210 protein-coding genes, 10 pseudogenes and 1 riboswitch (2 of these 221 cut by a window edge) are annotated in these 228,732 nt (G+C 57.3%); of the genes and pseudogenes, 119 read left to right on the forward strand and 101 right to left on the reverse strand.

Going from position 1 to position 228,732, the window contains the following annotated elements; all coding sequences use genetic code 11:
* From rclA to GNG26_RS10500, 4 genes are all read right to left on the reverse strand, one after another.
* Positions 1-902: the 5' portion of a reactive chlorine resistance oxidoreductase RclA gene (gene rclA / locus GNG26_RS10485; protein WP_156238631.1), read on the reverse strand. 424 nt of this gene lie to the left of the window's left edge; only the first 902 of its 1,326 coding nucleotides appear in the window; it begins with the start codon at positions 900-902; the stop codon falls past the left edge of the window.
* Between the two features lie 44 nt (positions 903-946).
* Positions 947-1,963 (reverse strand): NAD(P)-dependent alcohol dehydrogenase, encoded by a 1,017-nt coding sequence (locus tag GNG26_RS10490; RefSeq protein ID WP_156238632.1) that lies wholly within the window; start codon positions 1,961-1,963, stop codon positions 947-949.
* 79 nt (positions 1,964-2,042) lie between these two features.
* Positions 2,043-3,065 carry an alpha/beta hydrolase gene (locus tag GNG26_RS10495; protein WP_114315117.1) on the reverse strand — a complete coding sequence of 341 codons (1,023 nt, stop codon included), beginning with the start codon at positions 3,063-3,065 and terminating at the stop codon, positions 2,043-2,045.
* Positions 3,066-3,136: 71 nt separating this feature from the next.
* The gene (locus GNG26_RS10500) at positions 3,137-3,943 is read right to left on the reverse strand and encodes an SDR family oxidoreductase (protein ID WP_156238633.1); all 807 of its coding nucleotides are present in this window, start codon (positions 3,941-3,943) and stop codon (positions 3,137-3,139) included.
* 278 nt (positions 3,944-4,221) lie between these two features.
* Here GNG26_RS10500 and GNG26_RS10505 point away from each other — a divergent pair, with 278 nt between their 5' ends.
* Positions 4,222-5,172: a GlxA family transcriptional regulator gene (locus GNG26_RS10505; RefSeq protein WP_103824497.1), complete on the forward strand. Its 951-nt coding sequence runs from the start codon at positions 4,222-4,224 to the stop codon at positions 5,170-5,172.
* 3 nt (positions 5,173-5,175) lie between these two features.
* Here GNG26_RS10505 and GNG26_RS10510 read toward each other — a convergent pair whose 3' ends face one another.
* Positions 5,176-6,348, reverse strand: a complete 1,173-nt coding sequence (locus tag GNG26_RS10510) for an MFS transporter (RefSeq protein ID WP_156238634.1) — start codon at positions 6,346-6,348, stop codon at positions 5,176-5,178.
* A gap of 60 nt (positions 6,349-6,408) precedes the next feature.
* Positions 6,409-7,542 (reverse strand): alpha/beta hydrolase, encoded by a 1,134-nt coding sequence (locus GNG26_RS10515; RefSeq protein ID WP_156238635.1) that lies wholly within the window; start codon positions 7,540-7,542, stop codon positions 6,409-6,411.
* Between the two features lie 117 nt (positions 7,543-7,659).
* On the opposite strand from GNG26_RS10515, the gene GNG26_RS10520 reads away from it, so the two are divergent.
* The 3 genes from GNG26_RS10520 (at position 7,660) to GNG26_RS10530 (ending at position 10,276) form a co-directional block, all read left to right on the forward strand.
* Positions 7,660-8,544, forward strand: a complete 885-nt coding sequence (locus tag GNG26_RS10520) for a LysR family transcriptional regulator (protein ID WP_156240166.1) — start codon at positions 7,660-7,662, stop codon at positions 8,542-8,544.
* A gap of 353 nt (positions 8,545-8,897) precedes the next feature.
* Positions 8,898-9,353: a hypothetical protein gene (locus tag GNG26_RS10525; protein WP_156240167.1), complete on the forward strand. Its 456-nt coding sequence runs from the start codon at positions 8,898-8,900 to the stop codon at positions 9,351-9,353.
* A 449-nt stretch (positions 9,354-9,802) separates the two neighbouring features.
* Positions 9,803-10,276, forward strand: a complete 474-nt coding sequence (locus GNG26_RS10530) for a hypothetical protein (RefSeq protein WP_156238636.1) — start codon at positions 9,803-9,805, stop codon at positions 10,274-10,276.
* A 115-nt stretch (positions 10,277-10,391) separates the two neighbouring features.
* Here the strand turns inward: GNG26_RS10530 and GNG26_RS10535 are convergent, their stop codons facing one another.
* From GNG26_RS10535 to GNG26_RS10560, 6 genes are all read right to left on the reverse strand, one after another.
* Complete coding sequence (locus GNG26_RS10535) at positions 10,392-10,631, reverse strand: DinI family protein (protein WP_156238637.1); 240 nt, start codon at positions 10,629-10,631, stop codon at positions 10,392-10,394.
* Positions 10,632-10,716: 85 nt separating this feature from the next.
* Positions 10,717-11,505: a phosphotransferase family protein gene (locus GNG26_RS10540; RefSeq protein ID WP_156238638.1), complete on the reverse strand. Its 789-nt coding sequence runs from the start codon at positions 11,503-11,505 to the stop codon at positions 10,717-10,719.
* Between the two features lie 107 nt (positions 11,506-11,612).
* Positions 11,613-13,802, reverse strand: coding sequence for a TonB-dependent siderophore receptor (locus GNG26_RS10545; protein ID WP_103824491.1), 2,190 nt, complete (start codon positions 13,800-13,802; stop codon positions 11,613-11,615).
* Positions 13,803-14,127: 325 nt separating this feature from the next.
* Positions 14,128-15,330, reverse strand: a complete 1,203-nt coding sequence (locus GNG26_RS10550; protein ID WP_156238639.1) for an MFS transporter — start codon at positions 15,328-15,330, stop codon at positions 14,128-14,130.
* 45 nt (positions 15,331-15,375) lie between these two features.
* Entirely contained in the window at positions 15,376-16,137 is a 762-nt protein-coding gene (locus tag GNG26_RS10555) for an SDR family oxidoreductase (RefSeq protein ID WP_156238640.1), read from the reverse strand.
* Between the two features lie 4 nt (positions 16,138-16,141).
* Positions 16,142-16,330, reverse strand: a complete 189-nt coding sequence (locus GNG26_RS10560; RefSeq protein ID WP_156238641.1) for a hypothetical protein — start codon at positions 16,328-16,330, stop codon at positions 16,142-16,144.
* 59 nt (positions 16,331-16,389) lie between these two features.
* Between GNG26_RS10560 and GNG26_RS10565 the strand changes: the two genes are divergently transcribed.
* Complete coding sequence (locus tag GNG26_RS10565; RefSeq protein WP_156238642.1) at positions 16,390-16,527, forward strand: hypothetical protein; 138 nt, start codon at positions 16,390-16,392, stop codon at positions 16,525-16,527.
* On the opposite strand, the gene GNG26_RS10570 is transcribed toward GNG26_RS10565, so the two are convergent.
* Positions 16,485-17,423, reverse strand: a complete 939-nt coding sequence (locus tag GNG26_RS10570) for a GlxA family transcriptional regulator (RefSeq protein WP_156240168.1) — start codon at positions 17,421-17,423, stop codon at positions 16,485-16,487. The two genes, GNG26_RS10565 and GNG26_RS10570, sit on opposite strands and share 43 nt — an antisense overlap.
* A gap of 61 nt (positions 17,424-17,484) precedes the next feature.
* Between GNG26_RS10570 and GNG26_RS10575 the strand changes: the two genes are divergently transcribed.
* On the forward strand, positions 17,485-17,628 hold the full coding sequence (locus GNG26_RS10575) for a DUF1471 domain-containing protein (protein WP_146052364.1): 144 nt from the start codon (positions 17,485-17,487) through the stop codon (positions 17,626-17,628).
* A 35-nt stretch (positions 17,629-17,663) separates the two neighbouring features.
* Here GNG26_RS10575 and GNG26_RS10580 read toward each other — a convergent pair whose 3' ends face one another.
* The 3 genes from GNG26_RS10580 to GNG26_RS10590 all read right to left on the reverse strand — a co-directional run bounded on the left by GNG26_RS10580 (position 17,664) and on the right by GNG26_RS10590 (position 19,733).
* Positions 17,664-18,626 (reverse strand): LysR family transcriptional regulator, encoded by a 963-nt coding sequence (locus tag GNG26_RS10580; RefSeq protein WP_156238643.1) that lies wholly within the window; start codon positions 18,624-18,626, stop codon positions 17,664-17,666.
* A 31-nt stretch (positions 18,627-18,657) separates the two neighbouring features.
* The gene (locus GNG26_RS10585) at positions 18,658-18,939 is read right to left on the reverse strand and encodes a hypothetical protein (protein ID WP_156238644.1); all 282 of its coding nucleotides are present in this window, start codon (positions 18,937-18,939) and stop codon (positions 18,658-18,660) included.
* A 257-nt stretch (positions 18,940-19,196) separates the two neighbouring features.
* Positions 19,197-19,733 carry a carboxymuconolactone decarboxylase family protein gene (locus GNG26_RS10590; RefSeq protein WP_156240169.1) on the reverse strand — a complete coding sequence of 179 codons (537 nt, stop codon included), beginning with the start codon at positions 19,731-19,733 and terminating at the stop codon, positions 19,197-19,199.
* 397 nt (positions 19,734-20,130) lie between these two features.
* Between GNG26_RS10590 and GNG26_RS10595 the strand changes: the two genes are divergently transcribed.
* The 8 genes from GNG26_RS10595 (at position 20,131) to atzF (ending at position 30,644) form a co-directional block, all read left to right on the forward strand.
* Positions 20,131-20,721: a DUF4142 domain-containing protein gene (locus GNG26_RS10595; protein ID WP_103824484.1), complete on the forward strand. Its 591-nt coding sequence runs from the start codon at positions 20,131-20,133 to the stop codon at positions 20,719-20,721.
* A gap of 194 nt (positions 20,722-20,915) precedes the next feature.
* A riboswitch (guanidine-I (ykkC/yxkD leader) is annotated at positions 20,916-21,014 on the forward strand.
* 56 nt (positions 21,015-21,070) lie between these two features.
* A complete protein-coding gene (locus tag GNG26_RS10600) occupies positions 21,071-22,129 on the forward strand; it encodes a putative urea ABC transporter substrate-binding protein (RefSeq protein WP_156238645.1) in 1,059 nt (352 codons plus the stop codon).
* A gap of 17 nt (positions 22,130-22,146) precedes the next feature.
* Positions 22,147-22,962 carry an ABC transporter permease gene (locus GNG26_RS10605; protein WP_103179469.1) on the forward strand — a complete coding sequence of 272 codons (816 nt, stop codon included), beginning with the start codon at positions 22,147-22,149 and terminating at the stop codon, positions 22,960-22,962.
* Positions 22,959-23,735 (forward strand): ABC transporter ATP-binding protein, encoded by a 777-nt coding sequence (locus tag GNG26_RS10610; protein ID WP_156238646.1) that lies wholly within the window; start codon positions 22,959-22,961, stop codon positions 23,733-23,735. Before GNG26_RS10605 ends, GNG26_RS10610 begins: the two co-directional genes overlap by 4 nt.
* Positions 23,736-23,739: 4 nt before the next feature.
* The gene (locus GNG26_RS10615) at positions 23,740-24,450 is read left to right on the forward strand and encodes an urea amidolyase associated protein UAAP1 (protein ID WP_156238647.1); all 711 of its coding nucleotides are present in this window, start codon (positions 23,740-23,742) and stop codon (positions 24,448-24,450) included.
* Positions 24,451-24,458: 8 nt separating this feature from the next.
* A complete protein-coding gene (locus GNG26_RS10620; protein WP_156238648.1) occupies positions 24,459-25,094 on the forward strand; it encodes an urea amidolyase associated protein UAAP2 in 636 nt (211 codons plus the stop codon).
* Between the two features lie 151 nt (positions 25,095-25,245).
* Complete coding sequence (uca, locus tag GNG26_RS10625) at positions 25,246-28,848, forward strand: urea carboxylase (RefSeq protein ID WP_156238649.1); 3,603 nt, start codon at positions 25,246-25,248, stop codon at positions 28,846-28,848.
* A complete protein-coding gene (gene atzF, locus GNG26_RS10630) occupies positions 28,845-30,644 on the forward strand; it encodes an allophanate hydrolase (RefSeq protein WP_156238650.1) in 1,800 nt (599 codons plus the stop codon). Before uca ends, atzF begins: the two co-directional genes overlap by 4 nt.
* A gap of 12 nt (positions 30,645-30,656) precedes the next feature.
* Here the strand turns inward: atzF and dmsD are convergent, their stop codons facing one another.
* The 3 genes from dmsD to GNG26_RS10645 all read right to left on the reverse strand — a co-directional run bounded on the left by dmsD (position 30,657) and on the right by GNG26_RS10645 (position 34,191).
* Complete coding sequence (gene dmsD / locus GNG26_RS10635) at positions 30,657-31,271, reverse strand: Tat proofreading chaperone DmsD (RefSeq protein WP_103824476.1); 615 nt, start codon at positions 31,269-31,271, stop codon at positions 30,657-30,659.
* Positions 31,272-31,306: 35 nt separating this feature from the next.
* A complete protein-coding gene (gene ynfE / locus GNG26_RS10640) occupies positions 31,307-33,736 on the reverse strand; it encodes a selenate/tellurate reductase subunit YnfE (RefSeq protein WP_156238651.1) in 2,430 nt (809 codons plus the stop codon).
* Between the two features lie 149 nt (positions 33,737-33,885).
* A complete protein-coding gene (locus GNG26_RS10645; RefSeq protein ID WP_103824474.1) occupies positions 33,886-34,191 on the reverse strand; it encodes a DUF1161 domain-containing protein in 306 nt (101 codons plus the stop codon).
* Positions 34,192-34,296: 105 nt separating this feature from the next.
* On the opposite strand from GNG26_RS10645, the gene GNG26_RS10650 reads away from it, so the two are divergent.
* Positions 34,297-35,007: a YnfC family lipoprotein gene (locus tag GNG26_RS10650; RefSeq protein WP_197080145.1), complete on the forward strand. Its 711-nt coding sequence runs from the start codon at positions 34,297-34,299 to the stop codon at positions 35,005-35,007.
* Positions 35,008-35,045: 38 nt separating this feature from the next.
* Here GNG26_RS10650 and GNG26_RS10655 read toward each other — a convergent pair whose 3' ends face one another.
* The gene (locus GNG26_RS10655; RefSeq protein ID WP_114315083.1) at positions 35,046-35,375 is read right to left on the reverse strand and encodes a DUF1283 family protein; all 330 of its coding nucleotides are present in this window, start codon (positions 35,373-35,375) and stop codon (positions 35,046-35,048) included.
* A 149-nt stretch (positions 35,376-35,524) separates the two neighbouring features.
* Between GNG26_RS10655 and GNG26_RS10660 the strand changes: the two genes are divergently transcribed.
* From GNG26_RS10660 to GNG26_RS10685, 6 genes are all read left to right on the forward strand, one after another.
* On the forward strand, positions 35,525-35,851 hold the full coding sequence (locus tag GNG26_RS10660; protein WP_103824473.1) for a YnfA family protein: 327 nt from the start codon (positions 35,525-35,527) through the stop codon (positions 35,849-35,851).
* A gap of 109 nt (positions 35,852-35,960) precedes the next feature.
* Entirely contained in the window at positions 35,961-37,175 is a 1,215-nt protein-coding gene (rspA, locus tag GNG26_RS10665) for a starvation-sensing protein RspA (RefSeq protein ID WP_103824472.1), read from the forward strand.
* 11 nt (positions 37,176-37,186) lie between these two features.
* Positions 37,187-38,203 (forward strand): Zn-dependent oxidoreductase, encoded by a 1,017-nt coding sequence (locus GNG26_RS10670; protein ID WP_156238652.1) that lies wholly within the window; start codon positions 37,187-37,189, stop codon positions 38,201-38,203.
* 56 nt (positions 38,204-38,259) lie between these two features.
* Positions 38,260-39,639 carry an MFS transporter gene (locus GNG26_RS10675; protein ID WP_103824470.1) on the forward strand — a complete coding sequence of 460 codons (1,380 nt, stop codon included), beginning with the start codon at positions 38,260-38,262 and terminating at the stop codon, positions 39,637-39,639.
* Between the two features lie 127 nt (positions 39,640-39,766).
* Positions 39,767-41,311, forward strand: a complete 1,545-nt coding sequence (locus tag GNG26_RS10680; RefSeq protein WP_156238653.1) for an MFS transporter — start codon at positions 39,767-39,769, stop codon at positions 41,309-41,311.
* Between the two features lie 228 nt (positions 41,312-41,539).
* Positions 41,540-43,000 (forward strand): mannitol dehydrogenase family protein, encoded by a 1,461-nt coding sequence (locus GNG26_RS10685; protein WP_156238654.1) that lies wholly within the window; start codon positions 41,540-41,542, stop codon positions 42,998-43,000.
* Between the two features lie 39 nt (positions 43,001-43,039).
* Here the strand turns inward: GNG26_RS10685 and GNG26_RS10690 are convergent, their stop codons facing one another.
* Positions 43,040-43,726, reverse strand: a complete 687-nt coding sequence (locus GNG26_RS10690; protein ID WP_103824467.1) for a GntR family transcriptional regulator — start codon at positions 43,724-43,726, stop codon at positions 43,040-43,042.
* A 91-nt stretch (positions 43,727-43,817) separates the two neighbouring features.
* On the reverse strand, positions 43,818-44,564 hold the full coding sequence (gene ydfG, locus GNG26_RS10695) for a bifunctional NADP-dependent 3-hydroxy acid dehydrogenase/3-hydroxypropionate dehydrogenase YdfG (protein WP_114315029.1): 747 nt from the start codon (positions 44,562-44,564) through the stop codon (positions 43,818-43,820).
* A 153-nt stretch (positions 44,565-44,717) separates the two neighbouring features.
* Here ydfG and dcp point away from each other — a divergent pair, with 153 nt between their 5' ends.
* The 4 genes and pseudogenes from dcp (at position 44,718) to GNG26_RS10710 (ending at position 48,263) form a co-directional block, all read left to right on the forward strand.
* On the forward strand, positions 44,718-46,763 hold the full coding sequence (dcp, locus tag GNG26_RS10700; RefSeq protein WP_156238655.1) for a peptidyl-dipeptidase Dcp: 2,046 nt from the start codon (positions 44,718-44,720) through the stop codon (positions 46,761-46,763).
* A 719-nt stretch (positions 46,764-47,482) separates the two neighbouring features.
* Positions 47,483-47,775, forward strand: a pseudogene (locus GNG26_RS10705) (glycoside hydrolase family protein); the annotation flags it as partial.
* Positions 47,733-48,124 (forward strand): annotated as a pseudogene (locus tag GNG26_RS22680) (DUF2570 domain-containing protein). The pseudogenes GNG26_RS10705 and GNG26_RS22680, both read left to right, overlap by 43 nt.
* A complete protein-coding gene (locus GNG26_RS10710; RefSeq protein ID WP_156238656.1) occupies positions 48,009-48,263 on the forward strand; it encodes a peptidase in 255 nt (84 codons plus the stop codon). Before GNG26_RS22680 ends, GNG26_RS10710 begins: the two are co-directional and overlap by 116 nt.
* Here GNG26_RS10710 and GNG26_RS10715 read toward each other — a convergent pair.
* The gene (locus GNG26_RS10715; RefSeq protein WP_156238657.1) at positions 48,238-48,810 is read right to left on the reverse strand and encodes a hypothetical protein; all 573 of its coding nucleotides are present in this window, start codon (positions 48,808-48,810) and stop codon (positions 48,238-48,240) included. The genes GNG26_RS10710 and GNG26_RS10715 overlap by 26 nt on opposite strands.
* Before the next feature lie 112 nt (positions 48,811-48,922).
* On the opposite strand from GNG26_RS10715, the pseudogene GNG26_RS10720 reads away from it, so the two are divergent.
* The 4 pseudogenes from GNG26_RS10720 to GNG26_RS22510 all read left to right on the forward strand — a co-directional run.
* Positions 48,923-49,490 (forward strand): annotated as a pseudogene (locus tag GNG26_RS10720) (putative metallopeptidase).
* A gap of 32 nt (positions 49,491-49,522) precedes the next feature.
* A pseudogene (locus tag GNG26_RS10725) lies at positions 49,523-49,962 on the forward strand (DUF2280 domain-containing protein).
* Positions 49,949-50,202: pseudogene (locus tag GNG26_RS22825) on the forward strand (DNA-packaging protein); the annotation flags it as partial. The pseudogenes GNG26_RS10725 and GNG26_RS22825, both read left to right, overlap by 14 nt.
* A pseudogene (locus tag GNG26_RS22510) lies at positions 50,191-50,385 on the forward strand (hypothetical protein); the annotation flags it as partial. The pseudogenes GNG26_RS22825 and GNG26_RS22510, both read left to right, overlap by 12 nt.
* A gap of 229 nt (positions 50,386-50,614) precedes the next feature.
* On the opposite strand, the gene GNG26_RS10735 reads toward GNG26_RS22510, so the two are convergent.
* Complete coding sequence (locus GNG26_RS10735) at positions 50,615-51,256, reverse strand: HNH endonuclease (protein WP_156238658.1); 642 nt, start codon at positions 51,254-51,256, stop codon at positions 50,615-50,617.
* Between the two features lie 486 nt (positions 51,257-51,742).
* Here GNG26_RS10735 and GNG26_RS10740 point away from each other — a divergent pair.
* The 11 genes and pseudogenes from GNG26_RS10740 to zinT all read left to right on the forward strand — a co-directional run.
* A pseudogene (locus tag GNG26_RS10740) lies at positions 51,743-51,934 on the forward strand (M3 family metallopeptidase); the annotation flags it as partial.
* Between the two features lie 30 nt (positions 51,935-51,964).
* Positions 51,965-52,273 (forward strand): hypothetical protein, encoded by a 309-nt coding sequence (locus GNG26_RS10745; RefSeq protein WP_156238659.1) that lies wholly within the window; start codon positions 51,965-51,967, stop codon positions 52,271-52,273.
* Between the two features lie 30 nt (positions 52,274-52,303).
* The gene (locus GNG26_RS22685; RefSeq protein WP_231604280.1) at positions 52,304-52,438 is read left to right on the forward strand and encodes a hypothetical protein; all 135 of its coding nucleotides are present in this window, start codon (positions 52,304-52,306) and stop codon (positions 52,436-52,438) included.
* 116 nt (positions 52,439-52,554) lie between these two features.
* Complete coding sequence (locus GNG26_RS10750; RefSeq protein WP_156238660.1) at positions 52,555-52,878, forward strand: hypothetical protein; 324 nt, start codon at positions 52,555-52,557, stop codon at positions 52,876-52,878.
* A 311-nt stretch (positions 52,879-53,189) separates the two neighbouring features.
* Positions 53,190-54,293, forward strand: coding sequence for a cobalamin-independent methionine synthase II family protein (locus tag GNG26_RS10755; RefSeq protein ID WP_156238661.1), 1,104 nt, complete (start codon positions 53,190-53,192; stop codon positions 54,291-54,293).
* Positions 54,294-54,496: 203 nt separating this feature from the next.
* A complete protein-coding gene (urtA, locus tag GNG26_RS10760; protein WP_156238662.1) occupies positions 54,497-55,768 on the forward strand; it encodes an urea ABC transporter substrate-binding protein in 1,272 nt (423 codons plus the stop codon).
* Between the two features lie 23 nt (positions 55,769-55,791).
* Positions 55,792-57,366, forward strand: coding sequence for an urea ABC transporter permease subunit UrtB (gene urtB / locus GNG26_RS10765; RefSeq protein ID WP_156238663.1), 1,575 nt, complete (start codon positions 55,792-55,794; stop codon positions 57,364-57,366).
* Positions 57,366-58,439: an urea ABC transporter permease subunit UrtC gene (gene urtC / locus GNG26_RS10770; protein ID WP_156238664.1), complete on the forward strand. Its 1,074-nt coding sequence runs from the start codon at positions 57,366-57,368 to the stop codon at positions 58,437-58,439. The genes urtB and urtC overlap by 1 nt, the downstream gene beginning before the upstream one ends.
* Positions 58,439-59,236 carry an urea ABC transporter ATP-binding protein UrtD gene (gene urtD / locus GNG26_RS10775; RefSeq protein WP_103179546.1) on the forward strand — a complete coding sequence of 266 codons (798 nt, stop codon included), beginning with the start codon at positions 58,439-58,441 and terminating at the stop codon, positions 59,234-59,236. Before urtC ends, urtD begins: the two co-directional genes overlap by 1 nt.
* Positions 59,237-59,245: 9 nt before the next feature.
* Entirely contained in the window at positions 59,246-59,944 is a 699-nt protein-coding gene (gene urtE, locus GNG26_RS10780) for an urea ABC transporter ATP-binding subunit UrtE (protein ID WP_156238665.1), read from the forward strand.
* Between the two features lie 67 nt (positions 59,945-60,011).
* Complete coding sequence (gene zinT, locus GNG26_RS10785; RefSeq protein ID WP_156238666.1) at positions 60,012-60,653, forward strand: metal-binding protein ZinT; 642 nt, start codon at positions 60,012-60,014, stop codon at positions 60,651-60,653.
* A 62-nt stretch (positions 60,654-60,715) separates the two neighbouring features.
* Here zinT and ydeE read toward each other — a convergent pair whose 3' ends face one another.
* Complete coding sequence (gene ydeE, locus GNG26_RS10790; protein WP_156238667.1) at positions 60,716-61,909, reverse strand: efflux MFS transporter YdeE; 1,194 nt, start codon at positions 61,907-61,909, stop codon at positions 60,716-60,718.
* Between the two features lie 191 nt (positions 61,910-62,100).
* Here ydeE and eamA point away from each other — a divergent pair, with 191 nt between their 5' ends.
* Positions 62,101-63,000, forward strand: a complete 900-nt coding sequence (gene eamA, locus GNG26_RS10795; RefSeq protein ID WP_156238668.1) for an O-acetylserine/cysteine exporter — start codon at positions 62,101-62,103, stop codon at positions 62,998-63,000.
* A 32-nt stretch (positions 63,001-63,032) separates the two neighbouring features.
* On the opposite strand, the gene marB is transcribed toward eamA, so the two are convergent.
* The 3 genes from marB to marR are packed head-to-tail and all read right to left on the reverse strand — an operon-like array spanning position 63,033 to position 64,138.
* The gene (marB, locus tag GNG26_RS10800; protein ID WP_103179554.1) at positions 63,033-63,248 is read right to left on the reverse strand and encodes a multiple antibiotic resistance protein MarB; all 216 of its coding nucleotides are present in this window, start codon (positions 63,246-63,248) and stop codon (positions 63,033-63,035) included.
* Positions 63,249-63,301: 53 nt separating this feature from the next.
* Positions 63,302-63,685: an MDR efflux pump AcrAB transcriptional activator MarA gene (gene marA / locus GNG26_RS10805; protein WP_139156372.1), complete on the reverse strand. Its 384-nt coding sequence runs from the start codon at positions 63,683-63,685 to the stop codon at positions 63,302-63,304.
* An 18-nt stretch (positions 63,686-63,703) separates the two neighbouring features.
* Positions 63,704-64,138, reverse strand: coding sequence for a multiple antibiotic resistance transcriptional regulator MarR (gene marR, locus GNG26_RS10810; protein WP_103824448.1), 435 nt, complete (start codon positions 64,136-64,138; stop codon positions 63,704-63,706).
* Between the two features lie 257 nt (positions 64,139-64,395).
* On the opposite strand from marR, the gene GNG26_RS10815 reads away from it, so the two are divergent.
* A complete protein-coding gene (locus GNG26_RS10815) occupies positions 64,396-65,061 on the forward strand; it encodes a MarC family NAAT transporter (RefSeq protein WP_103824447.1) in 666 nt (221 codons plus the stop codon).
* A 39-nt stretch (positions 65,062-65,100) separates the two neighbouring features.
* Here the strand turns inward: GNG26_RS10815 and GNG26_RS10820 are convergent, their stop codons facing one another.
* Positions 65,101-66,297 carry a sugar transporter gene (locus tag GNG26_RS10820; protein ID WP_156238669.1) on the reverse strand — a complete coding sequence of 399 codons (1,197 nt, stop codon included), beginning with the start codon at positions 66,295-66,297 and terminating at the stop codon, positions 65,101-65,103.
* Between the two features lie 175 nt (positions 66,298-66,472).
* Between GNG26_RS10820 and GNG26_RS10825 the strand changes: the two genes are divergently transcribed.
* The gene (locus tag GNG26_RS10825; RefSeq protein ID WP_156238670.1) at positions 66,473-67,261 is read left to right on the forward strand and encodes a PhzF family phenazine biosynthesis protein; all 789 of its coding nucleotides are present in this window, start codon (positions 66,473-66,475) and stop codon (positions 67,259-67,261) included.
* Between the two features lie 17 nt (positions 67,262-67,278).
* Positions 67,279-68,076 carry a PhzF family phenazine biosynthesis protein gene (locus tag GNG26_RS10830; RefSeq protein WP_156238671.1) on the forward strand — a complete coding sequence of 266 codons (798 nt, stop codon included), beginning with the start codon at positions 67,279-67,281 and terminating at the stop codon, positions 68,074-68,076.
* Here the strand turns inward: GNG26_RS10830 and GNG26_RS10835 are convergent.
* The 7 genes from GNG26_RS10835 to GNG26_RS10865 form a co-directional block, all read right to left on the reverse strand.
* On the reverse strand, positions 68,073-68,609 hold the full coding sequence (locus GNG26_RS10835; RefSeq protein WP_156238672.1) for a DUF924 family protein: 537 nt from the start codon (positions 68,607-68,609) through the stop codon (positions 68,073-68,075). The genes GNG26_RS10830 and GNG26_RS10835 overlap by 4 nt on opposite strands.
* A gap of 179 nt (positions 68,610-68,788) precedes the next feature.
* Positions 68,789-69,466: an SDR family NAD(P)-dependent oxidoreductase gene (locus tag GNG26_RS10840; RefSeq protein WP_156238673.1), complete on the reverse strand. Its 678-nt coding sequence runs from the start codon at positions 69,464-69,466 to the stop codon at positions 68,789-68,791.
* 1 nt (position 69,467) lies between these two features.
* The gene (locus tag GNG26_RS10845) at positions 69,468-69,938 is read right to left on the reverse strand and encodes a YhcH/YjgK/YiaL family protein (protein WP_156238674.1); all 471 of its coding nucleotides are present in this window, start codon (positions 69,936-69,938) and stop codon (positions 69,468-69,470) included.
* A complete protein-coding gene (locus GNG26_RS10850; RefSeq protein ID WP_156238675.1) occupies positions 69,935-71,104 on the reverse strand; it encodes an exo-alpha-sialidase in 1,170 nt (389 codons plus the stop codon). The genes GNG26_RS10845 and GNG26_RS10850 overlap by 4 nt, the downstream gene beginning before the upstream one ends.
* A 1-nt stretch (position 71,105) precedes the next feature.
* Positions 71,106-72,518 carry a sodium:solute symporter family protein gene (locus tag GNG26_RS10855; protein ID WP_114315007.1) on the reverse strand — a complete coding sequence of 471 codons (1,413 nt, stop codon included), beginning with the start codon at positions 72,516-72,518 and terminating at the stop codon, positions 71,106-71,108.
* 77 nt (positions 72,519-72,595) lie between these two features.
* Positions 72,596-73,480: a dihydrodipicolinate synthase family protein gene (locus tag GNG26_RS10860; RefSeq protein WP_156238676.1), complete on the reverse strand. Its 885-nt coding sequence runs from the start codon at positions 73,478-73,480 to the stop codon at positions 72,596-72,598.
* Positions 73,481-73,497: 17 nt separating this feature from the next.
* Positions 73,498-74,643: an iron-containing alcohol dehydrogenase gene (locus tag GNG26_RS10865; RefSeq protein WP_156238677.1), complete on the reverse strand. Its 1,146-nt coding sequence runs from the start codon at positions 74,641-74,643 to the stop codon at positions 73,498-73,500.
* A gap of 169 nt (positions 74,644-74,812) precedes the next feature.
* On the opposite strand from GNG26_RS10865, the gene GNG26_RS10870 reads away from it, so the two are divergent.
* From GNG26_RS10870 to GNG26_RS10880, 3 genes are read left to right on the forward strand one after another with little or no spacing between them, the layout of a single operon-like run.
* Positions 74,813-76,033 (forward strand): four-carbon acid sugar kinase family protein, encoded by a 1,221-nt coding sequence (locus GNG26_RS10870; protein ID WP_156238678.1) that lies wholly within the window; start codon positions 74,813-74,815, stop codon positions 76,031-76,033.
* The gene (locus GNG26_RS10875) at positions 76,026-77,012 is read left to right on the forward strand and encodes a D-threonate 4-phosphate dehydrogenase (protein ID WP_156238679.1); all 987 of its coding nucleotides are present in this window, start codon (positions 76,026-76,028) and stop codon (positions 77,010-77,012) included. The genes GNG26_RS10870 and GNG26_RS10875 overlap by 8 nt, the downstream gene beginning before the upstream one ends.
* Before the next feature lies 1 nt (position 77,013).
* Entirely contained in the window at positions 77,014-77,775 is a 762-nt protein-coding gene (locus GNG26_RS10880) for a DeoR/GlpR family DNA-binding transcription regulator (protein ID WP_156238680.1), read from the forward strand.
* 3 nt (positions 77,776-77,778) lie between these two features.
* Here the strand turns inward: GNG26_RS10880 and GNG26_RS10885 are convergent, their stop codons facing one another.
* A complete protein-coding gene (locus tag GNG26_RS10885) occupies positions 77,779-78,723 on the reverse strand; it encodes an L-lactate dehydrogenase (RefSeq protein ID WP_156238681.1) in 945 nt (314 codons plus the stop codon).
* 150 nt (positions 78,724-78,873) lie between these two features.
* Between GNG26_RS10885 and GNG26_RS10890 the strand changes: the two genes are divergently transcribed.
* Positions 78,874-79,356 carry a GNAT family N-acetyltransferase gene (locus GNG26_RS10890; RefSeq protein WP_103824432.1) on the forward strand — a complete coding sequence of 161 codons (483 nt, stop codon included), beginning with the start codon at positions 78,874-78,876 and terminating at the stop codon, positions 79,354-79,356.
* Here the strand turns inward: GNG26_RS10890 and GNG26_RS10895 are convergent.
* Positions 79,310-80,188, reverse strand: a complete 879-nt coding sequence (locus GNG26_RS10895) for a LysR family transcriptional regulator (RefSeq protein WP_103824431.1) — start codon at positions 80,186-80,188, stop codon at positions 79,310-79,312. The two genes, GNG26_RS10890 and GNG26_RS10895, sit on opposite strands and share 47 nt — an antisense overlap.
* Positions 80,189-80,287: 99 nt before the next feature.
* On the opposite strand from GNG26_RS10895, the gene sad reads away from it, so the two are divergent.
* The 13 genes from sad (at position 80,288) to GNG26_RS10960 (ending at position 96,039) form a co-directional block, all read left to right on the forward strand.
* Positions 80,288-81,670 (forward strand): succinate-semialdehyde dehydrogenase, encoded by a 1,383-nt coding sequence (sad, locus tag GNG26_RS10900; RefSeq protein WP_156238682.1) that lies wholly within the window; start codon positions 80,288-80,290, stop codon positions 81,668-81,670.
* A 2-nt stretch (positions 81,671-81,672) separates the two neighbouring features.
* Complete coding sequence (locus GNG26_RS10905; RefSeq protein ID WP_156238683.1) at positions 81,673-81,873, forward strand: hypothetical protein; 201 nt, start codon at positions 81,673-81,675, stop codon at positions 81,871-81,873.
* A 64-nt stretch (positions 81,874-81,937) separates the two neighbouring features.
* The gene (locus tag GNG26_RS10910) at positions 81,938-83,515 is read left to right on the forward strand and encodes a methyl-accepting chemotaxis protein (protein ID WP_103824429.1); all 1,578 of its coding nucleotides are present in this window, start codon (positions 81,938-81,940) and stop codon (positions 83,513-83,515) included.
* Between the two features lie 63 nt (positions 83,516-83,578).
* The gene (gene glsB, locus GNG26_RS10915) at positions 83,579-84,505 is read left to right on the forward strand and encodes a glutaminase B (RefSeq protein WP_156238684.1); all 927 of its coding nucleotides are present in this window, start codon (positions 83,579-83,581) and stop codon (positions 84,503-84,505) included.
* A 162-nt stretch (positions 84,506-84,667) separates the two neighbouring features.
* Complete coding sequence (locus tag GNG26_RS10920) at positions 84,668-86,119, forward strand: GGDEF domain-containing protein (RefSeq protein WP_156238685.1); 1,452 nt, start codon at positions 84,668-84,670, stop codon at positions 86,117-86,119.
* A 181-nt stretch (positions 86,120-86,300) separates the two neighbouring features.
* Positions 86,301-87,293, forward strand: a complete 993-nt coding sequence (locus tag GNG26_RS10925) for a sensor domain-containing diguanylate cyclase (RefSeq protein WP_156240170.1) — start codon at positions 86,301-86,303, stop codon at positions 87,291-87,293.
* 51 nt (positions 87,294-87,344) lie between these two features.
* Positions 87,345-88,310, forward strand: coding sequence for a sensor domain-containing diguanylate cyclase (locus tag GNG26_RS10930; protein WP_156238686.1), 966 nt, complete (start codon positions 87,345-87,347; stop codon positions 88,308-88,310).
* A gap of 166 nt (positions 88,311-88,476) precedes the next feature.
* Positions 88,477-89,928 (forward strand): tagaturonate reductase, encoded by a 1,452-nt coding sequence (locus GNG26_RS10935; protein ID WP_156238687.1) that lies wholly within the window; start codon positions 88,477-88,479, stop codon positions 89,926-89,928.
* A 232-nt stretch (positions 89,929-90,160) separates the two neighbouring features.
* Positions 90,161-91,075, forward strand: a complete 915-nt coding sequence (locus GNG26_RS10940) for a bestrophin family protein (RefSeq protein ID WP_103824423.1) — start codon at positions 90,161-90,163, stop codon at positions 91,073-91,075.
* 151 nt (positions 91,076-91,226) lie between these two features.
* The gene (locus GNG26_RS10945; protein WP_156238688.1) at positions 91,227-92,222 is read left to right on the forward strand and encodes an alpha/beta fold hydrolase; all 996 of its coding nucleotides are present in this window, start codon (positions 91,227-91,229) and stop codon (positions 92,220-92,222) included.
* Between the two features lie 48 nt (positions 92,223-92,270).
* Positions 92,271-93,011, forward strand: coding sequence for a response regulator (locus GNG26_RS10950; protein ID WP_156238689.1), 741 nt, complete (start codon positions 92,271-92,273; stop codon positions 93,009-93,011).
* Positions 93,008-94,309: an ATP-binding protein gene (locus tag GNG26_RS10955; RefSeq protein WP_156238690.1), complete on the forward strand. Its 1,302-nt coding sequence runs from the start codon at positions 93,008-93,010 to the stop codon at positions 94,307-94,309. The genes GNG26_RS10950 and GNG26_RS10955 overlap by 4 nt, the downstream gene beginning before the upstream one ends.
* A 539-nt stretch (positions 94,310-94,848) precedes the next feature.
* A complete protein-coding gene (locus GNG26_RS10960) occupies positions 94,849-96,039 on the forward strand; it encodes a cytochrome c biogenesis protein/redoxin (protein ID WP_156238691.1) in 1,191 nt (396 codons plus the stop codon).
* Here the strand turns inward: GNG26_RS10960 and tam are convergent, their stop codons facing one another.
* Positions 96,040-96,798: a trans-aconitate 2-methyltransferase gene (tam, locus tag GNG26_RS10965; protein ID WP_156238692.1), complete on the reverse strand. Its 759-nt coding sequence runs from the start codon at positions 96,796-96,798 to the stop codon at positions 96,040-96,042.
* Positions 96,799-96,885: 87 nt separating this feature from the next.
* Positions 96,886-97,470 (reverse strand): NUDIX domain-containing protein, encoded by a 585-nt coding sequence (locus tag GNG26_RS10970; protein WP_156238693.1) that lies wholly within the window; start codon positions 97,468-97,470, stop codon positions 96,886-96,888.
* 86 nt (positions 97,471-97,556) lie between these two features.
* Between GNG26_RS10970 and GNG26_RS10975 the strand changes: the two genes are divergently transcribed.
* The 7 genes from GNG26_RS10975 (at position 97,557) to GNG26_RS11005 (ending at position 101,186) form a co-directional block, all read left to right on the forward strand.
* Entirely contained in the window at positions 97,557-98,312 is a 756-nt protein-coding gene (locus GNG26_RS10975; protein WP_156238694.1) for a DeoR/GlpR family DNA-binding transcription regulator, read from the forward strand.
* An 82-nt stretch (positions 98,313-98,394) separates the two neighbouring features.
* A complete protein-coding gene (locus GNG26_RS10980) occupies positions 98,395-98,736 on the forward strand; it encodes a hypothetical protein (RefSeq protein ID WP_103824417.1) in 342 nt (113 codons plus the stop codon).
* A gap of 150 nt (positions 98,737-98,886) precedes the next feature.
* Complete coding sequence (locus tag GNG26_RS10985) at positions 98,887-99,189, forward strand: metalloregulator ArsR/SmtB family transcription factor (RefSeq protein ID WP_327061351.1); 303 nt, start codon at positions 98,887-98,889, stop codon at positions 99,187-99,189.
* On the forward strand, positions 99,179-99,610 hold the full coding sequence (locus GNG26_RS10990; RefSeq protein WP_156238696.1) for a YeeE/YedE family protein: 432 nt from the start codon (positions 99,179-99,181) through the stop codon (positions 99,608-99,610). Before GNG26_RS10985 ends, GNG26_RS10990 begins: the two co-directional genes overlap by 11 nt.
* A 9-nt stretch (positions 99,611-99,619) precedes the next feature.
* Positions 99,620-100,033 carry a DUF6691 family protein gene (locus tag GNG26_RS10995; RefSeq protein ID WP_114387085.1) on the forward strand — a complete coding sequence of 138 codons (414 nt, stop codon included), beginning with the start codon at positions 99,620-99,622 and terminating at the stop codon, positions 100,031-100,033.
* A gap of 88 nt (positions 100,034-100,121) precedes the next feature.
* Positions 100,122-100,757 (forward strand): glutaredoxin 2, encoded by a 636-nt coding sequence (gene grxB / locus GNG26_RS11000; protein ID WP_103824414.1) that lies wholly within the window; start codon positions 100,122-100,124, stop codon positions 100,755-100,757.
* A gap of 111 nt (positions 100,758-100,868) precedes the next feature.
* Positions 100,869-101,186, forward strand: coding sequence for a YebG family protein (locus GNG26_RS11005; RefSeq protein WP_103824413.1), 318 nt, complete (start codon positions 100,869-100,871; stop codon positions 101,184-101,186).
* A gap of 174 nt (positions 101,187-101,360) precedes the next feature.
* Here GNG26_RS11005 and catA read toward each other — a convergent pair whose 3' ends face one another.
* Together catA and GNG26_RS11015 are read right to left on the reverse strand one after the other, a co-directional pair.
* Entirely contained in the window at positions 101,361-102,023 is a 663-nt protein-coding gene (gene catA / locus GNG26_RS11010; RefSeq protein WP_156238697.1) for a type A chloramphenicol O-acetyltransferase, read from the reverse strand.
* A 178-nt stretch (positions 102,024-102,201) separates the two neighbouring features.
* A complete protein-coding gene (locus tag GNG26_RS11015; protein WP_156238698.1) occupies positions 102,202-103,158 on the reverse strand; it encodes a sensor domain-containing diguanylate cyclase in 957 nt (318 codons plus the stop codon).
* Positions 103,159-103,290: 132 nt separating this feature from the next.
* On the opposite strand from GNG26_RS11015, the pseudogene GNG26_RS22515 reads away from it, so the two are divergent.
* Positions 103,291-103,465, forward strand: a pseudogene (locus GNG26_RS22515) (AbrB/MazE/SpoVT family DNA-binding domain-containing protein); the annotation flags it as partial.
* Positions 103,466-103,602: 137 nt separating this feature from the next.
* On the opposite strand, the gene GNG26_RS11020 reads toward GNG26_RS22515, so the two are convergent.
* Complete coding sequence (locus GNG26_RS11020; RefSeq protein WP_156238699.1) at positions 103,603-104,370, reverse strand: alpha/beta fold hydrolase; 768 nt, start codon at positions 104,368-104,370, stop codon at positions 103,603-103,605.
* A gap of 74 nt (positions 104,371-104,444) precedes the next feature.
* Entirely contained in the window at positions 104,445-105,266 is an 822-nt protein-coding gene (locus GNG26_RS11025) for an alpha/beta fold hydrolase (RefSeq protein ID WP_156238700.1), read from the reverse strand.
* A gap of 150 nt (positions 105,267-105,416) precedes the next feature.
* Here GNG26_RS11025 and GNG26_RS11030 point away from each other — a divergent pair, with 150 nt between their 5' ends.
* Positions 105,417-105,884, forward strand: a complete 468-nt coding sequence (locus tag GNG26_RS11030; RefSeq protein WP_114314977.1) for a MarR family winged helix-turn-helix transcriptional regulator — start codon at positions 105,417-105,419, stop codon at positions 105,882-105,884.
* Here the strand turns inward: GNG26_RS11030 and GNG26_RS11035 are convergent.
* Complete coding sequence (locus GNG26_RS11035; protein ID WP_231604283.1) at positions 105,831-106,250, reverse strand: hypothetical protein; 420 nt, start codon at positions 106,248-106,250, stop codon at positions 105,831-105,833. The two genes, GNG26_RS11030 and GNG26_RS11035, sit on opposite strands and share 54 nt — an antisense overlap.
* Before the next feature lie 35 nt (positions 106,251-106,285).
* Complete coding sequence (locus tag GNG26_RS11040; RefSeq protein ID WP_197080146.1) at positions 106,286-108,829, reverse strand: excinuclease ABC subunit UvrA; 2,544 nt, start codon at positions 108,827-108,829, stop codon at positions 106,286-106,288.
* 228 nt (positions 108,830-109,057) lie between these two features.
* Between GNG26_RS11040 and GNG26_RS11045 the strand changes: the two genes are divergently transcribed.
* The gene (locus GNG26_RS11045; protein WP_231604286.1) at positions 109,058-109,945 is read left to right on the forward strand and encodes a LysR family transcriptional regulator; all 888 of its coding nucleotides are present in this window, start codon (positions 109,058-109,060) and stop codon (positions 109,943-109,945) included.
* Positions 109,946-110,006: 61 nt separating this feature from the next.
* Here the strand turns inward: GNG26_RS11045 and GNG26_RS11050 are convergent, their stop codons facing one another.
* The 3 genes and pseudogenes from GNG26_RS11050 to GNG26_RS11060 form a co-directional block, all read right to left on the reverse strand.
* Complete coding sequence (locus GNG26_RS11050; protein ID WP_156238701.1) at positions 110,007-110,333, reverse strand: multidrug efflux SMR transporter; 327 nt, start codon at positions 110,331-110,333, stop codon at positions 110,007-110,009.
* Positions 110,330-110,656 (reverse strand): multidrug efflux SMR transporter, encoded by a 327-nt coding sequence (locus tag GNG26_RS11055; RefSeq protein WP_156238702.1) that lies wholly within the window; start codon positions 110,654-110,656, stop codon positions 110,330-110,332. The genes GNG26_RS11050 and GNG26_RS11055 overlap by 4 nt, the downstream gene beginning before the upstream one ends.
* 342 nt (positions 110,657-110,998) lie before the next feature.
* Positions 110,999-111,197 (reverse strand): annotated as a pseudogene (locus GNG26_RS11060) (ISNCY family transposase); the annotation flags it as partial.
* Positions 111,198-111,473: 276 nt separating this feature from the next.
* Between GNG26_RS11060 and GNG26_RS11065 the strand changes: the two are divergent.
* Entirely contained in the window at positions 111,474-112,106 is a 633-nt protein-coding gene (locus GNG26_RS11065; RefSeq protein WP_001567369.1) for a hypothetical protein, read from the forward strand.
* A 28-nt stretch (positions 112,107-112,134) separates the two neighbouring features.
* Here GNG26_RS11065 and GNG26_RS11070 read toward each other — a convergent pair whose 3' ends face one another.
* Complete coding sequence (locus tag GNG26_RS11070; RefSeq protein ID WP_001567368.1) at positions 112,135-113,538, reverse strand: ISNCY-like element ISKpn21 family transposase; 1,404 nt, start codon at positions 113,536-113,538, stop codon at positions 112,135-112,137.
* 223 nt (positions 113,539-113,761) lie between these two features.
* Complete coding sequence (locus tag GNG26_RS11075) at positions 113,762-114,667, reverse strand: LysR family transcriptional regulator (protein ID WP_103824403.1); 906 nt, start codon at positions 114,665-114,667, stop codon at positions 113,762-113,764.
* 116 nt (positions 114,668-114,783) lie between these two features.
* Here GNG26_RS11075 and GNG26_RS11080 point away from each other — a divergent pair, with 116 nt between their 5' ends.
* Both GNG26_RS11080 and GNG26_RS11085 read left to right on the forward strand, forming a co-directional pair.
* A complete protein-coding gene (locus GNG26_RS11080) occupies positions 114,784-116,193 on the forward strand; it encodes an MFS transporter (RefSeq protein ID WP_231604322.1) in 1,410 nt (469 codons plus the stop codon).
* Positions 116,194-116,285: 92 nt separating this feature from the next.
* Positions 116,286-117,122 carry an alpha/beta fold hydrolase gene (locus GNG26_RS11085; RefSeq protein WP_156238704.1) on the forward strand — a complete coding sequence of 279 codons (837 nt, stop codon included), beginning with the start codon at positions 116,286-116,288 and terminating at the stop codon, positions 117,120-117,122.
* 47 nt (positions 117,123-117,169) lie between these two features.
* Here GNG26_RS11085 and GNG26_RS11090 read toward each other — a convergent pair whose 3' ends face one another.
* The 5 genes from GNG26_RS11090 to GNG26_RS11110 form a co-directional block, all read right to left on the reverse strand.
* Positions 117,170-118,351: a PLP-dependent aminotransferase family protein gene (locus GNG26_RS11090; protein WP_156238705.1), complete on the reverse strand. Its 1,182-nt coding sequence runs from the start codon at positions 118,349-118,351 to the stop codon at positions 117,170-117,172.
* Positions 118,352-118,484: 133 nt separating this feature from the next.
* Positions 118,485-120,479: a TonB-dependent receptor domain-containing protein gene (locus GNG26_RS11095; protein ID WP_156238706.1), complete on the reverse strand. Its 1,995-nt coding sequence runs from the start codon at positions 120,477-120,479 to the stop codon at positions 118,485-118,487.
* Between the two features lie 10 nt (positions 120,480-120,489).
* A complete protein-coding gene (locus tag GNG26_RS11100; RefSeq protein ID WP_156238707.1) occupies positions 120,490-121,560 on the reverse strand; it encodes a YncE family protein in 1,071 nt (356 codons plus the stop codon).
* A gap of 105 nt (positions 121,561-121,665) precedes the next feature.
* The gene (locus GNG26_RS11105; RefSeq protein ID WP_147271012.1) at positions 121,666-121,806 is read right to left on the reverse strand and encodes a type II toxin-antitoxin system HipA family toxin; all 141 of its coding nucleotides are present in this window, start codon (positions 121,804-121,806) and stop codon (positions 121,666-121,668) included.
* A gap of 92 nt (positions 121,807-121,898) precedes the next feature.
* Complete coding sequence (locus tag GNG26_RS11110) at positions 121,899-122,150, reverse strand: helix-turn-helix domain-containing protein (RefSeq protein ID WP_156238708.1); 252 nt, start codon at positions 122,148-122,150, stop codon at positions 121,899-121,901.
* 761 nt (positions 122,151-122,911) lie between these two features.
* Between GNG26_RS11110 and GNG26_RS11115 the strand changes: the two genes are divergently transcribed.
* A complete protein-coding gene (locus GNG26_RS11115) occupies positions 122,912-126,703 on the forward strand; it encodes an NAD(P)-binding protein (protein ID WP_156238709.1) in 3,792 nt (1,263 codons plus the stop codon).
* A 55-nt stretch (positions 126,704-126,758) separates the two neighbouring features.
* Here GNG26_RS11115 and GNG26_RS11120 read toward each other — a convergent pair whose 3' ends face one another.
* Complete coding sequence (locus GNG26_RS11120; protein WP_156238710.1) at positions 126,759-130,067, reverse strand: DEAD/DEAH box helicase; 3,309 nt, start codon at positions 130,065-130,067, stop codon at positions 126,759-126,761.
* A gap of 216 nt (positions 130,068-130,283) precedes the next feature.
* Between GNG26_RS11120 and GNG26_RS11125 the strand changes: the two genes are divergently transcribed.
* Positions 130,284-131,621: a glycoside hydrolase family 10 protein gene (locus tag GNG26_RS11125; protein WP_103824396.1), complete on the forward strand. Its 1,338-nt coding sequence runs from the start codon at positions 130,284-130,286 to the stop codon at positions 131,619-131,621.
* 37 nt (positions 131,622-131,658) lie between these two features.
* On the opposite strand, the gene GNG26_RS11130 is transcribed toward GNG26_RS11125, so the two are convergent.
* The gene (locus tag GNG26_RS11130; protein ID WP_156238711.1) at positions 131,659-132,069 is read right to left on the reverse strand and encodes an ASCH domain-containing protein; all 411 of its coding nucleotides are present in this window, start codon (positions 132,067-132,069) and stop codon (positions 131,659-131,661) included.
* Between the two features lie 268 nt (positions 132,070-132,337).
* On the opposite strand from GNG26_RS11130, the gene GNG26_RS11135 reads away from it, so the two are divergent.
* The gene (locus tag GNG26_RS11135) at positions 132,338-132,622 is read left to right on the forward strand and encodes a VF530 family DNA-binding protein (protein ID WP_103179608.1); all 285 of its coding nucleotides are present in this window, start codon (positions 132,338-132,340) and stop codon (positions 132,620-132,622) included.
* On the opposite strand, the gene glgX is transcribed toward GNG26_RS11135, so the two are convergent.
* From glgX to GNG26_RS11165, 6 genes are all read right to left on the reverse strand, one after another.
* The gene (gene glgX / locus GNG26_RS11140) at positions 132,619-134,694 is read right to left on the reverse strand and encodes a glycogen debranching protein GlgX (protein WP_156238712.1); all 2,076 of its coding nucleotides are present in this window, start codon (positions 134,692-134,694) and stop codon (positions 132,619-132,621) included. The genes GNG26_RS11135 and glgX overlap by 4 nt on opposite strands.
* 26 nt (positions 134,695-134,720) lie before the next feature.
* Positions 134,721-137,237, reverse strand: coding sequence for a malto-oligosyltrehalose synthase (gene treY, locus GNG26_RS11145; RefSeq protein ID WP_156238713.1), 2,517 nt, complete (start codon positions 137,235-137,237; stop codon positions 134,721-134,723).
* Positions 137,237-139,021, reverse strand: a complete 1,785-nt coding sequence (treZ, locus tag GNG26_RS11150) for a malto-oligosyltrehalose trehalohydrolase (RefSeq protein ID WP_156238714.1) — start codon at positions 139,019-139,021, stop codon at positions 137,237-137,239. The genes treY and treZ overlap by 1 nt, the downstream gene beginning before the upstream one ends.
* Positions 139,022-139,284: 263 nt before the next feature.
* Positions 139,285-140,835: a methyl-accepting chemotaxis protein gene (locus tag GNG26_RS11155; protein WP_114387065.1), complete on the reverse strand. Its 1,551-nt coding sequence runs from the start codon at positions 140,833-140,835 to the stop codon at positions 139,285-139,287.
* A gap of 198 nt (positions 140,836-141,033) precedes the next feature.
* Positions 141,034-142,266 (reverse strand): diguanylate phosphodiesterase, encoded by a 1,233-nt coding sequence (locus GNG26_RS11160; protein WP_156238715.1) that lies wholly within the window; start codon positions 142,264-142,266, stop codon positions 141,034-141,036.
* 218 nt (positions 142,267-142,484) lie between these two features.
* Positions 142,485-143,234 carry an SDR family oxidoreductase gene (locus tag GNG26_RS11165; RefSeq protein ID WP_103824389.1) on the reverse strand — a complete coding sequence of 250 codons (750 nt, stop codon included), beginning with the start codon at positions 143,232-143,234 and terminating at the stop codon, positions 142,485-142,487.
* A 125-nt stretch (positions 143,235-143,359) separates the two neighbouring features.
* Here GNG26_RS11165 and GNG26_RS11170 point away from each other — a divergent pair, with 125 nt between their 5' ends.
* Complete coding sequence (locus tag GNG26_RS11170) at positions 143,360-144,265, forward strand: LysR family transcriptional regulator (protein ID WP_156238716.1); 906 nt, start codon at positions 143,360-143,362, stop codon at positions 144,263-144,265.
* 24 nt (positions 144,266-144,289) lie between these two features.
* Here GNG26_RS11170 and GNG26_RS11175 read toward each other — a convergent pair whose 3' ends face one another.
* On the reverse strand, positions 144,290-144,718 hold the full coding sequence (locus GNG26_RS11175) for an OsmC family protein (RefSeq protein WP_103824387.1): 429 nt from the start codon (positions 144,716-144,718) through the stop codon (positions 144,290-144,292).
* 365 nt (positions 144,719-145,083) lie between these two features.
* On the opposite strand from GNG26_RS11175, the gene bdm reads away from it, so the two are divergent.
* The 3 genes from bdm (at position 145,084) to GNG26_RS11190 (ending at position 147,391) form a co-directional block, all read left to right on the forward strand.
* Positions 145,084-145,299 carry a biofilm-dependent modulation protein gene (bdm, locus tag GNG26_RS11180; protein WP_039028747.1) on the forward strand — a complete coding sequence of 72 codons (216 nt, stop codon included), beginning with the start codon at positions 145,084-145,086 and terminating at the stop codon, positions 145,297-145,299.
* An 80-nt stretch (positions 145,300-145,379) separates the two neighbouring features.
* Positions 145,380-145,517: a stationary-phase-induced ribosome-associated protein gene (gene sra / locus GNG26_RS11185; protein WP_103824386.1), complete on the forward strand. Its 138-nt coding sequence runs from the start codon at positions 145,380-145,382 to the stop codon at positions 145,515-145,517.
* Between the two features lie 176 nt (positions 145,518-145,693).
* Complete coding sequence (locus GNG26_RS11190; RefSeq protein WP_103179618.1) at positions 145,694-147,391, forward strand: NAD-dependent malic enzyme; 1,698 nt, start codon at positions 145,694-145,696, stop codon at positions 147,389-147,391.
* A 73-nt stretch (positions 147,392-147,464) separates the two neighbouring features.
* On the opposite strand, the gene GNG26_RS11195 is transcribed toward GNG26_RS11190, so the two are convergent.
* Entirely contained in the window at positions 147,465-148,394 is a 930-nt protein-coding gene (locus GNG26_RS11195; RefSeq protein WP_156238717.1) for an MBL fold metallo-hydrolase, read from the reverse strand.
* A gap of 22 nt (positions 148,395-148,416) precedes the next feature.
* Here GNG26_RS11195 and GNG26_RS11200 point away from each other — a divergent pair, with 22 nt between their 5' ends.
* The gene (locus GNG26_RS11200) at positions 148,417-149,379 is read left to right on the forward strand and encodes an AraC family transcriptional regulator (protein ID WP_231604290.1); all 963 of its coding nucleotides are present in this window, start codon (positions 148,417-148,419) and stop codon (positions 149,377-149,379) included.
* A gap of 35 nt (positions 149,380-149,414) precedes the next feature.
* On the opposite strand, the gene GNG26_RS11205 is transcribed toward GNG26_RS11200, so the two are convergent.
* The 4 genes from GNG26_RS11205 to GNG26_RS11220 all read right to left on the reverse strand — a co-directional run bounded on the left by GNG26_RS11205 (position 149,415) and on the right by GNG26_RS11220 (position 153,209).
* Positions 149,415-150,620 (reverse strand): NAD(P)/FAD-dependent oxidoreductase, encoded by a 1,206-nt coding sequence (locus tag GNG26_RS11205; protein WP_156238718.1) that lies wholly within the window; start codon positions 150,618-150,620, stop codon positions 149,415-149,417.
* 142 nt (positions 150,621-150,762) lie between these two features.
* Entirely contained in the window at positions 150,763-151,515 is a 753-nt protein-coding gene (locus tag GNG26_RS11210; protein ID WP_156238719.1) for a glucose 1-dehydrogenase, read from the reverse strand.
* Between the two features lie 31 nt (positions 151,516-151,546).
* Positions 151,547-151,894, reverse strand: a complete 348-nt coding sequence (locus GNG26_RS11215) for a MerR family transcriptional regulator (protein ID WP_103824382.1) — start codon at positions 151,892-151,894, stop codon at positions 151,547-151,549.
* Positions 151,895-151,991: 97 nt separating this feature from the next.
* A complete protein-coding gene (locus tag GNG26_RS11220) occupies positions 151,992-153,209 on the reverse strand; it encodes an MFS transporter (protein ID WP_156238720.1) in 1,218 nt (405 codons plus the stop codon).
* A gap of 349 nt (positions 153,210-153,558) precedes the next feature.
* Here GNG26_RS11220 and GNG26_RS11225 point away from each other — a divergent pair, with 349 nt between their 5' ends.
* Positions 153,559-155,268: an ABC-F family ATP-binding cassette domain-containing protein gene (locus GNG26_RS11225; protein ID WP_156238722.1), complete on the forward strand. Its 1,710-nt coding sequence runs from the start codon at positions 153,559-153,561 to the stop codon at positions 155,266-155,268.
* Between the two features lie 37 nt (positions 155,269-155,305).
* Here GNG26_RS11225 and GNG26_RS11230 read toward each other — a convergent pair whose 3' ends face one another.
* Entirely contained in the window at positions 155,306-155,905 is a 600-nt protein-coding gene (locus GNG26_RS11230; RefSeq protein ID WP_156238724.1) for an inorganic diphosphatase, read from the reverse strand.
* Positions 155,906-156,172: 267 nt separating this feature from the next.
* Between GNG26_RS11230 and adhP the strand changes: the two genes are divergently transcribed.
* The 9 genes from adhP (at position 156,173) to GNG26_RS11275 (ending at position 165,833) form a co-directional block, all read left to right on the forward strand.
* Entirely contained in the window at positions 156,173-157,183 is a 1,011-nt protein-coding gene (gene adhP / locus GNG26_RS11235) for an alcohol dehydrogenase AdhP (protein WP_103821973.1), read from the forward strand.
* A gap of 155 nt (positions 157,184-157,338) precedes the next feature.
* Positions 157,339-158,958, forward strand: a complete 1,620-nt coding sequence (locus GNG26_RS11240) for a TIGR04028 family ABC transporter substrate-binding protein (RefSeq protein WP_156238726.1) — start codon at positions 157,339-157,341, stop codon at positions 158,956-158,958.
* Between the two features lie 10 nt (positions 158,959-158,968).
* Positions 158,969-159,913, forward strand: a complete 945-nt coding sequence (locus GNG26_RS11245; RefSeq protein WP_156238728.1) for an ABC transporter permease — start codon at positions 158,969-158,971, stop codon at positions 159,911-159,913.
* Positions 159,910-160,761 carry an ABC transporter permease gene (locus tag GNG26_RS11250; RefSeq protein ID WP_156238730.1) on the forward strand — a complete coding sequence of 284 codons (852 nt, stop codon included), beginning with the start codon at positions 159,910-159,912 and terminating at the stop codon, positions 160,759-160,761. The genes GNG26_RS11245 and GNG26_RS11250 overlap by 4 nt, the downstream gene beginning before the upstream one ends.
* On the forward strand, positions 160,758-162,359 hold the full coding sequence (locus GNG26_RS11255; protein WP_156238732.1) for an ABC transporter ATP-binding protein: 1,602 nt from the start codon (positions 160,758-160,760) through the stop codon (positions 162,357-162,359). The genes GNG26_RS11250 and GNG26_RS11255 overlap by 4 nt, the downstream gene beginning before the upstream one ends.
* Complete coding sequence (locus GNG26_RS11260; RefSeq protein WP_156238734.1) at positions 162,356-163,342, forward strand: putative FMN-dependent luciferase-like monooxygenase; 987 nt, start codon at positions 162,356-162,358, stop codon at positions 163,340-163,342. The genes GNG26_RS11255 and GNG26_RS11260 overlap by 4 nt, the downstream gene beginning before the upstream one ends.
* Before the next feature lie 12 nt (positions 163,343-163,354).
* Positions 163,355-164,446 carry an alkylhydroperoxidase domain protein gene (locus GNG26_RS11265; protein WP_156238736.1) on the forward strand — a complete coding sequence of 364 codons (1,092 nt, stop codon included), beginning with the start codon at positions 163,355-163,357 and terminating at the stop codon, positions 164,444-164,446.
* A gap of 119 nt (positions 164,447-164,565) precedes the next feature.
* The gene (locus GNG26_RS11270; protein ID WP_156238738.1) at positions 164,566-165,159 is read left to right on the forward strand and encodes a TetR/AcrR family transcriptional regulator; all 594 of its coding nucleotides are present in this window, start codon (positions 164,566-164,568) and stop codon (positions 165,157-165,159) included.
* 74 nt (positions 165,160-165,233) lie between these two features.
* On the forward strand, positions 165,234-165,833 hold the full coding sequence (locus tag GNG26_RS11275; protein WP_156238740.1) for an NAD(P)H-dependent oxidoreductase: 600 nt from the start codon (positions 165,234-165,236) through the stop codon (positions 165,831-165,833).
* A 109-nt stretch (positions 165,834-165,942) separates the two neighbouring features.
* Here GNG26_RS11275 and araJ read toward each other — a convergent pair whose 3' ends face one another.
* Complete coding sequence (araJ, locus tag GNG26_RS11280) at positions 165,943-167,118, reverse strand: MFS transporter AraJ (protein ID WP_156238742.1); 1,176 nt, start codon at positions 167,116-167,118, stop codon at positions 165,943-165,945.
* Between the two features lie 200 nt (positions 167,119-167,318).
* On the opposite strand from araJ, the gene ppk2 reads away from it, so the two are divergent.
* The 3 genes from ppk2 (at position 167,319) to GNG26_RS11295 (ending at position 168,826) form a co-directional block, all read left to right on the forward strand.
* Positions 167,319-168,137, forward strand: coding sequence for a polyphosphate kinase 2 (gene ppk2 / locus GNG26_RS11285; RefSeq protein WP_103821983.1), 819 nt, complete (start codon positions 167,319-167,321; stop codon positions 168,135-168,137).
* A gap of 177 nt (positions 168,138-168,314) precedes the next feature.
* Complete coding sequence (locus GNG26_RS11290) at positions 168,315-168,503, forward strand: hypothetical protein (protein WP_103821984.1); 189 nt, start codon at positions 168,315-168,317, stop codon at positions 168,501-168,503.
* Positions 168,503-168,826: a CcdB family protein gene (locus GNG26_RS11295; RefSeq protein WP_103821985.1), complete on the forward strand. Its 324-nt coding sequence runs from the start codon at positions 168,503-168,505 to the stop codon at positions 168,824-168,826. Before GNG26_RS11290 ends, GNG26_RS11295 begins: the two co-directional genes overlap by 1 nt.
* A gap of 90 nt (positions 168,827-168,916) precedes the next feature.
* Here the strand turns inward: GNG26_RS11295 and fdnI are convergent, their stop codons facing one another.
* Genes fdnI through fdnG form a run of 3 tightly spaced genes read right to left on the reverse strand, consistent with a single transcriptional unit; the run spans position 168,917 to position 173,509 of the window.
* A complete protein-coding gene (gene fdnI / locus GNG26_RS11300) occupies positions 168,917-169,573 on the reverse strand; it encodes a formate dehydrogenase-N subunit gamma (RefSeq protein ID WP_114387050.1) in 657 nt (218 codons plus the stop codon).
* Positions 169,566-170,450, reverse strand: coding sequence for a formate dehydrogenase subunit beta (fdxH, locus tag GNG26_RS11305; RefSeq protein WP_156238744.1), 885 nt, complete (start codon positions 170,448-170,450; stop codon positions 169,566-169,568). Before fdxH ends, fdnI begins: the two co-directional genes overlap by 8 nt.
* Positions 170,451-170,461: 11 nt before the next feature.
* Entirely contained in the window at positions 170,462-173,509 is a 3,048-nt protein-coding gene (gene fdnG, locus GNG26_RS11310) for a formate dehydrogenase-N subunit alpha (RefSeq protein ID WP_156238746.1), read from the reverse strand.
* A 221-nt stretch (positions 173,510-173,730) separates the two neighbouring features.
* Between fdnG and yddG the strand changes: the two genes are divergently transcribed.
* Positions 173,731-174,618, forward strand: coding sequence for an aromatic amino acid DMT transporter YddG (yddG, locus tag GNG26_RS11315; protein WP_114314939.1), 888 nt, complete (start codon positions 173,731-173,733; stop codon positions 174,616-174,618).
* Positions 174,619-174,683: 65 nt separating this feature from the next.
* On the opposite strand, the gene GNG26_RS11320 is transcribed toward yddG, so the two are convergent.
* On the reverse strand, positions 174,684-175,631 hold the full coding sequence (locus GNG26_RS11320; protein ID WP_156238748.1) for a LysR substrate-binding domain-containing protein: 948 nt from the start codon (positions 175,629-175,631) through the stop codon (positions 174,684-174,686).
* Between the two features lie 171 nt (positions 175,632-175,802).
* Between GNG26_RS11320 and GNG26_RS11325 the strand changes: the two genes are divergently transcribed.
* Genes GNG26_RS11325 through GNG26_RS11355 form a run of 7 tightly spaced genes read left to right on the forward strand, consistent with a single transcriptional unit; the run spans position 175,803 to position 182,253 of the window.
* A complete protein-coding gene (locus tag GNG26_RS11325) occupies positions 175,803-176,753 on the forward strand; it encodes a branched-chain amino acid ABC transporter permease (RefSeq protein ID WP_156238750.1) in 951 nt (316 codons plus the stop codon).
* 9 nt (positions 176,754-176,762) lie between these two features.
* Positions 176,763-177,869 (forward strand): branched-chain amino acid ABC transporter permease, encoded by a 1,107-nt coding sequence (locus tag GNG26_RS11330; RefSeq protein ID WP_156238752.1) that lies wholly within the window; start codon positions 176,763-176,765, stop codon positions 177,867-177,869.
* On the forward strand, positions 177,866-178,633 hold the full coding sequence (locus tag GNG26_RS11335) for an ABC transporter ATP-binding protein (RefSeq protein ID WP_156238754.1): 768 nt from the start codon (positions 177,866-177,868) through the stop codon (positions 178,631-178,633). The genes GNG26_RS11330 and GNG26_RS11335 overlap by 4 nt, the downstream gene beginning before the upstream one ends.
* Complete coding sequence (locus GNG26_RS11340; RefSeq protein WP_156238756.1) at positions 178,626-179,345, forward strand: ABC transporter ATP-binding protein; 720 nt, start codon at positions 178,626-178,628, stop codon at positions 179,343-179,345. Before GNG26_RS11335 ends, GNG26_RS11340 begins: the two co-directional genes overlap by 8 nt.
* Positions 179,346-179,372: 27 nt before the next feature.
* A complete protein-coding gene (locus GNG26_RS11345) occupies positions 179,373-180,530 on the forward strand; it encodes a branched-chain amino acid ABC transporter substrate-binding protein (protein ID WP_156238758.1) in 1,158 nt (385 codons plus the stop codon).
* A gap of 17 nt (positions 180,531-180,547) precedes the next feature.
* The gene (locus GNG26_RS11350) at positions 180,548-181,030 is read left to right on the forward strand and encodes an L-2-amino-thiazoline-4-carboxylic acid hydrolase (RefSeq protein WP_103821996.1); all 483 of its coding nucleotides are present in this window, start codon (positions 180,548-180,550) and stop codon (positions 181,028-181,030) included.
* Positions 181,027-182,253 (forward strand): Zn-dependent hydrolase, encoded by a 1,227-nt coding sequence (locus GNG26_RS11355; protein WP_156238760.1) that lies wholly within the window; start codon positions 181,027-181,029, stop codon positions 182,251-182,253. The genes GNG26_RS11350 and GNG26_RS11355 overlap by 4 nt, the downstream gene beginning before the upstream one ends.
* A gap of 75 nt (positions 182,254-182,328) precedes the next feature.
* On the opposite strand, the gene GNG26_RS11360 is transcribed toward GNG26_RS11355, so the two are convergent.
* Genes GNG26_RS11360 through GNG26_RS11375 form a run of 4 tightly spaced genes read right to left on the reverse strand, consistent with a single transcriptional unit; the run spans position 182,329 to position 186,196 of the window.
* A complete protein-coding gene (locus tag GNG26_RS11360; protein WP_114387040.1) occupies positions 182,329-183,150 on the reverse strand; it encodes an ABC transporter permease in 822 nt (273 codons plus the stop codon).
* Positions 183,150-183,977, reverse strand: coding sequence for an ABC transporter permease (locus GNG26_RS11365; protein ID WP_156238762.1), 828 nt, complete (start codon positions 183,975-183,977; stop codon positions 183,150-183,152). Before GNG26_RS11365 ends, GNG26_RS11360 begins: the two co-directional genes overlap by 1 nt.
* Before the next feature lie 52 nt (positions 183,978-184,029).
* Positions 184,030-185,175 (reverse strand): extracellular solute-binding protein, encoded by a 1,146-nt coding sequence (locus GNG26_RS11370; protein WP_156238764.1) that lies wholly within the window; start codon positions 185,173-185,175, stop codon positions 184,030-184,032.
* Between the two features lie 34 nt (positions 185,176-185,209).
* Positions 185,210-186,196, reverse strand: a complete 987-nt coding sequence (locus GNG26_RS11375; RefSeq protein WP_156238766.1) for an ABC transporter ATP-binding protein — start codon at positions 186,194-186,196, stop codon at positions 185,210-185,212.
* Positions 186,197-186,346: 150 nt separating this feature from the next.
* On the opposite strand from GNG26_RS11375, the gene GNG26_RS11380 reads away from it, so the two are divergent.
* A complete protein-coding gene (locus tag GNG26_RS11380; protein ID WP_156238768.1) occupies positions 186,347-187,105 on the forward strand; it encodes an MBL fold metallo-hydrolase in 759 nt (252 codons plus the stop codon).
* Entirely contained in the window at positions 187,102-188,130 is a 1,029-nt protein-coding gene (locus GNG26_RS11385) for a LacI family DNA-binding transcriptional regulator (RefSeq protein WP_156238770.1), read from the forward strand. Before GNG26_RS11380 ends, GNG26_RS11385 begins: the two co-directional genes overlap by 4 nt.
* Here the strand turns inward: GNG26_RS11385 and GNG26_RS11390 are convergent.
* Complete coding sequence (locus GNG26_RS11390) at positions 188,127-189,620, reverse strand: MFS transporter (RefSeq protein WP_156238772.1); 1,494 nt, start codon at positions 189,618-189,620, stop codon at positions 188,127-188,129. The two genes, GNG26_RS11385 and GNG26_RS11390, sit on opposite strands and share 4 nt — an antisense overlap.
* Positions 189,621-189,735: 115 nt before the next feature.
* On the opposite strand from GNG26_RS11390, the gene GNG26_RS11395 reads away from it, so the two are divergent.
* From GNG26_RS11395 to narI, 6 genes are all read left to right on the forward strand, one after another.
* Positions 189,736-190,311: a TetR family transcriptional regulator gene (locus tag GNG26_RS11395; protein ID WP_156238774.1), complete on the forward strand. Its 576-nt coding sequence runs from the start codon at positions 189,736-189,738 to the stop codon at positions 190,309-190,311.
* A gap of 198 nt (positions 190,312-190,509) precedes the next feature.
* On the forward strand, positions 190,510-191,901 hold the full coding sequence (locus GNG26_RS11400; protein ID WP_103822005.1) for a NarK family nitrate/nitrite MFS transporter: 1,392 nt from the start codon (positions 190,510-190,512) through the stop codon (positions 191,899-191,901).
* Between the two features lie 66 nt (positions 191,902-191,967).
* On the forward strand, positions 191,968-195,708 hold the full coding sequence (locus GNG26_RS11405; RefSeq protein WP_156238776.1) for a nitrate reductase subunit alpha: 3,741 nt from the start codon (positions 191,968-191,970) through the stop codon (positions 195,706-195,708).
* The gene (narH, locus tag GNG26_RS11410; RefSeq protein ID WP_114314924.1) at positions 195,705-197,249 is read left to right on the forward strand and encodes a nitrate reductase subunit beta; all 1,545 of its coding nucleotides are present in this window, start codon (positions 195,705-195,707) and stop codon (positions 197,247-197,249) included. The genes GNG26_RS11405 and narH overlap by 4 nt, the downstream gene beginning before the upstream one ends.
* Positions 197,249-197,944, forward strand: coding sequence for a nitrate reductase molybdenum cofactor assembly chaperone (gene narW, locus GNG26_RS11415; protein WP_156238778.1), 696 nt, complete (start codon positions 197,249-197,251; stop codon positions 197,942-197,944). Before narH ends, narW begins: the two co-directional genes overlap by 1 nt.
* Complete coding sequence (narI, locus tag GNG26_RS11420; protein WP_103179651.1) at positions 197,941-198,621, forward strand: respiratory nitrate reductase subunit gamma; 681 nt, start codon at positions 197,941-197,943, stop codon at positions 198,619-198,621. Before narW ends, narI begins: the two co-directional genes overlap by 4 nt.
* Positions 198,622-198,719: 98 nt before the next feature.
* On the opposite strand, the gene nhoA is transcribed toward narI, so the two are convergent.
* From nhoA to GNG26_RS11440, 4 genes are all read right to left on the reverse strand, one after another.
* Positions 198,720-199,565: an N-hydroxyarylamine O-acetyltransferase gene (gene nhoA, locus GNG26_RS11425; protein WP_156238780.1), complete on the reverse strand. Its 846-nt coding sequence runs from the start codon at positions 199,563-199,565 to the stop codon at positions 198,720-198,722.
* 70 nt (positions 199,566-199,635) lie between these two features.
* Positions 199,636-201,291 carry an iron ABC transporter permease gene (locus GNG26_RS11430; protein ID WP_156238782.1) on the reverse strand — a complete coding sequence of 552 codons (1,656 nt, stop codon included), beginning with the start codon at positions 201,289-201,291 and terminating at the stop codon, positions 199,636-199,638.
* Positions 201,292-201,329: 38 nt separating this feature from the next.
* Positions 201,330-202,298, reverse strand: a complete 969-nt coding sequence (locus GNG26_RS11435) for an ABC transporter substrate-binding protein (protein ID WP_103822013.1) — start codon at positions 202,296-202,298, stop codon at positions 201,330-201,332.
* On the reverse strand, positions 202,295-202,987 hold the full coding sequence (locus GNG26_RS11440) for an ABC transporter ATP-binding protein (protein WP_103822014.1): 693 nt from the start codon (positions 202,985-202,987) through the stop codon (positions 202,295-202,297). Before GNG26_RS11440 ends, GNG26_RS11435 begins: the two co-directional genes overlap by 4 nt.
* A 136-nt stretch (positions 202,988-203,123) precedes the next feature.
* Between GNG26_RS11440 and GNG26_RS11445 the strand changes: the two genes are divergently transcribed.
* The gene (locus GNG26_RS11445; RefSeq protein ID WP_114387014.1) at positions 203,124-203,696 is read left to right on the forward strand and encodes a flavin reductase family protein; all 573 of its coding nucleotides are present in this window, start codon (positions 203,124-203,126) and stop codon (positions 203,694-203,696) included.
* Between the two features lie 141 nt (positions 203,697-203,837).
* On the opposite strand, the gene GNG26_RS11450 is transcribed toward GNG26_RS11445, so the two are convergent.
* The 5 genes from GNG26_RS11450 to GNG26_RS11470 all read right to left on the reverse strand — a co-directional run bounded on the left by GNG26_RS11450 (position 203,838) and on the right by GNG26_RS11470 (position 210,448).
* On the reverse strand, positions 203,838-204,455 hold the full coding sequence (locus tag GNG26_RS11450) for a trypsin-like peptidase domain-containing protein (RefSeq protein ID WP_156238784.1): 618 nt from the start codon (positions 204,453-204,455) through the stop codon (positions 203,838-203,840).
* 16 nt (positions 204,456-204,471) lie between these two features.
* Positions 204,472-206,574 carry an elongation factor G gene (gene fusA / locus GNG26_RS11455; RefSeq protein WP_156238786.1) on the reverse strand — a complete coding sequence of 701 codons (2,103 nt, stop codon included), beginning with the start codon at positions 206,572-206,574 and terminating at the stop codon, positions 204,472-204,474.
* Positions 206,575-206,792: 218 nt separating this feature from the next.
* Positions 206,793-208,055 (reverse strand): glycerate kinase, encoded by a 1,263-nt coding sequence (locus GNG26_RS11460; protein ID WP_156238788.1) that lies wholly within the window; start codon positions 208,053-208,055, stop codon positions 206,793-206,795.
* Positions 208,056-208,058: 3 nt separating this feature from the next.
* Positions 208,059-209,126: a tartrate dehydrogenase gene (locus GNG26_RS11465; protein ID WP_156238790.1), complete on the reverse strand. Its 1,068-nt coding sequence runs from the start codon at positions 209,124-209,126 to the stop codon at positions 208,059-208,061.
* Between the two features lie 14 nt (positions 209,127-209,140).
* Positions 209,141-210,448 carry an MFS transporter gene (locus GNG26_RS11470; protein ID WP_156238792.1) on the reverse strand — a complete coding sequence of 436 codons (1,308 nt, stop codon included), beginning with the start codon at positions 210,446-210,448 and terminating at the stop codon, positions 209,141-209,143.
* A gap of 129 nt (positions 210,449-210,577) precedes the next feature.
* Between GNG26_RS11470 and GNG26_RS11475 the strand changes: the two genes are divergently transcribed.
* Complete coding sequence (locus tag GNG26_RS11475; protein ID WP_156238794.1) at positions 210,578-211,474, forward strand: LysR family transcriptional regulator; 897 nt, start codon at positions 210,578-210,580, stop codon at positions 211,472-211,474.
* Between the two features lie 54 nt (positions 211,475-211,528).
* Here GNG26_RS11475 and pptA read toward each other — a convergent pair whose 3' ends face one another.
* The 10 genes and pseudogenes from pptA to GNG26_RS11530 all read right to left on the reverse strand — a co-directional run bounded on the left by pptA (position 211,529) and on the right by GNG26_RS11530 (position 220,601).
* Positions 211,529-211,759, reverse strand: coding sequence for a tautomerase PptA (gene pptA / locus GNG26_RS11480; RefSeq protein ID WP_156238795.1), 231 nt, complete (start codon positions 211,757-211,759; stop codon positions 211,529-211,531).
* A gap of 32 nt (positions 211,760-211,791) precedes the next feature.
* Positions 211,792-212,412 carry a glutathione S-transferase family protein gene (locus GNG26_RS11485; RefSeq protein WP_114386998.1) on the reverse strand — a complete coding sequence of 207 codons (621 nt, stop codon included), beginning with the start codon at positions 212,410-212,412 and terminating at the stop codon, positions 211,792-211,794.
* 43 nt (positions 212,413-212,455) lie between these two features.
* Entirely contained in the window at positions 212,456-213,343 is an 888-nt protein-coding gene (locus tag GNG26_RS11490) for a transporter substrate-binding domain-containing protein (protein WP_156238797.1), read from the reverse strand.
* 9 nt (positions 213,344-213,352) lie between these two features.
* Positions 213,353-214,126: an amino acid ABC transporter ATP-binding protein gene (locus GNG26_RS11495; protein ID WP_103822025.1), complete on the reverse strand. Its 774-nt coding sequence runs from the start codon at positions 214,124-214,126 to the stop codon at positions 213,353-213,355.
* Positions 214,110-215,033, reverse strand: coding sequence for an amino acid ABC transporter permease (locus GNG26_RS11500; protein ID WP_156238799.1), 924 nt, complete (start codon positions 215,031-215,033; stop codon positions 214,110-214,112). Before GNG26_RS11500 ends, GNG26_RS11495 begins: the two co-directional genes overlap by 17 nt.
* Positions 215,034-215,042: 9 nt before the next feature.
* A complete protein-coding gene (locus tag GNG26_RS11505; protein ID WP_156238801.1) occupies positions 215,043-215,552 on the reverse strand; it encodes a GNAT family N-acetyltransferase in 510 nt (169 codons plus the stop codon).
* A 9-nt stretch (positions 215,553-215,561) separates the two neighbouring features.
* Positions 215,562-217,822: pseudogene (locus GNG26_RS22690) on the reverse strand (NtaA/DmoA family FMN-dependent monooxygenase).
* A 15-nt stretch (positions 217,823-217,837) separates the two neighbouring features.
* Positions 217,838-218,959, reverse strand: coding sequence for an amidohydrolase (locus GNG26_RS11520; RefSeq protein ID WP_156238807.1), 1,122 nt, complete (start codon positions 218,957-218,959; stop codon positions 217,838-217,840).
* Positions 218,956-219,951: an LLM class flavin-dependent oxidoreductase gene (locus GNG26_RS11525; protein ID WP_156238809.1), complete on the reverse strand. Its 996-nt coding sequence runs from the start codon at positions 219,949-219,951 to the stop codon at positions 218,956-218,958. The genes GNG26_RS11520 and GNG26_RS11525 overlap by 4 nt, the downstream gene beginning before the upstream one ends.
* Before the next feature lie 110 nt (positions 219,952-220,061).
* Positions 220,062-220,601, reverse strand: a complete 540-nt coding sequence (locus tag GNG26_RS11530; RefSeq protein ID WP_156238811.1) for an adenylate kinase — start codon at positions 220,599-220,601, stop codon at positions 220,062-220,064.
* Positions 220,602-220,948: 347 nt separating this feature from the next.
* Between GNG26_RS11530 and GNG26_RS11535 the strand changes: the two genes are divergently transcribed.
* From GNG26_RS11535 to GNG26_RS11550, 4 genes are all read left to right on the forward strand, one after another.
* A complete protein-coding gene (locus tag GNG26_RS11535; RefSeq protein ID WP_156238813.1) occupies positions 220,949-222,484 on the forward strand; it encodes a PAS domain-containing methyl-accepting chemotaxis protein in 1,536 nt (511 codons plus the stop codon).
* A 147-nt stretch (positions 222,485-222,631) separates the two neighbouring features.
* Positions 222,632-223,876: an MFS transporter gene (locus tag GNG26_RS11540; protein ID WP_156238815.1), complete on the forward strand. Its 1,245-nt coding sequence runs from the start codon at positions 222,632-222,634 to the stop codon at positions 223,874-223,876.
* A 135-nt stretch (positions 223,877-224,011) separates the two neighbouring features.
* Positions 224,012-225,259: an MASE1 domain-containing protein gene (locus GNG26_RS11545; protein WP_156238817.1), complete on the forward strand. Its 1,248-nt coding sequence runs from the start codon at positions 224,012-224,014 to the stop codon at positions 225,257-225,259.
* Between the two features lie 2 nt (positions 225,260-225,261).
* A complete protein-coding gene (locus GNG26_RS11550; protein ID WP_197080087.1) occupies positions 225,262-226,569 on the forward strand; it encodes an HdeD family acid-resistance protein in 1,308 nt (435 codons plus the stop codon).
* Here the strand turns inward: GNG26_RS11550 and GNG26_RS11555 are convergent.
* On the reverse strand, positions 226,541-226,939 hold the full coding sequence (locus tag GNG26_RS11555) for a cupin domain-containing protein (protein WP_156238819.1): 399 nt from the start codon (positions 226,937-226,939) through the stop codon (positions 226,541-226,543). The genes GNG26_RS11550 and GNG26_RS11555 overlap by 29 nt on opposite strands.
* A gap of 110 nt (positions 226,940-227,049) precedes the next feature.
* Between GNG26_RS11555 and GNG26_RS11560 the strand changes: the two genes are divergently transcribed.
* Together GNG26_RS11560 and ansP are read left to right on the forward strand one after the other, a co-directional pair.
* A complete protein-coding gene (locus GNG26_RS11560; protein WP_114314892.1) occupies positions 227,050-227,940 on the forward strand; it encodes a LysR family transcriptional regulator in 891 nt (296 codons plus the stop codon).
* Between the two features lie 226 nt (positions 227,941-228,166).
* A protein-coding gene (gene ansP / locus GNG26_RS11565; protein WP_156238821.1) for an L-asparagine permease crosses the window boundary here: on the forward strand, positions 228,167-228,732 show its start. 931 nt of this gene lie beyond the right edge of the window; the window shows 566 of its 1,497 coding nt (coding positions 1-566); it begins with the start codon at positions 228,167-228,169; its stop codon lies beyond the right edge, outside the window.

Here is a 228,732-nt window from a genome sequence, read left to right on the forward strand (position 1 = left end):
TAGGTAAACTGCGGCCCGCCGGTGACATCGCCCATCGCCCAGATGTGGTCTGTCGAGGTTTTCAGTCTCTTATCAACCTGGATGGCGCCGCGCGCGTCCGTTAAGACTCCGGCATTTTCCAGCTTCAGCGTCCCGGTCGCAGGGCGGCGGCCGGTGGCGACCAGCAGGAGATCCATCTGGCGATCGCCCTGCGGGGTGTGCAGCGTAACGCCCTCACTGCTGCTGGTAACGGCGTCAACCACCGCGTTCAGCTCTATTTTGACACCCTGATCCTGCAGGATTGTGGCGACCGCCGCGCTGATGTCGCTGTCTTCACGCGCCAGAAATTGCGATGCGGTTTCAAACAGCGTGACTTTGCTGCCGAAACGCGCAAACATCGACGCAAATTCAACGCCAATATAGCCGCCACCCAAAATACCCAGACGCTCTGGCAGGCTGGATAAATTCAGAATGCCGGTGCTGTCAACAATGCGTGGCCCGGCGATCAGCCTTTCAATCTGTGGGAAGCGGGCCTCTGCACCGGTATTAATGAAAATACGGTCCGCACTGAGCGTGCGGATCGCCTCTCCTGACGTGATTTTCAACGTATGGGGATCAAGAAATTCCGCCTGCCCGTCGATGACATCCACTGACTCGAGATTCGCCAGATTGAGATAATTTTTTTCACGCAGGAATTCAACCACTGATGCTTTCCGCTGCGCAGCCTCAGTAAAGTCAGTGGCGGCCTGCGCATCATGTACCAGCGCTTTGGTGGGAATACAGCCGATGTTAATGCAGGTGCCGCCATACATGGTTTTCGATTTTTCCACGATCGCCACACGCCAGCCAGCGCGGCCCAGCGCCGCCGCCAGCGTTTTGCCCGCTTTACCAAATCCGATGATTGCTGCCTGATAATGGTTCATCTTACTCTCCGCGATAGAAGCGTTAACCGGGTTTTAGCCTCTGGCTACCATTCAACAGTGATTTTCCCGAAATGCTTTCTGCCAGCCATGTGGCTGAATGCTTCACCAACAGAAGCCAGACCTTCAAAACGGTCGGAGATGACGGGACGGATGCCGGTTTGATTCAGGGCTCTGACAAACTCCTGTTGCATACGATTGCTGCCGACCACCAGCCCCTGAAGACGGGCCTGTTTTGCCATTAGCATCGCGGTCGGTATAACGCCTTCCATACCCGTCAGGACGCCAATCAAAGCAATATGGCCCCCAATGCGCACTGCTTCTATCGACTGCGCCAGCGTACCCGGCCCACCGAGTTCAATGACAACATCCGCACCGCGGCCACCCGTGATCTCCTGGACCCTTTCTCCCCACTGCGGCGTTGAGCGATAATTGATGACGTGATCGGCTCCCAGCGCTTTTACCCGCGCCAGCTTCTCATCAGAAGAAGAGGTGACAATCACGTTCGCCCCCATACTTTTGGCAATCTGTAGAGCGGTAATCGACACGCCGCCGGTCCCTAACGTCAGGACCGTATCGCCCGCCTTTAATCCTGCATTGACGACCAGGGCTCGCCATGCCGTCAGACCAGAGGTAGTCAGCGTGGCGGCTTCAGCGTGACTCCATCCGGCAGGCGCATGGGTAAAATGCGATGCAGGGCGCACAACATATTCCGCGGCAAATCCCTGGGCGCCATCGCCTGGGGTCTGCCCGAAGTCACCGACTGACGCTATGACATCGCCTTCTGTCCACTGAGGGAAAAAGGTGGATACCACCCTGTCGCCCGGTTTGAAATCAGTGACACCTTCGCCGGTCGCGTCTACTACGCCCGCGCCGTCAGCCATCAGGATGCGCCGATCGGCGGTCGGCACCTTGCCGCTGGCGACGAGTAAGTCGTGGAAGTTTAAAGAGGTGGCATGGATTGCCACGCGGATCTGGCCCGGACCAGGTTGTCCAGGATCGGGCAAATCGGTTAATGAAATATGATCGAGCCCACCGGGGGCGTTCAGCACTATCGCCTTCATACTATCGCTCCGAACAGAAGACGGTTCAGTCACCCTCATAGCCGTAAATGAAGGCCAGCGACCCTGGCTGGCCACGGAATTACTGCAGATGGATTTTGAGCTGGGAAGCCGCCTGGTTGATTGCGGTTCTCACCGCTGGTTCTTCGCTCAGGGCATTCAACAGGCCATAGTCATGGATCAACCCGTTATAGCGCGTGACGGTAACCGGCACCCCCGCCTTATCGAGATTGCGCCCGAACGCTTCACCTTCATCACGCAGCACGTCCAGCTCGGCGGTCTGAATAAGGGTAGGCGGCAGCCCCTTAAGCTCTTCAGCCGTCGCGCGTAATGGCGAGGCCAGAATCGTATTTCGCTCTTTATCCGAGGTGGTGTAGTTATCCCAGAACCATTTCATCATGTTCCGGGTAAGAAAATAGCCGTCAGCGAATTCATTATAGGAAGCGGTATCAAAGTGCGCGTCCGTTACCGGCCACAGCATGACGTTATAACGGATCGCTGGGGTGTTAAATTGTTTTGCCTGCAGCGCGACGGCAGCCACCATATTGCCACCGACGCTGTTTCCTGCCAGCGCCAGGCGTTTTCCGTCAACGCCGATTTCTGCGCCATGTTCAGCCACCCATTTCGTGGCCTCATAAGCCTGCGTGATGGCAACAGGATAGTGGGATTCAGGCGAAGGATCGTAATTGACGAAAACAGCCGCCGCGCCCGAAGCGTTTACAAGATCCCGGACCAGTCGTTCATGTGTTGGATAGTCTCCCAGCACCCAGCCACCCCCGTGAAAAAACATGAACACAGGCAGCGTCTGCGTTCCGCTGTTTTCGGGTTTTACCACCGTCAGATTCAGGGGCTTGCCGAGAACGGTAATCGTTTTTTCGCTTACCTGCGCCGCTGGCAGTTTAGCCCCTTGCTGGGCTGAGACCAGCACCTGGCGCGCTTCCTGCGGGGTTAAGGCCTCCATCGGTTTTCCGCCGCTGCTGTTCAGTACCTTGAGAAATGAAGCCACCCCGGCAGTAGGCTCTGGCCTGTTTTGTACGGGCGCTGCCCATGCGGCGGTGACCTGCGTCGCTAATAACAGGGCACTGACACTCAGTTTCGTTTTCATTATTTTTTCCTGGGGAATAGTTGATGGTGAATATGCGATGAAAAATACTGATCACTCTGTTTCTTCAGGCATTACACCTTTGAAGAAGGCCGATAGCGCGCCGCAGGTACATTGTGAGAGAAGTCTTCAATGATCGCCTGACGCGCCTGCTCCCACTGCTGAAGACGGTTTTCGTCATGCAGCGAAGGGATAGTAATAAGCTCCCCGCGCTGGAACCCGACCAGCGCCGCATTAACCATATCTTCGGCCTGCATAACGATACCCGGGTCGAGTTGGCTCAGCGGAAGGCCTCCGTTATCCCAGAATGGCGTCGCCGTTGCGCTGGGCAGGACAGCCTGAACCTGAATACCTTTGCCAGCTAACTCCCGGTGCAGAGAGCGGGTGAATGCCAGAACATAGGCTTTACTGCCGCCATATACGCCATTCAGCACTTCAGGCGCGATACCCACAATGGAGCCAATATTGATGATGGCTCCCCGGCCACGCTTAACGAAGCCGGGAACCACAGCGTAAGTCAGTCGGGTAAGGGCAATGATGTTCAGGTTGATCATGCTCGTCATCTGCTCAACGTTACTGTCAACGAGCTGAGTATGGGTGCCCATTCCCGCGTTATTCACCAGCAGCGTGATGCTCGCGTCATTACGCAGTTTCTCCTCGAGGGTGGCCAGCTGCCGCGGATCGTTCAGGTCCGCCGCCACGACCTCCACGTTACGTTCGCTGTCGGCGGTGATATGGCTTGCCATCTGATTGAGCCGGTTATGATTGCGGGCAACAATGATCAGGTCGTAACCCATTCTTGCAAGCCGGGCAGCATACAGCGCGCCCATGCCGGTTGATGCACCTGTTACGACCGCCGTTCCTTTCACTGAATCACTCATTTAAATCACCTCGATAGGGTGTAAGGGATGAATTGAGATTACGTGAAGACGCCAGAGAGAAAATGACGTAAACGGGCACGATTTCGGACATTTTGCGTCGGTGTGTTTTAAATCCAGTAAAAACTGCGTCGCGCCAGGTAATTAACGTATTGCCTGATGAATCGTTTTTTTGGTAAATCTTCCGGGTGAGAAAATAATGACAACAGACGTCCAGCCAGGGGGCTGGGAGCCCACTATAGACAGGGTGATTAAGATTTTACTGAAGAAGGATTAATGGCATGCATCGGGTAGGGCTCCTTATTTCCGACCAGTTCCAGTCTCTTGCGTTATCGACGCTGACAATTTTTGAATTTGCTAACCTGGTATTAGGCGAACCCTTCTACCACTGCACGGTATATTCAGAAAAGGGAGGAGAGGTGGCCTCGTCTTACGGGATAAATGTCATCACCCAGCCTCTGTCTGAAGAGAGCCAGGTTGATACCTGGCTTGTGGGTGGCGTACTCACCCCCGTCGCCTTACCGGCAACCGCGGGGGTGATACATTTTTTGCAAAATCATGCGTCCGGCGCGCGCCGTATTGCCGGAATTTGTACCGGTGCCTTCGTGCTGGCTCAGGCCGGGCTATTGCAGGAGAAACGCGCCACGACACACTGGGCTTATACCCACAGCCTGAAAGTCCTTCACCCCACCATACGAACCGAAGAGGACCTGATCTACATTATCGACGATCAGATCTGGACGTCGGCTGGCATGACCGCCGGGTTTGATATGGTCCTGGCGATGGTTGAAAAAGATCAGGGTACCGATGTTGCACGCAATATTGCCCACCGTATGGTCATGAATCAGCGCCGGACGGGAGGGCAGCGCCAGCATTCAGAACTGCTTGCCATATCCCCTAAAAGCGACCGCCTGCAGCTGGCGATTGAGTATGTCCGGCAAAATCTGAGCAAAACGCTTACCGTTGAGCATCTTGCCCATGCTGTACATCTGAGTGCCCGTCAGCTCAATCGCCTGTTTTTAAATGAAACGGGTAAATCCCCGGCGCGGGTGATAGAACGATTGCGGCTTGAGGCTGCACGACTGATGATTGAGAAGAGCCGCTTACCGCTGGAGGTGATCGCCCGTGAGTCAGGCTTCCGGGACCGGCGTCATATGCGCAATGTCTTTATGCGCGGATACGGTATTCCACCGCAGTCGTTACGCACAGGGAAAGGCACGCTGGCCTCCTGATGTTCAGCGCTTACGTGCCGTGAAAAACGTCAGCACGACCGCGCTCAGCAGCAAAATAGCACTCATGCCAAAGGTGCTTTGCCAGCCAACGTTATCGAACACCATGCCACCCGCCGTGGAGCCCAGGGCGATAGAGAGCTGGATCACCGCCACCATCAGTCCGCCACCGGCCTCTGCATCCTCGGGCAGAGTACGGGCGAGCCACGTCCACCATCCCGTTGGCGCTGCGGTTGCCAGCAGACCCCAGAGACCCAACAGCAGGGCGACGATCCAGACGCTGTGCCCGGTCAGGATCAACATTCCGGCAATGATGGCCATCAGCAGGGGAATCGCCATTAACGTCTGGTAAAAACGCGCATTTAAAAAGGCGGCGATAATCAGCGTGCCAACAAATCCCGCGATACCGATGGTAAGCAGGATCAGCGACAAGCCGGAGGCGCTGACCTGGGTGACGGTTTCGAGGAATGGGCGCACGTAGGTGAATAACGCGAACTGTCCCATAAAGAACAGGCCGCAGGCTAACAGGCCCACGCGCACCACAGGCTGGCGGAAAAGGCGCAATACCGTACCCTGTGCCGCCCGGTCATTCTCCATCTTCGGCAGGCTAAAGCACTGCCAGATGAATGCGATCATTGCCACCGGAACCAGGCACAGGAAGGCTCCGCGCCAGCCGATGGTGGCTCCGAGATAGCTGCCGAGCGGGGCGGCTACCACCGTTGCCAGGGCATTACCGCCGTTGAAAATCGCCAGCGCACGGGAGACCTGATGTTGCGGCACCAGGCGGATGGCCGTTGCGGCCGACATGGACCAGAAGCCACCGATGGCGATCCCAATCAGGGCGCGCCCGACCATATAGACCAGGTAGCTGGAGGCAAAGGCAATAAGCAGCCCGGACGCCGCCATCAGCGCCGTCATACCCAGCAGAAGCGTTTTACGGTTCATATTCCCGGCAATATGGGTCAGGCTCAGGCTGGTCAGGACCGCCAGCGCGCCGGAGATGGCAATCCCCTGGCCGGCCAGACCCTCGGTGACCCTTAAATCGCGGGCAATGGGCGTCAGCAGGCTGACCGGCATAAACTCCGAGGCAATCAGGACAAATACGCACAAGGTCATGGCAAAAATACCGCCCCAGTACGCGCGTTCGTTACTCTGTGTGGTTTGGCTCAGTGTGGACATAATCAGATTTCACGAAGGGGAAAAACAACACCACCTGCCAGGGACAGGTGGCGGAGAGGATTACTTCAGGCTGGTTTTGAAGAACTGCTCGAACTGCGCAAACGGGATCTTACCGGCGACATTGTCGTAGAGATCGACATGGTTAGCGCCCGGGACAACCACCAGCTCTTTCTGCTTGCTGCCGACAGCTTTGTAGGCATCTTCAGCAAAGTAGCGCGAGTGCGCCTTTTCACCAGTGACGATAAGTGTCGGGATGGTGATCTCTTTGGCGTAGCTCAACAGCGGCATGTTCATAAACGACAGTGGCATGGTCGCGGTCCATGCGCCGGTGGAGTTTACGGAGCGCTCGTGGAAACCACGCGGCACCCGGTAGTAATCAAAGAACTCTTTCAGTACCGGATGCGGATCGGCAGGTAACGCTTCCGGCAGAATACGTTCAGCGGCGGTCGCTTTGCCGTTTTCGACATAAATATCATGTCCGGCATGGGCAAAGGTACCGCTCTCTGCGTCTTTCCAGCGCTGCTCGTTCAGATACTCAAGAACAGCATGGCGATCGGCTGCCGAGTAGCGGTCTTTACCATCGCCCACGCCGTGGCCCATCGCCCGGCTCATGTCGTACATTACGGTGGTGGCGACCGCTTTCACGCGGGTGTCCATGGAGGCTGCGTTCAGCGCCATGCCGCCCCAGCCGCAGATGCCAAGGATACCGATGCGGTTACGATCCACCTCTTTTTGTAGTCCGAGGAAGTCCACCGCGGCACTGAAATCTTCGGTGTTGATATCGGGAGAAGCGACATTGCGCGGCTGGCCGCCACTTTCGCCGGTGTAAGAGGGATCGAATGCCAGGGTGACAAATCCCTTCTCCGCCAGGGTCTGGGCATAGAGGCCGCTGGACTGCTCTTTCACCGCGCCGAACGGTCCGCTGACCGCGATCGCCGCCAGCTTGCGATCGTCCCGGTCTTTCGGCAGATAGAGATCGCCCACGAGCGTAATGCCGTAGCGGGTCTGGAAGGTGACTTTACGGTGATCGACCTTTTTGCTTTCAGCAAAGGTTTTGTCCCATGTGGTGACCATCGATATCGGGGCGTTCGGATTGGTTGTCTCTGCATAACTCATGGTTGTTACTCCACTTAAAGAGGCGCATAGCAGCATTGCAGGCATGGCCGCTGACAGTTTTTGGGTGAATGTTTTCATAAGAGGTACCGGGCTGTGTTGTGATGTTGAGGCCAGTATAGTTAGCAGAAATAGTGCTGATTAGAGGGCAAAAACTGCTAGGATTCATACCATATTGTTATAAATTGGTGGGGCATGATGGCGAAGCGGGAAAATTACAACGAACTGTATCTTTTTATGCAGGTGGCGCGAGAGGGCAGCTTTACCGCTGCCGCCCAGCGGCTGGGGCTGGCGCAGTCGGGGATCAGCCGCTCTGTTCGCGACCTGGAAGAGCGGCTGGGCGTGCAACTGCTGGTGCGCACCACGCGCAGACTCTCCCTGACCCAGGCGGGGGAGCAGCTTTATCAGGCGACAGAATCTGCCTTCGATGCTCTGGATACCGGGCTTGCCACACTGGCGCACTACCGCGAAACGCCTTCCGGGACGGTACGCATTAACGCCAGCCAGCATGCCATTGATAAATGTCTGTTGCCAAAGCTGGCGGTATTTAAGCAGCGTTACCCCGATATCCGCCTGGAGCTGATGAATGAGAGCCGCTTCGTCGACATCATTGCCGAACGATTCGATGCCGGGGTCCGGCTTGGGCCGGAGGTGGGGCAGGGGATGGTCGCGGTGCGCATTACGCCCGACATGGAGATGGCGGTGGTCGGTACTCCCGATCATTTGCGTCGCTACGGCTTTCCCCAGAAGCCAGCGGATTTAGCGGCCCACCCCTGCATTGCCTACCAGTTTGCCGACGGCAGCCTTTACCAGTGGGAACTGGTTCAGGAGGGTAAGAGTGTCAGGCATCGTCCCGAGGGGCAGTGGGCTCTGTCCGACAGCTACATGGAAGCCGAGGCCGCCCGGCTGGGCCTGGGTCTGGCTTACGTGCCGGTTGAGCTGGTGGCAGATGATTTAGAGCGCGGGACGCTGATTCGGGTGTTGCAGCGTTACAGCCTGAGCATGGACGGGCTGTTCCTCTATTATCCCCATCGCAACGTGTCGCCCGCTTTAAGAGCGGTGATCGATACGCTGAGAATGTAGATTTCCAGGCCGGGGTTGCGAAGCGCCTCCGGCAAACCATTTCTGGAAGGCGCCTCGCAAACCCCAAATTAACCCTGTGTAATTCAGGGTTAACTCTTTTCTTCACGTAATCAGGGCCGTAAAGTCTTTGCATTGCGGCATATCCGCAACCGGGCGTAGGAACCCGTGGGCATAAAGCGATCGTGTTTTGTCGCCACAGCGCATTCCCCTTTTAAAATTATGGTGGCGCTGGCGGAGCAGCTGTATGGCTGGCCGTTTTCTATGTGGGCGGTATTCCTACCTCCGTCAGCGCTACCCCCGAGCGTAGGAACTAACGGGTGGTTAACAAAACAACATGTAGAGGAAGTTTTATGATGGCTACTGTTCCAACCCTGACTTATCTGCAGTCTGACGAAAGCGTTATTCAGCAACTTATTACCCACCCGGTGCCGGCCGATGCGGACCTTTTCGCAACCGTTGATCGTTGCGCCGCCCTGGTGAGCGTGCTGCTCGAAACCGATGATACCGCAACCCGCGCTGCACTCTGTGAACGCCTGCTGCAAACCCTTCGTCAGCTGCGACACCTCAGTGATGCCGACCTTCCGCCGCACCTGATAGCCCATCTTATCGAAGGGGAAAAACTCACCTCCTGCGTGCCGGACTGCTGGCAAGAGACCGCGATCCAGGTGGATTATGCTCTGGACCTGACGCAAGCGATTATGGGCGGAACCCTTCCTGCCAGCGTCGCGAAAGGGCTGACCGGTCTGCTGCACGATCTGGTCTGGTTGCTGGCTGCGTTTGTGAAAGAGCCCTATATTACGACGCACTGATTGCAGGCGATGTCTTAGGGGCTTGCCGCCCCTTTGATGACACTATTCAGCACTTCCCAAACGTTTATTACTGTGTCGAGCAATAACCCTAAAGCGCAGGCAAATAACGATTATGCGCGAAGTAAAGCGCGACACCTTGTGAGGTTATTGTCCAGTCATCCAGTACGGTTCTCCGATGTCGGGCATGCAGCCAATGCTGAGCATAATGCTCTGGCACATAAGCTAACCAATCAGAGCTGATATCTCCTGGAAATCGGCTATATCAGGCCGTTCATCTATAATGACTATTGCAGTTGAAATTGCACAGGAAGCTGCACCCTGGTCAACACTCAGCTGAAAGCGTTCAAATAACGTGGCCATACAAATAAGTAAGTGAGGCCGAGAGGGACTGACTTGCCCCCAATAACACTTAAGAATTAATAAAATACTGTTTATCCGGGAGATTAATAATGAAAATAACCAGGTTTGTATATTCCGCTTTAATTGGCGTTGTCGCCAGCTGCCGTTTTATGACGCCGATGGCGGCCCTCGCAGCAGCACGCCTTGCCAGGCGCGACACACCGGGGAGCCTCATGCTATTGGACCGTCCGTTATTCAAATTTGGCGCGTTAGCGATGGGAGCTGGTGAGCTGTTTGGCGACAAGATGAAGTCAGCCCCGGACCGCACCGTATTTTTGGGCTTGTCAGCGCGTGTAGCCAGTGCAGGAATCGCGGGCGCCGCGTTGGCACCTAAGGGAGAAGAAAAAACCGGGGCAGCAATCGCTATCTCTGCCGCTGTGCCACTTGCCTATGCCACACTTGCGGCACGCAAAAAAGCCATAGCAGAAATTGGGCAGACCAGAAGTGGCATAATTGAAGATACGCTCATCGTCGCTATCGGAGCAGCGGTTGTCTACTTCGCAACACGGCCAAAACGCCTTTAAACGTTCTCAATCTTAAAAGGTTTATCCCCGGCAGGTCATAATGAAGGGGCCAGTAACGGCTTCTGGCACGAAGCGGTCTCCGGCACCTACTATGATTATGCGCGGCTTTCTGAGCTTAATCCGAAACCAGCCACATATCGGCTTCTTCAAACATCTCTTCGAGCATACGGTTCAGCTTTTCCCGATCGCTTTTACTGGCATCGCTATTCAGGCCGTTCGCCTGCATCGGCTTAACCTTCACCTCGGCATCCGGAAAGATCCGATGCACTCGCTTCGTCAGTTCAGCCAGGATGATCTCTCTGGCGCCCGGAAGCCCGGCAACATTTCGTTTGTCGTACACCAGTTCAACGAACATCACATACCCCTTATAAATACTGTTTTAATGTACAGCATTTTCACCGGGGTAATGATGCCTGTCAAGGTCGCCCGAATGACTGTATTCATAATCGTCGTGCGGTGTTCTCTAACCAGTCAGGGAGGTGTGATTGATACCAGGTTTGATATAAGGAGAACGCGCTCTTTTGCCGCTCGTAAAGTAACACAATGACTTCCGTGACAATCCATGCCTTAGCGATGGCAATTTCTCTCGTTAATTCATTGACACTATGGTGATAAGTTAACGTGCAGTAGCGTTCAGCGAGGTCTGTATACGCGCGCATCGTCCCCATTCCCTTTATAAGTGGGGCAAGGTCGATAGCAGGACTTCCTTTTCCAAACCGTTCCCAGTCGAACAGCACGACCTCACCATTTTCTCTTCTTCCCCAGTTACCCGCATTGCTGTCCCCTGAAATCAGACGGTGGCCGCTAAACAGCACATCACTACGCTGCTGAAATTGCTGAAGCTGCCGTGCGCTTTTCTCAGGTAACGCCAGCAGGATGAGCGCTTTTTCGAGCGTCCTCTCTGACCATGAGTGCGGGTGGTAGTGCCATGCGGTATTCACCGGATAACGGTGCAGACGTGCCAGCATCGTGAGAACCTCATCACTGGCGACATCAGACTGTTCAACCGGGTAAGGAATATACTCCATGCATAATTTGCGTAGGGTGGCATCGGCGGAAAAGAGCGCCGGGGTCGCAATGCCCACCTCGTTAAGCGCCGTGGCAGCGTCCTGATAAAAACCAAACTCCACCGCGCCAACAGGAGACTTTTCAATAACCGCCTGGCCGCTATGACTGACCGTTAGCGCCACATTGGCGGCGCCCATTCTGGATAAATCCCGTGCAGGCATACCAGATCCTCTCAGCAGTAGCGGGTGGGTTGCTCAGGATCCAGAGTGTAACGTAAATGGGCCGTTGCGCTAAAAACTGCCGCCCGCATTGCAGGCGGCAGCCACTGTCAGAACAGAACCGAGTAGTTCAGGCCAAATGTACGGCCACGGCCTTTGTAGGTATAGAGGTTTTCAGCACCGTAGGTTGGGCTGTAGAGGCCTGGTGCGCGCTGGCCCCATGCGGTGGTGTAATCTTCATCCAGCAGGTTTTCGACGCTGAAGCTCAGCTTACCGACCGGCAGAAGATAACTGCCCAGGAAGTCCACGGTATTATAACCATCGATCTTCTTACCGGCTTCATCAGAGAGGTCGAACGTCTGGGTGCTTTGCACACGCAACGTCCAGTCGCCCGGCGCCCAGGTGACCCATGCGCTCATTTTGGACGGGCTGGCGCTGTCTACCGTCAGCTTCTCCCATTTTCCGTCGACGCGGGTTTCCGATTTGATGACGTTGAAGTTTGTGCCGGTGCTCCACTCGCTGTCAGTGAAGAAATAGTCGATCTGGCCTTCAACACCGTAGATACGACGTTCGTCATCTTCAACGTTGATGGTCATGTCGCTTTTATTAATGTTGATGGTTTTGTCAGACAGAGAGTAATACCCGGCAATCTGCGTACGCAGATTATCCCCGGTGTAACGCCAGCCCAGCTCGTAGGCATCAACCTTGATCCCGTCGAGTTTTGAGTCGTTCACGTTCACGCTGTTGACCAGACGATAATGGCCGTTCACCAGCTGATAGGTGCCGGAGCCGTAATATTTCGCCAGATCCGGGATCTCAAAGCCCTGGGAGAAGTTAAACCACAGCTGCTGGCGTTCGGTCAGATGACCCAGAATACCGGCGTTAAACAGCAGGTTGTTGTAATCCGTTTTGCCGCCCGGCACGGCGTCTGCGGAGGTCGCTCTGCCTGTGGCAATGGCCTGCTGCTGCGTGTAGCCAATAAAATCATCGACCTTGTTTTCCGTGTACTGATAGCGCACGCCACCGCTCAGGGTGATCGCGGAGAAGTCGTAGCTACTTTGCAGGAACGGGGCGAGGTTAGTGATGCTGTAGCCCGGATAGCGTCCTACGTTATAGGCATTATCCAGCTTCATGCCCCCGCTGGCCGCCGCTTTGTTGAGGTCGAAAAATTGCTGGTTGGCGTCGAAGGTTTCATGCTCGGCATCCACACCCCATGTCAGCGTCAACGCCTCCACCGGCTTGCTGTTGATGGTGAGCTTGCCGCCGTAGAAATCGGTTTTTTGCTGAGAGGCGCCAATGCTGGTGACCCGACCGCCGGAAAGCGTAGGGAAGGGGTAATAGGTCAGGCTCTCATCGCGGTAGTAAATCTGGGCGAGCAGATCCTGGCCCCAGAAATCGGTATTGGAATATTGCAGGTTAATCAGGTGACGTTCGGTGCCGGGAATACGGTCGGAGTCGAGATTGTTTTTGTTATACGCATTGCCCGCGCCCGTTACCGCCGAGAAGTTCTCGCCCAGATAAAGGCCGTGCTTACCGTCAGATTCACTTTTGTAATACTGGGTGGTGAGCTGCAGCTGCTGATGATCGTCGATATTCAGCGTGCCGGTGCCCATCACGTCCAGACGGTCAGAGTATTGCAAACCGGTCTGGGTGTTATCGATGATCACCTCATCGCCATTGCCATCGTACCAGCCGCCAAAGCGCTGATAGGCCACTGACAGGCGCCCGGAAGCGTTATCGTTGCCACCGCTGACCGCCGCTGCGACGTTCTCGTCATTATCGTTATGGCTGTTGAAGCCCGTTTTCAGGCCGGTCTGGAACTCGACTTCCGTTTCCGGCTGGCCCTTTTTGGTCACGATATTGATTAAGCCGCCGGTACTGCCGCCGCCGTAGAGGGAGGTGGCGCCGGAAATGACTTCGATGCGGGAAATATTAAACGGATCGATAGAATCCAGCTGGCGGCTGTCGCTGCGCGAGGAGTTTAAACGCACGCCGTCCACCATCACCATCATGGATCGACCACGCATATTCATCCCGTAGTTGGTGCGCCCCTGGCTGCTGACGTCCATACCGGGAATTAACTGCGCCAGCACCTCTTTGAGCTCCTTACCCCCCTGAACCTGCTGTTCAATTTCAGCCTGTTCCACAACCCAGGTGGTCTGCGCCATGTCGGCGATGCTGTGATTTGTACGGCTGGCAGCGACCACCAGCGTCTCATCTTTTTGTACTTCAGCAGAGGCATTGGCGGCTAATGTCATGAATAAACATGAACTTAGCGCGCGATAACTGTGCGATTTCATTATTGTGATCATCCTGATTTTTCAACGAGCCGGAGGCATGGACGCCCCGTAGCGCAAAAGCATCACCGCAAAGGTGATAGTGATTATCAAGATGATATGAATAATCATTTCAATGTAAACAGGTAATGTTAAAAATTGTTTCTATAATGGCATGATATTTATGGGGTTTTTGTGGGTGAATCGTAGCTCGAACCCCTGCTTAAGTGGGGCAATACTGCAGGTTGACCCATCTGTGTCGCCGTCGTCACGACAGTAACCGCTTCCTATGGTGATGAATCATCCCCGCCATTATCTGGAAGGGATCTCAGCATCGCTGATCCTGCGCTCAGGCTTCATTTTTACAGGGCTCAGCGATTACCACAGGTTTTCTGAGCTTTTCTGACAGCCGCAGGCTCATCAGCGCCAGCAAAATAAAGGAGATTGATATGCCGACTAGCCCGTAAAACCCCGCCAGGGGATAAACCCACGAAGCTACCGCAGAGCCAAAGCCGATGCCGCCGAACATAAAGGCGCTGGTCAGCGCCAGAGCGATACCACGGTGCCGGACAGACGACAGTTCAACGATCCTGCGTTGCTGACTGGGCCAGAGCAGATCGGTGGCAAAGGCCCAGACAACGAGCATCACCAGCAATACGCCCAGCATTTTCGGCAGCAGGGCAATCAGCACGGTGTCTACAACCAGCAGCGTCATGCCCGCCATCAACAACCTTTCAGACGTAAAGCGCGCGGCAGCTCGGGTGACCCAGAGGTTGCCCAGCACGCCAGCGATGCCCAGTACCGCAAGCGCTGCGGAGAGAGCCTGCGTCCCGCCGGTGTAGGTATCGCGTATAAGCGGGGCGATAAACGAATAAAAGCTGTAAACGCCGGAGGTAATGAAAAACACCACCAGGAATGCCGTCAGGTATTTGCCTTGTGACAGGACGCTGACCATTTCAGTGAGTCGGATGCGCGACCCTGCGCTCTCATCCGGCACTGTCAAAAGGATGTTCAGCCCGCTCAGCAGGCTTACCACGCCCACCAGGGCAAAAAGCGCTTTTGCTCCCCACAGGCTGGCAATCCACGCGGCGAGGGGAATACCGGCGAGGCTCGCCATCGATACCCCCAGCAGCACCATGCCGATCGCTCGACCGCGTTGCTCTTCATGAACCAGCTCTGAACCCAACGCAACCAGCACCGGGCCGATAAATCCTGCCCCTGCGCCCATCAGTATGCGGGAGGCGAGGAGCACATCGTAAGAGGGTGACAGCGCAAACGCGAAGGCGCCAGAGCCAAAAAGCCCGATGCCCGTGAGCACCAGCTGACGGCGGCGCCAGTGACCAAACATCACCTGAACCAGCGGGGCGGCCAGGGCAAAGGTCAGGCCGAAAATACTCAGTAAGCGTGCGCTCTGTGCATCGGTCAACTGCCAGGCGGCGGAAATAGCGGGCAGGCTGCCCGCGACAGAGAGCGCACCGGTCGCCTGGACAAAATAAGCGATGCTCAACGCGCGCAGGGCGCGGCGCTGGGAAGCGGTGATAACAGCGTTCATGATTTATCTCCGGAAAAGAACAGGGGCGCGAGGCCCCTGCAGAGCTTACTGAACAGGGATTGGGTTATCCGCAACTGACTGGTTGAACTGGTTCACCAGGGCATGTTCGTTTGCCCCCGGGTTATCGCGCACAGGCAGCACGCGATCGACGATAGCTTCAATGGTGTCTGTGCCGAGCTTGTCAAACGTCTCGCTGATGAATGCATCCAGCGGCATGGCGCGCGGGTCACCACTTTTGTAAATCAGATCCGTATCCACCCACGGCGGGGAAATTTCGATGACCTGTACGCTGGTGTCGCGCAGCAGGAAGCGCTGGGAAAGGGTGTAGGAGTGAATCACGGCTTTCGTCGCTGAATAGAGCGCGTTGGTGGCCAGCGGCAGGAAGGCCAGCACCGAGCTGTTGTTGATCAATACGGCGTCCGGCTGCTGTTTGAGGTGTTCAATAAACGCGGCGCTGACGCGCACCGGCCCCAGAATGTTAGTGTTCAGCAGCGTAACCGCCTGGGCGTCATCCAGCTCGCCTGCCGCATTGTCAAACGGCATGATACCGGCATTATTGATGACCACGTTCAGGGCCGGATAGCGCTTCAGCACCTGCTCTGCGGCGGCCTGAATGCTGTCGGCGCGTGTCACATCCAGCACCACATAATCCATGCCCGGACTGGCGGCGGTGACATCTTTCAGCAGCGCCTCCCGGCGCCCGGAGATGATCACCTGGTTACCCAGCTGATGGAATTTTTCTGCCATCGCGCGGCCAATGCCAGAGGTACCGCCGGTAATGAAGATAGTGTTATTGGTCAGTTTCATGGTCTTACTCCTTCGCAGAATCGTTAAGGGACGGAATGGTAATGCGTGGGCCGCGAGCAAATTCGATGAGCGCCGCGTCAACCCTCTCCAAGGCGCTCATGACGATATTTGGACCGCGCGGGTCAACCGACAGACCGCCATTGTCACAGCACGGCGTGGCGGTGGCGCGGACCAGATGGGTGTGCTGCGTCATGTTGTTCACCTTGTCAGTTATCGGGTTGGTGAATACATAGTACGCAGTCAGATGCCGACGTGGCTGACGAGAAAGGTCGTGATTTCGGACATCATGATGGCCGGATGCCGGTCATCATGAGCCAGGAGGGAGAGGAGCCAGAAAAAGAGGACGATCAGGCTTTGCCGGTGCGCAGCGACTGGGGTGGGATGCCGTAACCCCGGATAAAGACCTCCCGCATATGGCGGCGATCGCGGAAGCCGGATTCACGGGCAATGACCTCCATCGACAGCTTGCTCTGCTCGATCAGCAGTCGGGCATTTTCCAGCCGCAGTCCTTCAATCGCTTTGGCTGGCGATTTTCCCGTTTCAGTGCGGAACAGGCGGCTGAGCTGCCGCGCGCTGACGTGGACCGCATCCGCAATGCTCTCGATGGTCAGGGGTTTGCTGAGGTTGTTACGCGCATACTCCAGGGCTGACTGCAGACGGTCGCTGCGGGGGGCGAGCATCAGCATCTCAGAGTGCTGCGTCTGCCCGCCGGAGCGCCGATGGTGCATCACCAGCAGATGGGCCACGCTACGGGCCACCTCGGCACCCAGGTCTTTCTCAACCATGCCCAGCGCCATGTCCAGGCCGGCGGTAAGCCCCGCAGAGGTCCAGATATAATCGTCAATGATAAAGATGCGGTCCTCTTCGACGCGGGTAGTGGGATGCAGGGTCTTGAGACTCTGCGCGTGCAACCAGTGAGTGGTGGCGCGACGATCAGATAACAGACCCGCCTGACCCAGCACGAACGCCCCGGTACAGATCCCCGCCACCCGTCTCGCCCGGGGGGCGTGCGTCTGCAGAAACTCAACGATACCCGGTGATGCTGGCAACTCCAGGGGCGTTAACACGCCCGCCACCAGCCAGGTATCAATCTCCATGTTGGCAGAGACTGGCTGGCTGTCAACGCCAAAGCCGTAAGAGGTTTTCACAGAGCCGCCGCGCTCTGAATAAACGTTACAATCATAAAAAGGTTCGCCAGCTACCTGGTTCGCAAACTCAAAGATACTCAGCGTGGACAATCCCAGAACCTGAAAATGATCGGAAATCAGTAAGCCTACCCGGTGCATCATTGTCTCCTGATACTCCTTTGACCAATACGTATCTGCGGTCACTCTGGAAGAAACCAGGATGAACACAGACGTTGACTGCGTGTTTCTGGATGATGCGGAAGCACACATTGCCCGCCAGGCACAGCAGGCGGGGGCAGAATATAAAATCACCGCAAGCGATAGCGGCAATCAGGTTGATATGACCGCAACGCTGTCAAAATAAGCCCGGTAAGGCCATTTCCCTGAAATGGCCTTTTATCAGGCGCTGTCCGCGGGTTGCGCATCCTGAGCACCCGGCAAAAAAGCAGGATGAGTGTGCATCAGCGCCGTGACAGCTTTGAGTTTTTCACGCAGCTGCGCATGTAGCTCGCGTATCGCAGGCGAGAACTGTTTACGGTGAGGGCAGATAAGGTTAAGTGGCACCGCCTCCCCAGGCTGATCCGGCAGCAACACCTCAAGCCGGCCTGCCAGCACGTCGGCGCTGACATCGATCCAGGATTTATAGGCAATACCCATTCCCGCCACGGCCCAGCGACGGGCAAGATCCGCATCGTCACACAGCATCCGGCTGCTCACCGTCAGCTGGCGTTTGCCGCCCCTTTCCGGGAAGGTCCATTTGTCATAAACATGACCGTTCAGCGTATAAAGCAGACAGTGATGCAGAGCCAGATCGTCGAGCTGTCGTGGGCGGCCCTTCTTATTCAGATAGGCGGGAGAGGCGACCAGCACGCGCCGGTTATCTTCCGCCAGAGGCAGCGCAACGTAGCTGCTGTTTTCCAGAAAGCCATAGCGGATAGCCACGTCCACCGGATCGCGAAACACATCGCTGACGTTATCGGACATGAATATGCGCAGCGATACTCCGGGATGCTTCTCGCAGAACGCGGTGATCACCGGCAGTAAAACGTTACGCCCGAGATCTGAGGGGACGGAAATTTTTAGCTCACCCTGGATCTCATTTTCTCCGCTCTGAAGTCGCTCCGCGCCCGCCTGAAGAATATTCAGCATCTCCTGCGCATAGGGTAGCCAGGCTTCCCCTTCGGCGGTGAGACGCAGGCTGCGGGTTGAGCGGGCAAACAGCCGTTTATTCAGATCCCGCTCAAGGCGATTGACCGCCGCGCTGACCTGGCCGGGGAGAATATCGGCTTCACGCGCGGCGCTGGAAAAACTGCCCAGCGCGGCGGAACGGACGAACAAGGTCACATCTTCAAGACGTATCATGCAGGCTCCAGAGTAGGAAAGGTTTTCTGTTTCACGCTGACAGAGGGCTTATCGTTAGCGGGCAGGCTTCAGCCAGGGTAGACCAGATATTCTCAGCCATCACGTCGCGGTTCTCTCCGGCGTCCTCTTCAGGAATGTTAAGCCCTGGCTGCGCCACAATTGCGCTGCGGAAGTTGCGCACAAGGGTCAGCGCTTCGACAGGCTCGCGGGAGGCGTTAACCAGAAAACAGCCGTCAAAGGCGGGGTTGTTGAAGGGCGCAGCCAGCAGGAAGGCCTCAATGTTGTCCCAGCCATGCGGTTGTTTTTGCAGCAAAAACCAATCGTTTTAATATGCGTTCTGCGCGTCAAAAAAGCCAGACTGCAGAAAATAAAAAAACCGATCGGTTTAAAATGCCTTGCTTGTTGAGCAAGGCCGCGCCGGGCCTGGCAAAACCTGTTGCAGGGGGCGCACCCGCCACATCTTCGTTAACGAAAAAAGGCCCGGCGCTTCACGCACCGGGCCCGTTAAAAAGTAAAAAATCAGGAGAGGCGTGGGGTTACGCTCTTCTGCGTCGCTGACGTTATGAACCCTCAGCTCACTTTGGGAAAATCGACGACAGTATCGTTCACACGGTTCACCATATTGGTAAACAGGATGGCGCTAACGGCACCGATAGTTTCCACGATCTGCTGCTCGCTGAACACCGCCTGACGGAAGGTCTCGACGTGCTCAGCCGCCACGGTACCGCGGGATGAAACCAGGTACTGAACAAACTTCACCAGCGCATCAATGTGCGCATCCTCGCTGAAGCGGGCTTCGCGTAATTCATGCGTCTGATCGTCAGTGTATCCGGCCTTTTTTGCCATCAGCGTATGTGCCGCCAGGCAGTAGTCACAGCCAGACTCTTCGCTTACCGCAAGGTTAATGGCTTCCAGCTCACGCGCACTGAGACTCCCCTTATGCAGTGTGGCGTTCAGTTGCAGCATCTGGCCCAGTATTTCCGGGGAATGCGTGCCAATAGTCAGATAAGCATTCGGTACTTTACCCATGCTGCCTTTGATAGCGCTGAACAGCTGTGCGGTTTTACCGGTTGCTTCGCCTTCGGTGATGGCATGTAAGCGGCTCATCATTTGCTCCTGATTTCATTGCGGTAAGTGTCAGGTGACAGAACGTGAATTGTTTTGTCACGCCGGGTTCAGGAGCACACTACTGCGCCAGAAGAAGAGGAAAAAGACCGCAGCCGAATTAAGACTTTCTCTCGAGGAGGTTAAATGGAGCTGATTACAGCGTCATAAGCATTACGTTGCATCTTATCGTACACCGTCAGTAAGACTCCAGGCAGCTTGAGCCAGCAGCGTAATCGAAGCTATACACCCGTAAACCCGGCTGCGGTAAATATTCCCATTAAATCAGGGGGAGGAGAATCATCCCCTATACTGACAACTGCGGTTGTCATTTCCACAGGAGGCGACGCGCGGTTAATGACCTGACATCAATCTTACCTATGACCATCAGGAGAACCCTATGCAGAAACGTAATAACCTGAAAATGCTGCTGACCGCATCGGCAGTAGCCGCGATGTTCTGCACCGTCGGTGTGCAGGCCCAGTCGACAAGCGCCGCCCAGAGCAGCGCCACAAACCAGACTGCAGCGGGCGAAAAGCTCAGCTCGGGTGACGAAAAAGCGTTGAAGGATATGGCCCAGGCCAATATCAATGAGGTTGCCGCCGCTAAAATCGCGCTGAGCAAGGCGCAGAGCAGCGACGTTAAAGCCTTCGCCCAGAAGATGGTCGACGACCACGGTAATGCCCTGACTAAAGTGCAGGGGGTCGCCGAGAAAAAAGGCGTGACACTGCCAACCGAGCCGGACGCGCAACATAAGGCGATGGCAGATAAGCTGGAAAAAGCGAGCGGCGACGACTTTGACAAGATGTATATGGAAAACGCCGGCACCAAGGATCATAAGATGGTGCTCTCTAAGCTGCAAAGCGACGCCAAAAACATCAAGGATCCCGATGTGAAGGCCCTGGCCGACGAGCACACCCCGGTGGTGGAGCAGCACCTCAAGTCAGCCGAGCAAATGATGATGGATTCAGATAAGAAAGATAACAAGTAACCCGATTGTCCGGAGGGCGCGGCTATCCAGCGCCCTCCAGGGCACCACCACAGTGCACCATCCCCGTACGTCCTCCCCAAAACGGTGAAGCCTGAGGCTTACAAACCGCCAACCTGTTCATAAACCTCATAAAAAATTTCTGGCACACCCTTTGCTTTAACCAATGTGAAAGGGCAGTGCACCACACAATCTGAAAAATAGCTGGCTAGGGTTCCGGTTCACGTAAGTGGATGACTGGTCCAAGAGCTGGCGACCTCTGAGAGGTTACACGGCGGGACAAAAGCCCGGGAGACAGCAGCACCCACGGTGTCGCGCTGCCCCCTAATTTTGTGCCACTCAGAGGTCAAGCATGAAGAAAACGCCATTACTCCGCACCCTTGTATTGTCGCTGGCGATGCTGGTCAGTCTCCCCACCTTTGCCGCCGTCAAAAAAGAGTTCAACGTCTGCTGGACCATCTACGCCGGGTGGATGCCCTGGGGCACGATCAGCACCAGCAAAATCATCGATAAATGGGCCGATAAATACGGCATCAAGATCAACGTTGTACAGCTCAACGACTACATCGAATCCATCAACCAGTACACCGCCGGCCAGTTTGACGGCTGCACCATGACCAATATGGACGCCCTGACCATTCCTGCTGCGGGCGGGGTCGATACCACGGCGCTGATCCTCGGCAGCTACTCGGAAGGCAACGATGGCGTGGTAATGAAGGGCGAGGGCAAGACCCTCAATGACCTGAAAGGGATGAAAATCTACCTGCCGGAACTCTCCGTTTCCCACTATCTGCTGGTGCGCGGGCTGGAGAAGGCCGGGCTGGCAGAGAAAGATGTCACCGTGGTCAACACCTCGGATGCGGATATCGTCTCCGCCTTCGGCACCGACAGCGTGAAGGCCGCCGTCGCCTGGAATCCGCAGCTCTCTGTTATCAAAGGCACGCCAAAAACCACCGAGGTGTTTAGCTCCTCGCAGGTGCCGGGCGAGCTGATTGACATGATGGTGGTTAACAGCGAAACCCTGAAGGATAACCCGGCGCTGGGCAAAGCCCTTACCGGGGCATGGTACGAAATGATGGGCCTGATGAAAGCCCAGGATCCCACTGCCCTTAATGCGATGGCAGCAGCGTCCGGCACCGATCTGACGGGCTATCAGGCGCAGCTGAAAACCACCCACCTGTTCTACACCCCGCAGGAGAACCTGGCGTTTGTCACCTCACCGGATCTGGCAAAAACCATGCAGCGCGTGGCGGCGTTCTCCTTTGATAAAGGGCTGCTGGGTGAGGGGGCACAGAGCGCCGATTTCATCGGCATGCGTTTCCCGGGGGACGTTACTCAGGGCGATGCGGGCAACGTGAAGCTGCGCTTTGATGACAGCTTCGTGAAAATGGCCGCCGCAGGCCAGCTGTGATGACGGACGGAGTCTCCATGCGACAGATTAATCGCCATCCCACCTCCGGCATGCGGCTGATGCTTGTGATGTTGCCATTTGTCCTGCTGCTGGCGGCCTACTTTTTTGGCTCGGCGGTGCGGCTGGACGCCAACCCACACGACAAGCTGCTGCCCGGCCTGCAACAGATGCTGGATGCGATCTCCCGGATGGCCTTCACCCCGGACAAGCGCAGCGGCGAGTACCTGTTCTGGGTCGATACCCTGGTGAGTCTGGCCCGGCTGCTGGTGGGGCTGGCGATTGCGTCGCTTATTGGCCTCTGCATTGGCGTGACCGCCGGGGTCTTCCCCATGTGGCGCGCCTCGCTCTCGCCGCTGATGACGGTGCTGTCGATGATCCCGCCTCTGGCGATTCTGCCGGTGCTGTTTATCGTCTTCGGCCTGGATGAGCTGTCGAAAATAATGCTGATTGTGATCGGCATTACCCCGATGCTGGCCCGGGATCTGGAGCACCGCGCCTGTGAAATCCCCCCGGAAATTCTGATCAAAGCCCAGACGCTGGGGGCCAATAGCTGGACGCTGGTGCTGCGGGTGGTGCTGCCGCAGCTGCTCTCGCGCCTGCTCACCTCCCTGCGCCTGCTGCTCGGTTCCGCGTGGTTATTCCTTATCTCAGCGGAAGCCATCTCTTCGACTGCCGGGCTGGGATACCGCATTTTCCTCGTGCGCCGCTATATGGCCATGGATGTGATTATCCCTTACGTGCTGTGGATCACGCTGCTGGCCTGGCTGATGGATCTGGCCCTGCGCCAGCTGCACAAGCGCTGTTTCCCGTGGGCAGAAGGAGGCAAAGCATGAGTTTTATCACCATCGACAATATCTGGCAGGAGTATGGCGACCACGTGGTGCTGGAGCGCCTGAATCTGCAGATCAAAGAGGGCGAGTTCTGCTCGATGGTCGGCGCGTCCGGCTGTGGGAAATCGACCTTTCTGCGCCTGCTCCTCGGCCAGGAAAAACCGAGCCGGGGCACTATCACCCTCGACGGTAAACGCCTGGTCGCCGAGCCGGACAGTCACCGGGGCGTGGTGTTCCAGCGTTACTCCGTCTTTCCGCACCTCAGCGTGCTGGATAACGTCGCTATCGGCCTCGAACTGCCGCAATCTCCGCTACTCGGACGGCTGTTTGGTGCGAAAAAACGCGCTGCCCGGGAACAGGCGGCGGAGATGCTGACCAAAGTGGGGCTTGGCCATGCGCTGGATAAATACCCGGCGCAGCTCTCCGGCGGGATGCAGCAGCGCCTCGCCATCGCCCAGGCTTTTATCATGCAGCCCCGCGTCCTGCTGCTGGATGAGCCCTTTGGCGCGCTGGATCCCGGCATCCGCAAAGAGATGCATGCGCTGCTGCTGCAGCTGTGGGGCGAAACCCGCATGACGGTCTTCATGGTCACCCACGATCTCTCCGAAGGCTTCAACCTCGGCACCCGTCTGCTGGTGTTCGACAAAGTGCGCCTCGATCCGCAGGCCCCGAACGCCTACGGGGCGCGCATTACCTATGACATTCCGCTCAACGAGAGACGGCTCTCCAGCCTGAGCGGAACGACTCCCGACAACGTTTATGCCTTAAGGGGTTAACGCTATGACGACGACTTTACGTGAAGAGATCCTGCCGGGCGGCGGTCACCTCTCCTTTGTGCTTAAGCGCGGGCAGATCCTGCGCATGACCGACCCCGACGGCGGGGCGAACGTCAGCCTGATGATGCTCAACGCCCATGAGAAGAGCGAGCGCCTGAACCTGCCGGACACCCTGAAAGGCCAGCACACCGCGCGCCTGACCGCCGGGCACTGCTTCTACTCCGACATGGGCCGCGTCCTGGCGGGCATCATTGCCGATACCTGCGGCTGGCACGACCCGTTTGGCGGCGTACTAAACGCCGCCGAAGCCACCGAGAAATATGGCCAGGGGCGCTATCAGGAGCTGCGCAACGGCTTCTTCCGCAACGGCGCCGACAACCTGCTGGTGGAGATGGGCAAATGGGATCTCAACCTCGAAGATCTGCTGATGGTGGTCAACTTCTTCAGCAAAGTGACGGTGGACGACCACGGCCAGTTCAGCTTCCACAGCGGCCATTCACAGCCAGGCAGTTACGTGGAGCTGTTCGCCCCGATGGACACCCTGGTGGTGATGACTGCGCTGCAACATCCGATGGATCCGTCCAGAGAGTACGCTCCGCGTCCGGTGCAGCTGAGCTGGCGACAGGCGGAAGATGAAGAAGCGGCGATAAACGCGCTGCTGACGCGTCCGGAAAACGGCCGCGCCATCACCAACACCCAACTTTTCGCCCTGTAAGGAGCCTGATGATGACCGTAGCCAGCGAAAAAGAGGCGCAACACGCCAGCTTCCGCCATGTGATCCCGGCGGGGGAGCCCTACCTGTTTGAAGTGAAAAAAGGCCAGACCCTGCGCCTGCTGGATCTGGAGGGCAACCAGGCGGTGGATACGCTGTTTTATAACGCCGATAACCCACGGGAGCGCTACGACGCCCAGCGCACCCTGCGCCGGCAGAACAACGCGTATCTGACCAGCGGGAGCGTGCTCTACTCCAACCTGGGCAACCCGCTGCTGACCATCGTGGCGGATACCTGCGGACGGCACGACACCCTCGGCGGCGCCTGCGCCCAGGAGAGCAATACCGTGCGTTACGCCCTCGACAAGCGCCATATGCACAGCTGCCGGGATAACTTCCTCTGCGCCTGTCTGCACGATGGCCGCCTGCAAAAGCGCGATATCGGGGCCAACATCAACTTCTTTATGAACGTGCCGGTGACCCCCGAGGGCGGGCTGACCTTTGCCGACGGCATCTCCGCACCGGGCAAATATGTTGAGCTGAAGGCAGAGTGCAACGTCATCGTGCTGATCTCCAACTGCCCGCAGCTGAACAACCCCTGCAACGGCTGGAACCCGACCCCTGCGGAGGTGCTGATATGGAACTGACGCCGACACGCTGGCAGCGCCTGCGCCAGACGATCTATCGCCTGTTTGAACTGCGTGCCGGACGGATCCTGCCGTAAATCTTTTTCCCCGTGGACGACCATGCGGTGAGCCAGTTTCCGGCGGGACGACCCGCCACCATTGAGTCTTTACTATGTTGACGAAACTCTTGATTGCCAACCGCGGGGCGATTGCCTGCCGCATCCTGCGTACGCTGCGCGCCATGAAGATCGGCGGCGTGGCGGTCTATTCCGAGGCGGATATCAGCAGCCTGCATATCCGCGAAGCCGACGAAGCCCTGAGCCTCGGCGACGGCCCGGCGGCCAACACCTATCTGGTGAGCGAAAAAATCATCGCCGCGGCGAAAGCGATCGGTGCTCAGGCGATCCATCCGGGCTACGGTTTTCTCTCAGAGAACGCCGCCTTTGCCGAGGCCTGCGAAGCCGCGGGCATTGCTTTTGTCGGCCCTACGCCGGAGCAGCTGCGCCTCTTTGGCCTGAAACATACTGCCCGCGCCCTGGCGAAAGAACACGGCGTACCGATGCTGGAAGGCACCGGACTGCTGGCGGATGTGAACGCGGCGCTGGAGGCAGCGGAACAGGTCGGCTACCCGGTGATGCTGAAAAGCACCGCCGGTGGGGGTGGGATCGGTATGCGTGTCTGCTATACCCCGGCGGAACTCTTCGACGCTTTCGACGCGGTGGTGCGGCTGGGGAAAAACAACTTCAGCGACGCAGGCGTCTTTATCGAGAAGTACATTGAGCGGGCGCGTCATCTGGAAGTGCAGCTCTTCGGCGACGGCAAGGGGGAGGTGATCGCCCTTGGCGTGCGCGACTGCTCGGTACAGCGGCGTAACCAGAAGGTGCTGGAGGAGACCCCGGCACCCAACCTGCCGGAGGGAATGGCGGATGCGCTGTGTGAGGCGGCGATTAAGCTGGGTAAAGCGGTCAACTACCGCAGCGCGGGCACGGTGGAGTTCGTCTACGACAGCGACGCCGCCCGGTTCTACTTCCTTGAAGTGAATACCCGGCTGCAGGTGGAGCATGGCGTCACCGAGCAGGTGTGGGGTGTGGATCTGGTGCGCTGGATGATTGAACTGGCGGCAGGAATTCTGCCTCCGCTGGCGGCCCTGCGCGACAGCCTGACCCCGGCGGGCCATGCCATCCAGGCGCGGGTTTATGCCGAAGATCCGGGCCGTCAGTTCCAGCCATCGCCCGGCCTGCTTACCGAAGTGGTTTTTCCGCAAGATAACCGCCGCACGCTGCGCATCGACAGCTGGGTGGAATCGGGCTGCGAAGTCCCGCCCTTTTTTGACCCGATGCTGGCAAAAATTATCGCCTGGCAGCCAACACGCGAGGCGGCGATTCAGACCCTTCACGCGGCGCTGGGTGAGACGCGTCTGTATGGGGTGGAAACCAACCGTAGCTACCTGCAGCAGATTTTAACCTTCACACCGTTCGCCTGCGGCGAGCCCTGGACCCGCTGCCTGGAAGGGCTGGACTATCACGCCGCCACGCTTGAGGTACTCAGCGCCGGGACGCAAACCACGGTGCAGGACTATCCGGGGCGCACCGGCTACTGGGCGGTAGGGGTACCGCCATCAGGGCCGATGGACAGTCGCGCGCTGCGTCTTGGCAACCGGCTGCTCGGCAACGACGAAGGGGCCGCCGGGCTGGAGATCACCCTCAGCGGCCCGACGCTGAAATTCAACTGCGATGCGCAGCTGGCGGTGACCGGGGCGGAGATCACCCTTACTCTGGATGGCGAACCCCTTGAGACCAACCGGGTCTACCAGGTGCAGAGCGGCATGACCCTGCGGATGGGGGATATTCGCGGCGATGGCGTCCGCAGCTATCTCTGCCTGCGCGGTGGATTTAACGTACCGGACTATCTCGGCAGTAAAAGCACCTTTACCCTGGGACAGTTTGGCGGCCACGCCGGGCGGGCGCTGCGTACCGGCGATGTGCTGCACATTTCGCCCTTAACCGCCCCATGCCCGGCGCAGACGCTTCCCCCGGCGCTCTGCACCACGCTTGAGCCTGTGCGTACGCTGCGGGTGATCTACGGCCCGCACGGCGCGCCGGAGTATTTCACCCCGGGTTACATGACCACCTTCTTCGCCACCGACTGGGAAGTGCACTTCAACTCCAGCCGCACCGGCGTGCGCCTGATCGGTCCTAAACCTGAGTGGGTGCGCGAGAGCGGCGGCGAGGCGGGGTTGCATCCGTCGAACATCCACGATAACCCCTATGCTATCGGCGCGGTGGACTTTACCGGGGATATGCCGGTGATCCTCGGCCCGGATGGCCCAAGCCTGGGCGGGTTTGTCTGCCCGGTCACCATCATCGAGGCCGATCTGCACGCGGTGGGGCAGCTGAAAGCGGGGGATAAGGTGCGCTTTGTTCCCGTGGATATCGCCACCGCCCGGCAGCTTGCCCAGGCGCAGGCGGCCCAGATCGCCAGCCTGCACTCGCTGGACGTGGCGTGGCAGCCCTCCGAACCCGCCTCGCCGGTGGTGCTGGAGCAGGGGCAGGCTGATAAACGGCTGGTGGCGCGGCTCTCCGGCGATACACACCTGCTGCTGGAGATTGGCGATCCCGAGCTGGATCTGGTCCTGCGTTTTCGCGCCCACGCCCTGATGCAGGCTCTGGAGGCGCGGGCGCTGGATGGGGTTATCGACCTGACGCCAGGCATCCGCTCCCTGCAAATTCACTACCAGCCGGAGGCGCTGAGCCTGGCGAGCCTGCTGGATACTGTGGCCGGGCTGTGGCAGGCGGTGTGCGAACAAGATGCGCTTGAGGTGCCGTCGCGCATCGTCTGGCTGCCGCTCTCCTGGGACGATCCGGCCTGCCAGAAAGCCATTGACAAATACATGACCACCGTGCGCCGGGATGCGCCCTGGTGTCCGAGTAACCTGGAGTTTATCCGCCGCATTAACGATCTGGCGAACGTCGATGAGGTCTACAAAACGGTATTCGACGCCAGCTATCTGGTGATGGGGCTGGGGGATGTCTATCTCGGCGCCCCGGTGGCGACGCCGCTCGATCCGCGTCATCGTCTGGTCACCACTAAGTACAACCCGGCCCGCACCTGGACGGCGGAAAACTCGGTGGGCATCGGCGGGGCCTATCTCTGCGTCTACGGCATGGAGGGGCCGGGCGGATATCAGTTTGTCGGGCGCACCTTGCAGATGTGGAGCCGTTATCACGCCGTAGAAGATTTCGGCGGCAAGCCCTGGCTGCTGCGCTTCTTCGACCAGATCCGCTTCTATCTGGTCTCTGCTGAGGAGCTGCTCACTATTCGCCGCGATTTCCCGCTGGGGCGTTACCCGTTGCGCATTGAGCACACCAGCCTGAAGCTGGCGGAGTATCAGCAGTTTCTCGCTGACGAAGCGCAGGAAATTGACGCGTTTCGCGCCCATCAGCAGGAAGCCTTTAACGCCGAGCGCGAGCGCTGGATTGCCAACGGCCAGGCGCATTTCGACAGCAGCGATGTGCTGGCGGATGAGGGCGATGATGCCCCGCTGCAGCCGGGTCAGGCGGGCATCGACAGCCCGGTTTCCGGCAACCTGTGGCAGGTGAGCGTGGAGGTGGGCAAAGCGGTCCGCGAGGGAGATGTGCTGGTGGTGCTGGAGTCGATGAAGATGGAGATCCCGCTCCTTGCCACCCAGGACGGGATTGTCAGTCAGGTGCGCGTTCAGCCGGGCTCCCCGGTACGGGCGGGTCAGTGTGTGGTGGTCCTGGAGAAAACAGCATGAAGCATCCCTTTGATTTACGTCTCGATGTACTGACGCAGGCCTACCGCGAGGGCCGCCTCACCCCGCGGGAGGTGATTAACACCCTGCGCGAGCGGGCGCTGGCGCTAAACCCTGAGTTCAACGCCTTTATTTATCTGCTCACATCCGAGGAGCTGGAGCCGTATCTGTCGGCGCTTGAGGGCCACTCTCCGCAGACGCTGCCCCTCTACGGCATACCGTTTGCCATTAAAGACAATATCGATCTGGCGGGCATCGTCACCACCGCCGCCTGCCCGGCGTTTGCATACCGGGCTGAGCAGGATGCCACTATCGTCGGCCAGCTGATCGCCCTGGGGGCAATCCCGCTGGGGAAAACCAATCTCGACCAGTTCGCTACCGGCTTAAACGGCACACGCTCGCCGTATGGCGCCTGTCGTAACAGCGTCAATGCGGATTATCCATCCGGGGGCTCCAGTGCGGGGTCGTCGCTGGCGGTGGCGCTGGGGCTGGCGAGTTTTGCCCTCGGCACCGACACCGCCGGGAGCGGGCGCGTTCCGGCATCGCTCAACAACCTGGTTGGGCTTAAGGCGACCAAAGGGTTACTCTCCACCGCCGGGGTAGTGCCTGCCTGCCGCACCCTGGACTGCGTGACCTTCTTTACCGTTACGGCGGAAGAGGCAAGCCAGCTGCTGGCACTGACGGCGGTGAAAGATCCGCGCGACGACTACAGCCGCGCCAATCCAGCCTGGAACGGCGCCCAGGCGTTTGGTCTGCCTGAGGCCGGGTTCCGCTTCGGCGTACCGGATCGGCTGGAATTCCTTGGTTGCACCGAGAGCGAAGCGCTCTATCACGCCGCAAAAGCGCGGTTGATAGCCCTCGGCGGCGTACCGGTGACCATCGACTTTTCGCCGTTTCTGGCGGCAGCGACGCTGCTCTATAACGGCCCGTGGGTGGCGGAGCGCTACCACGTGGCGGGGAAACTGATTGAGCAGCAACCGGATGCAGTACTGCCGGTGATCCGCGATGTGCTGAGCAAAGCGCCCGGTACCGATGCGGTCGCGGCCTTTGACGCGCAGTATCAGCTTCAGCATTTTAAACGCCTGTGCGATGAGGTCATGGCGACCCTTGACTGCGTGCTCACGCCCACCTATCCACGCCCGGTGACGCTGGCCGAGCTGGCGGAGGAGCCGGTAAAGCGCAATTCCGAGCTGGGGGTTTATACCAACTTTATGAATCTGCTGGACTATGCCGCCGTGGCGGTGCCTGCCGGGTTCATGGCGAATGGCCTGCCGTCAGGCGTGACGCTGTTTGGCCGGGCCTGTACCGACCAGTATCTGTTGAGCCTTGCCGGGGCGTTACAACGTCACCAGAATCTGCCGCTACCCGGCGATCGTCCGTTACAGGCGACGGGACCCGCGACCACGGCCAGCCACGATCGCCTGCCGGTGGTGGTTTGCGGTGCGCATCTGGACGGCCTGGCGCTGAATCACCAGCTTCGCCAGCGCGGGGGAACCTTGCGCGAAACCACCCGCAGCGCGCCGCATTATCGCCTGTTTGCCCTCGCCGACGGGAAACGGCCCGGCATGGTGCGCGACCGCGAACAGGGGGCAGCAATTGCCGTGGAAGTGTGGGAGCTGCCCCATGCCGAGGTGGGATCGTTTCTGGCGGGCATTCCGGCTCCGCTGGGACTGGGGAAAGTAGAGCTGGAGGACGGGCGCTGGTTAACCGGGTTTATCTGTGAGGAGTACGGCCTGCAGGGAGCACAGGATATTACCGCTTTCGGCGGCTGGAGATCCTGGCTTACTCATCAGAAGTAAGCCAGGAGAGGGTTAACGGTAGAGCGGCTTTTCGGCGACCGGGGTCAGCAAGCCGGATTGCCACTCTGCCAGCGTCAGCTGTGCCAGTTTGCCCAGCGCGCGATAGAACGGGTGGCCTGCGTTTTCGACAAACACCGAAAGAAAACGCGTGCTCCAGGGCAGCAGATGCCAGGCCAGCAGCTGGTCGCGCTCTGCATCCCGGCCCGTTTCTGCCAGCCATGCCGCCATCAGCAGCAGGGTGCCAATGTGATCTTCCGGCTCGTTGTTTGCCATCTCAAACACAATGCCGTTTTCCCGCATCCACTGGCGCAACGCCAGGGTGGAATCCCCGAACAGTACGCTCTCGCGATCCAGCCAGACCGAGCCCCACGGCGGCGCGGGCAGCGCCCACGGGCCCAGAAACAGACGCTGCCAGGCGGTACGCAAGGGTTCATCGGCAGGTTGGCGAAGCTCGTCGGCAATGGGGGCCAACAGGGACTCATCCAGCGGCCAGTCCTGCTGCCAGTCGTTGTGGGTTAAGGCCGTGACCAGCGGCGCGGCTTCGGGGCTATCCGGAGCGTAGTAAAACAGCGCGCCCAACACACGGGCAGTAAAGGCAAACGACTCTCTCATGACTTCATCCTTCATTTGCGCGGGTTGCCCCGCGCTGAAACATTAATTGGCTACGCCTTTTCAATTTGCACCAGATTGGTGTGCTGCGGATTGCCCTTCGCCAGGGGGGATGGGCGATGGGTTGTCAGCGTGTTGATGCAGGAGCCGTGGTCAATGCGATCCCCGGTCATGTTGGCATCGTGCCAGGCTCCCTGGCCCATCGCGCTGACGCCCGGCATAATGCGCGGCGTCACTTTCGCCGGAATGCGCAACTCACCGCGGGCATTATAAACCCGCACCATGTCGCCGTTCTTGATCCCGCGCGATGCAGCGTCCACCGGATTAAGCCACACCTCCTGACGGCAGGCGGCCTGTAGCACATCGACGTTGCCATAGCTGGAGTGGGTGCGGGCCTTGAAGTGGAAGCCAAACAGCTGCAGCGGAAACTGGCTGCGGTCAGGATCGTCCCAGCCTTCGAAAGTGGAGGCGTAGACCGGCAGCGGGCTGATGGTTTCATCCTTCTCCAGCTGCCAGGTGCGGGCAATATCGGCCAGCCTGCTGGAGTAGATCTCGATTTTGCCTGACGGCGTTTTAAGCGGATTAGCGACCGGATCGTCGCGGAATTTTTTGTAGGCGACGAAATGCCCGTTCGGATCTTTACGTTTGTAGATGCCCATCGCTTTTAATTCCTCGTAAGAGGGAAGCTGCGGATCTTTCGCCACCATCTTCGCGTAGAGGTACTGCAACCATTCGGCCTGGGTCCGGCCTTCGGTAAAGCGCTGATAGACGTTCGGGCCGAGGCGCTTCGCCACCTCGCTCATGATCCAGTAGATGGGCTTACGTTCAAATTTTGGCGCGGTCACCGGCTGGAGGAAGATGAGATAACCCATGTTCCCGGCATAGTCGTTGGGAATGATGTCCTCCTGCTCGACCGTCATCAGATCCGGCAGCAGCAGATCGGCATATTTCGCCGAAGAGGTCATAAAATTGTCAATCACCACAATCATTTCGCATTTACTTTCGTCCTGCAAAATGTCGTGGGTTTTATTGATGTCCGAATGCTGGTTAATGAGGGTGTTACCGGCATAGTTCCAGATGAACTTGATCGGCACGTCGAGCTTATCCTTGCCGCGCACCCCGTCGCGGGTGGCGGTCATCTCCGGCCCGCGGGCGATGGCGTCGGTCCAGCTGAAGCAGGAGATCTGGGTTTTGACCGGGTTCTCCGGCAGCGGCATCCGCTCAATGGTGATGGTGTAAGTGGATTCACGCGCGCCGCTGTTGCCGCCATTAATACCAACGTTGCCGGTCAGGATAGGGAGCATGGCGATGGCGCGGGAGGTGAGCTCGCCGTTGGCCTGGCGCTGCGGCCCCCAGCCCTGGCAGATGTAGGCCGGTTTCGCGGTGCCAATTTCCCGGGCCAGCTTAATGATGCGATCGGCGGGAATGCCGGTGATGCGCGAGGCCCACTCCGGGGTTTTGGCGGTGGCATCATCACCTTGGCCCAGAATATAAGCCTTGTAATGACCATTCGCGGGCGCGCCTTCCGGCAGGGTGGTTTCGTCGTAACCGACGCAGTATTTATCAAGGAAGGGCTGGTCGACGAGGTTTTCGTTAATTAGCACCCAGGCGATGCCCGCCACCAGCGCGGCATCTGTTCCCGGTCGAATCGGGATCCACTCATCTTCACGCCCGGCGGCGGTGTCGGTGTAACGAGGATCGATGACGATCATGCGCGCATTCGAGCGTTCGCGCGCCTGTTCAAGGTAATAGGTGATCCCGCCACCGCTCATGCGCGTTTCCGCCGGGTTATTACCAAACAGCACCACCAGCTTGCTGTTTTCGATATCCGAGGTGCTGTTGCCCTCGTTGCTGCCGTAGGTATAGGGCATCGCGCAGGCGATCTGCGCGGTGCTGTAAGTCCCGTAATGGCTCAAAAAGCCGCCGTAGCAGTTCATCAATCGGGCCACAAGCGAGGCGTAAGGTGATGAGCGGGTAATGTTACCGCCGACAATACCGGAAGAGTAATTAATGTAGACCGCTTCGTTGCCGTATTTACCCACCACGTTGCGCAGACTGGTGGTGAGCAGATCCAGGGCTTCATTCCAGGAGATGCGTTCAAACTTTCCTTCACCGCGTTTGCCCACGCGTTTCATGGGATAGTTCAGGCGATCGGGATGGTTGATGCGTCGACGAATCGAGCGTCCGCGCAGGCAGGCGCGCACCTGATGGTTGCCATAGGTGTCGTCGCCGGTGTTGTCTGTTTCAACCCAGTACACTTCATCGTCACGCACGTGCAGCCGCAGCGCGCAACGGCTGCCGCAGTTGACCGAACAGGCGCCCCAGACCACTTTATCTGCGCGTGCCTGCTGCACTGCCGCGGCTGCGGGACGTAAACCAAAGGGTAATGACAGGCCGCCCGCGGCAAGCGCAAGGGATCCGATGGCGGTCGATTTGACGAGGGTACGGCGGCTGATCCCGCCGCTATGCTCACTATCTGACATGACTCACTCCATTACGTTCGTCGTTTGAAAACTGATTTCAGCCGTGATGACGATCGGGCTAATGGAGGGGAGTGTTACCCATTAAGTAGGGGGTGGTATTAATGTATATCAAAACAAACGAAATTCCCCCGCGCTAACGGGGGGAATATTCACTGCGGCTCGCGAGGTGCAGGGGCCTGATTGCCGCCTCCGCTTACCGGATAGTTGCCGCTGCTGGTGCGGGTATAGAGGATTTTGAGGGTGTCATTGGCGCAGTGGCCTACCACTTCGGCGTCGGGTTTATCGGCCTGATCGTTCGGCACAATGTTCAGCATAAAGCCGCTCTCCGGCACGCCGTTATTGATGATCCGCTGCTGAATATCGCTTTTGATGCGCTCGCAATTATCGGGTGCCGCCAGCGCGGCCGGGGCAATGCCCGCCAGCAAAAGTGCAGTAATCCAGGGTAACCGTTTCATATCTGCCTCCTTACGACTGTGTATGACTATAATAGTAGCAGGGATAGTGTAAACGTTTGTATTTGCTACACTGCCCGGGATCCTCTTCTGCTATTGGTAGGTCATGTGAATAAACACGCGCTTATGTTTGTCCTGGCGGCTCTGTTGACGGGGTGTGATAACTCCGCCGCGCCGCTGTCGTTTACGCCAGAGATGGCCAGTTTTTCTAACGAATTTGATTTTGATCCCCTGCGCGGGCCGGTGAAAGATTTCAGCCAGACGCTGTTCAATGATAAAGGGGAAGTGGCCAAGCGCGTCAGCGGCACGCTCTCTACGGAGGGCTGCTTCGACAGCCTGGAGCTGCACGATCTGGAGGCGAACACCGGCATCGCCCTGGTGCTGGACGCCAACTACTATCTGGATGCGCAAACCCAGCAGAAAAAGCTGCGGCTACAGGGAAAATGCCAGCTGGCGGAACTGCCCGCATCGGGCATTTCATGGGATACCGATGACAACGGTTTTATCGTCAGCGCCCACGGCAAAGATATGGAAGTGAACTATCGCTACGATGCAGATGGTTATCCACTCGGTAAAACCACCGTCTCCGGGGAGCAACAGCTCTCCATTACGGCCACACCGGCGGCGGACAAGCGTAAGAAACTGGACTACACCTCGGTCAGCCAGCTAAACGATAAGCGGCTGGGCAAGGTGAAGCAGACCTGCGATTACGATCGTCACGACAACCCGGTGGCGTGCGAGCTGGTGGTTACCGATGAGAGCGTGAAGCCGGCGGTGTCGCGCAAGTACACCATCAAAAACACGATTGAGTACTACTAAGCACCGCGCAGGAGCCTGCGCGGTACTTAAGGGAACAATCAGGGGGCCAGGGCACGGCCAGTGCGGCGGTCAAGGCAGCGCAGGGTGTTGGGCTCCCAGTAGGCGTTCATATTGGCGCTCTGTTGGCATTTATCCCGCGCATCAAAGGCCACATCTTCTTTGTCCCACTCTTTTTCCACGCGGCTGTTCACCTTATGGCGCAGGCTGCGGGTATCGTTCCACTGCTCTTTATCCATGGCGGCATTTTGACGGCTCTGGGCGCTGTCGCCGGATTCAATAATCAGTTTGCTGGTGTTGGCGGATACTGGCGCGATGAAAACAGCAGCCAGCAGGGCAGCCAGGCAGAGGCGTGTGCTCATTTTACGCATAGCGATTTCCTTGTAGACGGTGGACATTCGATAATTCCACCGGAGTTGTTACATCAGTCCATTTTGAGGGCATACCCACATCAGGCGTGTGGAAGGGTTCCTTTCACATTCAGGTATGATACCTCATCACACATCAGACAACGTTAAATATGTTTAAAACAACTTTGCTCTTTTTTGCCACCGCCCTGTGCGAAATTCTCGGCTGTTTTCTGCCCTGGCTCTGGCTGAAGAAAGGCGCTTCGATACTGCTGTTGATTCCCGCGGGCGTGGCACTGGCGCTGTTTGTCTGGCTGCTCACGCTACATCCCGCGGCAAGCGGGCGCGTCTATGCCGCTTATGGTGGGGTCTACGTCTGCACGGCGCTGTTGTGGTTGCGGGTGGTCGATGGCGTGAAGCTAAGCCTCTACGACTGGGCCGGAGCACTGGTGGCGCTGTGCGGCATGCTCATTATCGTGGCAGGCTGGGGGCGCGCCTGAGCGCCCAATCTGTGATCCAGCGAAGATTTTTTAAACTTCATACTTGTATGGTAGTAGGGTAATTGCGTAGATTTCCGGCATCACAGTAAAAGATGTAAGGAACCGGAAAATGAAGATTGTAGGGGCTGAAGTATTTGTCACCTGTCCAGGGCGTAACTTTGTCACACTGAAAATCACTACCGACGAGGGAATTGTCGGCCTGGGTGACGCCACCCTTAATGGCCGCGAGCTTTCCGTCGCGTCATACCTGAAAGATCATCTCTGCCCGCAGCTGATTGGCCGTGATGCCCACCGTATCGAAGATATCTGGCAGTTCTTCTATAAAGGCGCGTACTGGCGTCGCGGTCCGGTCACCATGTCGGCGATTTCCGCTATCGACATGGCGTTGTGGGACATCAAAGCCAAAGCCGCCAACATGCCGCTGTATCAGCTGCTGGGTGGCGCCTCCCGTGAAGGGGTGATGGTCTATTGCCACACCACCGGTCACACCATTGACGATGTGCTGGAAGATTACGCCCGCCATAAAGAGATGGGATTCAAGGCCATCCGCGTACAGTGCGGTGTGCCGGGAATGAAAACCACCTACGGCATGTCTAAAGGGAAAGGGCTGGCCTATGAGCCTGCCACCAAAGGCAACTGGCCGGAAGAGCAGCTCTGGTCAACGGAAAAGTACCTCGATTTTACGCCAAAACTGTTTGACGCCGTGCGTAACAAATTTGGTTTTAATGAACACCTGCTGCACGACATGCACCACCGCCTGACGCCGATCGAAGCCGCGCGTTTCGGTAAGAGCATTGAGCAGTACCGCATGTTCTGGATGGAAGACCCGACCCCGGCAGAGAACCAGGAGTGCTTCCGCCTGATCCGTCAGCACACCGTCACCCCGATTGCGGTGGGCGAGGTGTTCAACAGCATCTGGGATTGCAAACAGCTGATCGAAGAGCAGCTGATCGACTACATCCGCACCACCATCACCCACGCGGGCGGCATTACCGGAATGCGTCGGATCGCCGATTTCGCCTCTCTCTACCAGGTACGCACCGGCTCACACGGCCCGTCGGATCTGTCGCCAGTTTGCCACGCGGCTGCGCTGCACTTCGACCTGTGGGTACCAAACTTTGGTGTACAGGAGTACATGGGCTATTCCGAGCAGATGCTGGAGGTCTTCAACATCAACTGGACCTTTGAAGATGGCTACATGCATCCGGGCGATAAGCCGGGCCTGGGCATCGAGTTTGATGAAAAACTGGCGGCGAAATATCCCTACGATCCCGCTTACCTGCCTGTTGCACGTCTCGAAGACGGCACGCTGTGGAACTGGTAAAGGAGCAAAAAATGAAAAGTATCGTTATTCAACAACCGAATTCGCTGGTGATCGAAGAGCGTTCGCTACCCGCGCCTGCACCAGGCGAAGTGCGCGTCAAAGTGAAGCTGGCCGGGATCTGCGGTTCCGACAGCCATATCTATCGCGGCCACAACCCGTTCGCCAAATATCCCCGTGTGATCGGCCATGAGTTCTTTGGCGTCATTGATGCCGTCGGCGAGGGCGTCGACACCGCACGCCTCGGCCAGCGCGTCTCGGTTGACCCGGTGATCAGCTGCGGCCACTGCTACCCGTGCTCGGTCGGCAAACCGAACGTCTGCACCTCGCTGGTGGTGCTGGGCGTGCATCGCGACGGCGGCTTCAGCGAATACGCCGTGGTACCCGCAAAAAATGCCTGGATCATTCCGGATGCCGTCAGCGATGAACATGCGGTGATGGTTGAGCCATTCACCATCGCGGCCAACGTCACCGGCCACGCCAGCCCGACAGAGCAGGATGTGGCGCTCATTTACGGCGCCGGCCCGATGGGGCTGGTCACCGTCCAGGCGCTGAAGGGCGTCTACAAGGTGAAACAGGTCATTGTGGTCGATCGCATCGACGAGCGTCTGGCGATGGCCCAGCGCAGCGGGGCGGACTGGGTCATCAACAATGGCAATCAGTCTCTGCAGGCGGTGCTGGAAGAGAAGGGCGTCAAACCGACGCTGATTATTGATGCGGCCTGTCACCCTTCTATTTTGCAGGAAGCGGTCAATCTGGCTTCGCCGGGCGCACGCATTGTGCTCATGGGCTTCTCCAGCGAACCGAGCCAGGTTGCGCAGCAGGGGATCACCGGTAAAGAGCTTTCCATTTTCTCGTCACGTCTGAACGCCAATAAATTCCCGGTGGTCATCGACTGGCTGGAGAAAGGGCTTATCGACCCTGACAAACTGATTACTCATCGTTTTGAGTATCAAGACGTTAAAGACGCTATTGAACTGTTTGAGAAAGACCAGCGGCAGTGCTGCAAGGTATTACTGACGTTCTCTTAATAATAATACTGAATGCGGTTTAGCGGTACGCATCTTACCCTTTCGAGATAGCCAATATGACTCAACTACAACATGAAAGATCCACATCTGACCTGATAAAAGCCGCCGTATCCGGTTGGCTGGGTACCGCGTTAGAGTTCATGGACTTCCAGCTTTATTCGCTGGGCGCGGCATTAGTCTTTCACGAAATCTTCTTCCCGGAACAGTCGGCGGCGATGGCGCTGATTCTGGCGATGGGTACCTATGGGGCGGGCTATATTGCCCGTATCGTTGGCGCCTTTGTCTTCGGCAAAATGGGTGACCGCGTCGGACGCAAGAAGGTACTGTTTATCACCATCACCATGATGGGGATCTGCACCACCCTGATTGGTGTGCTGCCGACCTATGCACAAATTGGCATTTTCGCGCCGGTGCTGCTGGTGACGCTGCGTATTATCCAGGGGCTGGGCGCAGGGGCGGAGATCTCCGGTGCGGGCACGATGCTGGCGGAATATGCGCCGAAAGGGAAACGCGGCATCATCTCTTCACTGGTGGCGATGGGCACTAACTGCGGCACCCTGAGCGCCACGGCGATCTGGGCAGTGATGTTCTTTGCCCTCGACCGCGAACAGCTGCTGGCCTGGGGATGGCGTGTGCCGTTCCTGGCAAGCGTGGTGGTGATGATCTTTGCCATCTGGCTGCGTATGAACCTCAAGGAGAGCCCGGTATTTGAGCAGGTTAATACCGACGATGCGCCTGTTCAGGCTGCGGTTGAAGAAAATACCCTGGGTGGGATGCTGAAAAGCAAATCCTTCTGGCTGGCGACCGGTCTGCGCTTCGGCCAGGCGGGTAACTCCGGCCTGATCCAGACGTTCCTCGCCGGGTATCTGGTCCAGACGCTGCTGTTTGATAAGGCTATTCCGACCGACGCCCTGATGATCAGCTCTATTCTCGGCTTTATTACTATCCCGCTGTTGGGCTGGTTGTCCGATAAATATGGTCGTCGTCTGCCTTACATTCTGCTGAGCCTTTCCGCCATTATTCTGGCCTACCCGATGCTGTCGATTATTGTCGACAAGTCGTACAGCCCTGGCGTGATCATGACTTCGATTATTGTTATCCATAACTTCGCGGTGCTGGGACTGTTCGCCCTGGAAAACATCACCATGGCCGAGATGTTTGGTTCCCGTAACCGTTTCACCCGGATGGCAATTTCAAAAGAGGCGGGTGGTCTGATTGCGGTTGGTTTTGGTCCGGTACTGGCAGGGATTTTCTGCAACATGACCGGCTCCTGGTGGCCAATCGTGGCGATGGTGGTGGTTTACTCCTTCATCGGCCTGATCTCAGCCCTGCTGATGCCAGAGGTATGTGACCGCGATCTGAGCACGCTGGAAGATGCTGCAGACGATAAAGCTGCCGCGCTAAAGATTCACGGTAAACATCGCGCCATCTCGTAATGACTGATGACTCCTCTGTAAACGCAGGGGAGTCTTTTTTTATGCCTCTCGATAATCAACGCTAATAAATAAAAACTTCACAGAAGCATCGGGAATTAACTGGTTTTTTTTCAGGTAAGGAAACTGTATGTCTCGTGCAAAGAAAAACGTCACCATTCCGGTGAGTATTGGATATGGCCTGACCGATATTATGGGTGGCGGCGCGTTTACCGTAATTGGCGCATGGCTGTTATTTTTCTACACCACCTTTGTTGGCTTATCGCCGATTGAAGCGGCCTCGATCGTCGCCATTGCCCGTATTGTTGATGCGGTGGTCAGTTTATTTATGGGCAGCTTAACGGACCACTTTTATAAAAACTATTTTGGCAAGAAATTTGGCCGTCGGCGTTTTTTCCTGCTGATTGGCGCGCCGTTGATGCTGGTCTATGCCTTACTGTGGCTCGATGGCATGAGTTACGCCTTTTATCTGGCGGTCTATCTCGCCTTTGAGATCATCGCCGCAATGGTCCTTATCCCTTGGGAAACCTTGCCTTCCGAAATGACCAAAGAGTTTAATGGCCGCACCAAACTCTCAACCTGTCGGATGTTTATGTCGGCGTCCGGCACCTTTCTGGCGACCTTTATTCCTGGGCTGCTGATTGGCTATTTTGGCGAGCAGAACGCCAGCGCCTATCTGATCAATGGCGTGATTTTCGCCGTGCTGTTTATGTTCTGCGTCTTTATCTCATGGAAAGTAACATGGGAGCGGGAGCTCACCCCGCAGATGCAGGCGGAACTGGAAAAGTCAGCTATGCCTGGCAGCCTGTCTGACAAACTGCGCGCCATTATCGATCTGTTTAAATCCTACGCCTCGACGCTGAAAATCCGCGCCTTCAGAAAGCATCTGGCGATTTATCTCCTGTCGTTTACCGGCAAAGATGTCTATAACACCGTGTTCGTCTTCTTCTGCGTCTACTGCCTTAACGTCTCGTCATCGCTGGCGGGAAGTCTGCTGTCGATGAGTATCGTGGGCCTGCCGGTAACGCTTATTGCAGGGCTTGGGATCATCAAATATGGTCCGGCCCGGCTCTATGTCTTCGCCTATGCCCTGATGATGCTCTGTCTGGCTGGTTTCCTGGCGGTCTATCAGATCCCATCGCTGAATACCGTTGCCACGCTCTTCATCCTCGCCGGACTCTATCAGGTGGGCCGCTGTGTGCTGGAGTTCACCCCGTGGAACGTGTTCCCGTTCATTCCTGATATTGACGAAATGGTCAGCCGCCAGCGCCGGGAAGGGCTGTTCGCTGCCGTCATGACTTTCTCCCGTAAAACCACTGTGGCCATCGCCACCTTTGTGGTCGGCTTGCTGCTGCAAAGCGGCGGTTTCGTGAAGGGGAGCCAGGTTCAGCCGCCGGAAGCGATTCATACGATCGCCATGCTGATGTTTATCGGTACCGCCGGGCTGCTGATGCTGGCCCTCTGGCAGGCGCTGACGTTCCGTCTGAATAAACAGACTCACCAGATCTTCGTGGAAGAGGTCGAACGCCTTCGCGCCAACGGCGCCAAAACGGCGGTTGATCCTGATGTTCGACGTATCGTGGAAGATCTGACGGGCCATGACTATGACAGCCTCTGGATGGAAGCGACTCCAGCATCAGTGATGCCAAAAGAGAGAGCCACAACCGTGGGTTGAGTGGTTCACAACCTTGCGGTTTATAGCGAATTTTGTCACACAACTTTGTATTGGTGTCACACCAGATGGTGAAAAGTTAACGTAAATCAATATCGACGTATCAACAATCAGTATGGTTAACGGCAGAGAATTTTTTATGCCACCTACCATTCTAGTTGGGTTAGTAAGCCGGGTCAGGGAGTCAAGCCGGCCCGGATTCATCGCTTAATCACATTAACGAGTACTATCATGAATAATCCGTTATTACAGGCGCAAGCTACGATTCCTCACTACAACCGGGATAACCTGCAATCACGCATCGTGCACCTGGGGTTTGGTGCCTTCCACCGCGCGCATCAGGCGGTCTATAGCGATATCCTCGCCGCCGAACACGGCAGTGACTGGGGCTATTGCGAAGTCAATCTGATCGGCGGTGAGCAGCAGATAGCCGATCTGAAAGCCCAGGATAATCTCTACACCGTTGCTGAAATGTCCGCGGATGCATGGACAGCGCGGGTCGTTGGCGTGGTCAAAAAGGCGCTGCATGCGCAGGTGGATGGTCTTGAAGCGGTGCTGTCCGCCCTGTGTGAACCGCAGGTGGCGATCGTCTCATTAACCATCACCGAAAAAGGGTATTGCCACGCCCCGGCGACCGGGCAACTGATGCTGGATCATCCAATGATCGCCGCCGATCTACAGAATCCTCATCAGCCTGTTTCCGCTGTAGGCGTGGTGGTGGAAGCGCTGGCGCGACGTAAAAACGCCGGGCTGCCAGCCTTCACCGTGATGTCCTGCGACAATATGCCGGAGAACGGCCACGTCATGCGCAACGTTACCTGCGCCTATGCCCGCGCGGTCAACGCTGAGCTGGCGGAGTGGATTGAAGCCAACGTCACTTTCCCTTCAACCATGGTCGACCGTATTGTGCCTGCCGTGACTGCCGACACGCTGAACAAAATCGAAGAGATTACCGGCGTGCGCGATCCGGCGGGTGTGGCCTGTGAGCCGTTCCGCCAGTGGGTGATTGAAGACAACTTTGTTGCGGGTCGTCCGGCGTGGGAAAAAGCCGGAGCCGAGCTGGTGGCGGATGTTATTCCGTTTGAAGAGATGAAGCTGCGCATGCTGAACGGCAGCCACTCGTTCCTGGCGTATCTGGGGTATCTGGCAGGTTATCAACACATCAACGACTGTATGGAAGACGCGAACTACAAGCGCGCCGCCCATAGGCTGATGTTAAACGAGCAGGCGCCGACGCTGAAAGTGACTGGTGTGGATCTGGGGCGTTATGCCGATCTGCTGATCGACCGTTATAGTAACCCGGCGCTGCGCCACCGGACCTGGCAGATCGCGATGGATGGCAGTCAGAAGCTGCCGCAGCGTATGCTCGACTCCGTGCGCTGGCACCGTGTGCACCAGAAGCCATTCCCGCTACTGGCGCTGGGTATTGCGGGCTGGATGCGCTATGTCGGCGGTGTGGATGAGCGCGGCGAGGCCATCGAGGTATGCGATCCACTGCTGTCGGTGATCCAGTCGGCGGTAAACGGTAGCGCTGAAGGGGCATCCCGTGTGAAGGCGCTGATGGGTATCGAGGCGATCTTTGGTAAGGAACTGCCGCAGGATGCGACCTTTGTCGAGGCGGTAACCGCGGCGTATCAAATCTTGCTGGAGAAGGGGGCGAAAGCCGCGGTGGCCCACTATATCGCGGGTTAATTCTGCCGAATGCCGCCGCCATGGCGGCATTCATTTTGGCTACTCTTCGCTAAACCAGTCACTATTTTCCTGACGAATTAACTGCACTGACTCGCCAATTTCCTGCAGATGCAAGGTCATCGCTTTTTCTACCGCATCGGCGTCACGCTTTTCCAGGGCATGGAAAATATCCAGATGCTGGCGCAGCAGCATCTCTGGCGGCGATACGTGATTAAGGCTCATGTAACGCACCCGGTCCATGGTCGCCTTGATGTTCTCAATGGTATCCCACGCCAGCTGACAGCCAGCAATTTGCGCCAGCTTCTGATGAAATTCGTCGTCGAGCAGGAAGAAGTCATTCAGCTGTTTACGTTCAATGGCGATACGCTGCTGATGCAGATTCTGCTCCAGCTGATAGCACTGATGATCGTCGACCAGGCTTGCCGCGCGACGGACGACGGCGCACTCGATGGCCTGGCGGACAAAACAGCCGTTTTGCACCTGACTGAGGGAGATCTTATTGACGTAACTGCCGCGCTGGGGGCGGATCTGAATCAGGCCATTTTCCGCCAGCTTGATAAAGGCTTCGCGAACCGGCTGCCGGGAGACATCAAAACGCACCGACACCTCTTTTTCTGATAAAGGGGTTCCCGGCGGGATCAGACAATGCACGATGTCACTGCGCAAAATACGATAAATTTGCTGATTTACGGGTTGTGTCGGATTAAGTTGCGATTCAGCGGCCATTCGATGTGATTTCTCAGAGGGTTAACCCGGAAATACTACCATTCTTTTACCCGGTATCCCAGACCCGGCCCGCAGGCCGGGCGGGGAAAGATCATCCGCGATGGACGCTCAGGCCAGCAAAGCTCTGCGTCACCGGCATCATCTCAACGGTGTTGATGTTGACGTGCTTGGGCAGCGTGGCTACCCACCATACGGCTTCGGTGACATCATCCGGGGTCAGCGCAGTGGTGTTCTCATAAGTTTTGTCCGCTTTCGCATCATCGCCCTTAAAGCGAACATTGGAGAACTCCGTACCGCCCACCAGACCCGGCTCGATATCCGTTACGCGGATAGCGGTGCCGTGCAGATCGGTGCGCAGGTTCAGGCTGAACTGGCGTACAAAGGCTTTGGTCGCGCCATAGACGTTACCGCCGGCATAGGGCCAGCTACCGGCGGTCGAGCCGATATTGATCACATGACCGCGGTTGCGCTCCACCATGCCGGGCAGCACGGCGCGGGTCATATAGACCAGGCCTTTGTTGTTGGTGTCGATCATCGTTTCCCAGTCTTCCACACTGGCTTTGTGTGCGGGCTCAAGACCCAGCGCCAGCCCGGCGTTGTTGACCAGCACGTCGATGTCACGCCATTCTGCTGGCAGATTGGCAATCATCTCTTCAATGGATGCGCGGTTACGCACGTCCAGTTGGGCGGTCAGAATGCTGTCGCCAAGCTCCTCTTTCAGCTCCTGCAGACGCTCCTGACGGCGGCCTGTGGCAATCACTTTATGGCCGTTTGCGACGAAGCGACGCGTAATGCTTTCACCAAATCCAGCTGTCGCCCCGGTAACTAAAATAATCATGTCACTGTTCCTCAACGCTTTTTGTGTAGTACTACCATAGCATGTGATCTGACGCAGAGTAAGGCGACTTTTTAGCCCCTTCAGGTGACAGAGATTGCAGTGGCTGCCGGGCTGGCCTACTCTGGTGAAATTTACCGTATTCAGGAGTCTGATATGTCTGGCACCAACCCGTTTTTCACAAGCAGCACGCTGCCGTACCAGGCACCGCATTTTGATTTGATCCGCGACGAACATTATCGTCCGGCCTTTGACGAAGCCATTCGCCAGAAGCGCAAGGAGATCGCGGCGATAACTGGCTCCGCGGATGCGCCTGATTTTGCCAATACCGTCCTGGCGCTGGAGAAAAGCGGCGAGCTGCTGAGCCGGGTGAGCAACGTCTTCTTCGCCATGACCTCGGCGCACACCAATGATTACCTGCAGCAGCTGGAAGAGGCGATTTCCACCGAACTGGCGGCGCTTTCTAACGATATCTGGCTGAATGACGCGCTCTTCGCCCGGGTGGACGCCATCTACAATGACCGCCAGACGATGGCGCCGGATGCCGAGTCCCTGCGGCTGATTGAAGAGTTGCATCAGCGCTTTATTCTGGCTGGGGCCCGGCTGGGGGAGGCGGAAAAGCAGGCGCTGAAAGCGCTCAATACCGAATCCGCCGCGCTAACCAGCCAGTTTAATCAGCGCCTGCTGGCGGCAGACAAGGCGGGCGGGCTGGTGGTGGATTATCAGCATCAACTGGATGGCCTGAGCCCGGCGGAACAGGCCGCGGCTGCCGAGGCCGCAGCGGAGAAGGGACTCAGCGATCGCTGGCTCATTCCGCTGCTGAACACCACGCAACAGCCGGCCCTGCAACAGCTACGCGATCGTCATACAAGGGAAAACCTCTTCAACGCGGGCTGGCTGCGCACGCAAAAAAACGATGCCAACGATACCCGCGGGGTGGTCGCACGTCTGGTGGCGCTCCGGGCGCGTCAGGCTGAACTGCTGGGCTATGACAGCTACGCCAGCTGGAAAATTGCCGATCAGATGGCGAAAACCCCCGACGCTGCGCTGCAGTTTATGCGGGGTATCGTTCCTGCTGCGCGCGGTCGCGCCCTGCAGGAGCAGGCTGACATTCAGAAAGTGATCGATGAAGAGCAGGGCCATTTTCAGGTTCAGGCCTGGGACTGGGCCTTCTATGCTGAACGCGTGCGTCTGGCGAAGTACGCTCTGGATGAATCACAGGTTAAACCCTATTTTGCTCTCGACAGGGTGCTGACCGACGGCGTCTTCTGGGCGGCGACTCAGCTTTTCGGCATTACGTTTGCCGAGTGCAAGGATATCCCTGTCTACCACCCTGATGTGCGAGTCTGGGAGATTTTCGATCACCACGGAGAAGGGATGGCGCTCTTTTACGGTGACTTCTTCGCCCGCGACTCGAAAGGCGGTGGAGCGTGGATGGGTAACTTTATCGAGCAATCCCATGAAGCCGGGACGCGGCCGGTGATCTACAACGTCTGCAACTATCAAATACCGGCTGAAGGCCAGCCAGCGCTAATCTCGTGGGATGATGTGATCACCCTGTTCCACGAATTTGGCCATACTCTGCACGGCCTGTTTGCCAGCCAGCGTTACGCCACGCTCTCTGGCACCAACACGCCGCGGGATTTCGTGGAATTCCCGTCACAAATCAACGAGCACTGGGCCAGCCATCCCGAGGTCTTTGCCCATTATGCCCGCCATTACGAAACCGGGGAGCCGATGCCCGACGCGCTGCGCGAGAAAATGCTCAGTGCCACCCAGTTTAATAAAGGCTATGACATGACCGAGCTGCTCAGCGCCGCACTGCTGGACATGAACTGGCACGGAATAACCGCCAGCGAAGCCCCAGTAAACGTAGAGGCGTTCGAAGCCGCGGCGCTGGAACGCGAACAGCTGCATCTCCCTGCCGTACCACCGCGCTATCGCAGCAGCTACTTCGCCCATATCTTCGGTGGCGGTTACGCAGCAGGCTATTACGCCTATCTGTGGACCCAAATGCTGGCCGACGACGGCTATCAGTGGTTTGTGGAAGAAGGCGGGCTGACCCGCGAGAACGGCCAAAAATTCCGTGAGGCGATTTTGTCGCGCGGGAACAGCACTGATTTAGCTGAACTTTATCGTCAGTGGCGCGGGCACGATCCAAAGATTGAGCCGATGCTGGTGAACCGCGGATTGAGCGCGTAAGGGCATTTTCAGGCTGGCAACAGAACCGGGCGTGATGCCCGGTTTTTTGTCCACTTACACCCAGTCGTCGTTATGATTCGCGATAGCCCACGATATTGACCCGCTGGCGACTATTATACCAACGGTCAAATCATTACTTGTATCTGGCATCTGACGCAGGGCGATGATATTTGCGACAACGGTGAGGCAGAAGTAAACAGTGGTCCATTACCACCCCCGATATCAGCACTAAGAGCTAATTTCCAATTACCTGTTATCTATAACATCCCGCGCCACTGGCCTCGTCGCCAATGGACGGCGGTAAGTTGGAATTATCCGCGAGGTCAGGCCAACCACGTTAAGCCTCGGCATTTAGCCGGGGTTTTTTCGCATCTGATATCCCCATACCTGGGACTATAAGCGCATAGCGCAACGCAGAACCCATCGATTGGCAGACCAGAACCTGCCTTTTTTATTCCGGGTTCCGGGAATCACTATCACTGTGTCTCGTCGTTAATTCATGCCGAGAGCCCACCGCTCCAATACAGCGCCTTGACAACGTTTGGAGGTAAGAAATATGCCTATGCCATGGAAAGAACAACAGTAACTGCTTTCGATGCAGGTCGCGCTCGCAATGACAACGCTTGGAGCCATCGCCATTTACGCGAACGGGGTCATCAGGAGTGAAAAGTTCAACTGGGTAGTTCTAATGCTGCAGGTCATCGTTTCGATATTCTCCGGCGCGCTATTGGAATGCATTCCGCAAACAGCTTGGTCTGAAAGATTTTTCTCCTGCCAGTCAGGATGCAGTGGCTCTGCAGCAGATTAAAGAACGACGCGCGTTGGAGCTGATCGATAATGGCAGCATTCGCCAGGCCATTGACCGCTACAGCAACATTAAGGCTTCGTTGCCCGCCAGCACGAACACAAGATTGAAAACCTCCTGAAGAAAATCAAACAGGCTGGTGGTTTCGTTGCTGAGCTCAAGTCATGGGCTTTAGCTATAAAGCTGTCATCGCTGCGTTCCTACTAGCTATTGTCAGCGCCTCATCTGGTCTGCCAGTCACTATCACGATAAGTACCAGGCGGAACGGTCGCGGGATGATACTGCAGAGCAGAACGCCAGTACCGCTGAGACCATTACTACCAACGTTATTCAGGCCGTGAACATCATCAACGACATATCAAGGGCTAACTAAGATTCACAGAACCAGATCACACTGTATTCACAGGGATCCCAAGCAGATATCAAAGTGACTATTGCGAATGATGATTGCGCTCGTCAGCCTGTATCTCCTGCAGCTGCTAACCGGCTGCGGCAATTCGCGGATAGTTTACGTGAAAGTTCTGGTGGTGCCGCTCCCGGCAAGCCTGATAGCTGAGATGTCACAGCCAGTCATTCCCGATCCGCTGCCTTACGAAGATAGTCTGGATCTGAATGTCAGCCTGCTATCTTCGCTGGGGCAGTGCAATAGAGATAAGGCGAATATCCGTGCTATTGAGAATGAGAGGGTGAAATAATTAGAATATTTGCTTCTTGAGCAACCCAAGTAAAAACAGCAGCAAGAATGATCATTAGCTTAACTCGCGCAGGTGTTAGCTCAGAATCAAATTTATAATCAGCCCTTAGCGTTCCATCATCATTGTAAAATCGAGCTACATGATCTTTTAGCTCATTTGGTTTTCGCTTGCCGATACTGTGCGCATAGTTTTTTAGATTGTTTAATAAATCTTTGGTGATTAATTCAGCTCCCATATTATGGGCGGCTTTGTTCCTGGTTTTATTGAGTAACATAAACGCCTTAAATCCACTCTTATTCAGGCCTAGCTTTAATGCTAGCTGAGCTTTGGATGCATAGTTCATTTGAAGAGCAATGCCATCAGGTGGAGACTCGGCAAATAAATCACTGATGTTTAAAGATGACGAAATAAAAGCCTCAAGATAGGTTTCTGATATCAAGTGAAGTCGAAGGAAACAACCAAGATCATCTTCAGACTCTGATGTAGAGATCATGGCTTGCACAACAGTATCGCTGTCAAATATGTCTCGAAATACAGTCGGGTTCATTTTAACTCCCCATTTTCAACTTAATGAATGTTACGTGCATTATGTGTCTTAATGGGACACTGGTACAACCAACGAAGCGTGATAAGACTTCAAAATGCTTTAAGAGGAAATCATGCTAGACGATGACGAGCGCAGGCCATATCCGCCGGTTTACTTCATCAGCGCCGAGAATTGGCAACCTTACACCATAATGATACCCGCCAACGAAGTTCATGAGCGGGTAAACCGCCAAAACCTCAGCGATGCCGGCAGCATCCACAACCTAGAACATTCGCATCTGATTGATGCTGATTTCTGCTTCATGGGGGCATCAGACTCGTTCGCGAAGAAAAGGCACTATGTGCTCGCCCTGGCTGAATAGGTAATGCTGCGTGCTGGAGGATGGCAAAAGGCCCGGATGGAAGAGCAGATGCATGAATGGTTCGGGCGAATCCCGAAGTACATCATCACGCTGGCTGCTGATTACTGCTCCCGGTGCTGTGATCTCGAATTCTGCGAGCTGGTAGAACATGAGCTTTACCACATCACCCAAGCTAACGATGATTTCGGCGCGCCAAAAACCCCGGTATGATGCCAGCAAAGAAGAGCAGGAGCTGGTGGGCGCTATTAATGCACCAGTGGAAGTGGTTCACCTCGATATCGTCAGATCATTCGGAACGTGCATGCTGAAAATGGCTTAACTTTATGACTGATTCTGACAGGAAGGTTATTTATGGCGGCACTGAAAATTGAGGTCAAAGTCTTCATCGTTCAGTCTCTTGCTTGCTTTGATAACCCATCTCAATTGGTTGAGTCGGTCAAAAAGGAATTTGGCCTGGCGATGCCACGTCAGCAGGTCAAATCTCCCGATCCGACTAAAGCAAACGTCAAAAGACTGGCGCAAAATGGGTGTACATGTTCAACGCCAACCGCGAATGATCCCAGAGGGAAATCTGAGATATCCTGATCGCCAAAAAGGCGTACCGGCTGCGCGTGCTAAGGGAATTAAAGCATCTTTTTAACTGTGGATATTATTGAGCAGGCCGCCAAAGAGTGCGTCGACGCTTACACCAACAGGCAGAAGTTCGAGCATTCCTGCCCCAATGGTGGTGCCATCGCAAGGACGAATATAAGTCAGCACGGCAAGAAATGATTGAGGATGACGACTGCTGAGCAAAAGACATTTGCCCGCAGAGTAGAATATGAAGAGGAAGATCTGTATTACGCGAGCTACTTATTCTTGTAGCGCACCGGCGGCAAGATGATTGTCACGCCTTATCACAAGGTAATTTAGCAAACGCTGGACCGCGTTATTGATGGCGATATTACGCGCCAGATCATCAACGTTTCGCCTGGCTACACGAAATGGAGCTGGCGACTATCAATATGATGGGACAAGAGGTGGCGCTTAGTTCCTCGCAGCAAGGTTTACCCGACGCGCTCGGCAAAGCAGGTCGGGATATCGAAGAGCGGTATCTTGGCACTAAGCGCCCGATCAAGGCCCTGTTCGACCTGCGCCTGACCGGGCAGGAACGGGAGGTTAACAGCCACACATGGCACTTGCTGTGTCACATCAACGGCGGAGATCCGAGGCTCTAACTGGTCAACGGCGGGAAGTTCATCTACGACATGACACCGCAGGAACTGGCGGAGCTGACCTAAGATATTGAGGGCGAGGCTGCTGAATAAGTGAATGTTCTTGGTCGGATGATTTTATTCATCAATAACACAGACGCTGATGATATTCCGGTATAAGAAGCGGTAAGCACCTGATCATTTTAGAAAGATGATCAGGCGGTCTTCTGTTATGAGGTTTAGTATTGCTTTACAAGCGAAGATCTAAAGTTAGATTGTTTTTTTTCTTTATTAAATTTTTAAGTTGTTTTTTTGATGGCTGATTTTTTAATCTATGAAGCATGGCATGACAGTTAGGACATACAGTAATCAAATCTTTCTCAGGATCCACGCTATATTCTTCATTTATTTCATGCAGCGGTTTCAAGTGATGTACATGTATGAAGCCAACGCCTATTTCGCCATAAGTCTCTTCAAAGTTCATATCGCAGACAGAACAATTTAATCCGTGGATTTCAATTGCTTTATTCCTTGCGTCTCGGTCACGTTCATATGAGTTTACGATTACTTGTTTTTTCGCACCTTCAATATATTCTGAGCTATTAAGTATTTCTTCTGGATAATAAAAGTCGTCTATATTACTATTAATAAATACAAGGTAACGTCTTAAGGCTGTGCCACAGTTACTTACGTAACTATCCGCATAATAACCTCCTGATAATCTATTGATGATATTAATGACGTCCTCATTAGAGGAGATTGTTATTCTGTTTATATTTATATTGAGATAGCTTGATACAGACAGTAAATAACGTCTATAACTGTTAGCGCTTTGGCGTTGCAGACCAGTAGATACCAAGAAATCTATATAATCAAATTCACGATCAACCATAATGCCCTTAAGATGTTTTGCTATTTTGATTAAAAAATGTTACTTCTTCCGTGCAAATTTCATGCTTACCTGAAGATACATTGATTGTACCGTTACTACTGTACAAAATGAAGACAATGTGTAGCGTTTGTTACCCGTACATAGCGCCCATTGTTATAAAAAGCGGTACGCACCTTAGGCCTTACAACGGATCGGTAGTGATATTGCCAGGATGGATGTGTCGGTAAAGCGGCAGACATATTTTCTGAAGGGAGCTGCGCAAAGATTTCGTATTGTGCCGTATTAAGCCTCTTTTAGCTATTAATTGTACGCCATACAAGCATTTTTAGTGGGTGATGTGGCATTCTTGAGCGAGATTGTTCCCCAAAATGATATGCAACCTACTGAATAGCATGGTGCTGTATTAGTATTTAAAATGATGAAATCAGCACTTCGGTTGCAATCTAAATTTTTGTTATGAATAATAAAAATGCCATTTAGATAGTATTCTTCGTCCATATCTTCGGTGGCGGCTACGCAGCCAGCTATTACGCCTATCTATGGACGCAAGTGCTGGCCGACTACAGCTATTAATGGTTCGAGAAAGAGGGCGGATTAACCCGCAAAAACGGGCAAAAATTCCGCGAGGTGATTTTGTACCGCGGAAACAGCACTGATTTAGCTGAACTTTATCGTTAGTGGCGTGGGCACGATCCGCAGATTGAACCGATGCTGGTGAATCGCGGCTTGAGTGCGGAAGGGCTTTTTCAGACTGAAAACAGAACCGGGCGCAATGCCCAGTTTTTTCACCTGAAAGATGCATCTGCCAGCTCAGTTGAACCTCTTGTTTATCCTCCCGCCTCGCTCGATATAACCATAAGCATGCCTTATATTTTAAAGGTGGCGATTTGCCGCATATGCCAACAGGAGTTCAAAATGAAATCCAACGAGCAAGGTTCGAACAAAGATCAGTCTAAGCAGTCACAAAAGAACCCCAAAGACGACCAATCCAAACAGAAACCGGGTAAAGCCAGGTAGACTCTCATAACTAAGTTTGACGGAGGTTTTATGACTGATCGTCCAGATTACGTTGATCCTCTTCCTGATGATGAAACGCTTCCTGATGATGACATTCCTGACACACCTGATGTGAATGACCCGCTGGTCGAGGATGACCCTGATATCACCAGGAGACCGCTATAAAAATTTAATAACCGCCTTCGGGCGGTTTTTTTATGTAAAGCGTGCACAGCTATGTTGTCTAAAGTTAAAACGTTAAAGTGGAAAATAATGCGCAACGATATTGGTCAGGAGACGTAATGGATTTTTCCCCTTTTATGCACGCGTTAGCGGCACTTCTTGTCCAGTGTCTGTGCGGTCTGAAATGGAATCGGTGGGGTACGGGCGGGGCGCTGGGTTCGCTGTGGTTTATCGCCCGGGAACAGACCCAGGCTGAATACCGCTGGATTGCCCTGTTTGGTCACGGCAAGCGCGCCAATATGCCGTGGTGGGGCGGGTTTGACTGGCAGGTCTGGAACGTCGCCAGCCTGCTCGACTGGCTGGTGCCGGTGGTTGCCTGCACCCTTATTTGGCTTTTATCCCGCTCCATGCGCCAGAAAAGGGCAAATATCCCGCAGCTATAGCGCATGTTTAGTCTTTATTTATCTTCCCCATGCTAGCTTATTTACGATCCGCAGCCTGGTATGGAATACCGGGTCCGTAGATAGCAAAATACAAATCTATCCATGCAAGCATTTACCGCCAGTCTCTGGCGGTTTTTTTTGCCTTTCAGCCGCTACATGAATTTTTTTCAACACCAATGAATTTTTCTCGTTTGCCGTAAGCCCGGCGCTGTGACATCTTTTTTAGACATTTAGCCATCCAGAAGGCTAAAGATTCAAAAGATGAATTATCACTGTCGGCAATTACCTGGCGGCAGTTAAAGGAGAAAAACATGCAGCGACAACACGCCCCGTACCGTGCCGATGTGGTAGGCAGTTTCTTACGACCCGACGCCATCAAGCAGGCACGGATCCAGTTTGCCAGCGGTGAGATTAACGCGCAGCAGCTGCGTGCAGTAGAAGACGAGGCGATTCGCCACGTGGTTGAACAGCAGTGCGCCTGCGGCCTGCAGGTGGTGACCGACGGGGAGTTTCGTCGCGCCTGGTGGCACTTTGATTTCTTCGACGGCCTGCAGGGGGTGGAGCGCTACGAATCTGAGCAGGGGATCCAGTTTAACGGCGTGCAGACCAAAGCCCACGGCGTGCGCGTCACCGGCAAACTGGGCTTCGGCAGCCATCCGATGCTCGACGACTTCCGCTATCTGCAGAGCATCAGCGGTAATGCCCAGCCGAAGATGACCATCCCAAGCCCGAGCGTGCTGCATTTCCGCGGTGGGCGTAAGGTGATCGACGCCACGGTCTACCCGGATCTGAATGTCTACTTCGACGATCTGGCGCAGACCTGGCGCGATGCTATCCACGCGTTCTACGACGCGGGCTGCCGCAATCTACAGCTGGACGATACCGTCTGGGCCTACCTCTGCTCCGACGATCAGCGCCGCCAGATCCGCGAGCGGGGCGACGACCCGGACCAGCTGGCGCGTACCTATGCCCGTGTGCTGAACAAGGCGCTGGAAGGTAAGCCGGACGATCTGACCATCGGGCTGCACGTCTGCCGCGGCAACTTCCGCTCGACCTGGATCTCCGAAGGGGGCTACGAGCCGGTGGCCGAGATTTTGTTTGGCACCGTCAACGTCGATGCTTTCTTCCTGGAATACGACAACGATCGCAGCGGCGACTTTGCCCCGTTACGCTTTATCCGTCCGGGCAAGCAGCAGGTCGTGCTGGGTCTGATCACCACCAAAAGCGGCGAGCTGGAGAACCCGGAAGGGGTGAAAGCGCGTCTGGAAGAGGCGGCGAAGTATGTCGCTAAAGATCAGATCTGCCTCAGCCCGCAGTGCGGCTTTGCCTCCACCGAAGAGGGGAACGCCCTGACCGAAGCGCAACAGTGGGACAAGGTGCGTCTGGTCACGCAAATCGCCAGCGAAGTCTGGTAACCGCTTCTCACAGCGTTGCATTAATAAAGTGCAACGCTGTGCCATACTGATCCGCGCCTGCTTTCAGAATTCTCCCCAGCCCCCTGAATCCACAGTTTTTTCGTTCTGGCATCCTTTTTGCTCTGTCTCCTCCTGAATGCTTTTTCTGCGTCCACGCCGTAACGGACGATTTCGCACAGCGTTTCTTTTCAGGAGTGAAAATTATGCATCGTCGTACCTTGTTAAAAGCCTTTGCTTTATCGGCCTCTGTGATGGCCATGGGGATGAGTTTCAGCGTGCAGGCCGCCGACACCATTAAAATTGGCATCATGCACTCCCTCTCCGGAACGATGGCGATTTCCGAAACGCCGCTTAAGGACGTGGCGCTGATGACCATCGATGAGATCAACGCCAAAGGCGGCGTGCTGGGTAAAAAACTGGAGCCGGTGGTGGTAGACCCCGCCTCCAACTGGCCGCTGTTTGCCGAAAAAGCGCGTCAGCTGTTAAGCCAGGATAAAGTGGCGGCGGTGTTTGGCTGCTGGACCTCGGTCTCACGCAAATCGGTTCTGCCAGTGTTTGAGGAGCTGAACGGTCTGCTGTTCTACCCGGTGCAGTACGAAGGGGAAGAGATGTCGCCGAACGTCTTCTACACCGGGGCCGCGCCTAACCAGCAGGCTATCCCGGCGGTGGAGTACCTGATGAGTGAAGACGGCGGAGCGGCGAAGCGCTTCTTCCTGCTCGGCACCGATTACGTCTACCCGCGCACCACCAACAAAATTCTGCGCGCCTTCCTGCACTCCAAAGGCGTTCAGGATAAAGATATCGAAGAGGTCTATACCCCGTTCGGCCACAGCGATTACCAGACCATCGTCGCCAGCATCAAGAAATTCTCTGCCGCAGGCAAAACCGCGGTGGTCTCCACCATCAACGGTGACTCCAACGTACCGTTCTACAAAGAGCTGGCTAACCAGGGCGTAAAAGCCACCGAGGTACCGGTTGTCGCCTTCTCGGTAGGGGAAGAGGAGCTGCGCGGCATCGACACCAAACCGCTGGTGGGTAACCTGGCAGCGTGGAACTACTTCGAATCGGTGGATAACCCGGCCAATCAGACCTTTGTTGCGGCGTACAAAAACTGGGCGAAAACGCAGAAGCTGCCAAACGCCGATACGGTCGTGACCAACGATCCGATGGAAGCCACCTACGTAGGCATCCATATGTGGGCCCAGGCGGTAGAGAAAGCGGGCACCACCGACGTGGATAAAGTGCGTGCCGCCATGGCGGGCCAGTCCTTTAAAGCGCCGTCGGGCTTCACCCTGACCATGGATGCCACCAACCACCATCTGCATAAGCCAGTGATGATCGGTGAAATCGAGGGTAACGGCCAGTTCAACGTGGTGTGGCAGACCGAAGCGCCGGTACGCGCCCAGCCGTGGAGCCCGTTCATCGCCGGAAACGACAAAAAACCCGACACGCCGATTAAAACCGCCAGCAACTGAATCCGGATCAGAGAGGTAAAGCCATGAACGTCATGCGCACGATCTTCGCTCTCGTATGGCTTGCCGGACTGCTGCCAGGGATGGCGCAGGCAACGGACGCCGATAATTTTGTTGCCGCCAGCCGCAGCCAGCAGGCCGTTCTGCTGGAGCAGTGGGCCGCCGCGCCGGATCCGTCCAGGCTGCCGCTGCTGCAGGCTCTGAAACAAGAGAATGTTGTTGTCGACGACAACAAACACGCTTTTACCCGCCAGGCGGGCGGGTTAATCCCCCTCAGTGATGCGGCTCAGGCGCAGGGCTCACCTAAAGCGGTGCGCCTGACCAACCGCCTGAGGGTGCTGGCCGCCACCGCGCTCGCTACCCATCAGCTGACAGGTGACAGTGTCACCGAAAGGCTGGCGGCGGCGCGTCAGCTTCAGCGCGATCCCCAGCCGCAGATGCTGCCGTTTTTACAACGCCAGCTGGCGAGTGAAAGTGATGATGGGGTGCGGGAGGTGTTGAGCCTCGCCGTCGCCAGTCTGCAACTGACCAGCCCGCAACCCGCGGTGCGCAAGCAGGCGGTGACGCTGCTGGGAGAATCGAGCGATCCGGAAGTGCAGGCCCGCCTGCTGCCCTATACCCACGCCCAGACGGAGCCGGATGGTGAAGTACGCGAGGCCGCGGTGGAAAGCCTGCGCCAGATCCAGCATCGTCAGACGATAAGTGACCTGCTGGGGCAGGCGTTTATGGGGCTGTCGTTGGGCTCCATTCTGCTGCTGGCCGCGCTCGGGCTGGCGATCACCTATGGATTGCTCGGGGTGATCAATATGGCGCATGGGGAGATGCTGATGCTCGGGGCTTACGCCACCTGGCTGGTGCAGCAGGCAATGGCGCAGTTTACCCCGCAATGGCTCACTTTTTATCCGCTGGTGGCGCTGCCGGTGGCGTTCATGCTGACGGCGACGGTAGGTATGGCCCTTGAGCGCACGGTGATCCGTCATCTGTATGGCCGTCCGCTGGAGACGCTTCTCGCCACCTGGGGTATCAGCCTGATGCTCATCCAGTTGGTGCGCATGCTCTTCGGGGCGCAGAACCTCGAAGTGGCGAACCCGGCATGGCTCTCCGGCGGCGTGCAGGTCTACGCCAGCCTGATCCTGCCGTGGAACCGGCTGGTGGTGCTGGGCTTTGTGCTGCTGGTGCTGTTTTTCACCTGGCTCATCCTCAACAAAACCCGTCTGGGGCTGAACGTGCGGGCGGTAACGCAGAACCGCAGCATGGCCGCCTGCTGCGGAGTGCCCACCGGGCGCGTCGATATGCTGGCTTTTGGGCTCGGATCGGGGATTGCCGGGCTCGGCGGCGTGGCGCTGTCGCAGCTGGGTAACGTCGGGCCGGAGCTGGGCCAGGGCTACATCATCGACTCCTTCCTCGTGGTGGTGCTCGGCGGTGTGGGTCAACTGGCTGGCAGCGTGGCGGCCGCCTTTGGTCTGGGGATTTTCAACAAGATCCTCGAGCCGCAGATGGGTGCCGTGCTCGGCAAAATCGTGATTCTGGTGGCGATCGTTCTGTTTATTCAGAAGCGCCCGCAGGGGTTATTTGCACTGAAAGGGAGGGTAATTGACTGATGAGCCAGCCACTGACCTTAACGCTGGCGCGCAAGGCGCCGCGCAGCGTACCGATACTCGGCGCCCTGATCCTGGCGGCACTGCTGGTGCTGCCGTTTCTGGCGCTGCTGCCCGCCAGCCATCCGCTGGCCGTTTCGACCTGGATGCTGACCCTGGTAGGCAAAATTCTCTGTTACGCCGTTGTCGCCGTGGCGCTGGATCTGGTGTGGGGCTACGCCGGGATGCTCTCGCTCGGCCACGGCCTGTTTTTCGCCCTCGGCGGCTACGCGATGGGAATGTACCTGATGCGTCAGGCTGCAGGCGACGGCCTTCCGGCGTTTATGTCATTCCTCTCCTGGAGCGAATTACCCTGGTACTGGTGGGGCACCCAGCATTTCGCCTGGGCGCTGGTGCTGATTGTGCTGGTTCCGGGCCTGCTGGCACTGCTGTTCGGCTGGTTTGCCTTCCGCTCAAAAATCAAAGGGGTCTATTTTTCGATCATGACCCAAGCGCTGACCTTCGCCGGGATGCTGCTGTTCTTCCGCAATGAAACGGGCTTTGGCGGCAACAATGGGTTTACTGGCTTTACCACGTTGCTGGGCTTTTCCGTGACCGCCACCACCACGCGTATCGGATTGTTTATTGCCACCGTGCTGCTGCTGGCCGCCTCGCTGGCGGTGGGCTATGCGCTGGCGAAAAGTAAGTTTGGTCGCATCCTGACGGCGGTGCGCGACGCGGAAAACCGGCTCACCTTCTGCGGCTACGATCCGCGCGGCTTTAAGCTGCTGGTCTGGACCCTGTCCGCGGTGCTGTGCGGACTGGCCGGGGCGCTCTACGTCCCGCAGGTCGGGATCATCAACCCCGGCGAGATGTCGCCTACCAACTCCATCGAAGCGGCGATCTGGGTGGCCCTCGGCGGACGCGGAACCCTGATCGGCCCGGTGATTGGCGCGGCGTTGGTCAACGGCGCAAAAAGTGTTTTCACCGTGGCGATGCCGGAGTACTGGCAGTTGTTTCTGGGGCTGATCTTTATTGCCGTCACGCTTTTTTTACCGCGCGGGGTCACGGGCCTGTTACGCAAAGGAGATAAATAATGCAGCCAGCCGAAGCGTTATTTACCCGCCAGCTTCCCGGGGATCGTTACCGCGATCAAACCGACCCGGTGTTGCAGCTGGAGGGGATCAACGTCAGCTTTGACGGGTTTAAAGCACTTACCGATCTGTCGCTCAACATAGGCGTGGGGGAGTTGCGCTGCGTGATTGGCCCCAACGGCGCCGGGAAAACCACCCTGATGGATGTTATCACCGGTAAAACGCGCCCCCAGAGCGGACGGGCAATTTACGATCAGACAACCGATCTCACCACCCTCGACCCGATAGCCATTGCCCGCCAGGGCATCGGGCGCAAATTCCAGAAGCCGACGGTGTTTGAAGCCCTGACGGTATGGGAAAACCTTGAGCTGGCAATGAAAGGGGATAAGTCAGTGTGGGCCAGCCTGCGCGCCCGGCTGAGCAGCGAGCAGGGGGACCGGATCAACGAGATGCTGAGCCTGCTGCGCCTCGGCGGGGAGCGGCATCGCCGGGCGGGGCTGCTGTCTCACGGCCAGAAGCAGTTTCTGGAGATCGGCATGCTGCTGGTACAGGAGCCGCATCTGCTGCTGCTCGATGAGCCGGCCGCGGGGATGACCGACGCCGAAACCGAGTATACCGCCGAGCTGTTCCGCACCCTGGCGGGCAAACACTCGCTGATGGTGGTGGAACATGACATGGGCTTTGTCGAAACCATTGCCGATCACGTGACGGTGCTCCATCAGGGCCGGGTGCTTGCGGAGGGGTCGCTGCGCGACGTGCAGGCCAACGAACAGGTGATTGAAGTCTATCTTGGACGCTAAGGAGCGCGGATGCTAAAGGTTAATGAACTCAATCAGTATTACGGCGGGAGCCACATCCTGCGCGGGGTCAGCTTTGAGGCGCTGCCGGGCGAAGTCACCTGCCTGCTCGGGCGCAACGGCGTAGGTAAAACCACGCTGCTGAAGTGTCTGATGGGGCTGATCCCGGCGCGCAACGGGGAGATCCTCTGGCAGGGCAAAAATCTCACCCAGGCTAAACCGCACCAGCGGGTGCAGGCGGGTGTCGCCTATGTGCCGCAGGGCCGGGACATTTTTCCCCGCCTGACGGTGGAAGAGAACCTGCTGCTCGGGCTATCGCGCTTTCCGGCTCGCGAGGCGAAGCAGGTGCCCGACGAGATCTGGCGGCTGTTTCCGGTATTACAGGAGATGAAGCAGCGTCGGGGCGGGGATCTGTCAGGCGGACAGCAGCAACAGCTGGCAATTGGCCGGGCGCTGGCCAGCCGTCCGCAGCTGCTGATTCTGGATGAGCCGACAGAGGGGATTCAGCCGTCGGTCATCAAGGAGATCGGCCAGGTGATCCGCCAGCTCGCCAACCGGGGAGATATGGCGATCCTGCTGGTGGAACAGTTCTATGATTTTGCCGCCGAGCTGGCCGACAGTTATCTGCTCATGTCCCGGGGAAGCATTATCCAGCGCGGGCGCGGGGAGAATATGGAGCAGGAGGGTGTCCGCGGCCTGGTCGCAATTTAACAGGGTTGTTTTGTGCAATGTTATACTATAACATCTTCACTCACTTAAACGGAGTGAGGATATTATCTTGGCAGGACATATTGGTAAGTTTGCAATAACTCTGGGGGCGCTGCTGGTCAGCGGCCAGTTGTATGCCCATTCCCACGGACATCAGATGACCGAGGCGGAACAAAAAGCGGCAAACGGCGTATTTGACGATAAAGATGTAAAGGATCGCCCGCTCTCCAACTGGGACGGCGTCTGGCAGTCGGTCTATCCGTTTCTGCTGAGCGGCGATCTCGACCCGGTATTCAAAAAGAAGGCGGAGAAAGACAAAAGTAAAACTTTTGATCAGGTAAAAGCCTACTACCGCACCGGTTACGCCACCGACGTAGAGAGCATCGGCATCGAAAATAATGTGATGGAATTTCATCGCGGGAATAACGTCGCCAGCTGCGAATATGTCTCTAGCGGCTACAAGATCCTGACCTACGCTTCCGGTAAAAAAGGGGTGCGCTACCTGTTTGAATGTAAAGACGCCAGCAGCCAGGCGCCGAAATTTGTCCAGTTCAGCGACCATATTATCGGCCCGCGCCAGTCCAGCCATTTCCATATCTTTATGGGCAACACCTCCCACGAGGCGTTATTAAAAGAGATGGACAACTGGCCAACCTACTATCCAAACGAAATGTATAAAGAGCAGGTCGTTGAGGAGATGTTGCACCATTAATTTCGGTGCGAGATGTGTGCCGGGTGACGGCTGCGCCTTACCCGGCTTACTAAAGCTCTGCGCTATATTAAATTGGGCGTTTCAACCCACGCCTTCATCCGCATCCCGCGCAAAATCATCATCCACGCCAGCACAATAGCGACCATCATGATCACAAACAGCGACCAGTGCGGAAGGTGGGTTAGTATCAGCCCGGTGATCATCGGGTTAAACGCCGCACCCAGCCAGCCAAGGGCCTGGGCGGAGAAGTAGCTGGCCTTCATGCCCGGTGGGGCGATGTTGTCGATCAGCATATATTCACCTGGCGCATAAATAATTTCGCCGATGGTAAACACCGCCGCGGCAATACCCCAGTAGACCAGATTCTCGCCGGAGAGCATAAACCCCGCCAGCCCAAGGACGAAAAATAGGGTGCCCAGGGTCATCAGCGGGCGAATATTACGTGCCGACAGTTTGCGACCAATGATGTATTGCAGGGAGACCACCAGCGCGGCATTCACCGGCAGCACCACGGCCACCACCTTTTGGGCAAAATCACTGTCGTAATCGGCCGCCAGTACATACTGAGAGATACAGCTGGCGAATGAGCCGCCCACGTAGGAGGCCAGCAGCCCGGAAAGGGTATACCAGAACAGCGCCCGGTCACGAAGCAGCACTGACGGCTGCCACGGCACCGGGGCGTTTTCACCGTCGGCCGCCACGCTTTTTTGCACATAGCGCTGAACTAAAACCAGCGGCAGCGCAGCGCAGAAGGCGGCAACCCAGAACGGCAGTTGCAGGCTGTACATCACCAGCAGCGTGCTCAGCGGCGGTCCAATGGTCCAGCCAATGTTCAGAAAACTGTAGTTAAGCGAGAAAACGCGCGCCTTTTCCGCCGGGCTCAGCACATCGGAAAACCACGCCTTCAGCACCGTGGAAAAGACCGAATAGGCGCAGTTGATGAGTGAGAATGCCAGCACCACCATGACTGCATTATCCACCAGCGGGATCGCCAGGAAGCCCAACGCCACTGCGGTAATGGCGATCAGCATATAGCGGTTTTTATCGAACTTGTCGGCCAGAATGCCAAACCCCAGGCTGAATACCACGCCAATCGTCAGGGCCACCGTCAGGGCATAACCAATATTCTCCACGCTCATGTTGAAGACGCGGGTTAAATAGATGGTCATAAACGGCAGCGTGGCGCCGCGGCCAATGGTAAGTAATAGCGATGACGCCAGCAGCGCTGCGGTTGAACCCCTGAGAGAGTGTTTCATTTTCCTGCCCGACAAATGCATGTAAATTTTTGTAATATCTATCAGGATTATCACGCCATAAGCATCTTGTATAGCACCCAATTTATCCCTAAGTGCTTTGCCTGCCTGTCAGAATTAATGATCTGTTCCTCGCCCGTTTTTTTCGTTACTTTGATAAGTGTTTACAAAAATTTAATAAACAGGGGCAGGGTATGACGCGCAAAGACGGGCTGCTGGCGTTGCTGGTCGTGGTGGTTTGGGGACTGAATTTTGTGGTGATCAAAGTCGGGCTGCACAATATGCCCCCGCTGATGCTGGCCGGTTTACGCTTTCTGCTGGTAGCCTTCCCGGCGCTCTTTTTTGTCGCGCGCCCGAAAATCCCGTTTCGTCTGTTGCTGGGCTACGGTCTGACCATCAGCTTTGGTCAGTTTGCCTTTCTGTTTTGCGCCATTAACTTCGGCATGCCTGCCGGGCTGGCTTCCCTGGTGCTGCAGGCGCAGGCATTCTTTACCATCATCCTTGGAGCAATGGTGTTTGGCGAGCGGCTGCAGGGTAAGCAGCTGGCGGGGATCGCTCTGGCCGTAGTCGGCGTGCTGGTGCTGGCAGAGGCCAGCCTCAACGGGCAGCACGTCGCGCTGCTGGGCTTTTTACTGACTCTGGCGGCGGCATTCAGCTGGGCCTGTGGCAACATTTTCAACAAAAAGATCATGCAGCTGGAGACGCGTCCGGCGGTGATGTCGCTGTTGGTGTGGAGCGCGCTCATCCCGATTGTGCCCTTTATGCTAGCCTCCTGGCTGATGGATGGCCCGACGGTCATGCTTAACAGCCTGGTCACTCTCGATCTCACCACCATTTTGTCGCTTTTCTACCTGGCCTTTGTCGCCACCATTATCGGCTATGGCATCTGGGGCTCACTGCTCGGACGCTACGAAACCTGGCGGGTGGCGCCGCTGTCGCTGTTAGTGCCGGTGGTGGGGATCGCCAGCGCGGCGCTGCTGTTGGATGAAAAGCTCGGCGCATTGCAACTTGCAGGGGCAATTCTGGTGATGGCAGGGCTCTATATTAATGTCTTTGGTTTTCGCGTGCGCCGGACGGCGCGGGTGAGAAGCTAAAAAAAAGCCCCGCGCGGGCGGGGCAAAACGAATTAATTGTGCTGATTGTAGTACGGCACCCCTAATTCGTCGGATTTGTCGCTGCCTGCGCCCATATGGTTAAAATCGTGAGGCGACTGACCGTTAGCGGTCGGCAGAATCATCGTGTCGCGGCTGTGTGGCTGCGGCACGGATGGCGTTTGCTCCGCAAAACTCTGGCCTGAGACCAGCACCAAAGCGGTAAAGGCGGCGGAAGCGAATAGTTTCATGATTTCCTCGATACGTCTTAGAGCCTAACTCACCAGGCTCTTAATACAGGCGATTAGCAGTTACAATGATTGATCGGAAGCAGATACCGGGATTCCCCATGCATATTGGTAATACGGTATTTATGCGGTGGCACATCGAAGTAGTTCTTGAACGTGCGGGTCAGGGTCTGTTGCGATTCAAACCCGTAACGCTCAGCCAGATACAGGATCGGCTCGTTACTTTCCTTCAGCTTCTGTGCGATTTCCGTTAATTTGCGGCTGCGGATGTACTGGCCTAATGAGTGGCCGGTCTCTTTTTTAAACATCCGTTGCAGGTGCCATTTTGAGTAACCTGAGCGCTCAGACACTTTTTCAAGCGAGAGCGGTGACTCCAGGTTATCTTCGATCCAGTCCAAAATGCTATGAATAGTGATGGCGTCAGTATTGCGTCTGGACATCGTCATACCTCTTTCTGTTTACGGCAGGATTTTCTTAAGCAAACGCTCAAGAGTTGCCACTTCGTCCGCCGTTAAGTTTTTTGTTAGTTCCTGGTGCAGCTCTTGTCCTACTAATTGATGACATTTTTCACACATTTCCGCGCCGTTGCTGGTCAGTTGCAACAGCACGCCGCGTTTGTCATTCGGATTCGGGCGGCGTTCAATCCACCCTTTGCAGACCAGCCGATCGATCATTCGGGTCAGCGCGCCGAGGTCCACAGATAAGATTTTCTTCAGCTCAACCGGGGTAATACACCCTTCGCAGCGCACAGAACAGAGCACTTTAAACTGCGTAGCGGTGATATCCAGCGGCGACAGATAGTCATTGAGCAGGCGATCTTTCTTCTGGTTAACCATATAGATAAGGCGACCCAGCGGAATGATTTCGTTGAAGAGGTCACTGGTGCTTTTCACAATGGTTGCCCTGGCAAGTAGTTTAATCACGGCAGATATTATTGCTCAGGCAACTATAAGTCAACTGAATGCATTTGCTTATGACACGATTTGCTAAAGCGATTCAGATCAAGTTTTTGCCCGTTTTGTCGTTCTATCTATCACCAGAATAAATTGATTCCGTAACGATAATATTACTTACGATGTGTGCGTGGCTGAAACAGGCGGTTTAACCTTATACTTGTCCGGTTAAATTTTGATAAGGACAACTCAGTAAAATGGTTGATTTAATTAAAGCAATTGGGCTTGGGCTAGTGGTATTGCTGCCGCTGGCTAACCCGTTAACTACCGTTGCGCTGTTCCTGGGTCTGGCGGGCGATATGAACCGTGAGCAACGTAACCACCAGTCGCTCATGGCATCCGTATACGTCTTCGCGATCATGATGGTGGCGTACTACGCCGGGCAGTTGGTCATGAACACCTTCGGGATCTCTATTCCCGGCCTGCGTATCGCGGGTGGGCTGATCGTTGCTTTTATCGGCTTCAGAATGCTGTTCCCGGCGCAAAAAGCGACGGATACCACCGACGCGCAGGACGCGCTTGAGGAGAGGCCGGGTAAAGAGGTGCCGAATATCGCCTTTGTGCCTTTGGCGATGCCCAGCACCGCAGGGCCGGGGACCATTGCGATGATCATCAGCTCCGCCTCAACGGTGCGCAGCGGGTCAACTTTTCCGGAATGGGTGGTGATGCTTGCGCCGCCGCTGATCTTCGCCCTTATCGGCGTGATCCTGTGGGGCTGTCTGCGCAGCTCCGGCGCCATTATGCGCTGGGTGGGCAAAGATGGTATCGAAGCGATCTCCCGCCTGATGGGCTTCCTGCTGGTCTGCATGGGCGTGCAGTTTATCATTAACGGCGTGCTGGAAATTATCCAGACTTACCCCTAATCATTGAACCGGGTGGCATTTCGCCACCCGGTCGCCTCGCTAGCCGTGATGGGGCTGCTCTTCCAGTGCGACGGGCCATTTGCGGAAAATCAGTACCGACCAGATTAACGCCGCCAGCGCCGGTATCGCCCCCAGATAGCCAATTGATGCCATCGACAGATGCAGGCTTATCTGATTCCCCACCAGCGCACCTGCGCCAATCCCCAGATTGAAAATGCCGGAAAAGAGCGCCATCGCCACGTCGGTGGCATCGGGCGCCAGCGCCAGCACTTTCACCTGCATCCCAAGACCGATAATCATGATCGCCACGCCCCAGACCAGGCTCAGCAGCGCCAGATGCATTTCGCTCCCTGATGCGGGGAGCAGAAGCAGCAGACACGCCAGCAGCAGGCCAATGGCGCTGCTGACCAGCGTAGAGGCGTGACGGTTGCCGAGCTTACCGAACAGCAGACTGCCGATAATGCCGGCGCCACCCAACAGCAACAGCAGTACCGTGGCAAAGCGGGCGCTGAATCCGGCAACCGACTGCACAAACGGCTCGATATAGCTGTAGGCGGTGTAGTGGGCCGTCACCACGACGACCGTCAGCAGATAGAGACTCATCAGCGCAGGGCGACGCACCAGCAGCGGCAGGCTTTTCAGCGAGCCGGAGTGCTCGCTCGGCAGTTTAGGCAACAGTTTGATCAGACACAGCAGGGTGAACAGCGCCCCGAGGCCGATAATAAAAAAGGTGGTACGCCAGCCAAAATATAGCCCGACAATGCGGCCCAGCGGCAACCCGAGCACCATTGCCAGCGCGGTGCCGGTCGCCAGCAGGCTCAGCGCCTGAGCGCGCTTCCCGGCAGGGGCCAGACGGATAGCCAGAGAGGCGGTAATCGACCAGAAAATGGCGTGGGCAAACGCAATCCCGATCCGGCTTATCACCAGTACCGTAAAGTTCCACGCCAGGAACGACAGCACATGGCTGGCGATAAACAGCACGAACAGGCCGATCAGCAACGCGCGGCGCTCTATCTGGCTGGTGAGCAGCATAAAGGGGAGCGACATCAGCGCCACCACCCAGGCGTAAATGGTGAGCATGATCCCCACCTGCGCCGTCTCCATGCCGAAGCTGCTGGCGATGTCCGAAAGCAACCCGACAGGGACGAACTCCGTGGTGTTAAAGATAAATGCGGCGACGGCGAGCGTTACCACCCGTAGCCATGCGACCCGGCGGGAAACTGTGTTGGTTGTCATAGGAATGTCAGGGATCGGTTACGTATATGAGGTGTTTTGATCTTAAAACCATCACTGATGGAAATACAATCATTTTGTGATGCAGATCTCACTGTGGTGGCAAAGTAATCGCTGGTGAAATCGTTTATTTTCCATGAATATAGGATGCAACATTAAGTTAACAGTAGGTAGAGCGATGCAGGAAATTGAGTTTTATCTCGTTGATGCGTTTAGCGATAGCGCATTTGGCGGGAATCCGGCGGCAGTGTGCCCCCTCGCGGAGTGGTTGCCGGACGAGACGCTGCTGAAGATGACGCAGGAGCATAACCAGTCGGAGACCGCCTTTTTTGTGCGCCATAAAGGTGGCATCGAGCTGCGCTGGTTCACCACCCACGGCGAGGTCAACCTCTGCGGCCACGCGACGCTTGCCACCGCCTGGGTGTTGTTCAACGAGATGGACTATCCTGATGCCCGGATCCATTTTGATACTGCTTCCGGCAGGCTCACCGTCAGCCGCGACGGTGACTGGTTAACCCTCGATTTCCCGGCCTGTCCGACGGAGGCCCAGACCCCACCGCCAGAGATGCTCCACGCGCTGGGGATTAACCGTTACGTCGAGGCCCGTAAGGGACGTGCCTGGGTGCTGGTACTGGAAAACCGTCAGCAGGTTGAGGCGGTTACGCCTGATATTCAGGCCATGACCCCCGGCGAGCACAAAGTGTCGATTACCGCCCGGGGGGAGGGCGAATACGATTTTGTCAGCCGCTTTTTCTCGCCGGGCGTGGCATTGTGGGAAGATCCGGTCACCGGCTCGGCACATACCATGCTGATCCCCTACTGGAGTGAAAAGCTGAACAAAACCTCGCTGTTTGCCCGCCAGATCTCTGCGAGGGGTGGCGATGTGCGTTGTGAACTGAAGGGCGACCGGGTGCTGATGAGCGGCAAGGCATCGCTCTACATGAAAGGTCATCTGTTTTTACGCTAATAACAAGGGTTAACCCAATGAAAGAAATAGAATTCTATCTGGTCGATGCGTTTAGCGACCGCGCATTTGGTGGGAATCCTGCAGCCGTTTGCCCTCTGGAGGCGTGGCTGCCGGATGAGGTTCTGTTAAAGATGGCACAGCAGCATAACCAGTCGGAGACCGCGTTTTTCGTGCGCACCGATACCGGTTTTGAGCTGCGCTGGTTTACCACGCTGCATGAAATTAACCTATGCGGTCACGCCACGCTTGCCAGCGCCCACGTGATTTTTGAGTATCTCGACTACCCGCACACGGAGATCGTCTTCTCAACCCGCTTTGTCGGCGAACTGCGGGTTAAGCGCAGCGGCGACTGGCTGACGCTGGACTTCCCGGCATGGGGTTGTGAGGTGGTGGAAAACCCACCCGAACTGCTGTTCAGCACCCTGGGTATCCGCGAGGCGAAAGAGGTGCGGGCAGGGCGCGATTATATGGTAGTGCTGGAAAACCAGCAGCAGGTTGAGGCCCTAACCCCGGATATCGACGGCATGATGCCGCTGGGTAAGATGGTCTGCGTCACCGCCCCGGGGGATGAGTATGACTTTGTCAGCCGCTTCTTCTGCCCGGGCGCAGGGGTGGCGGAAGATCCGGTTACGGGCTCCGCCCACAGCATGCTGATCCCGTACTGGAGCGAGAAGCTGGGTAAAACCGCGATGCAGGCTCGCCAGGTCTCCGCCCGCGGGGGCGATCTGCGCTGCGAGCTGAAGGGCGACCGGGTGTTGATTGGTGGCCAGGCGGCGCTCTATCTGAAAGGCACCGTGTTCCTCCGCACGCTTTAGAAGCCTTTGTTGTGTTTTAACCACTCCACCTCTTCAGGGGTGGAGCTTCTTCCCATAATGCTGTTGCGGTGCGGATAGCGGCCAAAGCGCGCAATAATCGCCCGGTGTTTGATTTCCGCACTAAGAAAGCCCGGCTCATTCAGGGCGGTAAACAGCCGCTCTGCCTCCTGATGAATGACACGTGATTCCGCATGCATCATCGGCAGTAGCGAGACGCCCTTTTGGTTGCTGTCCAGTTCATGCCACATCGGCTGATAAACCAGCTCCTGAGCCAGAATCAGGGCCATACCATCCTGCTGCCAGGCACGGGGATCGTTGCGGTTCAGGTTACGCGAAAGCTGATCCAGCAAAATAATTTCCGCCAGCCGTCCGTGCGGCCTCTCCCGCCAGTGAAATAGCTCCCCCCGGCAGGCGGCCTGCCACAACGGGTAGAAGCGATGTTTGCACTGGGCGTCAAAATCATCGTTACGGGAAAACCAGAGCGCCTGGTGTTGGTCGTGAAACCAGAATTCAAGAAGCGGGGTGTATTCCATGGCAGCTCCGGCGTTGGGGATAGTGGTTAAAACGTAGCACAATTGTTGCTCACTCTCTGAGGGAGAGGGGCACACATTACCCTCGTCGGCATCGCCCGGCGGCGCTGCGCTTGCACGGGCCTACAGCCCCCCGTAGGCTGGGTAAGGCGTAGCCGCCACCCGGCTAAAGGCCGCACAATCTACCCCAACGACGCACCGCCGCACAGCACCAGCTCCTGCCCGGTGATGGGCGCAGCCTCGGCGCTCAGCAGGTAGTTCACCATCGCCGCCACCTCTTCCGGGGCGATGAGCCTCCCCATCGGCGGCACTTTTGGCGGCGATGTTTCCCGCCCCGGCGCGCTCAGCATCGGCGTCTGGGTTGCCCCCGGCGCGACCACGTTAGCGGTGATCCCCCGCGGCGCCAGCTCTGCTGCCCAGCTGCGCATCATGCCTACCAGTGCCGCTTTGGTGGCGACATACTGCGAACGTCCTGCGGCACCCTGTGAGGTGCGGCTGCCGATAGCCACCAGCCGTCCACCGGCGCTCATCCGTGGGGCAAAGTGGTTGAACAGGATCTCGGCGGTGTGAATATGCAGCCCCCACAGGCGGGCGCTGACTGCCGGATCCAGCTCACCGAGCGGGGCGGCAGCCATCATCCCAGCGGCGTGAATAATCGCCTGTGGCACCGGAAGGGCGTTGAGCGCGGCAGAGAACGTGACAGTGTCACATAAATCGACGCTCAGGCTGGTGAAGTTCGGATTAGCGTTGTCCACCCCGCGACGACTGATCCCCGTTACCTGCCAGCCCTCGGCCAGCAGGCGGTTAACGATCGCTTCGCCGATGCCGGAGCTGGCCCCCGTGACGATGGCTGAACGCATATCACCCCTCCAGCAGCGCGCGCGGCACTTTAAATACCGCCTTGCGCACGGTCATTGGCGCGTTCACCGCACACAGCGCCTGATGCGGTTCACCAGGCAGGAACACCGCAAAATCCCCGGTACGCAGGGTGATGCTCACCGGATGCACCGCGCCGGGAGCGATAAAGAGATCCGGCTTGCGCTCTTCGTCCCCCGCCTGAGCCAGCGACTGCATGCCAGCGTTAATGATCTCTTCACCCGCCAGCACCACCTGAATATCGGCCCACTGATGGTGATATTCTGTATGGCGCTCGGCCTGCGGCTGGGTCTGCGCCGGGCCGATATGGCAGAACCATGTACAGCCTTCCGGCTGCCAGCGTCCGTCATTCCGGGCAGTCAGCGCCGCCAGGGTGCACTCCGGACGACGGAGGATCTCACGGAGAGCGCAGGGCAGCCCTGCCAGCGGCAGGGCGTTAAGGTGACCGATAATCACTGTTGCGACTCCTTAACCCATTCCGGCGATACGCGCACATATTTGATCGCCTGACGGAAATAGGTGTAGGCGATATGCAGCGTGCCGTCGGAGCTCTGCTTGATGCTGGGATAGGAGAACTCACGGTTGAGCTTCTCCAGCGAGTTGTTGGTCATGCAGTAGCCGTCGCCTTCGTCGAGATTGCGCTGCCAGGGCCAGCTTTTCCCGCCGTCGTTGGAGATTGCCACCGTCATCGGCGCGCGCGGTGCGCCCCAGAACGCGGCGCGGCCATCGGTCACTTCCGGCTCTTTGCGCCCGTCGCCGTCGTCGATCTCGTCATACAGCGAGGCGCGGCGCTCCAGCGCCCCCGCCGCGCTCATGTGGTTAAACACCAGCGCCAGCTCGCCGCTCGCAAGGGTGGTGGCCTGAATCGACGAGTTGTTGTTCGGCAATTCAGTCGGCTCCGGCACCGACCAGCTTTCGCCGTTGTCCAGCGACTGGCTGAGGTAGATATTATCCGCCCAACGGCTGCGATAGAGCGCCACCAGATTGCCGTTTTTCAGCGCCGTGATGTTCATATGCACGCAGCCCAGGCTCTCCGGCACCTCGACATCGCGCCAGCTTTTCCCCTGATCTTCCGAGATTTTTACCGCGCTGATGTCGTCGTTACCTACCCATTTTTCGCCCGGCTTAGTGCGGCAGTAGAAGACCGGCAGCAGCCAGTTGCCGTTCTCCAGCACCACGATAGGCTGGCGAATAAAGGTGCCGGGCTTATCGAGCAGGGTGGCGATCTCCCCCCAGCTCTGGCCCAGATCCTCAGACTTGCGGTAGCGCACGATGGCGGTATCCTGGTTGCCGGAGATCTGCGCGGTCCACAGCAGCCACAGCACGTTGTCCGGGGCGAGGAACAGGACCGGGTTCTGCTCCGAGCGGCTGGCGTCGTCGGAGAGCTTCACCGCCGCGCTCCACTGATTGCTGCCGGGGGCCAGGCGCGACCCCCACACCGAAATATCAGCGATCCCTTCCTGGGTGCCGCCGAACCAGACGCACATCAGGGTGCCATCCGGCAGCGGCAGCAGATTGGCTGCGTGGTTCTGCGGGCAGGAAGAGGGCAGCATCGCTGTTTCCACGCGGGCATCCTCTGGCTGCGGGCGAACAATCCCGTCACGGGTTACGGTTACAGACATATCAGACTCCATTATGTTGAACAGGGGCAGGCGCTTTGCGATCCGCTTTATTAGGGATCAGTCGGTCGAGGACCATAATCACCGCCGGGGTGATCAGCGCGATGTACATATTGTTAATACCAAACGGGTCGCCCAGCAGATACCACAGCGAGGTCATCACGCAGGCACCAATCAGGCCAGCGTTGGCACCGCGGGTGCTTTTGAAGAACGGGGCGTAGAAGGCGATCACCGCCACCACCGAAATCGACAGACGAATGGCGCGGGTGAAGAACGACAGCTTCAGCACTTCCGGTACCAGCAGGACGAAGATCAGCGGCAGGAAGCCAATCAGCAGCGACAGCCAGCGGGTCGCTTTAAACTCCTGCTCCGGGGTGGGGTTGCGATATGGCACGTAGAAATCTTTCACCACCAGCGAAGCGATAGCCAGCGCCACGGTACTCACGCTGACAAAAATCGACGCCACAAGTGACGTTGTCACCAGACCGGCCAGCCACGGGTTCATGTCTTGCAGGAAGATTGGCATGGCGTAGAGGCTGTCGATCTCCGGGTGCAGATACTTCGCCGCCACGCCAATCACCGCAATCGCCAGGGCAATCGGCAGGCAGAAGAAGAAGGCGACCCAGGTGGAGCGTTTGGCCGACTTCACATCTTTAGTGGATGAAATAGCCTGGATAACGAACTGGGTACAGAAGATGGAGCCGATGGTGCCGATCAGCCAGGCGACAATGGTGCTGGCGCCGATGTTGCCATCCCAGGTCCAGTAGTAGCTCGGCATCTGCTCAATCATAGGCGTAAAGCCGCCGGTTTTAGAGAGCGCGAAGCCCATGATGATCAGGATGCCGAAATACTTCAGGGCGCTGTGCAGCAGCGTCACCCACGCTACCCCCTTCATGCCGCCAAAGGCGAAGTAGAAGGTACTGACAACCGCGGTAATAAAGGCTGCCACCGGCAGGTTGACCTTCAACACGGTGGAGATCGCCGCCGCGCCGGAGACATAGTTGCCGACGTTTACCAGCAGCAGGGCGTAGATCATGATGATGGAGATGATGTTTTTGGTGCTGTTGCCGTACTTTTCGGCAATCGCCCCGGAGATGGTGATTTTGCCGGTGTTATAGATGCGCTTCACCAGCAGCAGGCCGAACAGCGGGAAGCCGATGGCTGCGCCAATCACCGACCAGGAGGCGGCAAAACCATCCTCGAACGCCGCCTGGGCGGTCCCGATGGTGGACTTGGCACCGATATATTCAGACATCAGCAGGATCCCGACGATAAAGGCTGGCATCGCCCGGGAGCCTTCCATAAAATCACCGGTGTTTTTACTGCGTAACCGGAAGGTCAGCCAGGTGGTAAACAGGATGTAGACAATCACGATGCCTACGATGATCAGGGTATCTTCAGCGGTAAAATTGTTCATCTTTGCCTCTCTTCAGGGCGTAGGAAACCTGGGCACACCCGGTGCCCGGTATTCTTATGGACGAAATCAAACGCCGGTTACTGCAGTGACTTCGTCACTATCTGGCGGATCTGTTCAGTCTGTTGCGCATCGAAAGCCACCGCGTAGCGGCTTTCACCCACCTCTTCGCCCATCACCTGCAGCGCTTTTTTTACCGCCGCCGGAGAGAAGGCCACTTTATACAGATTCGTGCGCAGTTCAGTCACGCCATCCTGCGCCCGACGCGAGCCCTCAACATCGCCCGCATGGAAACGCGTCCAGATGGCGTTGATCGCCTCCGGCGCCACGTTCGCCAGCCCGGAAATACAAGCAGAGCAGCCCTCAACAAAGCCCTGATGGATGAGCGAATCGGGGCCGTTGAGCACGTCAAAATCGTCGATATCCGCTACGGCTTTCAGGAATCCGCTCAGGCTCTCGTAGCTGCCTGCGCTGTCCTTAATGCCGATGATGTTCGGGTGCGAAGCCAGCACCCGCGCGGTCTGCGGCTCAATGGTATTGCCGGTGCGCGCCGGGATGTTGTAGAGAAATACCGGCACCGTCAGGGCATCGGCGATGGCGGTGTAGTGGGCGATCAGTTCTGCCTGGGTCAGGGGAACAAACCATGGGGTGATCACCGAGACGGCATCCACGCCGAGGGTTTCAATTTGCTTGCCGAGACGAATAGTGGCGCGGGTGGAGATCTCCCCGATATGCGCCACCACCGGCGCACGCCCGGCGACCTCTTCTACGCAGGCGCGGGTGACGGCCACTTTTTCCTCTTCGGTCAGCACGAAAAACTCCCCGTTGGTGCCGCCACAGAAAATGCCGTTACCCGCCGCCAGCTGACGCTGGATCTGGCGTTTCAGCCCCGGCAGATGCAGGGCGCCGTCGTCCGTAAAGGGGGTGACGATCGCCGTCAGCACGCCTTCAATCTTGTTACGCATTATTCACTCCTTCGATATTAACGTTCGGGGAACAGGGTCTGGTAAATACCCTGTACCTCGGCATGGCTGACCTGACGCGGGGCGTTATTCATCAGGCGTTTTACGTTCAGGGCGGCATCGCTCAGGGAAGCGATATCATCCCGCGGGACGCCCAGCGTCTCGAGGTTGTCCGGTAAGTTCAGGCGGCGCACCAGGGCGGCAAACCACTCCACCAGCGCGTGGGATTTCGCTTCCATCGACAGGGAGGTATCGGCACCCGGCACCAGATCCCACACCTGGGCAAATTTTTTCACCGCGTCCGGGCGCACCACGCGCATGCAGGGCGCTAACAGGATGGCGTTCGCCACCCCATGCGGCAGGTGATATTTGCCGCCCAAGGGATAGGAAAGGGCATGCACCAGATGGGTTCCGGCATGGGCGATGGCTACGCCGCCGTAGTAGGACGCCCACAGCATTTCGAGCTTCGCCGCCAGGTTGTGCGGCTCGGCGCAGGCGGTTTCAATGTTATTGACCAGCTTGCGCAGACCAATCAGCGCTGCGTTATCGCTCACCGAATTCGCGACGGTGGCGGTAAAGCACTCGATCAGGTGGCACAGGGCGTCGATCCCGGTCGACGAGGCGATGTGCGGCGGCATGCTGGTGGTGAGTTCCGGCAGCAGCGCCACGTAATCGGGCAGCAGTACCGGGGAGATAATGCCGATTTTGGTGCTCTGCTCGGGAATGGCGAGGATCGCGTTTGGCGTGGCTTCGGAGCCGGTACCGGCGCTGGCGGGAATCAATAATGAAGCAAGGCGCTGGGTCGGTTTTTCACCTGCCAGCAGGGCGTCCAGCCCCGGCGAGGCCGGATGGCACAGCACGGAGAGCAGTTTCGCTACATCCAGTACGCTGCCGCCGCCTACGCCCACCACCAGATCAAAAGCGGTATCGTTGATGTCAGCCAGCAGAGCGTGAACGTCGTGATGGGTGGGCTCTGGCGGCACGCGCTCAATCACGCTGACGCTGCGGTTATCGGCTTCCAGCAGGGCGCGGATAGCGCGGGCGGCCTCCAGACGGGCGATATTACCGTCGGTGACCAGTAAAAGGCGCGACTTGCCTGCCAGCAGTGGCGCGAGGGCCGGGATCGCACCCGCACCGCTGATTATCGTACTGTTAATGGTTAACACATTGCTCTCCTGTTGCTGTGTCTGTGATTGATTTCGCTCAAAACAGGCAATCACAGTCATCGTGTCTCTAAATTTATAATTTATTCGCAAACCGAATAACTTGATCTTGCTCACATATAATCAATCATGATTGAATATAATCATTAACAGGAACGACGAACCTTTGAGGATGAACGTGAACAACCTGAACAGAGAGATCGTGGTGATCGCCGACGACTTTACCGGTGCCAACGATGCGGGGGTGAGCCTGGCGCTAAGCGGCAAAAAAGTCAGCGTGGCGTTTCAGACGCCTTTTACCGACGACACCGATGCGCTGGTTATTAATAGCGATAGCCGGGCGATGAAGGCATCAGAGGCGGCTGAAAAACTGACGCAGTATGCGACCGACGTTCACGCGGCCAAATGGCTGATTAAGAAAATTGACTCAACGCTTCGCGGCAACCCGGGCGCTGAAGTAGAGGCGCTGCTGAGGCTCAGCGGTAAGGGCCAGGCGATTATCGCCCCGGCATTTCCGGCGGCGGGGCGCACCACGCAAAACGGCGTCTGCCTGGTGAAGGGCGTACCGGTGACGGCGACCGAATTTGCCAGCGACCCGAAAACCCCGGTGCGCCACGCGCAGGTAGCTAAGGTGCTGGCGGAGCAAACCCGGCTTAAAAGCAGAGTGGTCACCCCGGCGGAACTTGCCACGGCGCTCGCGAGCGATGCGCGTCTGGTGATTGTGGATGCGAAGACCGACGCGGAGCTGGATCAGATTATCAACACGGCGTTTGCCTGCGATGAAAAGCCGCTGCTGGTGGGCTCTGCCGGGCTGTGCGATGCCCTGGCGCGCCGTCTTGCCACGCCGCGCCAGCTGCTGGCGGTTATCGGTTCGATGAGTGAAATTGCGCAAAAGCAGATCCAGCGCGTGCGCGGCCAGCACAATGTCAGCACGGTATTAATTGATATCAATGATGTGTTTAACGGGACGATGGCGGGATACCAGCAGCAGATCGCCCGGGCGCTTGCGGCAGGCCAGCACTGCGTGGTGCATACCTGCGCCGACATCCAGGCGCGGCATCAGATAGAGACGCTCTGCCAGCAGCGCGGATTAAGCCGCGCGGCGCTGGGGGAGACCATCAGCGCCTTTCTGGGTGCGCTGACGCGTAACGCGCTGGAGATCAGCCGCCCGGCGGCGCTCTATGTCTCCGGAGGCGACGTGGCGATGGCGGTTGCCAGCGCGCTCGACGCACAAGGTTTTGCCATTCGCGGACAAGTGGCGCAGTGCGTGCCGTTTGGTCGATTTTTGGGTTGTCGCTGGCAGGGGCCAGTCATGACCAAAGCGGGCGGTTTTGGTACTGAAACCACGCTGCTTGAGGTTTTGCATTTTATCGAGGAGAAGATGAGTGACTAATATCATTGCTGTAACGATGGGTGACCCGGCGGGCATCGGCCCGGAAATCATTATCAAATCCCTGACCGAGGGTGAGCTCTCCGGCGCGCCTGTCGTGGTGGTGGGTTGCGCCCGCACCCTGCAACGTGTGCTGGAAAAAGGTATCACCGCGCCGGCAGAGTTACGTGTGATTACCCGCGTCAGCGAGGCGCAGTTTGGCCCGGCGATCATTAACGTGCTGGATGAGCCGCTGGCGGAGCCCGAAGCGTTACAGCCAGGCGTCGTGCAGGCGCAGGCGGGGGATCTGGCCTACCGCTGCGTGCGTCGCGCCACCGAGCTGGCGATGGCGGGGGAAGTGAAAGCCATTGCCACCGCGCCGCTGAACAAAGAGGCGCTGCATCTGGCGGGCCATCACTACCCCGGCCATACCGAACTGCTGGCTCACCTGACCGACAGCAAAGATTACGCCATGGTGCTCTATACCGATCAGCTGAAGGTGATCCACATCACCACCCACATCGCGTTGCGCAAATTCCTTGATACCCTCAACCAGGATCGGGTAAAAACCGTGATTGGCATTGCCGATACCTTCCTTAAGCGGGTGGGCTTCACCAATCCGCGTATTGCGGTGGCCGGGGTTAACCCGCACGCCGGGGAGAACGGTCTGTTTGGTGACGAAGAGATCAAGATTGTCGGCCCGGCGGTGGAAGCGATGAAGGCGAAGGGGCTGAATGTGTTCGGGCCGTGTCCGCCGGATACGGTATTTATGCAGTGCCACGAAGGCATGTACGACATAGTGGTGGCGATGTATCACGATCAGGGCCATATTCCGTTAAAATTACTCGGTTTTTATGACGGGGTGAACATCACCGCCGGGCTGCCGTTTATCCGTACTTCCGCTGACCACGGCACCGCATTTGACATTGCGTGGACAGGTAAAGCGAAGTCTGAGAGCATGACGGTTTCTATCCAGTTAGCGATGCAAATCACACGGGAATAATATGAAGGGATATAGCCGGTTAGAACAGATAATGGACTACCTGAAAGGGCACAATCTGGTGACAGTGGATCAGCTGGTGGCGGCAACGGATGCCTCGCCTGCGACCATCCGCCGGGATCTGATTAAGCTCGATCAGGAGGGGGTCATCAGCCGCACCCACGGTGGCGTGACCCTGAACCGGTTTATCCCTTCCCAGCCCACTACCAGTGAAAAGATGCAGCGCAGCCTGGCGGAGAAACACGCCATCGCCTGCGCCGCCGCCAGTTTTGTTAAAGCCGGTGACGCGGTGGTGCTCGATGCGGGAACCACCATGATTGAACTCGCGCGCCAGCTTACCCATCTGCCGCTGCGCGTCATCACCAGCGATCTGCATATCGCCCTGTTTCTGTCAGAGTTTAAGCAGATCGAGGTGACGATCATTGGCGGGCGCATCGACGATTCCAGCCAGTCCTGCATTGGCGAGCACGGTCGCCGCCTGCTGCAGAACGTCTGGCCGGATATCGCCTTTGTCAGCTGTAACGGCTGGGATCTGGAGCGCGGCATTACCTCGCCGACAGAAGAGAAAGCGGCCCTGAAGCGCGATCTGATTGCCAACGCCCGACGCCGCGTACTGCTCGCCGACAGCACGAAATATGGCGCCTGGTCGCTGTTTAATGTGGCGCACCTCAACTCCCTGACCGATATCGTCACCGATAAACGGTTGGACGAGGAGGTGCAGCAGACCTTAAGCCAGCTGGATGCCACCCTGACCTTAGCCCCTTAAGGCTCAGGGCAGGCGGGCGATATTGGCCTTAATCACCTCTACCGAATGGCGGAACTTCTGCTGCTCCTCTTCCGCCAGTTTTAATTCAATGATCTGCTGGACGCCGCTCTGGGCCAGCACCGCGGGCACGCCAATCGCTACCCCATCAACGCCATACTCACCCTCCAGAATGCAGGAGATCGCCAGCGCCCGGTGGCTGCCGGTGAAGATATTGCGGCAGATTTCAGCGATGGTGGCGGCGATGCCGTACTCCGTGCAGCCCTTGCGGGCGTAAATCTCAAAGCCCTGTTTGCGCACGCGTTCGGCCAGCTCGTCAAAATCCAGCGTCTGGCCGGTATGGCGTTGATATACCTCGGCAATGGGTGAGCCATATACCGACGAATGGGACCAGACCGGGAACTGCGTATCGCCATGCTCGCCGAGGATAAAGGCGTCGATGCTCTGGGCGCCGATATCCAGCGCCTGCGCCAGGGTCCGCCGCAGACGGGTGGTATCCAGCCAGACGCCGGTGCCGATCACCTGATTACGCGGCAGGCCGGAGAGCTGCCACACCTGCCAGGTAATGATGTCGCATGGGTTGGTGGCAATCAGAAAGATGCCGTTAAAGCCGCCCGCCATCATCTGCGGAACAATATTCTTCACAATGCTGGCCGTGGCGTTCAACTCATCCAGCCGCGTCTGTCCCGGTTTGAGGGCGCCGCCGGAGACGGTGATCACCGCGATATCCACATCGGCACAGTCGCTCGCCTCGCGGGTGGAGATACTCATCATGCCGGGCATATAGGCGGCAGCATCCGCCAGGTCCCAGGCGTGGCCTTCACTGCGCGGCTGGTTGATATCCACCAGCAGTAGCTCTTCGCAGATATTCTGGTTCAGCAGGGCGTAGGCAGCGGAGGTGCCGACGTTTCCGGCCCCGATAATCATCACTTTGCGGGCTTTGGTGTTCATTGTTTTCCTGAGATGTTAACCGTGACTGTGCCCAAACTTACGCCGCAGTCGCGGGAGGCGCAATGGTCAGGCGCAGCTATAAGTTAAAAATATGCCGTTGCGTTTGTCGGCCAGCGTTATGGTGGAGAAAAACGACAAAAGGAGCCTGCCATGTATTCCATCACCTCTGAATCGCCCGCCCATCCGGATATCACCACCCTGATTGCCGCCCTGGACCGTTACCAGAGCGCGCTCTATCCGGCAGAGAGCAATCATCTGCTGGATCTGACCGGGTTGCCCGACCATGCGCTGATAATGATGGTGATCCGCGATCGCCAGCTTAACGCCGTCGGCTGCGGAGCGATCGTGCTGAACGGCGACGGTAGCGGCGAGATGAAGCGGGTCTATATCGATCCGACCCATCGCGGACAGCAATTGGGTGAAAAGCTGCTGGCGGCGCTGGAAGATGAAGCGCAAAGCCGGAGCTGCCACACCCTGCGGCTGGAGACGGGGATCAAACAGCTTCCGGCCATCCGGCTCTATGAACGCTGTGGCTACCAGCGGTGCGAGGCGTTTCCTCCCTATGCCCCCGATCCCCTGAGCCTGTTTATGGAGAAGATGCTGGTGGCTGACCTTCGTTTAGCAGCGCTATAAACGCCTCCAGTTGCCGGGTCATCGCGCCCCGGCGCCATACCAGCCAGGTGGTGAGCCAGCGCCAGTTTTCCGCCAGCGGCCAGGCGGCCACCTGGTGATGTCCGGGCATACTTTCCAGCATTGAACGGGGCATCAGCGCAATGCCCGCCCCGGCAATGACGCAGGCCAGCATCCCGTGATAGGACTCCATTTCGTGGATGCGCCCCGGCGTGGCGCGATCCGCATGAAACCAGCTCTCGAAATGGCGGCGGTAGGAGCAGTTGGCGCGAAAGGCATAGATATCGTGCCCGCTGATGTCGGCGGCCCGCGCAACCTCTGGATGCCCGGCAGGCACCACCAGCATCATCTCCTCCCGGTAGACCGGCATGCCCTCCAGCTCCGGGTGGTTTAATGGCCCGTCCACAAAGGCCGCGCTCAGCGTCCCTTCCAGTACCCCGTCAATCATTGTCCCCGAAGGGCCGGTCGCCAGCGCAAACTGAATGCGCGGGTAGCGCTGGTTAAACTGCGCCAGCGAGGCCGGGATACGTACCGCCGCGGTGCTCTCCAGCGACCCGAGGGTAAACAGCCCCTGGGGTTCATCACCGGCCACCACCATCCGCGCCTCATCCACCAGGGCGAGGATCTGTCGGCTATAGCGTAAAAAATTATGCCCTGCGGGGGAGAGGCGCAGCCGCTGGTTCTCGCGGATGAACAGCGCCACGCCGAGGTCGGCTTCCAGCTGTTTGATGCGGGTGGTCAGGTTTGAGGGCACGCGATGCACTTTCTGCGCGGCCTGGGTAATGCTGCCGGTCTGGGCGACGGCGTTAAACATCTCCAGTTGGGTCAGATCCATAATGTTCTCGATTCGTGAATAAGGTGGTTATTATTATTCATTTTTAAGAAATAGCAGATCGCGCCATACTATCGCAACTGTTAATACACGGAGCCGATCATGACGACACCTTCTGCTACCCATGCCCTGTCCATTAACCCGGCAAACGGCGAAACCCTGGCCGTCTGGCCCTGGGCGACCGCTACCGAGGTTGAACAAGCCCTTGCACAGACCGATACCGCTTTTCGCCAGTGGCGCAGCGTGCCGGTGGCGGCGCGTGCGCAAAAGCTACGCGATCTGGGCGCCGCGCTGCGCAACCGTGGCGAAGAGATGGCGCAGATGATCACGCGCGAAATGGGCAAACCCATCGCCCAGGCGCGCGGGGAGGTGGCGAAATCCGCCGGTCTCTGCGACTGGTATGCTGAACATGGCCCGGCCATGCTTAATACCGAGGCAACCCAGGTGGCGGACGCGGTGATTGAGTATCGCCCGCTGGGGCCAGTGCTGGCGGTGATGCCGTGGAACTTCCCGCTCTGGCAGGTGCTCCGTGGCGCGGTACCGATTATCCTGGCGGGCAACAGCTATCTGCTGAAACATGCCCCGAACGTGCTGGGCGCCGCGAACCTGATTGAAGCGATCTTCAACGACGCCGGATTCCCGCAGGGGGTGTTTGGTCAGCTGAACGCCACTAACGACGGGGTGAGCCAGATGATCGCCGATCCGCGCATTGCGGCGGTCACCGTGACCGGCAGCCTGCGTGCCGGGGCCGCCATTGGCGCCCAGGCCGGGGCCGCGCTGAAAAAATGCGTCCTTGAACTGGGGGGTTCCGATCCCTTTATTGTCCTCAACGATGCCGACCTGGATCTGGCGGTGAAAGCGGCGGTGACCGGGCGCTATCAGAATACCGGGCAGGTGTGTGCGGCAGCCAAGCGCTTTATCGTCGAGGCGGGTGTTGCCGATGAGTTTAGCCGTCGCTTTGTCGAGGCCACCGCGGCGCTGAAGATGGGCGCGCCTGAAAACGAAGAGAACTATCTCGGCCCGATGGCGCGTTTCGATCTGCGCGACGAGCTGCATCAGCAGGTTCAGGCGACGCTGGCCGAAGGGGCGACCCTGTTGCTGGGCGGCGAAAAGGTAGCGGGGGCAGGGAACTACTATGCGCCGACCGTGCTGGGCAATGTCACCCCAGCGATGACTGCGTTTCGTCAGGAGTTGTTTGGTCCGGTAGCGGCGATTAGCGTAGCAACCGATGCCGAACACGCGCTTGCCCTGGCTAACGACAGCGATTTTGGGCTTTCGGCGACGGTCTTTACCGCCAGTGCAGAGCTGGCCGACCGCTTTGCCCGCCAGCTTGAATGCGGCGGGGTGTTTATCAACGGCTACAGCGCCAGCGACGCCCGCGTGGCGTTCGGCGGGGTGAAGAAGAGCGGCTTTGGCCGGGAGTTGTCACACTTTGGCCTGCATGAGTTCTGTAATGTGCAGACGGTGTGGAAAGACCGGGTTTAACTTTGAGCCCATTGTTCCGCCGGGTGGCGCTGCGCTTACCCGGCCTGCAAAACCTGCAGGCCCGCGCAAGCGAAGCGCCGCCGGGCGCTGCAGGATTTGACGTTGAGTCCGTATTCTTGCCGGGTGGCGCTGCGCTTACCCGGCCTACAAAACCTGTAGGCCCGCGCAAGCAAAGCGCCGCCGGGCGTCTGTCATCATTCTGAAATAGTTCTGTCATTTTCACTGCGTAGACTCGCCCACGTCTAAGTCATTGTTAATGAAGAAATCATGAACTTAATGCAAATTTTTCGCCGCATTACTCCCCGGCAGTTTGGTTTGTTGGCGGGGATCTTCTGTATCATCGGCCTCTTTTCCGCGTTGCAAATCTCTTCATCGGTTTTACTTTCCGTCTCCCTGCGCGATGCCCAGCGCAACGAACAGCGCAATCAGATGGCCTGGCTGCAACAGGCAAAGGTCGATCAGGCCCGCATCTCGTTGCTGGCGGCAAGCGATCTGCTTAACCGCGCGGGGGTTTATTTTATGCAGGATAAAGAGACCGGATCCGACGGCAGCTGGCACAGCCTGATGGACGAAGCGCAACAGGCGCTACGTGATTCCCAGCAGGCCTGGCAGGCGTGGCAGGCAATGAACCCGCCGCAGGATGAAGCACTGCTCAATAGCTACCAGTTGTTTTTCGACGCTATCCGTGAGCAGGCCGACGGGCTGGTCAACGGTCAGTCGATCGATGCCTTTTTTGCCGTTCCTGCCCAGGCATTTCAGGCAGATTTTAATGACAACTATGCCCGCTATCAGCAGGCGAGCGCCCAGCGCGCCACGGAGGGGCGACAGCGGCTGACCGCCAGCCTGTCCGACCTGCAATCGCTGTTCCTGCTGGCCCCGGTTGTCCTGCTGGGGATTGCGGTTGCGGTGTGGTTTGCCATGTCCCGCTGGGTGATCGTCCCGCTGCGTCGCCTTATCGCCCATATTAATTTGCTGGCGGCGGGGGATCTCTCTTCGCCGCTACCCACCGTGACCCGGTTTAACCGCGAGATTGCGCAACTGGGCGGTAGCGTGGAGACGCTGCAACAGGGCCTGCAACAGCTGGTGACCCAGGTCAGCGAGGCGACCACCTCGATGGTGACCAATATTGGCTCGCTGGCGCAGGGCAATCAGGATCTCTATCAGCAGTCTGCGCGTCAGGCGCAGGAGTTGAAAGAGGTGACCGCGCATATTGCCGCGCTGGAAACCCACGTCGAGGGAAACAGCGGCTACGCAAAACTGGCAAGCTCACGGGCGGACGAGGCGCGGGAGATGGCGGCAGGGGGAGACCGGATGATGGAGACGGTCAATGCCTCGATGGCGGCCATCGTGGAGCGCTCTTCGGAGATGCGCGGCATTGTGGCAATCATCGATAATGTGGCGTTCCAGACCAACATTCTGGCGCTGAACGCGGCCATTGAAGCGGCCCACGCTGGCAACCAGGGGCGTGGATTCGCCGTGGTGGCGCGGGAGGTGGGCCTGCTGGCGCGTAAAAGCAGCCACTCGACCCAGACCATCCAGCAGCTGATCAACCACTCGTTGCAGGGCATTGAGGATGGCTCGAAAGCCGTCACCCGGCTGGAGGATAACCTCCAGCAGGTGATTGGCCTGGTGGGTAATCTTTGCAGTCTGCTGAATGAGATCTCCGTTGCCACCCTCAGCCAGGGCGAGAGTATTCACCGTATGACCAGCCAGCTTCAGGCGCTGAACCAAGTGGCTCGCCAGACCGATGCGCTGGTCAATACCGCCTCCGAAGCCTCCCAACGGCTGCACGATGAATCGGGCCTGCTGTTGCAGGCCGTCTCGCGGTTCCGACTGCCTGCCTGACGCCATCCATAAGCCTCTGTTATACTCGCAGGCCGTTTTTGGCCTGTGAGCAAGGAGCAACCGATGGCTGCGAACATCAATAATCAGATGCTGGACGCCATTCTGGCGCAAGTACGCCCCCTGTTGGGCAAGGGTAAAGTTGCCGATTACATCCCGGCGCTGGCCTCGGTCAATGGCAACAAACTCGGCATTGCCATCACTACGGTGGACGGGCAGCACTTTCAGGCCGGTGATGCCACCGAGCGTTTTTCCATTCAGTCGATTTCGAAAGTCCTGAGCCTGGTGGCGGCGATGCGTCAGTATGACGAGGATGAGATCTGGCAGCGGGTAGGGAAAGATCCCTCTGGTCAGCCGTTCAATTCGCTGTTGCAGCTGGAGATCGAACAGGGCAAACCGCGTAATCCGTTTATTAACGCCGGGGCGCTGGTGGTGTGCGACATGCTGCAAAGCCGCCTGAGCGCACCGCGTCAGAGGATGCTGGAGATCGTGCGTCAGCTCTCCGGAGTAAGCGATATCGGCTACGATTCCGCCGTTGCCCGTTCGGAGTTTGAACACTCGGCGCGCAATGCGGCGATCGCCTGGCTGATGAAATCGTTCGGCAATTTCCATAACGACGTGCCTACAGTGCTACAAAACTACTTCCACTACTGCGCCCTGAAGATGAACTGTGTCGAACTGGCAAAAACGTTTCTTTTTCTGGCTGCTCAGGGTTATGCCCCGCATCTCTCAGAGCCCGTTGTTACGCCGATGCAGGCCCGGCAGGTCAATGCGTTGATGGCGACAAGCGGGATGTATCAGAACGCCGGTGAGTTCGCCTGGCGGGTGGGGCTGCCTGCCAAATCGGGGGTAGGTGGTGGGGTAGTGGCGATCGTGCCACACGAGATGGCGATTGCGGTCTGGAGCCCTGAACTGGACGACGCGGGGAACTCCCTGGCGGGCGTCACGGCGCTGGAACACCTGACTCAGCAGCTGGGGCGTTCAGTCTATTAAGCACTGCCTGTGCCGTCACGCTGACGGCGCAATTGATAAGCACTGCTAACTGGAAGATGATAGTTATCCCCTTAATGTGATATACATTAATCCCAAACTTTTAACATTCATCCGCGTGGATGTGTATTCAATGTTAAAAGCAAACCTATGGATTGATATTGCATGTCTTCTGCTCACGCCAGAACATTCACACTTTTTCAGCCGCACAGTCCGTTCCGAAACGCGGCGGGAATAGTGGTATTGACCACGCTGTTCTATTTTATCGGCGCGCAGCTTCGTCTGATGGAGTCGCTGTCGATGTTCTGGCCGCTGAATGGCGTGATGGCAGGGGTGTTTGCCCGCTACGCTTACCTGAACCGGCCTCGCTATTACGTGATGTCCTATATCGCCATGCTGGTATACGACGCCATCACCACCGACTGGGGCATCTCCTCGCTGGGCATTAACCTCTCGAATATGGTGTTTATTGTCACCGTAGCCCTGTTGGTCCAGCGCGACAAGCAACTGAAAAACCGCACCCCGGATCCGGTGAATGCCCTGCGGCTGTTTAACTATTGTCTGCTGGCTGCGCTGCTGAGCGCCCTGCTCGGGGCGGCGGTGGCGGGCGGGGTGGACAGTCGCGCCTTCTGGCCGCTGGTCGCCGACTGGTTTAGCGAACAGTTTTCTACCGGGGTATTGATTGTCCCCTGTATGCTGACCATGACCTGGCCCACGTTCAACCGGGCCATACGTGCCAGTCATTTGATGCCGGTGGTGTTACTGATTATCTCGGTGATGGCCTCGGTCGCAATCGGTGGGGCCGGTGCGCTGGCGTTTCCGCTGCCGGCGCTGATCTGGTGCGCGGTACGCTATTCGCTGCCGGCAACCTGTCTGTTGACCTTTGTCACCGGGACGGTGGAGATCACCCTGATTGGCAACTCCATCATCACCATCGTGGCAACCACGCCGCTGACAACCCCGATGATGTTCTCTGCCCGCCTGGGGATCGCCACCCTGGCAATCTGCCCGGTTATGGTCTCGGTCAGCATGGCGGCGATCAATTCTCTGATCCGCCAGGTTTCCCTGCGTGCCGATTACGACTATCTGACTCAGGTTTACTCCCGCTCCGGGCTGTATGAGGCGCTCAAAAATGTTGAAGGGAAGCGCAAAAGCCCGCGGCTGACCGTCATGCTGCTGGATATCGACTATTTCAAAAGCATCAACGACAACTATGGTCACGAGTGTGGCGATACCGTTCTGGCCGCTTTTGCGCGCAAAGTGCAGGAGACGGTAGGTAACGCAGGGCTGGTGGCGCGAATGGGCGGCGAAGAGTTTGCCGTGGTGGTTAACTCCGCTTCAGCCGGACAGGCATACGCTCTGGCGGAGCGTATTCGTACCACGGTTGAACAACATCCCTTTAACTGGCGGGGGCAGACGCTGTTTTTAACCGTCAGTATTGGTCTGGGCAGCGGAAGGTCGGAGCCGTCACAGCTCACAGAGGTATTTAATCGTCTGATGACTGAAGCGGATGATTATCTCTATCGCTCGAAAAAAGCAGGTCGAAATCGTACCAGCGCCCGAATGACAGAGATAAAAACTACCGAACAGGCGGTAGCGCCTTCGGAACAGCTGTAATCGTTTGCCAGGGCGCGACGAGGCCCTTCACCATATATTCACGAAACTGATAAATGCCTTGATACAAAATTTCAACGTCAATAATATAAAAGGGTGATTATATCGGAAAAATCGTGTGATGAACGGAACTGACAGACTCAGTAAATCCCCTCGCGTGCCTGGCAGTCGGTTTATCAAACGCATGTATCTGATGCGAATGCTTGGAACCTTCCTCTGCTTTATTCCTATCCTTTCCGTCCTGCTGGAACAGCAACGTTCCGTCTGGCTTATGGGATTGCTGGCTCTCAACGCCTTTGTCTGGCCAACTTTGGCCTGGTGGCGCGCCCGGCGTTCTTCGACGCCGCTCCTTACCGAACATCAGAACCTGGTTTTAGACGCCGGGGCAGGCGGCTTCTGGATCGCCATGATGGCGGTCAATCCGCTGCCTTCCGTCGCCATTGCCACTATCTTACTTGCCGACCGGCTGGCGGCGGGTGGCTTCCCGTTGATGAAAAAGGCCGGGGCGGTGATGGTGGCGGTCTTTATGGGGAGCTGGCTGTCGCAGGGAATGGCGCTGGTGCCGTGGGTGTCGCAGCGCACTCTTTATGCCACGCTGCCGTTGATTGCTATCTATACCGTGGCGCTGAGCGTGCTCACCAACAGTATCGCCGTGCGGCTGCGCTTTAAATCACGCGAGCTGGAGCGCATTGCGATGATGGACCCGCTGCTGGACATTGCCAACCGGCGTCTGCTGGAGGAGCGTATCGATCATGAGCTGCATAAACTGCAGCAAACCTGCCACGATTCGGCGCTGATGTTTATCGATATCGATAACTTTAAAGAGGTCAACGATCGCTACGGCCACAAGGTAGGGGATATGCTTTTAGTGACAGTGTCACAAATCTTGCATATCGCCAGCCGTCAGAGCGACACCCCGGCGCGACTGGGCGGGGACGAGTTTGTGATCCTGCTGCCGGATACCACCCTCGACGAAGCGCGAGTGGTCGCTACCCGCATTATGGATGCGGCAGCGGTTATCGGTGACGTCGCGGAAGAAGCAGTCCACTGCACAATGAGTATTGGCATTGCCTGCGCCACCCGGGAGATGGGAAATGTTACAGACTGGTTACAGGCTGCCGACGCCGCACTGTATCAGGCTAAACGCGATGGTAAAAACCGCATTTTTGCCCACTGACCCGCCTCAGGATGCGCTAAGCTTTTAAAAAGCCTGACGTACGGAGCCCGTATGAAATCACCCTCACTACCCAGCAATGAAGCAAAGCGTCTCAGTGCCTTGCGTGAATCCGGGCTGCTTGAACCAGAAGATCACCCGACTTACGCGCGCATCACCCGGCTGGCAAGACGCGTGTTTGGCGTGCCGGTGGCGATGATCAACCTGGTTGACGAGCACGTTGTGGTCGTTAAATCCACCGATGGCGGCGACCCGACCAACCTGCCGCGAAATCTCTCGTTTTGCGGCCATACCGTCCTTAGCGATGCACCGCTGGTGATCCCCGATACCCTGGACGATACCCGCTTTGCTGATAACCCTCTGGTCACCGACGACGATCCTATCCGCTTTTACGCGGGTTATCCGCTGCGCCTGCCCGGTGGGGCCGCGGTGGGATCGCTCTGTATTATCGATCACTATCCACGGCCTTTTTCGCCTTCTGACATTGAGGCGCTGGCCGATCTGGCGGCACTGGTGGAAGCGGAGTTTGCCGCCGCCAGCGCCAGTATCACTGACCCGCTGACCGGGCTCTACAACCGCCGGGGCTTTCATCATCTGGCGACCTATGCCATTCGCGCTGCCCGCCGTCGGGCTGAGCCTTTAACCCTGGCCTGGCTGGATCTCGATCGTTTTAAACAGATAAACGCCCGCTATGGCCGCACAGATGGCGACAACGCCCTGAAGGCGATGGCCGGTCTGCTGAGCTCCACTTTTCGTGAAGCCGACGTGCTGTCGCGCTACGGCGGAGATGAGTTTGCCATTCTGTTTGCCAACAGCGACGAAAAGGGGGCATGGATCGCCATGCAGTTTCTTACCGAACAGGCGGCGAACTGGAACGAGCATGCCGAATATCCGTGGGCGCTCTCCTTTTCCTGGGGCGTGCGCGAGTTCGATCACGACCGCGACGATCTCAAGAGCTGGCTGGCCACTGCCGACCAGATGATGTACTCCATGAAACAGCAGCGAGGTACCGGATGTTGAGAAGGGAGGAGTAAACCCCGCAGGCGTTCTGGTCTACAAATTCATATAGATCCTGTCACAATTCACACCGGAATTGATCAAAACAGGGGTTCGTGGTCGTAAAGTTTGATAAGTTATCGTACCAATCTTATCAGGCTGTATGACTAATCATTACAAGGACCCCATTGTGAACACACTAAACCGTCGTGATTTCCCCGGTGCTCTCTATCCTGAACGTATCATTCAGTTTGGTGAGGGCAACTTCCTGCGCGCGTTTATTGACTGGCAGATCGATCTGCTTAACGAGCATACCGACCTGAATGCCGGTATTGCGATTGTGCGCCCCATCAAAAGCGATTTTCCGCCTTCGCTGAGCACTCAGGACGGCCTGTATACCACCATCATTCGCGGCCTGAACGAGCAGGGCGAAGCGGTCAGCGACGCGCGTCTTATCCGCTCGGTGAACCGTGAGATCAGCGTTTACGATCAGTACGATGAATTCCTGAAGCTGGCGCATAACCCGGAGATGCGCTTTGTCTTCTCTAACACCACGGAAGCGGGGATCAGCTATCACGCCGGGGATAAGTTTGAGGATGCGCCTGCGGTCAGCTATCCGGCAAAACTGACCCGCCTGCTGTTCGAGCGTTTCAGCCATTTCAACGGGGCCGCCGATAAAGGTTGGGTGATCGTGCCGTGCGAATTAATTGACTACAACGGTGATGCCCTGCGTGAGCTGGTGCTGCGCTATGCCCAAGAGTGGGCGCTGCCTGCGGCCTTTATCCAGTGGCTCAACGATGCCAACACCTTCTGTTCTACCCTGGTGGACCGTATCGTCACCGGCTATCCGCGCGATGAAGTGGCAGAGCTCGAAGCCTCTCTGGGCTATCACGATGCCTTCCTCGATACCGCTGAACATTTCTATCTTTTTGTGATCCAGGGGCCTAAATCGCTGGCGCAGGAGCTGCGTCTCGATAAGCTGGCGCTGAACGTGCTGATTGTTGATGACATCAAGCCATACAAAGAGCGCAAAGTGGCGATCCTCAACGGCGCACATACCGCGCTGGTGCCGGTGGCGTTCCAGGCGGGGCTGGATACCGTGGGTGAAGCGATGAACGACACCGAAATCTGCGCCTTTGTCGAAAAAGCGATTCATGAAGAGATTATTCCGGTGCTGGATCTGCCGCGGGATGAGCTGGCCTCGTTTGCCAGCGCGGTAACGGGCCGTTTCCGCAATCCGTATATCAAGCATCAACTGCTGTCGATAGCCCTGAACGGCATGACCAAGTACCGCACCCGCATTCTGCCGCAGCTTCTGGCGGGGCAGCAGGCCAGCGGCAAGCTCCCGGCGCGCCTGACCTTTGCGCTGGCGGCCCTGATTGCCTTCTACCGTGCGGAACGTAACGGCGAAAGTTATCCGGTGCAGGATGACGCGCACTGGTTAACCCGTTTCCAGCAGCTGTGGACGCAGCATCATGACCAGCAGATCAGCACGCGTGAGCTGGTGACAGCGGTGCTGAGCGTCAGCGAGCACTGGGAGCAGGACCTGACCCAGGTGAGCGGGCTGGTAGAACAGGTTGCGCAGGATCTGAATGCCATTCTGCATCAGGGCATGCGCGCTGCCGTCAAACCACTCTGCTAAGCCATTGAGCGTCCCTCTCTCCTGACGGGAGAGGGGGAATACCCGCATCGGTTACCCTGACCGGTTACTTTCTTTAGTTACAACATACTTTAATCCCTTCTTCTTTTCCCGAAATGAAACACCGTGCGGTCTAATCAGTCTTAGCAAAACGACAGCATTTTTTAACATACTTGCAACCGTGATAACGATCACGTTTAATAGTCACCGCTCTTTTTTCCCGATGAAGCTGACTATGATCGTTCGACCCCAACAGCACTGGTTGCGTCTTATTTTTGTCTGGCACGGTTCCGTGCTGACCAAAATCTTTTCCCGCCTGTTCCTCAATTTTTTGCTCTCCATCGTGGTGATCCTGATGTTGCCCTGGTATACCTCGCTGGGCATCCGGCTGACGGTCGCGCCGTTCAGCATTCTTGGGGTCGCCATCGCAATCTTCCTCGGTTTTCGAAACAACGCCTGTTACGCCCGCTATGTTGAGGCGCGACAGCTGTGGGGGCAGTTGATGATTGCCTCGCGCTCCCTGTTCCGGGAAGTGAAAAACACACTGCCGGAGGATCCGGCGTTAGGGGAGTTTGTCCGCCTGCAGATCGCCTTTGCTCACTGTCTGCGCATGACCCTGCGCAAACAGCCCCAGGCTGGCCAGCTCTCAAAATACCTGTCAGCAGAGAACCTGCGAGCGGCGATGGACTCCAGCTCCCCGGCGAACCGCATCCTGCTGATTATGGGGGAGTGGCTGGCGGTAAGACGCCGCAATGGTGAACTGTCGGATATCCTCTTTCACAGCCTGAATATTCGCCTGAATGATATGTCCACCGTGCTGGCGGGCTGCGAGCGGATCGCCAACACCCCGGTGCCGTTCGCCTACACGCTGATTCTGCACCGTACGGTCTACCTGTTCTGTATCATGCTGCCGTTCGCGCTGGTCAGCGACCTGCATTACATGACGCCGTTCGTCTCGGTATTGATTTCCTATACCTTTATCTCGCTCGATACCCTGGCGGAAGAGCTGGAAGAGCCGTTCGGCGTCGAGAATAACGACCTGCCGCTGGATGCCATCTGCAATGCGATGGAGATTGATTTATTGCAGATGAACGACGAGCAGGAGATCCCGGCGCGCAAATTGCCGGACAAGTATTACCAGCTGACGTAATTTCCCGGGTCATCAGGCCGACTTTTGTATCGCAGTGTATCTGCGCGCGAGCGCGATACACCGCCTTGCAAAACGGCCAAATCTGCACACATTCGCCATACATCAGGGTGATGAGATAAGCGGGTCGAATAACTGACCCGGAGAAATCACCATGATGCACAAACTGGCTTACTCAACCCTGGCTTTAACCCTCTCATTCGCCACCGTATCCGCCTGTCAGGCCGAGGCGGCGGGCAGCGATTATCATGCGGCCTTTAAGCAGATCCACCAGATTGACGCAGGCGATCTGAATATTGGCTATGTCGATATCGGGCCGAAAAACGGCGAACCGGTGATCCTGCTGCACGGCTGGCCGTACGATATTCAGAGCTATGCCCAGGTGGCTCCCGCGCTGGCGGCAAAAGGCTACAGAGTGATCGTGCCGTACAACCGCGGTTTTGGCACCACGCGTTTCCTGTCGTCTACCACCCCGCGTAATGGCCAACCGGCGGCTATGGCGAAAGATGTGATTAACCTGATGGACGCCCTGAAAATCAAACGCGCGGTCTTTGCCGGTTACGACTGGGGCGCGAGAACGGCGGATATTGTGGCGGCGCTGTGGCCTGAGCGCGTGAAATCGCTGGTTTCGGTGAGCGGGTATCTGATTGGTAATCAGCAGGCGGGGGCGAAACCGTTGCCGCCGAAGGCCGAACTGCAATGGTGGTATCAGTTCTACTTCGCCACCGAGCGTGGTGAGAAGGGGTATGCGGCCAACACCCACGATTTTGCGAAACTGATCTGGACTCTGGCATCCCCCGGCTGGAAATTCAGCGATGCGACCTTTAACGTCAGCGCCAAAGCGCTCGATAACCCGGATCACGTGGCGGTGACCATCAGCAACTATCGCTGGCGTCTGGGGCTGGAGCGGGGTGAAAGCCGTTACGACAGCTATGAGCAGAAGCTGGCGGCCGCACCGACCATCAGCGTGCCCACCATCACCATCGAAGGTGATAACAACGGCGCACCGCATCCGGAGCCTGCGGCGTATGCGGCAAAATTCACCGGCAAGTATCAGCATCGCACCTTTACCGGCAATATCGGCCACAATCCGGCCCAGGAAGATCCGCAGGATTTCGTCAAAGCGGTGGTGGATGCGGACAAGTTATAAGCCAGCTATGCTATTTTTTTGCCCATCGCTGAAAAACAGGAGCTTAGGGTGGAGACAACCGATCACATTCTTGTCGTGGATGATGACAGAGATATACGCGAGCTGATCGTCGATTACCTGGTGAAGTCCGGCTATCGCGCCACGGGTGCGGCCAACGGCAAGGAGATGCGCGCCGTGCTCGACAGGCAGGCCGTGGATATGGTGGTGCTGGATATCATGATGCCGGGGGACGATGGCCTCACGCTTTGTCGCCAGCTGCGCAGCGGTCAACATAAGGATCTGCCGATTTTGATGCTGACCGCGCGCCATGACGATATGGATCGCATTCTGGGCCTCGAGATGGGAGCAGACGACTATGTGGTTAAACCCTTTGTGGCGCGTGAGCTGCTGGCGCGGATCAAAGCGATACTGCGCCGGTTTCGCACGCTGCCGCCCAATCTGCAGGTGACGGAAGCCAGGCGGATCATCGCCTTTGGCGACTGGCAGCTCGACACCAGCGCCCGTCATCTGCTGGATGCTACCGGCACCATCGTGGCGTTGAGCGGGGCGGAGTACCGTCTGCTGCGGGTATTTGTCGATCATCCTCAGCGCGTATTAACCCGCGATCAGCTGCTTAACTTCACCCAAGGGCGGGATGCAGAGCTGTTTGAACGTTCAATCGATCTCCTGGTCAGCCGAGTGCGCCAGCGCTTAAATGAGGATGCGCGCACACCACTGTATATAAAAACAGTGCGTAGCGAAGGCTATGTCTTTTCGATGCCCGTCAGCATTGTTGAGGCCAAAGAATGAGGCTCTGGCCGCGCTCGCTCCATTACCGCCTGCTGCTGATTGTCCTGCTGGGGTTGCTGCTCGCCAATGGTCTGAGCCTGACGCTGGTGCTGGCCGAGCGCATGAGCAGCGCCCGGCACGTGATGCTCGGCAATCTGGAAGATGATGTTTCCACCAGCGTGGCGATTCTGGATCGACTGCCGGCAAACGAGCGGGCGCAGTGGCTCCCGCGTCTTGAGAGGGGCAACTATCGTTATCTGTTGGGGCCAGGTGAGCCGGGGGCGCCTCCGGCGGATGCCCGTTCACGGGATGCAGTCCGGACCCTGACGGAGACGCTCGCGACCCACTATCCGCTGCGCTTCACGGCAGTGCCGGGGCCGGTTTCGCACATTCAGGCCCACCTGACGTTAAGCGACGGCTCGCCGCTGACGCTGGATCTCACCCCCCGCATGCCCCCGGTCGCCCGCTGGCTGCCGGTGGTCTTTGTGATCCAGCTTTTATTAGTGGTGATCTGCGCCTGGCTGGCGGTGCGCCAGGTGGTGCGGCCCTTTACTCACTTTACCCGGGCGGTGGACACGCTCGAACCCACCAGCCCCAATCCGCTGACGCTCACCGAGCAGGGGCCGCTGGAGGTGCGTCAGGCGGCGCGCGCCTTTAATGCCATGCAGGCGCGGATCCAGGCGTCGCTGAAGGAGAGGGCGCAGATCCTGGCGGCTATTTCGCACGATCTCCAGACGCCCATTACCCGTATGCGGCTGCGCGTGGAGATGGCCGACCAGCCGGATCTGCGCGACAAACTTACCCAGGACCTGGACAGCATGACGCGCCTGGTGCGCGAGGGGATAGACTACGCGCGCTCGTCCGGCGTGGCGCCTGAACCGGTTCGTAATGTCGATCTTTATACCTTTATTGATACGCTGGTCTGTGACTACAGCGATACCGGCAAAAACGTGCAGTTCTCGGCGGCGAGAACGCACGTGCCTTTTGCAACCCGTCCGCAGGCGCTGCACCGGATCCTCACCAATCTGCTGGATAACGCTCTGAAGTTTGGCGATAAGGCAGAGGTGACGCTGACGACAGGTGATAACAGGGTGCAGATTGCCGTGGAGGATAACGGACCGGGTATTCCGGAGCATGAGCTGGCGGCGGTGTTGCAGCCCTTTTACCGGGTGGAGTCTTCCCGTAACCGGGAAACCGGGGGGACGGGGCTGGGGCTGGCGATAGCGGCTCAGCTTACGGGGCAGTTGAATGGGGAGTTGCAGTTGGTGAACCGGGCTGAAGGGGGGCTTTGCGCACGGATAACGTTGCCGATGGTTTAAGTTTTTACCCTATCGCCGGGTGGCGGCGTTGCCTTACCCGGCCTACAACACCGCCTTAGCGATGTTAAAGCAATCGTATCATTACAGTAGGTTAAAAGACTTACAGCGACGCCCGTGTCCGGCTGAAAATCGCTGAGGCGTTGACCGCAGGCCGGGGCGAGGCGCATGGACGCGCCGAGAGGGGGCGACCTACATGGATGTAGGATCGCCCCCGACCCGAAAGCCGGAGGGAATAAGCCGAAGGCACCGCAACGCGGCGATTTTCTTTGCCGGGAGCCGGGGTAGCCAGGGGGGAGGCGGCGAGCCCCCCTGGCACGTTCACGGGTGACGTGGTTTACAGAGAAGCAAGGAACGTAAGGTGAACGGAACCACTTCGGTAGCCACATGTATACCCGTACCCTTCATCATGCCAATTGTACCGCAGTGTATCTCCGCTCAACGCCCATACATCACCTGACAAAAACCCCCATTCCCCCACACAACGCAAACACATCCCCACGCTGTAATGGCCTCACTATCAACTGGTAAGTGAGGTGTTTATGTTTCTCGTGATCGCATTTTTAGGCGGCATGGTCAGTCTGCTCAGCCCCTGCACGCTTCCCGTTATTCCTCTGCTGTTCGCCGGATTTCGCGGCCAGCGGCGTCAGCTTGTCGCTATGCTGTGCGGTATGGTGATGATGTTTACCCTGGTCGCCAGCCTGATCGCCGTCGCCAGTGACTGGGTGGTCAGCGCCACCATCGTGGGACGCTGGGTGGCGCTGGTACTGCTGAGTCTCGCCGCCCTGGCGTTGATCTTCCCATCTTTTGCACAGCGCATCGCCGGGCCAGCGTTACGCCTCGGCAATGTGATCAATTCCCGGAGCAACACGACCCGCGGCTTAGCCTCGGCGGTGCTCGCCGGGCTGGCGGTCGGGCTGCTGTGGTCGCCCTGCGCCGGTCCGGTGTTAGGGGCTATTCTCAGCCTGAGTCTCGCGGGACATAACCCGATTGCTACCGGCAGCCTGCTGGCAGCCTATGGCAGCGGTTGTGCAGTGATGCTCGCGCTGCTTGGCTTCAGTGGGCAGGCGCTTATCGCCCGCCTGAAAGCCAAATCGGGCCTGATGGAGGGGCTGCGAAAAACCGCGGGGGTGGTGATGCTGATGTCCGTCGCGTTTACGGCGTTTGGTCTTAACAGCATCTTTCAGGGGGCAAACGGGCTGGCCGACCGGCTGGAGAAAACGCTGCTGCAACTGGCGCCAGGGAGCCAGACTCCACCGATGCTTCAGCCGGTGGCACAGCCAGTCACCACCAGCGCGATGCCCTCTCTGGAAGGTGGTACCGGATGGCTCAACGGCGAGCCGGTTAGCCCGGCGTCGTTAAAAGGCAAAGTGGTGCTGATCGACTTCTGGACCTGGGACTGCATTAACTGTCAGCACTCGCTGCCGTACGTTCGCGACTGGGCCAACAAATATTCGTCACAGGGTCTGGTGGTGATCGGCGTCCATACCCCGGAGTATCCGTGGGAGAAACCGCTGGCCTCGGTGCAAAAAGCCATTAACAAATGGCAGCTGCCGTATCGGGTGGTGACTGACAATAACTATAAAATCTGGACTGCCTTTGGCAATCGCTACTGGCCTGCGCACTACTTCTTCGATGCCAAAGGGCAACTGCGTTACGCCTCTTTCGGCGAAGGGAATACTGACAAACAGGAGCAGGTGATCCAGCAGCTGCTGAAAGAGGCAAAAGCGTAGCTACGGTGCGCGTCGGGCGATGATAAACAGCCGCGGAAAGGCCAGCAGTATCTGCCCATTTTCCTGGAGCGGATACTGCTCCTCCAGCAGCTGATGATAGCGATGCAGATAGCGCTGCTGCTCACTCTCATTGAGATCCTGAAGCCACGGACGCAGGCCGGTGGCGCTTACCCAGTCGACGATCGCCTGGTGGGAGGCCATCTGGTGATAATAGGTCGTACGCCAGATATCCACCTCGCAGCCCGCTTCGGCCAGAATATCGTAATAGGCATGGACGCCGGGGAGCGCTGCCCGGCCGCGATCCGGATAATCCTGTTCAAACGCCACCTCACGCATCAGCACGTGGGTGGGCTCCAGGTCGTTATCCGGCATCTGGATAGCCAGTACGCCGTGCAGTTTCAGCATTGAGACCAGATGCGGCAGCAGTTCATAGTGATTCTCTACCCACTGCAAGGAAGCATTGGCGTAAACCATGTTCAGGGTGCGTTCGGGACGGTAGTGGCGAATATCCGCCTCAATAAACCGACACCCTGGCAGGGCGGCTCTGGCTTCTGTGAGCATGGCGGGCGAGGTATCGACGCCGGTTATCTGCGCCGTGGGCCAGCGCTGCTGCAACAGCGCCGTGCTGTTGCCCGGTCCGCAGCCGAGATCGACCACATCGGTAACGTTATCCAGCGCAATCCGGGACAGCAACTCTAAGGCGGGACGGGTGCGCTCCGCGCCATATTGCAGATACAGGCCAGGGTTCCAGTCGGTCATGCGGGCATCTCCAGTTTGCTCTTTTCTGAAGTGTAGATGATGAGGTTTCAGACATGACAGAAATCCCTTTCTGTCGGTGCGCGGATGCTAGACGATCTTCTTCAGGGCAACGTGGTAGAGAAGCATGATGGTTTTGCCGTCAACGATAATGCCGTCATCAATAGCCCTGAGCGCCTGTTCAATGGGCCATTCCAGCACTTCGATATCTTCACCTTCGGCCTCGATACCGCCTCCTGCGCCGGTGCGATCCCCTGCGTGATATTCCGCGATGTAAAAATAGAGCTTCTCGGTGACGGAGCCGGGGCTCATAAAGGCTTCGAACACCTTCTCCACCTGGTCAATCTGATAGCCGGTCTCTTCTTCCACTTCGGCTTTGATGCGCTTTTCCGGGGCCATATTATCAAGCAGGCCTGCGGCGGTTTCGATCAGGTAACCGTCGTGACCGTTTATATAGACCGGAAAGCGAAACTGGCGGGTGAGGATCACCGTTTGTTTCTCTCGGTTATAGAGCAGGATGGTTGCACCGTTTCCCCGATCGTAGGCTTCGCGATTCTGACGCTGCCACTCTCCGTTGCGACGGCGCAAATCGAAGGTATATTTTTTGAGTGTGTACCAGTCATCTGACAGCGTTTTGCTGTTGAGAATGCGTACTTCTGCACGAGTTGATTGCACGATGCCTCCTGTATAGGTAGAGTGACCATCATAGTCTGCACGTTCGTGCAATATCAAGATCAAACATGCAACCTCAGGAATCCCTCATGCTCACCCGTCAACGCAAACAGCTGATCCTTGAAAAACTGAATACCGAAGGAGAGGTGCTCTCTAAAACCCTCAGCATCGAATTTCAGGTGTCGGAAGATACCATTCGCCGGGATCTGCGCGAGCTGGCAGCCGAGGGGCGTTTACAGCGGGTGCATGGCGGCGCGCTGCCGGCATCAAAAGCGGTATCCAGCTTTGCCGAGCGCAGCCACCTTGGCATTGACGCCAAAAAGCGGGTGGCGCAGAAGGGGGTTGAGCTTATCTCACCGGGACAGGTGGTGATCATTGATGGCGGGACGACCACGACCGAGCTGGTTCGCTGCTTGCCGACGGATCTCTCCTTTACGGCGGTCACCCACAGTCCCGGTATTGCGTTGGCGCTGGTGGACCATCCCCGGGTTGAGGTGATCCTGATTGGCGGGCGTTTGTTCCGCCACTCTATCGTCACGGTGGGAGCCGCCGCGATTGAGGGTATCGAACGTATCCATGCAGATCTCTTTTTCATGGGGGTAACCGGTATTCATCCGGAAGCGGGGTTAACCACCGGTGATTATGAAGAAGCGTGCATCAAACGCGCATTTTCCGGCAGGGCCGCCGAAACGGTGGTACTGGCGTCGCCGGAGAAGATTAATACCGCTTCACCCTTCCTGATTGGCGGGCTTTCGCTTATCAATACCGTGGTGGTTGAACCGGATACTGACAGTCGCTGGGTTGAGGCGGTGGTCGGGCAGGGCGTGTCGGTTGTTAAAGCGTGACGCGAAAATGCTAATCGCAGGAAGAGCGCAGCCGTATAAGCTACGCTTTTGCAGTAACCTGTTCATTACTAAGGACTACGTGATGCTGCAAAAAATCAGCCTTATATCCCTTGCCTGTTTACTCTTCACCGGCTGTATGTCCATGTCCGGTGAGGGCACTTCGCCCGAAGAAAAGAAGTTTCGTAAAGTCGAGGCCGCGGCGAAAGAGTGCGCCGAGATTGTGAAAAACCAGACTATCGAACTCACTGCCGAGGGCAAAGACGCCGACACCCGCTGGACGACCATCGACTATGTGGGGCCCGATCAGCGTACCCGCACCGTAGAATATCGTACCTCGTCGGTGCTGGATAACGGCGAACCGGGTAGAGCGTGGCAAACCTGTATGTCGGATAAAAAAGCGCTGGTGCCTGAGCTGAAATTATAAGGTCAGGCCACCTGGGAAAGAAAAACTACCGGCTGCCATCTGCCGGTTTTTTTGCTATGCGTCCCGGCAAACAATATACTAAAATACATTATATAAATATGTATATTGATGGGGCATATCGTGACTACAAATAGCGATATTCAGGATGCAATGAAACAGGCGGCACTGGGGGCTGCGGAGCTTTTGCGCGGTTTGTCCAATGCGGACAGACTGCTGTTGATGTGTCAGTTAAGTCAGGGGGAAGCGAACGTTGCGCAGCTTGAAGAGGCGGTGGGGATCCGTCAGCCTACGCTGTCCCAGCAGCTGGGGGTGTTGCGGCGTTTAAAGCTGGTGGAGACCCGACGTACAGGTAAACAGATTTTCTACCGGATTGAGGATCCGCGGATCTTCACGCTGCTGAACACCTTATATGACCTCTATTGCCCACAGAAAGGTGTCGATCATGAGCGTTGATTTCTCTCACTTCACGCCACTGAGTAGCCTCGCGGGCGGGGTATTAATCGGGCTTGCCGCCATACTGCTGATTCACTTCTGCGGGCGAATCGCCGGGATCAGCGGCATTGTGGCGGGGATGCTAACGAAACAGACCCGTAAAGAGGGTTGGCGGATAGCCTTTTTAGTCGGTCTTATCGCTTCACCTCTGCTGTTCAGCCTTTTCTTTCCCTTACCTGAGATAACGGTTCATACCTCGTGGCCGCTGATTATCGTGGCGGGCATGCTGGTGGGCGCCGGGACGCGTCTGGGATCCGGGTGTACCAGTGGGCATGGCGTCTGCGGGCTGTCGCGTTTTTCCAGACGCTCCCTGGCGGCCACGCTGACCTTTATGGCTGTCGGCATTGTTACCGCAACGCTGACCGGTTTCTGGCTCGGTTAAGGAGGAGATATGTTAATGGTCATTGCCGCGTTTCTGTGTGGCCTGATTTTTGGCGTGGGTTTGCTGATAAGCGGGATGGCAAATCCCGATAAGGTGCTTGGCTTTCTGAACCTCTCTCAGCCCTGGGATCCCTCTCTTGCCTTCGTGATGCTTGGGGCGATTGCGGTGGGGATAGTCGGCTTCAGGTTAGCTAAAGGCAGACAAACGTCGTTTTGCGGGGCGCCGATCCGACTGCCGGAGAATAACACCGTAGACCGCGCGCTGCTGGTGGGCGCCATCCTGTTCGGCCTGGGTTGGGGACTGGCGGGTATTTGTCCCGGACCGGCCCTGGTCTTACTGGGGGCGGGCGCAGGGAAGGGTGTGCTGTTTGTGTTGTCGATGCTGGCCGGAATGTGGATCGTGAACAAAGCCCGGCCAGCGTAAGAAATTAGGCTGGAAACCTTGACCCGATTTGCCCGATCCTGTCAGGTAATTCATCCCATCATCCATCTGTTTAGAGAAAGAGAGCGCTATGAAACTTTATGTGTATGAGCATTGCCCGTTCTGTATCCGCGCGAGAATGATCTTTGGTCTTAAAAAGGTGCCCTTCGAGCTGGGCGTGATAATGGAAGGGGATGTCGAAACGCCAACCCGTATGGTGGGCAGAAAGGTCGTGCCGATCCTGCAAAAAGAAGCGGGCGTTTACATGCCGGAAAGCATGGATATCGTCCATTATGTCGATGAGCTTAATGGGGCGCCGGTCATCAAGGGTGAATGCGATCCCCTGATTGAGGCCTGGTGCAAAGAGAACACGCGCACCGTCTTTAACCTGGCGATCCCACGTTTTACCCGAGCGGATTTTAAAGAGCTGTCCACCCCAGCCGCGCGCGAAGCCTATACCCAGCGTGAGATAAAAGCGTTTGGCGATCTGGAGGCATTAATGGCGAATAGTCAGGCCTTTATCGATACGCTGGTGGATGAGCTGGCTAAAATCGAGCCCTATCTGCGTGCCAGACACCCGATAAGCATCACCGATTTTTATCTTTTCCCGGTGCTGAACTCGCTGACGATTGTGAAAGGCTTCCCGTATCCGGACTACCTGAGCGACTATCTGGACCACGTTGCGACATCCTGTAACGTACCGCTGTTTACCGATAAGGCATTGTAATTGAAGGGGGCTCGCCCCCTGAACATAAGCAAGTTTATCCAGCGCATTTTTGGCTGCAACACAAACAAGGAAGTGCTATACTGTATATAATTACAGTATAGGGGGTGCATAATGGCTGTTGAAACAAAATATGTTGTCGTAAGAAAAGGTGAAGAGAAAATGACATTTGCCAGTAAGAAAGAGGCTGACGCTCACGACAAACTGCTCGACCTCGCAGAAGCGTTTACCGACTGGCTGGTGCAAAGTGACATGCAGATGGATGAAACGCAGGCTGAAAATCTGGGGCTCTATCTCGCCGAGCAGAAAGAGGCCGTGCAGCATATTCTGCGTACCAGCAAACTTCCCGATCTCAATGCCGCAACAGCAGCAGAGAAAGCAGCGTCAGATGAAAGTAGCAGTAAAAAAATCAGAGCAGTCAAAGCTGCCTGATCAATACATCATCGCTGATCCTGTCGCCGCGAGTGGGAAACTGCTCGCGTTTTTTTTTGCCATATGCCCGGCTCAGGTGGGCGGATGTGGTGAGGAAGGCAGGAAACAGGCAGGGCATTAACGTAATCGTCATCGCTGATGCCTGTTCCTCGCTCAATAACAGAAGTGGCCCGTTTAAGCACGGTGCGGTAAGTCGCTCATTATCTCTTGTATTTCATTAAACAGTCTTGCCAGATGGAAACCATCGCAAACGGAATGATGGACCTGAACGGCGAGAGGCAACAAGGTCTTTCCATCCTGTTCGTAGTATTTGCCAAAGGTGAACATGGGCGCGAAAAAGTTCTTCATGTTTGCAACGTTGACATTGAAACTGGTAAACGTTGCCCACGGAATAGCCGACACGAAAAATATATTGTCCGGTGACTCGCCCTTAGGCCAGTAAGAAAGGTTATTCCCGTAGCGTGCAACATCCTCAGAATAGGTTTTTTGGAAGCGCTCCATATTGCCATCGTAATGACTCCATAATGATGAAAACGTCTCCGTTTCATTATGAAAAATGGTGTAGCTTGGATAAACTTCCTTCCATATAACCAGCTCATCGTCTTTCATGGCCATACGAAACTCGGTATGCCTGTTTACGACTTCAGAAATGATGGAGATGATAGTAGGGTAAAACTTCCAGCCCACGACTTTAATATGTTTCAGCAGATCGGTGATGTCTAAATTAACAGTCTGGTTAATGGTGCTCTGAGCAAAAGACTGAAATACGGCAAAATGCTCCTTCCTGGCCCAACGAGATAAGTCAACAGGCGTATAGTCTGGGATTGTTTTTTTCATTTTTAACCCTTTGATTAGCGATGTAATTCAGCGTTCAGCGTAAGATTTTTCCATGATAAACCAGCATATCTCATTATCACGCTGATATGCATCGGTAAAGTGAGGCTGATTGCCAGTTACGTTAAGAAGAGCGGTGACTGCGACGGTACCTTAAACATTGCTGCGCAAAGCGCTCCTCTTAAAGCTGTTTCCTGCGCTTCACTGAGTACATCACTTCGTCACTTTTTTTGATCATTTCGTCAAGCGACGAATACTGGCCCTGATCATTGTGCAGAATGCCAGAAGAGTAATTGATATTGTACGGTTTACCTGATTTTTGGTTGTAATCGTCAACCCCCCGACGAAGCGCATGCAAAAAATCCTCCGTACTGCTCCGGGTGGTAATGAGCACGGCGAATTCGTCTCCACCCAGCCGACCGGCAATATCGCCGGGCTTCAGGAACTGAAACAACAGTCCTGAGAAGACTTTCAGAACCTCATCGCCTTCAGCATGCCCCCAAAGATCGTTGATAGGTTTGAATTTATCCAGATCAAAAAAGATAAGGCTGAACGGTGTATTACGCTCAGTGAGGGTGCGGAACCGTTTTTCTCCTGTCCGGTAAAAACCCCGCCGATTAGCTATTCCGGTCAGGCTGTCGGTCATCGCCATGCCGATGACCTGAAATTCATCCTCAACAATGAAGGCCAGATCCTTGAGTGAAGCAATATCCTCGTCGTTAAAGCTGCGAGGGAGGATATGAATGAGGCAAAGCGTACCTGCCACTTTTCCGTCAGGCAGATGCACCGGGTAGCCAGCGTAAAATCTGATGTAAGGTTCACCGGTGACCAGGGGATTATCATGAAAACGCTCATCAACAGATGCATCGTTAACGATAAAAGCGCCATCCTGCAAAATGGCATGCCCACAGAATGAGATATTACGTGGCGTTTCCCGGACACCGAGACCCTCGCATGCAATCAACCATTGTCGCTCGCGATCCAGCAGGCTTATCAGGACCACAGGTACCTGAAAGATTCGCCTGGCAAGCCGGGTAAGACGATCAAAACGCTCATCGTCTCTGGTATCAAGCAGGTCTGCGAGATAAAGCGACTTTAGTCTTTCTTCTTCATTTTCCGGTATGCCGGGGAATTTCATAGAACCTCAACGACTTATGCGCGTTTTTGATGTTTTCATCTACACCACAATATTCTTTAGCTGAGTATAGGATAAGCAGAAATTACCCGCCTGTCTGGACACTGATATCTGTTTCTGTCGGGCCTTGTCAGCTTGAGAACCGTATCCATTTTTAAAAATGGCAACAACCGCGCCATCTGCTTGTTCCGCGAAATGGATTTTGAGGGGGGGGGGCGAATTGGAGATCATCAGAAAAAGGTACAGCATCATTCTGCGCCCCGTCCGGCCGACCTGGGACTCGTTCGCGAAGATGGAGAAAACGCCCGCCTTTTACCGCAGGCGGACGATCTCTCTTCTGTTTATTTCGAAGGCAGCTGACACTGTATACCCTGGCGGTTGTGCCGCAAAAAAAGTCCGGGACAGTGCCTCTGACGGGGAATGGCGTCAAAGACAGGACAAAGAGAATTATTTCGCGGCTTCCTCAATAAGCGTGGCTACGTCCTGAGGATGAGAAACCATTACGACATGGGATGCCCCTTTGATCACCACGGTGTGCTTTGATCCCGCGCGTTCAGCCATAAAACGCAAACTTTGGGCAGGGATATTTTTGTCGCTGTCACCATAAATGAAGTAAGAGGGCACTGTTTTCCAGGCGGGGGCTCCCGATTTTTCAATTAATGCTGCTTCGGTCACAGGTCGTTGTCCTGCCGCCATCAGCGCAGCTTTTTCAGCTGACACGTCATGAGCGAATTGCTGGTGGAACTTCGACTGCTCAATGGACAGATCGACGTTACCATCAGCCAGCTTAACCGGTGCGGAAAGCGCCTCGCCAAGCGTGCCTCCGGGGAATTTCCCCGCCAGTTCAGCGGCAGCCTCACCCGTGTCAGGAGCAAATGCGGCGACATAAACCAGTGATTTAACATTTTTCGTTTCCCGGGCTGCGTTCGTTATCACCTGGCCGCCATAGGAATGTCCGACAAGTACAACAGGTCCTTTAGTATTGTTCACAACAGAAGAGACGTAAGCTGCATCAGTCGAAACACTGCGCAGCGGATTAGCCGCTGCGACGACGTTATACCCGTCTTTTTGCAGGATGCGGGTGACATCATTCCAGCTTGATGAGTCAGCAAAGGCTCCATGAACCAGGACAACAGTCGGCTTTGCGGTTTCGGCGAAAGCACTGGCAGACAGCAGAGCGGTAGCAATAGCGAGGGAGGCAGCAAATTTAGACATGATAGTTTCCCTTTTAACACAGTTGATAAGGTATGCGTATGATGGGTGTGGCCTGTATGGAACAGGCCACCTCGTTAGCCGCGAATAAAGCCCAGGACGTCAGCATTAAAGCGGTCGGCCTCTGTCTCAGCCAGACCATGTGAGCCGCCGGCATATATCTTCAGTGTGGCGTTCGCAACGATCTCAGCGGCGCGGTGTGCTGATGCCTTAATGGGCACAATCTGGTCATCGTCACCATGAATAATCAGAGTAGGGCGATCAATCTGCTGCAGATCGCGGGTGTAGTCGACCTCGGAGAACTCACGGATGCAGTCATATTGTCCTTTAATACCTCCCTGCAACCCGATCCTGCGAAAGTTTTCCCGCAGCCCGTCATTGGTTGGTACATGGTCGCGATTGAAGCCATAGAATGGAATGGTCAGGTCGAAGAAGAATTGAGCACGGTTTTTGGCCGTTCCTTCGCGAATGGCATCAAATACCTCCAGCGGAGTGCCGTCGGGATTAGCATCGGTCCGGAGCATCTGAGGTGGTACTGCGCCAACCAAAACAACTTTAGCTACACGGGAAGTACCATGACGACCGATATAATGTGCAACTTCGCCACCCCCTGTGGAATGACCTACTAAAATCAGGTCCTTCAGATCCAGCGCTTCAATAAGTTCGGCCAGATCGTCAGCATACTGATCCATATTGTTGCCATGGAATGTCTGGTCCGAACGCCCGTGGCTGCGCCGGTCATGAGCGATGACCCTGAAGCCATTCTGGCTGAAGAAAAGCATCTGCTGATCCCAGGCGTCAGACGATAACGGCCATCCGTGAGCAAAGAGGATTGGCTGACCTGAACCCCAGTCTTTATAGAAAATGCCAGTCCCGTCTGTCGTTGTGAATGTGGACATATCGTTCTCCTGTTATGAATTGTATGTTGCTGCGCAATTGATTTGTGCACGACTTGTTTGTGTGTGAATTAATCTGGCATTACTTTTTGTTGTTGTCAATCGCTTGCAATTAAATCGCACACAAATTATTTTAGAGGGACTGGAGGACATATGACTAAAGAGATAAATACCGGGGATTTACTTCCGGATGTGCACGGCATGCTCTGCTTCTCGCTATATTCCGCGGGACATGCGTTTACGCAGCTCTATCGCCCAATGCTCGATAAGCTGGGTTTAACCTATCCCCAGTACCTGGTGATGATCACTCTGTGGAATCAGGATGGACGCACTGTGAAGGAACTGAGTGGAATACTCTTCCTTGAGTCCAGCACGCTGACTCCTTTACTTAAGCGGCTGGAGAGTGCGGGGTTGATCACCCGGACACGCAATCCGAAGGATGAACGTGAAGTGCTTATTCATCTGACAGAGAAGGGGGACACACTGAAAATTGAGGCCAGCAATATCACGCGCTGTATTGTGGATACCCTTGGAATGGATGCGGATGCAGTTGCTGACATTAAATCATCAGTCGATAAGATCCGTGATCAGATACACCGTGCACAGAGACCGGACAAGTGATGTTTCATAGACCGGGACGTCGCGATGCCATCCCAGCTGCGTGCCGGGTAGGTATTCGGTGACGAGCAGATGGGAAATCGTCCCGTGCTCAATCCTCAGCCAGTCGGCGACGCGGTTTCGCAGCGGAACCAGACGTGCATCAAGCCTCGGACTGGGCTTGACGGTATGCGTATTGAAATCGTAAAGCCCGCCGAAGCTGAGAATACGGACCTTTGATTCATACTCTTTATACCGTGCAGGCATGAGAGGCAGCGTGGCGATAATCTCCAGCAAACCTGTCTCTTCTTCCGGCGTGAGAAAGTCGGCCTGATAAATCAAGCCCGGAATGGAGGGTAGCCCTTCGTCTGCAAACAAATCAAACTGCATGTATCCTCCGAAACCATCACTAAACCTGACCGGCGTTACTCGTCAGGATCGCCATTCCTTTTTTTTAGCCTGGCCGCAAGCCAGGGCGCGGTAAGGCTTTTCTTACTGCGGCTGACCTCTTCCGGCGTGCCGGCCGCAATGATACGTCCGCCGTTTTCGCCCGACCCGGGACCGAGATCGAGAACCCAGTCGGCTTCTGCGGCAATGCGCATATCGTGCTCCGCCATGACCACCGTATCGCCGCGCTGAACCAGACTGTCGAGGACCCGCATCAGCTTGTCCATGTCCGCTGGATGCAGCCCCGTGGAGGGCTCGTCAAGCAGATAGAGTGTTTTACCCCGCTGTACGCGTTGCAATTCCCAGGCGAGCTTAATGCGCTGGCATTCGCCGCCGGATAGTTCGGTGGCGGGCTGCCCCAGTTTCAGGTAGCCGAGACCGAGCGAGGCAAGCGCGGCCAGGGAGCGCTGGATGGTGTCATTATGTCTGAACACCTCAACGGCTTCATCGACGGTGAGATCCAGCACGTCTGCTATCGTTCTGTTATGCCAGCGGACCTGGAGCGTATCCTCATTGTAGCGCCGTCCGCCGCAGGCGGAGCAGGGCGCGCTTGCCTGGGGCATAAACATCAGTTCGATAGTGATCTGTCCCTGTCCGTCGCAGGCGGGGCAGCGGCCGGCGGGCAGGTTAAAGGAAAAGCGGCTGGCGTCAAAACTTCGCTTTTTCGCTTCGTCGGTATCGGCAAATAGCTTGCGCACGGTATCAAAGAAGCCGGTATAGGTCGCCAGGTTAGAGCGCGGCGTGCGCCCGATGGGTTTCTGGTCGATGCGGACCAGACGTTTCAGAGTAGTCCCGCCAGCCGTGATCTTACCCTGTACCTCCGGAACCAGGCTGTCTTCCTCTGACTCCTCATCCTCAGGGGTTTTGTCGAGTCGCTGAAGCAGCGCCGGGAGCACCCGGGCCAGAAGCGTGGACTTGCCCGATCCGGATACGCCGGTGATGGCGGTCATCCGTTCAAGAGGGATGCGGACATCCAGCCCGTGAATGTTATTGCAGGTGATTTGCTCAAGCTCCAGCCAGCGATCGGGAAGTTCACGCCTGCGCAGGCCCGGACGGTGTTTGTCGAAGAGGTAGCCTGCGGTAGGTGAGCGGGAAACCCGTGCCAGACCGGATGGCGCGCCGTTATAAACGATCTCACCGCCCAAGTGCCCGGGACCGGGCCCCACCTCCGTGAGCCAGTCGGCTTCGGCGATAACGTCCAGATTATGTTCGACAATAACCAGCGAGTTGCCAGCCTCCAGAAGCAGGCGCAGGGACTGGAGGAGGGCGCGAACATCTTCCGGATGCAGACCGGCTGCCGGCTCGTCGAGCACGTAGATCACGCCAAACAGGCGGGAGATAAGCTGCGTGGCCAGTCGGATACGCTGCAGCTCGCCGGAAGAGAGCATGGTAGTCCGCCGACCGAGAGAGAGGTGGCCGAGGCCTAGCCTTTCGAGCTGGTCGAGGCGGCCGCAGATATCGGTCGTCATCCTGATGACGGCCTCCCGCAGCGCGGCTTCGCCAGGCATATGCGGCGAACGGCCTTCGGCAAAGGGTAAAAACAACCCCTTTAACTGCGTTATCGTCAGCTCACCCATTTCGGCAATGTCATGGCCCGCAAAGGTGTAGGCCAGAGCATTGCGGTTGAGCCGTTTGCCGTGGCATTCGTTGCACGGCGCCACGGTGATGAAGCGGGAGAGGCGTTTTTTCACTGACTCCTTACCGCCCGAATAGCTTTGCAGAAGATATTTTCTGGCACTGGTATAGGTACCGGTATAGGCGGGCTCGGTGCCTGCCGCGAGTGCCTCCTGGCGCTGCTCCGCATTTAGCCCCATGAAAATCGGCACTGACGGCTGTTCGTCGGTGAAGAGGATCCATTCCCGATCTTTTTCAGCCAGCGTATTCCACGGGGCATCGATGTCGTAGCCCAGCGAGTCAAGAATTGAGCGCAGGTTTTTTGCCTGCCAGCCGTTGGGCCAGGAGGCTATCGCCCCTTCGCGGATGCTAAGCGACCCGTCAGGAACAAGCGCGTCGGCCTTCACTTCATGCACCATGCCCATGCCCTGACAGGCAGGGCAGGCGCCCTGAGGATTATTGGGCGAGAAGGCTTCTGCCGGTAGGAACGGGATGTCGGTGGGATGGATACCAGCACGGGAAAAAAGCAGCCTGAGGGTGACGGAGATCCGCGTCAGGCTGCCAACCGTTGAGCGTTCCTGCGCGCCGGCCCGGCTCTGCTGCAGGGCTACGGCGGGCGGCAGCCCGTCTATGCCGTCCACGTCCGGTGCCGAAGCCTGCTCAATCAGGCGCCGCGCATGCGGCGCAACAGATTCCATAAACCGTCGCTGCGCTTCGGCGTAGAGTGTGTCAAACGCCAGGGAGGATTTACCGGATCCGGATATCCCGGTAAAAACCACCATGGCATCACGGGGAAAGGTGAAGGAAACGTCCCGGAGGTTATGCGTCCTGGCTCCATGTACAGTGACGCCGGTACGGATATCCTCAGGCTGTACATTTATGCTTTGCGATAGTTTTTCTGATGACATTAGTTCCCCTGATAATGCGTCAGTCTGTCGATATTATTAGTTTCGCCTTTCACGTAAGAGCTCCGCTCTGACTGAAAAGGGCCGGACAGACGGCATGAGAAAAGAACTTCAAGGTTAGTCCCGGGTCGCGTATTGGACAATTGCCGGTTTCGGTAATTCAGTCGTGACGAAATGGAATGTCAGTACGGGGTAAGATGGCAGAACTGCTACACCTATTCACAGGAGAAGATGATGAACCTGGTAGACGGTATTGAGGCGTTCGTGAAAATTGCTGACCTTGGCAGCTTCGCGGCCGCGGCGCGCGAGCTGAATATTTCCCCCTCTGCTGTAAGTAAGCTCGTCAGCAAAACAGAAGAGGAGCTGGGTACGCGCCTGCTTAACCGTAACACGCGTGGTTTAAGCCTGACGCAAGAAGGTAAAATGTTTCTTGAGCGTAGCCGGGTAATACTTAATGAACTGACAGCAGCGAAGGAGGAGCTTTCGTCTGTATCAGGCGAGCCTAAAGGCAAGCTTCGAGTGAGTATGCCTTATATACCGTCCTTTTTCCTGCCGGTGATCAGCCGTTTTATAACGCAATATCCGGCAGTAACTCTTGAGGTAGATCTTAGCGACAGACTGGTTGATGTGGTGGAGGAGGGATTCGATGCGGTAATACGCGTCGGACAGTTGTCAGACTCCCGGCTGACAGCCCGCTCGCTCGGTAACTGTGTCATGAATCTGGTGGCATCACCGGATTACCTCAGGCGACACGGGATTCCTGCCTGCGTGGAGGATCTCAATTCCCATACCTGTATTCAATACCGCTATCCCTCAAGTGGGCGCACGGAGCCCTGGCCACTTCTGAATTCAGCATCCGGTGTGCAGAATGTTATCCCTTCTCTCGTCTGCAACAGTACGGACATTCGCCTTGGGCTGGCACTTGACGGCAAAGGTATTGCTTTTATGCCGGGGCTGCTCACGGAAAAATATATTGAATCAGGTGAGCTGAAAATTGTGCTGGGAAATATTGTCGAACAAATCTATGAAATCAATCTGGTCTGGCCCACGAATAAATATGTGCTCCCCAGACTCAAAGCCTTTACGGATTTTATGGTGAATTATTTTACCGGAAACTAATAACTGTCAGAAAGGTTTCTCTCTTTCATTCAGGATACTGTCTGAAAGAGAGAATATGGAATTAAACCAGCTTCAGCATGATCGCACTGAAGATAATAAGAAAGATACTTGCCCCCTTGAGCAGACGAATTTTATCTCCGTTAATCAATACGCCTACCGCAACGGCACCGATGGTACCCACCCCCGTAAAGATGGCATAGGCCACGGAAAGGGGAATCTCGCGCATGGAGATACTCAGCGAGCTGAGCGCAATGGCAAAGAGTACAATGGTAGCCAGAAGGAACGTGATCTTACGGCGAGCGGTTCCGGCATTGGCATAGCCATTCAGAGTGGAAATACCCGCAACCTCGAAGCAGCCGGCAACAAACAGAATGAGCCAGGAAATCATGATTTTGCTCCTTTAACACCAATGATGCCCAGCATCAGGGTGACCACGAATACGATACGGAGGATTTCTGGCTGACCTCCGTGAGACAGGGTATCGGTCATTTCTACCAGTACCACAAATAGGGTACCGAGACCGGTATAAACTACATACGCGATACTCGCCCTGACATATTTGAATGACAGCATGAATATGCCGAAGCTGGCCACCACGCAAACCACGGTCAGAAATATTTCAAATGGACTTTGGGCATGCTTAAGACCGAATGCCCAGGCGCACTCAAACATCGCACCGATGATAATAAGAATGAGACCTCTGGTGTTCATAACAATTCTCTCTTCAACAACTTCAGTGAGTTAAATTTCCATTTCGCCACAAAATATTCACGAAAGATTCTTGTCGCAAAAAATAATCAAAATAGATCGGAAGTGTTTAAATTAATAAACACTGCTCGAGTCAAGTTTATTTGGTTACGCACTGGAATAAATGTAATAGTAAGACTCTCATTCTGACCGGACAATACACTTTATTGATATTTCAGAAGTGACAAAATGGAAATATCACGCATTGGAACTTATCTGAGTCTGAAAGGAGGCTAGGCTTGATCCATGATAACGTTGAGGCGTGACGTGAAGGGATGTTGCGTTCCTGACAGGATTTTAGGCTTTCTTGTCGCTGGAGAACGCAAGGGGCTTGCCGTGTTGCTCGAGATACTCACGGGTGGCCATCATGTAATCAAAGGCTGATTCAGTCTCACCAAAGCGGCGGTGCACCAGGCGACCAGCCGCGTCATCAATAAAGACGAGCAAGCAGTATTTCGGCGCTTGACCTTCAAACTTCAAACCAGTCATGTGGAGAACCATCAATCCATCAATCCATCAATCCATCAATCCATCAATCCATCAGACGCAGCGTCTGACGTTCGGTCAGAGTAAGCTGGTGAGCAGCATCACGACGGCGCATGCGTTTTTCAACAACTGACGGGTTTGTCCGGCTCAGTTCTTTATAATACTGCAGGTACTACGTTTGTCAAGGCTCAATTGAAATGTCCGTTATCCAGCTCAATTAAAATGACCACTTTGATCTCTCATTCTCTTTACTGATAGACTTTCCTCCGACTGAAACAACAGGATGATTGAGCCCATGCTTCGATACGAGTTAACGCCGAACAATGCAGGTTTTATACTGTGGGGAGATTCAGAAGCCCTGAATGAATTACATGAACTCATTCATTACATCGTGGATGAAAGCCCACTGATTAAAGTTAAAGACGGATTTATGTTATCCCTTGCCTATGATATTCGTAAAGCACGGGAAGGTAATCGTCGTGTTGAGCAACATCAGTATGATCAACATGATACATATAAGCTTTATGGTGTTGAGCTTTTATGGCCTCTGGTCCTGGTACAGTCCTCAATACTCAGAAACTCAATGGGTTATATTCAGACAGACAAAAACCAGCTGTCTGTCATGTATGCCTTTGAATACCTGATAGAATCAGCATTAACAGAGTCTGAGAGAACAACGTCGAATGATATTATGCTAACAGTAAAATATGCATCAGACTCTGATTTTAATTTCATTGAGGATAATATTGACAGCAGGTGCTGCTATTTTATCAGCCTATCTCCGGAGCAAAGAAAAAAGCAGTTAATCAGTATTGTTCGTTCTTTTCATTCATTATGGGGTAAGTATGCCCGTGAAAAGCAGGACATAAAGATGCTGAACGAAATGAATAATACATCATGGGTCTGGCCGGACAATATCAACTGGTGAGCAACCACTGTCCGGCCAGTGAGTACCATCAGCGGGCTCTTTTACCAAAAATGTCCTCTGAACGTGACTGAAGCTGTTTGAGTGCTTCGAGCATGTCATCATTATCCAGTGAGCGCTGGGATTTCTTCCCTTCCTGCTTTGGCCGTCGTCGGGAAGGGCCATCTCCAGCGGGAATTGACTGAGAGCGCGTGTTATCCCGCTTGCTCTGCACCAGACTGATAAACTCCAGGGTTCGGCCAAGACGCTTGTTATCGACAATCGCGCCCTGGTCGATTTCTGACAGTCGGTCGTAGGTAGAGTAGGGAAGTAGCGTACCGTTCAGGCGCAGCTCTTTTCTGCCATCAGGATAGTGATACACATCGATATATTTACCTATTGCACGGCGACTCAGTTCGCTGTCTTCAATCAGGTACAACATTTTATCATATTGTATCGTCAACGATTTTGAGACTTTACGTTTTTCACGAACAGTGAAAATAAGCCCCAGGTCCTCATCATGTTCTACAGCACGGTGTACGTCAAAATCATGTCGCGGTACTTTGCCAAAACGGCGGTTATAGTCAGCCATATAGGCCTCAGCGAAGTCATTTGCAGCCTCCATTGAACAAATGCCCTGTAACCGCAGCTCTTTGACCAGACGATCCTGTAAAGTGAGGTGAGCTCGTTCTACACGCCCTTTGGCGGGACTGGTTTCTGCACAGATAGTCTGGATGTTCAGTTCATGCATGGCTCGCCCAAACTGAGTATGCCCGTCTCCGCCTGTGGCGTGTTTATTGTTAACACGAAAAACACCGGCTTTATCGCTGTACAGTGCCAGCGGTTTACCATGCTTATCGATATAGCGCCGCGTGGCTTCGAAGTAAGAAAACGTGGACTCCGATTTAACAAACAACAGTTCCATCAGTTTGCTGGTTGCATCATCAACATAGACCAGCGCGGTGCAGGCCGGGCCACGGCCTTCAAACCAGTCGTGATCACAGCCATCTATTTGTATCAGCTCACCAGTACACGGACGCCGGTACCGTGGTTGAGGGATCCTTGCGGCACGTTGTTTACGGGGAACCCATAAGCCAGCCCGCACCATGATGCGCCGGACAGTTTCTTTGCCAAGAAACAGTCCGTGGAGTTCTTCGAGCTTTTCACGCGCCAGAGTCGGACCGAAATCAGCATAACGCGTCTTGATCAGTTCCAGAGCCTGATCTGCGAGCCCGGGTGGCAACTGGCGGTTACCACGCATGCCACATCGTCTGCTGGCCATACCAAGCGGTCCGCCTTCACGGTAACGGGCAAGAAGTCTGCGGCATTGCCTGTCGCTGATACCGAGGTGCTCGGCCGCACGGCGCGTTGTGATGCGACGTTCAATGACGTCCTGTATAATCTTGATCCGGTTGATCTCTTTCAAAGTAAACACTCCTGAGCTTTCTGCGCTCATGATATGCCTCCCGGTAGTTTAAACGGACCAGTGAAGCTTACCATAGCGCGGACATCTGAATTGAGCCACAGGCGGACATTACTATTGAGCCATTACAACGTTGGTGCGCATAATGTATATTATGTTAAATACGATCTGTGGCAGCAACGCAGCCTCCCTGGTACCCGTACCGGGCCTCGTATTACGCGCCCAGCTTTATCCCCTCGCCTCAGCTTCTCATTCATCACCGTACACTCCGACACACCTCAAGCACTTTTTCTCTCAGCCATCGATGACCGGGATCCCTTTCCATTCTCGGATGCCACATTTGCGATACCGTGATGGCGCGGGTCTTAAACGGCAGTTCGAATACATGCAGCTGCTCCGTCATCTGCGGGTTTTGCAAATACAACGCCGGAACCATGGCGATAAGATCCGATGCCAGCGCCACGGACAACGCCGTCGGAAAGCCAGGCACCACGCTTGCCACCTTACGCGACAAACCTGACTCCGCCAGTGCATCATCCACAAACCCGTGTAATGATCCATTCGGTGCGGCCACCACATGGCCCCAGGCGACATAATCCTTTACGCTGATTTCCGGTAACGATGCCAGCGGATGCGTCTTACGAACGGCACCGACAAATCGGTCCTGAAAAAGTCGCTGCAGGCGAATTTCCGGGCCCATATTGCTCTGGACGCCAATTTCCAGATCGACCAGACCCTCACGCAGATAACGTGACGTTTTTTCCGGCTTGGGCGCGAAACGGATACAGACGTCCGGGGCTGCCTCAGCCACAGCGGCAATCAGCGCCGGGCCAAACGCGACGACAAACCCATCGTTGGCCCGGATTGTGAAAATCCGCGCCAGACTTTCCAGCCTGAGCGTCTCCATTGACGGCTGTAACACTGCCCTCGCCTCCTGCACCGCATTTCTGGCGCGATCCCGGGAGGCTTCAGCCCAGGGGGTCAGCACCATATTTCGTCCGGCTCGCACCAGAATCGGATCGCCCGTTACCTCACGCAGCCTGTTGAGCGTGCGGCTCATGGCGGATGCACTCAGGTTTAAGCGCCGTGCAGCACCGGCCACGCTCGCTTCTGCCAGCAGAATGTCGAGTGCGACCAACAGGTTAAAATCGGGATCGGACATGATAAACCTCAGATAAGGCGTTCGGTGCAATGATTAAGTGTAAACCATGCGTCTTCCGCCTTATATACCTCGTGCTTATAGTTTCGTCATCAAAACCATATTCAGGAGTTCAGATGATGATGCTATTTTCAAACCAACCCGGTGATGACGGGCTGCCTGGCCCGGAGCGCGCCCGGGTGATGATCGCCGTAATGGTGACCACCCTGATGGGGGTATTTGATGGCACCATGATCAACATTGCCCTTCCCTCTATGGCGCAAGCGATGCGGGTGCCTGCAAGCTACGCGGTCTGGTTCGCCAACGGTTACCTGCTCTCTGCGGCCATGACGCTGATGATCTTCGCCTCGCTCGCGACGATCTTTGGCACTCGCCCCATATTTCTTGCGGGGCTCACCACCTTTACGCTGACTTCACTGGGCTGCGCAGTGGCAACTACCCCAGAAATGCTTGTGGTAATGCGTATCCTGCAGGGGATCGGCGGTGCGGCGACGTTAAGTATTGCTCCGGCGATCCTGCGCAGCGTTTTTCCGGGACGCCTGCTTGGCCGCGTGCTGGGTCTGCATGCCCTGCTTATTGCATCCAGCACCGCCATTGGCCCGGTGCTGGGCGGTACAATACTGGATACCCTGAGCTGGCAATGGTTGTTTGCCATTAACATTCTTCCGGGAACCTTAGCCCTGTTGCTGGCTTTCAGGGCGTTACCCGGAAAATCAACGTCCGGCAAAACGGCGTTTGATCTCCCTGGCGCGGTACTGTCAGCGACCCTTTTGGGGGCAATGATTATGGCGGCGAACAGCCTTCACCTGGCGGCGGTCTGCTGGGGACTCCTCGCCCTGTTCAGCACGATGCTGTTTATCTGGCATATCCGCCGCGCCCGGGCACCCATACTGCCGCCCGTCATATTCAAGAACGGACGTTTCACCCTCGCGGCATTAACGTCACTGGCCTCTTTTGTCAGCCAGGGGATCACCTTTGTTGCGTTGCCTTTCCTGTTTCAGAGCGTATATGGCTACAGCCCTGTTGTATCCGCGCTGTTGTTTGTGCCCTGGCCGATAGGTATTGTACTCATCGCACCCCATGCCGGCCGCTGGGCAGACACGGTTTCTGCGCCGCTAATCTCCACTGTTGGCCTGGCCATCTTTGTGGTGGGGTTGATCCTGCTGGCGATGCTGCCCGCCTCGCCTTCCGTATGGGATATCGGCCTGCGTAGCCTGGTTTGCGGCATCGGATTTGGATGTTTTCAGAGTCCTAACAACCGGGAAATGTTGTCGAATGTTGCCCGCGAACAGGCAAGCTATGCATCCGGGGTATTATCCATTGCCCGAACTTTCGGGCAGTGCCTGGGCGCCGCTGTTGTTGGTATCCTTCTGGCTCTGATATCCCCGGAAACCGGCCAGACGTTGAATGAACGGGCTGTCCACTTCGCCCTGTGGGTCGCTGTCGCTGCGTCTGTCGCTTCAGTGTTGTTTAGCCTCAGCCGACTGCGCAGAACGCATGCGCTTTCGTTAGGAGGAAGCAATCGTTAATCTTCTCAACTAGACTTCTTAGCGGCTGTACGTCTTTAACTGCGGACGCAGCCCACTTCACTCAGGTTCTTTTATTCCCCGAGAGGTCTATCATGTCATTTGTTACCACCAACGATGATGTCAGTATCTTCTATAAAGATTGGGGTCCTAAAGATGCACAGCCCATTTTCTTCCACCACGGCTGGCCATTAAGCGCTGACGACTGGGATAACCAGCTGTTGTTCTTTTTAGCTGAAGGTTTCCGCGTTATTGCCTCTGACCGTCGTGGTCATGGCCGCTCAAGTCAGGTCAGCGATGGACACGATATGGATCATTACGCCGCCGATGTGTCTGCCGTTGTGGAACATCTGGATCTGCGTAACGTTATCCATGTTGGTCACTCCACCGGCGGCGGACAGGTTGCACGCTATGTAGCGAAATACGGTCAACCGCAGGGTCGCGTGGCGAAAGCGGTTTTAATCAGCGCCGTACCGCCATTAATGGTGAAAACACCGGAAAATCCAGGCGGCACACCTCTGGAGGTTTTTGATGGATTCCGTAAAGCGCTGGCCGCAAACCGGGCGCAATTTTATCTCGACGTGGCGACGGGCCCCTTCTACGGCTTCAACCGAGCGGGGGCTGAAATATCCCAGGGGACTATTCAGAACTGGTGGCGGCAAGGGATGATTGGCAGCGCGAAAGCGCACTATGAAGGCATTAAAGCCTTTTCCGAGACGGACCAGACCGACGATCTGAAAGCGATTACCGTGCCGGTGCTTATTTTGCAGGGTGATGACGATCAGGTGGTGCCTTATAAGAATGCCAGCCTGCTTCAGGATGAACTTATCAGCAACAGCACGCTGAAAGTTTATCCGGGCTATCCTCACGGGATGCACACGACGCACCCTGATACGATCAACAAAGACTTACTCGATTTCATCCGCAGCTAAGTCAATGATTCGGGTGGCCTTCGCCACCCGTTTTATTTCAGCGCCCTTTATAAGGAGGCTTTCAACCGTGCGACCGCCTCTTTCAGGTTTTCATCCGTGACGCTGACGTAGGACATGCGCAGCGTGTTGTGATCCGGCTCGTTACAGTAGAAGAACTCCCCTGGTACGTAGACCACGCCGTTGTTGAGAGTCTTTTTCAGCCACTCGGTAGTGTTCATCTCATATTTAAATTTCGCCCACAGGAACATGCCACCCATGGGTTTGTGGAACGTCAGGTGATCGCCCAGTTCGCGCTCCACCGCCTGGCAGAGGATCTCGCATTTGTGTTTATAGGCGTCACGGATCAGCGCGATTTGTCCCGCCAGGCGCCCCGTGGTGAGATAGTGATAAGTGAGCGACTGCGACAATGTGCTGGTGTGTAAATCGGTGGCTTGCTTGAGGATCACCACCTGACGCTTCACCCAGTCCGGCAGCACTAACCAGCCTACCCTTGCCCCCGGCGCGAGGATTTTTGAAAAGGTCGAGGTGTAAATCACGTTATCGCTGCACCCCATCTCTGTCGCCCAGGCTTTTAATGGCGTGAAGGTGTTGTCGGTAAAATTGATTTCGCCGTAGGGATCGTCTTCGATAATCACAAAATCGTAGCGCTGCGCTAATTCCACCAACTGCTTGCGGCGCTGCTCTGTCAGCGTTACGCCGCCTGGGTTGCCAAACGTCGGTACGATGTAGACCGCTTTGATCGGCGTGGTCTTAACCAGCGCTTCGAGCTCATCAACGATCATCCCTTCGCCGTCGGTACCCACCGACATCAGGTTAGCCTCGGCTAGCTGCAGAACCTGCAGGGCCGCGAGATAGGTTGGACGTTCAACGACAACAATGTCGCCAGGGTTGATCAGCGCGCGAGCCAGAATATCCAGTGACTGCTGGGAGCCGGATGTGACGACAACCTCGTCGATACCGCAGCGGATCCCCCTGCCGCTCAACAGCTGGCAGATTTCGCCGCGCAGTTCCGGGCTACCTTCGCTCAGACCGTACTGAAAAGCCTCCTTCCAGGTGCTGGAGAGCACCTTTTCCATTGCCATTTCCAGCCCTTCACGATCGAAAAGATCCGGGTTGGGTATGCCCCCACCGAGTGAAATCACCCCTTCCATCTTGCTGTGTTTTAATAGTTCTCTGATCGCCGATGACTGGAGGTTTTGTACTTTGTGGGCAATTTTGTTCTGCGACATCTTTCGTTATCCTGGTTTGTTGTCTCCCAATCTAAGTATCACATGTCGGCGGCTTTGATAATCACTTTCTGCGGCAGAAAAACGAGGAATAACAATTGCAGAAGCCGGAGCACGACGGCTCCGGCAGTAAGGTTCAGAACTCGATACGGGCGCCGAAGTTATAGCGGCGGCCTTCCAGCATCGAAGACTGGTTGTACGAGGTGCGGTAAATCGGGTTTGCGTCAAACAGGTTATAGATGCCGGTCATGAGTGTAACGTTCTTGTTCAGATGGTAACGCGCCCCTAAATCGACCAGCGCGTAGGCTTCTGTTTCGCTGGAATTGCCGATGTCCGGTGAGGCGCTGCGCCAGCTCGCTTTGCTCCATAACGCCAGGTCGTTTAGCGCATTCCATGTCAGAGAGACGTTAGCCATGCTTTCCGGGAAGTCACTCAGGGCGTAACCTTTATACTCGCCGCTCTGTTGTTCGCTGTGAGTCCAGGTATAGTTGGCATTGGCTCTCAACGATGAGGTGACCTGCCAGTCGCCGTTCAGCTCCACGCCGTAGATTTCGGCATCGCTGACGTTGAAATACTGGAAGACAGAGTCAGCTACGTAACCATTATATGTACACTGCTGCGAAGCCGACGCGGTACAAATGACCCGGTCGCTGATTTTGTCCTTGAATTTGGTGTAGAAGACGGTCGCGTCCAGCGCCAGCGCATCCTGCTGCCAGTAGACGCCAAGCTCGGTGTTGACGCTCTCCTCCGGTTTGAGATCGTCATTACCGATGCCTATTTCCGAATTAGGATAAGCCCCATACACGCTGGTAAAGCCGGCATTATTCTGGCGCAGATCCGGTTTTTTATAGCCCGCCGACACACCGCCCTTCAGCGCCCAGTTTTCATCAAGGGTCCAGTTGCCGTAGATCTTAGGCGTGACGTGATAACCAAAGTAGCTGTCGTGATCCAGACGCGCCGAGGTCGTTAAGGTGAAATCCGGGACGATCATCCATGCATCTTCGGCGAATACCGCCCAGCCGTTGCGCGATATTTCGCTCACCGGCGTTACGCCCGGCGCCTCTTTATCTTTAATGCCGAACTCATCGTCCAGCTCATTGCGGGTAAAGTTGATGCCCAGCGTCAGCTTGTGGTCGCCGAGGGTAAAGGTATTGGCGCTGTTCGCCTCGTAGTTTTTCTGGGTAATAAACTGTGATGCCATTCCCGGCACGCGGTACTCGGTTTTCGCTTTCTCGTAGCTGACGAAGTTCTTCACCTCCAGTATGTCGCCATACCAGGCGTGCTGCGACAGCGAAGCCGCGTCGCGGTCGAAGCCCCAGTACCACTGTTTATCGTTATGCGTTTTCTCCTGATTCCCTTTCGTAGCGTTCAGATCCCAAAGTTGGGTCTCCGTTGGCGACAGGGCGATCGTCGCGTCCAGGTTGCCGGACTGATGCTTCACAAAACGCTCGTCGTTGACGCTATCATCATCGCGACGGTCGAGATAATCCGCGGCCACGCTTACCCCCAGTTTACCGGGGATCACCGGGCCCATCACAAAGGCATTGGTCTGGTTGGTGTTGCCGTACTCGCTCTTCTCCTGCAGGAAGTAGTTATCCTCCAGAACGCCTGTCCACTTCTCCAGGTTGTACGCTTTTTTAGTGATGACGTTGACCACGCCGCCGATGGCGTCAGAGCCATACAGGGATGACATCGGCCCGCGGATCACTTCGATGCGCTCGATGGCGGCCAGCGGTGGCATAAAGGCGGCCTCGGTACCGATATGGTGGCCGTACGGGCGGGATTCGCGGGTGGCCTGTTTAATGCCGTTCACCATGTAGGAGGTATAGGTGGAGTCCATCCCGCGCATCTGGACATCGCCAGTCGCCAGGCTGCCGTGGCCGTTACCCACCAGGAGACCCGGCATCTCGCGCAGGGCTTCGGTGACGTTCTGGTTAGAGCGGGTGTTCAGCTCCTTTTCATTCACCACCGAGATGGTTGCTGGTGCCTCGCGACGCTCCTGGCTGAAGCCGGTCGCGGTCACGACCAGCTCATCTTCGTTAACGGCGGTGGATTCCGCGGCGAAAACGGCCGCAGGAAGGTTTGCCAGGGCGAGCGAAACCGCCACGGCCATGCGTGTCTGCTTTATCACAACAGGATCCTTAGAGCTGGGTTAAATCAATCTTGAGCACGTAGTCAGCTTTGTGAGCTTTCTCATCCTGCTTGACGCTGGCATAGAGCGTGCTGGCATCGGCAGACAGCACCAGGCTGTTTGGCATCGCCGTGGTTTTAATGGTGTGTTTCAGGTGATAAGTGTTTGCATCGATCACGCTAATCTGGCGATCGTTACGATGGGTGACGTAGACCTCTTCACGCGCCGGGTTATACAGCACACCAACGGAATTAGGAGTCGGTACACGATGAAGCAGTTTGCCGGTGTCCAACTGTACAACCAGCACATCTTTGGTGTTGGTGTCGGCGATATACCCCACGCCTTTAGCACTATTTAGCGCGATATTCAGGAAATAGTGCTCCGGATCGGCAGGATCGACCTTCACGCGGCTGAGCAGCTTCGATGTTTTAGCATCCAGCGCGATCAGTTCCCCGACACCTGACACGACATACACTTTGTCGCCCGCTTCATCTACTGCAAACCCGACCGGCTCAAGTTTTTCAAGGGTTTGGGCCAGTGCCTGCTTCTCGGTATCCACAACCCAGAGTAATCCTTTATCCTTACGCCCTATTCCCGAGACATAAAGACGCTGATGCTTCTTATCCAGCACCACTTCACGCACGTGCACGCGATTTTCTGGATCTGACGTGTCGCTTAGCTGAATTGTTTTAATGGTTTTAATGGTTTTATCAGTACGGGTATCGAGCAGCGTGACCGACCCTTCCAGCGAATTACCCAGATAAAGGCGATGATTTTCTTCGTCCAGCGCGACGGCGAATGTGCGACGTTCCGTGGGGATCTTCGCTTCAATTTGCAGCGTCTGCGCCGCCAGCTTAAAGACCAGCCCGTCCGTTTTGTCTTTATCAAAGGAAGGTGCTGACGCAGCATAAAGGGCCTGCTGGCCCTTATCGTAAGCCAGCTCGTACACGCCGTGCCCAAGTGACTGGGTGACGAAATCTTTCTCGGTAAAGGTTTTAGCGAATGCAGCGCCAGAGTGCATTGCCAGGGAAATGGCGACGGCACACAGGGTTTGCTGTATTAGGGCAGAGGGAATATGCATGTCATTTTTCTTTACAGTTGCTTACGTAAAGAAAAATGATAATGAAAATAAATATCATTAACAATTGCAAATGGCGTTTACTACCCTACCAATTTTTGTACCGATTTAATCGAAGCGGCTTATTCTCGCCGCCTGGCTTGCCAGACCGCGGAAAATCGCCCCGCTTATCTGTTCTGGAAAATCCGTCGGCAATTCCGCCCTGACGGTGGCGATTACTTCATCCGTGCGGTCGGCCATCTCTTTCATCAGCCTCCGGGCGAGTCCGCTTCGATAAACAGACTGAAATTCTTACCGTGACCATCAATTGCGGCCAGCATCCAGAACAGGATCTACGCTTTTTACCACTCCTTTTTCCAGCTGGGGTTATCGGGCAGCGTCGACCCTCTTTTCACCACATGGAGTTCCAGATCCAGCGCCGCGAGAATTTTGAACAGGGTTTCCAGCTTTGTGGATTCAGGTTTGTTCTCGAAATCCGATACCGTAGTTTGTTTAATGCCAACCTGTTCAGCGGTCTCCGATTGCGTTAACTTATTGACCTTACGCTGATCTCTGACTGCCTGTGCCAGTGCGCCTGCCGTTGTTACTTTCATGCTTACCCCTCATAGAGGATATTTTAGAAAAATCCCCTATAGGGGATAAAACAAGGCAGCTGGCCCTACTTTTCTGTTAAGCGACTGTTCAGGGCACGATGTTTAGGTATGTTGAATTATGAAGTTATAATGTATGTTGTAACTATTGAAAGGTGTTCACAATACCCTGGTATGAGAGAAAACTAATACTCCACGCTTTATATTCTCAAGAGCGAGAAGCCATCGGAATTAAATATCTGAATCAATCATTAATAGGCCATTGCCTCTAAGACAAAAGTGCCAGAAAAAGACAGACCTCATGAAGACGACAGTCCAGCAAACTAACGAAACGCGGAATGGCTATTTAAAGACCCGGTAAAGCATTATTATCGTTTAACCGAAACGCATCCAATAAAAAAAGGCCCACCAGCAACCAATGATTTTATTCATCTTTTTAACAGGCGAAGCCGGAACATGCTGAAAAACGCCGCGTAGCGCCAGGAAGTCAGGCTATCATTGATGAATAAGACAGTGATTTTTACTCATTGAAGACCAGGGCGTCAACATATAACGGGTGAACTCCGGGGTATTCCTGTTGCCCTGTTTTGCTGGTTTAAAATTATTCGGAGAGGATGGTTATGGTTGAATGTTTTACGAAAAATAATACTCGAAATTTTCCGCGGATGTATTTTTCGCCATGGGTATGGGTAATTAAAAAAGGCCAATAAATTTAAACATACTGGCTGTGTATATTTAAAACTGCCCATAAGGGAGCAATGTATATGGCGATATTCAGGTCATTCTGGCAGGCAGGATTCGAAGGCGCTGATTTTATCACCCGGGCGGGTCATCCCCTTTCAATGGATAACGCAACGGCGCATGACGTACGGTATGCCGAGGATTACCGCGCGCTTAAGCCGTTCAACATGCACACGGTAAGAGAGAGCGTCGGCTGGCTTCTTGTTGATAAATCAGGCAGTTACGACTTTACCACCGTCGCAAAAAAAATGATGTCGGCAAAAGAGAACGGTATCCAGATTTGCTGGACGATCTGTCATTACGGCTTTCCCGCTAATCTCGATTTTTTCTCACCGGAATTTGTCTCTCGCTTCGCTCATCTGTGTGGCTCGCTGGCCGCGTTTTTGCGCCCCTGGTATGAGGAGCCGCCGGTCTACTCTCCCATCAACGAAATCTCATTCACCGCCTGGGGCATTGCGGAAGGATTGTTTCCCACCTCCCCGCCAGGCATGGGCGAAAGCGAGCTGGTCAAGCGACAACTCGTTCGGGCCGCCATAGCCGCCTGCGACGCCATCCTGGCGGCCGATCCGAGAGCGCGAATTTTACATTGCGACCCGTTAATCCATCTGATTTCACCAGATGACGACCCTGCAAAGATTGAGCAAACCGAAGCGTTTCGTACCGCGCAGTTTCAGGCGTGGGACATGCTGACGGGCAGGCATGAGCCTGAGCTGGGTGGCCATCCGCGCTATCTGGATCTGATAGGCGCCAATTACTACCACGACAATCAGTGGATGATGGGCAATAACCAGCGCCTGCCGTGGCACCTGGGTGATGGTCGGCGACGGCGATTGCACGACATGTTGCAGGAGACCTGGGAGCGTTATCGCCGCCCTATTCTGCTTGCCGAAACCAGCCATGTGGGTAGCGGGCGCGGCGCCTGGATTAATGATGTCGTCTCAGAGGTGGCTCAGGCGCAGCTGGCAGGCGTAGAGCTGGCAGGCATTTGTCTTTACCCGATTATCGACCGCCCCGACTGGGAGAATAACGCAAACTGGCATCACTCTGGCTTATGGGATGTGAGGCCCGACAAAGAGCGAGAGCTGAATGCCGTTTACGCCCGGGCTCTTAAACATGTCCAGACCCGGCTGGAACACTTTCACCAACTAACTGGCGTCACTACCTGCACCAGCACAGAGGTATCAGGCATGAAAAAAATCTATGTTTTTAGTCACCTGCGCTGGGATTTTGTTTTTCAGCGCCCGCAACATCTGATGACACGGCTTGCTCAGCACTACCAGATCGTCTTTATCGAAGAGCCGCTGCATTCCGTTGGAAAACCTGAGCTGAAGATTTCCCAACCCGCGCCGAATGTCACGGTCATCCAACCGCAGACGCCGTCAACAGAGCCGGGTTTCCATGATGGACAGATCGCCTGGCTGGAAACACTGCTGGCAGAGATACGCGAAGAGGATGAGACCCCGGTCGTCTGGTTCTACACGCCGATGGCCCTCCCTCTGCTGAAGGTCTTCACCCCCGCCGTCGTGGTGTATGACTGCATGGATGAACTGGCCGCCTTTGAAAAAGCGCCCCGCCAGCTATTGCAACGAGAGTCAGCCCTGCTGACGCGGGCGGATATTGTCTTTACCGGCGGGCCAAGCCTGTATGCGGCAAGAAAAGGACGCCACCCGAACATTCACTGCTTTGCCAGTAGCGTGGATGCGGTGCATTTTGAACAGGCGCTGGATCGGGCAAATCACCATCCTCTGCAGGACGCTATTCCGCATCCGCGCCTGGGCTATTACGGCGTAATTGATGAACGTATGGATTTGTCGCTGATCGCCGCCCTTGCCGATGCGCATCCGGAGTGGCAAATCGTGATGGTTGGTCCGGTCGTGAAGATAGACCCGTCAACCCTGCCGCAACGAAGCAATATCCATTACCCTGGCATGCAGCCTTATCAGGCCCTGCCCCATTTCCTTGCCGGGTGGGACGTCTGTCTGATGCCGTTTGCGCTGAATGAATCCACTCGCTTTATCAGTCCGACGAAAGTGCTGGAGTACATGGCCGCGCAGCTTCCTGTGGTGAGTACCGCCATCGCTGATGTTGAAAAACCCTATGGCCACATTGTGGCGGTCGCCCGGGATCATGCCGCCTTTGTCGCCGCTTGCGAAGAGGCGCTGGCATTGTCTGAGGAAGAGCGCGCCTCGCAACGGCAGATCATGCAAAACATCGTCGCCAGTACCTCCTGGGACACAACCGTACAAAAAATGCATGAGCTGATTGGGCAGGCGCTCTCTCGTCATCAGGCTCAGGAGACAGCGACAACGGATGCCGGAGGCGAGGATGTTTCACCTCAGGCAGTTTTACGCCTGATCCCCCCTGCCAGAACGGGTTCAGAAGTAGAGCCATGCTTAATTCTGGGTGCCGGGCCAACCGGCCTGAGCGCGGCCTATCACTTTGGCGAAGGGGCAACCTTACTGGAGCGTAATGAGACGGTGGGAGGCTTGTGCCGCTCGGTTCAGGACAAGGGATTTACCTTCGATTATGCGGGACACATTATGTTTTCCGCCGATGAAGAGGTGCTGGCGTTATACAACATCTTACTGGGTGACAATATTCACTGGCAGATCCGCGAGGCCTGGGTCTATACCGACGGCGTCTATACCCGCTATCCCTTCCAGGGATCGCTTTACGGCTTGCCGGCGCCGGTGATCAAAGAGTGTATTCTGGGTGCCATCGAGGCGCGTTACGGTACCGGGTCAGAGGTGAAAAGCATGGCCTCGACCTGTGGTAATAGTGCCGAGACGCATCGCCGCCATCATCATGACTGCTGTGCCGATGGCGCGGTGCCGGACTACACCAGCACAGGCCAGAACGTACCGCCGGAAGGCAGTTTTGAAGCCTTCATCTATGAAACCTGGGGCAAAGGGATCGCCCGTCATTTTGCCATTCCCTACAATAAAAAATTATGGACGGTGCCACTCTCAGAGATGGAGACCTCATGGCTGGGCGGACGCGTCCCCTTGCCCGATCTGGACCAGATCATCGAAGGCGCGCTGGGCGAAACGGCGAAGCCTATGGGACCCAACGCGCGTTTCGGCTACCCCCTGAAAGGCGGTTTTCAGGCACTGATGTCCGGCTTTGTGCCGCACATAAAGGGCCGCATTGAGACCGGCGCCGAGGTCAGCAAAATCTACGTCAATCAGCATATTGTCGTGCTCTCTGACGGCAGACAGTACCGCTATGAGCAGATGATCAGCACGCTGGTGCTGCCGGAGCTTATACGTCTGATGGGTGACGAAGTACCGCCAGAAATTCGTAAAGCCGCAAAAGGCCTGCGCCATGTCTCCGTCCGCTGCGTCAATCTGGGCGTTAATCGCGACACCCTGACGGATAAACACTGGATCTACTACGCTGGCAAAACCGTATTCCACCGTATTTTCGTGCAGGGCAACGCCAGCCCGTTCTGCAGTCCGCCGGGTGCGTGCGGCCTCACCTGTGAGATAAGCTACTCCCCGGACAAACCGCTGCCCGCTGACGGCCAGGCGCTGATCGACAGATGTATTCAGGAGTGCATTGAGGTTGGGATCATCTCGGAAACCGATGAGATCCTCACCAGCAATCAAATCGATATCCCTTACGCCTATGTCATCTATGACCAGCAGCGTAAAGAGAACGTTGAGATGATAAGAAAATGGCTGTTGCTGCACGGCATCACGCTGGCCGGACGTTACAGTGAGTGGGAATACTACAATTCGGACCATGCGTTTATCGCCGGAAAGGCGGCGGTTGAGAAGGTTCGCCAGTCTGCGTATCGCCACTCTGTTTCATAGTGGTGACAGTGTCACGAAACGTAATAAGAGGGCACGAAATGTGCCCTCTTTCCGTTTACTCAGCGGGTAAACCGTTCGCCAGCGTGGAGAAGTAGCGCTGTTTCTGCCACTCCGCACGATTACCGATGACGTACAAGCGTTGTTTCGCCCGGCTGACTGCAACATTAAGCAGATTAGGCCGGCTGGCAGCCCATGATTTGGCGCCGGGCCGCTGAACATTTCCCCCAAGGACAAATATCACAATGCTGGCCTCTTTACCCTGGGTGGTATGCACTGTGCCGGTCTTTTGAGTGTCAAACCCAAGTTCAGACGCCAGTTGGGATAACTTCTGCGCACAATCTTTGAACGGTGAAACCAGGAAAATATTGTCTGGCTTTACGCCATGACTATCCCGCAGGCCCGATAACAACGTTCTGACCGCTTCACCTTCCTCTGCAATCCAGTTCCCTTCACATGCCTTGCCTTCGACATCAATCCAGCAACTTTCCGGCAAGGGCAAGGATACCGCCTTTTTCCCATGAACCATGAGACCGTCATAAGCAACCGCATTACTGACGGTGAACATCGGATCGTCACAGCGGCGATGAACGCGAAGCGGACAGCCAACCCAGACCTGCCCATTATCCGGGTCAGGCAAAAGCGTGCCCAGATCCATCGTGTGATCGGCCAGGATTTGTGCCGACACCATTCCCGGCCACCAGCACGCTGAAATTCCATAATGCTGCGCCAGCGCCCCTTCCACGACTTTAGCGATCCCGCTAACCGGTTCCAGCTGTTTTGGATCCCCTACGACAACCGTTCGGGCTGCACGCCAGATGGCGCCTGCGGCCTGCTGGGGTAACGCCTGACCCGCTTCATCAATAAGCAGCCAGCCAATCGCTTCCCTACCGATCCGTTTAAACATGCGCGGGACGGAAGCAAAGGTCGTTGAAATGACGGGAACGACAAGCGTCAGGGAATTAAGCGCCAGCTCAGCCTGCTCCTCTGACAAATTCTTGCCTTGTAGCCAGTTGCTCACCAGATTGATGTTGCTGATGAACGGCTCCGGATGATGCTCAATAAAGGCCCTGTGAACATCCAGGGCGGCCAGGAACAGCGCCTGTCTGGCTTTTTGCCACGCGTCGTCCGCCCAGGGCGCGGACTTCTCTCGCACCTCATCGCTGGCATGGGGATCGGGCCAGACATCACCCAGTGCCGATTTTGCCTGCTCTGACCGCGCTTGCGTTGAGATAAGCTCCAGGTGCATCTCGCTCAGAGCACGATCAATCTCCTGCAACTGCCGCGTCTGGTCCCTAACGCTCTTCTCTGCCTCCTTCTCTTTGCGTTCGAGGGCATCCCGTTCTGTCTGGTATATCCCCATCTTTGCGCGAAGACGATCGCTCTCCTGGGTTAAACGATGATAACGCTCCCGCCACTCACGATGGGCGCGTCCCCATGTGGAGATCCAGTCCAGGAAGGTGGGCTTATGGGAACCATGCTGTTCCAGGCGCTTGCCGGCGGCCTCAAGCTGCCCGCTCCATTCAGCGTAAAGGGCCTGATGCTCGATTTTTTCAACCTGGATCTTCGCCTGCGTCTCCTGAGCCTGAGTCAGTTGGTCTGCCGTCAGCGTCCGGGCGTCGCGCTTTTCCAGAATGCGCTGATGAATCTCATCGATCTGCTTATCCAGCGTTGCGTAGTCGATCAGTTGCTGACGTATGGCCTCTTCCCGCTCCTGCGCCTGTTTAAAATTCAATTTCGCCTTATCCCAGGAGATGGCCGGTTTTCTTTTCCCGGCTTTTATCAGTCTGAGATGGTAAGCCAGCCCTTCCCCCCGCTGAGGCGTGAACCTGTCCGGAGGCAATAACGGCATATCGTTATTCTCTTCCGGTTTTCTCCACCAGAACACCTTCATAAAAGTGTTCCTGTTGCCTTTGTTGCCCAGTCTGGCCGCCAGCAAACCCCAACCCGGCTTACCGATCAGTTCTGAAACCAGATCGGCAAAATAATCACTTTCACCATGCACGCTTTCCGGCACGGCGTCTGCGCCGGGCAGTTCAAGCGAGATATTTTCCACCGCGCCGTTATTTGCGGAGGCAACGACAATCGAAGACCCCTTTATGGCAGGATGCAGAGGATAGTAAGGGTATCTGTCGTCCCCAAGAATGAGCATATTTTTGCCCGCGAAGACCTCATCTTCATGGCGAATCAAACTCCCGGCCCGTTGCGTCACCACCGCGGCAACCACATCCCGCAATAAGGTCGTTTTCCCCGTCCCGGGAGGACCATTCACGGCCAAGATACCGGCTTGATCGGCGTGGCGACGCCAGATCTCGTTAACCGCTAACTGTTGGCTGAATGCCAGAGGATAAGGCGAAGGCCAGGCGCCCGCAGGGGGTTGCGTGGGAAGCAATCGCTGAAAGGCGAGCCGTAAACCCTCGGGTGAACGTAGGTCGATACGCGCTCTGTCAGGTTCAGAGACAGCACGCATATACTCAACGAATCCCGGTCCTGCATCGTTTTGCTGCCAGGCGTGACCAAGATTACGCAGCTCGCTGATATAAAAACTGTTTAATAAACCATCCTGTACGGGATCAACCTTCTTTTCTTTATCTTTGTTATCCGGTGTTGGCTGCTCCCCGGCGGGCTTCGGTGCCTTAACCTGGATACATTTCACAAGACAGACAAACTCAGATTCTAAGGTTGAGTGCGGGAAAAGCGTTTTATCAACCACCAGCGCCACCAGCTTCTGGATCCAGTCGATATCCGGGCTGTTCCCGTTAGCCTCTAAAAGCGCGGCTTCATCGGCTATCCATTGCATAAGACGCAGGGTTAAGGCATCGAAACCGGCGAACCCACTGTCAACAAGAGGGAGAGTGTCACCCGGCGGAGGTAAGTCGGAAAAATCTACGGGAACGTTGTTCTCAAGCGCCGCCACGCCGTCCTTATGGTGCAGGATTTGACCGGCAGACCATGCGGAGAGCGACAGCATAAATGTCTGATAAAGCGGTATGCCCTGCTCATTGAAGCTAATATCAAAAAGCCGACTATTGACTCGTCCTCTCTCTTCAACGACATCATCATGCGCGCCAATCTTCTCTTCCAGTTGCTGAGAAAGCGCCGTGGCATCATAAACACCGCATTGCGCGGTATAGAGCCAGACTTTGTCATCCTTAAGAGGTTTATCGGTGTGTCTGGTATCGCGCCAGGGGAGATTGCCACCTTGCGCAACTTTATAGGCTGGCCGGAACAGATCGTCGGGGTTATCTTTGTCGAGTTTCTGAGGCGTAAGCGCCTCGACCGCTTTCCAGAACTGAAAAATGTGTTGTGCCTGCATCTGCTGTTGAAATACCTGAGTAGGAGGTGATCGTTCGGCTGTTTGGCGCATTGCTAAGCAGCAAGAATAAAATACTTACACGAACAAATAATACCCCTGGTAACAAATGGGTCAACCTTGCAGACAACAGAAGGACGCCATAGTCAACTGAACCCTAACACATTTTTCGCTGAACAATTGAAACCCAGGGGGACAGACAACAGGGTCACAGCATTGACTTCCCTCCGAATAGAACGACAATAAACGTACCCGGCGACATTCGTATAACTGGAGCTTATCATCGCCTGTTCACGTCGTTCTCAGCTTGCCACTCACCTTAAGCGCTCCGGCGCGCTCATCGCCGCGCTTATACTGGTCAGTTGCAGCTCAACTCCCCCCAAATCTCTGGTAACGCCGCTACCGCCGGTCGCGAAACAGCCCCTGCCCGATAAAAGCGCGCGCCACGAGCCGGTGCGCGGCGTCTGGCTGGCAACCGTCTCCCGTCTCGACTGGCCGCCCCAGGCGTCAGTGAATGGCCGCAGCGCACCGGCGCGGAACGCCATGCAGCAAAAGGCCCTGACCGATAAGCTGGATAACCTGAAAAGCCTCGGGATCAACACCGTTTTTTTCCAGGTGAAACCGGACGGCACGGCTCTGTGGCCCTCTAAAATATTGCCGTGGTCCGATATGCTGACCGGCAATATAGGAGAAGACCCCGGTTACGATCCGCTGCAGTTTATGCTGGATGAAGCCCACAAGCGTGGGATGAAAGTGCATGCCTGGTTTAACCCTTACCGCGTCTCGACCAATATCCGCCCGGGTACGGTCGCCGAGCTGAACCGAACCCTGAAGCTGAATCCGCCCAGCGTCTATGTCCTACATCGGGAGTGGATCCGCACCGCAGGCGATCGCTTTGTTCTCGACCCCGGCATTCCGGAAGTCCGGGACTGGATCACCAGCATCGTGGCGGAAGTGGTGTCGCGCTATCCGGTCGACGGCGTGCAGTTTGATGACTACTTCTATGCCGAGTCCGCAGGCTCGAAGCTGAACGACAGCCAGACCTATCGCCAGTATGGTCAGGGCTTTGACTCAAAGGCCGACTGGCGGCGCAACAACACCCAGCAGCTGATAACCCAGGTGTCGCGGACCATTAAACAGCTAAACCCGAACGTGGAGTTTGGCGTCAGCCCCGCCGGGGTATGGCGTAACCGCTCCCACGATCCGGCCGGGTCCGACACCCGGGGTGCGGCGGCTTACGACGAGTCCTTCGCCGATACCCGCCGCTGGGTGCAGCAGGGCCTGCTGGATTACATCGCCCCCCAGCTCTACTGGCCTTTCGCCCGGGATGCCGCACGCTATGACGTGCTGGCTAAGTGGTGGGCCGACGTGGTGAAACCGACCCATACGCGCCTCTATATTGGCGTGGCGCTCTATAAAGTGGGCGAACCCTCGAGCAAAGAGCCCGACTGGACGGTGAAAGGCGGCGTGCCAGAGCTGAAAAAACAGCTCGATTTGAATGAATCTGAGCCGAACATCGACGGCACGATTTTGTTCCGCGAGGACAATCTGAATCAGCCCCAGGCGCAGGATGCGGTACGGTATTTGCGGACGCGCTGGGGATCGTAATGGGGATAGACGCGTGACCGCTACTGTTGTAGCGGTTTCACGTTAGACGAACAACCTCAAACTCTTCTGCAACAAGCTCCATATCCTCCGAAAAAGAGCCTTCCTGCGTAAAGAAGCGCTGATGTTCTTTGCGCCAGTACGCAAGGCTAAGATCGCCTTCGCCTTCTTTGCGGGCAAACTCAGCGCTGACATCACAAAAACGCACCAGACGCGCTGCAACCAGCCTGACAACGCAGGCAGGTCGCGCTTGCCCATCCAGGATGATGATGTAACCGCCAATGGTGGAGCTCGCGCCTTCTTGCTGATAAGAGGCCAGGGAGCCACAGGTGGCTGTTTTTATCCCCCTTCTGATCAAGTCTGCAAGCTCGCTGGCCAGTGCTGGACTGTCACCCATCTGCCAGACAGTCGCACCTGGATACTTCACCTTTAATTCATCAACTGCAGTCATAAAAATCCTCTTAATCGCACAGGAACATAATGCCGGGGGCGCTGCGCTTGCCTTCACGTTGGCCGACGCAAGCTATCCATTTAGCGCCCTGCGATCAACCCCTTACATTTTGGGGGACCGCATCATTATTGCTCCAGTTTTTACTGGCATACATTCCAGTGAGATTGAGGCAATATTCGGCCTGTAATGTCGACGGGTAACGTTGCTGGTTTCCGGCTTTTCTTGTACCCTTCCCCGCTTTCAGACCTTTAATAATAACCGGATGCATATGACCGCTCACCCTTCCAGAGATCCGCTGCACGGCGTCACCCTTGAGATGATGGTTAACGCCCTCGTGGCGCGCTATGGCTGGGCGCAGCTGGGCAAGCTGATTAAAATCAACTGCTTTAACAGCGACCCCAGCGTCAAATCCAGCCTCAAATTTTTGCGCCGCACGCCCTGGGCTCGCGCTGAAGTCGAAGCCCTCTATCTGGATTCGCTGGAAGATACCGCGCCGGCCAAAGCCGACGACGATACCTCCAGCCCCTGGGAGAGAGCCCGGGCTAACCGTTAAGGTCGACGCAACAGCACGATACTGCGGCCCGCCAGCGGGAAGTCAGTATCCGGGGTGATAGCCTGGCCCAGGTTGTCATCCTGCACCGTACTTAGCTCCAGCACCCAACCACCCTCGCCGCAATCCGGAATACGGAACGGTACCGCAGCCTCGTAAGGATTGATCAGCAGCAGCACTTCCTGCCAAATCCCGTTTTCTGCCTCTAAATCGGCCCGGGTCAGATAGAGCCCAAGGGTGGTGCCTTCATCCCAGTGCTCTGGCAGTTGCAGGCCGCCACCCGCGTTGTACCACAGGATCTCCATCCCATCACGCCAGCTCTCGCGGCGTAACAGCGGCTGGCGGGTACGCAGCTCAATTAGATGCCGGGTAAAATTACGCAGCATCTCGGCGCTTTCCGGCAGATCTTCCCAGTGCACCCAGCTGATCTCGCTGTCCTGACAGTAGCCGTTGTTGTTCCCCATCTGGCTGCGGCCAAACTCATCCCCCGCCAGCAGCATCGGCGTGCCGTGCGAAAAGAGCAGCGTGGTGAGGAAGTTGCGTTTCTGCTGTTCGCGCAGGGCGTTAATCTGCTCGTCGTCGGTAGGCCCTTCGGCGCCATAATTCGATGACCGGTTATCATTGTGGCCGTCGTTATTATCTTCGCCGTTTGCCTCGTTGTGCTTCTCGTTGTAAGAGACCAGGTCGTTCAGGGTAAAACCGTCATGGGCAGTGATAAAGTTGATGCTCGCCCACGGACGGCGACCGCGCTGGTCGTAGAGATCGCCGGAACCGAGCAGACGCGCGGCAAAGTCCGAGGAGACGTTATCCCCGCGCCAGTATTCGCGCACGGTATCGCGATATTTGTCATTCCACTCCCCCCAGCCTGGCGGGAAGCCCCCCACCTGATACCCGCCAGGGCCGATATCCCACGGCTCACCAATCAATTTCAGCCGGGAGAGCAGCGGATCCTGCATCATGGCATCGAAAAAGCCCCCGCGCTGGTCGAACCCTTCCGGCTCGCGACCCAGAATGGTACCGAGGTCAAAACGGAAACCGTCGATATGCATCGATTCGGCCCAATAGCGCAGGGAGTCCATGATCATCTGCAGCACACGGGGATGGGAGGTATTCACCGTATTGCCAGTACCCGTGTCATTCACATAGTAACGGTGCTGACCCGCGATGGTCCGGTAGTAGGAAAAGTTGTCTATCCCCTTGAAAGAGAGCGTTGGGCCCAGCTCGTTGCCCTCGGCGGTGTGGTTATAGACCACATCCAGGATCACCTCGAGACCCGCATCGTGGAAGGCGCGCACCATATCGCGGAATCCCTGGATGCCGTTCGGACCGTAATAGCGCGACGCCGGGGAGAAGAAGTTCAGGGTGTTATACCCCCAGAAGTTTTTCAGCCCCCTGTCCAGCAGATGTTGATCGTCCGGGAAGGCGTGCACCGGCAAGAGCTCCACCGAGGTGATGCCGAGGCTTTTGATGTAATCCACAATCGCTTTATGCCCCATCCCTTCAAAGGTGCCGCGCAGCTCAGGCGGAACGGCCGGGTGAAGCTGGGTAAAGCCCTTCACGTGGGTTTCATAAAGAATAGTTTCAGACCACGGCACCGCCGGGCGATGCGGATCCTGTGCGTCGAACACCCGGGGGTCGATAACCCGGCATTTCGGGGTAAACGGCGCGCTGTCCCGGGTATCAAAGCTGAGATCGAGATCGTCATGCCCCAGCTCATAGCCAAAATGGGCGGCGTTCCAGTTAAGCTCGCCGGTTAACGCCCGGGCATAGGGGTCGAGCAGCAATTTATGCGGGTTAAAGCGGTGGCCGTTTTCGGGATCGTAAGGACCATACACACGATAGCCATACAGCGCGCCCGGCTGCAGATCAGGAACGTAGCCGTGCCACACTTCATGGGTGTATTCCGGTAGCTCCAGACGGGCAATTTCATGCTGGCCCGTCGGATCAAACAGACATAGCTCAACGCGTTCGGCACAGGCCGAAAAGAGCGCAAAATTGACGCCTTTGTCGTCGTAGTTTGCGCCGAGCGGGTAACTCTGCCCCGCCTCAATCTGATAGATCTTATTATTTGCCATAACATCTCTCCCTCGAACCATCATTATTAGCCGCAGGCCAGTAACACCCGCCAGCAATCCTGTGCATCATGTAACTTCAGGCTTTCGCCCGGTATAACGATTTCACCGCTGAAACAGTCCTGATAGCGACGCCCGGCCAGTTCAGCAGGCAAGACAACCTCCGTATCGCCCCACAGTGCCGCGCCGGTCAGTGGAAACGTCTGTGCGGCGCTGGCAAACGCCAGACGTGGAGCCACCACGATCAAGACGTCGTCGTCATCCACGCGGGCAAAGGCGATAGCTTTGTCCGCCCTTTCCCCCCGGGTCAGCAACGCGACATAGCTGCCCAAGCGGAACAGCGCCGGTTTACGCTGGCGCAGATTCAGCAGCGTGCTGGTGACATACACCTTAAGCTGACCGTCGAGCCAGCTCGCCTCACGGGAGGCGGTATGCACATCGGCGCTGTTGAGCTGCTGGCTGAGCTGCGCGAAATCCGGCTCGCGGCGGTTATCGGGGTCGACGAGGCTAAAGTTAAGCCCCTCGCTGCCCTGATAAACATCCGGTACGCCCGGAGCGGTCAGTTTGATCACCGTCTGGCTCAGGCTGTTTACCAGCCCGGCGCGGATAAACGGGCGTAACGAGGTGCTGAAGTCGCGCAGAAAATCCTGATTGTCCGGTGAGAGCAGATGGCGGGCATACTCCAGCACCACCGTCTCATAGGCTTCGTTGCTGTCTACCCAGTCGGTACGCAGCTTGGCCTCGCGCAGCGCTTTCTCCACAAAGGCCAGGAAGCGCACTTCCAGCGCGTTCAGACCCGCCGCATCCTGGGGATCGAGTCCAGGTGGCCAGACCCCCGCCAGCGCCTGATATAACATCCAGGTGTCAGCGGCGCGCGGCGCCGTGCCATCGTTCAGAAAACGGACATGGGTCTGGTTGAGTTGCTGCCAGCGGGCCACGCACTCGGCCCATACCTGCGGCGCTTCGGTCAGAGTGTAGAGCCGGGCGCGGGCATCTTCCCCGCGCTTGGTGTCGTGGGTTGAAGTGCCCGAGAGCGCATCCGGCTGGCGCTCACGTCGCGCCGTCATTTCGGTATGGAAACGCGTCAGCGAGAAGGCGCGCGGCACCGGTTCGGCCCCGACTTCGTTAAGCGCCAGATCCATGTGCTGGCGGAAAAACAGCGTGTCCTCTACGGATTTCGCCATCAGCGGCCCGGTCAGCTGCTGGAAACGGGTGCGGAACTGGCTGGCGGTATCGCGGGCCTCATCGCTGACTTCGCCGGTCAGGATACGGGTCAACAGCGTGAGCGCGTCCGGGTCGGCGTTAACGTGGGTCAGCACGTTTTGTAGCAGCCGGATATCCGCGCCGGACATCCCCTGCGCGGTGCCATAGGTGCGATAGACCGGGAAGGCCACCAGCAGCTCCCGCAGCGCCAGGCGCAGGAGCTCTTCATCAATCGCCACGCCTTCCACGTGGGCCAGTTTTTTGGCCAGCGTCAGCAGTGTGGAAAACTCCCCGGCAAAATTGCGATCCACCATCAGCAGGCGCGCCGCACGCAGTTCAGCGTTCATGTCCACCGGGCTACCCACCACCGCGTCGTAGGCCTGACGCAGGCTGTCGATTTTGTCGTCATCCACCAGCACTTCCGAGAGTGAGGCGATGAATTCATACCCGGTCGTGCCGGAGATCGGCCAGTCTGTGGGGAGGTTCTCCCCTTTACTGAGGATCTTCTCTACCGTGATGTAGCAATCGGCTCCCGCCTCCTGCCGCAGACGTTGCAGGTAAGCGCGCGGGTCGGCCAGACCATCCACATGATCGATGCGCAGCCCGTCCACCGCCCCCGACCGCACCAGGGCCAGGATCAGGGCATGGCTGTCATCGAAGACCGCGTCGTCTTCAACGCGCACCCCCACCAGGCCGGTGATCTCGAAGAAGCGCCGCCAGGAGAGATCCCGCGGGGCGTCGCGCCAGCTGGTAAGTCGCCACGGCTGCTGGTCATGCAGGCGTGCAATCGCCTCAGGCTCGCGCAGGTTCAGAACCTCTTCCTCGCGTCCCATCCAGCTCTCCGGAGTGAGCGGATAGAAGTTGTCATAAACGGCCAGCGCCGGTTTACCGGTGTTGGGATCGCGCTGGATGCTGATCTCCCCGTTCGCCAGTACCACGTCAAAGTCATCGCCCAGAAACGGCAGCGTCAGGCGACGGGACCAGTCGATATCAAAATGACGGGCATAGCGGCTCTTCTCGCCGTGTTCAATCACATCGCGCCACCAGGCGTTTTCAAGCGAGGTGGACATATGGTTCGGGACGATATCAAGGATCAGCCCCAGGCCAGCCGCCTTCAGGGCGCTGACCAGCCGTTCAAATCCGGCGCGACCGCCAATGGCCGGGTCGATCTCATTGGCGTCGGTCACGTCATAGCCGTGGGTCGAATCGCGGGCAGCGGTAAAAATCGGCGAGGCATACAGATGGCTGATGCCAAGTTGTTGCAAATAAGGCACCAGACTGGCGGCACGATCAAACGTCATGCCATTACGAAACTGGATACGCCAGGTCGCTGTGGGGATCATCAGGTTGGTTCTCCTGGGGCAAAGCGGACAATAAGGGTGTCGGGCCGTAATTCGGTATGGATCTCAGGCCAGGCAAAGAGGGTTTCACCCGGCAGATCGGGCAACGCCTCCGTATGGCCGCCGACGTTAAACGCCAGCGACAGGGTTCCCCGTGGAAACGTCCAGGTGACTGCCACGCAGCCGGGTGCCATGTCCAGCACCTTGCCCCCACCTTTGCGGGCGGTTGCCAGCAGCGGCACAATCACCTGCTGACGCAGTTGCAACAGGTGGCGGGTAAAGCTCAGCCAGCTTTCCCCCTCCGGCTGGTTAACTTTGTCCCAGTCGAGTTTCGATCGTGTAAAGGTCTCCAGCGCATTCGGATCGGGCACGCCCTCCTCCTGATGGCTGGCATGGTCGGCGAACTCCTTCGCCCGTCCTTCCCGTACCGCCCGCGCCAGGTCACCGTGAAAATCGGTAAAGAAGAGGAATGGCCGGGTTTCACCGAACTCCTCGCCCATAAACATGAGCGGGATATGCGGCGACAGCAGCAGCGCGGCCAGCAGCACCCGGGTGCGATCCTCCCCGATAAGGGAGAGCAGACGATCCCCCTGCGCCCGGTTACCCACCTGGTCGTGATTCTGGATAAAGTCGACAAACGCCACCGGCGGCTGGTCGATGCTTTTCACCCCGCGTGGCTCCCGGTCCCGGGGAGTGATTTCGCCCTGATAGGCAAACCCTTCCGCCAGCGCCCGGGCGACCCATTTTTCCGGCTGATGCGCAAAGTCCCGGTACCAGGCGTGGGTCTCCCCGCTGGCCAGGACGTGAATGGCATTGTGCAGATCGTCATTCCATTCGGCGGTATAAAGCGACGGGGAGCCATCCTCACCGTAGGGATGCAACGAGATAATGTTGCGGTTGTCTTCAGTGGTGAGATGGATCGGGCGATCGGTTATCTGCGCCCGGATACGTTCAGCAATTTCAACCAGGATATGTTTTTCAGACGAATCTGCAATGTGATCGATGGCGTCGAAGCGCAATCCGTCGAAGCGGAACTCCTCCAGCCAGTACAGCGGCACGCCGATCATAAACTGACGTACGGGGGCCACATCGTAGGCGATGCCATTTCCCCAGGGGGTCATTCGTTCCGGATGGAAAAAGTCCGGCGACAGGCGTGGGAGGTAGTTCCCCTCCGGACCAAAATGGTTCAGCACAATATCCAGCACCACCGACAGCCCCAGGCCGTGGGCGGTATCCACAAAGGCTTTCAGCTCATCCGGCGTACCGTAGGCGCTGTGCGGGGCATAGAGCAACACCCCGTCATAGCCCCAGTTGCGATTACCTCCCGCCTGCGATACGGGCATCAGTTCAATCATCGTGATGCCCAGCGAGGCCAGATATGGCAGCTTGTCGGCTGCCGCGCGGAAGGTGCCTTCCGGAGTAAAGGTACCGATGTGCAGCTCATAGACCACGCTCTCTTCCCAGCGTCGGCCCTGCCATTCGGTGTTGCGCCAGACATAGCTGTCAGGATCGCACACCAGCGAAGGACCGTTTACATCCCCTTGCTGGGCGCGGGAGGCGGGATCCGGCACCGCAGTGCCGTCTGCCAGAATATAACTGTAGGGTGAACCGGGTTTGACGTAGTCAACCGTCAGTTCGAATCCGCCGTCACCGGTCGGGTGCATCGCCAGCGTTTCGTCGTTGAGGCGCAGGGAGACCTGCTCCTGACCGCTGGCCCATAGATGGAAGCGAACCGTGTTAGCATCAATGTGTTCACAACCCCAATACGTAATAGATTTAGCTGTCATTCCACCACCTCGTTTGACCCGTGTTCCTCAGGGTGCTTAACGTTTATCGTTACGCAGAGGGAAAAAGAGAAAGTGCGGCGGCAATCCGCCGCGCATGCACATCAAGCATAGACCAGGAAATTAATGTGAGATGGGTCACGACGAAGCGGCAGGAAGAAGTGTGGTCAGGGTATTGCCGGGCGGCGGCTGCGCCTTACCCGGCCTACGAACGATAAACCTGCAGGCCCGGCAAGCGCAGCGCTGCCGGGCAATCAGACATTGCCTTATGCCGGTTCCGGGAGGCGGAAGCTGGCAATACTTTGGGTGAGGTGTCTGGCTTGCTCTTCCAGCGAAGCCGCTGCCGCCGCAGACTCCTGCACCAGCGCGGCGTTCTGCTGGGTCACGCCATCCATTTCGGTCACGGCCTGTCCTACCTGACCAATGCCGCGGCTCTGCTCTTCGGACGCCACCTGAATCTGCTCCATCAGCGCGTTGACTTTGTTCACCGAGGTGATGATGGCATGAATGACTTCACCCGAGCGATTCACCAGCTGCGAACCGTTTTTTACGCTGGAAACCGACTGGGCGATGAGGTTCTCAATATCCTTCGCCGCCACGGCGCTTTTCTGCGCCAGGGTGCGCACTTCAGTCGCCACCACCGCAAATCCACGCCCCTGCGTCCCGGCGCGAGCCGCTTCAACGGCGGCATTCAGCGCCAGAATATTGGTCTGGAAAGCGATGCTGTTAATGACGCTGGTGATATCTTCGATGCGCTGAGAGTTGGCGGCGATGGTGTTCATGGTGTCGATCACCTCGCGGGTCACGGCCTCCCCGGTACGGGCGTTGTTCACCGCATCCTGCACCAGCTTACCTGCCTGGTTGACGTTCTCGGTATTATTGGCAACCGTCGCGCTCAGTTGCTCCATGCTGGCAGCCGTTTCCGTCAGGGCTGCGGCCTGCTGCTCGGTGCGGGAAGCCAGGTCGATATTGCCGGAGGCAATCTCCTGCGAGGCGTGGTTAACGGTATGGCAGGCGGCACGTACCTGAGAGACGGTATCCAGCAGGGCCAGACGCATCTCCTCCATCGAGCCCATCAGCAGGTCGATCTCATTGTTCGATCCGGTTTTCTGCGGTACCGCTTCCGTTAGTTTACCGGCGGCGATCTGGCTGCAGTGCTCACGGGCGAGATGAATCGGCGCGAAGACAAACCGCTTCATCAGCACGCTCACCCCGACAATGACCACCACAAACAGGGCGGCAAAAGCGATAATGATGGTTAAGCCGGAGGAAAACTGCGACCGCGCATCGTCATTTAACTGTTTCGCGTATTTCTGGTGCACCGACAGCACCTCATCGAGAACAATTTCGTACTGACGGTCGAGGCCAGAAATCTGCGGGATCAGCGCATCAAACTTTGCCTTGTCATGGGCAGAGGCCGCCTCAATCAGCGGCACCAGGCCACGATCGCGGTAGGCCAGCCAGCCGTCATTATAGTTTTTCACCAGCGGCGCTTCGTCCGCCAGGCGGGGGGCGTCATTAAAGGCGGCGAAGGCGCCATCGGCTTTGGTCAGAGCCAGCTTAACGGAGGCCAGCTTCTCATCGAGACCGGTGGTGTCGCCACTTTCCACCTGTTTCATATACTCCATAACCCGCACGCGCAGGGTACGGCTGTGGTTAATGGGATCGATAATGGATAACACCACCTGAATCTCTTTATTCACGTTATCCAGGGAGTTGTTGCTTTTAATGGCCAGCCAGACGTTGGTAGCGGCACTGGCGACAAAGAAAAACAGCAGGGCAAGCAGGATGGTAAGAGACGACTTTTTTAATGACATAAATACCTCAGAAACAATACGGTCTGAGGTATTATCGGCAGCGCAAAATTAACATTGAGTTAAAGTTATTTATTAATAAAAAAGCCGAAAAACAATTTAATTTATTAAAATCACTGCATTACAAAATAACTGCTAATAATTTAACCTGTGAAGCATTGTAAATATTCAACTATTTACTTAATCCTTACTGCTGAATATTTAATCGCTCAGAAAAGGCGCGCTGGAAAACTGCGGCCAGTGGATCTCTCCTACCCCGTTTAATTTTGGCCGGGAGAAGAGAAAACCCTGAAAACGCTTAATGCCAGCCGACTCCAGCCAGCACCACTCTTCGATCTTCTCGATGCCCTCGGCCACCAGCGCAATTTCCAGGTCGGTACAGCAGCTGATAATCGACTTCACAATGGCCTGCTTCGGGCCGCTCAAATGGATGTCGCTGACAATCTCACGGTCGATTTTGAGCTTATCCGGCTGGAAACGGGTTAACAGCGACAGCCCGGCATACCCGGAGCCAAAATCATCGATCGCCAGGCCAATACCTGCCGCCCGAAGCTGCTTAATGGCGCTGTTAAACTGGTTAAATCCGGAGATCATTTCGTTTTCGGTAACTTCAATGACCACCTGCTCTGGCTGCAGGCCGTGGATGAGGATCTGATCCATCAGAAAATCGACAGCGCCAGGGACGTTCACCAGCGACATCGGCAGCAGATTAACGGCGATTTTATGATCGCCAATCCCAATTTTCTCCGCCAGCGCAAAGGCATACGCCTTGGTCTGCAGGTCCAATTCGTACATTTTGTCCTGATCAATGGCGCTAAAAAAGCGTTCCGGGCTTCCCCCGTCGTTACCGCGGATCAGCGCTTCCAGCGAAGAGATTTTCCCCTCGGTGGGTTCAATGATCGGTTGCAGAGCAAACTGGCAGACCTGGTTATCGATGGGCCCGTTGATGCATTTCCCAAACGGGGCGTGTTCCGGGGCCAGTTTCCATCTTTCCGGCAGGAAAACCGCTCCGTCGCGGGTGGGCTGTTCCCGGGTAATAAACGACTGAATAAACTTAAACACCCGATCCTGCGCCGCCAGATAGTAGTCCAGCTTGCTGTAGCGCAGCACCGATGAGAGCACCGATTTTTGGCTATCCACCAGCAGGTCGAAGAGCAGCATGCCCACATTTTCGAAGCGCCTGCGCGGTCCATAATCGCGCATCAGCTCCACCACGCTGTGATGGCGCTTGTCGCTGCGGATCTTACAAAACAGTTTTTCAAGGACCTCTTCTGGCCCTTCAAGGATCTGCAGGAAATCGGCGCCGTTAAACAACAAAATGCCCGTCACGTCCAGGGCGGAATTCCGCTGCCTGGCTTTCTCAACAAGTGAAATAAGAGATAATGATTGGCAGGATGGATTTAACTGGCTTTTATAAATGAGAGTCGTCAGCACAGCTAGTCTTCCTGGTCGAATGTTAGGCCTTTTAAGCTCTTGTTTAGCATAAATTACATTCGTGGACTAATAGTATTACGAGGATATATCCAGAAAAGATCGATTCGACTCAAAAATAATCAATGTGAATGTTTATTTAGGCCATAAAGGACAGAAAACATCCCTGTTGTCACAGCCAGGCATGCCGTCCATGGCACGTTCAGGTAGGCTGGTTTGTGTCAGATTTGCGCCATCCCACCGTCCACAAACAGCTCTACAGCGTTGATAAAGCTGGCGGCATCGGAGGCGAGGAACGCCACCGCTTTACCCACCTCTTCCGGCTCGCCAATACGCCCCATCGGCACCGTAGCGGCTAAAGCATCAAACAGCCCCTGCCGCTGATCTTCTGGCACCAGTTCTCCCAGCCCAGGGGTTTTAATCGGGCCCGGGCTGACCACGTTCACCCGAATGCCGCGCCCCTGCAAATCCAGCGCCCAGGAGCGGGCGAAGTTTCTTACCGCCGCCTTGCTGGCGCTATAGACGCTGAAGTTAGCGGTGCCTTTAATAGAGACCGTGGAGCCGGTCAGGATCACCGATGCTTTGTCGGCCAGCAGCGGCAGCGCTTTTTGAACGGTAAACAGTACGCCGCGGACATTGGTGGCAAAAATGCGGTCAAAGTGTTCTTCGGTTATCGCCCCCAGAGGCAGCATATCGCCCCCGCCAGCGTTAGCGAAAAGCACATCCAGCCGCCCGGACTGTTCGGCGATTTGGGCATAAACGGTATCAAGATCGGCGAGTACGGAGGCGTCGGCGCGAATGCCAGTGACCTGCCCGCCGAGGGTGGCGACGGCGTTGTCCAGCTCCGCCTGGCGGCGACCGGTGATATAGACCTTCGCCCCCTGGGCTTGCAGCTCTTTTGCCGTTGCCAGACCAATGCCGCTGGTGCCGCCGGTGACGAGTGCGATTTTACCTGTTAATGCTGTGTTCATTTTGCTTTTCCTTCCACATTGTTGGTGTGGAAGCACTGTAGCCCTTGCGGCATTAGCGAAAAATTAGCAAAAATGGAAATCACTTTTTCCCTGTGGGAATAATCTCTGTGGCGGAGCGCCTCTCTATGGATCAATTACTGGCCATGCGCGCCTTTACGCGCGTGGTAGAAACCGGCAGCTTTACCCGGGCGGCGGACTCTCTGAATATGCCCATCGCCACCCTCAGCAAGCTGGTGAAAGCGCTGGAGGCCCATCTGGATGTGCGGCTGCTGCAACGCACAACCCGCCGGGTGACGGCGACGCCAGAGGGCCAGGACTATTACGACAAAGCCCGCCGGGTGCTGATTGATATCGAAGAGATCGACACCTCTTTCAGCCAGGCGAAACAGCAGCCCCAGGGGCACCTGCGCATTGACGTGGGCGGCTCAACGGCGCGAGACGTGCTGATCCCTGCGCTGCCGGACTTTATCCGCCGCTACCCCGCTATCCGTATCGATCTTGGCGTGGCCGACCGGCCGGTGGATCTGATCAGCGGCAATGTGGACTGCGTTATCCGCGGCGGCGCGCTGGAGGACTCTTCGCTTATTGCCCGGCATATTGGCAATGCGGAGATGGTCACCTGTGCCACGCCGGGCTACCTGAAACAGTTTGGCATCCCCGCCTACCCGGAGGAGCTGCGCAATGGTCACAAGCTGGTGAGTTATCTTTCGCCGGTAACCGGGCGCGCCGTGCCGTTTCGCTTTACCCATGAGAATGAGACCCGCGACATTAATCTTGTGCATCATATCGGGGTGAACGAGAGCAACGGTCATCTTGCGGCAGCGGTGGCCGGGATGGGAATAATACAGACGTTTCGATACTCAGCAGGCGCACTGCTGGAAGCGGGCACGCTGGTGGAGATCCTCGACAAGTGGCGCCCGCCGCACTACCCGTTTTACGTGGTTTATCCGCAAAACCGGCATATGACGCATCGTCTGAGGGTATTTATCGCGTGGCTGGCGGAGGTCTTTCCCGCCGCGGTGAAGGGATAGCCGGGCGCAACGCCCGGCAGACAATCAGTTCAGCTGATAGTCGAGGGTGATTTCCGCTTTCAGCAGCTGTGAAACCGGGCATCCCGCTTTCGCTTTCTGGATAATGCCGTCAAACTGCTGCGGGTCGATGCCCGGAACGGTCACTTTGCTCTGCAGAGCGACTTTGCTGATGGCGAAACCGCTGTCGGTTTTGTCCAGCGAGACATCGGCAGTGGTGTCGATGGAATCGGCGGTATAGCCCGCCTCACCCAGCATCAGCGACAGGGCCATAGAGAAACAGGCCGCATGCGCAGCACCAATCAACTCTTCCGGGTTGGTACCTTTTTCCCCTTCAAAACGGGTATTGAAGCCGTAAGGCTGCTGATTAAGAACGCCGCTTTCCGTCGAAACTGTCCCCTTGCCGCGTTTAATATCACCAGACCAGTGTGCTGAACCGTGCTTATGAATTGTCATTCTTGCTCTCCTTGTTGGCTTACAAAGCATTCAGTATAGACCACGCTGAAGAGCGAGCCCGAAAGAGTGATATATCAGGATTATTCTGTGAAGTCGGAGAGGTTATGGCTATTGCAATCAGGCGTTTTCCGTGTAATTTAAATCCGTCCTCGCCGATATTTATTTTAGAGGCCAACTAACACAGGAATATTTTTAACGAGTCCAAAGAATATATTCTATTTTTTAAGATCATGAAAAAGCATGATTTTATGACAGCAATATTTCTGAGAGGATTCTTAAACACAGCGGCAAAAATATTTGTCATTCTGAATATCACGATGTTTTTGCGAACCGGACCATTAAACAGAAAACGACACGGAGGCAACATGTTTAATTATTATTCTGCAAATACGACATCCGCACAGCCGGAACTGGTTAATGCTATCGCACAGGGTTTACGCGCTGAAATGGGCGCTGTCACTGAAGATGATATTTTGATGGAACTGACCAAATGGGTCGAAGCCTCAGATAATGACATCCTCAGTGATATCTACCAGCAGACCATTAACTACGTTGTCAGCGGGCAGCACGCCAGTTTCTAAAAACCTGCTATGCTGGAGAGGCAACCTTAAGGGTTATATTTCGATCACCTTATCACTATCAACAGGATGGAGGAGTCAATATGAAATCGAACCGTCAGGCACGCCATATTCTGGGACTGAACTACAAGCTGTCTAACCAGCGCAAAGTGGTGATTGAGGGGGGCAATGAAACGCAAGTCACCCACGCCACCGGCAGAAAACGCCACGAACCAAAGTAAGTTCTCCCTAAAGATCCCCGACACCATCGGCAAAACCGATGGTGTTTTTATTTGTATGTTGCAGTTTTTAACATCCACCTCCTTTATACTACCTGCCTGACACCCCCTATGGGCACGACAGCGAAGATGATGAACAACAGTGCCAGGGACGGATATGCAAAAATTAAGTGAGTAACATGGACAACAAAGCCAAAAAAAATCGCTCCCTCTATATTCCTTACGCCGGTCCGGTTCTGCTGGAGTTCCCTCTCCTGAACAAGGGCAGCGCCTTCAGTATGGAAGAGCGCAGCAACTTCAACCTGCTAGGCCTGCTGCCGGAAGTGGTTGAAACTATCGAAGAACAGGCCGAACGCGCGTGGATCCAGTACCAGGGATTCAAAACCGAAATCGATAAGCACATCTACCTGCGCAATATTCAGGATACCAACGAAACCCTCTTCTACCGCCTGGTGCAAAACCATCTCGACGAGATGATGCCGGTGATCTACACCCCAACCGTCGGCGCCGCCTGCGAACGTTTCTCGGAAATCTATCGCCGCTCACGGGGCGTGTTTATCTCCTATCAAAACCGTCACAACATGGATGACATTCTGCAGAACGTCTCCAACCACAACATCAAAGTGATCGTGGTAACCGACGGCGAACGTATTCTGGGACTCGGCGACCAGGGGATCGGCGGAATGGGCATTCCGATCGGTAAGCTGTCGCTCTACACCGCCTGCGGCGGCATCAGCCCGGCCTACACCCTGCCGGTGGTGCTGGATGTGGGCACCAACAACCAGCAACTGCTTAACGATCCGCTCTATATGGGCTGGCGCCACCCGCGCATCACCGACGACGAGTACTATCAGTTCGTGGATGATTTCATCCAGGCGGTAAAACACCGCTGGCCGGACGTACTGCTGCAGTTTGAAGATTTCGCCCAGAAAAACGCCATGCCGCTGCTGAATCGCTATCGCGACGAAATCTGCTCCTTTAATGATGATATTCAGGGCACCGCAGCGGTAACGGTCGGCACGCTGATTGCGGCCAGCCGCGCGGCGGGCAACCAGCTCAGCTACCAGAAGATCGTCTTCCTCGGCGCTGGGTCCGCCGGGTGCGGCATTGCCGAGCAGATCATCGCCCAGACCCAGCGCGAAGGGCTCAGCGAAGAGCTGGCGCGTTCCCGCGTCTTTATGGTCGACCGCTTCGGCCTGCTGACCGACGCCATGCCAAACCTGCTGCCGTTCCAGACCAAACTGGTGCAAAAGCGCGAGAACCTCAAAAACTGGGATACCGATAACGAAGTGCTCTCCCTGCTGGATGTGGTCCGCAACGTGAAGCCGGACATTCTGATCGGCGTTTCCGGCCAGACCGGCCTCTTCACTGAGGAAATCATCCGCGAGATGCATAAATACTGCGCCCGCCCAATCGTGATGCCGCTATCGAACCCGACCTCGCGCGTGGAAGCCACTCCGCAGGACATCATCGCCTGGACCGAAGGCAATGCGCTGGTCGCCACCGGCAGCCCGTTTGCGCCAGTGGTCTGGAAGGACAAAATCTACCCGATTGCTCAGTGCAACAACTCCTATATCTTCCCGGGGATTGGGCTTGGCGTTATCGCCTCAGGCGCATCGCGCATCACCGATGAGATGCTGATGTCCGCCAGCGAAACCCTGGCGAAGCACTCTCCGCTGGTCAATAACGGTGAAGGGCTGGTTCTGCCGGAACTGAAGGATATTCACGTGGTGTCGAAGGCGATCGCTTTTGCCGTGGGCAAAATGGCGCAGCAGCAAGGGGTGGCGGTGAAAACCTCTGCCGATGCGTTGCAGCAGGCGATTGACGAGAACTTCTGGAAGCCGGAATACCGCAGCTACCGTCGGACATCGATCTAAAAGCAAAAAGGCAACGCAAAAAACGGCAATCCCGGATTGCCGTTTTTTTTCTCGCAGTGACTCCGGCGGATGTTCAATACTCCCAGGGCCCCGGCACCCAACGGAAAACATTGCCATCGATGGCGACATGACACACGGCCGGGAATGAGAGATGCGTCGCCACCAATGCCTCCCGGTTAGCGGCAAGCTCCTGCAAAAGCGCCACCCGCACGCGTGCAGCCTCTTCAGGATAGTGGTCAAAGCCGTTATACCACTCAGGATGATCGAACCCGACCGGGAATACCGCGTCACCGGCGAAGGTCAGCCGTTCACCGCGGGAAGCAAGACGAACGACGCTGTGGCCCGGGGTGTGGCCGCCAATACGTGTCACCAGAACGCCGGGGGCCACCTCATGACTCTCCTTGAAGGTATGCAGCTGGCTTCGGTATTCCTCCAGGAATCTTGAAGCCGTCTGCCGCAGCGCATCCGGGAAGCCTGTCGGCATGGAAACCTGCGAAAAATCAGGTGACGCCCAGAATTTTACCTCTGCCTCAGCCACATGAATGCGCAGATCCCCACGTAAACGCGCCTTCACGCCCGGGATAAGCAGACCGCCAATATGGTCCATATGCAGATGGGTGATCACCACGTCCGTAACGGTAGTCAGATCGATGCCCGCCGCCTCCAGCCGCTGGATCGTCCGCCCGGCGCGTGGCAGCTCGGGGAAGGCTGCCCCCATACCCGCATCGATAAGAATGGTGCGATCGCCGCTCTGCACCACAATGACGTTAAGTGCCCATTCAAGCTCGTCGGAAGGCAGGAACTTCTCCTCAAACCAGGCGGTTCTGATGGCCGGGTCGGCATTATGTCCCAGCATGGGTCCCGGCAACGACAATACCCCATCGCTGACAACAAGGACATCAATGTCCCCAACCTTCAGCGGGTAGCGCGAAGGAACAGCGTCAGGATCTTGCGCGTAATCATTGGCGGCCATCGGCTCTGCCGCGACGTTAGATAATTCCATAGTACCTCCTGATAATAGAGAGATGGTGAATGACAAATTCGCCTATACTCTGAAAATCCTCCCTTCCGGCATGGCGAAGATTGTCATGAAAAATCATGAGATTGCACTTAACGATCCCGTTAAGGAGATGACCAGGGTCTTAAAAAATCAGCCAGAATTTAGCGTTACCAGCAGTAACCCCCTGGCAGGGAACTGTTACCGCTGGCCGCACGGGCCACTACACGAAACCATTGCGCCACTGAATCAACACGTTGTTATTGCCCACCTCGGCAATATGCAGCGCGTTGAGCGCAAAACGAATAACAAACTCGTCAAAGAGACTATCCGGGAGGGCACAATCTCAACCATTCCCCTCGGCAGTACCTCGCGCTGGGATATGTATGGCGCCGTTGACGTAATTCATTTTTATATCCCTGATCCGCTATTCAAATCCCTGTTACAGCAAGTGGATGCGCCCCCTGCTGAGCTACTGCTGCGGACGGCGCATTATGATAAAACCACGGCAAATATCATCTCAGCCATCAGCGATGCCCTGTCGGAACAAAGCAAAATCAAACAATTGCTCTGTGAGCATCTAATGCTTGCACTTATGGTCCAGTTGATACAAAACCACGCCTCTCTCACCCTGCCTGCGCAGCAGAGCACCGCCGTGTTGTCGCCACGTTCTCTTAAGCATTCGCTTGATATTCTCGACAGCAGTCCCGTCGGGGATATCACGATCCAGGCTCTGGCGGCGGAGCTGGGTATCTCATCTGCACACTTTTGTCGCGCGTTTAAAAACAGCACTGGCCTGACCCCGTATGGCTGGCTCAAGCAACGCGTGATGGAACGCGCTTTTGCTCAGTTACAAACACCCCATAAACAGGTGTCTGAAATAGCGCTGGAAAGCGGGTACAGTTCGCAAAACGCGTTTACCAGTGCGTTCAAAAAAATGACGGGATTAACCCCTAGCCAGTGGCGTAAAAAGAACAGCGTCACCGGATAAAAGCCCGCAACGTAGCCCATCGCAGGCGTTAAACATTACGGCACAATCACGTAGTCCGGGTTAGCAACAGAGAACATTTTCTCCCGGTTGGGCTCGGGGGGATAAATCCACTGGGTATTGATTTCCTGCTTAATTTTTTTGGCCTCTTCGCCCTGATAGATGACCTGGTGATCCCAGCCTTCGGTATAAACGGCGCCCCATTTGCCCAGATCGAGACAGGTGACATACTTAGGCTGGCTGTAGGGATGCAGCGGCAGCCCCAGCAGCTCCGCCGCTGCGTTATGGCCGGCCACGCGGCCCAGGCTCATCGCATGCTGACAGGACATCACGTTATAGTTGCCCACATTGTCCGTTGGCACCTTCACCGTATCGCCGGTGACGAAAATGGAGCTGGCTTCCGGTGCCCGTAAGCAGGAGTCGCCTGTCACACGCCCTAACGGATCGTGTTCACCGGGAATAAAGCGGGTTAAAGGATTCGCGCGCATTCCGGCGGTCCAGATCACCGTGTTGCTGGGAATAAATTCGCCATCCGAGAGCGTCACCCCATCGGCACTGATGGCCGAAACCCTGACGCCGGTACGCACTGCGATGCCACTGCTGCTCAGCGCCTGGTTGATGATCTCGCAGGCCTGCTCCCCCATCGCCTGACCAATTCTGGCCGCATTATCGACGATGATGACCTGGGCTTTATTCTGCGCACCAAACAGAGCATTCAGGCGCTCCGGCATTTCCGTTACCGTCTCCAGCCCTGTTAATCCGCCCCCGGCGACCACAACGGTGTTTCGCGCCTGCGAATCTGGCGCCCTGGCCAGGGCCTGTAAATGGTTATCAAGCTCCCGGGCCTTTTCCAGCGAACTGACATCAAAGCTGTACTCTTTCAGCCCGTCGAGCTCCGGATGGAAAACCTGGCTGCCCGCCGCCAGCACAAAACTGTCGAAACTGACCGTACTCTCTTCTTCAGGCTTGCTGACGGTAATGGTTTTATTTTTCGCATCAATATCAACGACGCGGCCCCGAATATATTTCACATTCGCCGCCTGAAGTACTTCCAGAATAGAGGGGTCCATACTGTCAAGAACGGCCTCATACAGTCGTGGGCGTATGGTTAATTTCGGCTCAGGTGAGACAAGAAATATATCCACCCGATCGTCTGCATTATTTAAATGCACCAGCCTGGCCGCAGAAATAGCCGCCCACATACCTGCAAAGCCGGCACCGGCCACGATAATACGTTTGTTCATATTAATACCTGCAATTGATTCAGATAAGGATATTGATATCGCCGGAAATAAACATAGAGGAAATCACCGGCAAAAACTTCATCAAAATTGATGGCATCTCATCGATTTTGATATTTTTTCGAACGGCAGAAAAATTATCGTTTTAAATCTGGCCCATACCGCCATCGACGCTGAGATCAATACCTGAAATAAAGCTGCTTTCGTCAGAAGCCAGGAACAGCGCAGCGGCTGCCACCTCTTCGGGTAAACCAAAGCGTCCGGCCGGGATACGGCTCGCCACCTGCATATCAAACAGCTCACGCTCGGCCTCCGATACGCCCATTTTACTGATGATAGGCGTGGCAATGGGGCCCGGACTCAGGCAGTTCACCCGGATCCCCCGGTCTTTGAGATCCGTTGTCCAGCTGCGGGCGAAAGAACGCAATGCGGCTTTGGTTGCCGCGTAGATGTTGTGCCCGTCCAGGCCTTTATGATGCGCGACAGAGGAGGTCAGAATGATTGATCCCCCTTGCGACATCAGCGGCAACGCCTTCTGAACGGTAAAGAAAGTACCTTTGACATTAATATTAAACTGACGGTCAAAGTCCCGTTCCGTGGACCCAGGGAAATCAGAAAGTAAAATAATGCCCGCGTTGGCAAAAACGATATCCAGTTTGCCGTACTGCTTTTCAATCGTTGAAAAGAGCGTATCGTGATTATTTAAATCACTACTATCGGACGCTATCGCGCTGGCATTATTATCGCCAAGGATCTGCATAGCCTGATTTAGCGTCTCTTCATTTCTGCCGGTTATTACAACCCTGGCGCCTTCATGAATAAATCTTTTTGCCGTTGCCAGACCAATACCACTGCTGCCGCCGGTAATTAAGGCGACTTTATTCTCTAATCGTTTCATATTTCATCTCACGTGCAATAACAGATAGCGATTATTCATAGCTATGAATACGTGCAGCGAGGGCATTTCGCCGTTCATTTAATAATGCGATCAGGACGTCGAGCGCCTGCAACTTATCCCGGTGCTGCGCCAGACACATGATAAAACGCTCATCATCCATATCGCTGACCTGGGAAAATTTCTCCAGCTCAGCGATCTGTCGGGTACTGAAGCCGCATTTTATCAATGAGGTTATCCATCTGACCTTGTCGACCTCCTTCGCATCGAAATCACGATAGCCATTATCCATTCGTCGTGACTGAATCAGTCCTTTCGACTCATAGTGACGCAGTACCCGGGTGCTTACGCCGGTGAGTTTTGCCAAATCGGACGGACGCATACGCTTCTCCTCGCTGTGGTCTTAACGTACAACATTGACACTAGTGTCAATGTAAAGCGACTGCGTGAAGAATGAATGTAAGCGAATATTACAACCCTTATCTTTCCGCTCTTTTCGGGGTTTCCGTCACCCACCAGAACACCAGCGCCAGCAAACTGACCATCGCCCCCAGCATACACACTCCCTGCCAGCCAAAATGGGCCCAGATGAAGGTGGTGCCAATCGCGCCCAGCCCGCTGCCGACGGCGTAAAACAGCATATAGAGGCCAACCAGCCGACTGTGCGCATCTATCCGGGTGCGAAAAATCAGGCTCTGATTGGTGACGTGTAGCGCCTGACCGCCCAGATCCAGCAGCACAATGCCGATCACCAGCGCCCAGAGTGACATCTCCATCAGCGACAGCGGCCACCAGGCCAACAGCAGCGCCAGAAGCGCCATCGCGCTGGTGCGTTGCGCCAGTCCCCGGTCGGCCCACTGCCCGGCCCGGGCGGCGGCAAGGGCACCAATCACCCCCACCATCCCGAATGCGCCAATGGCTGTGTGGGAAAAGTGATAAGGCGCGGCGCTCAGGGGAAGTACTAACGCGCTCCAGAAAATATTGAACGCCGCAAACATCAGCAGCGCCAGGATGCCCCTGACCTGTAAGACCTTTTCCTGACGAAGCAGCGTCACCATTGAGGCGAGCAGGCGCGGATAGCTGAGCGTAGCATTAACCGCTGGTGTAGCAGGTAGCCCTCGCAACAGCGGGATCGCAATCATCAGCATCAGGAATGCGGCAAAGAAATAGACTCCGCGCCAGCCTGCAAGGTCACTCACGCCCCCGGCAAAGACCCGCGCCAGCAGCAGCCCGATAAAGACCCCACCCTGCGCTGCCCCCACCACACGCCCCTGCTCGTGAGGCGCAGCCGCGTTCGCCGCATAAGCGATCAACCCCTGGGTCATCGCCGTACCGAGCAGGCCAACGGCCAGCATCGCGGCCAGCAGCACAGGCGCGGTTCGCGCCATCCCCACCGCTACCAGCGCGGCCACCAGTGCCAGAAGTTGGATCGTCATCAATCGACGACGATCCATCCCGTCCCCCAGCGGCACCAGAAAGAGCAGCGCCAGCGCACAACCGGCCTGGGTGGCAGTGATAACGCCGCCGACCGCCGCCTGGCTGATAGCAAAATCCTGCGCCAGCGCATCCAGCAGCGGTTGCGCGTAATAGACATTCGCCACGCTCATTCCGCTGGCGATCGCAAAGAGCCAAACCAGGCTACGCGACAGACCCGCAGGTTTCGCCTCACCCGGCGATAACGCCATTTCCACTTTCATGCTCTCACACCCTCTGAATTGGTTTTAAAATAAAACCAAATAAAGGCTAGATGATGTGGTTTCAAAATGCAACCAACTAACATTCCTTGCTGAAAGGCACCTTCCCCGCTACACTCGCTTCATCCATCAACCCACTGAATAAAAAGGAGGCTAATTATGCTGTGCAATGAAATCTTTGATATTTCATTCCACCTTGGTGATCGCACCTGCTCAAGCGTTATCGGTTTCGTGCTGCGATAACTTCGGCTTGAGCGAAGACACCTAAGACATCCCTTCTCTCGGGCTTACCGGGTTATCGTCAGCGTTGATTGACGAGGCATTTCCATGCCTGTAACTCTTGAGTAAGCAAATGAGCACATTACTGACTGCACTTTCTCTCCGTGTTGATACTGCCTTTGACACGCTGTTTAACGATCTCACCTTTAGCCTGAAAAAAGGCGACCGCATTGGTCTGCTGGGCGATAACGGCTGCGGCAAAAGTACCCTGCTGAAGATCCTCGATGGCACCGAAACGCCGCTTTCCGGCACGGTGGCGCTGGCTGGCCACTGCCTGATGGCGCGGGTGGAACAGCATCTTCCGGAGACGATCTATCCGTTAACTATGCTGGATGCGGTGCTGGCGCAACTGCCGGTAGCCGAGCGTGAAAGCCTGCGCTGGCGGGCAGAAACGCTGCTGGCGAGCATGGGCTTTACCCCGGACGATATGGCGTTGCCCTCGGCGACCCTCAGCGGCGGCCAGCATACCCGTCTGCTGCTGGCGCGAGCGCTGATAAACGAGCCGGATCTGTTGCTGCTGGATGAACCCAGCAACCACCTCGATCTGCCGACGCTACTCTGGCTGGAGCAGTTCCTGCAAAACTGGCCCGGCAGCTTTGTGCTGGTGTCTCACGACAGACAGCTCCTGGATGCCGTCACCAACGGCAGCTGGATCCTGCGCGACAAAACGCTGCACTACTTCGCCCTTCCCTGCACCCGCGCCCGTCAGGCGCTGGCAGAGAAAGACGAGAGCGACGCCCTGCGCCATAAAGCGGAACAAAAGGAGATCGACCGGGTCACCGCCAGCGCGAAACGGCTGGCGACCTGGGGCAAGGTCTACGACAACGAAGATCTGGCCCGCAAAGCCAAACAGATGGAACGTCAGGTGGAGCGGCTGAAGGAGAGCCAGACGGCGTTAACCACCGGCACGCCATGGACTTTAACCCTTCGTGGCGATGCGCTGCGCGCCGACCGGCTGCTGGAAGTTGACGCCCTCGACGTTCCGCCTGCCCCTGGCCTGCCGGCGTTATTCTCGGTAGAGAACGTCCGGCTCAAAAGCGGCGATCGGGTGGCGATTGTCGGACGCAACGGTTGTGGAAAATCGTCCCTGATGCGGCTGATCTGGCGGCAGTTTAATGCCGGGGAAACGCAGGACGGGCTGAAGATCCACCCGCGCGTGGCAATGGGCTATTACGACCAGACTCTGCATCAACTGGCGGATGACGCCACGCTGATTGACGCTCTGGAGCCCTTCGCACCGAACATCCAGGATCGCAAGATGGCGCTGATCTCCGCCGGATTCGCCTGGGCGCGCCACGGGCAAAAGGTCAGCACGCTCAGCGGCGGTGAGCGTTCCCGGCTGCTGTTTATTGGTCTGACGCTGGCCCGCTTTAGCCTGCTGATGCTCGACGAACCGACCAACCATCTGGATATGGAAGGCAAAGAGGCGCTGGCCGAAACGCTGCAACAGTACGAGGGTGGCGTGCTGCTGGTCAGCCACGATCGGCAGTTAATCAGTCAGAGCTGTAACCGCTTCTGGCTGATTGAAAAGGGCCAACTCAGCGAATGGCACGATGCCGACGCGGTGTTTGCCCGGCTGCGGGAAGAGAGCGGATTACAAGCCCAACCGGTCCCCGCTACCCCGTCCGTCAGCCAGGCTGAACCCACTGACGATCTGTTAGAGCGGTTGATTACGCTGGAAAGACTGCTGGAAGAAGATCGGCTGCGTAAGCCTAAACATCAGAAGCCGCAGCTTCAGGCGCAGTGGCTGGTGGAGATTGCCGCGCTGACGGCGCAGCTGTAGGAGATCGCCCGGCGGGTAGCCGCCGCCGGGCAATTTTTTACTTCGGCTGACGGGTTTTCCAGGCATCCCATGCCTGTTTGATTTCCTGCTTCGCGGTGACGGCATCGTTAAAGCCGTTCAGCTCCACCGACTTGCGCCCTTCCGGCAACTGCTTGTAGACGCGGAAGAAGGACTCCAGACGCTGCTGCTCTATCTTCGGCAGATCGCTCAGCTCTTTGATGTCGTCATAGGTCGGGTCAATTTTGCTGGCTGGCACCGCCACGATTTTATCGTCTTTCTCGCCGCCATCGATCATCTTCAGCACGCCAATGGCGCGCAGTTTTATCAGGGTGCCCGGGGCCATCGGCGCGCGGGTGTAGAAAATCACATCCAGCGGATCGCCATCCCCCGCCAGCGACTGGGTCAGCGAGCCGTAGTTTGCCGGGTAAGCTACCGGCATCGACTGGAAGCGATCGGCCACGATAAAGCCGGTTTTGGCGTCGGTTTCATACTTAATGATCCCGCCCGCCGGAATTTCGGTGACGGCATAAAACTCTTCCGGGTTGTTGTCAGGCTGAGGGAACTCGAGGATGTTTTGCGCCTGTACGGAAGCGGACAAAAGAACGCTCACTGCGAGAAGTTTTTTTACCAGATGCATTGTCTTTTTAACTCTTCGGTTATTGAGAAGACAACACCTTACGGTCTGGTTATGTCAGAAACATTACACATTTACTGCAGAAATAATAACCACTCCATTATTGAGCTCATTACTCATTTTGCGCGACCCTGGCCGCAAAAAAGCAATTAAATTATTACATTATGTTGCTATGGCCTTATCACAATCATTAAATAACCTAATCCTTAATGGGTATTTCGTCCTGTCGAACCTGCCCCGCAGATCCGCAATATGAAAATGGAGAAACATATGAAAGCTGCTGTCGTGACCAAAGACCATCAGGTAGAAGTGACCGAGAAAACCCTGCGCCCGCTGAAACACGGGGAAGCGCTGCTTAAGATGGATTGCTGTGGCGTCTGCCATACCGATCTTCACGTCAAAAACGGCGATTTTGGCGATAAGACCGGGGTGATCCTCGGCCATGAAGGTATCGGTGTCGTCAAGGAGGTTGGCCCTGGTGTCACCTCGCTGAAACCAGGGGATCGCGCCAGCGTGGCGTGGTTCTTCGAAGGCTGCGGCCACTGCGAATACTGTAACTCCGGTAACGAAACCCTGTGCCGTAACGTGAAGAACGCGGGCTACTCTGTGGACGGTGGGATGGCGGAAGAGTGCATCGTCACTGCCGATTATGCGGTAAAAGTGCCGGACGGCCTGGACTCCGCCGCCGCCAGCAGTATCACCTGCGCCGGGGTAACGACCTATAAAGCGGTAAAAGTCTCTGAGATTAAGCCTGGCCAGTGGATCGCTATCTATGGCCTCGGCGGGCTGGGGAACCTTGCACTGCAGTACGCCAAAAACGTGTTCAACGCCAAAGTGATTGCGGTTGATATCAATGATGAACAGCTGAAACTGGCCGAGAGCATGGGGGCCGATCTGGTGGTCAACTCGCGTAATGAAGATGCCGCTAAATTCATCCAGGAAAAGACCGGCGGCGCACACGCTGCGGTGGTAACGGCCGTGGCGAAAGTGGCCTTTAACTCTGCGGTAGATGCCGTTCGCGCCGGTGGCCGTGTGGTCGCCGTGGGCCTGCCGCCGGAAGCGATGAGCCTTGATATTCCACGTCTGGTGCTGGATGGCATTCAGGTGGTGGGCTCGCTGGTGGGCACCCGTCAGGATCTGACCGAAGCCTTCCAGTTCGCCGCCGAAGGCAAAGTAGTGCCGAAAGTGGCGCTGCGTCCGCTGGGGGATATCAACGCCATCTTTAAAGAGATGGAGCAAGGCCAGATCCGTGGCCGTATGGTGATCGATTTCCGCTCATAAGCAGGCTGCTCTGCCCCGTTAACCGCGCCCCTCCCGGCGCGGTTTTTTTATTGCCACTTTCCGCAAATCCTTAGCTCAATTCCTTTGTTCCTTTCTTTTCTGCCCCGTCCGAAGATGCATTCGACGCTAACAAGAAGATAACAAAGGAATTCACCATGCAAACCCCATTTCGCCTGCCGTTGCTGACGGCGCTCATTCTTGCGACAACGGCAACGTATGCTGCCGATACGCCGGTTAAAGGCGGCACGCTGGTCTATCTGGAGCAACAGGCCCACACCAACCTCTATCCCCCGGCGGGCGGGTTTTACCCAAACGGCGGGATCCTGAATCAGATCACCGACAAGCTTACCTGGCAGAACCCGAAGACCCTGGAAGTGGAGCCGTGGATTGCCGAAAGCTGGAGCACCAACGCGGATAAAACCGAATACACCTTTAAGATCCGCCCTGGGGTGACCTTCTCCGACGGCACGCCGCTGGACGCTAACGCGGTGGCAAAGAACTTCGATACCTACGGCAAAGGCAACAAGGCCCAGCGCCTGCCGGTGTCGGAAGTGATCAACAACTACGACCGCAGCGAAGTGATTGACCCGCTGACCGTCAGGTTTTACTTCAAAAAGCCGTCGCCGGGCTTTTTACAAGGGACGGCAACCATAGGATCCGGTCTGGTCTCCCTGAGTACGTTACAACGTAACTTTGAGGAGCTGGGCGATGCCCGCCATATCATCGGCTCTGGTCCATTTGTGGTGAAAGACGAAAAGCTGGGCCGCGAAGTTAACCTCCAGGCGCGAAAAGACTACGCCTGGGGGCCGAAAAACCTCGCCCAACAGGGCCCGGCAAACCTCGATGGCATTACTTATCTGGTGACCCCGGAAGACAGCGTTCGCGTCGGCGCGCTGCTTGCCGGACAGGCGGACTTTATCCGTCAGGTGCAGGCCTATGACGAAAAACAGGCCACCGAACAGGGGTATCACATCTACGCCGCCCCGACCCGGGGCGTGAACGACAGCATCAGCTTCCGCCCGGATAACCCGCTGGTGGCCGATGTGCGGGTGCGCCAGGCGCTGCTGCACGCCACCAATGCGAAGCAGGTGGTCGAGACCCTCTTCTCGCCTAACTATCCGCAGGCCAAATCGGTGATTGCTGATTCTGCCGCAGGCTATGTCGATCTCAGCGACAAGCTGACCTTCGACCCGGCCAAAGCCAGCCGCCTGCTGGACGAGGCGGGCTGGAAAGCGGGCAGCGACGGCATCCGCGCTAAAGAGGGGCAGCGTCTGGCCCTGACCATCTACGAATCCCTGCCGCAGCCGCAGAATAAAGAGGTGTTGCAGCTGGTGGCCCAACAGTGGCGCCAGGTAGGCGTGGCCCTCAACGTGAAGGCGGGTGATGCCGGAAGCCACGTCCTCGATAACCTCGACCCGCTGAAGACCCCGCTTACCGTCTCGGAAGTGGGCCGCGCCGACCCGGACGTAGTGAAAAGCATGTTCTATCCCAACAACCGCGACGCCCTGCTGCAAAAAGGCGGCTCCAGCGACAAGGTCAACAGCTTCCGCGACGACAAGCTCAACGACCTGCTGGTCAGCATCTCGTCCGAAGTGGATCCGCAGAAACGGTTGCAGCTCACCGGCGATGCCCAGCGCTATCTGCTGGATAACGCCTATGTAATCCCGATCTTTGAAGAGCCCCAGGTCTTTGCCGGTGCCCCCTGGCTGAAAGGGGTGAGTTTTGAAGCGGTCGGTCGCCCGTCGTTCTACGGCGCGTGGCTCGAGAAACACTAAGGAGGCGACGATGAGCCACTATCTGCTGCGACGGGCCGGGCTGGGAGTGCTGGTACTATGGGCAGCGTTCACCCTGTCGTTCGTGCTGCTCCAGGTTCTGCCGGGGGATGCGGTGCTGATTAAGTTCCAGAATCCGGACCTGGGTCTGAGCCCGGCGCAAATCGAAGAGATGCGGATCGCGTACGGGGCCGACAGTCCCCTGTGGCAGCAGTATCTGCATACCCTTGGGGCGATGCTGCGTGGTGATTTTGGCTTCTCGGTGCAGGCGGGCGTGGCGGTGAGTGAGCTGATCGCCACCAACCTGCCGGATACCCTGAGTCTGGCGTTGCCCGCCTTTGCGCTGGCGGTGGTGCTGGCCTTCTCCCTGGCGCTGGCCTCGCGTCTGCCGGGGCTGCGCTGGCTAAGCAACGCCATTCAGTCTCTGCCGGTGCTGTTTATCTCCCTGCCGACCTTCTGGCTGGGGATTGCCCTGATTCAGCTGTTCTCGTTCCAGCTGCGGCTGATCCCGGTGATTAATCCGACGCCGCTGCAGGGGCTGATCCTGCCGATTTTCGCCGTCGCCGTTCCCATCTCCGCCCCGCTGGCGCAGATCCTGATGCGCAGCCTGGATCAGGTGGCCGCCCAGCCCTTTGTCGCAGTAGCGCGAGCCAAAGGGCTGAGCGAAACCGCCGTTCTCTGGCGGCACGTTACTGGCAATGCCCTGCTGCCGGTGCTGAACATCGCCGGGCTGCTGCTGGGCGAGCTGATTGCCGGGGCGCTGATCACCGAAACCGTGTTTGGCCGCAGCGGTCTGGGGTTACTGACCCAGCAGGCGGTCAATAACCAGGATATCGCCGTACTACAGGCAGTGGTGATGATTTCGGCCCTCGGCTTTGTAGTGATTAATCTGCTGGTGGATCTGCTGATGCCGCTGTTCGATCCCCGCCTGCAAACCGTGACCGGAGGTGCTGCATGAGCCTTGTTGATTATGCGGCGGCGGCGCGCAAACGCATTCCCGCATGGCGCGGTTTGCGCTGGCAGCCGGGACTCTGGTTTGCCTGGGGCATTGTTGCCGCTGCCGCGCTGGCGGCCATCGCGCCGGGGCTGTTTACCTCTTTCAGCCCGATTGAAGGCATTGCCGGCGCGCAGCGTCTGGCACCCCAGGCAGGCTACTGGCTCGGCACCGACCAGCTGGGACGCGATCTGTATACCCGCATCGTCTACGGTGCTTCGCACTCCCTGAGCGCTGCACTGGTGGCGGTGGCGATGGGGCTGTTTATTGGCACCGCTATCGGCGTCATTGCCGGAGCCTTTGCCGGACGGGTGGAGTCGGTACTGATGCGGCTGGTGGACGTGCTGCTTGCCATCCCTTCACTGCTGCTCTCCCTGACGGTAATTATTCTCCTCGGCTTTGGGACCCTGAATGCCGCCATTGCCGTTGGGGTGGCGTCGATCGCCAGCTTTGCCCGCCTGGCGCGCGGTGAAGTGGTGCGCATCCGCCACACCGATTATGTCGAAGCGGCATTTGGCAGCGGCGGGACCTTCTGGACCGTGCTGTGGCGCCACATTCTGCCTAACTCCCTGACCGCGGTGCTGGCCTTTGCCACCCTGCAGTTTGGTCAGGCGATTCTGGCGCTCTCGACCCTCAGCTTCCTCGGCTACGGCACCCCACCGCCGATCCCGGAATGGGGCTTGCTGATTGCCGAGGGCAGGAACTATCTCTCAACCGCCTGGTGGTTAACCACCTTCCCCGGCCTGGTGGTGATCGCCGTGGTGCTGGCGACCAACCGTATCAGCCGCCAGTTAAGCGGAGGTCGCTCATGACCGTCTTATCTGTGGAAAACTTGACCCTCAGCTACCGCACCGGTCGCGAGTGGCGCGAAGTGGTGCATAACGTCAGCTTTACCCTCGGGCGCGGCGAGATGCTGGCCTTTGTCGGCGAGTCCGGCTCCGGGAAAACTACCACCGCGCAGGCGATCATTGGCCTGCTGGCGGACAATGCCCGCCGTGACGCCGGGAGCATCCGTCTGAACGGCGAAGATCTCAGCCAGTGGTCAGCTAAACGGCTCGACAGCCTGCGCGGGGCGCGCATCAGCCTGGTGCCGCAGGATCCGGGTAACTCCCTGAACCCGGTGAAGACCGTTGGCGCCCAGGTGGGGGAAATCCTGCGGCTGCATCAGAAGATGAGTAAGGCCGAGTGCGATAGCCAGGTGCTGGCCCTGCTGACCAAAGTCGGCCTCAGCCACCCGGAGCAGCGGATGAAGCAGTTTCCCCATCAGCTCTCCGGCGGCATGAAGCAGCGGGTGCTTATCGCTATCGCCATCGCCCTGCGCCCGGACATCATCATTGCCGATGAACCCACCAGCGCGCTGGACGTGACGGTGCAAAAACGCATTCTCGATCTGCTGGACCTGCTGCGCCGCGAATCCGGCACGGCGGTGCTGTTTGTCACCCACGACCTGGCCCTGGCGGCCCAGCGTGCCGACCGGCTGCTGGTGTTCCGCAACGGCGAGGTGCAGGAGCATGGCGCGACCGCCGACGTGGTGCGCGCCCCGCAGCACGCCTACACCCGCCAGCTGCTGAGCGATCTGAACGGGCAACGGCTGACCATCGCCCCGGTATCAGGACGCCCACTGGCCTCACCGGCTATTCAGGCTTCCGGGATCAGCAAACGTTTTGCGCTGGGCAAAGGTCATCAGCTTCAGGCGCTGGACGCGGTGAGCTTTGCCGTGCAGCGCGGCAGCACCCACGCGCTGGTCGGGGAGTCGGGCTCGGGTAAAACCACCCTTGCCAGGATCCTGCTGGGCTTTGAGCAGGCCGACAGCGGTAAAGTGATTATCGATAATATTGATGCCACCACCCTCAGCCACGAGGCGCGTCGTCAGCTGCGACAGAAGATCCAGTTCGTCTACCAGAACCCTTTTGCCTCGCTGGATCCGCGTCAGACGCTGTTTGAAATCATCGAAGAGCCGCTGAAAAACTTCGCTCCGGTCAGCAAAGCCGAGCGCGCCGCCCGGGTGGAGAGCGTCACCCGGCGGGTGGCCCTGCCGCCGGAGCTGTTAACCCGCACCGCGCGGGAACTCTCGGGCGGACAGCGTCAGCGCGTGGCCATTGCCCGGGCCCTGATCCTTGAGCCGACCATACTGGTACTGGATGAAGCCACCTCGGCGCTGGACGTCACCGTGCAGGCGCAGATCCTCGCCCTGCTCCAGCAGCTGCAACAGCAGCTGGGCCTGACCTATCTGTTTATTACCCACGACCTCGCGACCGTGCGGCGCATTGCCCACAGCGTCACCGTTTTGCGCAGCGGTCAGGTTGTTGAGCACGGCGCAGTTGAGTCGCTGTTTGCCGCACCGCAGAACGACTACACCCGCGAACTGATCGACGCCATTCCCCATTTTTCACAGAAGGAGTACGCATGACGCGTAAACGCCTGGGTTTCTTCACCCGCCTGCTGGACGCTGCCCCAGCCAAAGAACGCTATCGCCTGGCAACAGAGCAGATCCGCCATGCTGAACGCTACGGTTTTGATACCGCGTGGATCGCCCAGCACCACTTCCATGAGCATGAGGGCGGCCTGCCCTCGCCGCTGGTGTTCCTCGCCCACGTCGCGGCACACACCACCCGCATTCGTCTGGGTACCGCCATTATCACCCTGCCGCTGGAGAACCCGCTGCGGGTAGCAGAAGACGCGGCGGTGCTGGATCTGCTGTCTGACGGACGGCTCGAGGTCGGGTTTGGCTCCGGCGGCACGCCGACCTCGTTTCTGCCGTTCGGGCTGACCGTCAACGAGCGGGCGGCGACCTTTGCCGATCACCTGCATCTGATCCAGAGCGCCTGGCGCGGAGATTCCCTGACTCACCCCGATAACCATCTCTATCCGCCCGCGCCCGGCCTGACGGAGCGGGTGTGGATCGCCACCTTTTCGGTGGAGGGGGCGGTGCGTGCCGCACAGCAGGGTCACGGCCTGATGCTCTCCCGCACCCAGCCGCGCCCGGCGGACAATCAGTTGTTGCCGCTGGATGCGATCCAGAACCCGATTATCGACGCCTACCTCGACGCGCTGCCGTCCGGCGTTTCCCCGCGTATTCTGGCCTCGCGCACCGCATTTGTTGCCGACAGCGATGCGTACGCGCTAAAGATTGCCGAACCGGGCCTGACCCGTCAGGCGCAGCAGCATCAGGCCGCCGGGCACGCCCTTGCAGGTGACACTGTCACGGATTATATCCGCCAGTTTGATGCGCACATCGGCGCGCCGCAGACGGTGCTCGCCTCGCTGGCTGAGGATTCGGTGCTGGCGCGCGCCACCGACATTTCATTCCAGGTGCATTCGGTTGAGCCGTCGCATCAGGACACCTTACGTTCGATTGAGTTAATCGCAGAGCAGATCGCCCCTCATCTTTAATAAGGAGTCACTATGGCTTTAAGTCAGGATATTCTCTCCGAACTGGCGGAGATTGCCCCGGGTTCCGCGCTGGAACAGGCACGACTCACCCGCGAGGCGGCCACGCGTCATGCTCAGGGGAGCTACGAAACCTTATTCAGTCAGCAGGATGCCGACTTTGCGCTGGACGAACGCTTTGCGGTAGCGGCAAAAGTGGCGAAATGGCACAACGCCGACGCGCTGGCGGCCCACTATGCCGGGTTTGGCCTGGCCGATCCGACCTCCGTGCGTCTCACTCCCGCCCTGACCTTCGCCCGTCTGCTGACCTTCTCTCCGGTCCAGGCCACCCCGGGGGCGATCAATGCGCTCACCCTGGCAGGCTGGAGCAAAGAAGGGATTGTCACCCTGGCGCAGCTGATCGCCTTTGTCAGCTTCCAGAGCCGCCTGATCGTTGGGCTGCGGCTGCTTAATGACAAACCGGTAGCGGCCAGCGATCTCCCTGTTGTGGCGGGCCACTGGCACACTGTGCCGCTCACTAAAAACGGCAAAGCCGCACCGGTGGTCTTTACCCAGCAAGAGCTGGGCTGGGAACCGTGGCTGGCACCCAAACCCCTGGCGGAATTCAGCGCCGACGAGCAGGCGCTCCTCGCTAAATTCGGCCATACCGACTCCGACTATTTTCGCCTGCTGGGGCGCAACCTGCCGGTGCTGGAACAACGAACGCTCACCGATAAAGGGATTTTCTATACCTCCGGCGGCCTGTCGCGGGCGGAGCGAGAGCTGGCTGCGGCGGTGACCAGCAAGGTGAACGGCTGCATTTACTGCGCCTCTGTCCATGCACGGAAAGCCAGCCAGCTGTCGAAGGATGATGATGCCGTGGAAAGAGTGCTGGCAGTCGAGCCAGGGCAATCTCTGAGCAGCGGGCAGTCACCACGCTGGCAGGCAGGGATCGATTTTGCCGCCGCGCTGTCGGTCACACCACCCGCAGTGACGCCGGGGCATCTGGCAGCGCTGGAACGTCAGGGGCTGGATACCCTGGCCCAGCTGGATCTGGTGCAGTCTGCCGCGTTCTTCGCCTGGGCGAACCGTTTGATGTTAACCCTGGGCGAACCGTCGCTGCCGTAAGGGCGTATCAGGCTCCCAAAACGGGAGCCTTTTTTGCCGTGGCGGTATTACCACAAAGCATACAGCCTCGCGAATAAACCGTGTAAACTACCTTTAGTAGACACTGGCGCGAGGGCAATATGGTCGTTAAACGGTTAAGAAAAGAGGATCGACGGGTACAGTTGCTGGAGGTGGCTCGTGGGATCGTACGCCAGCAAGGCACCGAGGCACTGACGCTGGGCTATCTGGCCGAGCGGGCAAACGTCACCAAGCCCATTCCCTACGATCACTTCGGCGATCGTGAAGGGTTATTGATGGCGCTGTATCAGGATTACAGCGATCGGCAGTTAAACAAATTCCGTGAAACGCTGAATGTCGATAATAAAACGCTGGATAACACCGTCCGCTTTTTCAGTGCCGCCTATATTGATTGCGCCATCAGCGCCGGGCCAGAGACAGGGCCTATCGCTGCGGCCCTGTCCGGCTCCCGGGCGCTGCAGACATTCCGGGAAGCCTGCGTTGCCGAATGTGCAGACTGCCTGCGCACGGCGCTCTCCCCCTATATCACCCTGAAAGGAGTGCAGGGAGAAGCGGCGCTGACGGCCATTATTGGTGCGGCGGAGGCGCTTAGCACCTCTGCCAGCAACGGCGTACTTGCCCGAAACGTCGCGGAAGATATGCTCTGCGGCGCGATGTTTGGTGTACTGAACACCTGTGCCGACAGCACAAAATGAGTGGTGCCGACGGATTGACACGTAAGTTACCAATAGTAATATAGGTGGCAAGTTAACTTGCTGCTGAGGTGGTTATGTCTGTAACACATGTCATAGATAATGCGCTGATCGTGACGGCTCATCCTGTCGAAAATTCGTTATCCCACACACTGGCGGCGCGAATTGCCGCCCGCTTACGTGAACAAGGCACGCAGGTCGAGATTGCCGATCTCCACGCTGAAGCCTTTACACCGGCAATGGTGCGTCCCGATCTTGCCCTGTATCACGGGGATGCCAGCGCCCTTCCTGCCGATATTCGGCGTGAGCAACAGCGTGTGGAGCGGGCAGATATGCTGGTGTTTGTCTTCCCGATCTACTGGTGGTCCGTTCCGGGTCTGCTGAAAGGCTGGTTTGATCGGGTACTCACCCTGAACTGGGCGTACAAGGTGGCGGAAGACGGTCGAATTGTGGGTAACTTACGCGATGTGCCGGTACGCCTTGTCGCGACGGCGGGCAGCGATCTCAAGGGCTTTGATAAACACGGCTATTCGACGGCGATACGAACCCAGTTAGTTGAAGGCGTTTTCGGCTTTTGCGGCCTGAAGAATGTCACGCTGGACATTCTTTATCAGGCCGATACCGCCTCGCCGGAGCAAGTTGAAGATTTCCTGAAATACCTCGAAAGCGTGATGTGAGAGCTTTTTACCGGGTGGCGCTTCGCTTACCCGGCCTACAAAAGCCAGGCCGGGGAAAACGTAGGCCCGTGCAAGCGCAGCGCCGCCGGGCAATCTGCGCGCACGTTGCTTAGGCTATCGCCTGTGCGTTAGCCTCTCCCCGCCGCGCTTTCAAACGGCCATAAATCAATAGCGACGACATGGCGCAGAATGAAAGCAGCGCCGCCGGTAATGTGACATAACTCCAGCTAAAGCCCAGCGTAATCATCATCCCGCCAAAGTATGCTCCAATGGCGCTACCGAGATTAAACGCCACCTGCCCGCCTGCCGCACCGAGCATCTCCCCGCCCTGCGCATTTTGCAGGAGCAGGATCTGCAACGGTGCCGACAGCGCAAACAGCCCCGCGCAGCAGATAAAGCCCATCACCAGCGAGGCCACAGGCAGCCCGCCAAAGGCAAATAACAGCAGCAGCGACAGCACAATCACCAGGTCGGTCATTGCCGCAATGCGCAGCGGGCTGTAGCGCCCGGAGAGCTTGCCGCTGAACAGGTTGCCCAGCACCATGCCGAGCCCCATCAGCATCATGATCGCGGTCATCACCCCTTCGGAAAAGCCCGACACGTTGATCATAAACGGCTTAACGAAGCTGAACCAGGCAAAGACCCCGGCGTTGCCGAACATGGTGGCGGCGAAGATAAACCACGGCTCCGGCTTTTTCAAAAAGAGAAACTGTTCCCGCAGACGAGTCTGCGTCTTATCAAAGGTCTGCGGCACCCACAGAATGACAGAGAGCAGCACCAGCAGATTGAATGCAGCAATCAGGAAGAAGGTGTAGCGCCAGCTGAACTGGTGCCCCAGCCAGGTGCCGAGCGGTACGCCGGCAAGATTGGCGACCGTCATCCCGGCAATCATCCCCGCCACCGCCAGCGTCACTTTACCCGGTGGCGCAATACGCGAGAGGATGATGGTGCCGACACCAAAGAACGCGCCATGGGGAAAGCCGGAGACCAGCCGCCCGATCGCCAGCATGGTGTACGAGGTGGAGAAGGTAAAAATCGCATTGCCGATGAGGCACAGCGTTACCAGGAACAGCAGGATCGACTTTAAGGAGAACTTGTTCGAAAAGATGGCGATGACTGGCGCGCCAATAACGACCCCGAAGGCGTAAAACGAAATCATATTCCCGGCGGAGGGAATGGTGATCCCCACATCCCGCGCCAGCTCGGTTAACACACCCATAATGCCAAATTCGGCCATTCCCAGACCGAACGTGCCAAGCGCTAACGAAAACACCGTCTTTTTCATACCACAGCCACTTGTTAAAAAATTGCGACAGACATTATTGAACAATCTTGTATGGTGAGCCAGTTCAAATCGCGCCGCTGGCAGCTTCATCCATTATTTCGGGTGGGGTGTGAATATTTTCCACCAATCCCCCTGTCCGTGATTACACTTCAAAGTGTTATGTCACACCGTCCCGGCAGAAACCCTGAAAGGAACGCATCATGGCAGATAAAAAGAAAAGCAAACCCGTTGCGACTAACACGCCTCCCGCCCCCCTTAAACGCAAGGAGTATGAAAAAGAGCTGCATCGCCTGCATGAGGAGCTGGTAACGCTTCAGCGCTGGGTGGTGAGTAAGGGCCTGAAGGTGTGCGTCGTCTTTGAAGGCCGCGATGGCGCCGGTAAAGGGGGCACGATCAAAGCCCTGACAGAGCGCGTCAGCCCACGCGTGTTCCGGGTGGTGGCGCTGCCCGCCCCGACGGAAAAAGAGAAAAGCCAGCTCTACTTCCAGCGCTACGTGCCGCATCTGCCCTCGGCGGGGGAAATCGTGATTTTCGACCGCAGCTGGTACAACCGCGCGGGGGTGGAACGGGTAATGGGGTTCTGTACGGAAGAGCAGGTAGAGAAATTTCTCGACGGTGCGCCCATCATTGAAAAAGCGATGGTCGATGCGGGCATTATTCTGATCAAATACTGGCTGGAAGTGACGCCTAAAGAGCAGGAGCGTCGTCTGCGCGACCGCATTAACGACGGGCGAAAAACCTGGAAGCTCTCCCCAATGGACATTAAATCCTTCACCCGCTGGGATGAATACACCGAAGCGCGCGATGCGATGTTCGCCGCCACCGACACCGCATGGGCCCCGTGGTTTGTCGCCCGCTCCGAAGATAAAAAGCGCGTGCGGCTGAATATTATCTCGCACCTGCTGTCGCAGATTCCCTATAAAGAAATTCCAGAAGAACCGGTGAAATTACCGAAACGAAAAATCGGCAAAGTTAAGCCGACCGCTTATCCGTTCCGTTATATTAAAGAGAAGTTCTGAGTATTACTGCCCTCCCGGTTATTTATCGGGAGGGAGATTCGCATTAATTTCACCTGTTTTCACCCTGTTGCTTTTGTCTGGAAGCCTGCTCGCAATTCCTGAATGACCAGGTGAATCGGTATTGTTTTTTATGGTTGGGGGTTGATAATGGCAGTGCCAATACAGGGGACAATAATAATGAAACTGGACACCCTTCAGAGCAATGCAGTTAAAGAACACCTAACCGGAGTGGCACCACGCCCGGAATTAACGGTAGAGGAGCGTATCGAGCAACGCAAACGTGATAAGGAATTCATGCAAGCTATGAATGAGTTTGTTGCGAAGGCCGGTTTGCTGTCTGACGATCCCTTTTTCGGAGGGATTTAATGTGCTTTCAGTTTGACATTTACCGTAATCCATCGGGCAGAACCAGTGAATTACACCCCTACCTGATGGTGATACAACATGATTATTATGATGATTTATCGACCCGTTTAATCCTGCCGTTAAGTTATCGTAATCATCTTTCAGGGCATATTAATCCGGCATCCGCTGTCATTAATATTGATTTTCAGACGTTATTTATGAATACGCCCGGTATAACCAGCGTGGAGAAAAGGAAACTCACCAGCAAGTATTTCGTCTGTAATATGCAGGCGGCAAGAGCCCGGGTGGTTGCAGCAATAGATGCAATAGTCACCAACACCTGACTTGCCAAAGTCCCCGCGCCGAAATCATCCGGAGCGGGGAGTTACTCCGTAGGCCCGCGCAAGCGCAGCGCCGCCGGGCAACAGATCACCTTACTTCATCCCTTCACTCACATCTTTCTGCGCTTCCAGGCGCTCCACATCACGATACCAGCGCGGGTGGTGTTTCTGTGCCCAGCGGCGGCTCACCTTCCCTTCGATCATCCCTTTAATGGAGCCTTTAACCCAGAACGCCATATACATATGGATCAGAATGGCGTGGATCAAAATAATGGCCGAGGTCGCATGGATAAGCAGGCTGTAACGCACCACCTGCATCGGGAAATACTGGGCAAAGTACGGACGCCAGATAATCACGCCGGTCACCAGCAGCACAAAAATCATGCTCATGATGGTCCAGAACATCATCTTCTGCCCGGCGTTGTATTTACCCACTCGCGCGACTTTATGCTCGTTGCCCTTCAGCACCTCAACAATCCCCTTCAACCAAGGAATATCCTGCTTGTCCGGGATGTTGTGATGCACAAAACGCACGAACATAAACATCAGCGCCACGAAAATCAGCACCCCGAAGAACGGGTGCAGAATGCGCCCCATCTGCGGGGTGCCGAAGGTCTCCGTCAGCCATTGCAGGGTCGGGAAGAAGAACGAAATCCCCGACAATGACACTAGGAAGAAGCAGATCACTACCGTCCAGTGACAGGCGCGGTCGACAAACTTCGTGCGCACAATCATTTTCGATTTAGTCATGATGCTCCTCCTCATCGTCATCCACCTCTTTGTTCGGTCCGATACCCACGTAGTGATAAATCAGCCCGGCAAAGGTGGCGATAAAGCCCGCCGCAGAGAGCGGCTTCAGCGCCCCTTTCCACAGGTTGATGGAGGTATCGATCGCCGGGTCCTTCGGCAGGTTGTGATACAGCTCCGGCTGGTCGAGATGGTGCAGAACATACATCACGTGCGTTCCGCCCACCCCTTGCGGGTTGTAAATGCCCGCATTGGCATAGCCGCGCGCTTTCAGCTTATCCACCCGCTGCTGCGCCACCTCCAGCATCTCCTTTTTGGTGCCAAAGTGAATCGCCCCGGTCGGACAGGTCTTCACGCAGGCAGGCTCCTGGCCAACGCTGACGCGATCCACGCAGAGGGTGCATTTGTAGACGCGGTTATCCTCTTTACTGAGGCGCGGCACGTTGAACGGACACCCGGCGATGCAGTACCCGCAGCCGATACAGTTCTCCTGCTGGAAATCGACGATGCCGTTGGCGTACTGAATAATCGCTCCGGCGGACGGGCAGGCCTTCAGGCAGCCTGGATCCTCACAGTGCATGCAGCCATCTTTACGGATCAGCCACTCCAGCTTGCCGTTCTGGTCGGTTTCGCTAAAGCGCATCACCGTCCAGGATTTGGCGCTCAGATCCGCCGGGTTATCGTAAACCCCAACGCAGTGCCCCACCTCGTCGCGGATATCGTTCCACTCGGAACAGGCCACCTGGCAGGCTTTACAGCCCACACAGGAGGAGACATCAATCAGCTTAGCCACTTCCGCTTTGTAGTCCCGCGCACGAGGCGCGGGGGTAAAGCCGTTAGTGGCGGAGCGTTTGATGACGTCTTGTGTTTCCATCGACATTTATTCGCTCCTTATGCTTTCTCGATGTTGACCAGGAACGCCTTGTACTCTGGCGTTTGCGAGTTGGAATCCCCCACCGCAGGCGTCAGGGTGTTGGCGATATAACCTTTCTGCGCCACCCCTTCAAAGCCCCAGTGCAGCGGAATACCCACGGTTTCCACCTGCTGGCCGTGAACGTTCAGGGCCTGCAGACGACGGGTGACCACCGCCACGGCGCGAATGAACCCGCGCTGGCTACTGACCTTAACGCGATCGCCGTTGGCAATCCCTTTGGCCTTCGCCAGGGTTTCGCTGATCTCTACAAACTGCTCCGGCTGGGCGATGGCGTTCAGTCGCGCATGCTTGGTCCAGGTGTGGAAGTGCTCAGTCAGGCGATAGGTAGTGCCGACGTACGGGAACTTGTCTTTCTTGCCCATGCGCACAACATCTTCCTGATAGACACGCACCACCGGACTGGAGACCACGTTCGGGTGCAGCGGGTTGGTGCCGAGCGGCGTTTCCATCGGCTCGTAGTGTTCCGGGAATGGCCCTTCCGCCAGCTTGTCGATGGCAAACAGACGTCCCAGCCCTTCCGGCTGCATGATAAACGGCCCGGTGTTGCTGCCCGGCGCGGCGGTGTTGAAGTCCGGGATATCGTTTCCGGTCCACTTCGTGCCGTTCCACTGGATCAGCATCCGTTTCGCATCCCACGGCTTGCCGTTGATATCCGCCGAGGCACGGTTGTAGAGCACGCGACGGTTAAGCGGCCAAGCCCAGGCCCAGCCCAGCGTATTGCCCAGCCCGGACGGGTCGGCGTTATCGCGGTTAGCCATCTGGTTGCCCTGCTCGGTCCAGCTGCCGGTGTAAATCCAGCAGGAAGAGGAGGTGGTACCGTCATCGCGCAGTTGGGCGAAGCTGCTCAGCAGCTGGCCTTTTTTCGCGATAAGCGCGCCACTGGCATCATAGAGATCCGCCAGCGCACGGCCGTTATTCTCTTTCGCCACCTCTTCCGATTCCGGGTGATCCGGCTGTTTGTAGTGCCAGTTCATCCGCAGCAGCGGCTCAACGCCCTTTCCGCCTTCGGTGCGGTACATCTCACGCAGGCGATGGAAAATCCCGGCCAGGATCTCGCCGTCGTTGCGCGCTTCACCCGGCGCATCCTGTCCTTTCCAGTGCCACTGCAGCCAGCGACCGGAGTTGGCGATAGAGCCATCCTCTTCGGCAAAACAGGTTGAGGGCAGACGGAACACTTCGGTCTGAATGGAGGCGGGATCCACATCGTTCATCTCGCCGTGGTTCTGCCAGAAGTGCGAGGTTTCCGTCACCAGCGGGTCGATCACCACCATGTACTTCAGCTTGCTGAGGCTGGCGACAATCTTGTTTTTGTCCGGGAACGACGCCACCGGGTTAAAGCCCTGGCAGATGTAACCCGTCACGTCGCCCTTCGCCATCATGTTGAAATACTTGATGACGTCGTAAGCCTGGTCCCATTTCGGCAGCCAGTTAAAGCCCCAGTCGTTCTCCTTCTGCGCCGCATCGCCATAGAACGATTTCATCAGGCTGACGAAGAACTTCGGATAGTTGCTCCAGTAGTTCACCTGGTCCGGCAGGGTCGCTTTTGGTGTGTTCGCCGTCAGGTAGGTTTGCAGATCGGTCTGTTTTTCCGACGGCAGCGTCAGGTAGCCCGGCAGACTGGTAGAGAGCAGCCCCAGATCGGTGAGCCCCTGAATGTTAGAGTGCCCGCGCAATGCGTTCACGCCGCCACCGGCCATGCCCATGTTGCCGAGCAGGAGCTGGATCATCGCCATGGTACGGATGTTCTGCGCACCCACGGTGTGTTGCGTCCAGCCCAGCGCGTAGAGGAACGTCGTGGTTCTGTCCGCGGCACTGGTGGAGGCCAGCACTTCACATACTTTCAGGAAATCCGCTTTCGGCGTTCCGCAGATGTTCTCCACCACCTCCGGCGTATAGCGGGAAACGTGCTGCTTAAGCAGGTTCCAGACGCAGCGCGGGTCGGTCAGGGTTTCATCGCGTTTCGCGTAACCGTTTTCATCGAACTGATAGTTCCAGGAGGATTTATCGTACTGGCGTTTTTCGGCGTCATAGCCGCTGAACAACCCGTCCTCAAAGGCAAAATCTTCCCGCACCAGCAGGTTCGCGTTGGTGTAGTGCTTAACGTACTCGGCGTTAATTTTATTGTTTTCGATCAGGTACAGCAGCACGCCAGACAGGAACGTAATGTCCGTACCGGAGCGAATAGGCGCATAGATATCGGCCACCGATGCCGTACGCGTAAAGCGCGGATCGACGACGATCAGCGTCGCATCGTTGTTATTTTTCGCTTCCATCGCCCAGCGGAATCCCACCGGATGGGCTTCAGCGGCGTTACCGCCCATCACCACCACGACGTTAGCGTTTTTGATATCAACCCAGTGGTTGGTCATCGCACCGCGACCAAATGTTGGAGCAAGACTTGCTACCGTTGGTCCGTGTCAGACGCGCGCCTGGTTGTCTACCGCCAGCATGCCGAGTGAGCGCACAAATTTTTGCGTCAGCATGCCGGTTTCATTACTCGCCGCCGAGGCGCAGAGCATCCCGGTGGAGAGCCAGCGGTTGACCGTTACACCCTGTTCGTTGGTCTCGACGAAGTTGGCGTCGCGGTCGGCTTTCATCAATCTCGCAATGCGGGTGAAGGCCTCATCCCAGGAGATGCGCTGCCATTTATTGGAGCCGGGCGCGCGGTATTCCGGATAACGCAGACGGTTGTCGCTGTGAACATAGTCCAGCAGGCCCGCCCCTTTCGGGCATAACGCCCCGCGGCTGACCGGATGATCCGCATCGCCTTCAATATGATAAATCGACGCTTTAGCGTTCTTCGCGCCATCACCCAGGCTATACATCAATAGCCCGCATCCCACGGAGCAGTATGTGCAGGTGTTGCGGATCTCTTTGGCACGCAGCAACTTATAGTTGCGCGCCTGAGCCAGCGCCATTTTGGGGGCAAACCCCAGAGCGGCTACTGTTGTCCCGGCCATACCGCCCGCGCAGATTTTAAAAAACTGTCTGCGACTGACGTCCATCGTTGTCCTCGTTAGATCATTGAGAAGTCCGGCGGAAAACTAACAGCAAAGCCCCTGTTTTTTTTGCGGCAAATCAATATCGCCGATCTTCGCCCTCTTAATAGTCAGCGCTGGCGGCTTTTACTAATGCTAAAGGGTTACTTCGGCACAGATAAATTCGCGGAAGGTACTGAAACAGTGCTATAAATTTGCCCCTTAAATTGATAGCCAGTGGAAATGCGATGGAGAGAAAAAAAGCCACCCTGGTCGGTCTGGCCGCGATCGTGCTCTGGAGCACGATGGTGGGTCTGATTAGGGGCGTTAGCGAGGGATTAGGTCCGGTTGGGGGCGCGGCGGCAATCTATACACTGAGCGGTTTACTCTGTCTGGTAACGGTGGGTTTCCCCAGACTGCGTCGTTTCTCGCCCCGCTATCTCATTGCCGGCAGCGTGCTGTTTGTCAGCTATGAAATCTGTCTTGCCCTCTCGTTAGGCTATGCCGCCACCCGCCATCAGGCAATTGAGGTGGGGATGGTGAACTATCTCTGGCCGAGCCTGACCATCGTGTTCGCCATTCTGTTTAACGGCCAGAAAACCACCCTGTGGGTGATCCCAGGCCTGATCATCGCCCTGCTGGGGGTGAGCTGGGTATTAGGCGGCGAAAACGGGCTGAACCCAACGGATATCGCCCGCAATATTGTCTCCAACCCGCTAAGTTACGGCCTTGCGTTCGTTGGCGCCTTTATCTGGGCAGCCTACTGCACCGTGACCAGTAAATACGCCAACGGCCAGAACGGGATCACCCTGTTTGTATTGCTCACCGCCCTGACCCTGTGGCTGAAATATGCTTTCAGCCCGCAGCCGGAGATGGTGTTTAGCGTGCCGGTGGTGATCAAACTTTTAATGTGCGGCGTGGCGCTGGGGTTTGGCTACGCGTCGTGGAATATCGGTATCTTGCACGGCAACGTGACGCTGCTGGCGGCGGCATCCTATTTCACCCCGGTACTGTCAGCGGCGCTGGCGGCGGTGCTGCTGAATGCGCCGCTGTCGTTCAGCTTCTGGCAGGGGGCGATGATGGTGTGCGCTGGCTCGCTGCTGTGCTGGTACGCCACGCGGGCCCGTAGGGGTTGAGTTTTGTAGGCCGGGTAAGGCGTAGCCGCCACCCGGCATTGTTGCTCCGGCACAGTCTGATTCCCCTAACCCTCTCCCTCAAGGGAGAGGTTACTGTTCCGCCGCAACCAGTTCTGAAGCAACTTCCCGTCCTGACTCATCTCTCCATCCTGACGCACGCACAGGTAGTAATCCCGACCATCGTCGATAGGGAGATCGAAGATCTTCACCAGCTCACCGCTCTCCAGATAGGGTGCAATCAGCGGTTCGCGCATCAACGCGCAGCCCAGCCCCGCCTGTACCCCCGCCAGGGTTAACAGCCCGTCTTCAAACATCGGGCCGCTGCGCCGCAGCGGGCGTTTTACCCCCTGCTGGATAAACCACTGCTGCCAGGTAGTGCGCTCCTCATCATGCAGGAGCGGCATTTGCAGCAGCTGTTCGGGGGTATCGATATGCCCGTGCAGGAGCAAAAACGCCCGGCTACAGACTGGCACCATCTGCCCGGAGATCAGCTTTTCGCTCTGGTAGCCCGCCCACTGCCCATTGCCGAAGCGGATCGACATATCCGAAGCATCGCTCAGGTAGTTGCGGTGATTGGCGTAGACCACGTTAATTTCGGTCTGTGGGTTAGCCCGCATAAACCCGGGCAGGCGCGGGATAAACCACCCCATGCCAAAAAGCGGGATCAGGCTGATGGTCACCTGGCGGGTCTGCACCTGCTCCAGCAGATGCCCGGTGGCCTGGCGCAGCACGTTAAAGGCCGCGCGAATGGAGCGGTAATAATCCCGCCCCTGCTGGCTCAGGATCAGCCCGCGCCCCTGACGCTCGGTGAGCGGCATCTGTAAATACCCTTCCAGCACTTTCAGCTGATGACTCACCGCCGAGGGCGATATCTCCAGCTCCTGGGCCGCCTGCGTCACGCTGCCCAGCCGGGCTATCGCCTCGAAGGCTCGCACAGCACGGAGCGGTGGATCGTTCGCCAGCCGGCTCTCGGCAAAGGCCGACAACGCCAGGGATTGTTCTGTTTTATTCATATATTGATCTGTTATGGATAATCCGGTTAATCAGCCATTTATCATAATCATTAAAATCAATCAGATAGTGCAAGCTCCAAAAATCATAAGAAAGAATATATGCGTATTTCACAATTTAATTCAATTATTAGATGTTAGCCGCTGAAAAGAGCAATTTGTCGGGTAACAACGTTGGACACACTCATACAACAACTGATCAATGGCGTGATGCTGGGCAGCATCTACGCGCTGATCGCGCTGGGCTATACCATGGTGTATGGCATTTTGCGCATTATTAACTTCGCCCATGGCGATATTTTGATGGTTGGCGCGCTGACCACCCTCTCGGCGCTGAATCTTCTCAACGGCTATTTCCCCGCCATGCCGCAGCTGCTGCAGCTCGGCTTTGCGCTGCTGATCGCCATGGCGGTCTGCGCCCTGCTGGCGATGGCCGTTGAGCGCTTTGCCTACCGCCGCCTGCGTAATGCCCCGCGGCTGGCACCGTTGATCTCCGGGATTGGCGTATCGGTGCTGCTGCAAACCGTGGCGATGATTATCTGGTCGCGTAATCCGCTGATGTTCCCGCAGATCCTGCCGATGGACCCGATTGCCATCACGGCAGGTAGCGAGGCGCATCCTCCGGCGATTGTCACCATCACCGGCATAGTTACCGTGGCGCTGGCGCTGATCGTCATGACCGGCCTGTGGCTGCTGGTGGAGTACACCCGCCTCGGCCGCGGTATGCGCGCGGTGGCTGAAAACCCACGCGTCGCCACCCTGATGGGGGTTAATCCAAACGCCATCATCACCCTGACTTTTGCGATTGGTGGCATTTTTGCCGCGCTGGCGGGCGTGATGATGGCCAGCAACTACGGCAACGCCAGCTTCTCAATGGGCTTTCTGCCGGGCATTAAAGCCTTTACCGCAGCCGTTCTCGGCGGCATCGGCAATATTCGCGGAGCGATGATTGGCGGGATCCTGCTCGGCATTATCGAAGCGCTGGGCGCCGGTTATCTGGGCGAGCTGACTCACGGCGTGTTCGGCAGCAACTACCAGGACGTGTTCGCCTTTATTGTGCTGATTCTGGTGCTGGTCTTCCGTCCGGCAGGTCTGCTGGGCGAGCGCGTGGCGCACAGGGCATAAGGGAAAATCATGACTGCCATTGAAATCAAAACCCCGGCGGCCAGCGGTAAATTCTGGTCCGGCATGACGCTCTTCGTGCTTGCCCTGCTGCTCGCGCCGATCGTGGCTACCCAGTTGGGTGGCAACTACTGGGTGCGGGTGATCGACTTCGCCCTGCTCTACATCATGCTGGCGCTGGGGCTGAATATTGTTGTCGGCTACACCGGCCTGCTGGATATGGGCTTTATCGCCTTCTATGCCGTTGGCGCCTATCTGGCGGCGCTTATGGCGTCACCGCATCTCGCAGAGGTGTTCCCGATCCTGAGCCTCTGGTTCCCGGACGGGCTGCACACCTCGTACCTGCTGATTGTCCCGATTGCGGCGCTGGTCGCGGCGGTGTGCGGCATTCTACTGGGTGCCCCGACGCTGAAGCTGCGCGGGGATTACCTGGCGATTGTGACCCTCGGCTTCGGGGAGATCATCCGCATTCTGATGCGTAACCTCGACCGCCCGGTGAATATCACCAACGGCGCAAAAGGCATTACCGGCGTTGACACCCTCAACCTGTTTGGCCTGAAGTTCAGCGGCGTTTACCACTGGTTCGGCGTCAAAGTGCCCGCCCTGTGGCTGTGGTACTACCTGCTGATGCTGGTGATTGTCGGGATCATTTTTGTCTGCCTGCGCCTGCAACACTCGCGCATTGGCCGGGCGTGGCACGCTATCCGTGAAGATGAAGATGTCGCCCGGGCAATGGGCATCAACGTGCGCAACTTTAAGCTGCTGGCCTTTGCCATGGGTGCCTCCTTCGGCGGTGTGGCCGGGGCGCTGTTCGGCGCCTTCCAGGGCTTTGTCTCGCCGGAATCCTTCACCCTGCAGGAGTCCATTGCCGTGCTGGCGATGGTGGTGCTGGGTGGGATGGGCCATATCCCGGGGGTGATCCTCGGTGCGGTACTGCTCACCGCCCTGCCGGAGCTGCTGCGCAGCCAGGCGGCCCCGGTCCAACAGGCGCTGTTTGGTTCGGTACTGATTGATCCGGAGATCCTGCGTCAGCTGTTTTACGGCCTGGCGCTGGTGCTGGTGATGCTGGTTCGCCCGTCGGGCATCTGGCCGAAGCGCCACAAGGAGGTAAAAGCATGAGCCTGTTAACCGTGCGCAATATGTCCAAACGCTTTGGCGGCCTTACCGCCGTGGATAACGTCTCGATGTCGATTAATAAGGGCGAAATCTATGGCCTGATTGGCCCCAACGGCGCGGGCAAAACCACCTGCTTTAACCTGATCACCGGCCTGTATCCCGCTGACAGCGGTGAGTTCGCCATCGCCGATAAGCCCTACTTCCCGACCCAGATCGAGAAGGTAACTGCCGCGGGCATCGCCCGTACCTTCCAGAACGTGCGTCTGTTTAACGAGATGTCGGTGCTGGAGAACGTCATGGTGGGTCGCCACGTGCGCACCCGCAACGGACTCTGGGCGGCGCTGAGCCGTCACAAACGCGCCCGGGCAGAAGAAGCTCAGACCCTTGAGCAGGCCTGGCACTGGCTGGCGTACACCGGCATTGCGAAGTTTGCCCACTACCGCGCCTGCGATATGGCTTACGGCCATCAGCGGCGGCTGGAGATCGCCCGCGCGCTGGCGACCGATCCGCTGCTGCTGGCGCTGGATGAACCCGCCGCCGGGATGAACGCGGCGGAGAAAGTGGCTCTCGGGGAGCTGCTGACCCGTATTCGTGACGACGGCAAAACCCTGCTGATGATTGAACACGACGTCAAGCTGGTGATGGGGATCTGCGATCGCCTAACGGTGCTGGATTACGGCAAAACGCTGGCCAGCGGCACCCCGGACAGCGTGCGTCGCGACCCGGCGGTGATCGCCGCCTGGCTTGGAGGCAATGCTCATGTCTGAATTACTGAAAGTGGAACGTCTGGACGTGCATTACGGCGGCATCCAGGCGGTGCGCGACGTCTCCTTTAGCCTGCGTGAAGGCGAACAAGCCACGCTGATCGGGGCCAACGGCGCGGGCAAAAGCTCCACCGTACGGGCCATCACCGGGCTGGAGCGTTTTGGCGGCAACATCGAATTTAACGGAAAACCGGTCCGCAAACAGAAAGCCGAAGCGCTGCTACGCGACGGGCTGGTGATGGTTCCGGAAGGCCGCGGCATCTTCGCCCGCATGACGGTGCTGGAGAACCTGCAGATGGGGGCCTGGCTTCGACGTGACGCTGTCACTGTCAGGCAGGAGATGAACGAAATTTTCGAACGGTTCCCGCGGCTTGGCGAACGCCAGCATCAGCTCGCCGGTCTGCTCTCCGGCGGGGAACAGCAGCTTTTAGCCCTGAACCGCGCCCTGCTCAGCCGTCCGCGCCTGCTGATCCTCGACGAACCCTCCATGGGCCTCGCGCCGAAGATGGTGGAGAACATTTTTGCCGTCATCGCCGGACTACGCGAGCGCGGCGTGGCGTTGTTGCTGATCGAACAGAACGCCCGCTTGGCGCTGGAAGTGACCGACCAGGCCTGGGTGATGGACAGCGGCAGCATCGTCCATCACGGCGAGTCCAGGGCGATGCTCGACGACGACCAGATTGCACAGATTTATTTGGGTGAAATGCCCGCTTAACACACCAACCAATATCAGGGAAAAATAATGAAAACCATTAAAATCAGTGCGCTCAGCGCGGCCATTATGCTCAGCGGGTTTGCCTCCACCGGTGCCTGGGCCGCCGACAGCGAAACCGTGGTGATCGGCCTGGCGGGCCCGCTGACCGGGCCGTCTGCCCGTATCGGTAAAGATCTGGAGAACGGTGCGCAGCTGGCGATTGACGATATCAACAAACAGCACCCGACCATCGGCGGTAAAGCGGTGACCTTCAAACTGCAATCGGAAGATGACCAGTCGGATCCGCGCACTGCCGTGGCTGTGGCGCAGCGTCTGGTGGATAGCGGCGTGGCAGGCGTGGTCGGCCACTGGAACACCGGCACCAGCATCCCGGCGGCCCGCGTCTATCACGATGCCGGTATCGCTCAGGTGGCTCCCGTTGCCACCGGTCATGCCTATACCAAACAGGGTTTCGACACCAGCTTCCGCGTGATGGGCCACGACGATGACGGCGGCCAGTTTGCCGGACAGTACGCGGTAAATACCCTGAAAGCCAAACGCATCGCGGTTATCGACGATCGTACCGCCTTTGGTCAGGGCCTGGCGGATGAGTTTATTAAATCGCTGGAAGCCCAGGGCGTGAAGATTGTTGACCGTCAGTACGTGGACGATAAAACCGTTGACTTTAGCGCCGTGTTGACCGCTATTCGCAGCAAAAATGCGGATCTGATCTTCTTCGGCGGCGTGGACAGCCAGGCGGCACCGCTGGCGCGTCGTATCAAACAGCTGGGTATGAAGACTACCCTGATGGGCGCAGGCGGCTTTGTCAGCCAGACCTTCCTGCAACTGGCGCAGAAAGAGGGTGAAGGCGTTGTCGCGCTGGAGCCGGGCCTGCCGGTGGATCAGATGCCGGGCGGCAAGACCTTCGAGCAGGCATACCAGTCCCGCTACCACACCCATATCGAACTGCACGCCCCCTTCGCCTATGACGCCACTCGCGTACTTGTTGCCGCGATGGAAAAAGCCGACTCGGTTGATCCGGCAGAGTACCTGCCTGCCCTGCGCGCCATCAGCTATTCCGGCGTCACCGGGCAGATCGCCTTTGACGATCAGGGCAACCTGAAGGCTCCGTCCTTCACCGTCTATAAAGTGGTCGATGGCAAATGGCAGCCGCAAACCGTGCTCGGCGGCGCAAAAGCTAAGTAACGCAGTGAGGCAATGTGATGAGTGATAATAATGAGCTGGGCATTCTTGCCCGCCGCAAAATTGAAGCAGAAATTATTAAACCAATTTACGAAATCCTGGTCCGCGAGATCGGCAAGACCCGCGCTCAGGCGGTGATTGGCGAGGCCATTGAGCAGGCCGCCATTAACGCGGGCAAAGAGTTTGCCAGCAAGGAGCCGAACGGCGCGGACGTGAAGAGCTTTATCGCCCTGCAGTATCTGTGGGAGAAGGATAACGCTCTGGACGTGAAGGTGATCGACGCCGACGACCAGCAGTACAACTACAACGTGACCCGCTGCCGCTATGCCGAGATGTATCACGAGATGGGCCTCGGCGAGATCGGCCACCTGCTGTCGTGCGCCCGGGATGAGAAATTCATCGTCGGCTACGCGCCGGACGTGGAGCTGACGCGCACCACCACCATCATGCAGGGCGGTAAATGCTGTGACTTCCGCTATCGCAGCACCAAGGACAAAGCATGATCCGCGTTAATGCAGACCGCCTGTGGTCAACGCTGGAGAGAATGGCGCAGATCGGCGGCACCCCTGCCGGGGGGGTGACCCGCCTGGCGCTGAGCGAGGAAGATCGTATTGCCCGCAACCTGCTGCGCGACTGGGCGCTGGAGGCGGGCTTCTCCTGTGATGTCGACAGCATGGGCAATATGTTTATCCGCCGCGCCGGTAAAAACCCGGCGCTGCCCCCGGTGATGACCGGTTCCCACGTAGATTCCCAGCCGCTCGGCGGCAACTATGACGGGATCTACGGCGTGTTGGCCGGGCTGGAGCTGCTGCGCACCCTGAACGATCATCAGGTAGAAACCGAGCGCGATATCGTGCTGGTGAACTGGACCAACGAAGAAGGCGCGCGCTTTGCCCCGGCGATGCTCGCCTCCGGGGTCTGGGCGGGTCAACTTTCCGAAGCCTTTGCTTACGCCAGGATGGACAGCAAACAGATCACCGTTCGCGACGCCCTTGAGGCCATCGGCTATCGTGGCCCACGCCCTGCCCGCGCCTTCCCGATCCACGCCTGCTATGAGCTGCATATCGAACAGGGACCGATCCTCGAAGATGAAGCGGTGGATATCGGCCTGGTGCGTGCTGCGATGGGTCAGCGCTGGTTTACCCTTACTCTCGACGGGTTTGCCGCACATGCGGGCACCACGCCAATGCACAGCCGCCGCGATGCGTTAACCGCTTTTGCGGAGCTGGCGCTGAAGGTGGAGGAAATAGGTTATCAGCATGCCCCGGACGGGCGTGCCACCATCGGCATGGCGAACGTGACCCCGAATTCACGAAACGTCGTCCCGTCCCGGGTGGTGTGCAGCGTAGAGTTCCGCCATCCGCTCAGCGAGGCGCTGGAGGCGATGGAAACCGCGCTGCATCAGGCGGCTGCAGGTCTTTCGACGCGTGGCGTGAGCGCCAGCGTCGAGCGCATCTTCGACTATGCACCTGTCGCCTTTGATGAAACCTGTCTTGTCCGAACGGAACAGGCTGTGGCCGCGCTGGGCTATTCATCAAAATCGATGGTATCCGGCGCCGGGCACGATACCTGTTACGTCAGCAAAATCGCGCCTGCCAGCATGATCTTTATCCCCTGCGTGAAGGGCATTAGCCATAACGAAGCGGAAAAGATTCATCCGGAATGGTCAGAAAAAGGGGCCAATGTGTTGCTGCATAGCGTGCTGAGTGCGGCGCAGGAGTTATAAACAGGCACTTTCCCCGGCCAACGGCCGGGGAACTATTAATCGAAAACGCTTACAGTATGTTGTAACTAATGGCGGTTATTTCCCCAGCTTCGACAGCATCTCAGGGCGCATGAATTTATGGATCACCAGCATAAAGATCACCGACGGCACCAGCAGAATCAGCGCCGTAATGGAGGACATCTGATAATTCCCCGACATGCTGGCGGTATAGAGCAGTATTGGCAGCGTGTTGATCTCCGGCGCGCCGACAAAGAACGTGGCGGTAAACTCATCCAGCGACTCGAGAAAGACAAAGATGCTGGCGGCAATCAGCCCGGGGGCGGCCTGCGGCAGGATGATATGGAAAAAGGTGTAGACCGGCCCGGCGCCCAGATTGCGTGACGCCCGCGCCAGCAGCGGATCGAGCGCCGAGAACGCCGCGACGCTTATCCAGATGGAGTACATCAGCCCGTGCACGCTGTGCACCAGCACTACCCCGGCAATCGTCCCGTTCAACCCCCACTGGTAGAAGAGCCGCGCCACGTTCATATAGACCGTCAGGTTCGGGAAGGCCTGCGGGATCAAAAACAGCAGCATAAAGAAGGCGCGGCACGGCATGGACCGGTGCGAAAGTGCGTACCCTGCCGGGATTGAAATCAGCAGACACACTACCACTGACAGGAGAGCTATCAGGACGCTGATGGACAACGAGCCGGAGACGTCACTGTAAGGGCTAAAAACCTGCCCCCAGTATTTCAGCCCCCACTGACTGGGCAAGGTATGCGGGAAAAACCAGCTCTCCGCCACCGTCCAGATCAGCAGGTTAAGCAGCGGGCCAAACAGCGCCAGCACCAGAAAGGTGAGTAGAAGGGTTTGTAGAATAAAGCTGCCGCGAATTCTTTTAAACAGCGCGTTCATCAGGGATTTCCTTTTGCATTCAGGCTGTGGCGCAGATAGAACCAGGACATCGCGGCGCACATCAGGTATGAGATGACCCCCATCGCGTTAGCAACCGGATAGTCGCCATACGAGTTGACGCGAAATGCCATATCGACGGTCATCATCGTCGGGGTGCCAGTGCCGATCATCAGGGGAACTGACAGCACCGACATCATGGTGACCGTCGATAACACCATCGCGATGCCAATGGTCGGCAATATCTGGGGCAAAATAATGTCGAACAAGATACGCATCCGGGAGGCACCGAGGTTTTTCGCCGCCAGAATATGGGTAGGCTCCACCGCCGCCATGGCGCCGCTAATCAGCAGCGTGGTAAAGGCCATCTGTTTCCAGACAAAGGTAATAATGATCCCGCTCCAGCCCAGCAGCGAGGTGGTCTCCATCGGCGTCATTACGCCGAGGGCAACCAACGTATTGTTCATCAGGCCGTTTTTTGCCAGGAAGGTCCGCATCATCTGCGCGGCAACGATAAACGGGATAAACAGCGGCAGGCGGTATAAAAAGGCCAGCGCTTTAACGAGACGACGACAGGGCGAGAGCACAATCACGGCGGAAATAGTGATGGAGAGCAGCGCCAGGATCGCCAGTGAAACGAGCACAATGATCAGGGTAAAGAGAATATCGTTCGAATAGAGGCTAAACACTTTTTCAAAGTGCGCCAGCGTCAAACCTGTTTCATGGGTAAAAGCCGAAATAAGCGAATAGCCCAGCGGCCAGAGAAAGAAGATGCCAATCATCAGCGTCGCCGGAATAACCAGCAGGAAAGCGTGAAATGTCTGTCGCATGAATAATCACCGCTAAGGTGCCTGGCAATATTCTGCCAGGCACGCCATACCCTCAGTTCGAACCCTGGCTCTCGTAACCTTCTTTGATAGCGTCAAAGTAGGGTTTGAGAGGGAAACTTTTGCCATTTTCCGCTAAGGTTTCCGGTGAAATTTCCGCAAAGAGCTTCTGCCACGTCGCATCATCCAGCGCCCCTTTCACATATTTCGCGTCGATCCCTGGGTACCAGTTAAATTGCTTCACGATCCCCTCCGCCTGAATCTGCGGGCTGGTCGCCAGCTCGATAAACTCCTGCGCCAGTTTTGCCTGCGCGGCTTTGGCCGGGATGACGTAATACATCGGCTGCCCCGGCATACCGGGTGCGATTAAGGTCAGCTTGATGGACGGCGGCAGCTTGCCCTGATCTTTCCAGCTGTAGAACATATCCACCCATACCGGCCCCATAGCGATTTCGCCCCGGCTGAGCATATCCAGCGTCCCGGCATTGCCCGGCGTAAAGGTGATGTTTTTATTAAATGCTTTCAGCTTCGCCCAGGCCGGCCCCCACTCTTTTTCAACCCCTTTATCATATGGCAGCGCGGTAAGGCGCTCGGCTGGCGTACCGTAGGCGTAGATCCAGCCCACCACAAAGCTCACGCCTGACATACCGTTTTTGATGCCGTTATAGCCGAAGGCTTTGGGATTTTTTTCCGACCACTGCACCAGCTCGTCATAAGATTTCGGCGGAGTGGCGATGAGGTCGCTGTTGTAAGCCATCGCCGTCTGGCTCAGGAACATAGGCATCACGTAGCCGTCAACGTTGACCCCCAGCGCGTTTTTGGCGTTCTCTGCGGTGGTCATGGTGCCGGTTTTCACCGCCTGGCGGTAATTCTCAAGCAGCCCTTTCTCTACCAGTTGGCCGCCTGCGGCCTGATGGACCACCGCCACATCTATATCCCAGCTTTTCGCGCTGCTCTGCGCCTGCGCCGTCAGCTTTTCAACGATCTTATTTGATCCGGCATCGCCGGGCCCGGTGCCGACCACCTGCACTTTTACCCCCGGATGGGCGGCCTCAAATTTCGGCCCCAGCCAGGTTTTGACGTAATCCACCATATTCTGGTCTCCGGCCGTGGCCACGTTGAGTACCGTTTCGGCATGCGCAGCGTGCAGGCAGCCCAGATAAAGTGCGGCAGTGATAGCCATTTTTGTTTTTACGGACATGAATGATCCCCAGAAAAGTGTGTGTCGGTTGGCATTACAAAGCAGGTTCAAAGGCATGGAGCGCAGCATCAGGCACATGCAGCACCACCGGCGAACGGTCAGGCCAGCATGTTGCTGAGTCTGCGAGTAAGATCTTTGCGCCACAGCGCACGCTGTGCCGGTAGTGATGACCCAAGAAGGCACTCTCCTCAATAATCCCTTCGAGGGTTAATCCTCCCGGTGCGGACGGCGGCAATGCGGCATGCATGGCGATATCGGCGCTGCGAAAATAGAGCGTTCTCCCCTGCCCGTTATCAGGGGTAATGCAGTTATCCGCCCCCATAAAATCGGCGACAAAAGGCGTTGCCGGGCGGTGGTAAATTGCCTCCGGGGTGCCGATCTGTTCGATGCGACCGTTATTCAGCACGGCAATTCTGTCGGCCATCACCAGCGCTTCCTGCTGGTCGTGAGTGACGATCAGCGAGGTAAAACCGAGTCGCTTTTGTAGCGCTTTGATCTCATGGCGCACATTGAGGCGCACTTTGGCATCCAGGTTCGACAGTGGCTCATCGAGCACCAGCACATCCGGTTCAATTGCCAGCGCCCGGGCCAGGGCAACCCGCTGACGCTGACCGCCAGAAAGGGCCGTCACCTTTATTTCCGCATAACCTTCGAGGTTAATTATTTTTAATAGCGCCTGCACCCGACGGGTTATTTCCTCTTTTTTAACGCGGCGAACTTTTAATCCGTAACCGATATTTTGCGCGACCGTTAAATGCGGCCACAACGCATAACTCTGAAATACCATGGTGATATTTCGCTGTTCCGGAGAGCTGTGGGTGATATCCCGACCATTAATCGCCACGGTACCGGAGCGCACGGGTAAAAAACCGCATAACGCATTGAGCAGCGTCGTCTTTCCGCAGCCAGAGGGGCCGAGATGCGCGATCATCTCGCCCTTGCCGACCGCCAGATGGATATCGTGAAGAACAATATTATTCCCGTAGGCAACTTTCAGTTTATCTATTTGCAAATAACTCACGCACGATCCCTTAATTCTTTCACGTCGCCGATGAACACGTGTTCATTTCTTTGTAAAAAAAACGCAACGTTCCAGCGCCATTATGTGCGCCTACTGTGTCGTCTGTTTGTGACAATTTGATTAAGTCCGCAAAATTTTTGGTGAGGCGAAATGAAAATAGATATTCTGGGTTGCGGCAGTGCTTTCTCCCTGCTGAATAATACGTCGGCAATCCGGGTCATTGATAACGCGGGCTATCAGTTGCTGATTGATTGCGGGCCAACCATTCCCCGGGCGTTATGGCAGCGGGGACTGGACGTGAACGACATTGATGCCCTCTTTTTCACCCATATCCATCCGGATCACTGCACCGGACTGACGGCGCTCCTTAACCACTGGAAAAGTTTTCAGCGAACGAAACCGCTGATTATCTGGTCGCAGCCTGCCCACCGCCCGGCACTGCTTCAGCTGGCAAACCTCGCGAACTGGCCGGAAAGCGGGCTCTGCTTTGCTATCGACTGGCGCGACAGCACGCCGGAGTGGCGCTGGCAGAACTGGCTCCTGCGGACCGCCTTTACCCATCACGAAATCCCTAACCTGGCCCTGCGGATTGAGGCGCCGGGCGCTACCCTGTTTTACAGCGGTGATGGCCGCCCGACCCCGGAAAGTATTGCCCTGATGGCGGGAGCCGATCTGGCCTTTCAGGAGTGCGCCTCGGCAACAGCGCTGCCCGACGACGCCTCGCATGGCGATTTCCCCGACTGCCTGGCGCTCTTCACCCGGCTCAAACTGCCTGCGCTGGGCCTCTATCATTGCCACGACAGCGCCCGGCCCATCCTGGCGCAGGCCTGTCAGCTCCATCCTGGTCTGTTCGTCAGCGAAGAGGGCATGTCCTTCGAGCTGCCCCTTCACCGGGAGGAAACGCGGTGAGCGACGCGCCTCGCAAGCAGACGGTGACCGCCGAGGATGTGGCGAGAAGAGCGGGCGTTTCCCGCGCCGTGGTCTCCCGCGCCCTGAGCAGCAACGGCAGCATCTCCCCCGCCACCCGGGAAAAGGTCTTACAAGCCGCCCGGGAGCTTGGCTATCAGGTCAATTTTCTCGCCCAGGGATTGAACCGCCAGCGGAGCCAGCTGATTGGGGTGATCGTCGCCCGCATTGGCGATCCCTTTCGCAGCAGCCTGCTGGAGGGATTACTCCATGAGATCCAGCGGCGCGGCTACCAGGCTCTGGTGAGCGAGATCACCGGCGAGGAGGATCTGGTTAACACTCTGCGACGCTTCACCCAGTTTCGCGTCTCCGGGGTGATTGTCACCTCAGGCAGGCCGCCGGAGGCTATCGTGAATGAGTGCGTCAGCCAGCAGATCCCGGTGGTCGGTATTAACCGCCCTCCCGACATGCCTTGGGTGGATTTTATCTGCTCGGATAACCAGCGCGGCGCACAGCTGGCTGCCGAACAGCTCTGGCGCGCCGGGTGCCGTCGCTTCGGCTGGCTTAATCACCCGGCCTCCACCTGGGCGGGCATGATGCGGGGCGAGGCATTTGTCCATGCGCTGCAACAGCTGGGGGTCGACACCACGTGCCAGCTCAGCTGGCTCGCCGCCCCGACGGAGGGTTACGATGGCGGGCTGGCGGCTGCCCTGGGTTATCAAGGCGAGCTGCCAGAGGGGATTTTCTGCGCCAATGCGCAGCTGGCCTGCGGGTTTCTGGACGGGATGCGCCAGCGGGGCAAATCGGCCCCGCACGATTTTCATCTGATTGGCTTCGATAACACGCCGCAAAGCGGTCAGTTAAGCTATCAACTGACCACGCTGCATCAGGATGTCGCCGGGATCGCACGCCGCGCGCTGACGCGGCTGCTAGCGCGGGCGCAAAACCCGCACCAGCCTTCGCAGGTGGAGTGGGTGAAGGTGGAGCTGGTTTACCGACTCACCTCTCCCCGGCCCGAAGGGGCTTAACCCCCGTCGCGCGGCGCCTTCGCCAGGCTAAACCAGATCCCGACGGCCAGCACCAGCAGCATCCCGCCTGCGCTGCCCAGCGCCACGCTGTGCGAGGTGATAAACGCCGTTTTCGCTGCCTGAATCACCGACTCAGCAAGGGTTGGCGGCAGATCCTGCGCAACCTTCACCGCCTCGCCGATGGAGGAGGACGCGTGCTCCGCCAGGCTGGCATTCAGCCCCTGCGGTAATTCAATGGAAGCCGAGAAACTGCGGGTCAGCAGCAGCCCGAAGATGGCAATCCCCAGACCAGCGCCCAGCTCATAGGACATGGTTTCAATCGCCCCGGCAGCGGCGGCTTTCTCTTTTGGCGCGGCGGCCATAATGGCCGAGGTCGAGGCCAGCAGCGCGCTGGCGGCGCTGAAGCCCAGCAGCACCATCAGGCTCCAGGCTTGCCACTGCTGGGTGCTGAAGTCGAGCATCGACAGCCCAATGAAGCTAAGCGCGCTCAGGCCCATGCCGCCGGTCGCCACGATCCGCAGACCCAGACGCCCGACCAGCACCCCGGCGATCGGCCCGCTAAAGCCACTGGCGACCATTACCGGTAGCATAAACATGCCCGCCTCAAACGGGGTGAACCCGTGGACAAACTGCAGCTCCTGGGCCATCAGCAGCTCAAAGCCCACCAGGGCGATCATCGCCGTCATCGCCATCACCACCCCGCTCAAAATAATGCGATGGCCGAACAGCCGCAGGTCGATCATCGGCGTGCGGGCGCGGAGCTGAATGCGGACAAAAATCCACAGCATTGCCGCACCGGTCAGCAGTGTCCCCGCCACCAACCACGGCGATATTGCCCCTTTAAGCGCGGTTTTGGCGCTGTAGACCAGCAGCAAAATCGCCACAATCAGCATCAGGGCATGGGTGATGTTAAGCGGCTGCTCGGGTCGGCCCTGCTGGGCGGGCACAAAACGCGCCGCCAGGGAGACCACCAGCAGGACAATGGGGACGTTGATTAAAAACACCGCGCCCCAGTAGAAGTGCGCCAGCAATATGCCGCCAATCAGCGGGCCGAAGGCCGCCCCGCCAGATCCCACCGCCGCCCAGACGCCGAGGGCAATATTGCGCCGACGCGCATCCGGGAACAGGGTGCGGATCCCGGCGAGGGTGGCGGGAATGATCATCGCCGCCCCGATGGCAAGCAGCGCCCGCGCCGCAATCAACCACCCGGCGGAGGGCGCAAACGCCGCCGCCAGCGATGAGAGCCCGAACAGGCTACTGCCCAGGATCAGCAGGCGTTTAAACCCGATACGATCCCCAAGCGCCCCCATTGGCAGCACCATCCCGGCCATCACCAGCGAGTAGATATCAATGATCCACAGCAGTTCGTTGCCGCTGGCATCCAGGGTCATGCTGAGCGTCGGCGCGGCAACGTGCAGCACCGTGGCGTCAATTGCGACCGGGATATAGACCAGCACAATAATCACTAACGCTAACCACTGACGAAACATAACTTTCCTTATTTGACCAAACCTGGACACATGTCCAGATTGCGATCCTACGTAAAGTTGAACGCATGTCCAGCTTTTTGTTACACTGGTTATCCCCCAGTTGAGAGTGAAAAAAATGAGCTATCTGAGCAAGGATGAACGGCGGGAGGAGATCCTGCAGGCGGCGATGCGCGTGGCGCTGAGCGAAGGCTTTACCGGGATGACCGTCAGACGTATTGCCGCCGAAGCAAAAGTGGCGACCGGCCAGGTGCACCACCACTTTGCCTCCGCGGGTGAATTAAAGTCGCAGGCCTTTATCCGCCTGATCCGCGCCCTGCTGGATGCTGAAATAGTCGCGGAAAATGCCAGCTGGCGCGAACGCCTGCATGCCATGCTCGGCAGCGACGACCGCAGTTTTGAGCCCTACATTCGCCTGTGGCGTGAAGCCCAGCTGTTAGCCACCCGCGATGCCGAAATAAAAGGCGCGTATGTGTTAACCATGGAGATGTGGCATCAGGAGACGGTAGCCATCATACGCGCGGGTGAACAGGCGAAAGCCTTTAATCTGAAAGACAGTGCTGAGAACGTCGCCTGGCGGCTCATTGGCTTGGTCTGCGGGCTGGACGGGCTCTATGTGTTATCCATGCCGCAGATGGACGATGCCGCATTTAATCAGCATCTTGATAAGTTAATTACCCTCGAGCTGGGCTAATCATCAACATCTCTTAACTGTTACGATTTGTAACACAATAAGCGAACCCACTTCTCCCTTCTAAACTCATGGGTTCGTTTTTTATATCTATCCTTTCAGAAGACTCCCAAAAACATCTAATAATCTCTCACCAAAAATTCAGGTCTCTGCCTGAATGACTTTCTCTTTCTGCCATTTACGGATATGCAAGAGGGTAATATGTCACAACAAGCTGAGAAGAATAATCCTTATCTGTTAAGCAACTGGAAACCGGAAAACGCCGCATTTTGGGAAAATAAAGGCAAGCCGATTGCGCGACGAAATTTGGTTATCTCCGTGGCCTGTTTGCTGCTGGCGTTTTGCGTCTGGATGTTATTTAGTGCGGTGGCGGTCAATCTGAATAAGGTGGGTTTTAATTTTACGACCGATCAACTGTTTATGTTAACCGCACTGCCTTCGCTCTCCGGGGCAATATTACGTGTTCCCTACTCCTTTATGGTGCCTATATTCGGTGGCCGTTACTGGACGGTATTAAGCACCGTCATTCTGATTATTCCCTGCGTCTGGCTGGGTATTGCGGTGCAAAATACCGCTACCCCCTATTCGGTATTTATTATTATCGCCCTGCTGTGCGGCTTTGCCGGTGCCAACTTCGCCTCCAGCATGGGCAATATCAGCTTTTTCTTCCCCAAATCGAAACAGGGCAGCGCGCTGGGTATTAACGGCGGGCTGGGCAACCTCGGCGTCAGCGTGATGCAGATGGTGGCCCCGGTGGTGATCTTCCTGCCGATGTTTACCTTTCTCGGGGTACACGGCGTGCCGCAGGAGGATGGCTCGTCCCTGTTTCTGGCGAACGCCGCCTGGATCTGGGCCCCGCTGCTGCTGCTGGCAACCGTTGCCGCCTTTTTCGGTATGAACGACATCGCCAGTTCAAAAGCAACCATCGCCAGCCAGTTGCCGGTGCTCAAACGTCTTCATCTGTGGCTGTTGAGCCTACTCTATCTGGCGACGTTCGGCTCGTTTATCGGCTTTTCCGCGGGGTTCGCCATGTTGTCGAAAACCCAGTTCCCGGACGTTAACATCCTGCACCTGGCCTTCTTTGGCCCGCTGATTGGCGCGCTGGCCCGCTCCGCTGGCGGGGTGATCTCCGACAAGCTCGGCGGCGTGCGCGTCACGCTGGTGAACTTCATCTTTATGGCGGTGTTTACCGCCCTGCTCTTCCTTACCCTGCCAGGCTCCGGTTCCGGCAGCTTTACCGCCTTCTATCTGGTGTTTATGGGGCTGTTCCTTACCGCCGGGCTGGGCAGCGGCTCGACCTTCCAGATGATCGCTGTCATCTTCCGGCAAATCACCGTCTATAGAGTGAAACTCCGCGGCGGCACGGAGGAACAGGCGCAGAAAGAGGCAGTTACCGACACCGCGGCCGCGCTGGGCTTTATCTCGGCCATTGGTGCCGTGGGCGGCTTCTTCATTCCCAAAGCCTTTGGCACCTCGCTGGCGTTAACCGGCTCCCCGGTGGGGGCAATGAAGGTCTTCCTGGTGTTCTATATCGTCTGTGTGTTCGTCACCTGGCTGGTGTATGGCCGTCGGCAGAAGCACGTCAAATCATAACGATATTCAATATTTTGTGAGCAGTGTAACCCCGGGGTGGTGCGTCGCCCCGTCAGGAGAAATGTCATGAGTAAATTGTTGGATCGCTTTCGTTATTTCAAACTCAAAGGCGACACCTTCGCCGATGGACACGGTCAGGTGATGCACACCAACCGCGACTGGGAAGACAGCTATCGCCAGCGATGGCAGTACGACAAAATTGTGCGATCCACCCACGGCGTGAACTGTACCGGCTCCTGTAGCTGGAAAATCTACGTCAAGAATGGCCTGGTGACCTGGGAAACCCAGCAGACCGACTACCCCCGCACCCGCCCCGACCTGCCGAACCACGAGCCGCGCGGCTGCCCGCGTGGGGCCAGCTACTCCTGGTATCTCTACAGCGCCAACCGCCTGAAGTATCCGCTGGTGCGCAAGAAGCTAATTGAGCTGTGGCGCGAGGCGCTGGGTCAGCACAGCGATCCGGTGCTGGCCTGGAACGCCATCATGAGCGATCCGCAAAAGAGCCAGAGCTATAAGCAGGCCCGCGGACATGGCGGGTTTGTTCGCTCGAATTGGAAAGAGCTGAACCAGCTTATCGCCGCGGCTAACGTCTGGACCATCAAACACTACGGCCCGGACCGGGTGGCGGGCTTCTCGCCCATCCCGGCGATGTCGATGGTCTCCTACGCCGCAGGCACGCGCTATCTCTCCCTGCTGGGTGGCACCTGTTTGAGCTTCTACGACTGGTACTGCGACCTGCCCCCCGCCTCACCCATGACCTGGGGCGAGCAGACCGACGTGCCGGAATCCGCCGACTGGTACAATTCCAGCTATATCATCGCCTGGGGCTCCAACGTCCCCCAGACCCGAACCCCGGACGCCCACTTCTTCACCGAAGTGCGCTACAAGGGCACCAAAACCATCGCCATCACCCCCGATTTCTCAGAAGTGGCGAAACTCAGCGACCAATGGCTGGCGCCGAAACAGGGCACCGACAGTGCCTTAGCCATGGCGATGGGCCACGTGATCCTGAAAGAGTTCCACCTCGACAACCCGAGCGACTACTTCCTCAACTACTGCCGCCGCTACACCGACATGCCGATGCTGGTGATGCTCGATCCGCGGGAGGATGGCAGCCTGGTGCCGGGGCGGATGCTGCGCGCCTCCGACCTCGCCGACGGGCTGGGTGAAACCAATAACCCGGAGTGGAAAACCGTCGCCTACACCACCACCGGCGATCTGGTGGTGCCGAACGGCTCTATCGGCTTCCGCTGGGGTGAAAAAGGCAAATGGAACCTCGAGCCGCTGGCGGCAGGCCAGGAGACCGAGCTGGCGCTCTCCCTGCTGGGCACCCACGACAGCGTCGCCGGGGTGGCCTTCCCCTACTTTGGCGGCAATGAGAACCCGCATTTTCGCAGCGTGAAGCAGGAGCCGGTGCTGATGCGCCAGCTGCCGGTGAAAACATTGCCCCTGGCCGATGGCCGCCAGCTGCAGGTTGCCAGCGTCTACGATCTGGTTCTGGCCAACTATGGCCTCGAGCGCGGGCTGGAGGATAACCTCGCGGCCAAAGATTACGCCGAGATCAAAGCCTATACCCCGGCATGGGGAGAGCAGATCACCGGCGTACCGCGCCGCCATATCGAGCAGATCGCCCGGGAGTTCGCCGACACCGCCCATAAAACCCATGGCCGGTCGATGATTATCCTCGGCGCCGGGGTCAACCACTGGTATCACATGGACATGAACTACCGTGGGATGATCAACATGCTGGTCTTCTGCGGCTGCGTGGGGAAAAGCGGCGGCGGCTGGTCGCACTATGTCGGCCAGGAGAAGCTGCGCCCGCAAACCGGCTGGCTGCCGCTGGCCTTCGCGCTGGACTGGAACCGCCCACCACGGCAGATGAACAGCACCTCGTTCTTCTACAACCACGCCAGCCAGTGGCGCTATGAGAAACTCACCGCCCGGGAGCTGCTCTCCCCGCTGGCGGACCCTTCGAAGTTTACCGGCCACCTGATCGACTTTAACGTGCGCGCCGAGCGGATGGGCTGGTTGCCCTCCGCCCCTCAGCTGAACCTTAACCCGCTGCACATCAAGGCTCAGGCCGATGCGGCTGGCATGTCGCCCCAGGAGTACACCGCCCAGGCGCTGAAATCCGGCGATATCCGTATGGCCTGCGAGCAGCCGGACAGCGGCAATAACCACCCGCGCAACCTGTTCGTCTGGCGCTCGAACCTGCTCGGCTCCTCCGGCAAGGGGCATGAGTATATGCTCAAGTATCTGCTGGGCACCGAAAACGGCATTCAGGGCGACGATCTGGGCACCACCGATGACGTGAAGCCGGAAGAGGTGGAGTGGCAGACCGCCGCTATTGAGGGCAAGCTGGATCTGCTGGTGACGCTGGACTTCCGCATGTCCAGCACCTGCCTGTTCTCGGATATTGTCCTACCCACCGCCACCTGGTATGAGAAAGACGATATGAATACCTCGGATATGCATCCGTTTATTCATCCCCTTTCCGCCGCGGTCGATCCGGCCTGGGAATCCCGCAGCGACTGGGAGATCTACAAGGGCATCGCCAAAGTCTTCTCTGAGGTCTGTGTCGGCCATCTGGGCACTGAAACCGACGTGGTGTTGCAGCCGTTGCAGCATGACTCCCCGGCGGAGCTCTCCCAGCCCTTTGACATCGCCGACTGGCGCAAGGGCGAATGCGATCTGATCCCCGGTAAAACCGCGCCGAACATTGCCGTGGTGGAGCGTAACTACCCGGACACCTACGAGCGCTTTACCGCCCTCGGCCCGCTGCTGGACAAGCTCGGCAACGGCGGGAAAGGCATCTCCTGGAACACCCAGGATGAGGTCGATTTCCTCGGCAAGCTCAACTACGTCAAGCTCGACGGCCCGGCGAAAGGCCGCCCGCGCATTGAGACGGCGATTGACGCCTCCGAGGTGATCCTCGCCCTCGCCCCGGAAACCAACGGCCAGGTGGCGGTCAAAGCCTGGGAAGCGTTGGCGGAGTTCACCGGGCGCGAACACAGCCATCTGGCGCTGAACAAGGAGGACGAGAAGATCCGCTTCCGCGATATCCAGGCCCAGCCGCGCAAAATCATCTCCAGCCCCACCTGGTCCGGCATTGAGAGCGAGCATGTCTCCTATAACGCCGGGTACACCAACGTCCATGAGCTCATCCCATGGCGCACCCTCTCCGGGCGTCAGCAGCTGTATCAGGATCATCTCTGGATGCGCGCCTTCGGCGAAAGCCTGGTGGCCTATCGTCCGCCGATTGATACCCGCAGCGTCAGCCATATGCGCGAGATCCCGCCGAACGGCTTCCCGGAAAAGGCGCTCAACTTCCTGACCCCGCACCAGAAATGGGGCATCCACTCAACCTACAGCGAAAACCTGCTGATGCAGACCCTGTCGCGCGGCGGGCCCATCGTCTGGATGAGCGAAACCGACGCCCGGGAGCTGGGCATTGAGGATAACGACTGGATAGAAGCCTTCAACGCCAACGGGGCGCTCACCGCCCGGGCGGTGGTCAGCCAGCGCGTACCGCCGGGCATGACCATGATGTACCACGCCCAGGAGCGCATTCTGAACATCCCCGGTTCGGAAGTGACCGGACGGCGCGGCGGTATTCATAACTCCGTGACCCGCGTCTGCCCGAAACCAACCCATATGATTGGCGGCTACGCCCAGCTCGCCTACGGCTTTAACTACTACGGCACAGTAGGCTCCAACCGCGACGAGTTCATCATGATCCGCAAAATGAAAAACATTAACTGGCTGGATGGCGAAGGTAACGACCAGGTACAGGAGGCGAAAAAATGAAAATACGCTCACAGGTCGGCATGGTGTTAAATCTCGACAAATGCATTGGCTGTCACACCTGCTCGGTGACCTGCAAAAACGTCTGGACCGGGCGCGAAGGGATGGAATACGCCTGGTTTAATAACGTCGAAACCAAGCCGGGCATCGGCTACCCGAAAAACTGGGAGGACCAGGAGGTGTGGCAAGGCGGCTGGATCCGCGGCATCTCTGGCAAGCTGACCCCGCGGCTGGGCGGCAAGCTGGGCGTACTGTCAAAAATCTTCGCTAACCCACAGATGCCGCAGATCGACGATTACTACGAGCCCTTTACCTTCGATTACCAGGATCTGCATCGGGCCAAAGAGAGCGAACATCTCCCTACCGCCCGTCCCCGCTCGCTGATTGACGGCAAGCGCATGGATAAAATCAAGTGGGGGCCAAACTGGGAGGAGCTGCTGGGCGGCGAGTTTGAGAAACGCGCCCGGGATCGCAACTTCGACCGGATGCAGAAAGAGATGTACGGCCAGTTCGAAAATACCTTCATGATGTATCTCCCGCGCCTGTGCGAACACTGTCTGAACCCGAGCTGTGCCGCCACCTGCCCAAGCGGCGCCATCTACAAGCGTGAAGAGGATGGCATTGTGCTGATCGACCAGGACAAATGCCGCGGCTGGCGTCTGTGCATCAGCGGCTGCCCGTACAAGAAGATCTACTTCAACTGGAAGAGCGGGAAATCGGAGAAATGCATCTTCTGCTATCCGCGTATCGAATCGGGCCAGCCTACCGTCTGCTCGGAAACCTGCGTCGGACGCATCCGCTATCTCGGCGTCCTGCTCTATGACGCAGACCGTATCCAGGAGGCGGCCAGCACCGAGCATGAAACCGATCTCTACGAACGTCAGTGCGACGTGTTCCTCAATCCGAACGACCCGGCGGTGATTGAAGAGGCGCTGAAACAGGGCATCCCCCAGAACGTGATTGATGCTGCCCAGCGCTCCCCGGTCTATAAACTGGCGATGGACTGGAAGCTCGCCCTGCCGCTGCACCCGGAATACCGCACCCTGCCGATGGTCTGGTATGTTCCGCCGCTGTCACCGATCCAGTCTTACGCCGATGCCGGTGGCCTGCCACAGACCGACAGCATCCTCCCCGCGGTGGAAAGCCTGCGCATTCCGGTGCAGTACCTGGCGAACATGCTCAGCGCGGGCGATACCGGCCCGGTGCTGCGCGCCCTGAAACGCATGATGGCGATGCGCCACTATAAGCGCTCCCAGACCGTAGAGGGGGTGACTGATACCCGCGCTATTGAAGAGGTGGGCCTGAGCGTGGAACAGGTAGAGGAGATGTACCGCTATCTCGCCATCGCCAACTACGAAGACCGCTTCGTGATCCCGACCAGCCACCGGGAAATGGCCCGGGACGCCTTCCCGGAGCGCAACGGCTGCGGCTTTACCTTCGGTGACGGCTGCCACGGCTCCGACACCAAATTCAATCTGTTCAACAGCAGCCGCATCGACGCTATCAACATCACCGAGGTGCGCGAACATGGGGAGGGAGAGTAATGCAGATCCTCAAAATTATCGCCCTGCTGATTGAGTACCCGGACGAGGCGCTGTGGGAGAGCCGCGACGAAGCCCTCGCCCTGGTGGCGCAGGACGCGCCGAGGCTGCTGCCGTTTGCAGAGCACTATCTCAATGCCCCGCTGCTTGACCGGCAGGCGGCGTGGTGCGAGGTGTTCGAGCGCGGGCGTGCCACCTCGCTGCTGCTGTTCGAGCACGTGCATGCTGAATCCCGGGATCGCGGCCAGGCGATGGTCGACCTGATGAACCAGTATGAGCAGGCCGGCTTGCAGCTCGACTGCCGCGAACTGCCGGACTATCTGCCGCTCTATCTGGAGTATCTGAGCATCCTGCCCGAGGCGCAGGCGCAAGAGGGACTGCAAAACGTCGCGCCGATCCTGGCGCTGATTGGCGGGCGATTAAAACAGCGGGAGGTGGCACAGTATCAGCTGTTCGACGCCCTGCTGAAATTCGCAGGCAGTAAGCTATCAAGTGACAGTGTCACGCAGCAGGTGGCAGGCGAAAAACGGGATGACACCCGCCAGGCGCTGGATGCGGTCTGGGAAGAGGAACAGGTGAAGTTTATTGAAGATAACGCCACGGCCTGCGACAGCTCGCCGATGCAGCAATATCAACGACGCTTTAGCCAGGACGTCGCGCCGCAGTACGTGGACGTCAGCGCCGGAGGCCCAAAATGACACACCATCTGAACGTCTTTTTCTTCGATATTTACCCCTACATCTGCGCCGCGGTCTTTTTCCTCGGTAGCTGGCTGCGATATGACTACGGCCAGTACACCTGGCGCGCCTCCTCCAGCCAGTTGCTGGATAAGCGCGGCATGAACTGGGGCTCTAACCTGTTCCACATCGGCATTCTGGGCATTTTCTTCGGCCACCTGTTCGGGATGTTAACCCCGCACTGGATGTACGCCTGGTTTTTGCCGATGGCGGTGAAACAGCAGTTGGCGATGATCGCCGGGGGGATCTGCGGGGTGTTGACGCTGATTGGCGGCTCGATGCTGCTCTACCGTCGCCTGTTTAACCAGCGGGTGCGAGCCACGTCGACCACGCCGGATATCGTCATTATGAGTATATTGCTGACCCAGTGCGTGCTGGGCCTGACGACCATTCCGTTCTCGGCGCAGTACCCGGACGGCAGTGAGATGCTCAAGCTGGTGGGATGGGCCCAGGGGATCGTCACCTTCCGCGGCGGCTCATCGGAGATGCTGAGCGGCGTGGCCTTTATTTTCCGCGTCCATCTGGTGCTGGGGATGACCATTTTCCTGATCTTCCCTTTCACCCGCCTGGTCCACGTCTGGAGCGCGCCGTTTGAGTATATTACGCGGCGTTATCAGCTGGTGCGGTCGCGAAGGTAGCCCCCAGCCACGCCGGGTGGCGGCTGCGCCTTACCCGGCCTACAAAAGCGTACCACACCGTAGGCCGGGCAAGCGCCAGCGCCGCCCGGCGTTGCAGGTTATTTCCCCGCCTGCGGATGGGTTTCAAACCCGGCCATCACTGCCGTGAGTTCCGCCAGCGTAAAGCCGTGCTTCGGATCATCCACCCCCAGCCCAAACCGCTCCTGCATCACCTGATAAAGTGCTTCTGCATCCGGGAGGTTAAGCTGCTCCACCGCGTGGCCGTCCTGCCAGTGGGTGAAGTGGAAGTTGGTAAGGGTCAGTTTGCCGCCGTCCGGCAGATGGCGACACATCAGCAGATGATGACGGAAATGGGATTGCGGCCAGTGCGCTGACCAGAAGTTGCCCAACACGTAATCGGCCTGGTATTGCGCGGTGAGATCGAAGTGATACATCGACTGCCAGTGCTCGTGGTGGCGGAACTGTAGCACCCAGTCGCTGCCGTCGTTGATTAGGCGGTACAAGCCGTGCGGCGTCGCCTGCTCTTCTTCGGCGACTAAACGGATGGGCGCGGTCAGGGTCTGCCCGCCAAAACCGACGTCGGCGATCCAGCGTTCGCCCTCCAGATCCACCAGCAGCAGACGGTGGGTGCGCGGCGGCATCTGGGCCGGATTCGCCAGCACCACCCGACCCAGCAGGCTGCGCACATGGAATCCCACCTCACGCAGCGCCCGCTCGAACAGCCCGTTCTGCTCAAAGCAATACCCGCCGCGGCGGGCGGTGACCAGCTTATCGACCAGGGATTGCTCGTCGAGCTGGATTTCACGCGGCAGCACCACATCGATATTTTCAAACGGGACGGCGCTGTTGTGATGCAGGTGCAGACCCCGCAGTGTGGCGATGTCCACAGAAACCGGCTGCTGCCAGCCGGTACGGGCGAGATAAGTGGTCAAAAACGGGGTCATAGTCAGTTCCTTTTACAGTTTTCCTTGTTTATAAACTAATTTACCCCGCTCACTGTTTCAAACGTGCTTTTTATCCGCGCGAGGTGCGTTGCATGATCCCGAGCGCCGTTAACATCAGCACCAGCCCGGTCAGCAGCGTCAGGGTCGCCATCGCCATTCCCTGCCCGACCGATCCCTGCTCGAACTGACGCCAGATAAATACCGAGACGGTCTGCGTGCCCGCCGGGGCCAGCAGCAGCGACGTCACCAGCTCGCGCGAGGCGATGGCAAACACCATCAGCATCGCCGCCAGCATCGCCGGCGAAACCAGCGGCAACACGATAAAGCGCAGCGCCTGCAACGCCGACGCGCCATGCACCCGCGCGGCAGGCTCGAGATTCCCCCCCAGCTGACGCAGCGCACTGCCGACATAGCGCACCGGCCACGGCAGCAACAGGCAGCAGTAGGACAGGAGCAATATCGCCCAGCTGTTATAGGGTGAGACCGGCCAGAACGGACGGTTCCACAGCAGGATCAGCCCCACCCCGACGACCACGCCCGGCAAGGCGGCAGGCATCAACGACAGCGCATCCAGAACACCGCGCCCTTTGATCTTCTGCACCACCACCAGCCACGCGGCCAGCAGACCCAGCGCGCCGGTAATACAGGCCGCCCCCAGCGCCAGCGACAGGCTGGTGCCCAGCGCCGACAGCGCATCCCCCTGCTGGCTGAAGAGCGCCGCATAGTGCCCGCCGGTCAGATTATCCAGCGTCACTCCGCCGGACAGGGTTCCCAGCACCCCGGACAGCGCCATCGACGCTCCCGGCAGAATCACCGCGATAAAACCCGTCAGCGCAAAAACAACGACAACCGGCAGCGTAAAGATCCCGGCACTGGCGCCCATATTCTCCGTCGGTTTGCCGGTAATGCTGGTCACATCCTGATGCCCGGTCAGCTTTTTCTGCAGCCACCAGGCACTCAGGGCGATGACCACCAGCACCACCGAAAGCATCGATGCGCCTGAAAGATCGATCGGCCAGTCCGCCAGTTTCTTCTCGATATCGGTGGTGAGCATCACCACGCCAGCGCGCGTGCCGAGAGCGGCAGGCACGCCAAACTCTTCAATCGCCAGGGTAAACGCCAGCAGCATCCCCGCCGCCAGCGACGGCGAGAGCATGGGCAGCGTGATATGCCAGAACGCCCGGCCGGGGCTGGCACCGTGAACGCGGGCCACCAGCGCCAGACGCTGGCCGCTCGCCAGCAGGCTGCGCGACACCGCAAAATAGACCACCGGGAAGATATTCAGCGCCATCACCAGCACGATCCCGCTCCTGCTGAACAGCAGGTCGTTGAGGTTGACCCCGGTGATCTGTTGCAGATAGCCGTTGGTTTGCAGGACCAGCATCCAGGAGAGCGCGGCGATATAGGGCGGGGTTAAAAACGGGATCAGAAACAGCAGATCCCACAGCCTCGGCAGCGGCAGGTTAAACAGCCCGCGCGCCACGCCGAGGGGAAAGCCGATCAGCGCACTGACCAGGGCGACGCCAAGGGCAATTTGCAGCGTACCGCCCAACATGCCCGGCAGTTGCGGCTCCGCCAGTAGCCGACTGATGCCGCTGAACGCCCCGGTAAACTGCCCGGCGCTGAAGTGCGGAAACACCGCCTGGAGCAGAATAAAGGTGAGCGGAAACGCCACCAGGATCAGCAATAATCCCAGCGTCGTTACCGATAAATATTTAGGATTCACGAAGCCGTCCTGAAGACGGGGTTGCCCCCGTCGCCTGATTATAAGGTGAAGAGCGTGTTGAAACGCTTGAGGATATCGCTGCGCTCGCTGCTACCATCGCTTTTGGTCGGCAGAATTTTCAGGTCGTTAAGCAGTGGACGTTTGGCCTGCACATCGCCACGGGCGGGCATCAACCAGGCATCAGCCACCATCGCCTGGCCTTCCGGGGAGAGAACGTAATCCACAAAGGCTTTAGCGTCATCCGCATGCTGGGTGGATTTGAGGATCATCATCGGACGCGGGGCAATCACCGTGCCGCTGGCCGGGAAGATCACCTTCAGGGATTCGCCCTGGCTGATGTTGCCATACGAGACATAATCCACTGCGCCGAACACTGCCGCTTTGGCTCCCTGCATCACCGGGGTGACCGCCTGCGCGTTCGGGCCGCTGACCACCATGCCGTTCTTTTTCAGCTCATTAAACAGGGTCCAGGCCTTATCGCCCATGCCATTCTGCAACCCGATCAGCAGATCGAGTGAAGCACCGGACAGCGCCGGGTCCGGGGTGGTGACTTTGTCTTTAAAGGCGGCGGTGGTCAGATCGTGCCACTCTTTCGGCTCCGGGGTGCCGCTTTTGGTGTTCCAGACGATGCCCAACGCCGACACGCCCTGGGCCACAAAGTCCTCTGATTTCAGATCCGCAGGCACGTTGGCCGCATTGGCGCTCTGGTACGGCAGCAGCCAGCCGCGGTTGTGCAGATCTTCCGCGGTATCCCAAGAGGCGGAGATCAGAATATCGGCCTGCGGGTTAGCCTGCTCCGCTTCGAGGCGGGCCATCACTTTGCCGGTGGTGGCCTGGAAGATATCCACCTTGACGCCGGTTTTCTTTTCAAAGCCGCTGGCCAGGTTTTTGGCGAGCGACCCCGGGCCTGCGGTGTAGAGGGTCAGCGCGTGTGCGCTGGAGATCATAACGGACGATAACGCCATGGCTAACAGGACTCCCTTTTTAACGGACATTGCAGCTTTCATGCGAACTCCCCAGAGGATGTAATCAAACGATCGGCAGCGACGCTGCCAGCAGACAAATGCACGATGCGATCGGCCAGGATTTCAGCCTCCCGGCGGTCGTGGGTAACATAGACGGCGGTAGTGCCGAGCTGGTGCAGCAGTGACGCCATCTCATGACACAAGGTTCCCCGCAGTTCGCTGTCGAGGTTGGAGAGCGGCTCGTCAAACAGCAGCACTCGCGGTTCTGCGACTATCGCCCGGGCCAGCGCCACACGCTGTTGCTGTCCGCCCGAGAGCCCCGCCGGTTTGCGATCGGCGAAGGCGCTTAAGCCGACGCGATCCAGTGCCTGCGCCACGCGGCTTTCGCGTTCCAGACGCGGAACATGGCGCATCTTCAGCGGGAACATCACATTCTGCGCCACGGTCATGTGCGGCCAGAGGGCGTAATCCTGGAACACCATGCCGATATCCCGGGCTTCCGGCGACAGCGCCCATCCGGTTTTCGCCACCAGGCGATCGCCAAAATGGATCTCACCCTGTGCTGGCTGGGTTAACCCCGCCAGCAGTCGCAACAGGGTGCTTTTGCCGCAGCCCGACGGCCCCAGCAGCGCAACCACGCTACCCGGCTCGATATGCAGATCGATTTGATTCAATACAGTATTCGCGCCAAAAGCGTACGACACGCCTTTAAGCGATATGGAGGTGAGCATCTTGTTATCCTCTTTGGGATTTGATGCTCGCCACTGTAGGCAGCTTGTGTTGCGAAAACATGACACCTTTGTTGCGTATTGATTTCCGATGGCTTTCAGACGTTTAATGCTCTGATGCTATTGATGAGGAAATTCTATGAGCCACTTCCGCCCCGTTGAGTTAATGCACGCCAGCCGCCTGTTAAATCACGGCCCGACCATCCTGATCACCAGCCGCGACGACAGCCTGGACCGCCGCAACGTCATGGCCGCCGCCTGGTCGATGCCGGTGGAGTTCGAGCCGCCGCGGATCGCCATCGTGGTGGATAAAAGCGCCTGGTCGCGGGAGCTGATTGAGCGCAGCGGCATGTTCGGGATCGTGGTGCCCGGCGTGGCGGCCACCAACTGGACCTATGCCGTGGGCAGCGTCAGCGGACGGGATGAGGATAAGTTCAACTGCTACGGGATTCCGGTGATTAACGGCCCGGTGCTGGGGCTGCCGGTAATTGAAGAGAAGTGCCTGGCGTGGATGGAGTGCCGTCTGCTGCCCGCCACCTCTGCGGCAGAAAAGTATGACACCCTGTTTGGCGAGGTGGTCTCAGCCGCCGCCGATGAACGGGCGTTCGTGGCCGGACGCTGGCAGTTTGATGACGATAAGCGCAACACCCTGCACCACCTTGGCGCAGGCACCTTTGTGACCAGCGGGAAGCAGGTGAAAGCGCCTGAGTGAAATAACCGGTGTTTACTCAGGTGCCGGATTTTGCCCGGCGGCGCTGCGCTTGCCCGGGCCTACACGAGCACGGGACACGTAGGCCGGGTAAGACGCAGCCGCCACCCGGCGTTGCAGGTCCTGCACTGTAGTCAATATCTTCTAATAGGTCTTATAAGGGATCCGCATCCGGTCCAGCAGGTTGGTAAAATCCTGCACCGCTACAAAAGCCACTGCGCCCTTGCCGGGGATGACGTTGGTAATGATCCCCACCGTCTCCCCGGTCAGGCTGTCTATCACCGGCCCCCCGGACATGCCCGACACCGCCCCCGCCCCGGTGATGATGCCGTAGTAGCAGCCGTCGCGCTTAACGAAGCCGTCGATCTTACCCCGGCTGGATTTGGGCAGGCTGTTTATGGCGCTGTAGCCAAACAGGGTGACGTTGCGTCCAGCCCGCGCCCAGGCAAGCTGATGCACGATCTTGCCGCGGTTGTTATCGGCAATGACCGCCACATCGCAGACAGGATGCTGGGCTCTGACCGGCTTCAGCAGCGGCACCGCGACGTGGGCGGCGGTGAGGGACAGTTGGCTTGAGACCGGGAAAGTGGTGCCCTGCATCCCGGCGGCAAACCAGTTCAGCGGCGCCGGCAGGCCGATAAAAACCATATCCGCCTGCCGGGTCGCGGCAAAATCGGTTTTACTGGTGCCGGACATCACCACACACCCCAGCAGCATAAGGGGTGCCATGAGTGCGGCGAGAGCATAATGCAGACGCTTCATGGTTCACCCCACGGGCCTACTTTTTCGACCGTCCGGCAATGATCTCATCGGCGACGATGCGCGGGGCCTCGGCGTAATGGTGGAACTCCATGCTGTAGGTTGCCCGCCCCTGGGACATGGAGCGCAGCGTGGTGGCGTAGCCGAACATCTCCGCCAGCGGCACGTCGGCGCGGATAATCTGGCTGCCGAACTGCTCCTCCATCCCCTGCACCAGCCCGCGCCGGGAGGAGAGATCGCCCATAATGTTCCCAGCGTACTCTTCCGGGGTTTCGACCTCCACGTGCATCATCGGCTCCAGGATCACCGGATCGGCCTTGCGCGCTGCGTCCTTAAAGCCAAAGATCGCCGCCATGCGGAAGGCCATCTCCGAGGAGTCGACATCGTGGTAAGAGCCGAATGTCAGGGTCGCTTTGATATCCACCACCGGATAGCCCGCCAGCACGCCGCTGTTCATCGCTTCCCGCAGCCCTTTCTCAACCGACGGAATATACTCCCGGGGCACCACCCCGCCCTTGGTGGCATCGACAAACGTAAAGCCGCTGCCCGGCTCCTGCGGCTCCAGGCTCAGCACCACATGGCCATACTGCCCTTTGCCGCCGGACTGGCGGACAAATTTGCCCTCAACGTCGTTCACCGCTTTGCGGATGGTTTCCCGGTAGGTCACCTGCGGGCGGCCAATGTTGGCCTCGACGCCAAACTCGCGCTTCATGCGGTCGACGATAATCTCCAGATGCAGTTCGCCCATCCCGGAAATGATCGTCTGACCGGACTCTTCATCGGTATGCAGGTGGAAGGAGGGATCTTCCGCCGCCAGACGATGCAGGGCGATGCCCATTTTCTCCTGGTCAGCTTTGGTTTTTGGCTCGATGGAGAGCGAGATCACCGGGTCCGGGAACTCCATCCGCTCAAGGGTGATCACCGCGTCAGGGTCGGTCAGGGTGTCGCCGGTGGTAACATCTTTCAGCCCGACGCAGGCGGCGATATCCCCGGTACGCAGCTCCTCCACGTCGTGCCGGTCGTTGGCATGCATCAGGACGATGCGCCCGATGCGCTCTTTTTTGCCCTTCACCGGGTTAAAGACCGCGTCACCTTTTTTCAGCACCCCGGAGTAGACGCGGATAAAAGTCAGTTGACCGACATAGGGGTCGGACATCAGCTTGAACGCCAGCGCCGAGAAGGGTTCGTCATCGTTGGGGTGGCGCTCAGCGTGCTGGCCTTTCTCATCCACGCCGTCGATAGCGGGCACGTCGAGGGGGGACGGCATCAGCTCGATCACCGCATCGAGCATTCGCTGCACCCCTTTATTTTTAAAGGCGCTGCCGCAGAGCATCGGTTGGATCTCGCCAGCCACCGTCCGTTTACGTAAGCCGCGGATAATTTCTGCCTCGTCGAGCTCGTTGGTGTTGAGGTATTTATCCATCAGTTCGTCGCTGGCCTCCGCCGCCGCAGAGACCATTTTATCCCGCCAGGTCCGGGCAGTGGCCTGTAGCGCATCCGGCACCGGGGCATAGGTAAAGGTCATCCCCTGGGTGGCGTCATCCCAGATGATAGCCCGCATCTTGATCAGATCGACCACGCCGGTGAAATGCTCCTCCGCGCCGATGGGGATCACAATCGGTACCGGGTGCGCTTTCAGCCGGTCGATCATCATCTGCACCACGTGGAAGAAATCGGCCCCCGGACGGTCCATTTTGTTGACGAAGGCGATACGCGGCACCCGGTACTTGTTGGCCTGCCGCCAGACGGTTTCCGACTGTGGCTGTACCCCGCCCACCGAGTCATAAACCATCACCGCCCCGTCGAGCACCCGCATGGAGCGCTCCACCTCGATGGTAAAATCGACGTGCCCGGGGGTGTCGATGATATTGATCCGGTGCGGCTCATAGCTGCGATCCATGCCAGACCAGAAGCAGCTCACCGCCGCCGAGGTGATGGTAATCCCCCGCTCCTGCTCCTGCGCCATCCAGTCGGTGATCGCCGCGCCATCGTGGACCTCCCCCATCTTATGGCTCACCCCGGTATAGAACAGGATGCGCTCGGTGGTGGTGGTTTTACCGGCATCAATATGCGCTGAGATTCCGATGTTGCGATAACGTTCGAGAGGAATGGACCGGATCATGATGCATCCTTATTTTATGGACATGACAAACACGCGCTGGGTTAGCGCGCGCAGGTATGTAGATCAGTGTAGTGCCCTGTCAAAAGGGGGGACGGGTGATTTACGGTGAGGGAATCAGACCGCGCAGCAACGCCGGGTGGCGGCTGCGCCTTACCCGGCCTACAGGGCCGGTGCCGTTGTAGGCCGGGCAAGCGCAGCGCCGCCCGGCACTGCTCCGGTCAGGCGATCATTATCACCCGGATATCATTCACGTTGGTTAATGTCGGGCCGGTCACCACCAGATCGCCCGCGGCGGCAAAGTAGCTGTAGCTGTCATGTCCGCGCAGCATCGCCTTAGCATCAAGCGCGGTGCGAGCCAGCGTATCCGGCGTGACGATCGCTCCCGCTGCATCCTCGGTGCCGTCAATCCCGTCGCTGTCCCCGGCGATGGCGTAAATCCCCGCCTCGCCCTTCAGCGCACAGGCCAGCGCCAGCAGGAACTCGGTGTTGCGCCCGCCGCGACCGCAGCCGGTATCGCCAATCGTCACCGTGGTCTCTCCACCGCTCAGCAGCACCGCCGGGCCTTTTACCGGGAGTCCATGCTGTTTTACGGATCTGGCGATCCCGGCCATGACGATGCCTAATTGCGCACTTTCACCCTCCAGCGCATCGCCCAGGATCAGCGGGGTGTATCCCATCTTCTGCGCCACGGCTGCGGCAGCGGCCAGCGCGCCGGAGGGGGTGGCGATCAGGCGGATATCCTCGACAATCTCTGCTGTCGTCACCGGGGCGCGCGGGGTGCGTAGCACGCGCATTACCGGCTCCGGCAGTTTCAGGCCATAGCGGGCGATAATCTCCAGCGCCTCTTCTGGCGTGGAGCTGTCCGCCACCGTCGGGCCGGAGGCAATGCTCTGGGGATCGTCACCCGGTACGTCGCTGATGATAAGCGTAATCACCCGGGCAGGCAGCGCCGCCAGCGCCAGGCGTCCCCCTTTGATGTCCGAGAGCTGCTTGCGCACCGTGTTCATCTCGTTGATGGTCGCCCCGCTCTTCAACAGCGCTTTGTTCACCGCCTGCTTGTCGGCCAGGGTGATGCCCTGGCGCGGGAGGGCCAGCAGGGACGATCCCCCGCCGGAGATAAGCGCAATCACGCAGTCGTCGGCGGTGAGGTGCTTCACCTGCTCCATCATCAGCATTGAGGCCACTTCGCTCATGGCATCGGATACCGGGTGCGCCGCCTCGACGATACGGATTTTTTCCGTCGGCACAGCGTGCCCGTAACGCGTTACCACCACGCCCTGTAGATCCACATCCGGCCAGGCGGCCTCCAGCGCGGCGGCCATGGCGGCGCTGGCTTTCCCGGCACCGACCACAATGCAGCGACCGCGCGGTTTCTCCGGCAGGGCGTTAATCAGCGCCTCATGGGGGTCGGCGCTTTTCACCGCCGCCATGAAGATCTCAGTAAGCGCCCCTCGCAGGGCGCTGTCGTCGTGTTGTGCCATAGATCAGCCTTCTGCAATGGCGCGGATCACCGCCTGGGTGACCTCGCGGGTGTTGGCCGTGCCGCCCACGTCGGGGGTCATGATCCCTTCGGCGCAGACCCGCTCCACCGCCGCCATCAGGCGTGCAGCGGCTTCCCCTTCCCCCAGATGCTCCAGCATCTGCGCCGCCGTCCAGAAGCTGGCGACCGGGTTGGCGATGCCTTTACCGGTGATATCAAACGCCGAGCCGTGGATCGGTTCGAACATCGACGGGAAACGACGCTCCGGGTCGATATTGGCGGTCGGCGCAACCCCCAGACTGCCCGCCAGCGCCCCCGCCAGGTCGGAGAGGATATCGGCGTGCAGGTTGGTTGCCACGATGGTATCCAGCGACTCCGGGTGCAGGGTCATGCGCACGGTCATGGCGTCCACCAGCATCTTGTCCCAGGTGACGTCCGGGAATTCGCGGGCGACTTCGGCAGCGATCTCATCCCACATCACCATCCCGTGGCGCTGGGCGTTGGACTTGGTGACAACGGTTAACAACTTACGCGGACGCGACTGCGCCAGGCGGAAGGCGTAGCGCATAATGCGCGTTACCCCGGTGCGGGTGAAGATCGCCACCTCGGTGCCCACCTCTTCCGGCAGGCCGCGGTGCGCACGACCGCCGTGGCCGGAATATTCCCCTTCCGAGTTCTCACGCACGATCACCCAGTCGAGGGTGCCGGGTACCGCCTGGCGCAGCGGGGACTGAATGCCCGGCAGAATTTTGGTTGGCCGCACGTTGGCATACTGATCAAAGCCCTGGCAGATCGGCAGGCGCAGCCCCCACAGGGTGATGTGATCCGGCACGTCCGGCGCGCCCACCGCGCCAAAATAGATGGCATCAAAGGCTTTTAACTGCTCCAGGCCATCCTCCGGCATCATCACGCCGTGGGTTTTGTAGTAGTCCGAGCCCCACTCGAAGGTATGTACTGAGAAACGCATATCTCCCTGACGCTGGGCCAGCGCGTGTAAGACCTCAACCCCTGCGGTGATCACTTCCGGGCCGATACCGTCTGCGGGGATGGCTGCAATGGCGTAATCTTTCATGGTTTTTCCTTAAGTTAATGTTTTGACTGAATTAATGTTTCGTTGGCCTGCGCCTTGCGGCTGGACGCCGAAAGCCACAGCACCACCAGTGAAGAGAGGATCAGCAGCCCGGCGACAAACCACAGTCCCCAGGTATAACTGCCGGTCTGTTGCTTAATCAGGCCAATCATGAACGGACCGACGAAGCCGCCCAGGTTGCCGAGTGAGTTGATGGTGGCAATCCCCGCCGCCGCCGCCGAACCGGAAAGGAACAGGGTTGGCATGCTCCACAGCGGTGGCTTAGAGGCGCTGATGCCGCAGTTAACGATGGTCAGGGCGAGGATCACCCCAACGATGCTCGCCGTGCTGCCCGCCATAAACAGCCCTGCCGCAGCCACAATGCAGGCGGCAATCACATGCCAGGCGCGCTCACCGGTTCTGTCGGAATGACGCGCCCAGAGCACCATTGCCGCTACCGCCAGCACCGCCGGGATCGCGTTCAGCAGGCCAACGGTCATGGAGGAGACGCCGATGGTTTTGATGATCTGCGGCGACCAGATGCCCAGGGTGTAGAGCCCGGCGGAGGTGCCAAAGTAGACCAGCGACAGCGCGAGAACGCGTTTATCCAGCAGCCCCTTCCAGACGCTGTGCTGCGCCGTGTCCTGTTTCGCCGCCTGCTCACGTTGCAGGGTGGCAATCAGCCAGCCACGCTCCTCTTCGCTGAGCCATTTCGCCTTTTCCGGGCGATCGGTGAGCCAGAACAGCACCACCACGCCGAGAATCACCGCCGGCACCGCTTCGAGAACAAACATCCACTGCCAGCCGGCGAAGCCCATCATGCCGTGCATCTCCAGCAGCGCCGCGGAGATCGGCGAGCCGAGGGCGGTGGAGATGGGTGCCGCTGCCATAAAGATGGCCGTCACCTGGGCGCGCTTTTGCGCCGGGAACCAGTAGCTTAAGTAGAGGATGATCCCCGGGAAGAAGCCCGCTTCCGCCACGCCGAGCAGAAAACGCAGGGTGTAGAAGCTGGTGGTACCCTGCACGAAGGCCATGCCGCCGGAGACCAGCCCCCAGGTGATCATCACCCGGGCAATCCAGATGCGCGCCCCGACCTTATGCAGGATCAGGTTGGAGGGTACTTCAAACAGGAAGTAGCCGAGGAAGAAGATCCCGGCGCCGAAGCCAAACACTGCCGGGGAGAAGCCGAGGTCGGCGTTCATGGTGAGCGCCGCGAAACCGATATTCACGCGGTCGAGGAAGGCGATGAAGTACAACAGCATGATGAAGGGTACGATGCGCAAGGTGATTTTGCGCATTACCCGTTGTTCGATTGTGCAGGTCATGTGAGGTGTTCCTCATAATTATTTTGTAGGGTACGCAGTCGGGCTGCCCTGATGAGTATGCTGATATTTCTTGCATGATCATGCGCATCGGTTTATACAAAAAAATGCAATAATCGCGAGCGAGCCAAAATGGAACTACAACACCTGCGCTGTTTTCTGGCGGTAGCCGAAACCCTGCATTTCGGTCAGGCGGCCCAGCGCCTGGATATGCTGCCCTCCGCCCTGGGAAGGAATATTCGTCTTTTAGAAGAGGCACTTGGCACGCGGCTGTTTACCCGCTCGACCCGCCGGGTGGCGCTCACGGAGAACGGCGTTTTGCTGCGGGAAGAGGCACGAAAGTTGCTCGCCCATGCCGACGCGATTATGTTGCAATTTCGTCAAAATCCACGCCGGGCGCAGCCGCTTTTGCGCGTCGGCACCATCGACAGCGCGGCCATCGGTTTGCTGCCCGGACTGCTGCAACTCTTCCGCCAGCACTACCCGGATGTGGAGATCCAGCTGTTCGAAGATAAGACCGTGCATCTGCTGCCGAAGCTGAAAAGCGGCAGGCTGGATCTGGTCTTTATCCGCCCGCCCGCGCAGCTCGACGCCCAGTTTGGCCGGGCATTTTTATGCAATGAGCCGGGGATCCTCGCCCTGCCCGCCAGCCATCCGTTTGCCGACCGGGAGAGGGTCGATATCGCGGAGCTGGAAGGGATGCCGATGATCCTGCCGGAGCGGCGCTCGCGCCCGCACAGCCACGACCTGACCATGAATCTCTTTCATAATGCGGGCATTGAAGTGACAGTGTCACAGATGGCGGATGAGAAGCAGACCATTATCAACCTGGTGGCAGCGGGCATTGGGCTGGCGATTGTGCCCGCCTGGAGCAGTCGCTATCTGATGCCGGGCGTGAAATTTGTGCAGTTGAACGGCGCGGAGCAGATGGGGATGCCGCTGGAGGCGGTGTGGATGGCCGGGGCGCAGGATGAGATCCGGGATAATATGCTGGCGATGCTGGAGGAACATCCGGAGCTGTATGTGTGAATCGCCGGGTGGCGGCTGCGCCTTACCCGGCGTGCACGCAGGCCGGGCAAAGGCTTACATCGAATAACCCGGCTTCTTAATCAACTCATCCAGCTTCGGGCCAATCTCCGTATCCCAGACCTGCGCTTTCCAGTCGGCTTCTGCGACTTCGTTCAGGGCCACGGAAATGGCGCGATCTTTACTGTTCAGATGACGGGTAATCACCTCGGCGATATCCGCCGCCAGGGCGTTTTTTTGTTCGTCGTTCAGGTCGCGGGGAAAACATTTAATATCAACGTGTGGCATGTGCAGGGCTCCTTTTGAATGAGCATTCCAGACTAGCAGAGAATAGTGTTGTCTTTTAGCACCTTGTGCAGTTTCGGGAGCTTGCACACGCTATCGGCGATGGCCGTGATCTTCGGGGTATTGGCAGCAAACCAGTCCGGACGTGGCCCCCAGGTACGCATCACGCACAGATAACAGTCGATCAGGGTGATCTGCTCGCCAAAAGCATACGGGGTGGCTTTGAGGTGATTATCCAGCCACAGGTAGAGCGACTTCCGGTATTCGCGGCAGTTTTGCTGTAGCTGTTCCGGGGCGTCCGGTGCCCAGCGCTCCGGGTAGTCGGCATAAGTAAAGGTGGGATAGACGTTGGCTACCAGCCAGATCAGCAGGCGCTGAAACTGCTGGCGCTCCGCGCGTCCAACCGGAGGCGCAAGATCCGGACAGCGATCGAGGATCATCAGCGCGATCGCCGCCGTCTCCGTCATGATTTCGCCATTTTCCAGCTCGAGGGTTGGCACCTGACACAGCGGGTTGAGTTTTTCCAGCAGCTCACGGGTTGCCCCCGGCTTATCAAACCCGTCGACGTTGATAAACTGATACGGAATGTCGGCGAGGGTCAGCATCACCTCACTGATGGCTGAACCCCAGCCCGGTACGCCATACACTTTGATCATGATCGCTCCACTTCAGGGTCAAAACCCTAAGTGTAGAGCAGCATCAGTAGGTGATGCCTGGCGGATTAACCTCCGACTGCGTCACCGCTTCGCCCTGCTCGCCCCAGCGCGCCAGCACCTTCTGGTACTCTCCCCGCTGAATGGCCCCGTCGAGGGCGGCCTGTAAGGCGTATACCAGTCCGTTCCCCTTTTTGGTGGTGGTCGCCACATACGCCTTCTTCGGCCCTAAACCCACCACCCGGGTTTTGCCGGTCAGCGCCGCTTTATAGGCCGAAACCGACTGCGGGCCGAAGAAGACATCCGCCCTGCCGGACTGAATATAGAGATTGCCGGAGGCGTCGTCGGTCAGGTAGACCGGCAGCGCAGGCTCCCGCCCGGCGCTTTTGTTCTCCTCGTTCCAGCCCAGCAGAATGCGCTCCTGATTAGTGCCGGAGCCGACAATCACTTTTTTACCTGAGAGATCGGCGGCGCTTTTAATCGATTGCACCTCGCTGGTGGTTTTTACCGAGAAGGCCAGGTTATCGACGCGATAGGTGGCAAAATCAAACTTCTGTTTACGCTGCTCGGTCACCGCAATATTGACCAGCGCCACGTCGTAACGACCGGAGGTGATGCCCAGCGGCCAGTCCTCCCACGCGGTTGGCACCAGCTTGAGCTTCAGACCGAGACTGCCCGCCAGCAATCGGGCGATATCCGGATCGCTGCCGATGCGGGTGCGGTTATCGCTTGCCAGCAATGCCAGCGGCGGCGAGTTGAGCGCCGAAATAGCCACCGTCAGGGTGCCCGGTTCGACAAATTTGTAGTTAGCGGGGATCTTCGCCACCGCCTGTTTATCCACCGTCACCGGTAGTGGCTGTTCGTTGGCCTGTAAATCAATTGCGGCGTGGCTTGTGGATACCACCATGAGTAACGCCAGTACTCCCTTTTTCATCTTCACTCCTTACAGCACTTTGGACAGGAACTGCCGCGTTCGGGCGTGTGACGGTCGGTTCAACACCTCGTCGCTGCTGCCCTGCTCCACGATTTTGCCGTCGACCATAAACACCACCTGGTCCGCCACTTCCCGGGCGAAGCCGATCTCATGGGTCACCACCACCAGCGTCGTGCCGGAGCGGGCCAGTTTTTTGATCACATCCAGCACCTCGCCAACGAGTTCGGGGTCCAGCGCCGAGGTCGGTTCATCAAACAGCATCACCCGCGGACGCAACGCCAGCGCCCGGGCAATGGCGATGCGCTGCTGCTGCCCGCCGGACAGATGACGCGACCAGGCGTCGGCTTTATCCCGCAGCCCCACCACGTCGAGCAGTTCGTAAGCCCGCTCGACGGCCTCTTTACGGCTCAGCTGTTTGTGGGCGATGGGCGCCTCAATCAGGTTTTCCAGCACCGTCAGGTGCGGGAAGAGGTTGAAGTTCTGGAACACGTAGCCGACGTTGACCCGCTGTTTGAGGATCGCCTTCTCTTTCAGCTCGTACAGCGTGTTGCCCTCGCGGCGATAGCCGATGTAATCCCCGTCTATCTGGATAAAGCCTTCGTCAACGCGCTCCAGGTGGTTAATGGTGCGCAGCAGGGTCGATTTACCGGAGCCGGACGGGCCGAGGATCACCGTTACCGAGCCGGGCGGGATCTCCAGCGAGACGTTATCCAGCGCCTTGTGGCGGCCAAAGAACTTGCTCACACCGGTAATGGAAATATGTCCTTCAGGAGAGGCTGGCATGGACGGGCTCCTGTGTGGTTGGGGTGGTAACGGAACGGGTACGGGTGGCGCGGGAGCTGTTTACCGCCGAACGGCGCTCGCTACGGGCCAGGCCTCGCTCAACCAGATGCTGAATGGCCGAGAGCACGGTAGTGATCACCAGATACCAGACGGCACCGACCATCAGCAGCGGGATCACCTCCTGGGTGCGGTTGTAGATCATCTGGATGGTGTAGAACAGCTCCGGCATGGCCAGGACGTAGACCATCGCAGTGCCCTTGGCGAGGCTGATGATTTCGTTAAACCCGGAAGGCAAAATGGTGCGCAGCGCCTGAGGCAGAATGATACGCAGGGTGCGGCGTGAGGCCGGTAAACCCAGCGCGGCTGCCGCTTCATACTGGCCGTGATCGACCCCTAAGAAGCCGCCGCGAATGATCTCCGCGGTATAGGCGCTCTGCACCAGCGTCAGCCCGACCACCGCCGTTGAAAACTGCCCCAGCACGTTGATGGTCTCAAAGCTGCCCCAGGTGATGCCGGTAAACGGCACGCCGAGCGACAGCGTGTCGTAGAGATAGGAGAAGTTGTAGAGAACGATCAGCACCACAATCAGCGGCAGGGAGCGGAACAGCCAGATATAGCCCCAGGCGAGGCTGCTCAACAGCCACGAGGAGGACAACCGCGCCAGCGCCAGCACGCCGCCAAACACCACGCTAAGTACGGTGCCGATCAGCGTCAGGAGCAGCGTCTGCCCCACCCCTTCGAGGATCACCGGGTCGAAGAACCAGCGGGCAAACACCGCCCACTCCCAGCGCGAGTTAAAGGCCACCGACTGAATGACCACCGCCAGCACAAACAGCGCAACAATCGCTCCCACGGTGCGCAGCGGATAGCGCGCCGGGACCACTTTGATGGTTTCAACGTTGTTCATCGTCGTTCCTCATGCCGATTTGCTGAACGCTTCGCGTACCAGCGTTTTGGTGAAGCGCAGCCGCCCGTCGAACGGCGGCTGACTGTACTCTTCCGGGTCGCGGTTAAGATCGAACTGCGCCGTGTAGCCCTGGCTCAGGTAGAGCCGCACCGCTTCCGGCTGACGAAAGCCGGTGGTGAGGTAGATCTGGCTATAACCGGCAAGCCACGCCCGGCGCTCCAGCTCCTGCACCACCCGGGCGGCCAGCCCCTGCTGGCGCAGGGATTTGTCGGTCCAGATACGTTTGATCTCGGCGGTCTGCGCGTCGAAAGGCTTATAGGCCCCGGTGGCGATAATCTTTCCGTCGCGCTCCAGCACGATAAACAGCCCCTGGGGCGCCAGATACCACTCGGTTAGCTCGACCTCGGCATCTTTAGAGAAGTAGTCCCCGTAGCGCGCCGCGTATTCTCCGAACAGCCCATTAATAATGGGTTGAAGATCGGCGTCCTCCGGCGAAACGTCACGAAAAAGGTCGCTCATAGGTTCTCCTTAGTCGCCAAGACCGGCCGGGTTAACTTCCGAATGAGGAATGCGTTCCACACCTTCACCCCAGCGGTTCAACACCTTGTCGTAGTCGCCGTTCTTGATCACGCCGTTGAGGGCGGTCTGCACCGGCTCTGCCAGGCCACTGCCTTTTTTCAGGGTCACGGCGATGTGGGCCGCTTTCGGCCAGCCGCCATCCACGCTGCCCACCAGTTTGGTTTTACCGTTCAGAGCCGCTTTCCATGCGCCAATCACGTTCGGGCCAAAATAGGCATCCGCGCGACCGGACTGCAGCGCCAGGGTCTGGGCGGCATCATCTTTGGTGTAGATCGGCGTGAACGGCTTCAGCCCCTTCTTCTGGTTCTCCGCATCCCACGCCAGCAAGATCGCCTCCTGGTTGGTGCCGGAGCCCACAATGATCCGCAGCCCGGCGATATCCTCCGCTTTCTCGAGTTTGGTGATGGGGCTGGTGGATTTCACGTAGAAGCCCAGCGAATCTTTACGGTAGGTGGCGAAATCAAACTTCTCTTTACGCTCTTTGGTGACGGTGATGTTGCTGATCGCCGCATCGTATTTCCCGGAGGCGACGCCCAGCGGCCAGTCTTCCCAGGAGGTGGGCACGACGTTCAGCTCCAGCCCGAGGCTGTCGGCCACCAGACGGGCGATATCCGCCTCGCTGCCAATCAGGGTTTTGTTGTCATCGGCGAAGACCGTCAGCGGCGGCTGGCTCAAGCCGGCAATCGCTACGGTGAATTTTCCCGGTACCACCGGTTTAAAACTGGCGGGCAACTGGGCGATGGCCAGGGGATTTTTTGCCGTGTTGATCGGCGTTTTGTTAGCCTCGAGGCTCACCCCGGTGCCGTTAATCGTGACGTTCTCTGCCCAGACGGCAGGGGTAAAGGCCAGCGCAAGCGCCAGAATAAGCGATGATTGTTTCATGGCAGGTTCTCTTATTGTTTTGTGAACTGATTAACGGGCTGCGCTAAACCCAGACTCTCACGCAGGGTGTTGCCGGGGTATTCAGTGCGGAACAGGCCGCGCGCCTGCAACAGCGGCACCACCTGGTCAACAAAGCGCGGGAAGGTATCCGGCGTGCCGCCCTGAATAATGAAACCATCCGCCGCATAACCTTCAAACCACTGCTGTAAGCCATCGGCCACCTGCTCCGGGGTGCCGGAAAAACGCGGGCGCGGCGAGGCGGCTTCCAGCGCCACCTGACGCAGGGTTAAGTTGCGCTCCCGGGCGTTGCGCTTGATCTCGTCGGTGGTGCTGCGGAAGCTGTTTTTCCCCAGATCGCCAATGTCCGGGAAGGCCTCGTCCAGCGGATACTGGCTGAAATCGTGATGCTCAAAGTAGCGGCCAAGATAGTTCAGGGCGTCGTTGATGGAGACCAGCGCCGCGGTGGTCTGGTACTGCTGCTCCACGTCGTCGGCGTCTTTCCCGACGATGACGCTTACCCCCTGGAAGATATGCAACTCGTCCGCGCGACGGCCATGCTGCTTCAGCTGGCTTTTCACGTCATGCCAGAACGCCTGGGCCTCATCAAAGGTTTCATGATGGGTAAAGATGGCGTCGGCATGTTTCGCCGCCAGCTTTTTGCCGTCGTCCGAGGCCCCGGCCTGGAAGACAATGGGCCTGCCCTGCGGCGTGCGCCCAATGTTCAGCGGCCCGGCCACCTTAAAGAAATCCCCGTGGTGATCGAGGGTGTGCAGCTTTTGCGGATCGAAGAACTGCCCGGTCGCTTTGTTACGCACAAAGGCGTCGCCCTCCCAGGAGTCCCACAGCCCTTTCACCACGTCGAGATATTCGTCGGCAATGCGGTAACGCAGGGCGTGCTCCGGGTGCTTATCCCGGGAGAAATTTTTTGCTGACCCCTCCAGCGGCGAAGTGACCACATTCCAGCCCGCCCGGCCATGGCTCAGGTGATCGAGGCTGGCGAACTGGCGCGCCACGGTGAAGGGCTCGCTGTAGGAGGTAGATAATGTCCCCACCAGCCCCAACCGTGATGTGACGGTCGCCAGCGCCGACAGCACGGTCAGGGGCTCAAAGCGGTTGAGGAAATGCGGGATCGACTTCTCGTTGATGTAGAGGCCATCCGCAACAAAGATAAAATCGAGCTTGCCCGCTTCGGCCTTCAGGGCCGTCTCTTTGACGAAATCAAAATTGATGCTGGCATCGGCGATTGCTGCCGGGTGGCGCCAGGCCGACATATTCCCCGACGCGCCATGCAATATCGTGCCCAGACGCAGCTGTCGTGTTGCGGTCATAGTGACTCCTTCCCCTTAAAGTTGATTCAGTGCTTTTTCTGCAAGCCGGGCGAAATAGCGCGCGGCGGGTGCGATGAGGGCTTCGTCCGGGTTAAAAGCCGGATGATGCAATCCATAGGGGCTGGCGCTGCCAATGCTGACGAATGCGCCGGGGATCTGCTGGAGGTAGACGGCGAAATCCTCCCCGCCCATATGAAGCTCCGCCTGCTGCGTCTCGTAGCCGGTTTCTCGCGCCACCGAGGTGGCAAACTCGGCCCAGGTGGCGTCGTTGACCAGCGCGGTAGGCCCGGCATACCAGGTGATATCGATCTGCGCATTAAAGGCGCTGGCGAATCCGGCGGCGATCTCAGCTACCCGGGCCTTCACGTTCTGCTGCACTTCGGTGCGATGGGTGCGCAGGGTCCCTTCCAGCTCGACGTGCTCCGGCAGCACGTTCCAGGTGTTTCCCCCGGTAATGCGCGTCACGCTCAGTACCACCGAGTCGAGGGTGTTGACGTTGCGGCTGGCAACGCTTTGCAGGGCCGTCACCAGCTGGCTGGCGGTGACGATGGCGTCGTGACCTTCATGAGGACGGGCGGCGTGAGCGCCTTTACCGGTAATGCGCAACACGAAGCGGTCGACGTTGGCGTAAAACGGGCCGCCGCGGGTGGCAAAGTGTCCGACCGGTAAACCAGGTTCGTTATGCATGCCGAAGATGGCGCTGACGTCACGCAAGGCCCCGGCGCGGACCAGGCTTTTGGCGCCGCCGAAGTTCTCCTCCGCGGGCTGGAACAGGATCCGCACCCGGCCATTGAGCGTTTCTTCCCGCGCTTTCAGCTGCAAGGCGGCGCCGAGGATCACGCTGGTGTGTATGTCGTGGCCGCAGGCGTGCATCACCCCGGCACGCTGGGAGGTGAACGCCACCCCGCTGCGCTCCTCAATCGGCAGGGCGTCGATATCGGCGCGCAGGGCAATCTGTTTTTCACCCCTCCCCACCTCGGCGACCACGCCGGTTTGCAGGTCATAGGGCAGGACGGCGATCCCGGCGTCACCCAGCCACTGACGCAGACGGGCGGTGGTCTGGACTTCTTCCCCGGAGAGTTCCGGGTTCTGGTGCAGCTCGCGGCGCCAGGCGATCAGCTGTTGCTCCAGGCTCATACCGCCACCTCCCGCTGCTGTCGGGCCTGGGCCAGCAGGCGCAGGGACTGCACCCGCGCAGCGCCGTCGGCCACCGGGGTATCAATGATGAACTCGTCAATGCCCCACTGCTGATGCAACGCCTCCAGCTGTTCGAGCACCGACTCCGCAGTGCCCACCAGCAGGGACTGGGCGCGACGGGCGATGCGCAGCGGCTCGCTGTTCGCCTGGCGGGCAAAGGCGTAGGCCTGCTCTTCGCTGGCGACGGTCACCCGCTGGCCGTTGGCCAGCTCAACGCCCCACACCTCTACTGCGCTTGCCAGCGCCCCGGCCTGCGCCTGTGTGGGGGCAACGATGGCCTGCACCGCGACAATCACCTCCCGGGCGCTGTGGGCGCGCCAGGTGCCAATAACCTCGCGCAGCAGATCGGGGTCGCCATTCAGATGAGCGGCAAAGACAAAGTCCCAGTTGAGGCTGGCGGCGAGACGCGCGCTCTCCACGCTGGCACCCAGCAGAAAACCGGCGGCAGGCACCTGCGGCCGCGGGGTGGCACGCACCGCCTCCTCCTCTGAACCTGGGTTGATCCAGCCATCCAGCTGCGCCAGCTGTGCGGCGAAATCGCCCTTCTCCTGCGGGTTGAGGCCGAGCTGGAGCGCCTTTGTCGAGAGCGGCAGCCCGCCGGGCGCCTTGCCGACGCCCAGATCCACACGCCCTGGGGCAATCGCCGCCAGCAGGTTGAAGTTTTCCGCCACTTTGTAGGGGCTGTAGTGTTGCAGCATGACCCCGCCGGAGCCGACGCGAATGCGCCGTGTCTGCCCGAGGATCCAGGCAATCAGCAGCTCCGGGGACGGACTCGCCAGTTGCGGGGTGTTGTGGTGTTCGGCAATCCAGAAGCGGTGATAACCCAGCGTCTCCGCCTGCTGCGCCAGGCTCAGGGTGCGGGCCAGCGCATCGGCGGCCGTTTCGTGTTCTGCGACAGGACTTTTATCCAGAATGCTGATTCGCCAGGACATGTTGCAATCTCATTTGATTAAACATGTCGCCATTATTAAGGGGCGATTTCACCGCTGAGAAACAATTAATTTACATTTGGTTTGCCATATTTCAGAAATACTGCGGCGGGTTAGCGCGCTGCACGCAACTCAGCGAGCAGCGCTTCGGCCTGTTGTCGGGTGGTGATGCGGACAAAGCGGATATGGGCATAAGAGGGGTTGCGCATATCCGCCTCGTAGCGCGCCCGGTTGCTGCGCCAGGTTTTAAGCGTCCAGAGCAGGATCGACTCGCGACTTAAAAAGGAGCGGCGAAAGCTCTCCCGGTTGCCGGTGCCGGGCCACAGCTCCTGCTGCGTCCAGGCGCGTTTTACCGCCCGCGTCACCGCCTGACGCAGTGTGCGGGCCAGGCCGTAATCCACCCACACCACCAGATCCACGTCGCGCCATTTTACGGGGCGGGTGCGGTTATAGTTGCCGTCCAGCACCCAGCCAGGTGTCGCGCTGAGGGCGGCTTCCAGCTTCGCAACGAGAATATTATCCGGGGTGCCCTGCCACTCCGGGAGCCAGTAGAGGGTATCCATTTCGATACAGGGCAGCGCCAGTTCCGTGGCGATCCGGCGGGCGAGCGTGCTTTTGCCGCTACCGCTGGTGCCAATAATATTAATTTTCATCGTCTCACCTGAAGATTGGATAACCGTTGTTAACCATCATAATGTTTTATCATTGTTAATGAAACGCTATTCCGAAAGGTGTGATTTACATCATGGCTTGATTAACCCCTTTTCATTTGGCTTAAGTCGATTTATTTACCGCTCTGTTTTTCGCCTGCACTTTATTGATTGCATTTTTATTACACGAGCCCAGATGAAACTGAAAAAAATAGTTAATTCAGGCGCTTTATAATTTTTTAAATTTTGTGGAGAATACGCCCGTCGTAATATTTAAGAATAACAATTTTACCTTGCCTGAACTTTTTTGGGCGGCTTCGCTTTACGCAGACATCACCCCGGAGTTATTTATGAGGCGTAACAATCACGTTACACAAAACGAGTATTTGCTTAACGAAGGCTCGACCTTAATGTCGACCACCGATATCCAGAGCCATATTACTTACGCGAACTCGGCCTTTATTGATGCCAGCGGTTATAAAGAAGAACATCTTATTGGTGAACCTCATAATGTGATCCGCCACCCGGATATGCCTGCACAGGCGTTTGCCGATATGTGGTTTACCCTGCACGAGGGGGAGAGCTGGACGGGACTGGTGAAGAACCGCCGTCACAACGGGGATCACTACTGGGTGCGCGCCAACGTGACGCCGGTTTATCAGAATGACACGCTTACCGGCTATATCTCGGTACGCAATATTCCCGCGCGCCATGAGATAGATGCCAGTGAAGCGCTCTATAAACGGGTGCGTAATAATCAGGTTAAAGGCCACCGCTTTTATAAAGGGGTGCTGGTTCGCCGGGGACTATTTTCCTTTCTCTCGCTATTCAAACGGCTCAGCACGGCAAAACGGATTAATTACTCCCTTGGGATAACCGCCCTGCTCGCCTTTGCCGTTTCTTTATCTCTCCCCGGCGGATTAATTCAAATTGCGGCGCTGGGGCTCCTTTTTATTTTGCTGGGGTTGTTTCTTAATGCCCAGATTTGTCGCCCGTTAAAAACCATTGTCAAAAAGATGCAGTGCGTGGTTTCCGGGCGCAAAACGGACTATACCCATTTTGAACGTGTCGACGAAATAGGCTTAATGATGCGACTGGTTAATCAGTCCGGTTTAAACCTCAATTCACTGGTGGATGATGTAGGAACGCAAATCAGCGGCATTCGCGCTATCAGCCAGCATGTGGCGAAGGAAGGCGATGCCCTGCAGGCGCGATCCGAAGAGACGGCGGACGATCTCCAGCAGACGGCCGCGGCGGTGGAAGAGATAGCCAGCGCGGTTCAGCAGACCGCAGAAACAGCAGAACAGGCTATCCAGATGGCGGACCAGACCAGCGCCAGCGCGTACCGCGGCGAAGCCGTGATGAAGCAAACCATCGGCGTGATGCAGTCGGTATCAAAGGATAACGGCCAGATCGTCGATATCATTGCGGTGATCGACCGGATCGCCTTCCAGACCAATATTCTGGCCCTCAACGCCGCGGTGGAAGCGGCCCGCGCCGGAGGTGCCGGACGCGGTTTTGCGGTGGTGGCTGCCGAGGTGCGTAATCTGGCCCAGCACTCTGCGTCAGCGGCGAAGGAGATCGCCGCGCTTATCGAAAAAAACGTCGCCAGCGTCAATGCCGGGGTGGATATGGTAGCGCAGACCGAAGCGCAGCTGACCACCATGATTGGCAACGTACTGAACATGTCATCGCTTATTAAGGAGATAGGACACGCTACCCAGGAGCAGACCCAGGCCCTGAGCCTGATTAATGAATCCATCTCCCGTATCGGGGTAATGACCCATAACAATACCGGGATGGTCGAGCATGTCACTCAGGCGGCCAACCACCTCACCCAGCGCACCACCCGCCTGCAACAGGCGATTGCGGTGTTTGGCGGCTAAAAGTGATGGGGTAAGACGATAAAAAACAGACGGTGGCCGCACGCCAACTGAAGATGACTTGATGGAAAGCGCATTCAGGTTAAGAATATGTTAAACCATGCGTAATCAGACAGATACCTGTCGCTGTTTTCCACAAGGGAAACCTGAATGAGTGATGAACTGCCAGACGAAAGAGTGAATACCCGTTCCGCCAGAAATAGCGGCTTAATCATTATTGCCAGGTTTATCTCTGATTTTGGTGCTTTCCTGAATATGGTTGTGCTGTCCACCTATGTGTACTTGCTGAGCCAGAGCGTAACGCATGTGAGTATCTTTCTGGCCTGCCGGGTGACGGGAGGCATCATTGCAAGTGCTGTCGGTGTGCCTTTTTTCCGCCGCTTTCATGGCCGCCTGCCTTTAGTGGCTTTTGATGTAATACGCGCGGTACTGTTAGCCTCGCTGTTAATTTTGCCTGAGACGACCCAGCTTTATATCTTGCCTTTGATTGCGCTGGGTATTGGGCTGGGAAATTCGATGTTCGCTATCGGGCTTAACAGTCAGCTGCCCTTGTGGATTGATGAGTCCCGACGTGTATCCACAAACGCCTGGTTAACCTCTGCCTCTGCGACGGGAGCGGTTACGGGAAGCCTTGTATCCGGTATTCTTCTGGCGACCAGCGGCTACCAGATTGTGTTTGCCGCGAATATTGTGACTTATCTGGTGGCGGGTTTGTGCGTACTGCCGTTACGCTTTTTGGTGCAGCCTGTTGCTGATGAGTCAACACAGCAGCGTAAAGAGTGGCGAAATCTGGTCACAGGGCTTCGGACGGCTCCGCTGTTAGCAGGCATGTTGCTGGTAACCATGGCCGATACCCTGGGCAGTGCTGCCCATAACGTAGGCTTTCCCATTATTTCTGCGCTTTTTACACCCGCATCAGCCGGGAAAACAATGGGACTTTTGCTGGCAGTCTGGGCCAGTGGAAAATTCGCCGGGGCGCGTCTGGCAAACTACCTGTTAGTGCGCTGCGAGATGCGTACAGATCGGCTGTTTTTTTATGGCGTGGCGTTTATGTCCCTTGGTTTTATCTTTACCTTTCAACAGACAGCCCTTCCGCTGGCACTGATGTTTATCGCAGTGGCCGGGGTGGGAGATGGTCTGGCGGACGTCAGTCTGATCTCGCGTATTCAACGCGAGCCTGAATCATTACGGTTGCCTGTTTTTAGCCTGATGACGCTGCTGCAAATGACCGGATTTGGCGTGGGAATGTTAATTGTCGCGCCATTCTATATCTGGTTCACCCCCGCGCTGGTTATTGTCATTTTTCATGGTATCCCGTTACTGACATTAGCTGCCGTATGGCTGTCTCTCCGACGCCCGTCACCCAAAAAGGCGGAACAGCACTCTGATATTTGACCAACACGCGTGAATATCGGGTGCAAGGCATGAGATCAGGGTTTGACTAATACGCAGTACCGATCCCGGCAAAAATGGCTAACCCGGCGAAAAGGTCATATCTTTTTAAAGCGATAACCGCCGCCGGGAGCCTGGATGAAAGCAGCGAAACTGACGTCAGCGTATTCCTTACTCGCCTGGGGTGCCCTCTACTATCTCCTGGGATGGCTGTCGCTCTGTCTCGACGGCCCCGACATCCGGACGGCTTTTATCTGGCTACCTTCAGGTGTTGCCGTCACCGCCTTTTTGCTGAGTGCAAAAAAGCAATGGCTCGCGCTGTGGCTGGTCCTGTTTATTGCCCGTCTGGTGCTGGGGCTCACCTTTCACCATACTTTTCACGTCTCCCTGGCGCTGGGGGCGCTTTCACTGACCAGCCATCTGGGGATTGCCTGGTCGGTGCATTACTTTTCACGGCATTACGATCGGCTGCATAAGATTGTCACCTGGACGATTGCCACGGTCGTCTTCAGTACCCTGAACGCGCTCGCAGGGACGATCTGGCTCTCTTCTCTTGCCGGCACCCTTCAGATGAGCTGGTTCTGGCTCGCCTGGGGCGCCAACGTCACCGGCACGCTGTTTGTCACCCCGCCGCTGATGGGCCTGCTGGCCCCGGGCGATAAAGCGGCGCGGCGTGAGTCGCTGTTGGGGGTCTGTTTAGTGTTCGCCATACTGCTGGCGACCCTGTTCATCTTTAGCGATGTGCCCGATCGCGGCGACAATATTGCCCTGATTTACTCCCTCGCCTGTCTGCCGTTGATCCTGCTGACCGCAACCACTGTGGTGTGCGGTAATCGTCTGGCGTCGCTGGCCTTTATTCTCTTTAGCGCGGTGGTTATCTACGCCTCATGGCGGGAGACCGGCCCCTTCTATTTTGCCCGCCTGACGCCGGAAGAGTCGATATTGCTGGCACAGTGCTACCTTTCCGCGGCCGCCCTGCTGCTGGTCTTTATCCGCGCCCAGAAAACACACCGTCCAGGGGATGGCCATTTTCGGGGCGTGGCGTACTCTTTGGATCCTGAAAGCGGTCGTCTGCTCTGGGAGCCTCATGCCGACCCGCGTCTCAGTGCCGTATTAGCCCCTCTCACCAGCCGGGAAGCCCTGCTCGCCCGGGTTCCCGATGCAAAGCAGAAGCAACAGATGGTTGCCCGCTGGCAGGCGGTGGCGCAGGGTCAGCCCGTTACCGAGCCCTTTCGTTTTAACCTGGCGCTGGCGGACCGCCCACCGGTGTCGATAACAGAGCGCAATATGCTGCTGATGGCGGATAAGGATCGCCCGGTAATTGTCGCCTTCTGGTCCGGCGAGAGAGGAAGCCCGTTCCAGACCACGCCGCAGGAGGAGGTTTAACGATGCTGCAAATCGCCTTTTTGCTCGCCGGTGCGGCATTTGTCCGGAAAGCGGCACCTTACTTTATGCTGGCAGGCGTGCTCTGGGGCGGGCTTGGGCTGGCCATTTTTATCGATGGTTTGCAGGGCGGGCTGCACTTTCCGCTGCATATCTTTGGCCTGTTTTTGCTGCTCGACAGTCTGGTATCCCTGACATTAGGGTCGGCGGCGAAAGGAACCCAGCGCGGCATCTTTTACTTCAAGGGCGGTCTGTTTCTGCTCATCGCCATGTTGATTTTATCCGGACGCCACGACGGCACGCTGGCATTGGCCATCGTCTTTGGGCTGGCGTACTTCATTACCGGCCTGTTCACCATCGCCTCTGCCGTGGTGGTGCGTTTTACCCACTGGCGGCGGGCGCTGCTCGCCGGGGTGGCACAGATCCTGTTCGCCATTTTTCTGTTCCTGCCCTTTCCAACGCAGCATGACGGCACCGTCTCGCAGTTTATCGGCATGGTCATGCTCACCGGCGGGGTGCAGTCGGTGCTCCTCTCCCTGCGGATGCGGCAGGTCCGTCATGGCCGCTCGGTATTTGATATTCTCGCCCCGCAGACGTTGATCCCCGCCCGGCGCGAGGCGCTGCCCCCCACCGTGACAAACACGCCGGGCAATCAGCTGATTGTGCATGTCTGGACCCCGGAAGGATCGGCAAAACAGCAGACCCTGCCGCGCCCGGTCATTAACCGCTATATCGCCGCCGTGGATGCCAACGGGGTGATATCCACCGGCCATGCGGCGCTGGAGTGCCCTCCCCACCTCTACATCAGCCTCTATCCGGCAGCGGAGATCGACCGTTCCCCCTCCGAGTTTTTTAATCTGCTTAAAGCGGTGGAAGCGAATACCGTGGCGGGAAAATACCAGCCGAACTATCGCTATGAGGCGGGGATCTGGTGCGAGTCTAACCGCAAAATCCACTTCTCCATTTTTAATGCGGCGTCGCTTAACAGTTTCTGGACGCAGTACCGCCAGACCGAAACCTATAACCTCACCTGGCGCAACTGCTCCAGCAGCGTAGCGTATGCCCTTGAAGCGGCTCTGGATGGCGTGTTGAAAGAGCGCTGTACCCGGGGCGGTTTTTTGCGGCTGCTGCTCATTCCGGAGCTGTGGATCGCCGCGCAGCTGCGCAAACGCGCCACCAATATGGCCTGGACGCCCGGGCTGGTGCTTGACTATACCCGGGCGCTGCACGCCATTGTGCATCCCAATGGCGTTTCGCTGATCACCTTTATCAAAAACCGATTTTCTACCCCTGCGGATACTGCTCGTCGGTGACTTTCTCCAGCCAGTCCACCGGGCTGCCGTTCACCGCTTCGGCGATGGCGATATGGGTCATCGCGGTCTGCACGCAGGCACCGTGCCAGTGCTTAACGCCCGGCGGGATCCAGGCGATATCGCCCTGATTCAGGACTTCAGCCTCTTTACCCCACGCCTGTAGCCAGCCGCGACCCTGGGTAACGATCAGCGTCTGCCCCAGCGGATGCGTATGCCACGCGGTGCGCGCCCCGGGTTCAAAAGTGACGGTCGCCCCGCCCACTTTCGCGGGCTCGGTGGCCTGAAAAGGTGCGTCGATACGTACGGTGCCGGTAAACCAGGCCTCTGGTCCCCGGACGGAAGGTAATGAACCGCTGCGGATAATTTTCATGCTGACTCCTCGTTTGCTGTTGCGTTAACAGTAGCGCATGCCGGTGGCGAGGATTAGACTGCATAATCAGAAAGGAATGATGAATCAAATTCATATATGCGGAAATCCTGATGCTGAAAGAGAACTTTAACGACCTGCTGTCATTTATGGTGGTCGCCCGGGAGCGCAGTTTTACCCGCGCTGCGGCCCAGCTTGGCGTCTCCCAGTCTGCCCTCAGCCATGCCATGCGCAACCTTGAAGCCCGGCTGGATATGCGCCTGCTTACCCGAACCACCCGCAGCGTGGCCCCCACCGAAGCGGGCGAGCAGCTCATTATGCGCTTAAGCCCCCACCTGCTGGAGATGGAACAGGCGCTAACCGCGCTGCGCAATATGCGGGATATACCGGCGGGTAATATCCGCATCACCGCAGGGGAGCATGCGATGAGCGCGGTGCTGTGGCCGGTGCTCAAACCCTTTATGGTTCAGTACCCGGACATCAATGTGGAGGTGACGATAGATAACGGCCTGACGGATATCGTCGACGGGCGTTTTGATGCCGGGGTGCGCCTGGGGGAGCAGGTTGCGAAGGATATGATTGCGGTGCGCATCGCGCCGGACATGCGGATGGCAGTGGTCGGCTCTCCGGACTATTTTGCCCGCTACGGTGAACCGCAAACCCCCGAGCAGCTGGCGGATCACCGCTGCATCAACATGCGCCTGCCGACGCGGGGTGGCCTGTATGCCTGGGAGTTTGTCCATAAGGGAGAGGAGATCCGCGTCCGGGTAGAGGGACAGCTTATCCTGAATAGCCTGCCCCAGCGTCTGGATGCCGCACAGGCGGGCCTGGGACTGGCCTATGTCCCGGAGGAGACAGCGCAGGAGGCCATCGATCGTGGGCGGCTGGTCCGTACGCTGGAGGCATACTGCCCGGTGTTTGATGGCTACCACCTCTACTACCCCAGCCGCCGCCAGCACACCACCGCCTTTGCCTTACTGGTGGCGGCGTTACGTCGAAACTAGCCTGTTATCCGGCACAAAATATTTACTTCAGCATGCATCACTTTCACGCCGTTATTTTTTGCGTCGTTTATTAATTGCAGGTAGGATGCTTCGCCATGTTTTGCCTTATCCATACGCAGAATGACTGGAAAGGCAGAATATTTCCGCGCGAGAGCAATCGTTTGTATTGTCGACCGCCGGTTATGGACACGATGTTCTTGATTCAGACAGGCAAACAGGTAACTCAATGAAAACAAGCAATAAAAGCGCAGCCGATCATCACGCTGCGAAACGTCGCTGGTTGAACGCCCACGAAGAGGGCTATCACAAGGCGATGGGCAACCGTCAGGTGCAGATGATTGCCATCGGCGGCGCTATCGGTACCGGGCTGTTTTTAGGTGCAGGCGCACGTCTGCAGATGGCTGGCCCGGCTCTGGCACTGGTCTATCTGGTGTGCGGGATCTTCTCCTTCTTTATTCTGCGTGCCCTTGGCGAGCTGGTGTTACACCGTCCGTCCAGCGGCAGCTTCGTCTCTTACGCCCGTGAGTTTCTCGGTGAGAAAGCCGCTTACGTGGCGGGCTGGATGTACTTTGTTAACTGGGCGATGACCGGGATCGTGGATATCACCGCCGTGGCCCTTTATATGCACTACTGGGGCGCGTTTGGCGATGTGCCGCAGTGGGTGTTTGCCCTTGGCGCGCTGGCGATTGTCGGCACCATGAACATGATCGGCGTGAAGTGGTTCGCTGAGATGGAGTTCTGGTTTGCGCTGGTAAAAGTGCTGGCGATCGTCATCTTCCTGGTGGTGGGCAC

The organism is Leclercia sp. J807 (assembly GCF_009734465.1).
GTDB lineage: Bacteria > Pseudomonadota > Gammaproteobacteria > Enterobacterales > Enterobacteriaceae > Enterobacter.

What these genes read in the sequence shown, in the direction of transcription:
- GNG26_RS10490 (WP_156238632.1), bottom strand. Translation starts at nt 1,963, where the DNA reads ATGAAGGCGATAGTGCTGAACGCCCCCGGTGGGCTCGATCATATTTCA.
- GNG26_RS10495 (WP_114315117.1), bottom strand. Translation starts at nt 3,065, where the DNA reads ATGAAAACGAAACTGAGTGTCAGTGCCCTGTTATTAGCGACGCAGGTC.
- GNG26_RS10500 (WP_156238633.1), bottom strand. Translation starts at nt 3,943, where the DNA reads ATGAGTGATTCAGTGAAAGGAACGGCGGTCGTAACAGGTGCATCAACC.
- GNG26_RS10505 (WP_103824497.1), top strand. Translation starts at nt 4,222, where the DNA reads ATGCATCGGGTAGGGCTCCTTATTTCCGACCAGTTCCAGTCTCTTGCG.
- GNG26_RS10510 (WP_156238634.1), bottom strand. Translation starts at nt 6,348, where the DNA reads ATGTCCACACTGAGCCAAACCACACAGAGTAACGAACGCGCGTACTGG.
- GNG26_RS10515 (WP_156238635.1), bottom strand. Translation starts at nt 7,542, where the DNA reads ATGAAAACATTCACCCAAAAACTGTCAGCGGCCATGCCTGCAATGCTG.
- GNG26_RS10520 (WP_156240166.1), top strand. Translation starts at nt 7,660, where the DNA reads ATGGCGAAGCGGGAAAATTACAACGAACTGTATCTTTTTATGCAGGTG.
- GNG26_RS10525 (WP_156240167.1), top strand. Translation starts at nt 8,898, where the DNA reads ATGGCTACTGTTCCAACCCTGACTTATCTGCAGTCTGACGAAAGCGTT.
- GNG26_RS10530 (WP_156238636.1), top strand. Translation starts at nt 9,803, where the DNA reads ATGAAAATAACCAGGTTTGTATATTCCGCTTTAATTGGCGTTGTCGCC.
- GNG26_RS10535 (WP_156238637.1), bottom strand. Translation starts at nt 10,631, where the DNA reads ATGTTCGTTGAACTGGTGTACGACAAACGAAATGTTGCCGGGCTTCCG.
- GNG26_RS10540 (WP_156238638.1), bottom strand. Translation starts at nt 11,505, where the DNA reads ATGCCTGCACGGGATTTATCCAGAATGGGCGCCGCCAATGTGGCGCTA.
- GNG26_RS10545 (WP_103824491.1), bottom strand. Translation starts at nt 13,802, where the DNA reads ATGAAATCGCACAGTTATCGCGCGCTAAGTTCATGTTTATTCATGACA.
- GNG26_RS10550 (WP_156238639.1), bottom strand. Translation starts at nt 15,330, where the DNA reads ATGAACGCTGTTATCACCGCTTCCCAGCGCCGCGCCCTGCGCGCGTTG.
- GNG26_RS10555 (WP_156238640.1), bottom strand. Translation starts at nt 16,137, where the DNA reads ATGAAACTGACCAATAACACTATCTTCATTACCGGCGGTACCTCTGGC.
- GNG26_RS10560 (WP_156238641.1), bottom strand. Translation starts at nt 16,330, where the DNA reads ATGACGCAGCACACCCATCTGGTCCGCGCCACCGCCACGCCGTGCTGT.
- GNG26_RS10570 (WP_156240168.1), bottom strand. Translation starts at nt 17,423, where the DNA reads ATGCACCGGGTAGGCTTACTGATTTCCGATCATTTTCAGGTTCTGGGA.
- GNG26_RS10575 (WP_146052364.1), top strand. Translation starts at nt 17,485, where the DNA reads ATGAACACAGACGTTGACTGCGTGTTTCTGGATGATGCGGAAGCACAC.
- GNG26_RS10580 (WP_156238643.1), bottom strand. Translation starts at nt 18,626, where the DNA reads ATGATACGTCTTGAAGATGTGACCTTGTTCGTCCGTTCCGCCGCGCTG.
- GNG26_RS10590 (WP_156240169.1), bottom strand. Translation starts at nt 19,733, where the DNA reads ATGAGCCGCTTACATGCCATCACCGAAGGCGAAGCAACCGGTAAAACC.
- GNG26_RS10595 (WP_103824484.1), top strand. Translation starts at nt 20,131, where the DNA reads ATGCAGAAACGTAATAACCTGAAAATGCTGCTGACCGCATCGGCAGTA.
- GNG26_RS10600 (WP_156238645.1), top strand. Translation starts at nt 21,071, where the DNA reads ATGAAGAAAACGCCATTACTCCGCACCCTTGTATTGTCGCTGGCGATG.
- GNG26_RS10605 (WP_103179469.1), top strand. Translation starts at nt 22,147, where the DNA reads ATGCGACAGATTAATCGCCATCCCACCTCCGGCATGCGGCTGATGCTT.
- GNG26_RS10610 (WP_156238646.1), top strand. Translation starts at nt 22,959, where the DNA reads ATGAGTTTTATCACCATCGACAATATCTGGCAGGAGTATGGCGACCAC.
- GNG26_RS10615 (WP_156238647.1), top strand. Translation starts at nt 23,740, where the DNA reads ATGACGACGACTTTACGTGAAGAGATCCTGCCGGGCGGCGGTCACCTC.
- GNG26_RS10620 (WP_156238648.1), top strand. Translation starts at nt 24,459, where the DNA reads ATGATGACCGTAGCCAGCGAAAAAGAGGCGCAACACGCCAGCTTCCGC.
- uca (WP_156238649.1), top strand. Translation starts at nt 25,246, where the DNA reads ATGTTGACGAAACTCTTGATTGCCAACCGCGGGGCGATTGCCTGCCGC.
- atzF (WP_156238650.1), top strand. Translation starts at nt 28,845, where the DNA reads ATGAAGCATCCCTTTGATTTACGTCTCGATGTACTGACGCAGGCCTAC.
- dmsD (WP_103824476.1), bottom strand. Translation starts at nt 31,271, where the DNA reads ATGAAGGATGAAGTCATGAGAGAGTCGTTTGCCTTTACTGCCCGTGTG.
- ynfE (WP_156238651.1), bottom strand. Translation starts at nt 33,736, where the DNA reads ATGTCAGATAGTGAGCATAGCGGCGGGATCAGCCGCCGTACCCTCGTC.
- GNG26_RS10645 (WP_103824474.1), bottom strand. Translation starts at nt 34,191, where the DNA reads ATGAAACGGTTACCCTGGATTACTGCACTTTTGCTGGCGGGCATTGCC.
- GNG26_RS10655 (WP_114315083.1), bottom strand. Translation starts at nt 35,375, where the DNA reads ATGCGTAAAATGAGCACACGCCTCTGCCTGGCTGCCCTGCTGGCTGCT.
- GNG26_RS10660 (WP_103824473.1), top strand. Translation starts at nt 35,525, where the DNA reads ATGTTTAAAACAACTTTGCTCTTTTTTGCCACCGCCCTGTGCGAAATT.
- rspA (WP_103824472.1), top strand. Translation starts at nt 35,961, where the DNA reads ATGAAGATTGTAGGGGCTGAAGTATTTGTCACCTGTCCAGGGCGTAAC.
- GNG26_RS10670 (WP_156238652.1), top strand. Translation starts at nt 37,187, where the DNA reads ATGAAAAGTATCGTTATTCAACAACCGAATTCGCTGGTGATCGAAGAG.
- GNG26_RS10675 (WP_103824470.1), top strand. Translation starts at nt 38,260, where the DNA reads ATGACTCAACTACAACATGAAAGATCCACATCTGACCTGATAAAAGCC.
- GNG26_RS10680 (WP_156238653.1), top strand. Translation starts at nt 39,767, where the DNA reads ATGTCTCGTGCAAAGAAAAACGTCACCATTCCGGTGAGTATTGGATAT.
- GNG26_RS10685 (WP_156238654.1), top strand. Translation starts at nt 41,540, where the DNA reads ATGAATAATCCGTTATTACAGGCGCAAGCTACGATTCCTCACTACAAC.
- GNG26_RS10690 (WP_103824467.1), bottom strand. Translation starts at nt 43,726, where the DNA reads ATGGCCGCTGAATCGCAACTTAATCCGACACAACCCGTAAATCAGCAA.
- ydfG (WP_114315029.1), bottom strand. Translation starts at nt 44,564, where the DNA reads ATGATTATTTTAGTTACCGGGGCGACAGCTGGATTTGGTGAAAGCATT.
- dcp (WP_156238655.1), top strand. Translation starts at nt 44,718, where the DNA reads ATGTCTGGCACCAACCCGTTTTTCACAAGCAGCACGCTGCCGTACCAG.
- GNG26_RS10710 (WP_156238656.1), top strand. Translation starts at nt 48,009, where the DNA reads ATGATGATTGCGCTCGTCAGCCTGTATCTCCTGCAGCTGCTAACCGGC.
- GNG26_RS10715 (WP_156238657.1), bottom strand. Translation starts at nt 48,810, where the DNA reads ATGAACCCGACTGTATTTCGAGACATATTTGACAGCGATACTGTTGTG.
- GNG26_RS10735 (WP_156238658.1), bottom strand. Translation starts at nt 51,256, where the DNA reads ATGGTTGATCGTGAATTTGATTATATAGATTTCTTGGTATCTACTGGT.
- GNG26_RS10745 (WP_156238659.1), top strand. Translation starts at nt 51,965, where the DNA reads ATGCTGGTGAATCGCGGCTTGAGTGCGGAAGGGCTTTTTCAGACTGAA.
- GNG26_RS22685 (WP_231604280.1), top strand. Translation starts at nt 52,304, where the DNA reads ATGACTGATCGTCCAGATTACGTTGATCCTCTTCCTGATGATGAAACG.
- GNG26_RS10750 (WP_156238660.1), top strand. Translation starts at nt 52,555, where the DNA reads ATGGATTTTTCCCCTTTTATGCACGCGTTAGCGGCACTTCTTGTCCAG.
- GNG26_RS10755 (WP_156238661.1), top strand. Translation starts at nt 53,190, where the DNA reads ATGCAGCGACAACACGCCCCGTACCGTGCCGATGTGGTAGGCAGTTTC.
- urtA (WP_156238662.1), top strand. Translation starts at nt 54,497, where the DNA reads ATGCATCGTCGTACCTTGTTAAAAGCCTTTGCTTTATCGGCCTCTGTG.
- urtB (WP_156238663.1), top strand. Translation starts at nt 55,792, where the DNA reads ATGAACGTCATGCGCACGATCTTCGCTCTCGTATGGCTTGCCGGACTG.
- urtC (WP_156238664.1), top strand. Translation starts at nt 57,366, where the DNA reads ATGAGCCAGCCACTGACCTTAACGCTGGCGCGCAAGGCGCCGCGCAGC.
- urtD (WP_103179546.1), top strand. Translation starts at nt 58,439, where the DNA reads ATGCAGCCAGCCGAAGCGTTATTTACCCGCCAGCTTCCCGGGGATCGT.
- urtE (WP_156238665.1), top strand. Translation starts at nt 59,246, where the DNA reads ATGCTAAAGGTTAATGAACTCAATCAGTATTACGGCGGGAGCCACATC.
- ydeE (WP_156238667.1), bottom strand. Translation starts at nt 61,909, where the DNA reads ATGAAACACTCTCTCAGGGGTTCAACCGCAGCGCTGCTGGCGTCATCG.
- eamA (WP_156238668.1), top strand. Translation starts at nt 62,101, where the DNA reads ATGACGCGCAAAGACGGGCTGCTGGCGTTGCTGGTCGTGGTGGTTTGG.
- marB (WP_103179554.1), bottom strand. Translation starts at nt 63,248, where the DNA reads ATGAAACTATTCGCTTCCGCCGCCTTTACCGCTTTGGTGCTGGTCTCA.
- marA (WP_139156372.1), bottom strand. Translation starts at nt 63,685, where the DNA reads ATGTCCAGACGCAATACTGACGCCATCACTATTCATAGCATTTTGGAC.
- GNG26_RS10815 (WP_103824447.1), top strand. Translation starts at nt 64,396, where the DNA reads ATGGTTGATTTAATTAAAGCAATTGGGCTTGGGCTAGTGGTATTGCTG.
- GNG26_RS10820 (WP_156238669.1), bottom strand. Translation starts at nt 66,297, where the DNA reads ATGACAACCAACACAGTTTCCCGCCGGGTCGCATGGCTACGGGTGGTA.
- GNG26_RS10825 (WP_156238670.1), top strand. Translation starts at nt 66,473, where the DNA reads ATGCAGGAAATTGAGTTTTATCTCGTTGATGCGTTTAGCGATAGCGCA.
- GNG26_RS10830 (WP_156238671.1), top strand. Translation starts at nt 67,279, where the DNA reads ATGAAAGAAATAGAATTCTATCTGGTCGATGCGTTTAGCGACCGCGCA.
- GNG26_RS10835 (WP_156238672.1), bottom strand. Translation starts at nt 68,609, where the DNA reads ATGGAATACACCCCGCTTCTTGAATTCTGGTTTCACGACCAACACCAG.
- GNG26_RS10840 (WP_156238673.1), bottom strand. Translation starts at nt 69,466, where the DNA reads ATGCGTTCAGCCATCGTCACGGGGGCCAGCTCCGGCATCGGCGAAGCG.
- GNG26_RS10850 (WP_156238675.1), bottom strand. Translation starts at nt 71,104, where the DNA reads ATGTCTGTAACCGTAACCCGTGACGGGATTGTTCGCCCGCAGCCAGAG.
- GNG26_RS10855 (WP_114315007.1), bottom strand. Translation starts at nt 72,518, where the DNA reads ATGAACAATTTTACCGCTGAAGATACCCTGATCATCGTAGGCATCGTG.
- GNG26_RS10860 (WP_156238676.1), bottom strand. Translation starts at nt 73,480, where the DNA reads ATGCGTAACAAGATTGAAGGCGTGCTGACGGCGATCGTCACCCCCTTT.
- GNG26_RS10870 (WP_156238678.1), top strand. Translation starts at nt 74,813, where the DNA reads ATGAACGTGAACAACCTGAACAGAGAGATCGTGGTGATCGCCGACGAC.
- GNG26_RS10880 (WP_156238680.1), top strand. Translation starts at nt 77,014, where the DNA reads ATGAAGGGATATAGCCGGTTAGAACAGATAATGGACTACCTGAAAGGG.
- GNG26_RS10885 (WP_156238681.1), bottom strand. Translation starts at nt 78,723, where the DNA reads ATGAACACCAAAGCCCGCAAAGTGATGATTATCGGGGCCGGAAACGTC.
- GNG26_RS10890 (WP_103824432.1), top strand. Translation starts at nt 78,874, where the DNA reads ATGTATTCCATCACCTCTGAATCGCCCGCCCATCCGGATATCACCACC.
- GNG26_RS10895 (WP_103824431.1), bottom strand. Translation starts at nt 80,188, where the DNA reads ATGGATCTGACCCAACTGGAGATGTTTAACGCCGTCGCCCAGACCGGC.
- sad (WP_156238682.1), top strand. Translation starts at nt 80,288, where the DNA reads ATGACGACACCTTCTGCTACCCATGCCCTGTCCATTAACCCGGCAAAC.
- GNG26_RS10910 (WP_103824429.1), top strand. Translation starts at nt 81,938, where the DNA reads ATGAACTTAATGCAAATTTTTCGCCGCATTACTCCCCGGCAGTTTGGT.
- glsB (WP_156238684.1), top strand. Translation starts at nt 83,579, where the DNA reads ATGGCTGCGAACATCAATAATCAGATGCTGGACGCCATTCTGGCGCAA.
- GNG26_RS10920 (WP_156238685.1), top strand. Translation starts at nt 84,668, where the DNA reads ATGTCTTCTGCTCACGCCAGAACATTCACACTTTTTCAGCCGCACAGT.
- GNG26_RS10925 (WP_156240170.1), top strand. Translation starts at nt 86,301, where the DNA reads ATGTATCTGATGCGAATGCTTGGAACCTTCCTCTGCTTTATTCCTATC.
- GNG26_RS10930 (WP_156238686.1), top strand. Translation starts at nt 87,345, where the DNA reads ATGAAATCACCCTCACTACCCAGCAATGAAGCAAAGCGTCTCAGTGCC.
- GNG26_RS10940 (WP_103824423.1), top strand. Translation starts at nt 90,161, where the DNA reads ATGATCGTTCGACCCCAACAGCACTGGTTGCGTCTTATTTTTGTCTGG.
- GNG26_RS10945 (WP_156238688.1), top strand. Translation starts at nt 91,227, where the DNA reads ATGATGCACAAACTGGCTTACTCAACCCTGGCTTTAACCCTCTCATTC.
- GNG26_RS10955 (WP_156238690.1), top strand. Translation starts at nt 93,008, where the DNA reads ATGAGGCTCTGGCCGCGCTCGCTCCATTACCGCCTGCTGCTGATTGTC.
- GNG26_RS10960 (WP_156238691.1), top strand. Translation starts at nt 94,849, where the DNA reads ATGTTTCTCGTGATCGCATTTTTAGGCGGCATGGTCAGTCTGCTCAGC.
- tam (WP_156238692.1), bottom strand. Translation starts at nt 96,798, where the DNA reads ATGACCGACTGGAACCCTGGCCTGTATCTGCAATATGGCGCGGAGCGC.
- GNG26_RS10975 (WP_156238694.1), top strand. Translation starts at nt 97,557, where the DNA reads ATGCTCACCCGTCAACGCAAACAGCTGATCCTTGAAAAACTGAATACC.
- GNG26_RS10980 (WP_103824417.1), top strand. Translation starts at nt 98,395, where the DNA reads ATGCTGCAAAAAATCAGCCTTATATCCCTTGCCTGTTTACTCTTCACC.
- GNG26_RS10985 (WP_327061351.1), top strand. Translation starts at nt 98,887, where the DNA reads ATGAAACAGGCGGCACTGGGGGCTGCGGAGCTTTTGCGCGGTTTGTCC.
- GNG26_RS10990 (WP_156238696.1), top strand. Translation starts at nt 99,179, where the DNA reads ATGAGCGTTGATTTCTCTCACTTCACGCCACTGAGTAGCCTCGCGGGC.
- GNG26_RS10995 (WP_114387085.1), top strand. Translation starts at nt 99,620, where the DNA reads ATGTTAATGGTCATTGCCGCGTTTCTGTGTGGCCTGATTTTTGGCGTG.
- grxB (WP_103824414.1), top strand. Translation starts at nt 100,122, where the DNA reads ATGAAACTTTATGTGTATGAGCATTGCCCGTTCTGTATCCGCGCGAGA.
- GNG26_RS11005 (WP_103824413.1), top strand. Translation starts at nt 100,869, where the DNA reads ATGGCTGTTGAAACAAAATATGTTGTCGTAAGAAAAGGTGAAGAGAAA.
- catA (WP_156238697.1), bottom strand. Translation starts at nt 102,023, where the DNA reads ATGAAAAAAACAATCCCAGACTATACGCCTGTTGACTTATCTCGTTGG.
- GNG26_RS11015 (WP_156238698.1), bottom strand. Translation starts at nt 103,158, where the DNA reads ATGAAATTCCCCGGCATACCGGAAAATGAAGAAGAAAGACTAAAGTCG.
- GNG26_RS11020 (WP_156238699.1), bottom strand. Translation starts at nt 104,370, where the DNA reads ATGTCTAAATTTGCTGCCTCCCTCGCTATTGCTACCGCTCTGCTGTCT.
- GNG26_RS11025 (WP_156238700.1), bottom strand. Translation starts at nt 105,266, where the DNA reads ATGTCCACATTCACAACGACAGACGGGACTGGCATTTTCTATAAAGAC.
- GNG26_RS11030 (WP_114314977.1), top strand. Translation starts at nt 105,417, where the DNA reads ATGACTAAAGAGATAAATACCGGGGATTTACTTCCGGATGTGCACGGC.
- GNG26_RS11035 (WP_231604283.1), bottom strand. Translation starts at nt 106,250, where the DNA reads ATGCAGTTTGATTTGTTTGCAGACGAAGGGCTACCCTCCATTCCGGGC.
- GNG26_RS11040 (WP_197080146.1), bottom strand. Translation starts at nt 108,829, where the DNA reads ATGTCATCAGAAAAACTATCGCAAAGCATAAATGTACAGCCTGAGGAT.
- GNG26_RS11045 (WP_231604286.1), top strand. Translation starts at nt 109,058, where the DNA reads ATGATGAACCTGGTAGACGGTATTGAGGCGTTCGTGAAAATTGCTGAC.
- GNG26_RS11050 (WP_156238701.1), bottom strand. Translation starts at nt 110,333, where the DNA reads ATGATTTCCTGGCTCATTCTGTTTGTTGCCGGCTGCTTCGAGGTTGCG.
- GNG26_RS11055 (WP_156238702.1), bottom strand. Translation starts at nt 110,656, where the DNA reads ATGAACACCAGAGGTCTCATTCTTATTATCATCGGTGCGATGTTTGAG.
- GNG26_RS11065 (WP_001567369.1), top strand. Translation starts at nt 111,474, where the DNA reads ATGCTTCGATACGAGTTAACGCCGAACAATGCAGGTTTTATACTGTGG.
- GNG26_RS11070 (WP_001567368.1), bottom strand. Translation starts at nt 113,538, where the DNA reads ATGAGCGCAGAAAGCTCAGGAGTGTTTACTTTGAAAGAGATCAACCGG.
- GNG26_RS11075 (WP_103824403.1), bottom strand. Translation starts at nt 114,667, where the DNA reads ATGTCCGATCCCGATTTTAACCTGTTGGTCGCACTCGACATTCTGCTG.
- GNG26_RS11080 (WP_231604322.1), top strand. Translation starts at nt 114,784, where the DNA reads ATGATGCTATTTTCAAACCAACCCGGTGATGACGGGCTGCCTGGCCCG.
- GNG26_RS11085 (WP_156238704.1), top strand. Translation starts at nt 116,286, where the DNA reads ATGTCATTTGTTACCACCAACGATGATGTCAGTATCTTCTATAAAGAT.
- GNG26_RS11090 (WP_156238705.1), bottom strand. Translation starts at nt 118,351, where the DNA reads ATGTCGCAGAACAAAATTGCCCACAAAGTACAAAACCTCCAGTCATCG.
- GNG26_RS11100 (WP_156238707.1), bottom strand. Translation starts at nt 121,560, where the DNA reads ATGCATATTCCCTCTGCCCTAATACAGCAAACCCTGTGTGCCGTCGCC.
- GNG26_RS11105 (WP_147271012.1), bottom strand. Translation starts at nt 121,806, where the DNA reads ATGAAAGAGATGGCCGACCGCACGGATGAAGTAATCGCCACCGTCAGG.
- GNG26_RS11110 (WP_156238708.1), bottom strand. Translation starts at nt 122,150, where the DNA reads ATGAAAGTAACAACGGCAGGCGCACTGGCACAGGCAGTCAGAGATCAG.
- GNG26_RS11115 (WP_156238709.1), top strand. Translation starts at nt 122,912, where the DNA reads ATGGCGATATTCAGGTCATTCTGGCAGGCAGGATTCGAAGGCGCTGAT.
- GNG26_RS11120 (WP_156238710.1), bottom strand. Translation starts at nt 130,067, where the DNA reads ATGCGCCAAACAGCCGAACGATCACCTCCTACTCAGGTATTTCAACAG.
- GNG26_RS11130 (WP_156238711.1), bottom strand. Translation starts at nt 132,069, where the DNA reads ATGACTGCAGTTGATGAATTAAAGGTGAAGTATCCAGGTGCGACTGTC.
- GNG26_RS11135 (WP_103179608.1), top strand. Translation starts at nt 132,338, where the DNA reads ATGACCGCTCACCCTTCCAGAGATCCGCTGCACGGCGTCACCCTTGAG.
- glgX (WP_156238712.1), bottom strand. Translation starts at nt 134,694, where the DNA reads ATGGCAAATAATAAGATCTATCAGATTGAGGCGGGGCAGAGTTACCCG.
- treY (WP_156238713.1), bottom strand. Translation starts at nt 137,237, where the DNA reads ATGATCCCCACAGCGACCTGGCGTATCCAGTTTCGTAATGGCATGACG.
- treZ (WP_156238714.1), bottom strand. Translation starts at nt 139,021, where the DNA reads ATGACAGCTAAATCTATTACGTATTGGGGTTGTGAACACATTGATGCT.
- GNG26_RS11155 (WP_114387065.1), bottom strand. Translation starts at nt 140,835, where the DNA reads ATGTCATTAAAAAAGTCGTCTCTTACCATCCTGCTTGCCCTGCTGTTT.
- GNG26_RS11165 (WP_103824389.1), bottom strand. Translation starts at nt 143,234, where the DNA reads ATGAACACAGCATTAACAGGTAAAATCGCACTCGTCACCGGCGGCACC.
- GNG26_RS11170 (WP_156238716.1), top strand. Translation starts at nt 143,360, where the DNA reads ATGGATCAATTACTGGCCATGCGCGCCTTTACGCGCGTGGTAGAAACC.
- GNG26_RS11175 (WP_103824387.1), bottom strand. Translation starts at nt 144,718, where the DNA reads ATGACAATTCATAAGCACGGTTCAGCACACTGGTCTGGTGATATTAAA.
- bdm (WP_039028747.1), top strand. Translation starts at nt 145,084, where the DNA reads ATGTTTAATTATTATTCTGCAAATACGACATCCGCACAGCCGGAACTG.
- sra (WP_103824386.1), top strand. Translation starts at nt 145,380, where the DNA reads ATGAAATCGAACCGTCAGGCACGCCATATTCTGGGACTGAACTACAAG.
- GNG26_RS11190 (WP_103179618.1), top strand. Translation starts at nt 145,694, where the DNA reads ATGGACAACAAAGCCAAAAAAAATCGCTCCCTCTATATTCCTTACGCC.
- GNG26_RS11195 (WP_156238717.1), bottom strand. Translation starts at nt 148,394, where the DNA reads ATGGAATTATCTAACGTCGCGGCAGAGCCGATGGCCGCCAATGATTAC.
- GNG26_RS11200 (WP_231604290.1), top strand. Translation starts at nt 148,417, where the DNA reads ATGGTGAATGACAAATTCGCCTATACTCTGAAAATCCTCCCTTCCGGC.
- GNG26_RS11205 (WP_156238718.1), bottom strand. Translation starts at nt 150,620, where the DNA reads ATGAACAAACGTATTATCGTGGCCGGTGCCGGCTTTGCAGGTATGTGG.
- GNG26_RS11210 (WP_156238719.1), bottom strand. Translation starts at nt 151,515, where the DNA reads ATGAAACGATTAGAGAATAAAGTCGCCTTAATTACCGGCGGCAGCAGT.
- GNG26_RS11215 (WP_103824382.1), bottom strand. Translation starts at nt 151,894, where the DNA reads ATGCGTCCGTCCGATTTGGCAAAACTCACCGGCGTAAGCACCCGGGTA.
- GNG26_RS11220 (WP_156238720.1), bottom strand. Translation starts at nt 153,209, where the DNA reads ATGAAAGTGGAAATGGCGTTATCGCCGGGTGAGGCGAAACCTGCGGGT.
- GNG26_RS11225 (WP_156238722.1), top strand. Translation starts at nt 153,559, where the DNA reads ATGAGCACATTACTGACTGCACTTTCTCTCCGTGTTGATACTGCCTTT.
- GNG26_RS11230 (WP_156238724.1), bottom strand. Translation starts at nt 155,905, where the DNA reads ATGCATCTGGTAAAAAAACTTCTCGCAGTGAGCGTTCTTTTGTCCGCT.
- adhP (WP_103821973.1), top strand. Translation starts at nt 156,173, where the DNA reads ATGAAAGCTGCTGTCGTGACCAAAGACCATCAGGTAGAAGTGACCGAG.
- GNG26_RS11240 (WP_156238726.1), top strand. Translation starts at nt 157,339, where the DNA reads ATGCAAACCCCATTTCGCCTGCCGTTGCTGACGGCGCTCATTCTTGCG.
- GNG26_RS11245 (WP_156238728.1), top strand. Translation starts at nt 158,969, where the DNA reads ATGAGCCACTATCTGCTGCGACGGGCCGGGCTGGGAGTGCTGGTACTA.
- GNG26_RS11250 (WP_156238730.1), top strand. Translation starts at nt 159,910, where the DNA reads ATGAGCCTTGTTGATTATGCGGCGGCGGCGCGCAAACGCATTCCCGCA.
- GNG26_RS11255 (WP_156238732.1), top strand. Translation starts at nt 160,758, where the DNA reads ATGACCGTCTTATCTGTGGAAAACTTGACCCTCAGCTACCGCACCGGT.
- GNG26_RS11260 (WP_156238734.1), top strand. Translation starts at nt 162,356, where the DNA reads ATGACGCGTAAACGCCTGGGTTTCTTCACCCGCCTGCTGGACGCTGCC.
- GNG26_RS11265 (WP_156238736.1), top strand. Translation starts at nt 163,355, where the DNA reads ATGGCTTTAAGTCAGGATATTCTCTCCGAACTGGCGGAGATTGCCCCG.
- GNG26_RS11270 (WP_156238738.1), top strand. Translation starts at nt 164,566, where the DNA reads ATGGTCGTTAAACGGTTAAGAAAAGAGGATCGACGGGTACAGTTGCTG.
- GNG26_RS11275 (WP_156238740.1), top strand. Translation starts at nt 165,234, where the DNA reads ATGTCTGTAACACATGTCATAGATAATGCGCTGATCGTGACGGCTCAT.
- araJ (WP_156238742.1), bottom strand. Translation starts at nt 167,118, where the DNA reads ATGAAAAAGACGGTGTTTTCGTTAGCGCTTGGCACGTTCGGTCTGGGA.
- ppk2 (WP_103821983.1), top strand. Translation starts at nt 167,319, where the DNA reads ATGGCAGATAAAAAGAAAAGCAAACCCGTTGCGACTAACACGCCTCCC.
- GNG26_RS11290 (WP_103821984.1), top strand. Translation starts at nt 168,315, where the DNA reads ATGAAACTGGACACCCTTCAGAGCAATGCAGTTAAAGAACACCTAACC.
- GNG26_RS11295 (WP_103821985.1), top strand. Translation starts at nt 168,503, where the DNA reads ATGTGCTTTCAGTTTGACATTTACCGTAATCCATCGGGCAGAACCAGT.
- fdnI (WP_114387050.1), bottom strand. Translation starts at nt 169,573, where the DNA reads ATGACTAAATCGAAAATGATTGTGCGCACGAAGTTTGTCGACCGCGCC.
- fdxH (WP_156238744.1), bottom strand. Translation starts at nt 170,450, where the DNA reads ATGTCGATGGAAACACAAGACGTCATCAAACGCTCCGCCACTAACGGC.
- yddG (WP_114314939.1), top strand. Translation starts at nt 173,731, where the DNA reads ATGGAGAGAAAAAAAGCCACCCTGGTCGGTCTGGCCGCGATCGTGCTC.
- GNG26_RS11320 (WP_156238748.1), bottom strand. Translation starts at nt 175,631, where the DNA reads ATGAATAAAACAGAACAATCCCTGGCGTTGTCGGCCTTTGCCGAGAGC.
- GNG26_RS11330 (WP_156238752.1), top strand. Translation starts at nt 176,763, where the DNA reads ATGACTGCCATTGAAATCAAAACCCCGGCGGCCAGCGGTAAATTCTGG.
- GNG26_RS11335 (WP_156238754.1), top strand. Translation starts at nt 177,866, where the DNA reads ATGAGCCTGTTAACCGTGCGCAATATGTCCAAACGCTTTGGCGGCCTT.
- GNG26_RS11340 (WP_156238756.1), top strand. Translation starts at nt 178,626, where the DNA reads ATGTCTGAATTACTGAAAGTGGAACGTCTGGACGTGCATTACGGCGGC.
- GNG26_RS11345 (WP_156238758.1), top strand. Translation starts at nt 179,373, where the DNA reads ATGAAAACCATTAAAATCAGTGCGCTCAGCGCGGCCATTATGCTCAGC.
- GNG26_RS11350 (WP_103821996.1), top strand. Translation starts at nt 180,548, where the DNA reads ATGAGTGATAATAATGAGCTGGGCATTCTTGCCCGCCGCAAAATTGAA.
- GNG26_RS11355 (WP_156238760.1), top strand. Translation starts at nt 181,027, where the DNA reads ATGATCCGCGTTAATGCAGACCGCCTGTGGTCAACGCTGGAGAGAATG.
- GNG26_RS11360 (WP_114387040.1), bottom strand. Translation starts at nt 183,150, where the DNA reads ATGAACGCGCTGTTTAAAAGAATTCGCGGCAGCTTTATTCTACAAACC.
- GNG26_RS11365 (WP_156238762.1), bottom strand. Translation starts at nt 183,977, where the DNA reads ATGCGACAGACATTTCACGCTTTCCTGCTGGTTATTCCGGCGACGCTG.
- GNG26_RS11370 (WP_156238764.1), bottom strand. Translation starts at nt 185,175, where the DNA reads ATGTCCGTAAAAACAAAAATGGCTATCACTGCCGCACTTTATCTGGGC.
- GNG26_RS11380 (WP_156238768.1), top strand. Translation starts at nt 186,347, where the DNA reads ATGAAAATAGATATTCTGGGTTGCGGCAGTGCTTTCTCCCTGCTGAAT.
- GNG26_RS11390 (WP_156238772.1), bottom strand. Translation starts at nt 189,620, where the DNA reads ATGTTTCGTCAGTGGTTAGCGTTAGTGATTATTGTGCTGGTCTATATC.
- GNG26_RS11395 (WP_156238774.1), top strand. Translation starts at nt 189,736, where the DNA reads ATGAGCTATCTGAGCAAGGATGAACGGCGGGAGGAGATCCTGCAGGCG.
- GNG26_RS11400 (WP_103822005.1), top strand. Translation starts at nt 190,510, where the DNA reads ATGTCACAACAAGCTGAGAAGAATAATCCTTATCTGTTAAGCAACTGG.
- GNG26_RS11405 (WP_156238776.1), top strand. Translation starts at nt 191,968, where the DNA reads ATGAGTAAATTGTTGGATCGCTTTCGTTATTTCAAACTCAAAGGCGAC.
- narH (WP_114314924.1), top strand. Translation starts at nt 195,705, where the DNA reads ATGAAAATACGCTCACAGGTCGGCATGGTGTTAAATCTCGACAAATGC.
- narW (WP_156238778.1), top strand. Translation starts at nt 197,249, where the DNA reads ATGCAGATCCTCAAAATTATCGCCCTGCTGATTGAGTACCCGGACGAG.
- narI (WP_103179651.1), top strand. Translation starts at nt 197,941, where the DNA reads ATGACACACCATCTGAACGTCTTTTTCTTCGATATTTACCCCTACATC.
- nhoA (WP_156238780.1), bottom strand. Translation starts at nt 199,565, where the DNA reads ATGACCCCGTTTTTGACCACTTATCTCGCCCGTACCGGCTGGCAGCAG.
- GNG26_RS11435 (WP_103822013.1), bottom strand. Translation starts at nt 202,298, where the DNA reads ATGAAAGCTGCAATGTCCGTTAAAAAGGGAGTCCTGTTAGCCATGGCG.
- GNG26_RS11440 (WP_103822014.1), bottom strand. Translation starts at nt 202,987, where the DNA reads ATGCTCACCTCCATATCGCTTAAAGGCGTGTCGTACGCTTTTGGCGCG.
- GNG26_RS11445 (WP_114387014.1), top strand. Translation starts at nt 203,124, where the DNA reads ATGAGCCACTTCCGCCCCGTTGAGTTAATGCACGCCAGCCGCCTGTTA.
- GNG26_RS11450 (WP_156238784.1), bottom strand. Translation starts at nt 204,455, where the DNA reads ATGAAGCGTCTGCATTATGCTCTCGCCGCACTCATGGCACCCCTTATG.
- fusA (WP_156238786.1), bottom strand. Translation starts at nt 206,574, where the DNA reads ATGATCCGGTCCATTCCTCTCGAACGTTATCGCAACATCGGAATCTCA.
- GNG26_RS11460 (WP_156238788.1), bottom strand. Translation starts at nt 208,055, where the DNA reads ATGGCACAACACGACGACAGCGCCCTGCGAGGGGCGCTTACTGAGATC.
- GNG26_RS11465 (WP_156238790.1), bottom strand. Translation starts at nt 209,126, where the DNA reads ATGAAAGATTACGCCATTGCAGCCATCCCCGCAGACGGTATCGGCCCG.
- GNG26_RS11470 (WP_156238792.1), bottom strand. Translation starts at nt 210,448, where the DNA reads ATGACCTGCACAATCGAACAACGGGTAATGCGCAAAATCACCTTGCGC.
- GNG26_RS11475 (WP_156238794.1), top strand. Translation starts at nt 210,578, where the DNA reads ATGGAACTACAACACCTGCGCTGTTTTCTGGCGGTAGCCGAAACCCTG.
- pptA (WP_156238795.1), bottom strand. Translation starts at nt 211,759, where the DNA reads ATGCCACACGTTGATATTAAATGTTTTCCCCGCGACCTGAACGACGAA.
- GNG26_RS11485 (WP_114386998.1), bottom strand. Translation starts at nt 212,412, where the DNA reads ATGATCAAAGTGTATGGCGTACCGGGCTGGGGTTCAGCCATCAGTGAG.
- GNG26_RS11490 (WP_156238797.1), bottom strand. Translation starts at nt 213,343, where the DNA reads ATGAAAAAGGGAGTACTGGCGTTACTCATGGTGGTATCCACAAGCCAC.
- GNG26_RS11495 (WP_103822025.1), bottom strand. Translation starts at nt 214,126, where the DNA reads ATGCCAGCCTCTCCTGAAGGACATATTTCCATTACCGGTGTGAGCAAG.
- GNG26_RS11500 (WP_156238799.1), bottom strand. Translation starts at nt 215,033, where the DNA reads ATGAACAACGTTGAAACCATCAAAGTGGTCCCGGCGCGCTATCCGCTG.
- GNG26_RS11505 (WP_156238801.1), bottom strand. Translation starts at nt 215,552, where the DNA reads ATGAGCGACCTTTTTCGTGACGTTTCGCCGGAGGACGCCGATCTTCAA.
- GNG26_RS11520 (WP_156238807.1), bottom strand. Translation starts at nt 218,959, where the DNA reads ATGAGCCTGGAGCAACAGCTGATCGCCTGGCGCCGCGAGCTGCACCAG.
- GNG26_RS11525 (WP_156238809.1), bottom strand. Translation starts at nt 219,951, where the DNA reads ATGTCCTGGCGAATCAGCATTCTGGATAAAAGTCCTGTCGCAGAACAC.
- GNG26_RS11530 (WP_156238811.1), bottom strand. Translation starts at nt 220,601, where the DNA reads ATGAAAATTAATATTATTGGCACCAGCGGTAGCGGCAAAAGCACGCTC.
- GNG26_RS11535 (WP_156238813.1), top strand. Translation starts at nt 220,949, where the DNA reads ATGAGGCGTAACAATCACGTTACACAAAACGAGTATTTGCTTAACGAA.
- GNG26_RS11540 (WP_156238815.1), top strand. Translation starts at nt 222,632, where the DNA reads ATGAGTGATGAACTGCCAGACGAAAGAGTGAATACCCGTTCCGCCAGA.
- GNG26_RS11545 (WP_156238817.1), top strand. Translation starts at nt 224,012, where the DNA reads ATGAAAGCAGCGAAACTGACGTCAGCGTATTCCTTACTCGCCTGGGGT.
- GNG26_RS11550 (WP_197080087.1), top strand. Translation starts at nt 225,262, where the DNA reads ATGCTGCAAATCGCCTTTTTGCTCGCCGGTGCGGCATTTGTCCGGAAA.
- GNG26_RS11555 (WP_156238819.1), bottom strand. Translation starts at nt 226,939, where the DNA reads ATGAAAATTATCCGCAGCGGTTCATTACCTTCCGTCCGGGGACCAGAG.
- GNG26_RS11560 (WP_114314892.1), top strand. Translation starts at nt 227,050, where the DNA reads ATGCTGAAAGAGAACTTTAACGACCTGCTGTCATTTATGGTGGTCGCC.